This is a genomic window from Acidimicrobiales bacterium (assembly GCA_033344915.1).
Taxonomy (GTDB): domain Bacteria; phylum Actinomycetota; class Acidimicrobiia; order Acidimicrobiales; family Aldehydirespiratoraceae; genus JAJRXC01.
Window position 1 is genome coordinate 510105 of record JAWPML010000001.1, and the last position, 226539, is coordinate 736643.

The following is a 226539-nucleotide window of genomic DNA, read 5'->3' on the forward strand; positions in this document are numbered from 1 at the left end:
CATCGACGGTGGCGTTCTCCAGGGGTTCCTCCACAACAGTTACACGGGGCGCCGCGGCGCCACCGGCTCGACCGGTTCCGCGGTCCGCGGCGGATTCAAGAGCGGTCCGGGCGTCGGTGCGCACGCCCTCGCCCTGACCCCGGGCACCCGGACGCAGGCCGAGCTCATCGCCGGTATCGACGACGGGCTCCTCGTCCAGGGCGTCGCCGGTCTCCACTCCGGGGTCAACCCCGTCTCGGGCGATTTCTCGACCGGGGCCGAGGGGCTGCGGATCCGTGGTGGCGAGCTCGCCGAGCCGGTGCGGGAGATCACGATCGCGTCCACCATCCAGCGGCTGCTCCTCGACATCCAGGCCATCGGCTCGGATCTCGAATGGCTGCCGATGTCCGCGGCCGGTGTCAGCATCGTCGTCGCCGATGTGACGATGTCCGGCGCGTGACGGACCTCAACGAGCTCGCCCGTTCGATCCTGGCCGGTGCCGCGGGCGACGAGTCCGTGGAGGTCTGCGTCGGGCGGGCGGTCGAGACCGAGGTGCGGGTCCACGGCGCCGCCGTGGAGTCGCTCACGGTGGCGGAGTCGCACGGCATCGGGGTGCGGGTCGTGGTCGACGGACGCGAGGGAATCGCCCACGCGGGCAGCTTCGACGACGACGTCGTCCGTACCCTGCTGCACGAGGCCCGGGACAACGCCGGATTTGCCGAGCCGGACGATCGGGTCGGGCTCGCCCGCCCCGACGGGGTCGCTGTCGTGGCGGTCGATCGCTGGGATCGCGCGGTCGAGACCACGAGCACCGACGACAAGATCGCGCTCGCCCTCGAGCTCGAGGCTGCCGTCACCGCCGCCGACGAACGCGTGCGGGGCGTGCGGGCCGCGATCTACGGCGACACCCGCAGCGAGACCGCGGTGGTGAACACCCACGGCATCGACGCCCACACGTCGGCGACGATGGCGTCCATCTCCACCAGCGTGCTCGTGGACGACATCGACGGCGGCACCCGCACCGGCGGCGCGGTGGATGCGGCCCGCGGACCGACGGCGTTGGACGTGGCGAAGGTCGCCGATCTCGCCGTGGCCCGGGGCCTGCAACTGTTGGGGGCCGGTCCGCCGACGACCGGTCGCCCGCTCGTGGTGTTGGAGCCGCGCTTCGCAGCGACGATTCTCGCGCTGGTCGCGGGGATGCTCTCCGGTGAGCGGGTGGTGAAGGGGCGCACGCCGTTCGCGGACCGAATCGGCGACGCGGTGGCGGCCGGCGCCCTGACGCTCTACGACGACCCGACCGACGCCGCCAGTCTCGGTGCCGCTGCGACCGACGGCGAAGGGCTCGCGTGTCGCCGGGTCCCCCTGATCTCCGGGGGTTCGCTCGACGGGTATCTCCACGACACCCGCAGCGCCCGCGGCCTCGGCACGTCCTCCACGGGCTCCGCGCTCCGTGCCGTGCGGGGCACGCCCGGGCCCGGCCATCGCTCGCTGCACGCGGCGCCCGGTGACGGGGGCCTCGACGAGTTCATCGCCGGCATCGCCGACGGGTTGCTCGTCGCCTCCCTTCAGGGGCTGCACTCCGGGGTCAACGCGGTCAGTGGCGACTTCTCCGTCGGCGTCGAGGGGGTGCGCATCCGTGATGGCGCGCTCGCCGAACCGATCCGGGAGGCCACGCTGGCGGGGGCGATCCCGCGCATGCTGCTCGACATCGAATCGGTCGGCGCGGACCTCGAGACCCAACCCGGCGGGGCGATCGTGCCGTCGCTGGTCCTCGCGGGGCTGACCCTCGGCGGCGGCGCCTGATGCCCACCTCCTCCCCCGAAGATCGGCCGTAGGCTCAGCGCACGTCCGCTGGTGCCGACCGGAAGCCGCCATGGAAATCCTCCACGCCATCGTCCTCGGCATCGTGCAGGGACTCTCGGAGTTCCTCCCGATCTCCTCGAGCGGCCATCTCGAGCTCACCCGTTGGCTGTTCGAGTGGGACGACCTCTCGCCCGAGCTCGAGACCTCCTTCGACGTCGCCGTGCACCTCGGCACTCTTCTCGGCGCGATCGCGTATCTGCGACGCGATGTCGCGAAGTACGTCGCCGCCGGGTTCGCGCCGCTGCGGCGCCAACCGTTGACGACCGACGGACGCGTCGCCTGGTTCCTCGTGGCATCGGCGGTGCCGGCCGGCATCACCGGCGTCCTGCTCAAGGACCAGATCGCCGATCTCGACAGCATCGCCATGATCGCCGTGATGCTGATCGTGTTCGGCCTGCTCCTGCTGGTCGCCGATCGTCTCCCGCAGCGTCGCCCGCTCGACGAGTTCACCCTGCGCGACGCACTGCTCATGGGGCTCGGTCAGGCCCTCGCCCTGCAACCGGGCGTGTCGCGCTCGGGGGCGACCCTCACCGTGTCGCGGTTCCTCGGGTTCGAGCGTGATGCCGCGGCCCGGCTCGTCTTTCTGATGAGCCTGCCGATCATCGCCGGGGCCGGGGTGTTCTCGCTGGCCGATGCGGACATCCCGAGCGACTTCTGGCCGCCGTTCCTGTACGGCATGGCGGCGTCGGCGGTGACCGGTTGGGTCGCCGTCTGGGGCACGCTCCGGCTGGTCCGGTCACGCAGCTTCACGCCGTTCGTGGTCTATCGGGTCGCCGCCGGTGCGGCCGTCCTCGGCATCCTCGCCACCGGCTGGCGCTAGTCATCCCACCAGCACGGCGACGACCTCGCCGGTCGTGAACGTGCGGATCACGGCGGGCAGAACCGACTCGGCGACCGCGACGAGGGCCCGGCCCTCCTCGACGTCGACCACCCGGGCGCGGCGGGCCACCACGTCGCCGGTGAGCAGGGCGTAGAGATCGACCAGGTCACCGGCGGAAAGGTGCGCAGCGTCGGCCCCCAGCGTCACGAGGCCCTCGTCCGGTCGGAGCTGGGAGGCGAGTCGCCCGGCGCCACCGAGGCGCTCGTCGCGCAGGATCTCCCCCTCGGCGAGGTCCACGGCACTGCGCCGACCTGCCGGCGCGGTGGTGAGTGCATCCGCCGGGAGCGCGATCGCCGGGAGACGGCGGGCCGCGGTGTTGGCGTCCGTCAGGAGCGTTCCGGCGTCGATCGCCGTGGTGGCCACCCACACGTCGGCCGCCGGCTCCCACGCTCGCTCCCTGGCCGCGGCCCGGTCGTCGGCATGGCGCCCCAGTTGGGCGAGGACGAGCGCGAGCACGAGGGTGACCGCGAGGCGTGCCGGTCGGCTGCGCCCGGCCACCCGCACGGTGCCGAGGAGCGTCCGGGGATCGGTGAGCGAGGCGGACGGACGGCTCGGATCGGACATGGTGTTCCCGCGCTTTCCGGAAGAGGCGGGGAAGTGGTGGGGAAGTGGAGGAGCCGGTCGACCCGGCCGGGGTCAGTCCGACGAGGAGGAACCCGACGAGCCCGACGACTTCGAGTCCGACGACGTCGAACTCGAGGACGCCGAGTCGGACGTGTTCGAGGAGCTCTCACCGCTCGACGGCGCATCCGCCGTGCGGCTCGACGAACTCGAGCCGTGGTCGTTCTTGTAGAAGCCGTCGCCCTTGAACGAGATGCCGACCTTGCTGAACACCTTCTTCACGGCGGCGCCGCAGGTGTCGGACTCGCCGTCGTGGGTCTGGGGGCACGTCTCGAGCGCGTCGTCGGAGAACGACTGCCACAGCTCGAACATCTCGCCCGTGCGTTCACATCGATAGTCGTAGGTCGGCACGAGGTTGGAGGATACCGATCGTCCTGCGTGGCGGCACCATACGATGGCACCGTGGTCCTCGCAGTGGCGCTCGTCGTGGCGGCCTACGCCGTCGGCACGTTCCCGACCGCGCAGATCGTCGGTCGCCGTTTCGGCGTCGACCCGACCGAGCAGGGATCCGGCAATCCCGGTGCGTCGAACGTGTACCGCCTCGGTGGGCGCAAGGCCGGCGTCATGGTGTTCGCCATCGACGCGCTCAAGGGCGCGATCCCGGCGGGCGTCGCCCTCCTGGTCGCCGGTCGGCCGGAGGCGCACGCGGTGTGGCTCGCCGCCGTCGCCGGCCATGTCTGGCCGGTTACCCGGGGGTTCCGGGGCGGCAAGGGCGTGGCGACTGCGGGAGGCGCCGGTCTGGTCATCAGTCCGGTCATCGGTCTGGCCTGTGCGGCCGTCTTCGTGCTCACCGTGAAGGTTGCGAGGGTGGCGGCGCTGGGATCACTCGGCATCGCGATCTCGTATCCGGTCATCGCCGCCATCGCCCGTTTCCCGGCCTGGGAGATCGCCGCGTCGTCGGCGGTCGCGCTCGTGCTCGTGGTGCGTCATCAGTCGAACATCCGTCGGCTCATCCGCGGCGAGGAGAACAGCATCGAGGACTCGGGACCCGCGGCGGCCTGAACCCGGCTCAATTCGGCCGCGAAGCCGCCGATGTGTGTTTCAACAGCACCGGTTCGCCGTAGCGTTGGCGCCCGGGTGGGGATCGGAAAGTCTGAGCAATGACGAAGCACGTTCGCACCGCCGTGATACCGGCCGCCGGCCTCGGCACCCGGTTCCTGCCGGCCACGAAGTCGCAGCCCAAGGAGATGCTGACGGTCGTCGACCGCCCGGCGATCCAATGGGTGGTCGAGGAGGCGGTCGCGGCCGGCATCGACGATGTCCTGATCATCACCAGTCCGACCAAGAAGGGCGTCGAGGACCACTTCGACCGCATGGCGGAACTCGAGACCCTGCTCGAGGCCAAGGGCAAGGTCGAGATGCTGGCGAGCGTCCGTCGGATCACCGAGATGGCGACGTTCCATTTCACCCGGCAGGGTGCCCCCCTCGGACTGGGTCACGCCGTGTCCATGGCCGCGCGACACATCCGCGACGAACCGTTCGCGGTCCTGTTGCCCGACGAGCTCCTGCCCGACGGCGGCGCGACCCTGCGCCGGATGATCGACGAGTGTGAGCGATCCGGGTCGTCCGTCGTCTCGCTGTTCGAGGTCGACGGCCCCGACATCTCGAACTACGGCTGCGCCGGGTTCTCGCGGCGCGACGGCGACATCGTCGAGATCGACCGCATCGTGGAGAAGCCCGTCTTCGAGGACGCGCCGTCCAACCTCAAGGTCACGGGCCGCTACGTGTTCACGCCCGAGATCTTCGAGAAGCTCGCGATCACCGAACCGGGCAAGGGCGGCGAGATCCAGCTGACCGACGCCATGGCGATGCTGATCGGTGATCCGGGTCTCAAGGGACTCGTCATCAAGGACCCGGGCTACGACGCCGGTCAGAAGCTCGACTGGCTCCGTGCCAACGTCGAACTCTCGCTGGACGACCCGGTTGTCGGTTCGCAGGTGGCCTCCATGATCCGCGAGATCATGCAGGGCCGCGGCCTCGCCTGAGCGACGCAGAGGTCGTATCCGTCGCGATCGTCTGGCACGCTGGCGCGATGCTGCCGCTCGACGAGGCTCGCGACCATGTGCTCGATCGCATCCACGCGGCTGCGCCGCGTCCGGTGCTCCTGGCCGACGCGGCCGGGCTGGTGCTCGCGGACGCCGTCGTCGCCACGGAGACGGTTCCGCCCTTCGACAACACCGCGATGGACGGCTTCGCGGTGATCGCAGCCGACACCGTGGATCCCCCGAACCGGCTCCGGGTCACCGGCACCGTGGCCGCCGGCGCGGCCGCCACCGACACCCTGCGACCCGGTGACGCCATGCGCATCATGACCGGCGCCCCGATGCCTCCCGGCGCCGACGCCGTGGTGATGGTCGAGCGCACGACCTACGACGAGGCCGCGACGACGGTGGACGTCGAGATCGAGGTGCCGCCGGGGAACCATGTCCGCGGCGCCGGCGAGGACGTCCTCCCCGGCGACGTCCTGTACGAAGCCGGCACCGTTCTCACGGCCGGCCACCTCGGTGTGCTCGCCAGCGTCGGCGTCCCCACGGTCGATGTCATCCCCCGCCCGGTCGTGGGGGTGGTCTCCACCGGTGACGAGCTCGTCGACGACGGGCGTCCGCTCGAACCCGGTGAGATCCGGGACTCGAACCGGCGAACGCTGCTGACCCTCCTCGAGGAGTCCGGGTTCACCGCCGTCGACCTCGGACTGGCACGCGACGACGAGGCGGAGATCGAGCGGGTGTTCCGCCGCGGGGTCGAGGAGTGCGACGCCGTCCTGTCCTCCGGCGGGGTCTCCATGGGGGCATTCGACTATGTGAAGGTCGTGCTCGACCGGATCGGCGACATGCGTTGGATGCAGATCGCCATCAAGCCGGCCAAGCCGTTCGCCTTCGGCCTCGTGGGCGACGTGCCGGTCTTCGGGCTCCCGGGCAATCCGGTCAGTTCGATGGTGAGCTACGAGCTGTTCGCCCGGCCGGCGCTGCGCAAGATGGCGGGTTGTCGGCGGCTCGAGCGACCGCGGCGCATCGCCGTCAGCGACGACGCGCTCGGACGCCACGACGACGGCAAGACGCACTTTCTCCGGGTCGACGGCGGGCCGGACGATTTCGGGCGCTGGCGTATCCGCAAGCTGGGCGGGCAGGGGTCGCACCAGTTGACGGCGATGGCCCGGGCGACGGCGCTCGCCGTCGTGCCCGACGGCGTCGACATCCGCGAGGGCGATGAGGTCGAGATCATCCCGCTGGGTACTCTGGACGCATGAGCGCGCAGCTGATCGACGGCTTCGGGCGGGTCCACCGCGACCTCCGGATCTCCGTCACGGACCGGTGCAACTTCCGCTGCGCGTACTGCATGCCCGAGGAGGGCATGCAGTGGCAACGCCGCGAGGACCTCCTCAGCTTCGAGGAGATCGAGCGGGTGGCCCGCATCATGGTCGAGCGCTACGGCGTCGACGGGATCCGTCTCACCGGCGGCGAGCCCACGGTCCGGGCGCGGCTTCCGATCCTCGTCGAGAAGCTCGCCGCCCTGGGCGTCGATCTGGCGATGACCACCAACGGGGTCACGCTGCCCCTGCTCGCCTCGGAGCTGAAGGCCGCCGGCCTGCGACGGGTCAACATCTCGCTGGACTCCCTGCGCCACGACCGGTTCGAGGAGCTGACCCGCCGCGACGAACTCGACCGGGTGCTCGAAGGCATCGAGGCGGCGAAGGCTGCCGGCTTCGATCCCGTGAAGATCAACGTCGTCGTCATGAAGGGCATCAACGACGACGAGGTGCTCGACTTCGCCCGCTTCGGTCGCGAGAACGACGTCACCGTCCGGTTCATCGAGTTCATGCCCCTCGACGCGGACGAGATCTGGAACAACGACCGCGTCCTGACCCAGGACGAGATCCTGGCGACGCTGCGGACGGAGTTCGAGCTCGAGCCGGTCGAGCGCACGTCGGCCCCGGCCTCCCGCTGGCGTTACGCGGACGGCGCCGGTGAGATCGGCGTGGTCGCGAGCGTGAGCCAGTCGTTCTGCGACACCTGCGACCGCGTGCGCATCACGGCGGACGGCCAGTTCCGCAACTGCCTGTTCGCCACGGACGAGACCGATGTGCGGGCCCTGCTCCGTGGCGGTTCCACGGACGACGTGGTCGCGGCGGCGCTCGAGCGCACCGTTGCCGCCAAGTGGGCCGGCCACCAGATCAACCAGGTCCACTTCATCCGGCCACGGCGTTCGATGTCCGAGATCGGCGGCTAACGCCGTCGCCGGAGCGATCTAGACTCCCGGCATGTCGGATCACGGATTCACGCATCTCGACCCGATGGGTCGCGCCCGGATGGTCGATGTGACGCCCAAGGAGGCCACCCATCGCCGGGCGATCGCCCGGGGGCGGGTGTCGATGACTCCGGAGACGGCGTCGGCGGTGGCCCAGGGCGCCATCAAGAAGGGCGACGTGTTGGCCGTGGCCCGCGTCGCCGGCATCCAGGCGGCCAAGCGGGCCTCGGATCTGCTGCCGCTGTGTCACCCGTTGCTCGTGGGCGCGGTCACCGTGAACTTCGAGATCAACGAGGAGAGCATCGACATCGAGGCGGCCGTGGAGACGGTCGATCGCACGGGCGTCGAGATGGAAGCGCTGACGGCGTGCAGTGTGGCGGCGCTCACCGTGTACGACATGTGCAAGTCGAAGGACCGCGGCATGGTGATCGGCGAGATCGCCCTGTGGGAGAAGACCGGCGGGCGAAGTGGTCACTACAAGCGGGTGGCGGACGACGCCGACGTCTGAATCGTGACCGGGGTCACGTCGGGAAATCATCGGCCCGAATGATTGCCCACGTATGTCGTTCGTTATACAATCGTAACTTGGAGTACGGGTCGCCTTCCGGGGCGGCCGTCTTGACGGTGCCGCCGCACCGCACCTGGAGGAGACACATCTGATGAAGGAGTCGATTGTTCTCCTGATTCTCGGCGCCTGCTGGGCGGGTTATCTCGGCTGGTACTGGCGTGAGAACCGGCGAACGTCGGATCGCCGTCGTGACGGCATCCGAGCGTTCTCGTCCGGCCTGGGCACCCTCGGCGGCTCGGCCGCCCGGTCCGGCGCGTTCGCGCCCGGCCTTCCGCCGCTCGCGCCCCGCACCGCATCCGACGCCGCCCGGCGCCGTCGTGAGGTGCTCATGGGGCTCAGCGTCGCGGCGCTCGTCACCTTCTTCGCCGCGATCGGCATCGGCGGCGCGATCGTCGTCTCGATCCACCTGCTGATCGACGCCGCGTTGATCGGGTACGGCTACCTCCTCGTGCAGCACCGCAATGCGGCCGCCGAGCGCGAGATCAAGGTCACGATGCTGCATCCCGAGCGGTCCTCGGCCACGGCCGCGGAGCCTGTCCGCGCCCTCGGCGGCTGAACCACAGCCGGTTCGAATCGTCGTCGCGAGCCGCTACCATGGCGGCTCCCACGGGGGTGTAGCTCAGTTGGTAGAGCGCCTCGGTCGCATCGAGGAGGCCAGGGGTTCAACTCCCCTCACCTCCACCCCGTGAAGCCCCAGGTCGGTGCGCGAGCACCCCGGCCTGGGGCTCTCTCGTTCAGAGCAGTGCCGCGTCGGCGACGTAGATCGTGCGGGTGAACCGGTCGACCCGCAGGAGGGTGCCGGTGAAGGCGATCGTGTCGCCGCGGTCGACGTCGCTGTCGGCGGGAAGGTCGACGATGGCGCGCACCCGATTCGACATCAGGGTGCTCGCCCCGACCGAACCGATCCGCATGGTGGTCTTGGTCCCCGGCTCATCGCCGAAGTCGCGGTCGCTGCGATAGTCACGCGAGCTCTCGACCTCGGCGGACCACTCGATGGTCTCGCCGGCGTACCTCGTTTCGAACTCCCGCTCGATCTCGTGTCCGCGCCGGCTGCTGCCGAACAGCGCATCGATCGTGTCCTGCTGAGCCAACGAGGGCGGGGCGCGATCGGGCTCTGCGTCCGGTTCGGGTCGGGGCGGAGGTGCGGGCAGAGCGGAAGCCGCCTCGTGCCGGGCGATCTGTTCGTCGGCGACGGCGGCCCAGCCGGCGACCTCCTCGTCGCCGGGCAGCTCGGTGGCGGCCGCCGCGAGGATGGGTTTCGCCTCCTCGGCGCGGTCGAGGGCGATGAGGGCCTCGGCCTCGAGCACCTTCGTGACCGTGTTCGGCTCGGCGTCGGCCGCCGCGGCCGCGTGGAGCGCGTCCGCAGCGTCGGTGAGGTCGCCGTCGTCTCGCTGCGCCAGCGCGGCGTTCACCGGACCGGGGTCGCCGAGGAGGCGGGCACTGTCGACGAGCCGGTTCAGCGAGGCCAGGAGGCGGTCCTGGTTCCGTTCGACCCGCCGGGTCTCGACCCGGATCGTGCTGTCGGTGATGACGGCACTGGGCCAGGTCGAGAAGATGCTGAGGATCGCGGCGCGGCGAGCCGGGGTCAGAAACGCCTGCAGCGCCGCACCATCGGCCCCGTCGATCTCGACCGACGAGTCGAAACGGGGATCGCCGATGACGGCATCGGCGCCGCCGAACATCCCCCGCAGGAACGAGCCGACCCCCTGGCGGCGGAACTGCACGGGCGGCCCGACACTCGGGAACGTGACGGTGTACTGCGTGACCCGGCGCTGGCTGTCGCCGCTGCCGCGACTCACGACGCGGGCGTCGACGTGAACGCCCCTGATCGTGCCGCTCATCGACGGGCTGCGAAACATCGACCTGCTGGTCGTCGTCAGCCCGGTGCGGCGGCCGACGGTGGACCAGCTCTGATCGGTGGCCTGTTTCTGCACCGCCTGGATGGCGAACGCGATGATCCCGATGAAGATGATGAGTCCGAAGCCCACGCGGGCCAGTGTTGCACCCGGACGCGAAGGATCCCGGCCACGAGGCCGGGATCCCTGGCGTCAGATGGAGTCAGCCGGAGTGACTAGCGGGGCGCAGGGCGCCAGTCGTTCTGACCGGTGATGCAGATCGGTTCGCCGTTGGCCCGGGTGAACGGCTGGGGCTGATCGCACGGGAACACCCAGTCGAGCGTCTGGATCGCGTCGGCCGTCTGGGTCTTGCCCGGCGTGATGCTCGCGGGGATCTGTCCGCCGGTGTCGACCGGTCCGAGGTTGGCGAGCGCCGCCTGCACGTCCGCCACCGTCGGGTTGTCGCCGGCGTTGTAGATCGCCCGCAACGCGATACGGAGGATGGAGCAGACGCTGGACACCATGTTGTAGGCGGAGTCGCCCTCGTCGTCCCACGCGTGCGACGCCCCGGACGGGCTGTTCTCGGCGTAGACCCGGTTGCACTCGGCGGCGAACGGGTTGGGTTCGAAGCCCGGCTCCCGCTCGCTGCCCGTGGCCCGGAAGTCGATGATCTGCGCGCCGTTGTAGAGATTGCCCGCATCCACGTTGTTGGCGATCTGGCCGGAGACCAACTCGCTCGCCTGGCTGTTGAAGTCGCTGGCGTAGAACTGCACGTCGCCGACCTCGTAGCCCTGGTTGACCATCTCCGCGACATAGCCGGGGGCCGACAGGATGTTGAGCACGTTGAAGAAGACATCGACGCCGGCATTGCGCATGTTGGTGACGGATTGGGGCACGCCACCGGCGCAGACGGTTCCGCCGCCGCAGTCGATCACGTCGAACACGATGTCGAAGCCCGCATCGTTGAGGGTGTCGACGAGACCGGCCTCGACCGCCTCGGCCTGACCGGGCGTGTTGGGCGCAGCGACCCCGAGCGTCTTGCCCTCGAGCGCGCCGTTGGCGATGAGGTCCAGGGCCATGAAGCGCACGCTCTCCTCGAGCGTCGGGCTCATCGAGATCAGCCGGTCCTCGCCGCGTTCCATCCACTCCTCGGTCTGGCCCTGCGTCGAGATGAACGCCGTTTCCTGCTCCTCGACGAGGCACAGGTTGGCCGTGCCCTGGAAGCCGCTGCTGTTCATCACGATCACGGCATCGAAGTCCTCCGTCATCGCGAGACACGCCTGGTTGCGCTCGGCGTCGACCTGGTCGCCCAGGAGCGGGGCCTCGGCGTAGCCGAGGTTGACGGTGCGGCCGCGCACGCCACCGCACTCGGTGTTGACGTAGTCGACGAGGACGTCGAACATCTCCTCCGGATCGCCGACCGGGATGCCGAAGCCGATGTCGACGGCCTCCTCGAGGCGGCTGCGGATGTGGCCGATGCGCACCTCGTCGGCGGTGATGCCCGCGTCGGTGTCGACCCGGTCGCTCGCCGCATCGTGGGGCAGGCACACCGCATCGATCTGGGTGAACGGGTCGTCGCTGCGGTCGTAGGTCTGCTGGAACTCGTCGAAGACCCCACCGCGGGGGTCTTCGTAGAAGTTCGGTTCGCCGGAGCTCCCGTCGTCGCCCGTGCCGTCGTCACCGGTGCCGTCGTCGCCCGTGCCGTCGTCGCCGGTGCCGTCGTCGCCGGTGCCGGTGCCGTCGTCGCCCGAGTCATCGCCCGAGTCGTCGCCGGTTCCGTCGACGGATGCGTCGCCGTCGCCGTCGCTGCTCTCTCCGCCGCACGCGGCGGCGAGGAAGGTGAAGGCCAGCAGGATGGCGAGCCACCGGGTGGTGCGCGTGGACATGGGGTTCCCTCCAGGGTGGTTCCAGCCGAAGGTGGTGCATCGGCGTCGGGTCCGGAAGCACCAGCGTGACACACGGCACGTCGCTCTGCGTATTCACCGCGGCAACCGAACCGCGTTCGGATCGCGTCGAGTCTTGGCGCGAGTCGCCGGAAGCAGCCAGAATGTCGCCCGGCCGCGTCCTGCGGTGAGGGGGATCATGACCGCAGACGGAACCGACGCGACATCGGCCGACGTCGGTGCCGCCGCGCTCGCCGCCGCGGTCCTCGAGGAGGAAGCGAAGCGTCAGGAGGCGCAGGCCGCCCGCGACGCCGCCGTCGTGCTTCCCGATGACCTCCTTCCCGGCGTCGGTGAGGATCCGATGTCACTGCGGGAGGCGATGAAGGTCGGCGGCGCGACGACGGTCGTCATGATGTTCCTGCTCAATTTCATCGACGACCTCCCCCGGGCGTTCCGGGTCGTCGGACCGGACATCCAGAAGACGTTCAACATCTCCGACACCGTGCTCGCCGGGGTGATGGGGTTCGGTGGTGTCGCCCTCGTGCTCGGTGCCGTGCCGATGGCCGCGCTGGCGGATCGGGTGAAGCGAGTCCGGCTCATTCCGCTGTTCTCGTTTGCGTGGGCGGCCACGCTGGCCGTGTCGGCCCTGGTGGCGAACGTGTTCCAGCTGTTCTGGACCAACGCGGCGACGTCGTTCTCCCAGGCCTACCGGATCCCGGTGTCGAACTCGCTGCTCACCGACACCTACCCCATTCCCGCCCGGGCCAAGGTCTTCGCGTTCGAGGGAATGGGCCGGCCGCTCGGTCAGTTGCTCGGCCCCCTGACCATCGGTGGTGTCGCGACACTCGCCGGGGGCACGGAGGGCTGGCGGTGGGCGTTCCTCGTCGTGGCGATACCTCCGGTGCTCGTCGGGCTGGCCTCGCTGCGCATGAAGGAGCCGCCCCGCGGCCAGCACGAGAAGGCGTCGGTGCTGACCGAGGACGCGCTCGAGGTGGACGAACTGGAGCCGTCGATGAGCACGGCCCTCGCCCGGCTCCGCAAGATCCGCACCTTCTACTTCTTCGCCACCGGCGTCGGTGTGCTCGGCTTCGCGCTGATCGCGGTGCCCGGCCAGTTCAACCTCCTGCTCGACGACAAGTACGGCTACGACGCGCTCGACCGGGGCATCATCGAGGCGCTGCTCTGGATTCCCTCGCTCATCGCCATCCCGATCGCGGGGCGGCGCTTCGACGAGAAGTTCCGCGAGGATCCCGAGTCGCTGGTGAAGCTCACCGGCACGTTGATCGCCACCGCCGGCCTGATCTACATGGTCGCGTTGCCGTTGAAGGCGATCGGGCCGCTCGTCATCGGCATCGGTCTCGCCCAGGCCTGCATCTCCGCGTCGTTCGTCGCCGCGCCCACGATCATCGCGGCGGTCGCCCCGTACCGGATCCGGGCCCAGGCGTTCGCGCTCCTTCCCGTCTTCATCTTCCTCATGGGCGGCTTCATCGGCGGGCTCGTCGCCGGGCAGATCTCCGACGCCTACAACAATCGCACCGCCATGCTCGTCGTGGCCCCGTGGACCGCCCTGCTCGCCGGCTGGCTGATCCGGCGCGGCGCCTTCCACATCCGTCGTGACATCTCCCTGGCCGTCGAAGAGTTGATGGAGGAGCAGGCCGAGGCCCGCAAGATCGCCTCCGGCGAGGACGTGCCCGCCCTCCAGGTGCGCAACCTCGACTTCAGCTACGGACCGGTGCAGGTGCTCTTCGACGTCGAGATCGAGGTCGCCAAGGGCGAAGTGGTCGCACTCCTCGGCACCAACGGCGCGGGCAAGTCCACCCTTCTCCGCGCCATCTCCGGGCTCGGCATTCCCGATCGCGGTGTCGTGCGCCTCAACGGCCGCACGATCACCTACGCCGAGGCGGAGACCCGCTTCCGGGTCGGGATCGTGCAGCTGCGCGGCGGCTCGGGGATCTTCCCGGCGCTGACGATCGGGGAGAACCTCCGGGCGTCGATGCTCGGGTCCGACATCGATGCGGCCGACGCCGATCGTCGCATCGCGGACGTGGTCGAGACGTTCCCGGCCCTCGCCGGGCGGCTCGGCGAGCGGGCCGGCGACCTCTCCGGCGGACAACAACAGATGCTCGCCCTCGCGATGGCGCTGGTGCACGAACCCGAGGTCCTGCTCATCGACGAGCTGAGCCTCGGCCTCGCGCCGGTGGTGGTGCAGGAGCTGCTCTCCATCGTCGAACGACTGCGGGCCCAGGGGCAGACCATGGTGATCGTCGAACAGTCGCTCAACGTTGCGCTCGCCTTCGCCGATCGCGCCATCTTCATGGAGAAGGGTGTCGTGCGGTTCGAGGGTCCGGCCCGCGAACTCGCCGAACGCGACGACCTCGCTCGGGCCGTGTTCCTCGGAGGTGAGGGCGGGTGATCGAGCTCTTCGGCATCGAGCTGTCGCAACAGAGCGTCGTCATCGGGCTCATCACCGGTCTGACCTACGCCGCGCTGGCGGCGGGGTTCGTCCTGGTCTACCGATCCACGGGCGTGCTCAACTTCGCCCACGGCGAGATGGGCGTGTTCGGGCTCGCCATCTTCGTGATGATGATCATCAACTACGGCGTGTCGTGGTGGCTCGCGTTCTTCATCGCGGTGGCCGGGACGGCGTTGATCGGCATGGTCGTCGAGCTGATCGTGGTCAGACGGTTGTTCACGTCGCCCCGACTCGTGATCCTGATCGCGACGATCGGTGTCGGGCAGATCTTCACCCTCGCCCGCGTGTCGTGGATTCCCGACATCACCACGGGTGGTTCGATCCCGACCGCGTTCACGATGGAGTGGAACCCGACGGATCACATTCGTCTCCAGGCCCGCGAGATCACCGTCCTGATCGTCGTGCCGGCCCTGATCGCGTTGCTCGGCCTGTTCATGACCCGCACGCGCTTCGGCCTCGCGGTACGGGCGTCGGCCGACAATCCCGACACCGCCCGGGTCTACGGCACCTCGCCGCGGCGGGTCTCGACGATCGTCTGGACCATCGCCGGGGCGTTCAGCGCGACGACCGCCATCCTCACCGCGCCGCTGCAGGGCCTCCAGGCCGCCCAGGTCGACGACACCGGCAACCTCCTCGTGGAGGAACTGCTCCTCAAGGTGCTCGTCGTGTCGTTGCTCGCCCGCATGCGGTCGCTCCCCGGTGTGCTGTGGGCCGGGCTCGCCGTCGGGCTGGTCGAGAACATCGTCCGCTTCAACGTGGACAGTACGAACCAGAAGATCGTCAACGTCTGGTTCTTCGTGACGGTGCTGGTCGTCGTGCTCTGGTTCATCAAGGAGGGCAAGCAGGACGGCTGGTCGCTGTCGCCTCCGTCTCGGCCCATCCCGGAGCGGCTCCGCACCGTGTGGTGGGTCCGCAACCTCAACGGGATCGGGTTCGTCTTCCTCTTCGGCGGCCTCGCGAGCATCCCGATCTTCGTCACCACCTCCGCGGGGATCCTCATCTGGACCGAGATGCTCCTCTTCGCGATGGTCGCGCTGTCGCTGACGATCCTCACGGGATGGGGCGGCCAGCTGTCGCTCGGCCAGTTCGCGTTCGTCGGACTCGGCGCGCTGTCGACCCTGGCCTTCACGAAAGGCCACGACATCCCGATCCCGTTCGACCTGTTCGATGCGAGCGTCGAGCTGCCGTGGGGTCTCGCGGTCATCGCCGCGGTGACGCTCGGCGTGGTGGCGGCCGTCCTCGTGGGCCTTCCCGCGTTGCGGGTGCGGGGGCTCTTCCTCGCGGTCACGACGCTCGCGTTCGCGGTCGCGGCCGGCTCCTGGCTGCTCACCCAGGACTTCTTCACCGGCGGCACCTCGGCTCCGCGGCCGGCCCGACCGCCGTCGTTCCTGGGCATGGACTTCTCGGCCTCGCGCCGCAGCCTGTACCTGCTGTGTCTCGTGGCGCTGATGCTCACGGCGTGGATCGCGGGGCGGATCCGCTCGTCCGGGCTCGGCCGCACGCTGATCGCGGTGCGTGACAACGAGGAGATGGCGGCCGCCTCGACGGTGTCGCCCGCCCGCGCCAAGCTCACCGCCTTCGCCGTGGCCGGCGGGATCTCGGCGCTGGCGGGTTCTCTGTTCGTCATCGTCCAACCGTCGCTGGCGCCGGCCCAGCAATTCGCCCCCGCGGCCTCGGTCCGCGTCGTCGTCATGGCGATCATCGGCGGGCTCGGCTCGATCGCCGGTCCGATCCTCGGGTCGATGTGGATCATCGGCATCCCGGAGCTCACCCCGGATCGGCTCCGCGCCCTGCAACAGCTGCTGACGTCAAACATCGGGCTGCTCATTCTGTTGATGTACTTCCCCGGCGGCCTGCTCCAGATCGTCCACAACGCCCGCGGCGGTGTCCTCGCCCTCGCCGAGCGGCGCTACGCATCCCGTGACGACGACGCCGGCCCGCCGGCGGTGCACCGGGCGGTGCCGACCGCGGGTCGCGAGCGCGGACCGCAGCCTGACGGCCCGGCGCTGGTCGCGAGCGGGATCACCGTTCGCTTCGGCGGCAACATCGCCGTCGACAACGTGTCGTTCCACGTCGAGCACGGCGAGCTGGTCGGGCTCATCGGCACCAACGGCGCCGGCAAGTCGACACTCCTCAACGCGATGAGCGGGTTCGTCCCCGCCGAGGGGCGCGTCGAGGTGCTCGGTCTCGACGTCTCGTCCAAGAGTGCTCCGGCGCGCCACCGGGTCGGGCTCGGGCGCGGCTTCCAGGCCGCGCGGCTCTATCCGGAGCTGACGGTGCGGGAATCGTTGATGGTCGCGCTCGAGGCCCGCCAGAAGTCGTTGATCGTCCCGTCGATGACGGGGCTCCCGCCGTCGCCCGGGCACGAACGGACCAAGCTGGCCGAGGCCGACGAGATCATCGACTATCTCGGCCTCGGGCGCTACGCCGATCAGGTGATCGGCGCCCTGTCCACGGGCACCCGCCGGATCGTCGAGCTCGGCAGTCTGCTCGCCGTCGATGCCCGCGTCCTGCTGCTCGACGAGCCGACCGGCGGTGTCGCCCAGCGGGAAACCGAGGCATTCGGGCCGCTCATCAAGAAGATCCAGGCCGAGCTCGAGGCGTCCGTGGTCGTCATCGAGCACGACATGCCCCTCGTGATGAGCATCTCTGATCGCGTCTACTGCCTCGAGTCCGGATCGGTGATCGCGGAGGGAACGCCCGACGTGGTGCGCAACGACCCGCTGGTCATCGCCAGCTATCTGGGCACCGACGAGCGGGCCATCCAGCGGTCCGGCACCGTCGGCGAGGCGAGCACCGCGGAATAGCTTCAAACCCGGCCGCCATCGGCCGACAGGACACGCAGAGACATGGGCTGACGCCCGGGGAGTGTGTTGTGTCGACCGGTAGCGAGAACGACCAGGGGCTGCGCCCGCCGAAGTCGCCAGAGGAACTCGGGGTCCCGTACGCCCTCGTGGCCGACCTCGTGCTGCGGCGCTGCCTACTCGAAGGCAAGACGAACGTCACCGGGCTCTCCAACGCCCTCGCGCTGAGTGCCGGCCTCGTCGACAAGATCGTGCAGGAGCTGCGCGAGAAGAAGGAGATCGAGGTCCTCGGCATGGTCGGGCGCGACTACACGCTCGCCCTCACCGGCCTCGGTCAGCAGCACGCCAACGACCGCCTGGCCCAGTCCCGCTACGCCGGTGCCTGCCCGGTCTCGCTCGACCACTATCGCGAGGTGGTCGCCCGCCAGCGGCTCGCCGTCTACGTCAACCGCGAGATGCTCAAGACGGCCTTCTCGGACCTCGTCATCGCGGACGAACTCCTCGACGACCTCGGCCCGGCCCTCAACGCCAACGGTGCGATGTTCCTCTACGGCCCGCCCGGCACCGGCAAGACGTCGATCGCCGAGCGGATCGTGCGCATCAGCCCCGACCAGGTGCTCGTGCCCAAGGCCATCGAGGTCGACGGTCAGATCATCAGCGTGTTCGACTCGACGGTGCACATCGCGGCCGACCGCCAGCCGGAGGATCTCGATCCCCGGTGGGTGCTCTGCCATCGGCCCCGGGTCGTCGTTGGCGGCGAGCTGACCGGTTCGATGCTCGACCTCACCTACGACCACACCAGCGGCGTCTATCTGGCCCCGCTGCAGATGAAGGCCAACAACGGCGTGATGATCATCGACGACTTCGGTCGCCAGGTGCTCACCCCCGATCAACTCCTCAACCGCTGGATCGTGCCGCTCGATCGCCGCATCGACTTCCTGTCGCTCAACTACGGCGTGAGCTTCGAGGTGCCGTTCGACGTCAAGGTCGTGCTCTCCACGAACCTCGATCCGACCGACCTCGGCGACGAGGCGTTCTTCCGGCGGATCCAGTCGAAGATCTTCATCGGTCCCATCGGCGAGGACGCGTTCGACTGGATCCTCGCCCGTGTCGCCCACGGCATGGGCGTGGCGTGTGACGGTGAGTCCGCCGCCTACCTACGGATGCTGTGTGTGCAGGAGGGCGGCGACCTGCGCCCGTACCTGCCCGCCGACGTCTGCAAGCTCGTCAAGGCCCTGGCCCTCTACGAAGGCGTGGCCCCGGCCCTCGACCGCCACTCGATCGACCGCGTGTTGAGCCTCTACTACACCCGCGGCATCGGGGCCCCTCCCGGGGGCCACGGCAAGGCGTCCGTGGAGTCCCCCGACGCCACGAACACCCTGCTGGCCCAGATGGCCGATTCGCCACCATCGGTCAGCACGTTCTGACCGGCACTACCGTGCGGCGATGGACTTCAGCTTCTGGCCGACCACCGCCCAACCCTGGCCCGATCTGCTCGCCGGCTGTCAGTGGGCCGAAACCAACGGGTGGCACGGCGTCTGGGTACCCGACCACTTCATGACCAACGTGCCGGTCGGCCCGCCGGTTGACGAGGAACTCGCCCCCTGGCTCGAAGCCTGGACCACGCAGGCGGCGCTGGCGGCGTTGGTGCCGCGGGTCCGCATCGGCACGATGGTCGGCGGGAACCGCTACCGCCACCCCGCGCTCGTCGCGAACATGGCGGGCACGGTGGACGAGATCTCGGGCGGGCGGCTCGTCGTCGGGCTCGGTGCCGGCTGGCAGGAGAACGAGCACCAGCGCTACGGAATCGATCTCGGCTCGGTTGCGGCCCGCTCCGATGCCCTGGAGGAAGCCTGCGCGGTGATCCGGGGCCTGCTCGACGGTCAGCGAACGACCTTCGCCGGCGAGCACTACGCGCTCGATGAGGCGCCGTGCGCGCCGGCGGGATTCGAGGGTCGACGGATTCCCCTGCTCGTGGGCGGCAAGGGGGAGCAACGCACGTTGCGTACCGTCGCCCGCCACGCCGACCAGTGGAACATGTGGGCGTATCCCCATGAGGTCGCCCACAAGCGGGAGGTGATCGCCCGCTGGTGCGACGAGGTCGATCGTGATCCGGCCGAGATTCGCATCACGATCTCCGCCATGGGCCGCCTCTGCGAGTCGCCGGAGGAACGGGAGCGGGTGTCGGCGCGGTTGGGGAACCATGGTGGCCTGGTCGGCGCCTCGGTCGGCGAGATCCGCGACGCGGTCGGCGCCTATGCGGAGGCGGGAGTGGACGAGCTCGTCATCGCGGACTTCAACCTGCCCCTCGACCGTCGGTCGGACCTGCTCGACGAGTTACAGCAGGACGTTTTCGCTGATTTCGGCGACTTCTCGCGCCAGTGACGCCCCGATGACGCACGATCGGCATGGTTCTCGGTGAGAGCCATTCCTCTGGAGGAACCATGAAAACCGTGATGAAACTGCTCACCGCGCTCTTCGCTGTGGCCTTGATCGCTGCGTCCTGTGGCGACGACGATTCGGTGGATCAGGACGCCGTCGACGAGATTCTCGACGACGGTGGTGACGACGCCGAACCCGAACCCGAACCCGAACCCGAACCCGAGCCGGAGCCGGAGTCCGAGCCGGAGCCGGAGCCCGAACCCGAGCCGGAACCCGAGCCAGAGCCGGAACCGGTGGCGGCGACGCCGACCGATCACTGTGTCGTCCTGCACCACTACCAGGAGCCGACGCTGTTCCCGACGGCCCCCTACCACGTGACGGTGTTCACCGACATCGACCTCATCGAGGGCGACGAGGTCACGGTCGTCATGCCGAACGGCGAGGAATTCGACCTCCTGACGCGGGTCACCAGTGACGACCTCATCGGCGGGATCGACGTCCGATTCCCGGTCTTCGGTCCGGGTCAGGTGGAGCTTCCGCAGATCTCGGTCAATGGTGAACTGCTCGACCTGTCGACGATGTACTGGGAAGGCAACTCGGGCTTCGTCGCCGCGGGTGCCGACGTCCGCGACGAGGAGATCTACGGCGCGGCACTGCCCTGCACGCTCGCCTACATGGTGATGGTCGACCCGCCGTCGGTCGCCTTCGGCTGAGTCTGCGGCCGAGGGCTCCCGCTACGCGTCGACGACGCGGTGGCGGGCGTCCTCGGCGCTGACCACCGGCGGCTCGGTCGACCACGGGAAGTTGATCCACTGGTCGGTCCGCTTCCAGACGTACTCGCACTTCACCAGCGAGTGGGACTTCTCGTAGAGCACCGCCGACCGCACCTCCGCGACCCGCGCCGAGCAGAGATCGTGGACCATCTTCAGGGTGTGGCCCGTGTCGGCCACGTCGTCGGCGATGAGGACCTTGGCGTCCTCCATGTCCACGAAGTCGACATAGGGAGGGAGCATCACGGGAACGGGCAGGCGCTCGTCGACGCCGGTGTAGTACTCGCAGTTCATCACGTAGATGTTCTTGACCGACAGGGCGTAGCCGAGTGATCCGGCCACGAAGAGCCCACCGCGAGCGATCGCCAGGATCAGTTCGGGGCGGTAGCCGTCGTCGGCCACCGCCTGGGCCAGCTCCCGGACGGCGCTGCCGTACGTGGCGTAGTCGAGTACTTCACGCTCGTCGCTCATCGGCGCAACCTACCGCGTGGCGAAGCGGCGCGAGGAGGTCGGGCCTGCCAGGATGACGGGATGATCCACACCGTCATGGACAACTGGGACGCCCACCTGCGCGGGGAGTTCCCCGGCGGGCTCGACGAGCTCCTCCACGACGATTGCGTCTTCCTGTCGCCGATCGTCTTCTCGCCCCAGCGGGGCAAGGAACTCACAAAGCTCTACCTCGGTGCGGCGGGCAACGTCCTGCCCGGTGACATGGCCGACGAGCCCGATCCCGCGAAGGCCTTCCGCTACACCAAGCGGGTCCTCGACGGGAACCATGCGGTCCTCGAGTTCGAGACCTACATCGGCGACACGCTGGTGAACGGTGTCGACATCATGACGTGCGACGACGATGGCAAGATCGTCGAGTTCAAGGTGATGATCCGGCCGCTCCAGGCCATCAATCTCGTGCACGCCAACATGAAGGCGATGCTCGAGACGATGCAGGGCTGACTCGCCGCCCCGCCCCGAGGCCCCGGCCCCGAAGCCCGACCGGGCGTGCAGGCGCGGCGGCGTGCGCTGCGACGTCAAACCGCGACGTCAACTGCGCCCGTCGAGCAGGCCGGCGACGAGGGCGGCGACCTCACTGCGTTCGGAGCGGGTGAGGGTGACGTGGCCGAAGAGCGGGTGCCCCCGCAGATGGTCGACCACGGCACCGATGCCGTCGTAGCGACCGACGCGGAGGTTGTCGCGCTGGGCGACGTCGTGGGTGAGCACGACCTTCGTGTTCTCGCCGACCCGGGTGAGGGCGGTGAGCAGCACGTTGCGTTCGAGGTTCTGGGCCTCGTCGACGATCACGAACGTGTCGGTGATCGAGCGCCCGCGGATGTGGGTCAGCGGCAGGACCTCGAGCAGCTCGCGATGGATGACCTCGTCGACGACCTCGGGGCCGGCGATGGCTTCCAGAGCATCGTGGACGGCGGCGGCCCAGGGCGACATCTTGTCGCCCTCGGTGCCCGGCAGGTAGCCGAGATCCTGGCCACCGACCGCGTAGAGCGGACGGAAGACGATGACCCGCGAGTGGGACCGCTGCTCGAGCACGGCGTCGAGAGCGGCGGCGAGGGCGAGCACGCTCTTGCCGGTGCCGGCCCGTCCGCCCAGGGAGACGATGCCGACCCGGTCGTCGGTGAGCAGGTCGAGGGCGACATGCTGCTCGGCCGACCGGGGCCGCACGTCGAACACGGGGCGTTCGATGATGCGATGGACCCGCTTGTCGCCGTGGATGCGCCCGAGGCCCGACTGGGAGCCGGCCACGAGCGCGACGCCCGTGTTGACCGGCAATGCCCGGGCCTCCTCGAGATCGACGACGCCGTCGGCGTAGAGCTCGTCGACCGTGGCGGAGTCGACCATCAGGTCGGTGTAGCCCGTCCAGCCGTCGTCGGCGACGTCGGTGTCGCGGAACTCCGAGGCCTCGAGCCCGACCACGCCCGCCTTGAGCCGCAGGGGCAGGTCCTTGGACACGAGCACGACCGCCGCGCCCTCGGCGGCGAGGTCGGCCGCGAGATTGGCAGCCACGCTGAGGATCCGGTTGTCGTTGGTGTCGGCGCGGAACCCGTCCGGGAGGATGTCTGCGTTCGTGTGGTTGAGCTCCACCCGCACCGTGCCGCCGTAGTCGTTGACGGGAAGCGGCTCGAGCAGGGTGCCGTGTCGTTCCCGGAGCTCTTCGAGGGCTCGTAGGGCGCTGCGGGCGGCCCAACCGAGCTCGAGATGATGGCGTTTCGCCTCGAGTTCGGTGAGCGTTGCGAGCGGGATGACGACGGCGTGTTCCTCGAACCGACCGAGAGCAGAGGGATCGCTCAGGAGTACGGAGGTGTCGAGGACGTAGGTGCGACTCGGTCCTGTCATGTGCTCTCGGAACCTAACGGGGTCAGGCGACACCCACGCGGATGGCGTGCCAGCCCTCCGCTCCGTCCGGGGCCACGGCCTTCGGCCCGATCGGCTGGAGGTCGCCCGCACCGTCGATGGCGCGCACCTGGAGGATGTGATCGCCCGGCGTGGCGTCCCAGGTGGTCCGCCATTGGACCCAGGTCTCGTCGCTGCCGGGGGCGGCGATCTCACAGCGCTGCCACTCGCCCTGGTCGATCGAGATCTCGACGGCCGAGATGCCCCGGGGCGGCGACCAGGCGACGCCCGCGACCGGTGTCGCGCCAGCCGCGATCTCGGAGAACGGCTCGGGCACGTCGATACGCGACGCGGTCTTCATCGGGCCGAGCTTCGACCACCCACGGGGCACCCAATAGCCGTTGAAGCCGTCCCACGTGTCGAGGCTGATCTCCTCGACCCACTTGACCGCCGAGACGTAGCCGTAGAGCCCGGCCACGACCAGCCGGGCCGGGAAGCCGTGGATGATCGGGAGTGGCTCGTCGTTCATCGCGACGGCGAGCATGGCGTTGCGGCCGTCGGCGAGGACGTCGAGCGGGAAGCCGGCCGTCCAGTCGTCGACCGAGCGCCCGACGACCTGTTCGGCGCCCGGCTGCACGCCGGCCTCGTCGAGCAGTCGGGTGAGGGGCACGCCTGCCCACTTGGCGTTGCCGACGAGCCCGCCGCCCACATTGTTCGACACGCAGGACAGGGTGATGACGTGCTCCTCGAGGTCCATGGCCAGGATCTCCTCGAAGGTGAGCGAGTAGGGGTTGTCGACCATGCCGGTGAACGAGAGCGACCAGGAGTCCGGGTCGACCTGCGGGACGCTCAGCGCGGTGTCGATCCGGTAGAAGGTGTCGTTCGGGGTGATGTAGCGGGCGATGCCGTCGACGGTGTCGAACGAACCCGGCGTGATCGGATCGCCGGTGGGGAGCGTCGTCGTGCCGGTGACTCCGGAGAAGTCGAGCTCGCGGCGGGCGACCTCCGCCGCGCTGGTGCCCTCGGCGGCCCGCGCGACCGTCATGCCGGTGACGGCGACCGCCCCGGCACCGGCGGACCAGGTGAGGAAGGCCCGGCGGGTGGGTCGCTTCTCCCGGGGATCCTCGAGGACCCCGGCCAGACGGGTGGGACGATGCAGTCGCGTCAGCAGGAGCACGAGCGTGCCGATACCGAGCAGGGCGGCGACGATCGCCCAGAACCAGCTCGCGAGCGCGGGGGACTGGGGGTTGCGGGCGGTCGTGAACCCGCCGAGCAGGCCGAACGCCGCGAAGCCGGCGACACCGATCCAGAGGGAGCGGCGCCTGGACAGATAGCCGAGCCCGGCGCCGAGGAGCAGCGCCGTGATCGTGATGCCCGGAATCAGCGACGACTTGCCGCTGCTGCCGAGGTTCTCGATGCTCTCCTGGGCGACCTCACCGGGCGTGATGTCGAGAATCCACTCGCCCATGCCGAGCACGAGCCCCGGGATGGTCTCGGAGAACGCCTCCACGACCTCGCCGAAGATCAGCGCGATGGCCGCGGCGAGAAAGCCGGCGACGGCGCCGTACCAGGCGGGATGATCCGTGCCCGCTCGCTCCTCAGCTTCCATGATGTCCACCATGCCCTGTTGCCACGCGTCGTTCCCGGACCCTGACCGGGTGTGGGTCCACCCCGGAAACGTCGTGGCGCGCTGAATGGTTCCCGGAGCCCCCGCCGTCGTGGATGATGCGCTGCGTGAACTCGCGGCCGTGGACGGCCCGCTGGATCTCGACCGCGCACTGGCCCCGATGTCGACGGGTGGGAGGGGACAGCTGATCGAGGCGGTGCGGCGGCACCGCCTCGATGCCGCGTTCGCCGATGCCCTCCAGCGGGCCGGGCACGAGGTGCCGGTCGACATCGCGGCCGACGTGGACGACGACCGCCTCCTGCGGCTGCAGGTCACCGCGGCCCTCGGTCGTGTCGCGGAGGTGCTCGACCGCGCCGACGTGCCGTGGTTGACGTTCAAGGGGCCGGTCATCGCCGCGCTCATGGCTCGACCGGAGTTGCGCACGTACAACGATCTCGACGTGCTGGTGGGGGCAACCGACCTGGGTTCGGCGGTCGAGGCGCTGATCGCGGCCGGCGTCGACGAGCTCAACGAGAACTGGGTGCCCTATGTGCGCCATCGGGTCGGTGAGGTTCCGATGACCGCCGGGTCGGTCAGCATCGATCTCCATTGGCATGTCATCGGCCTCGGGCACCACCGGCGATCGATCCGCTTCGACCCGACGGCGATGCTCGCCCGTCGTCGTCCGGTGGAGCTGGCCGGCGCCTCCCGGCCGACGTTCGACGCGAGCGACGAGCTGCTGCATCTCGTCGTGCACGCGGCGCTGTCCGGGGCGACACGACTCGACCAGCTCCGCGACATCGCCGTGGTGGTGGCCAATGACGACATCGACTGGGGCGAGTTCGCCCAGCGGGCCGGTGGGGTGGGTGTCGCCAAGCTCGCAGGCCACACGCTCGACCGGGCGGCGCGGGTGCTCGGCGCACCGGTGAGCGACCCGGTCCTGCGCCGCATGGCGGGCTCGTCGCTGGATCGCCGGCGGCGCTTCGACGGCGACGCGGTCGGGGCTCTCCGCGGCATCGGTGTCTGGTGGCGGCGCGACCGAGCCACGGCGTCTGCGGGGGCGGCGCTGCGCCGCATCGCCGACGTGGTGACGCGCATCCCCGGCCGGCGGGGCGGCTGGGATTTCACGGATGAGAACTCACGCCTGTACCACGCCCGCGCCACCGGCGGTTCGACGGCGCGTGACGACTACTTCCGACGCGTGGCCGACTGGGTCTGACGCGACCCCGGACGCGACGAAGGGGCGGCCGGAGCCGCCCCTTCCCCGAGATTCTGGTGGCCCAGGAGCTAGCGGCCGCTGCCGCGGCTGCCCTGGGTACGACGACGACGGCGACGAAGCTCGCCCTCGAGGTCGACCTGGCTCTGGATCACCGGCTTTTCGTATGTCATCTCGCCTCTTCCCCGCGTTCGGATGTGTGCAGGACCCATTGTGTACCACATCCGACCACGGAGAGTGAACACCATCTGACCCATTTCTTCGGGACCATGGTCATCGTCATGGTCATCGTCATGGTCACCGTGATCGTGAACGGCGGAAACGGCGCAGGAGCCTGCGGAGCGTGAACGAGACGTGACTGCGGCGTCGATCCCAGGCCCCGAAACGGCGAACCTGACCACCGTGGGTCGCCGCCGACACACGGCCGACCAGGCGGTCCCGGGCCACGGGATCGTCATCGAGCGGATTCCCGGCGCCGCGGCCGATCACCAGATCGCCGTCCAGCTCGCGGACACGGTGGACGACGACGCGGCCATCGTCCTCGACGAACGCCCAGATCTCGCCGCGCCGGGGACGGTCCGCGGCCTCGATGACGACCGTGCTCCCGGTGGCGATCACGCCGGCCATGCTCGACCCCGCAACCGCGAGTTCCACGGGTGCGTCACCCACGCGGGCTCGGAGGAGCCGGGCGACGGCGTCGGCGTCGGGAGCCATGGGGCGACGGTAGTCCAGCGCGATCCCAGTTCCGGGCAGGCCGATCCGCTTTCATGACGGGGTGACTTCGACCTCGTGGACGATCGACGTGGCCGGGGTGGCCGTTCGGGTCACCGCGGCGGACCCCCGCCATGTCGCGTGCGCGACCGATCGCCTCGGCGCCGTGGAGACCGACGACGCCGCGGAGATCGAGCTCACGCTCGGCCCGGCAGCGCCGGCCGTCGACACCGTGGCGCCCGCCCAGGAGCTCGAGAACTGGACGGCCCGTGATGCCGACGGTGTCGTGTGGATCGGTGCCGAGACCACCTGGGCCCGCATCGACGGCCGTCGAGTGGAGGTCGGCGGTCCGGTGCTCACCCCCGGTGACGTGGATGTCTTCGACGATCTCCTCCAGTTCGCGATCGCCGTGGCGGTCGCCGGTCCTTCGCGCCTGATGGTCCATGCCGCCGTCATCGCCCGCGGCCCCGAAGCGCTGCTGCTGGTGGGGCGGAGCGGATCGGGGAAGTCCACCCTGGCGGCGGCGGCACTGCTCGGGGGGTGGGGCCTCATGGGTGACGATCTCGCGATCATCGACACGTCGACCATGGACGTGCGAGCCGTGTCCCGCCCGCCGATGGTGCCGCGTGAGATCGCGGAACTCCACGGGCTCGAGGGCACGATCGCGCCGGGGGAGCGGCGCCGGCTCCGGCTCCCGCTCGAACGGCTCACCCCAGGGGTACGGCGGTTGATCGGGATGGTCGCGGTCGACCACGGCGACGCCGGCCACCTCGAGTTCCTCGGCACCGGCGATGTCGAGGTGCTCGATGACGCGCTCGCGGTGCCGCCGTTCCGCGGCGTGATCCGCCGTCAGCTCGCGGCCGGTGCGGCGCTGGTCGACTTGCCGGCGGTGGCGCTCGCCCACGCGGCGGACCTCGGGACGCGGGTCGAGCGGGCCAACGCCCTGCTCGAGGAGGCGTGGACGGCGCTCGGGGGCCGAGCCGCTCAGTAGGTGCCGAGCGTGCCGGCCCGGCGGGCGACGGTGACCGCCCGCCGGAAGACGGCGAGCGAGATCGGCAGCGCGATCGCGGCGAAGGCGATCAGCACCGCCATCTCGTCGAGCGTCTCGGTGTAGGCGGCGTCGGTCTGCACGAGCGATCTGGTGGCCCGCACGCCGTAAGTGGCCGGCACGAGTTTCGTGACGACCTCCAGCCATCCCGGGAGCACCGACAACGGATACAGCGCTCCGGACAGGAGCAGCGTCAGCTGATGACCCGGCCCGGTGATCGGGTCGCCCCGCTTGACCAGCACGATAAAGGCCGCGGCGAGGATGCCGATCGGGATGAAGGAGAGTGTCGTCAACAGCAGCACCGGGACCGCGGTCACCATCGCGAGGACGGGGATGCCGGCACCGAACAGCGCCAACCCGACGCCGACGAGGAGCACCGTCTCGGCGACCACGAAGATGATCGCGACGAAGTGGCTCGCCGTCATCACGGTCCAGATCGGGGTCGGCGTGACCAGGATCGCTTCCAGGGTTCCCTCGTTCTGCTCCTCGCTGATCTGCTCGGCGAACGAGGAGATGCCGACGTCAGCCCAGCTCGCCACGATCGAGCCGACGAGGGCGAACTCGAAGTAACCGCCGCTGAAGCCCTGGAGTGACTCGGCGTCGCCCACGAGCTCGGCGATGAAGTAGAAGCTGACGGCGAAGTAGCCGATGTTGACGAGGCGCAGCACCATCGCGACGCGATACGACGTGAGCGTCGTGAGTTCCTTGCGGAACACGGCCCGGAGACGGCGGGCGTTCGCCGTCACAGGTCCGGCTCCCCGGCGTCGTCCACCAGCCGTTCGAGATGGGCACCGAGACCGGCGGGGTCGCCCGCGATCTCGGCCGCGCTGCCTTCCCACTCGATCCGGCCGTTGATCAGGGCGACCACGCGATCGCAGGCGAGCACGACCTCGTCGAGGCGATGGCTCGCCATCAACACCGCGCGCCCGTCCGCGGCGAGCCCCCGGATCTGCTGGCACAGGAGGCGGCCCGCGATCGGGTCGATGCTGCGGGTCGGCTCGTCGAGCACGAGCAGCGGTGGTTCGTGCAGCGTCGCCCGGGCGATGCCGAGCTGGGCGAGCATCCCCGAGGAGTAGCCGAAGACGGCCTTGTCGCGATGGGCCAGACCGCGCTCGGTCATCGTCTCCTCGACCCGGCGGGTGGCGGTCTCCTCGTCGAGTCCGGCCAGGGCGGCGAAGTAGTGGAGGTTCTGGCGCCCGGTCAGCCGCCAGTAGAACGACCGCTCGTTCGGGATCGAGAGGCCGAAGCTCACCTTGGCCGCGTCGTCGTCGGGCGTCACCTCGCGGCCGTTGATCGTCACCGAGCCCTCGGTCGGGACGAGCAGGGTCGTGATCGCCCGCAGCAGGGTCGACTTGCCGGCGCCGTTCGGTCCGACGATCCCGACGACTTCGCCGGCGTTCACCGTGAGGTCGACGTCGTCGAGGGCCCGCACGGGTTCGTCGGAGGCCGAGCGGACCAACAGGCCGAGCAGGCCCCGGGCCGGCCGGTAGGTCATGCCGATACCGGCGACCTCGAGCATGGTCAGTCCACGTCCACCAACGACGACTCGGCGAGGCTCTCGATGAACGTCTCGATGTCGCCGGCCAGTTCGTCCTCGTCGACACCGTCGAAGTCGCCGACCAGGTCGCGGGCCAGGGCGCGGGCGTCACGTTCGCCGTCGAGCTCCTTCCACACCACCGCGCCGACGGCGTTGAGTGTGGTCAACACGGTCCCCTCGGCATCGAGGATCACGACGGACTCGCCGCTCGGTTCGTAGGAGACGCCCGCTCGTCGTCGAATTCCCATTCAGTCCACTCTTTCATCCGGGAGCCACGCCCCGTGTGTACGGTCCTGGCTGTCCATCGGCGTGAGCCGCGAGAATGCGAGGACCTTGACTGACGAACTGGGCCCCTGGGGTCTCGCTTTCGGGCCGCCGGGCACCGAGACGGCGGGCGGCCGCATCGGCCGCGTGGTCCGCGTGGATCGCGGTGAGTGCGATGTGATGACCGCGGACGGACGCGTGCGGGTGCTGTCGGACTCCCAGCGGGCGCAGGACGAGGTCGCGCCCGTGACCGGCGACTGGGTCGTGCTCGAGGAGGAGGACGGACTCGGCACCGTTGTCGGGCATGTCTTCGACCGGACCACCAGCGTGAGCCGCCGGGATCCGGCCGAGCGTGACCTCGAACAGGTCCTGGCGTCGAACGTGCAGCTCGTGGCCGCGGTGCACGGTCTCGACCGGCCGCTGCCGCCGGGCCGTCTCGAGCGCCTGCTCGTGCTCGCCCACAAGAGCGGGGCCGAGCCCGTGGTCATCCTGACCAAGGGCGACGAGGCGGTCGACGACGAGATCGAGGCGGTCGTGCGGTCGGTCGCTCGCGACATTCCCGTGATCGTGACCAGCACCGTCGATGGCCGTGGGCTCGACGATGTCGTGGGCCTCATCGGTGCCGGCCGCACCCTCGCTCTCGTCGGCGCGAGTGGCGTGGGCAAGTCCTCCCTGGTCAACGCGATCCTGGGCGAGGAGCTGCTGGAGATCGGCGACGTGCGGTCGTCGGACGCCAAAGGCCGCCACACCACGACCGCCCGCGAGCTCATCCTGCTTCCCGACGACGCCGGTCTGCTGCTCGACACGCCGGGGATCCGGGCGATCGGCCTGTGGGAGGCGGAGGACGCCCTCGATCTCGTGTTCGGCGATCTGGAGGAGCGGGCGGCGTCGTGCCGGTTCGGTGACTGTGCGCACCGCGGCGAGCCGGGATGCGCGATCGCCGAGGCGGTCGATGCCGGCGAGGTCGACGGTCGTCGCGTCGATCGCTACCGGGCACTGGTGGACGAGCTGGCGGCCCAGCGCGAGCGCGAGGAGGAACGGGAGCGTCGTGAGCGCAAGGACGGGCCCCGCCGTGGGCGGGGCCGCCGGCGCTGATCGGCCCGGTCGTCAGTCGGCGGCTTCCCCGGCGGCGAGCTCCCGGCGGTCGACCTTGTCGCTCGAGTTGCGGGGCAACGCGTCGAGGATGCGGATCGCCTCGGGCAACTTGTAGGCGGCGAGTTCGTCGGCGCCGAAGGTGCGGAGCTCGTCGAGACCCGGGGGTGCGGCCGGGTCCGTGGGGACCACGACCGCCACGCCGATCTCGCCCATCACGTCGTCGGGCCGAGGAACGAGGGCGATCTCGGCGACGGCCGGATGGGCGACGAGCACGGACTCGACCTCCATCGGGTAGACGTTGTACCCGCCGCGGATGAACATCTCCTTCAGCCGGCCGGACAGCCGGTAGCAGCCGGCGTCGTCGACGTGGGCGAGATCCCCGGTCCGTAGCCAGCCGTCGACCAGGGTCTCGGCGGTGGTCTCCGGATCGTTCCAGTATCCGCTCATGACACAGTCCGAGCGCAGCCAGAGCTCGCCGATCTCGCCATCCGGCAGCGGCGTGCCGTCCTCGTCGCGGATCGAGGCTTCGACGCCAGGGCGCGGTCGACCGATGGTGTGGAACGCCTCCTCGTCGTCGGCATCGAGGGCGGTGCCCAGACCGATGCCGCCGGACTCCGTGGACGAGTAGCGGATCGAGTAGCCGGCGCCGAAGCGCTCCCGGCATTCGCGTACGAGCGCCGGTGGCGATGCAGCTCCGCCCGCGACGACGGCGTTGACCGCGGAGAAGTCGAGCTCTCGGATGAGTGGATGTCGCACCATCAGGGCGAGCTGGGGCGCCACCCCGGTCACCGCGGGCATGTGGTGGTCGGCGATGAGTTGGAGCACCGGTCCGGCGGACCAGCGGCGAAGCAGGTGGGTCGTACGTCCGCTCGCGAGCAGCCAGGGCAGCTTCGTCATGAAGCCGACGTGGGCGAACTGGGTGGAGGAGAGCCCGTGTCCGCCGCCACCCCAGGCGCCGCCGGTGTCGAGCTCGGCGATCCGGCGCAGCTGGCGGTTCGTGTACCAGGCGCCCTTCGGCATGCCCGTCGACCCGGAGGTGAAGCAGATGCAGACCGGGCGGTCGTCGTCGTCGGCGAGGTCGGGCACCGGGGCGCGGTCGCCGGTGCGATGGAGCGCGGCGAGCGAGGCGCCGTCGGTGCCGGGGACGATCACGTCCGCGGTGAGTCCCGCGGCCGTCACTCCCTCCGTCAGTTCCGTGGTGGCGATCACGCGGGCGGGGTCGAGGACCCGGAGGCAGTTGGTGATCTCGCGCGGTCGGAGCTTCGGATTGATCCCGGCGGTGACTGCGCCGACGCGCGCCGCCGCGAGGTAGTAGACGACATAGTCGACGACGGAGGGAAGCACGAGGGCCAGGACGTCGCCCTCACCGATTCCTTCGGCCGCGAAGCCTCCCGCGACCTCCTCGGCGGCGCGTTCGAGTTCGGCGTAGGTGATGGCGACGCCGTCGTCGCTCAGATAGGCGATCGTGTCCGTGAAGTCGGCGGCCGCGCGCCGACTGATTTCCGTGAGCACGTGGGGATCGTAGGGTGGTGCGGACGCAATCGACAGCACGGGGGCACGGATGAGCGACGGACCATGGCAGGGCGATGTGATCTCGTTGGTGGAGGCGTATCGCTCCGGCGAGCGCCATCCACGCGAGGAGGTGCAGGCCACGCTCGACGCGGCAGCCGATGATCCGCTCAACGCGGTGTGCCATGTGGACGGTGACGCCGCCCTCGCCGCGGCCGAGCACGCGGACGTGTCGCTGCCGTTCGGCGGCGTGCCGCTGGCGGTCAAGGAGCTGTTGCCGGTCGCGGGATGGCCCGACACCGAGGCATCGGTCGCGCTGGCCGATCGGGTCGCCGACGCCGACTCGATCCCGGTCGAGCGGCTCCGGCAGGGTGGTGTGATTCCGACCGTGCAGACGACGTCGAGCGAGTTCGGCGGGGTGAACCAGACCACGACGAAGCTGCACGGCGTCACCCGGAATCCGTGGGGACCCGACCGCACCCCGGGCGGCTCGTCCGGCGGTTCCGCGGCCGGTGTCGCCGGCGGGATGTTCGCGCTGGCCACGGCGAGCGACGGCGGCGGTTCGATCCGCATCCCGGCCGGCTTCTGTGGTCTCGTCGGGCTCAAGCCGACCTACGGCCGCGTCCCCAAGGGACCGATGGTGGGGAACCTCACTGCGGTCGAGGGCTGCGTCAGCCGCAGCGTGCGCGACACGGCACGCTGGATGGACGTCACCAACGGCGCCGATCCCCGTGATCCGTTCAGCCTTCCCCGCGTCGACGGGTTCGAGAACGACCTCGGTGCCGGTATCGGTGACCTGCGCGGCCTGCGGGTGGCCATCGTGCCCGACCTCGGCTGCGCGGTCGTGGCGCCCGAGACCGAGGAGATCGTGATCGCGGCGGCCGAGGAACTCCTCGCCGCGATGGGTGCCTCGCGGGTCGCGCTCGATCTCCGTCTGCCCAACGTGATGGGGGCGTGGGGCCTGACCGGCGGCATCGGCCTGCGCAAGGAGCTCGGCGACCGGTGGCCGGCCTGTGCCGGGGATCTCACCGGGATGATGCGGGCGAGTGTCGAGAGCGCCGAGAAGCGCATCGACCTCGACGCGATGGTGAAGGCCGAGACCCGGCGGATCGAGCTCAACGTGGCGATGGGCGCAGTGTTCGGCGACGTGGACGTCGTCCTGGCGGCGACGAACCCGTCGACGGCGTTCGACGCCGAGGGCCATCTGCCATCGGAGTTCGGCGGGCGGGAGAGCAACGCCGGCAACAATGGCGCGCTGACCGCGCCGTCGAACATCTACGGCAACCCCGCGATCTCCCTCCCGGCCGGCAATGCGAGCGACGGGCTCCCGGTGGGTCTGCAGGTCCTCGCCGCCCACCATCGCGAGAAGCTCCTGCTCGACATCGCCCTGCTCTGGGAACGCACCCGCCCCTGGGCCCTCACCGCCTGAGAAAGTATTGGGGTCTGACCCCAGAAAGTATTGGGGTCTGACCCCAGAAAGTATTGGGGTCAGGGTTCTTCGATGAAGGTGTTCTCGGCTTCGCCGGCGACCACGGCTTTGAGGACCTTGCCGGTGGCGTTGCGGGGGAGGGGCTCGGTCTGGAACTCCCAGTGGGCCGGCACCTTGAAGGTCGCGAGCGTCCGGGCCACCCACTCGCCGAGCTGTCGGGCATCGAGCGTCGCGCCCTCACGGGGCACGACGACGGCCTTGACCTCCTGGCCGAGCTCGCGATGATCGACCCCGATCACGGCGACCTCCATCACGTCCGGATGTTCGTCGATGCGGTTCTCGATCTCCGTCGGATAGATGTTCTCGCCGCCCCGGATGATCAGGTCCTTGCGCCGGCTGGCGAGGAAGAGCATGCCGTCGGCCATGTGGCCGAAGTCGCCGGTTCGCAGCCATCCGCCCGGCCGGATCGTCTCCGCGGTCGCTTCCGGGTTGTCCCAGTAGCCGGGGATGACCATCGGGCCTTTGATGCAGACGTTGCCGATCTCGCCGTCGGGGAGCTCGTTGTCCTCGTCGTCGAGGATCCGGACGTCGGCGGTCGGGATCGGATAGCCGACCGTCTCGGGGTGGGCGCGCAGCACGTCGTCCGAGGCCCCCGTGGCGAGCCCGGCGCACTCGGTCAGCCCGTAGCCGACGCCGACGGCGTGGGTCGCGTGGGGGAGCGCCTCGCGGCAGGCGCGCAGCAGCTCCGGCGACCAGACCGACCCGCCGCCCCCGATCGACTGCACGCTCGACGTGTCGTACTCGTGGAACCGCGGGTGTTCGATGATGCGCCACATCTGGGTCGTCACGCCGCCCCAGGCGGTGAGCCGGTGCTCCTGGGTGAGTCGCAGCACCTTCTCGGGATCGAAGCGGCCGGTGGTCCAGAGGCTGCCCAGGCCGGATGCGACCGCGGTGATCGCCGAGGCGTGGAGTCCGGAGATGTGGAACAGGGGGCTCGCGGCGAGCCGCAACGGCGGGTCCGCCGGGCCGTCGTTGCCGGCCGGGAAGCGGACAGCCTCGCGGGCGCCGAGCATGAAGGCGCACGACACGTAGGCGAGGAAGTTCCGGTGGGTGGTGACGGCGCCCTTCGGGCGACCGGTGGTGCCGGACGTGAAGAGGATGGCCGCCGGATCGTCCTCGGCGATCGGCACCTCGGAGAGGGCGGCGCCGGCGCCGAGCTCGATGAGCTCCCGGACGTCGTCCTCCATCACCACGACGAGAACCCCCGGATCGCCCTCGAGTCGTTCGAGGCGGCGGCGGTCCGCCACCAGCACCTTCGGCGTGGTGAGCTCGAGGCCGTAGCGGATCTCGTCGCCGGTCCACCAGCCGTTCATGGCGACGGCGATCGCGCCCTGCTGCACCGTCGCCCAGAAGGTCTGGATCCACTCGGGCGAGTTGGCGCCGAGCACGGCGATCCGGTCGCCCGGCTCGATCCCGTAGCGCTCCCGCAGCCCCGTACCGAGCGCCGCCGCGGTCGCGATGTTCTCGGCGAACGTCGCCTGGGTGCCGTCGTCGAACAGGTAGTAGCGAGCGTCACCGCCCCCGTGGTTCGCCGAGGCGGCGAGCAATTCGCGGAGGTTGCCCATCCGGTTCTTGACGACCGTCATCTCCACGCCGCCGACCGTCTCGGTCGTGGTCTCGAAGAACCCGCCCTCACCGGTCAGGAAGGCGTTGGCCTCGGGGACGGTCATGGTGGGTGCGGTGGGGCTCATCGGCGCCGAATGTAGCTCGCCGCCCGAATCTGATGCACCGTCAGATCCTGGCTACCCTGCCTCGCCATGGACGTACGGCTCGACCCCGCACTCGAGGATTTCCAGGACGAGGTTCGCACCTGGCTGGAGGAGCATGTCGTCGGCGAGTTCGCGGCCTATCGCGGGAAGGGCCTCACGGGTCACGAGGACATCCCGGTCGAGGTGCAGCTCGCCTGGGAGAAGGAACTCGCCGGCGGGGGCTGGCTGGGCATCGACTTCCCGGAGTCGATCGGCGGTCGCGGTTGCACGCTCGCCGAGCAGGTCGTGTTCTTCAAGACCTATGTCGAAGCGCGTGCGCCGGGCCGGCTTCCCAACGTCGGCGTCACCCTGCTCGGCCCGACCGTGATGGCGTTCGGAGACGAGGAGCAGCAGCGTCGGTTCGTGCCGCCGATCCTGTCCGGCGACGAGATGTGGTGCCAGGGCTACTCCGAACCCGACGCGGGCTCGGACCTCGCGAACGTGAAGACGCGCGCCGAACTCGTCGACGGCCGGTGGGTGATCAACGGGCAGAAGGTGTGGACCTCGCTCGCCACGGTCGCCGACTGGGCGTTCGTCGTGGCCCGCACCGAGAAGGGGAGCGAACGCCACCAGGGTCTGAGCTATCTGCTCGTCCCGATGGATCAGCCCGGGGTGGAGGTCCGCCCGATCGTGCAGATCACCGGCGGCAGTGAGTTCAACGAGACGTTCTTCAGCGACGCGGTGACCGAGGAGTCGCTCGTCGTCGGGGGCGTGGGGAACGGATGGAAGGTGGCGATGGGGACCCTCGCGTTCGAACGCGGCGCGTCGACGCTCGGCCAGCAGGTGTCGTTCCGCCAGGAGTTCGACGACATGGTCGCCATCGCGAAGGCGAACGGACGCTGGGACGACCCGGTGATTCGGGATCAGTTGATGGAGAGCTACATCGAGCTGGAGATCCTCCGCTACAACCAGCTGCGCATGCTCACGGCGCTCACCAGCGACGGCGTGCCCGGCCCGGAGATGTCGATCGGCAAGCTGTTCTGGGCGAGCTGGCATCGGCGGATGGGCGAGCTGCTCGTGTCCGTGAAGGGCCCTGCCGCGATGATCGGCGGGCCCGACGCCCACACCGGCCACGAAATCCCCGGCGACGGCGTCCACCCCGTCTACCCGACCGACCGCGATCAGCGAACGTTCCTCTACAGCCGGGCCCACACCATCTACGGCGGGTCGAACCAGGTACAGCGCAACGTGATCGGCGAACGGGTGTTGGGCCTCCCGCGCGAGCCGCGGTAGCCGGCGAACTAGCATCGCCGCTCATGGGCAGAATCTCGAACACGTTCGAACTCGCGAAGGTCTCCTGGTCGGTGCTGCGCAAGGACCGGGAGCTGCTCTGGATTCCCGTCCTGTCGTTCCTCGCCTCGGTCGTGGTGCTCGCCGCACTGCTCGTTCCCGCGATCGCGTTGATCGACACGAGCTCCACCACGTCGAGCGGTGAGGAGACGACGGTCGACCCGGCGCTCGCCGTCATCGGCATCATCGCGACACTGGCCCTCAGCGTGATCAGCGTGTTCTTCAACGGGGCACTCGTCGCCGGCGCCCACGAACGACTGAGCGGCGGTGACCCCACCGTCAGCTCGGCGATGCGCCGGGCGATGTCGCGGATCGGCGGCCTGGTCCCGTGGGCGCTGCTCACGGCGACCGTCGGCATGATCCTCCGCTCGCTGCGGGAGCGGGCCGGCTTTCTCGGGCGAATCGTGGTCGGGGCGATCGGGTTCGCGTGGGAGCTGGCGTCGTTTCTGACCGTGCCCGCGATCGTGATCGACGAGCAGGGTGCGATCGACGGCCTGAAGACGTCCGGCCGCCTGCTGCGCGAGACCTGGGGCGAGAACATCGCCGCGCGGGTCGGCTTCGGTCTGCTGACGTTCCTGCTGTTGCTCCCGGCCATCGCCGTCGTCGCGATCATGGGGGCCCTCGGTGGCGCCGCGCTGATCCTCGGCATCGTCATCGCCGTGTTCTACGTGGCCCTCGTCATCGTGGTGATGACGGCGCTCAACGCGGTCTTCCAGACGGCGCTCTATCTCTACGCGACGAGTGGCACGGTGCCGTCGGACTTCGCAGGCTCGAATCTGCGCAACACGTTCGGCAGCCGCTGAGCCGCCGTCACTCCAGCATCGACGTGACCTCGGAGAACGACTCCGAGGTCGTTCCACCGAGCGCCGTCACCGCGGCGATGCACACCATCGCGATGAGGGCGAGGAGTAGCGCGTACTCCACGAGACTGGCACCTCGGTCGTCTTCGGCTCGCGTCGCGAGCAGGGTACGAATATGCGTGACTACCCGCATGTTCACTCTTTTCACCGCTGGGATTGGACTCACGACCTAGATCGGCATGCCGACGGCCCGCGTTGATGGGCCGTTCGACTCAGATCCGCCCGGTCCACTTGGGTTTCAGCGGATGCGGTCGACAAGGCCCCAGTCCCGCGCGGTGCCGACGTCGATCTCGTGGCCGGTCAGGAGCCACTCGAGGGTCCTGGCCCGTCCGATCCGCCCGGGAACGCTCACCGTTCCCCCCGCGCCGGGCATGAGGCCCATGCGGGTCTCGGGAAGTCGGAACCGTGCGTCCTCTTCGGCGATCACGGTTCCGCAGAACGCGGCGAGTTCGACCCCGGCGCCCACGCACGCGCCGTGCACGTGCGCCGTCGTGCGATCCGCGACGCGCAGGAGCCATGGCGCGACGTTGGCACTGGAGCGGATCTGGTGCGCCGTGGCCGGGTCCGAGACGGCGCCGAACTCCGCGAGGTCGCCCCCGGCGCAGAAGGCCGGTCCGTCACCCGCCAGCACGATCGGGCCCTCACTCAGGGCCGCCGTCCGCAGAGCCTCGACCAGCTCGGTCCGCATGCGGGCGTCCATCATGTTGCGCAACTTCGATCGCGACAGGGTGATCACGGTCGTGTCGGCTCGGGATTCGACGCTCAGCCGCGGCGAGTCGTCGGTGCGGACGCGGCGGCCGCGGCCGGCGAGCCACGCGGCGAATTCGGGCCCGGCCTGGAGGGTCGCGTAGGCGAGGGACTCCACGAGCAGGCCGTCGGCGGCGTCGGTGGTCGGGCTGCGCCGGAGCACCTGGGTGGTCGTGACGGCGGCGAGGGGGGCAGCCAGCACGCCCTCGAGCACCTCGGCGGGATCGTCCGGCGTGACATCCCACCCCGCGTCGACCGGCGCCCCGGGTGCGACCGCGATCACGGGGAGCGCCGTGAGGGCGGCTGCGATGTCGGCGCCGGCGTCCGAGTCGGACAACTCGACGACGACCGCCGCCACGCCGTGGGCCGCGCCCACTTCCTGATCCAGACTGCCGCCCGCCATCACGGCCCGAGCCTCGTCGGCGGACCAGTGGGCGATGCGCATGTCAGTCGGTCGGGTCGTCGCCGAGATGGGCGAGGTTCTCGCGCAGGACCCGGCGCAGGAGCTTGCCGGTGTCGTTGTAGGGAAGCTCGTCGACGAACACGATGTGGGACGGTACGCGACTCGACCGCAGCCGGTTCCGTACCAGCGTCTGGAGCTCCCCCTCGTCACAGTCGCCGTTGCGGACGACGACGGCCACGACCTTCTCGCCCCATTCGGTGTCCGGCACGCCGACGGCGGCGGCTTCCTTCACCCGTTCGTCGGTGAGCAGGACGTCCTCGATCTCACCCGGGGACATGTTCTCACCGCCCCGGATGATGACGTCGTCGTTGCGCCCTTGGACGAACAGGTAGCCGCCGTCGTCGATGAAGCCCCCGTCGCGGGTGGGGAACCAGCCGTCGTGGACGAGGAGCGAACCCTTCTCCAGATATTCACCGGAGACCTGCTCGCCCCGCACGAAGATCTCCCCGACCTCACCCGGCGGCAACTCGTTGAAGTCGTCGTCGCGAACGGAGACCTCGATGCCGGGGAGCGGCCGCCCCGCGGACCGCAGGCGGGCGCGCTCGCCGGCGTCCTCGCTGTACTGGGCGATCCGGTGGTCGTCCGGTCCGAGGAGGGCGATCGTGGAACTCGTCTCCGTCAGCCCGTAGGCGTTGACGAAGTTGGTGATGGGGAAGAGGTCGAGGGCGCGGCGGATGACCGGCTCGGGCATCTTGCCGCCGCCGTAGGAAAGCGCACGGACCCCGAGGAGCGGTTCGCCGCCCCGTTCGTCGAGCGCCTCGACGATGCGCGACAGCATGGTCGGCACGACCATGGCGTGGGTGACGCCTTCCTGCTCGACGGTGTCGATCCAGTCGTGCGGATCGAACCTCGGCAGTTGGACGATGCGTCGCCCGGCATAGACCGAGGACAGCATCGCCGACACCCCGGCGACGTGATACGGCGGCACGCTGACGATCGTCGCCTCGTCCTCGCCCGCGCCCATGAATTCGACCGAGCCGAGGATGTAGCTGACGAGATGCTTGTGGCGCAGGACCGCGGACTTCGGCGCGCCCGTGGTGCCGCTGGTGAAGAGCAGGACGGCGATCTCGTCCGGATCCATCGACCAGTCACCGGCGGTGGCGGCGGGGGCGCCGCCAGCCCGATCGGCGAGGAATCCGTCACGGGTGACGGCGCTGAGGCCGTGCACGCCGGCGAGACGAGCGGCGCCCGCGTCGTCGCCGATCGCGACGCCCGGAGCACTCCGTTCGGCGAGGGCGCGCAGGTCGTCGTCCGGGAGGCGATAGTTCAGCGGGACGTAGGGCATGCCCGCCCAGGCCGCACCGAACAGGGCCACCGGCACGGCCGGACTGGATTCGTCGCACAACACCACGTTCGTGCCGGGCGCACCCCGGAAGCGGGCGGCGGCTTCGGCGGCCTGGTCGAACAGCTGCTGGTAGGTGAGGCCACCGTCGACCGAGCCGACGGCGACACGGTCACCGAGGCCACTCGCGGCCATCTCGAGCAGCATCATGACGTTCATCGTGGATGACCCCGGTCGGTCAGTCGGACGCCGGGAGCGTCTTCGCCTGCGCGACCGCGAGGGGTGCGCCGCCGAGCGCCATGGACCCGGCGCCCGCCTTGGTGGCGAGCAGTTCCACGGTGCCGTCCTCGTCGCCGTAACGCTTGCCGAGGAGCGTGCCCTCGGCCGCATCGGCGGCCGGTTCGCCGGCGATCTCACCCGTGCCGGAGTCGACCATGGGCGCGCCGCCGCAGGTGAGGTCGGCCTCGCCGGCACCCTTCACCACGATGACTTCCGTGGTGCAGACGGTGCTCTGGAATCGAGCACCGGGCTTGAGTTCGACCATGGGTTCTTCTCCTTGGAAACGCCGGTGATCGGCGGGACGCGCCGCTCCCAGTATGGGGGCCGACCGGGCGACCGCCAACTTCGGCCGGCCGCCCGAACCGGGGCCCGGGGCCGCGCTACCGTCGGCGGAGTGGACGGGCGCGCGGATCTCTCGACCTGGGCGCGGAGCGGCGCGATGTGGCTGACCGGCCGGCCGGACGGTCCTCCGTCGGTCGCGCCGGCACCGCTCGCGTCGGCGATGGAGGCGGCCGCCGCCGATCTGTGCCGGGAGACGGCTCGGTGGGGACGGGCCGTGGAGGTCGACGGCCCCGCACTGCTCGGCGAACGGGCTGCGATCACCGGGATGACCCGCAACGGCGACACGTCGGTCGGGGGTGCGGCCCGGTTCATCGCGGTGGCCGACGGATGGGTCGCCCTCAATCTCCCGCGGCCGGAGGATGTCGCGTCGCTCCCGGCGCTCGTCGGTGCCGCGATCGACCCCGGCGACTGGCCCGCCGTGGCCCGTGGGCTCGCCGCGCTCACGACCGAGGAGGTCGTCGCCCGGGCAGCCCTGCTCGGGCTCGCCGTGGGGGCGCCCGGCCGGCGCCGTACCCGCCCGGCCTCACCGGTCTCGGTGTTGTCCGGCGGCGGTCCCCGCACCCGCACCGATCGCCCGCTCGTGGTCGACCTCGGGTCCCTCTGGGCGGCGCCGCTGGCCGCCCAGTTGCTCGGCGCCGCAGGGGCGCGGGTGGTGAAGGTCGAGGGCCGTCACCGGCCCGATGGCGCGCGTCGTGGCTCCCGCGCCTTCTTCGATCTGCTCAATCACGGCAAGGAGTGCGTGAGCATCGACGTCGAAGCGGCCGAGGAGCGCGGCTTCCTCCGCCGGATCCTGGCGGGTGCGGACCTCGTGATCGAGGGATCCCGCCCGCGGGTCATGGAGCACCTCGGCATCGATCCCGCGGCGCTGGCGGCGGCCGGCACCTCCTGGCTGTCCATCACCGCCCACGGACGCACCGGCGAGGCGGCGAATCGGATCGGGTTCGGCGACGATGCCGCGGTGGAGGGCGGGCTGTTCGTGGCCGGTGATCCGCCCGGTTTCGTGGCCGACGCGGCGGCGGACCCGCTGACGGGCCTCGTCGCGGCCGCCTTCGGCGCGGAGCTCCTCGCGGGCGATCGTTCGGCCGTGGTCGAGGCCCCACTCGCGCGGGCGGCGTCGTGGGCGGCCCGGCCCCCGGTCGAGGCCCCCGTGGTCCGCGCCGGCGATGGCTGGGCGGTGGAGGTCGACGGTCGACTCGTGGAGGTCGCGCCACCCCGGCATCGTCCGATCCCGTCCGCCGCGCCCGCGCTCGGTGCCCACGACGAGGCGCTGCGAGCCGAGTTTCCCGGCTGACCGGCTTCCGGTCGGTGCGCCGACCAGGGGTAACGTCGCCGCTCATGGAGACGACACCCGCTGCCCGCGCCCCGGCCGCTCGCGCCGCGGACGGTCGCGTGCCCGGTCGGCGTGGTCGGGCGACCCGGCAACGGCTCCTCGACGAGACCCGGGCCCTGCTCGGAGACGTGTCGTTCCTCGACCTGAAGGTGGCGGACATCGCCCGCCGGGCGGGGACCTCGCCGGCGACCTTCTACCAGTACTTCTCCGACGTCGACGACGTCGTGCTGCAACTGATCGAGGCCATGGTTGCCCACGGGAGCGATGAGCTCCGCTCGTTGGTGACGGACCCCGTGTGGGAGGGCCCGGAGGCGGCGACCGGCCTCGCCGAGGGGTTCCTCACCTACTTCGACGAGCACGACGCGATGCTGCGGGCGATCGACATCGCGACGGCCGAGGGAGACGAGCGGTTCTTCGCCGCCCGGGTCCAACTGCTCAACGGCGTCTTTCTCTCGCTGCGCGAACTCGCCCGCTCGGCTCAGGCGGACGGACGACTCGCCGACGGTCTCGAGCCGGGCGCGGCGGCCGGGGTGCTGACGACGATGCTCGCCCACGTCAGTGCGCACCGCGCCGGCTTCGAGAGTTGGGGAGTGCAGCGAGAGTCCCTCGCCGGAACCATGGCGACGATCATCGATTGGACCGTTCGCAGCCACGAAGGGTGAGCGAATCACCCACCCCGAGTGGTGCGAGGTCCGTTGCGACACTAGGGTCCGGTCCGTGGCGAGTGGAGTGGAAAGCCTGGAGGGCACATCGGTTGTCGGCGTGGTCACCCGCGTGCGGGCGGTCGTGGACGATCCGCGTTGGGCGCTCTATGTCGGCCTCGTGGTCCTCAACGCCTTCGACCTCGTCACCACGGCGATGGTCCTCGACCGTGGCGGGAGCGAACGCAATCCCTTCGTGCAGCCCTTCGTCGAGAGCCTGTGGCAGGTCGGCATCCTGAAGGGCCTCGTCCTCGTCCTCGTGGCCTTCCTGCTCACCCGCGTCGAGGGCTCGCGGATCGCGTCACTCGCCCTCGCCGGCACGACGGGCTGGTATCTCGCCGTCGTGTCCTGGAACGTCGCCGTTCTCACGATCGTCTGACCAGGCGGTACGCTCCGGCCCGATGACGGACGGTCACGACTGGGGGGAGACGCTCGACGATCTCGAGTCGCGCCAGCGGGTCGCCCGCGCCATGGGTGGGCCCGAGAAGGTCGCCGCCCGCGTCGAAGCCGGCCGCCTCGACGCGAGGGCCCGCATCGACGGGCTGCTCGACGCCGGATCGTTCGCCGAGGTCGGCACGCTCGCGGGCGGTGGTGCGCCGGCGGACGCGCTCGTCGCCGGGGTCGGCGCCATCGACGGCCGCCCGGTCGCCGTCGGCGCGGAGGACTTCACGACGATGGGCGGCTCGATCGGGCCCGCCGCGTCCCGCAAGCGGTGGCGGATCGCCGACATCGCCCGTCGCGAGCGGGTGCCGCTGATCATGCTGCTCGAAGGAGCCGGGCATCGCCCGCCGATGCCCGGCGATCCCGGTGGCGGTGGTCCGGGTGACCTCCAGGCCCAGGGGCGCCTCTCCGGGCTGGTGCCGATGATCTGTGGCGTGATGGGCTCGTCGGCCGGCCACGGCGCCATCACCGCACCCTTGTGCGACTGGGCCGTCATGACCGGAGACGGCGCGATCTTCACCGCCGGCCCGCCGGTCGTGCTGGCCTCGTTGGGCGAAGAGGTCACCAAGCAGGAGCTCGGTGGTCCTGCGGTCGCCGTCGCGAGCGGCGTGGTCCACAACGTCGCGGCCGACGACGCCTCCCTGCTCGCGGACATCCGCACCTATCTCTCGTTCTTCGGATCCTCGGCGTGGGAGCGCCCGCCGTGGGTCGACACCGGCGACCTGGAGCCGCGGCGGGTCGAGGAGATGCTCGAGATCGTCCCCCGCGACGCCAACCAGGCCTACGACATGCGCCACGCCGTGAGCAGCGTCGTCGACGGTGGCGGGTTCTTCCAGATCCAGCCGGACTTCGGACCGTCGATCGTGTGCGCGCTGGCCCGCATCGGGGGTCACGCGGTGGGTGTCGTCGCGAACCAGCCGGCCGTCATCGCCGGTTCGATCGACGTCGACGCCGCCGACAAGGCGGCCCACTTCATCCAGGTGTGCGACAGCTTCCACCTGCCGCTCGTGTTCCTCGCCGACAACCCGGGCGTGCTGGCCGGATCGGCGTCCGAGCGGGCCGGCATCCTGCGGGCCGGGGCCCGGATGTTCACCGCCCAGACCCGGGCCCGCACGGTGAAGCTCCACGTGACCATCCGTAAGGCCTACGGATTCGGGTCGTGCGTCATGGCGATGAACGGCTACGACGAACAGACGCTCTCCTACGGATTCCCCGGCGCGACACTCGGCGCGATGGGCGCGCAGGGAGCGGGCAATGCGGTGGGCGCCGACGACGAGACCCGGGCCGCGCTGCGCCAGGCCGAGTTGGAGTCGAGCTATCGCTCGGCGGCCGGCCTCGGCTTCGACGAACTGATCGATCCGCGCGACCTTCGCACCGTGCTACTGACGGGTCTGGATCTGAGTGCTCGCCGTCGGGCCGGCGCGGCCGAACCGGTCGCCCGGGTCGGGATCACGCCCTAGTCAGAGCGCGCCGATGACGTGGTCGATGCAGTGGGTGAGCGCCTCGACGTCGCTCGGCTCGATCGCCGGGAACAGACCGATGCGAAGCTGGTTGCGGCCGAGCTTGCGGTAGCCGCCGGTGTCGAGGATGCCGTTGCGGCGCAGCACCTCGACGAGGACGTCGGCGTCGATCGTGTCGTCGAAGTCGATGGTGCCCACGACCTTGGAGCGCTGCTCCTCGATCTGCACGAACGGTGACGCCGCGTCGCTCGCCTCCGCCCAGCCGTAGAGGATCTCGGCGGACCGGGCCGAGCGGCCGGCGGACCAGGAGAGACCGCCGTTGTCGTTGAACCAGTTCACCGTGTTGGCGGTGAGGAACACCGTCGCGAGGGCCGGGGTGTTGTAGGTCTGGTCCTTGCGGGAGTTGTCGAGCGCGATCTTCAGGTCGAGCGACGGAGGGACCCAACGGTCCGATGCGGCGATCCGCTCGATGCGGTCGATCGCGGCCGGCGACATCATCGCGATCCACAGGCCGCCGTCGGAGGCCAGCGCCTTCTGCGGGGCGAAGTAGTAGACGTCGGTCGCCGTGGCGTCGAACATCAACCCGCCCGCGGCCGAGGTGGCGTCGAGCATCATCAGCTGGCCGTCGCCCGCGGGCCGCACCGGCTGGACCATGACGCCGGTCGAGGTCTCGTTGTGGGGGTAGCAGTAGGCGTCCACCCCCGAGACGGGGTCGAGGGGCGGATGGGTGCCCGGCTCGGATTCGCTGATCGAGGGTTCGTCGAGATGGGGTGCTGCGGCCACGCCCTTGGCGAACTTGCTGGAGAACTCGCCGAAGCTGAGATGGTGGCTGCGCTGCTCGATGAGGCCGAAGGTGGCGCAGTCCCAGAAGCCCGTGGACCCGCCGTTGCCGAGCACGATCTCGTAGCCGTCCGGCGCCCGCAACAGCTCGGCGAGGCCGTTGCGGAGCTCGGCGACGACCAGCTGGACGGGGAGCTGGCGGTGCGACGTCCCCATGTAGTCGGTGGCGCGGGCGCGGAGGGCGTCGAGCGCCTCCGGACGAACCTTCGTGGGGCCGCTGCAGAAGCGGCCGTCCGCGGGGAGGAGATCGGGCGGGATGGTGATGTCAGGCACGGCGTTCACCCCCGCAATGGTCGCAGGAAATGGGCGAAACCGTCGCGCGTGGTGCTGGTTTCTTCGTAGTCTCGGCCTCCATGAGCACAGAGTCGAACACCGGACGTATCTCCCGCCGCGTGGGTGCCATTGCGCCCTCGGCCACCCTCGCCGTGTCGAACAAGGCGAAGGCGTTGAAGGCGGCCGGTGAGAACGTCATCGGCTTCGGTGCGGGTGAACCGGACTTCGCGACGCCGGCTCACATCGTGGAGGCGGCGGTCGACGCCTGCCGCAACCCGGTGAACCACAAGTACTCGCCCGTCGGCGGACTCCCGGAGCTCAAGGAGGCGCTCGCCGCGAAGACGCAGCGCGACAGCGGTTTCGTGTGCGAGCCGGCCGACATCCTCGTGACCAACGGCGGCAAGCACGCCGTGTACAACACCTTCGAGGCGCTCCTGAACCCGGGTGACGAGGTGCTGCTGCCCACGCCGTACTGGACGACCTACCCCGAGCCCATCGCCCTGGCCGGCGGGGTCACCGTCCCGGTCCTCACCACCGCGCCGAACGGGTTCCGTGCGTCGGTCGATCAGCTGGAGGCGGCCCGCACCGACCGCACCAAGGCCCTCGTCTTCGTCTCACCGTCCAACCCGACCGGCGCCGTCTACCCCCGCGAGGAGATCGAGGCGATCGGCCGCTGGGCGGTCGAGCACGGCATCTGGGTGATCACCGACGAGATCTACGAACACCTCGTCTACGGCGACAACGAGTTCCACTCGCTGCCCGTCGTCGTGCCCGAGATCGCGGACACGTGCGTCGTGCTGAACGGCGTCGCCAAGACCTACGCGATGACAGGGTGGAGGGTCGGCTGGATGATCGGGCCCTCCGACGTGATCAAGGCGGCGCAGAACCTCCAGTCCCACTCCACCAGCAACGTCTGCAATGTCGCCCAGGCCGCCGCGCTCGCCGCGGTGTCGGGCCCGCTCGATGCGGTGCACGAGATGCGGGAGGCGTTCGATCGCCGCCGCCGCACCATGCATTCGCTGCTGAGCGGCATCGACGGGGTGGACTGTCCCGAGCCCCAGGGCGCGTTCTACGCCTACCCGGATTTCTCGGGCGTGCTCGGTCGCACGTTCCAGGGCCACACGCCGCAGACGACACTCGAGCTCGCCGACATCCTCCTGGAGGAGGCGAAGGTCGCGATCGTGCCGGGGGAGGCCTTCGGCGTCGGGGGCGGCGCCCGACTGTCGTTCGCACTCGGCGACGACGACCTCGGCGAAGGGGTCGGACGCATCGTGGAGTTCCTGTCCTGAGCTCCGAACCCACCCTCACGCCCTACGGGGCCTGGTCGTCGCCGATCACGGCGGCGTCGCTCGTCGAGGGCGCGGTCGGCATCAGTGAGGTCCGCACCGACGGCGACGCCGTCTGGTGGGCCGAATCGCGTCCGAGTGAGGGGGGCCGCACGGCGCTGATGCGTACCCCGGCCCCATCGGATCAGCCGGCGCGCGGGCCGGTCATCCCCGTGGAGGTCACGCCGCCGGAGGCCAACGTGCGCACCCTCGTGCACGAGTACGGCGGCGGATCGTGGTGGCTCGGCGACGGCGGGGTCTTCTGGGTGGACCTGGCCGACCAACGCCTGCGGTTCACCGACGACACCGGCACCACGCTCATCACCCCTGATCCGCCGACCCCGCGCGGGCACCGCTACGCCGACGGCGTGGTCACGGCGGACGGACGGTTCAGCATCTGCGTCCGTGAGTGCCACGACGGTGACGGCGAGCCGGTCAACGAGATCGCGGCGGTCGCCAACGACGGGTCCGGGGTGTCGTCCCTCTGGGACAGGGGCGACTTCGTGTCGTCGCCGCGGCTCAGCGCCGACGGGAACCATCTCGCGTTCATCTCGTGGGACCACCCGGAGATGCCGTGGACCCGGACCCGCCTCCACGTGCATGCCTTCGCCGACGGCGAGATCGGTGACGAACTGATCCGGCTCGACGGCGACCGGGCGTTCTGCGAGCCGGACTGGGTCGACGATCAGCTCCACGTGGTCGTCGACGCCGACGGATGGTGGAACCTCCATGCCGTCGATCTCGTCGATGCGTCGCTCACGCCGGTGCTGGCCGGGCCCTTCGAGATCGCCACGCCGCCGTGGGTGTTCGGCATGCAGCGCTGGGCCTGCCTCGACGGCACCATCGTCGCCGTCGCCGCCCTGCCGACCGGCGACGAACTGATCGTGGGCGGTCGCACGATCACCACGGTGGACAGTTCGATCAACTCGCTCCACGCCGGGCGCGCACAACTCGTCTGTGCCGGCGCCGGCTACGACCACGAGACCGAGGTCGTCGCCCTGACGATCACCGACGGCACGCCGACCCGACACGCGGTGAAGCCGGCGCGGGCCCTCCCGTTCGACCGCGGGTTCCTCGTCGAGCCCGAGTTCATCTCGTTCCCGACGGGTGACGGCGGGACCGAGACCGCCCACGGGCTCTACTACCCGCCGGCCAACCCCGATCACCGCGCGCCGGACGGGGAACGGCCGCCGCTGCTCGTGCTCGCCCACGGCGGGCCGACCGCCCAGGCACGCCGCCAGCTCCAGACCGCGATCCTGTTCTGGACATCACGCGGGATCGCGGTCGTCGACGTCGACTATCGCGGATCCACCGGCTACGGCCGCGAGTACCGCCAGGCCCTCGACGGGCGGTGGGGTGTGGCCGACGTGGAGGATTGTGTCGCCGCGGCGCGCCACCTCGCCGACCGCGGCGACGTCGACGCCGACCGGCTGATGATCCGCGGCGGCAGCGCCGGCGGGTTCACGGTCCTGTCCGCTCTCGCGTTCCACGACGTGTTCGCGGTCGGGGCGAGCCGGTACGGCGTGGCCGACCTCGAAGCGCTGGCGACCGAGACCCACAAGTTCGAGGCCCGCTACCTCGACTCGCTCGTGGGGCCCTATCCGGAGGCGAAGGACGTCTACGACGCCCGCTCGCCGATCAACCATGTGGACCGATTCGCCGCGCCGATGATCGTGCTCCAGGGCGACGAGGACGAGGTCGTGCCGCCGAACCAGAGCGAGATGATCGTCGACGCCCTCCGGGCGAAGGGCATCGAGGTGGAGTACCTCCTGTTCGAGGGCGAGCAGCACGGGTTCCGCAAGGCGGAGAACATCGTTGCGGCGCTCGAGGCCGAGCTCGCGTTCTTCGGTCGCATCCTGGGCTTCACCCCGGCGTGACCCGGCCGGGCCGGACGCGGCCCGTACCATCGAGAGCATGCCGAGAGTCGTGATCGCCGTCGTCGGCCTGCTGGCGATGCTCCTCGGTTCCGTGGCCCCCGCGCAGGCGGACGAGCCGATCGTGCTGTCGGTCATCGTCACCGACGCCGGTGGCACGCCGCTGGCCGGTGCCACGGTGGAGGTGGACGACGAGTCGGCCGTGACCGACCGTGTCGGCCGCGCCCGCATCGCCGGTGCGAACGCCGGGACCGTGGTCGTCACGCACCCCCGCTTCACGCCGACGGTCGTCGAATGGACCGGCGCCGGTGATCGCCTCCGGATCGCGCTCGGCGCCGTCACCCTTCGCGCCCTGCACGTGAACGGCAACGTCCCCGGCACCGCGCGATGGGACGAGCTGCTCGAGGTGGCGGATCGCACCGCGCTCAACGCCGTGATGCTCGATATGAAGGACGAGTCGGGCACGGTGTGGCCGGCGTGGAGCGGCACGGCGCCCGCGCCGGACGGGCTCGGACGGTGGGATCTGTCCACGATCGCCACGGAGTTGGAGGACCGGGGCCTGAAGCTGATCGTGCGCGTCGTCGCCTTCCAGGACCCGAAGTTCGCGGACGTGGCGCCGGCCGCCGCGGTCCACGACACGGCGGTCGGCGGCCCGTTCCGTCGGGCCGGGCAGGCGTTTCTCGACCCCAGCGACGATGTCGCCCGGCGCTACGTCCGGGAGCTGGTCGTTGCCGCCTGTCAGGCCGGCGTCCACGAGGTGCAGCTCGATTACATCCGGTTCCCCGACGGCATGTCCCCGCGGCTGCGGTTCGACGCCACGGACCCGGCCGACGCCGAGGCACGCAGCGACACGATCACGAGCTTCATCAGCGAGCTCCAGGACGAGATCGGGGACTGCGTCCTCGCTGCCGACATCTTCGGGTTCATCACGTCGGTGGACTCCGATGGTGGGATCGGTCAGCAGCTCGAGGCGATGGCGGCCGTGGCGGACGTGTTGTCCCCGATGGTGTACCCGAACCACTGGAGTTCGGGTTGGTTCGGCTTCTCCTCACCGGCAGCGAATCCGGGAGGGGTGGTGCGAGCCTCGATGGCGAACGCCGTCGAACGGGTCGGTGGCCGGACAACACTGCGCCCGTGGCTCCAGGACTTCGGTGGGTACGGCGACGCGGAGGTGCGTGCCCAGATCGACGCGGCCGACGAACTCGGTCTCGGTTGGATGATCTGGAACTCCGCCAGCACGTTCCACACCGCGGCGCTGCCGACCGACGCCGAGGTGCGCACGCCCGACGAGCCGCCCGCTCCCGTGCACGAATTACTGCCGGCGAGCGGCTTTTGGGATGTGCCGAAGTCGTCGACCTTCTCCGGCGATGTCGCGTGGCTCGGTGAGACCGGCATCACCCGGGGCTGCAATCCGCCCTGGCGCGACGAGTTCTGCCCGAAACGGGGCGTGACCCGGGCCGAAGCCGCCACCTTCCTGGTGCGGGCGCTCGACCTCCCGGCATCCTCGGTCGACCACTTCCGCGATGACGACGGGAACACCCACGAGGCCGCCATCGACGCGCTGGCCGACGCGGGCATCACGAGGGGATGCAGCGCCACGACGTTCTGTCCGGATCAGGTGCTGACCCGGGAGCAGATGGCGTCGCTCCTGGCCCGAGCACTCGGTCTTCCCCGATCGCCCACGGACACGTTCGTGGACGACGACATGTCGACCCACCGAGCCGACATCGAGCGGATCGCAGCCGCCGGAATCACCCGCGGCTGCACCCCGGACCGCTTCTGTCCGCGGGATCCGGTCACCCGCGATCAGCTCGCCGCGTTCCTGCATCGTGCCCTCGCGTGACGAAGAACCGGTGAAACCGAGTTGGCGGGCCGCCGGCCCACAGCCAGGATGACGGGCATGTCTCGCATTCTCGTGACCGAAGCCATCGCCGACACCGGGCTCGACTCCCTCCGCTCGGCCGGTCATGAGGTGGACGTCCGCCTCGGGCTGTCCCCGGACGAACTCCTCGACGCCATCGTCGGTGCCGATGCGCTGATCATCCGTTCCGCCACCCAGGTGAGCGCCGAGGTGCTCGCGGCCGCCGACCAGCTGAAGGTGATCGGCCGGGCCGGGATCGGTCTCGACAACGTCGACGTCCCGGCGGCCACCCGCGCCGGCGTCATGGTCGCGAACGCGCCCCAGTCCAACGCGTTGTCCGCCGCCGAGCACACGATGGCGCTGCTCCTGGCCCAGGCCCGCAACGTCCCGCAGGCCCACGCCGCGCTCGTTGCGGGGCGCTGGGAGCGGTCCAAGTGGGAAGGCGTCGAACTCGCCGACAAGGTGCTCGGCATCGTCGGTCTCGGGCGCATCGGGTCCCTCGTGGCTCAGCGAGCGGCGAGCTTCGGCATGCGGCTGATCGCCCACGACCCGTTCGTGTCGGCAGACGCGGCCCGCAAGCTCCAGGTCGAGCTGGTGGATCTCGAGACGCTGGTCGGCACGGCCGACTTCCTCACCCTCCATCTCGCGAAGACGCCCGAGACCGCCGGGTTGATCGGCAAGGACCTCCTGGCGAAGGCGAAGCCCGAGCTGCGGATCATCAATGTCGCCCGCGGCGGCATCGTCGACGAGGCGGCGCTCGCCGAAGCGGCCCGCGAGGGGCGCATCGGGGGCGCGGCCGTCGATGTGTTCGACACCGAGCCGACCGTCGAGTCGCCGCTCTTCGACGTCGAGAGCATCGTCGTCACACCCCACCTCGGGGCCAGCACGCGCGAAGCCCAGGACAAGGCCGGCGTCACCATCGCCGAGCAGGTCCTGCTGGCGCTCGCCGGCGAGTTCGTGCCCCATGCCGTCAACGTCGATGCCGCCGAGGTCAGCGAGCTGTTGCGCCCGTTCGTGCCCCTCGCCGAGCATCTCGGCGCCATCTACGGCGGGCTGGTCGAGGGCATCCCGGATCGAGTCGACGTCGAGCTGCGGGGCGCGATCGCGAAGGACGACGCCCGCATCGCCGTGCTCGCCGCGGTCAAGGGAATCCTCTCCGCCCACACCGACGTGCCCGTCAGCTACGTGAACGCACTCGATCTCGCCACCGAGCGGGGGCTCGAGGTTCGCACCATCACCGCTCCCGCTCAGGATCACGTGAACGTGCTGCGCATCATCGGTGGCGGGCACTCCATCGCCGGTCGCCTGTCCGGTCTCGACGGCAGCCATCGGATCTCCGAGCTGGACGAGCATGCGCTCGACATCAAGCCCAGCGACCACATGGTGATCGTGCGCAACCACGACGAGCCCGGCATGGTGGGCGTCGTGGGTGCCACGCTCGGCGATGCGGGCGTGAACATCTCGAACATGCACATCGGCGAATCCGGCGACGGCGTCGAGGCGCTGATGGTGGTGTGCACCGACGGAGCGGTGCCGCTCCAGGTCCAGGATGCGCTGCGCAACCACGAGCACGTGCGTTTCGTGCGGGCGATCACCCTCACCTGACCCGCGTCGGTACTCTCGGGCGGAATGGAACGACGCGACGCGCTGATCACGGGCGCCCTGGTGCTGGTGTTGTGCGTGGCGATCACCGCTCTGGTCATCGCTCGTCGAGACCCGTTCTCCGAGCCGTTCGCGGCAACGCCCACGACGACGACCACCGAGGCCGAGCAGACCGGTGGCGACGAGCGTGACGAACTCGACGAGTTCGTCGACGAAGCGATCGCGTTCATCGAGGACCTGCGGGGTGACCCGTTCGTCTCCCGCCCGGAGGTCGTGGTCCTGTCGGATCGGGCCTTCGTCGAGCGGATCGACGCCGACCTCACGGCCGACTTCGCCGCCGACCCGGAGATGCTCGAGATCCTCAACGCCCAGTACCGCGCCGCCGCGCTGATCGGCCCGAACGAGAGCATCGACGAGGTCGTGCGCCGCTTCGGCGAGGCGGGCATTCTCGGCTTCTACGACCCGACGACGGCGGAGCTGGTGGTGCGGGAGGCCAACGGGCTCTCGCTGCTGACCAAGTCGACCATCGTCCACGAGCTCGTTCACGCCTACGACGATCAGCTCTTCGACCTCGATCGGCCGGAGTACGACGAGCGCACCGACGAGATCCCGTGGACCTTCCGGGCCGTGGCCGAAGGCAGCGCGACGTGGGCAGAGAACGAATGGCAGGCGACGCTGAGCGCCGCCGAACTCGACCGGCTCTTCGACGAGGAGCTCGCGTTCGGCAACGTCGACATCCTCGGGCAGTTCGAGCTCTCGTTCCTGCTGCTGGAACTGTCCCCCTACGACGCGGGCGAACCCTTCGTCGACGGACTCGTCGAGGCGGGCGGGGTCGATGCGCTGGCCGAGGTGCTGATCGATCCGCCCGACACCAGCGAGCAGGTGCTGCACCGCGACCGCTACGAGGCCGACGAGCCGGCGCTCGACGTCCCGGCGCCGCCGGCCGACGGCACCGTGCTGTGGACCGGCACCGGCGGTCAGGCGCTGATCGAGGCGCTGTTCGTCGGCAACTTCGTGGGCACCGACGTGTCGTGGGGTGGCGACCAGATGACGGTCTGGCTCGACGACCTCGGCCGCGGCTGTCTGCGCTGGGACCTTCGGGCCGACACCGAGGCCGGGCTCGGCGAACTCCAGGTGGGGTTCGAGCGGTGGGGCAACGCGGTCGGTCAGACCCGGGTGACGACGGTCGACGGGGTCACGATCCGCGTCGACCGATGCGGCTGAGGGTGCGCTAGCGCTTGGCCTTGCGGAAGCCGTCCGCCTCGGCGTCGGCCTCCGACGCGTAGCACCGCTCGGGGACCGTGCGTTCGTAGGACATCCCGCCGGGCACGTGGAAGATGCCGGACTGGGCGTTGCCCTTGATCGGGTGGGTCGCCGGACAGACACCGTCCACCGGTTCGACGAACGAGCCGGACGGCGTGTCCTCCCCATCCTCGGCCGGGGCGGTGAACTGGACCGGCCCGGTCCGGGGCTCGCTCTCGGGCGGGTCGGTGAGGGGCTGCCAGCTGGCCTGGCCGAGGGTCTCGGGTGGCGTGGTGCCGCGGATCGCTCGGGCGATGCCGGCGGCCGCGCCGACCAGGGCGCCGATCTTCAGGACACGGACCAGGCGGTTCACGAACGGGGACATGGATGCTCCTCGGGGACGACCGCACCGTATCGGACGCGACCGAGCCGGCCTTGAAGAGGCCGGCTCGATCAGGGAGGGATCCGCTCGTCGTACCGATCGGGGCTAGAGGTCGATGGCGTCCAGCCGGTCGAACGTCGTGAGGTCGTTCACCTGGAGGCGGGCCGGGTTGGAGCCGCCCAGCCATCCCCACGGCGAGCTGACCGTCCAGAGCTCGTCGCCGGGAAGCACGATCGACCGGCTGATCTGGGGCATGCCGTCACTGTCGGGCCAGCAGGCGATGAGCGTGCCCTCGATCGGCACGCCGGCCCGCTCGGCCTCCTCGGCCATCCACGGTTCGTCGTAGCAGCTGAACCCCGTGACGGAGCGGGACTCACCCGGGGCGCAGTCGATGATCATGCCGTAGCCCTCGCTCAGCATGTAGCCGAACTCGCTCTCGAATTCGATGTCGGCGTCGCTCTGGGTGGGCAGGTCGTCCTCGGTGATCTGGGTGCACTCGGTCTCGCCGACGCCGGACGTGGGGTCGTCGTGGTCGATCCGTCCGACCTCGGTGATCGCGCCGTTCTCGACCCGCAGGAGGACGATTCCGGCCCAGTTCTGGCCGTTCTCCCAGGTCTGCACGGGCACGGCCGCCAGGTTCTCGGGCGCCCACCACAGGAAGGCGTGGGTGTCCCAGCCGACGTTGTTCCAGCTGTCCGGCGCCGCCCACACGTCGACCTCGAGGGGGTTGTCGAGATCGGTCACGTCGAAGAGGGAGACCTTCGAGCCGGTGACCCGGCCGGTCTCGTCGGCGTCACTGCCGACCCCGAGCACGAGGCCGTCACCGATCGGGTGGAGATAGCTGGAGAAGCCGGGGATCTTCAGTTCGCCCCGCACGACCGGGTCGGTCGGATCGCGGAGGTCGACGGTGTAGAAGGGGTCGACCTGGCGGAAGGTGACGACATAGCCGACGTCGCCGTGGAAGCGGACGGACTGCACGGCCTCGCCGTTGCCCATGTCGCCGACCTGGCCGACCTCGACGAGCCGGTCGCCCTGCTCCTCGAGGACCCGCAGCCAGGACTCCGAGGTCTCGTCCCACTGGTTGCCCGTGGTGGTCACGACCCGCAGGTGGCCGTCGTACTCGCTGAACGAGAAGCTGTCGCGCACCAGGCCGTCGACGGAGCCGCTCGCCGTGTAGGCGGCGGAGCGATCGCTGGTGATGTCGAAGCGGTGGATCGAGGTGGTGATGTTCTCCTGGATCTGCTCGAACGCGATGTCGAGGGCTGCCTGGTCGAACCAGGTCGTCGTGGCGACGTAGACCGAATCGGTGCTCGCGTAGACGATCTCGCCGGGAGCCAGCACGGCTGAGGTGTTGTTGGCCGTGAGATCACCGTCGACGTCCACGGTCAGCACGGAGAGCACCCCGAAGCCGGCGAACTCGGTCGGGGCGTGGACCTGGTTGCACGGCACGAGCAGGCCCTCGTCGGTGGTCGCGCCGTTGGCGTCGACGATCGCGTAGCCGGGGAGCCAGTCGCTCAGCTGGGTGTCGAGCAGGGCCTCACGGTTGGACGCCTCGGCCCGTTCCTCGCCGGCCTCGCTCTGCGGGTAGACGAAGGGGAAGTTGTACTGCGGGTTCGAGCGGACGATGATCCGCGCCGTGCCGTCGACGGACCGGGCGGTGACGTAGTCGCCCTCGGCGACGAGCGTCTCGACGATGCGGGGGCTGCCGCCGTCGACGGTGATGCGGGTGATGGTCGTGGTGCTGGAGTTCCAGCCGTAGCCCGGGCCCGGCTCGATGGCGATGTCCGCGGCGGGCTCGTCGACCGCGATGCCGATGTCCTCGGCGAGGTGGAGCTCGTCCTCGAACCAGCCCTGGCTGATCAGGAGGATGTCGTCGCCGCTCACGAACATCTCGTTGCGGTCGCCCCGGGGCACGGTCACGGTGCCGGTGACGGTGCGGGTGGCGACGTCGATCACGACGAGTTCGCCGCTGGCGACGATGAACACCCGTTCCCCGTCGGTCTTCACGATGTCGGCCTCGTCGACGCCGCTCTCCTGGATGTTGGTACCGGAGAAGTCCACGCCCTCGACGAGATCGGCGGTCGCCTCGTTGGATGCGCCCGAAGAGGTCGGCGCGTCGAAGGCGGCCGCCCCGTCACCGGCGTCGTCGCCGCCCTCGGCCATGTCGACATCGTCCTCGAGGAACCGGCCGCCGGGCCACCAGCCGCCGTACCAACCGTCGTTGAACCCGTAGGGGCCGACGCGTTCGGCCCCCTCGGTGCGGAGATGGTCGAGGAGCGTGTCGCAGCTGTCGAAGCCGGACAGGGCGCTCGTGAGACGGATGTTCTCACCGCCGATGTCGATCACGACGCCGTCGTCGCCATCGGGGGGAGACGGGATCATGTCGTCCTCGCCACAGGCCGAGGCGAGCAGACCGATGGTGGCGAGGAGGACGAAGAGCTTGCGCATGGGATTCTCCGGGGCAGGGGGGTGTCGTCGCTATGACGCCCCGACACCCCGAGCGGTTCCCCACCTCCGGCAATTTCTCGAGATGGGACGCGGTGTCTGACACCTGTCCCATCTCTGTGGCGCTAGGCGCTGGAGGGGAGCCAGGGGCGGCGGGAGTCCTCGTAGGAGTCGATGGCGGACTCGTGGCGCAGGGTGAGGCCGATGTCGTCGAGGCCTTGCAGGAAGCGGTCCTGGGTGGAGGCGTCGAGGGGGAATGTCGTCTCCATACCGGCGGCCGGAGCCTCGACGGTGAGGCGGGCGACGTCGATGGTGATCTCGAGGGTCGGGTCGGCCTGCACGGCGGCCATGAGCGCGGCGTTGAAGTCGGCGTCGACGGTGACCGGCACCAGACCGTTCTTCGTGCAGTTGTTGCGGAAGATGTCGGCGAAGCGGGGGGAGATGACGGCGTCGAAGCCGTACTGCTGGATCGCCCACACCGCATGTTCGCGGGAGGACCCCGTGCCGAAGTTCAGGCCACCGATGAGGATGTTGGCGCCCGCGTGTTCCTCCTTGTTGAGGACGAAGTCACGGTCGTCGCGCCACTCCGAGAAGAGCCCCTTCTCGAAGCCGGTGCGCTCGACCTGCTTGAGCCAGTCGGAGGGGATGATCTGGTCGGTGTCGACGTCGGTGCGGTCGAGTGGCACGGCGGTGCCGGTGACGATGCGTACTGCCTTCATGATGCTGCAGTCCTTTCAGAGAGCGAGAGAGCGGGTTCAGCCCAGGTCGGCCGGGGCGGCGAACGTTCCGGCGATGGCGGTGGCGGCGGCGACGGCGGGGGACACGAGATGGGTGCGTCCGCCGCGGCCCTGTCGGCCTTCGAAGTTGCGGTTCGACGTGCTCGCGCAACGCTCACCGGGCTGGAGCTTGTCCGGATTCATGGCGAGGCACATCGAGCAGCCCGGCTGGCGCCAGTCGAAGCCGGCGGCCCGGAAGATCTCCGGCAGGCCCTCGGCGATGGCCTGGGCCTCGACCTGGCCGGACCCGGGGACGACGAGGGTTCGGACGCCATCGGCGACCCTGCGGCCCTCGGCGACGGCCGCGGCGGCCCGCAGGTCCTCGATGCGGCTGTTGGTGCACGAGCCGATGAAGACGGTGTCGACCTTCACCTCGCGCATCGGCGTGCCCGGCGCCAGGTCCATGTAGTCGAGCGCCCGTGCCGCGGTGTCGCGCAGCGCCGGATCCTCGAACGAGTCGGGGCGCGGGATGTCGCCGTGGAGGGGCATCACCTGGGCCGGGTTCGTTCCCCAGCTGACGAAGGGTGTGATCTCCGAGGCATCGAGCACGATCTCCTCGTCGAAGGTGGCGTCGTCGTCGGTGACCAGCGTCTTCCAGTCCGCGACGGCCGCGTCCCAGTCGGCGCCGGTCGGGCTGTGCTCGCGACCCTTCAGATACTCGAATGTGACGTCGTCGGGGGCGATCAGGCCGGCCTTGGCGCCGCCCTCGATCGACATGTTGCAGACGGTCATCCGCCCCTCCATCGAGAGGTTGCGGATCGCCTCGCCCCGGTACTCGATGATCTTGCCGATACCGCCACCGGTGCCGATGCGCCCGATGATCGCGAGGATGATGTCCTTGGCGGTCGACCCCGCCGGCAGTTCACCGTCGACCGTGATCGCCATGGTGCCCGGCCGGGTCTGCGGGAGCGTCTGGGTCGCGAGCACGTGCTCGACCTCGCTCGTGCCGATGCCGAACGCGATCGAGCCGAACGCACCGTGCGTCGCCGTGTGCGAGTCGCCGCACACGATGGTCATGCCCGGCTGGGTGAGTCCCTGCTCCGGGCCGATGACGTGCACGATGCCCTGCTTCGGGTGGCCCATCGGGTAGTTCGTGACGCCGAACTCCTCGGTGTTGCGGCGTAGCGTGTCGACCTGTTTCGCGCTGATCTCGTCCTCGATCGGCTTGTCCTGGTCGATGGTGGGCACATTGTGGTCCTCGGTGGCCACCGTGAGGTCCGGGCGCCGCACCGTGCGGCCGGACAGCCGCAGCCCGTCGAAGGCCTGCGGGGAGGTGACCTCGTGGATGAGGTGCAGATCGATGTAGAGCAGGTCCGGCGCCCCGTCGTCGCCCGCGGCGACGAGGTGGCGGTCCCAGATCTTCTCGCTGAGGGTCTTGCCCATCGGATGACGTCCTGTGTGGGTTGGCGATCGGGTGGTGGTCTTGACTGTCTCACATAATGAGACATAAGTTCTGACCCGTGGAACACACGATAAGCGGTGTCGGCGTGATCGACAAGGCGCTCGCCGTCCTCGGTGCGGTCGAACGCGAACCCCGGAGCCTCGGATCGTTGGTGAGCGAGACCGGGCTGAGTCGGGCCACGGCGCATCGACTGGCCTCCGCGCTCGAGGTCCACGGACTGTTGCGCCGTGACGGCGAGGGAAGATTCGCCCTCGGCGCTCGCCTGATCGCGATGGGCGACGAGGCGAGCCGGGGCTGGCCGGTGGCCGAGGCCGCCGGACCGGCCCTCTCCGCACTGCGCGACACCACCGGCGAGTCCGCCCAGCTCTATGTGCGCGACGGAGACCAGCGGATCTGTGTGGCGTCGCTCGAGTCTCCCCACGGACTCCGCACGATCGTGGCGACCGGGGCCGCGCTCCCGCTCGACCAGGGCTCGGGCGGACGGGTCTTGCAGGGTGACGTCGGCGCTGACGGGTACGTCGTGTCGATCGGTGAACGCGAGGCCGGGGTCGCCTCGGTGAGCGCGCCCGTCACCGGCTCCGGTGCCGTCGTGGCGGCGGTCAGCGTGAGTGGCCCGATCGAACGACTCTCCCGGGATCCGGGCCCGACGTTCGGTCCTCCCGTGGTCATGGCTGCGGCGGCCATCGCCCGTGCGGCAGGATTGTCGGTATGAGCACACCGTCCGACCCCGAACCCGGCCCGTTCTCGATCGGCCTGATGCGGGCGGTGGCCGTCGCCATCGTCGTCGTCGTTCTCTTTTTCCTGGTCGACGCGATCATCGGATGACGGCCTCCGAACTGCGCATCCGCGACGCGGAACCCGCCGACGCCGCGGCCTGCGCGGCGATCTACGCGCCGATCGTGCGCAACACGCCCATCAGCTTCGAGTTCACCGAGCCCGACGCCGAGGAGTTCGCAACGCGCATCGCACGGGTGCAGGAGACCGACCCGTGGCTCGTCGCCACGCTCGACGACGTGGTGGTCGGCTACGCCTACGCCGCCGATTTCCGGGCCCGCGCCGCCTACGCGGGCTCGCGGGAGACGACGGTCTACGTCCACGAGGACCACCACGGTCGGGGCATCGGCTCGGCGTTGATGCGCCGACTGATCGCCGACCTGCGCGACCGCGGCGCCCATGTCGCGGTCGCCTGCATCGCCCTGCCCAACGACGGCAGCGTCGCCCTGCACGAGCAGCTCGGCTTCAACGCGGTCGGGGTGTTTCGCGAGTCCGGCCGGAAGTTCGACACCTGGCACGACGTCGGGTTCTGGGAGCTGTTGCTCTGATCCAGGCGAGGCTCGGCGGCCTCTATCCGACAACGACCGACCCGGTCATGGACGGGTGCACTTCGCAGAAGAACGAGTAGGCGCCCGGCTCGTCGAAGCTGATCTGGAAGCTCCCGCCCGACCCGAATGTGTCGGAGTCGAACAGACCCTCCGTCGACGTGATCGTGTGGGGCGCGTCGTCGCTGTTCGTGAACACCACCGGTTGCCCGACTTCGGCCTGCAGGTCACCGAGGGCGAAGTTGTTGATCGACCACGTGACCGCGCCGTCGACGGCCGGTTGCGTGCGGTCGAACTCGACGTCGGCGGGTTCGGCCACCGGACTGACGCTCGGATTCCACATGCTGAACACGCCGGACTGGTTGTCGTAGTCGGGCACTGCGTAGGCGTGGATCATCCACTGGGGATCGACGGTGAAGAACGTGCCGCCGTCGGCCTCGCACTCCTCGCGGCTGACGGGCGTGGTGCCCGAGAGCTCCGACCCGCCGCAGCTGTTGAAGTGCATGTGCCAGTTGTCGATCGGCCCGGTGAACCCGTCCGGGTGGTCGGCCGTCAGCGGCAGGTAGAACGCGGAGCCGACCACCTCATACCCGGTCGAGTCGCCCGTCCAGTGGCCGTCTTCACAGTCGCCGAGGTCGGCCAGGGGCGTGTTCTCCCCGCCCTCGCGGGCGAACATCACGACGTCCGGGCGCGACGGGATGAGCACCCCATCCGTCGAGTGCTCGGCGTTGCGGAGGTGGATTCCCATGTTCGGCCACTGTGTCGTGTACGGCTCGTACCCGGCCGCGCAAGCGGCGTCGATCGAATCGAGTGCGGTCAGCGTCTCGCTCAACTCGTCGAGCTCGGCGACGAGATCGGCGAGCTCGTCTCGCGTCATCGCGAGTCGGGACGGGACCTCGTCGCCCGACTCGAGCAGTGCCTTCAGGTCGAGGTAGCTGCACGGCTCGTCGACGTCCTGGCAGCGGACCTGGCGCTGCGCTGGACCCTCCAGGAGGAACGGGAGGATCGCGTCGCCCATGCGGGCGTAGACGTAGCGGCTGAAACCGACGGCGCCGGTCGGTGTCGCGGGCGTCCCGATCGGCCAGGCCGCGTCGGACTCCGGTTCCCCGAGGCCGGTGGCGGTCGCACCCTCGTCGATCGTCGGTGGGCGGCTCGTCGTGGGGTCCGCAGCCGTCTCCGGCGTGGGCGTGTCACCGCATGCCGCGGCCACGAGGGAGGCGATCAGCAGGAGGAGAAGCGCGCGACGCATCGACGCGAGCATGTCAGTCATCGTGTACCTGATGGTCGCGCTCGCCGGTGAGCGCGGCCTTCACGACCTTGCCCGCGGCGTTGCGGGGCAACGGCTCGGTACGGATGTCCCACCGTCCCGGCACCTTGAACGGCGCGAGGGTCTCGGCGCACCACGCGCGCAACGCCTCCTCGGTGACAGCGGCGTCGTCGCGGGGAACGACGCTCGCGGCGACGATCTGGCCGGTGGCGGCGTCGTCGAGCCCGTACACCGCGCACTCGATCACGTCCGGGTGCTCGTCGATGCGGTACTCCACCTCCACCGGGTACACGTTCTCGGCGTTGTGCAGGATCATGTCGCGGGCCCGGGAATCGATGTAGAGCAGGCCGTCCTCGATACGGCCGACGTCGCCGGTGTCGAGCCAGAAGTCGTCGTCGAACACCTCGGCCGTCGCCTCGGGATTGTCCCAGTATCCCAACATCGCGGTGCACGACCGCACCCAGATGCGACCGTTCCCGCCCTCGGCGGCCGGTCGGCCGGACTCGTCGCGGATCTGCACGGAAACGGTGGGGTTGATGTAGCCCGTGCTCGTCGGGTTGGCCTCGTAGTCCGCGCCCCGGATCCCGGCGACGGCGCCGACGGTCTCGCTCGAGCCGTAGCCGATCGCCACGGTCGACTCGGCCGACGAGAAGGCGCGGCGCACCTTCGCCTGGAGCTCGGGACTCGCCGGCGCACCGCCGAAGCCGACGGTGGAGAGCGAGCTGAGGTCGTAGTCGTCCAGGCGGGGATGCTCCACCACGCGGGGACCCATCGAGCCGATGAGCGTCCACGCGGTGACCCGCTCCTTCTCGACGAGGGCGAGGCACTCGTCGGCGTCGAAGCGGCTGTTCTCGCGGAAGACGAGCGCGCCGCCGACGTTCATGTTGATCAGCGCCGCGCCGGAGAGACCGGAGACGTGGAACAGGGGCGAGGTCATGAGGACCCGGGGCGGCCCGCCGCGCGGCTTCGGCTCGCGGCCCGCGGCCTGGTCGCGGGCCGCGTCGATCATGGCGCCGACGGCCCCGTTGAGCAGCTGGACCTCGGCGAAGCCGACGAGCCCGCGATGGCTGACCGTGGCCCCCTTCGCCCGGCCGGTGGTGCCGCTCGTGAAGAAGATCGAACAGGCGTCGTCCTCCTGGAGTTCGACCGTCGGCAGCGCGTGGGTGCCGACGTCGCGCTGGAGCCGGTCGCGCGCCGCGTCCAGGTCGACCTGCGGCGTCGTGATGTCGTCGGGAACGCGGGCGAGGCGCTTCTCGTCGCCGAGGATCAACTTCGGCGTCGTGAGCTCGGTCGCGTGGCGGATCTCGTCGGGCGTCCACCACCCGTTGGAGAGACACACGATGGCGCCGAGGGACACCAGCGCGAAGTAGCTGATCAGCCAGTCGGGGCTGTTCGCGGCGAGGATCGCGACGCGATCGCCCTTGGTGATCCCGTGGTCCTCGGCGAGGGCCGCGCTGCAGGCAGCCACGAAATCCGGGAAGGCGGCGTGGGTGATGCGTCGCTCGCCGTGGACGATGAACTCGGCGTCGCCGTGGGCCCGGCTCGCCTCGACCAGCTCGCGCAACGACCGCTTGCGGTTCACCAACACCGGGACCTGATGGCCGCGCACATCCGCCATCTCGACGGGGAAGTAGCCGTCGGGGGCAGTCAGCTGATCGATGACGGTCTGGCGTTCGGCACTGTAAGGACCCATGGGGACTCCTTTGGTCGCCGCTCAGCAGCCGGCTGCGTGGCGGACGAGGTCGACGAATCCGGGGATGAACTCGCGTGGCCGGGTGACACAGCCGTCATGGTCGATCGGCGCCCGGCGGATCTGCGCGTGGGGCAGTAGTGCGGCCAAGCGGTGCTGGCGATCGGGCGGCACGATGCCGTCGTGGGACGTGATGAACACGCCCGTGGGAACGGCGATCTCGCCGAGCCAAGCCCGGCTGTCGAACTCGGCGATGGCGCCACCGGCTTCGAGCATCATGGGTACGTTGCCGCTGCGGACCTCGGAGACCATCCACGGCGGCCGTTCGGACGGACGACTCCCGCCGGCGAGCATGGCGCGGGTGAAGACGTCGAGCTGGCGCCGCCGGGGCGTGATCCGGCTGGCCCGGCCGACGCGGCCGAGGCCGCGCATGGCGATCCGTTCCTGGGCGGTGCTCCACGAGCGGGCGAAGGTGGCCGCGAGGACGAGGCCCTGCACCCGGTCCGGATGGCGGCGCCAGACCAGCTGACTGACCGGGCCGCCCATCGAGTAGCCGGCGACCACGAATCGATCGATGCCGAGCACGTCCGCGAGGGCGACCGCGTCGTCGGCGGCGTCCTCCAGCCGGAACGGACGCCGGCTCCGGATGCCCTGGCCGTGACCCCGATGATCGAGGCTGACGACGCGGACGTGTTCGGCGAGGGGCCGGTACGCGGTGAACCAGTTGACCGCCGCGGTGACCGTCCAGCCGTGCAGGAGCAGGACCGTGGGTGCGTCCTCGGCCGGTCCCGCGACCTCGCGCACGAAGGTGGTGCCGCGCCCGGGGATGTCGACCAGTCGGCCCGGCGGCAGCGGGGGACGGCCGATCCGAGCGTCGCCGGGGACGAACTCCGTGGTGGTGCGGCTGGCGACCACTATTCGATCTCGACGACCTTGATCTTGAGCATCGCCCCGGTGGGGGCCTCGTACTCGACGACGTCGCCGACCGCGGCGCCGAGGAGGGCCGCGCCCATCGGGGAACCGGGCGAGACGACGGTGACGTCCTCTCGCTGCTCCTCGATCGAGCCGACGAGGTACTTCTCGATCTCGTCGTCGCCGTCGAAGACGATCGACACGATGGAGCCGGTGCCGACGTTGTCACCGCCCGAGCTGTCGACGATCTGGGCGTCCTCGAGGATGCGGGCCAGGTGGATGATGCGGCCTTCCATCTTTCCCTGTTCCTCCTTGGCGGCGTGGTAGTCGCCGTTCTCGGAGAGATCGCCGAGCTCGCGGGCGGCCTCGATCTTGCGGGCGATGTCGATGCGCCCGCGGGTCGTCAGGTCGTCGTGCTCCGACTTGAGGCGGTCGTAGGCCGCCTGCGAGAGCTGCTGTGCTTCAGCCATCCCGAGAATCTACCGGCGTGGCCTGCGGCCTTCACTCGTCGTCGGCGATCGCCCGGAGGGTGAGGGTCGACTCCCACGGCTCCGACGTGGACGGGTCGAGCTCACCCGCCGTGCCGAAGGTGATCGTCCCCGTCGTGGTGATGTCGGCCTCGAGGGGTACGGCGGCCGCCACGTCGACCACCAGTTCGCCGCTGATCGTCGCGTCGACCGTGTACCCGTCGTCGTGGTCGCCGAAGTACGCCCCGAACGAGCCGTCGACCGCGAGATGGAGACGTCCGCCGTCCCTGCCGACGAGCGTCAGCACGGGGCCGCTGCCGTCCTCTTCGCCCTGCGTTCGCACCTGCCATCGGGCGTCCGGACCGACGCGCTCGTCGGGAAGCGCGGGCAGGACCTCGTGGAGCAGCTCGCCGAACCAGATGTGTTGGTTGCGGCTGTCGATCTCCTCGTCGCCGGCGCGGAACGCGTCGCCGACCCGTCCGTCGGGGGCGACGACGAGTGCGAACGCCGAGCCGGTGTCCGCCGCGCTCGCTTCGAACGGTGGGCCGTTCGCTTCCCAGGTGGTGAGCGCCATCGTGAGCCATTGGCCATCCGCCGCGAAGGTGCTGTCGACGTCGAGCTCCGCGTGGACGGACGTGGGCTCCACGCTGCGGGTGAGTTGGGTCCACGAGCGGTCTATCTCCCAACGACCCGACCACGACCCCCCGCCGTAGCCGAACGCGAGAACGAATGCGTCCGGGTTCGGCGTGGCCTCCTGTCGGAGATCCGCGAATCTCTCGATTCCGTCGGAGCCGCGGCGCCAGTCGCCGGCGACCTCCGGCGGGGCGACCGCCACCCACCACTGACGGCGCGCCTCCGATCCGTTGTCGTCGACGAGGTCGAACTCGATGTCCACGCGGCCGACGACATCCAGGGGGTTGTCGCGGGCGATGCGGATGTCGCCGGTGGCCTGCCCCACCGTGACGAAGCGGTACCCACGATGGATCGTTTCCTCATCGAACTCGGCGTGGAGGCGCAGCACCAGGTAGTCATCGTCGGTCGAGTCGACCTCCCAGCGCACGGGTACGTGGGTGCCGGAGATCCCCACGTCGGCAAGCCACAGGAAGTCCCCGTCAGGGGCCGGGTCGGCTGCCGACGCGGCGGTCGGCAGGATCCAGTCGAGGAACGCGTTCGCGAGAGCCCCGTTGTAGTCCCGGGGCCACCCGTTGGGCGTCCCGGCGTCATAGATGATGGGTGTGGCGCCGCTCATGGGCGTCGCCGGAGCCGCGACGCCGACGAAGTCGGGAACGACCTGATTCGCTTCGAGTCCGACGGTGGTGCCGAGGTACGTGACGGCCTCGTCGTGATACTGATCGCCGTCGAACGTGCGGCCGGTGCGAAGCGTCAGTGCCACGTTGCCCACCGGCGAATCGCCATCCGGGGCCGCCTCCGTCGTCGTGGGGGCGGTCGTCGTGGACGTGGCCGCGGTGGTCGTCGTCACGGGAGTGGTCGTCGTTGTGGTTGTCGTCGTGGTTGTCGTCGGCTCCGTGGTCGGCTCGGTGTCGTCGGCGCACGCAGCGGCCAGGATCACCAGCGGGGCGAGAATGAAGGCGAGCCGACGCACCTCGCCAGTGTCGCGTGGAACGCGACATGACGTGGTCCGGCGGCCACGGATACACTGCGAACCGTGATGACCGCACCCGCCATCATCATCATTCCCTAGCGCACGCCCCCTCCGGCGTGCGCCCCGACCGTCCACCTCGGTGGGCGGTTTTGCACTTTTCTGACCAGACTGGTCACTCCTCTCACCCCTCAACGAATACGAAGCGAGCAGCAATCCATGGCACATCGAGTAGGCATCGTCGGCGGCGACGGCATCGGTCCCGAGGTCATCGCGGAGGGCCTGAAGGTCATCGCCGCGGCCGGCGTGGAGCTGGAGACCGTGGACTACGACCTCGGTGGCGATCGCTACCTGCGCGACGGCGTCGTGCTCACCGACGAGATCATCGACGAGTGGCGCGGCCTCGACGCCATCTATCTGGGCGCGGTCGGCACGCCGGACGTGCCGCCCGGCGTCATCGAGCGGGGAATGCTCCTGCGCATGCGCTTCGAGCTCGACCTCTTCATCAACCTGCGGCCGTTCTCGTTGGCGAGCCCATCTGGCTCCGATCCGGCGCATGGCGGCGACCAGCAAGGCCACGAGTTCATCGTGATCCGGGAGAACACGGAGGGGACCTACGCAGGGGAGGGTGGCTTCCTGCGCAAGGACACGCCCGAGGAGATCGCCACCCAGGGCTCGGTCAACACCCGCCACGGGGTCGAGCGGTGCATCCGCTATGCGTTCGATCTCGCGATGACGAGGCGCAAGCACCTGACGATGGTCCACAAGACCAACGTCCTCACCTTCTCGGGCGACCTGTGGGACCGCACCTTCAACGAGGTCGCCGCCGACTACCCCGAGGTCGAGACCGCCTACAACCATGTCGACGCCGCGTGCATCTACTTCGTGGACGATCCCCAGCGCTACGACGTCATCGTCACCGACAACCTCTTCGGCGACATCCTGACCGATCTCGGCGGTGCCGTGAGCGGCGGCATCGGGTTCGCCAGCTCCGCCAACCTGCACCCGGGGCGGGTGTCGATGTTCGAGCCGGTCCACGGTTCGGCGCCCGACATCGTCGGTACCGGCAAGGCGAATCCCACGGCTGCCGTATTGTCGGCCGTACTCATGCTCGAACATCTCGGTGAGAACGCCGCCGCCGACCGCATCCGTGCGGCCTGTAGCGACACGGACTCACTGGTCGGCTCCACCACGGAGATCGGCGACCTCATCGTCAGCCGACTTCCCGACTGAGCCGAGGAAGGGAGACACACCATGCCCATCACCCCGACGCCCAACATCTGGATGAACGGTGAGATGGTCCCGTGGGTCGACGCGCAGGTGCACGTCCTCACCCACACCCTCCACTACGGCACAGGGGTGTTCGAGGGCATCCGCGCCTACGAGACCGACGAGGGTCCCGCGATCTTCCGCCTCACCGAACACATCGAGCGGCTCTACAACTCGGCGCGGATCCTGTCGATGCCGATGCCCTATTCGGTGCCCGAGATCGTGCAGGCGTGCAAGGACGTCGTCGCCGACTCGGGTCTCGACGCGTGCTATCTCCGCCCGCTGGCCTACTACGGCTACGGCGAGATGGGCCTGGCCACCGGCGACTGCACGACCGACATCGCGATCGCGGCCTGGCCGTGGGGCGCCTACCTGGGAGACGACGCCGTCACCAAAGGCGTGCGCATGAAGATCAGCTCGTGGACCCGCCACGACCACAACATCATGCCGCCGGCCTCGAAGACCACCGGCAACTACGCCAACTCCACCCTCGCCAAGATGGAAGCGCTGCGGGCCGGCTACGACGAGGCGATCATGCTGAACGGGGCGGGGCTCGTGAGCGAGTGCTCCGGCGAGAACATCTTCGTGGGCAGGGGCGACGTGATCCTGACGCCGCCGACCTCGTCGGGAGCGCTGCCGGGGATCACCCAGCACACCGTGATGAGCCTCGCCGCGGATCTGGGAATCGACATCCAGGTGGGCGACATGGCCCGGAGCGATCTCTACACGGCCGACGAGATCTTCGTCGTCGGCACCGCGGCCGAGGTCTCGGCGGTGAACTCGGTCGACGATCGTGACGTCCCGTGCCCGGGCCCGGCCACGAAGGCGATCGCCGATGCCTACGCCGAGGTCGTGCGGGGCAAGAACCCGAAGTACCGCTCCTGGAACGAACTCGCATCGTGACCGAGATCGACCGGTCGGCGCAGCGCGATCCGTCCTGGCCCGAGCGCGTCGAGATCTACGACACGACCCTGCGTGACGGCTCCCAGCTCGAGGGAATCTCGCTGACGGTCGACGACAAGCTCCGCATCGCCGAGCAGCTCGACCGACTGGGTGTCGGCTACATCGAGGGCGGCTGGCCGGGCGCCAACCCGAAGGACGACGAGTTCTTCGAGCGGGCCAAGACCGAGCTGACGCTGCACACGAGCGAGTTCGTCGCGTTCGGCTCCACCCGGCGACCGAAGGGCAAGGTCGACGAGGACACCACGCTCGCCAACCTCGTCGGGGCCGGCACCGGCGTCGTCTGCATCGTCGGCAAGTGCTGGGACTACCACGTCACCGAGGCGCTCAAGACCACGCTCGACGAAGGCGTCGCGATGGTGCGGGACTCCGTCGAATACCTCGTCGCCCAGGGGAAGCGGGTGTTCTTCGACGCCGAGCACTTCTTCGACGGCTACAAGCGCAACCCCGAGTTCTCGCTCGCGGTCCTCGAGGCCGCAGCGATGGCGGGGGCCGAGGCCGTCGTGCTCTGCGACACCAACGGCGGGTCGCTCCCGCGTGACATCGAGACGGCGGTCGCCGCGGTCGTCGGCCATGTCGACTGCGCCGTCGGCATCCACCTCCACAACGACACCGGCTGCGGCGTGGCCAATGCGCTGGCCGCGGTGATGGCCGGCGCCACCCAGGTGCAGGGCACGATCAACGGCTACGGCGAGCGTGTCGGCAACTGCGATCTCGTGCCGATCATGGCCAACCTCGAGCTCAAGATGGGCATCACCTGCCTGCCGGAGGGTCGGCTGGAGAACCTCACCTCCGTCGCCCACCACATCGCCGAGCTGGTGAACTTCACGCCCGACCCGCAGCAGCCCTATGTCGGGGCGACCGCCTTCGCGCACAAGGCCGGGCTCCACACCTCGGCGCTCAGCCGCCGGTCCGACGCCTACGAACACGTGGCCCCCGAGGAGGTCGGCAACGGCACCCGGGTGCTCGTGTCCGAGATGGCCGGGCGTTCCACGCTCGAGATGAAGGCCGCCGACCTGGACATCGAGTTGGACGGCAAGGTGCTCGGCGACGTGATCGACACCCTGAAGCGGCTGGAGCACGAGGGCTACCACTTCGAGGCGGCGGACGCCTCGCTCGAGCTGCTGATGCGGGGCGCGGCGGGCTGGGTCCAGCCGTACTTCGAGTTGGAGTCGTTCTCGATCGACATGGCCCACCGGTCCGGGTCCGGCGCCCGCATGTGGAACGAGGTCGCCGTCGACGTCGAGACCCAGGCCACGGTGAAGCTCTGGGTCGACGGCGAACGCAAGATGGCGGTCGGCGAAGGAAACGGCCCGGTCAACGCCCTCGACGCGGCGGTGCGAGCCGCGCTCAACGGCCGCTACCCGGAGCTCGACCGGGTGAGCCTCACCGACTTCAAGGTGCGGGTGCTCAACACCGAACAGGGCACCGGCGCGGTCACCCGCGTCCTGCTCGACAGCACCAACGGCGAACGCTCGTGGTCGACCATCGGCGTGTCCGAGAACATCATCGAGGCGTCCTGGCAGGCCCTCGTCGATTCCCTGGTCTACGGGCTGCTCCACACCTCGTGATCGGCGAGCAGTAGCTCGTAGTCCGGCGCGCCGAGGATGCGGGCCGAGGCGCGCCCCGCCGCCCGCATCCGGGCCGCTTCGTCGCCGCGTCCGACGGCATCGAGACATCCGGCCACCGGTGCGACCATCGGCCCGAGCGTCGTGGTGCCGACCCAGGACCACCGGTCGGCCAAGGGTTCGATGTGGGGGAGGATCCGCGTCGCGAGATCGGCGTCGCCCAGGGTCGCGGCGGTGGTACCGAGGCAGTAGAGACCGCCGGTGTAGGAGAAATCGCGGTCGAGGATGGCCAGGTCGTCCGCGGTGGCGCGGTCGAACGCCGCCCGGGCCTCCGCCTCGTCGCCGGCTTCGGCCGCGGCGACGGCGAGCGCCGCATGCCAGGCGCCGATCCCGGGCTGTTCGTCGGCGAGCGTCTGGAGGTCACCCTGGAGCTCTGCGGCGCGTCCGGCCGCCAGTCGGAGGGCGAGCAGGTGCACGCCGTAGACGGCCACGACCCGACTCGCCGCCACACAGTCGGCGAAGTCGAGCGAGGCGGTGATGATCGCCTCGGACTCCTCGAGCCGGCCGTCGATCTGTGCCACGGTCGCTCGCAGATAGTGCATCTCCCACTCGCGGCTGCGCTCCTGGATGGTCGCAGCGAGGGTCTCCAGGCGGCGCAGGTCGGTGCGCAACTGGGACGACCCGATCTGCAGCGAGTTGCTGAACCGGATCTGGTGGGCCTCCCACTCGACGTCCGGTCGCCGCAGGGCCGTGCCGATCTCGACGAGCCGATCGGCGATCGTCGACCGCTGCTCGAGGTCTCCCGGCTCACCGAGGGTCATGTAGCTGAAGGGCAGCACGTCGGCGAGGATCTCCGGCCGGCCGTCGGCTTCGGCCGCCTGCATCGCCAACTGGAGGAGTTCGCGACACCGTTGGATCTCGCCGCCCATGCTGTGCACCATCGTCGCGGCTGCCGCGACACGAGCGAGCAGGCCGGGCTCGGTGACGACGGCCAACGCCCGGTCGATCGCAGCCACCGCGGCGTCGTCGTTGGCGCCGGCCTCGGTGGTCGGGCCGAGCCGGCAGAGTTCGACGACGGCCCGCCCGTACAGCTGCGGGTCGTCGAAGGTGGCCGTCAACTCGAGGGCCGCGTCGAACACCGAGCGGGCGGCAGGGTCACCGGCACGCAGTAGCGCCGCGCCCCGGTCGATCAACAGCTCGGCCCGGCGGGCCGGCCACCGACCGGCATCGGCGAGGACCGTCGCCGCCTCGCCGAGCACCTCCGCGGCCTCGGCATGGTTCGCCTGCTGCGTGTGCACCGCGGCGGCGAGTTGGGCGTAGTGCGCGGCGCCGAGCGGATCGAGCGAGCCAGCCGCCACGGCGTGGTGGGCGACCTCGGTGACCCGTTCCGGAGCCGACGGTGACGACTCGATCGCGCGGGCGGCGGCGTCGTGGAGCTCGACTCGGCGCACCGGCCCGAGGCTGTCGAGCACGGCGCGGCGCAGCAGGTCGTGGTCGAACTCGGTGTGGGCGGGGTCGATGGCGCGGAGGATGCCCTCGCGGAGGCACTCGTCGAGGTCGCCGGAGCCCGCGATCATCTCGATGTCGGCGATCTGCTGGCGCGTGCCGAGGATCGCCGCGGCGGCGGCCGCGGCGGCACCGCGCCGGCTGAGCCGCGCCACGCGCACGTCGAGCAGCGACGTGATCGAGGCGGGCACGCGCTCGAGGCCGCCGTTGTCGTCGAGGAGTGCGTCCAGGCCCGACTCGTCGCCTTCGCGCACCAGTTCGCGGACGAACAGCGGATTGCCGCCCGTGGCGAGCGTGATGTGTTCGGCGATGAGGTCGGCATCGTCCCGGTCGTTGACGAGCTCGAGGATCTCCTCGCGTGCGAGCCCCGCCGCCTCGACGAAGACGGTCGGGGCCTCGTCGGCGAACTCGTCCGGTTTCGGGTCGCACCAGCCGGCGACGACGGAGAACGATCCGCTGCCTGCCGTCGCGGCCCGGACGGCGGCGGTGAGAAAGCCGCGGGTCGCCGCCGTGGACCAGTGCAGGTCGTCCACGACCACGACGAGCGGTTGCAGGGCGGGGTGGGTCAGCAGTTCGACGACGCTGCGTTCGAGTCGTTGCCGTTCCGGGTCGCGCACCATCAGATCGCGGCCCACGCGGCTCGCGAGCTCGGGGCTCAGCAGCGACAGCGGCGTCGGGTCGGAGAGCTCGTCGACGAGGTGCGGGTACCGGGCGAGGAGATCGTCCACGATGACCGAGATGGGCTCGAGCGGTCGGACCGGTTCGGGCTCACAACGCGAGAGCACGACATGGGAGCCGGCGGCCGCGAGTTGGGGCCCGGCGAGCTCCAGCACCGTCGACTTGCCGATCCCGGCCGGGCCGTGGACGACGACCAGCGCGGGACCGGACGCCACCGCGGCGACGACGTCGTCCCGCCGGCGCAGTTGGGATGAGGCGGCGCGGCCCGCGGGGGTGTGGTTCGCGGGAGACACCGCGGTGGTCCCGCCGTTCAGGAACGCGCGCTCGGCGTCCTCCAGGGCATCGCCCGGCGTGAGTCCGGCGGAGGCGAGCATGCGCCGGGCCCGGGTGAAGCAGTTGACCGCCTCGCGCCGCCGACTCGCCGCGGCGTAGGCCTCGGCCAACGCGATCCAGACGGCTTCAGCGTCGGGATCGTCCTCGACGATCACCTCGAGCTCGCCGACGCGGGCGAGCGGGTCGGTGGCCGTCGTCGCTGTCTCGAGGCGGCGGGCAGTGCGTTCGCGTCGGAGTCGCCGCCTGGCGGCGGCGACGCCGGGTCCCCGTTCGTCGAGCTCGGGCAGGGGGTCACCGCGGCCTTCGGGTTCGATGGTGATCGACGGGTGGAGTCGGTAGCCGTCGTCGGTGGTGTCGACGAACTCCGGCCCGGCGGCCTCGCGCAGCCGGGCGATGTGGTTGTGCAGCGACTTCCTCGCCGTCGCCGGGGCGCCGTCGGGCCACAACCGATCGATCAGCTCGTCGCGCCGCGCCGTGTCCGGGAACGACGCAGCAAGGGCCGCGACGAGCGCTCGTTCGCGGGGTCGGAGGTCGATCTCGCCGCCTGCGCCCGTGGCTGTGGTCGTCCCGAACACCTGCACCCGTCGCATTGCGCCTGTGTTACCAGACTGTTGCCGGACCCACCAAACGCCGCCCTATTTTCCCGATGGTCGGCGACATCGTGGAGGACGGGCGATGCGGCGTGTGCGCAAGACGGTGACGGGCCTGGTGGTGGTCGCGGTGTGGGCGGCAGTGCTCGCCGTTGTTCCCGCAACCCCGGCGGCCGCCAATCACTTCTGCGAGGAGGCGGACGACGACTGCGACGCCTATTGGTGGGACAACGTCTTCGGGTCCGTCAACATCACCGGCACCCAACCCGACACGGTGATCACCGCGACGATCGTGACCGGCTTCCCCACCGCCCAGTGGGTCTGGACCGAGACCGGGTGGAGTTCCAGCGGCGTTTCCGGCGTCACCGTCTCCGTGCCCGGCGAGATCCTCGGGGGCTCCGGCGACGGTTGGAGTGCGGATGCGATCGGCGGCTCGTTCGTCCGCTTCTCCCCGCAGGGGGAGGCCGGCCCGCCCCCGCCGGACCGTCAGAACTGCGGCAACCCCTGTGGCCCTCCGCCCGGGAATCGGTGGACGGAGGGGACGACGATGTCGGTGACATTCCGGTCCTCGGAGACGGGCGGTCAGGTGCGGGCGTCGTTCGGCGGCAACCTCGGCTATCTCGGGTGGGGCGACACCGCCATCCGCCACATCGACGGCCGCGACCCCAACCGACCCCCGGTCGCCGACATCGTGGTCGTCGATCCCGCCGGGGAGACCTCCAGCGCGAGCGGCGAGTTCACGCTGCGGGCCGGGTCGGTCGATCCCGACGGCGACACGCTGACCCACGACTGGGACTTCGGAAACGACGAGACGAGCAGCGGAGAGACGGTCACCGCCCGCTACGACACCCCGGGCAACTACACGGTCACCTTGACGTCGACCGACCCCGACGATGCCCACGACGAGGACAGCGAGCTGTTGTCCGTCCCGGCCCCGACCCTGTCCGCGGGGATCACCCTGCCGTCCGGCGACGAGAGTGTCGCCGTCGGCGACGAGTTCGACGCCACCGTCACGCTTTCGGTGCAGGAGAACGGTGTCGGCGAGATATCCAACATCGGCTTCGCGACCATGCCGCTCGACATCCCGGACTTCCTGGAGGTCGTCGGCGCGCAGCCGACCTTCCCGACCCGGTTGAATCCGGGCGAATCGCGTTCGCAGGTGGTCCGGCTGAAGGCGATCGCACCGGGGGAGGGCCTGCTGCGAAGTCGACCGAACGGCATCGACGCGGCGGGCGGACCGGCGCTCGTACTTCCCGGTGAGCAGACGGTCCGCGTCCGCCGACTCGACCTCGACGTGGAGGTCGACGCCGGCGAGGACGACATCGAGATCGAGGAGACGGCCGATGGGCCCCAGCCCGAGCAGGTGACGGTCACCGTCACGGTCACGAACGACAACGACGAGGACGTCGACGACGTCCAGATCGCCAAGCAGCTGATCTCCTCGCTGGTCGATGGCACGTTCCTCTATGTCGAGCCCGCCGCGCTGCAGCCGTTCTGGCCGGTCGACGACGAGCAGCCCGGCCCCGGCGCGCCCCTGCCGGACGGCACGTCCGACGGTTTCTCGCTGCTCGGCGATGTGCCGGCCAACGAGAGCGTGAGCGTCGAGTACGTGATCGACGTCACCGACGACGGCGTCTACGGCCTCGAGGCGCAGATCCTCTACACGGTCGACGACGAGAACGAGACCTCGCTCGGCGAGACCGAGATCGAGGCCCTGCCCGACAAGCTCGCGTACTTCACGTCGCGGATGCCCGAGGGCACGCCGGATCCGCCGACCTTCCAATCGGGTGACAGCTTCACCGTCTTCGGTGACGTCGAGAACCGCAGCAACACGAAGGAGATCGGCGTCACCGCCCTGACGCCCACCATCGAGGGCGAGTCGATGGGCGGTGGATACTTCATCCGCGACACCCAGGAGTTCCCGCCCCCGGGGTCCTGCGCGGCGCCCTTCGGTGGGCTGCTCGAGCCCGGCGCGACCGTGCCGCTGCACGGGCAGTTCACCACCCTCGAGAGCAAGGGCACGCGAGCGTTCTTCCAGTACCAGCCGACGTTCTACGAGTTCGACGAGGAGAACAACCCGATCGCGATCGAAGCCGACGATCTGCTCATCGACAACCCCCGCCAGCAGGTGTCGTTGCGCGACTTCGTCCTGGTCGAACCCCCACCGTTCACCCTGCTCGAGGCCTTCGCCGGGTTCTCGGTCGGCGCCGGTCAGGCCCTGATCGCCTTCGTCTGGGAACCGGTGCAGTTCGCGGCGTGGGTCGCGAAGGGCGTGCTCTGGGAGTTGCCGCAACTCGCCGTCGTCAACGGCGCCTATCTCGCGAAGTGGTGGTTGACCATCCCGGTGGAGGAGAAGGCCGCGTACCTGGCGGACGTGGTCGCCCACGCGCTCGAGGCGATCGACGCCATCACGATCGAGCAGGTCTGGGGATCGGTCGAGGCGGCGAGCACCGCGATCAACACGCAGGTCGAGCAGATGTGGAACGAGTACCTCCAGACCTGGGAGGACGGCCGGTGGTTCGAGGCGTTCCGGGTGATCGGCCGGGTCGTGGGTGAGATCGGTCTGGAGATCGCGACCTCCGGGGCGCTCTGCCTGGCTCACACGGACAAGGCCCAGAACGCCGTGCGGATCCAGGACGAGATCATCCAGGCGAGCCGCGGCGTCGTCCGCACCCAGGACGAGCTGGACGCGATCCGCGTCGGCGCCAAGCTCGCGGACGAGGAACTCGGGGCGTTCGGCATACCGGCCCGCATGGCCCAGGCCCTCCGGGCCCTCGCTGGTGAGGGCTACCTCGTCACCTGGCGCCCCCGGAACCCCGACTCGCTGCGCTGGCTCGAACGGGGGGCGATCCAGAAGCCGCAGCCGTTGAAGATCAAGACGGTCGCCGAGCTCGACGGGTACCTCGGCTACGACGTGGTCACCGACGGCGGATCGCTCGTCCTCAAGCGGCCGAACCCGAACATCGACGAGGTGCTGGCCGGGGTGCCGGGCGACGTGCAGGAGCTCGTCCGTCAACGCTGGCAGCTGCGCATGAACGAGTGGACCGAGTTCACGTCGCCGCACGCGGTGAAGAAGCGGAAGCTTCCGGACGGCACACCGGTCACGAACGCGGACGGAACGTTCGTGTACGACACGGTGCTCGACGCCGACGGCAACCCGATGCCGAACCCGAACAACTATCTGGCCTGGGACGAGGCGGGCAAGATGCCGTGGCCGGGACGACCCCTCAACCCCGACGGATCGCCGGGCGCCAACATCGGTATCGATCTCGAGTCGAACGGCATCGATGCACCGAGCACCGTCTGGGGGACCAACAAGTTCGGGCTGGACCCGGTCAGCGGGCAGTCCGACACGTGGATCATCAAGGCCGCCGACGCCGATGGCAACCTCCGTCGGGTCACCGGTGACCTCGACGCCCTCGACATCCGTCACGCCGACGGCCGACCGCTCACCGGCGACGAGGTGATCGACCTCTACGAACGCCTCAACGACATCACCGGCCTGGACCACGGCGAGACCGTCACCTGGCGGCTCAACGGCCAGATCCTGCATCCGAGCCAGATCGACATCCTCGCCTACCACGGGTATCCGAACGGCAAGTCGCTGGTGCAGTTCGCGCCCGACGGCAACGCCCGCAAGGTCCTGCTCGACCGCAACCTGTCGGTCTTCAGCTCGACCGATCCCCGTCAGCACTATGTGTTCTTCCGGGGCGGCTACCTGTCGGCCAACGGCGCGCTGCGGACGCTGCGGACCAACCTCGACACGTTCTTCCCCGACTCGCTCAATCGGCTGATGCTGCTGATCGTCCCGGCCGCGTGGCTCGGGGACCTGATCGATCAGTCGGACGCCGAGCCCGGGTCCGGGTCCGGGCAGTGCTCCTGGCGCTACGGCGGCGGCTCGGACGCGGCGCTGATGCGCTACACGGGTTCGGGCTACGAGATCTACAACGGATCGACCTGGAACCCGCTCGACGTGTCGGGCGTGTGCGTGGACGACGGCCTCGCGCCCGCATCGGCCGCGGCGGACTCGCTGGTGCCGGCCGCCCACGGCGGCGGCCACGAGATCATCGTGCGGCCCCACACCGTGATCGACGAGCCGCTCGCGGCGGGCGCCACCTCGGCGTCGATCTTCGATCTGAGTGAGATCCCCGGATTGTTGCCGGCTGGGTCCACCTGGTTCGAGAAGGGTCAGATCGTGGTCATCGATCCCGGCGGCCCGAACGAGGAGTTCGTCTCGCTGACCGATGTCGCGCCGTTGCGCTGGTCGACGCCGTTGAAGAACGACCATGTGGAGGGCGAGTGGATCGCGGTCGTGCGGGATCCGGCCGAGGTGCTCAGCGAGGTCGAGTTCGTCGACGTGCCCGACGGTCTCTGGTACTCCGATGCCGTCGACTGGGGCGCCCGCGAACGGATCGTGTTCGGGACGAGCAACGGCATCTTCGAGCCGCACCTCGCGGCGAATCGGGCGATGCTGATCACCATGCTCTGGCGCGCCGCCGGATCGCCGGAGGTCGACGTCGCCGTGCCGTTCACCGACGTCGATCTCGACGCCTACTACGGCGCCGCGCTGCGCTGGGCCTACTCGCTCGGCATCGTGAAGGGCACGTCACCGACCATGTTCTCGCCCCACGACCCGGCGACCAGAGCCCACGTGGTGACGGTGTTGTGGCGATGGCTCGGCTCGCCCGCGGCCACGGCCGACAATCCGTTCGGGGACGTGGAATCCGGGCGGTTCTACACGAAGGCGGCCATCTGGGCGGGTGAGGTCGGGGTGAGCACGGGCATCGCGTCGGGCGTGTTCGGCCCGTACGTCCACGCGGATCGGGCCACCGTCATCACCCTCATCCACCGGGCGCTCGTGGACTGAGCCCGGGGAGCCTCCACCACCCGATCGGGGGCGGCTCGTAGCGTCGCGGGGGTGCGGATCGCCTCTGCCATCGTCGCGACGTGCCTCGCCGCGACGGCCTGTACCAACCAGATCAGTGTGGTTCTGGCCACCGACGGGGCGCTCGCCGGGGCCGACGACGAGATCGGGTCGGACGGCCTCACCCTGACCGGGGACTCGGTGGCCACCTCGTCGAGCACCTCCACCTCGACGACCACGACCACCACCGAGCCGCCCCCGGAGCCCATCGTCTTCGGGTTCGCCGGTGACGTGCAGATGATCGGGTCCATGGCGGCCGACGAACCGGTTGCGGGGGTCGCCGAGCTGCTGTCGGCGCCGGACCTCATGCTCGTGAACCTGGAGACGGTCATCGGCGAACCGGGTGAGGTCGGGTCGCCGCCGATCGACAAGGAGTTCATCTTCCGCTCGCCGCCCGAGACGCTCGACCAGCTGATCGAAGCCGGGGTCGACGTCGTCGCTCTCGCCAACAACCACTCGTGGGACTACGGCCCCCGGGGCGCCCGAACGACCCGGGAGTATGTGGACGACTCGACCCTGATCGGCGTGGGCGCGGGTACCGACCCCGCGACCGCCTACGCCCCGGCCTACGTCGAGGTGAAGGACCAGACCGTGGGCATCGTGTCGCTGTCGCGCGTGCCGTGCGACTGGTCGCGCGAGGAGCGAGCCGAGCGCCCCGAGATCGCCTGGGCGTGCGACCGTTTCGCCGTTCCCGCGATCGCCACGATCGCGACCGCCGCGGCGAACGCCGATCACACGATCGTGATGCTCCACGCGGGGACCGAGGTGACGGACTGCCCCGACGACGAGTTGCGCCGCGTGATCGGCGTCTACATCGAGGCCGGGGCCGACGTGATCTCGATCTCGCACCCGCACGTGCTCCAGGGTGTCGAGGTGATCGACGGCACGCCGGTGCTGTGGTCCACGGGCAACTTCGCGTTCCGCAACCGGGGCGGACGGACCGGGCGCAGCGCCGTGTTCGAGGTGACGCTCGGCGCCGGCGACCCGATCGTCACGATCCGCCCGACGGTGCTGCCGGGCGGCCGCGCTGAACCGGCGATGCTCGGACCGGCGATCGACGTCGTCGTGGAGGTGACGGACCGGTCGCGGGGCGGCCGGGTCGGGGCGGACGGCGTGCTCGTTCCCGATCCCGCACCCTCGATCTGCGACTGACGCTGGCTAACCTGCCGGACATGTCGGCACCCAGTCACGTTCCGAGTCTTCCGTACCAGGCGAAGGCGTATTCGTCGCCGCCGTGGCGTCCCGGCTCGTGGCGGGCGGACCGGCCGGGTGACGTGGTCGGCACTCACCAGCCATCCGGTCCGGCGCTCGGCAACCAGGGTCCGAACCAGGGCTACGTTCTGAAGCTCGCCGAGTCGTTCACCGACCGCCTCGTGCTCGCGCCCGGTGAGCATCACGCCGACGCGGTGGCCGGCGCCGCGGCCGTCGCCCTGCGCCGGGCCTCGCTCTTCGGTCGCGCCCCGATGATCGACGATCTCACGATCGCGTTCACGCTCTTCGGCTACCTCGGTGAGGCGCCCGACGATCTGGTCGCCCAGCGGCGCGAGCTGATGGACGAGCTCCATCATTCGACGATCCACTATTTCGCCGCCCGCGAGCTCGCCAACTCGGTGCCGGAGGCGACGCTGCGGATGTCCGTCGCCGAAGTGACCGCCGCCACCGCGGCGGACTGGCGGGCCGCGCTCGGCTGGTGATCACCCGAGGGTGATCAGGAGGACGAGAAGCCCCGCGGCGATGCCGATGTAGCCGACGATGAGGCCGATCATGGCGTTGCCCCGGCCGATCTCGCGTCCCTCGGACTCGCGGATCTGTTCCATGGCGACGTGGCCGAAGATCACGCCGAGGATCGAGCCCACGAAGAAGATCCACGAGATCGACAGGATCAGTGACGCGAGGGCGAACTGGTTCGGCCGCGGCGGTGGCGGGGTGATGTCGGCGTGGGTCGGTGTGGCGTCCGGCTGTATCGACCCTGCCGCGGCCGCCCAGGCCGTGCCGTCCCACCAGCGCTCGCGCGACGCATCCTCAGGGTCGGCGTAGAAGCCGGGCGGAGCGGGGTCGTCGGGGCGGGCCACGGGTCGGAACGGTATCGGCGCTGCTTCGCCGATGGGGGTCACACACGGCTCGGGCACCCGTCGTCTACGTTCGATCGGGGGTGGCGGACCAGGTCACCTTGCTTTTCGACGAAGGAGATCACATGTCCGACATGCCGGCACCACCGCCACCGCCTCCGGGAGGGGCGCCGCCACCGCCGCCGTCTGGCGGCCCTGCCCCGGCGGGATCCGGGAATCTGGCCGGCGTCGGCCAGCGGTTCGGCGCCCTGCTCATCGACGGGATCGTGGTCGGCATCCCGTTCGCGATCCTGTTCTTCATCGCCCTCGCCGTCGCGCCGACGGAGCTGGAGGCCTGCACGGTCGACGGCCAGTTCGGCATCTGTGAGGTGCTCACCGGGGGCGGCGTCGCGATCGTCGGTCTGGCGTGGCTGATCGGCGTGGTCGGCATCGTCTACTACTTCGCCAAGGGCGAGGGCGCGGGCCAGACGGTCGGCAAGAAGGCGCTGAACATCAAGGTGGTCGACGCGGTGACCGGTCAGCCGATCGGCACCGGTCGCGCCGTGGGGCGCTACTTCTCACGGATCATCTCCGGCCTGCCGTGCTACCTCGGCTACTTCTGGGCCCTCTGGGACCCGAACCGGGAGACGTTCCACGACAAGATCGTCAAGACCCACGTGGTCAACGCGTGACGGCTCACTGACCCAAGGGTGGGGGAGCGGGGCTGACCCGCGGCGATAGCCTCCGAGGCGTGTCTGGCCCGCGCGTCCGCTTCGCTCCCGCTCCCACCGGCTTTCTCCATGTCGGCAGCGCCCGCAGCGCGCTGTTCAACTGGCTGTACGCCCGTCACACGGGCGGCACGTTCGTGCTCCGGGTGGAGGACACCGACGAGGCGAAGACCAGCCAGGAGTTCGTCGACGCGATCACCGAGCCGCTCACCTGGCTCGGTCTCGACTGGGACGAGGGGCCGCTCTTCCAGAGCGAGCGCCGCCAGCAGCACGTCGACGCGGTGAATCGGCTCGTCGCCGAGGGCAAGGCGTATTTCTGCGACCTCACCCGCGAGGAGATCGAGGCTCGCTGTGAGGAGGCCGGCCTCCCCGCCGGCTACCACGGCTTCTCCCGCGACCGCGAGGTCGTCGACGGGCCGGGCGTGGTCGTGCGGTTCCGGGCGCCGGACGAGGGCTCGACGGTCGTCGACGACGTGATCCGCGGCCGGGTCGAGGTCGCCCACGACACGATCGAGGACTTCGTGATCCGCCGCGGCGACGGCTCGCCGGTGTTCCTGATCGCCAACGCCGTCGACGATCACGACATGGGCATCACCCACGTGATCCGGGGCGAGGACCTGCTCAACACCACGCCGAAGGTGCTGCTCCTGTGGGATGCGCTCGGCTTCGGCGAGCCGCCCACCTACGCCCACCTGCCGTTGCTGGTCAACGAGCAGCGCAAGAAGCTCTCGAAGCGGCGCGACGACGTCGCCCTCGCCGACTATGTCGCCCGTGGCTATCTGCCCGAGGCGATGCGCAACGCGCTGGCGCTGCTCGGCTGGGGTCCCGACGACGAGGTCGAGATCCGCCCGATCGAGGAGATCATCGAGCAGTTCACGCTCGAGTCGGTCAACAAGGCGCCCGCGTTCTTCGACCCGAAGAAGCTCGACCACATCAACGCCGAGTACATCAAGGCGATGAACCACTATGAGTTCGTGGAGGCGGCCGAGCCGTGGCTCACCGCCGACGACGCCCCCTACCCGGTCGCCAACTACGACCGGGTCGTCGCCGTCGCCCTGGCCGAGGACGTGCAGCAGCGGGTGGCCACGCTCGCCGAGGCGCCGGGCTGGCTCGACTGGCTCTTCGTCGACTCGATCGACGAGTACGACGAGAAGTCGTGGAACAAGGCGATCACCAAGGGCAAGGTGCCCGACCGGGTGCTCGACGACATCGCCGCGGCGCTGGCCGACGACGACTTCACCGACCGCGACCGGCTCGAGTCGCTGGTCATGGGCGTGGGCACCGCACTCTCGGAGGAGCTCGACACCCGGGTCATGTCGCAGGCACCGCTGCGCATCGCGCTCACCGGTCGGGGCGCCGGCATTCCCCTGTGGGAGGCGATGACCCATCTCGGCCGCGACGTCTGCCTCGCCCGCATCGCCGCGGCCCGAGCGAGGATCGACTGAGCCATGCGGCTCGGGCTGCCGCGCTGGTTGCCCCTCCGCCGCGCCCGTCGGATCACAATTGTCGCGGCTGCGATCGTGGCCGGATACGTGCTGCTGACGTTCTTCCAGGTCCTGCAGGCCTCGGGGGAGGACAACCGCCGGCCGGCCGATGCGATCGTCGTGCTCGGCGCAGCCCAGTACGACGGCGCCCCGTCGCCGGTCCTCGCCTCGCGGCTCGACCATGCGTACGAACTCTGGGAGAGCGGCGTCGCCGACATGATCGTCACCACCGGCTCGAACCAACCCGGCGATCGTTTCACCGAGGGATACGCCGGCTTCGAGTACCTGTTGCTCTCCGGGGTGCCCGAGAGCGAGTTGCTGGTGGTGACCGACGGTTCGTCGTCCTACGAGCAGCTCGCGGCCACGGCTCGTCAGCTGCGCGGCCTCGAGATCGGCGAGTCCGTCGTCCTCGTCAGCGACCCGTACCACGCGCTTCGGCTTCGCCAGATCGCCGACCAGGTCGGCCTCGACGCCACCGTCTCGTCCACCGACGGCGGCTCGTCGATCCGCCAGCTGGTGCGGGAGACCGCCGCCGTCTCCCTCGGCCGGATCCTCGGCTATCGGCGCGTCGACAACTGGCTTGGATCCGTCGGCTAGTTGAGACGCTGGGGTCAGAGTCCCGTCCCATCTCGGCGCGAATCGGGTCGGCACCCGAGGGGCGAGCAGGTACGCTCTGTGACGTCCTTCGGGGATGGTGTAATTGGTAACACAACTGGTTCTGGTCCAGTCATTGGGGGTTCAAGTCCTCCTCCCCGAGCTCAGGCGAAGCGGCACCTCCGGGTGCCGCTTCTGCGTTTTCCGCCGCAACAGTCCCGCCCGCCCCACCCCGCGTTCTGTGAGCCTGAATCAGCATCAGGTGCTGATTCAGGCTCACAGAATCAGCGTTGGGCCGTCCGCGCCGGTTGGCTACACTCATCCAGTCGCACGCCGCCTCCGGGGGGCTCCGAACATCACGCCCCGTTCGTCTAGCGGCCTAGGACGCCACCCTCTCAAGGTGGTAGCACGGGTTCAAATCCCGTACGGGGTACGCACAAGGCCCAGGTCAGACGGCAGATTCTGGCTTGGGCTCCTTCGCGTCTTGGACCCAGTGGACCGAGGCTTCGCACATCCATCGCCGCCAGGACCATCCGATGACGTCTCACCTTCCACGTTCCGTGCTCACCAGCGCGGTCGGCATCGCGCTCATGGCGCTGCTCACGCTCGCGCTCGTTCCGCTCGTCGATCCGGCCGGCGCGACCGTGTCGCCCGCGTCGGGTCGCGGCTTCCCGCTGGCCTGTCCCGCAAACGACGATCATCCGTTCACCGATGTCGGGCCCGCGGACTACAGCAACGACGCCGTGGCGTGCCTGCATCAGCTCGGCCTTCTCAACGGCACGTCGCCGACGACCGTGTCACCGGACGCCGTCGCCGACCGGGAACAGGCAGCCGCACTGCTTGCGCGCCTTTGGCGAGCCGCCGGCAACTCGTGCATCGACGTCGTGAACCCCTTCACCGACCTGAGCGCCCAGTCGTTCGCGTACGCCGACGTTCTCTGCATCTACGGGGCGGGGCTGACGACGGGCACGACACCGACCACCTACGACCCCGCCGGGATCCTGACGCGGGCCCAGGCGGCCGCGTTCGTCGCCCGCCTCTGGCGTGCGCTCGGCGGCGAGTGCAGCACGGCAGCGGCACCGTTCACCGATGTGCCGGCCGATCTGTTCGCCCGGCTCGACATCGACTGCCTCTACGCACTCGGGATCACCACCGGCACGAGCGCCACGACATACGGCCCGAACGACCCGATCCCGCGAGCGCAGCTGCTCACCTTCCTCGGCCGGCTCATCGTCGCCGCCGCTGACGAGCTCGGCGAGATCGAGGATCTCGACCTCATGTCGTTCAACATCCGCTACGACAACCCGGACGACGACCCGGACTGGAGCACCCGACTCCCCGCCATCCTCGACATGCTCGACGAGCGACAGCCCGACGTCATGGGAATCCAGGAGGGCCTCCATCACCAGGTTCTCGATCTCGCGGCCGGTCTTCCCGACTACGCGTGGATCGGGGTCGGCCGCGATGACGGCGTGACCGCCGGCGAGTTCGCCGCGATCTTCTATCGCATCGACGAGTTCGCGGTGGTCGACAGCGGCACCTTCTGGCTGAGCGAGACGCCCGACGTCGTGTCGAGGGGGTGGGACGCGGCGCTGGAACGCATCGCCACCTGGGCACAGCTCCGCCGCATCGGAAGCGCCGAGACGTTCTTCGTCTTCAACACCCACTTCGACCACGTCGGCACGACGGCGCGCGTCGAGTCCGCGGCCTTGATCGCCGAGAAGGTGGGCGAGATCGCGGACGGCAAGCCCGCGTTCATCATGGGCGACCTCAACGTCCTCCCCGCCGACGCCGCGCTCGATCCGATCCGGGAGATCATGGACGACTCGCAGTCCACCGCGACGGTCACCGATGACGTCGGATCGTTCAACGCATTCCTCGCCCCGGGCGGGCTGTGGAACATCGACTACATCTTCTACGACACCGGAACCGCGACCGTCCACGACACCGTCGACGACGACTACGGCGTTTCCTTCATCTCCGACCACTTCCCCGTGACAGCCACCATGAAGTGCGAACCCTGCGGGTAGGTACAGCTGGCTCACCCCATCATGAGTTCTCCCCTGAACTGCAAGAACTTCTGTAGTTAGGAAGATTTGCAAGTATGCTGCCGTGGTGACGAGCGCAGCAGGCCCTCCGGTGTTCGGCGTCAAGGCCGAACTGTTCAAGACGTTGGCCCATCCGACGCGGGTGCGGGCCCTGGAGGTGTTGGCCGACGGTGAACGCTCGGTGTCGGACCTCGCCGCGGAGGTGGAGGTGGAACTGCCCCACCTGTCCCAACAGCTCGCCGTGTTGCGCAAGGGCGGTCTGGTCGAGACCCGCCGGGAAGCCACGACCGTCTACTACGCGATCCGGGAACCACTCCTCGTCGAGCTGCTCGCCGTCGCCCGCCGCCTTCTGATCTCGGGGCTGGAAGGCTCCACCGCCCTGCTCGACGATCTGCGGGCCGAGGACGCGCCATGACCGGACGATCCGCGGTCACGACCCCGCCCCTCGGCGTCAAGGGCCGGCTTCTCGCCCTGCTTCCGGCGCGGGCCGACTACGCCGACCTGTCGAGTTCCTGGCGAGGCGATGTCGTCGCCGGCATCACGGTCGGCGTCGTCGCGCTGCCGCTCGCACTGGCCTTCGGGATCACGGCCGGGCTGGGGGCCGACGCCGGCCTCGTGACCGCGATCATCGCCGGCCTCGTCGGCGCGGTCTTCGGCGGGTCGAACGTGCAGGTGTCCGGCCCGACCGGGGCGATGACCGTCGTGCTGGTGCCCCTCGTGGCCCGCCACGGACCGGACGCCGTGTTCCTGGTCGGCATCCTCGCCGGGTTGGTGATCGTCGCCGCCGGCGCCGCCGGGTTCGGCCGCTTCCTCGCCTTCATCCCGTGGCCGGTGATCGAGGGGTTCACCCTCGGCATCGCCGCGATCATCTTCCTCCAGCAGGTGCCGGCCGCACTCGGCGTTCCCAAGTCGGACCGTGAGAACACCGCGATGGTCGCGTTCGACGCCATCGGCGACGCCCTCGGTGGCGCCGGCGTGGCGTGGGCGGCCGGCCTCGTGGTGGTGGTCGCGCTGGTCATGTTCGGAGCCCCGCGACTGCGTCGGGGCCTGCCGTCGTCCCTGCTCGCCGTGATCGCCGCAACGGTGCTGGCTCGTGTGCTCGACCTCGACGTGGCGGTCATCGGCGAGCTTCCGTCGTCGCTGCCGTCGCCGTCACTTCCCGAGTTCTCCACCGGTCTCGTCTCGGACCTGTCGGGCGCCGTCCTCACCGTGGCCGCCCTCGGCGCGCTCGAGAGCCTGCTCTCGGCGAAGGTCGCCGACGGCATGGCCGGGGCGGGGCGTCACGACCCCAACCGCGAACTCGTCGGGCAGGGGCTCGCCAACATCGCGTCGCCGTTGTTCGGTGGCATGCCCGCAACCGGGGCGATCGCCCGCACCGCCGTGAACGTGAAGGCCGGGGCACGGACCCGGCTGGCGTCGATCGTCCACGCACTGGTCCTGTTCGCCGTGGTCGTCGCCGGCTCCGGTCTCGTGGCCGAGATCCCCCTCGCCGCCCTCGCCGGCGTACTCATGGTCACCGCGGTCCGGATGGTCGAGGTCCACAACATCCGCGCCATCGTCCGCTCCACCCGGTCCGATGCGTTGATCCTGGGGGTGACCGCGTTGGTAACCCTCGCGTTCGATCTCATCCTGGCCGTCGAGGTCGGCATGGCCGTCGCCGCGGTCCTGGCGCTGCGCCAGTTCGCCCGCACCTCGGTGACGGTGGCCGAACCGCTCCCGCTGATCGACGCCGACACCGCGGCCCGGCTCCATGCCGACCACATCGTGTCGTACCGGCTCGACGGCGCGCTGTTCTTCGGCGCCGTCCAGCGGTTCCTCCACGAGCTGACCGCCGTCGGCGAGGTGGAGGTCGTCATCCTGCGGTTCCCCGAGCTCCAGGTGCTCGACGCGTCCGGCGCCCAGGCGATCGGCGAGATCATCGACGAGCTCGAGCACCGGGGCATCACCGTGCTCATCAAGGGACCGCGTGACGAGCATCTGCGCATCCTCCGCGCGGTGGGTGCCATCGACCGGCTCGCCCACGAGAACCATCTGTTCACCGACCTCGACCAGGCGATCGCCCACGCGGGTGAGCACGTCGCCCGAGCGCAGGCAGGGCGCGGCCGCTCGACATAGGGTCGGTCCTCCCGAGATCCCGGAGGCAACCCAGATGGCCCGACGCCCCAACATCGTGTTCGTGCTGACGGACGACCACGCCGCCCACTCGATCGGGTGCTACGGCTCCGTCGTCAACGAGACGCCCCGCATCGACGAGATCGCGGCGAACGGCTGGCGCTTCGACAACTGCTTCGTCACCAACTCGCTGTGCACGCCCTCGCGGGCCTCGATCCTCACGGGCGCCTACAGCCATGTGAACGGCGTGTACTCGTTGTTCACCCCGATCGACGCGAGCCAGACCACCTTCCTGTCGCTGCTGCGCGACGCCGGCTACCGCACCGCGATGATCGGCAAGTGGCACATGGGGCACGGCGACGGTCACGACCCGCAGGGCGTCGATCACTGGGACGTGCTCCCCGGCCAGGGCAACTACTGGAATCCGATGTTCATCAACGCCGATGGCCGCCGTCGCATCGACGGCTACGCCACCGACATCATCACGGACCTGTCGATCGACTGGGTCGAGTCGCTCGAGGGCGACGACCCGTGGTGCGTGCTGGTCTGGCACAAGGCGCCCCATCGTTCGTGGGAGCCGAAACCCGAACACCAGGCGCTCTACGAGGAGCCGCGACCGGTGCCGTCCACCTTCTGGGACGACTACTCGACGCGCTCGGCGTCCGTGCGGCGGGCCGCGATGCGCGTTGCCGACCACATGACCGTCGACGATCTCAAGGAGGATCCGCCGGCCGGCCTCTCCTACGAGGAGACCGCCCTGTGGAAGTACCAGCGCTACATGCGCGACTACCTGGCGTGTGTGCATTCGGTCGACGAGAACGTCGGACGGTTGACCGACTGGCTGCGTGAACGCGGCGACTACGACGACACGATGATGATCTACTCCTCGGACCAGGGGTTCTTCCTCGGTGACCACGGCTGGTTCGACAAGCGGTTCATGTTCGAGGAATCGCTGCGGATGCCGTTCGTGCTGAGCTACCCGCAGCGGGTCTCGGCGGGGAAGAGCTTCGACGGCATCGTCAGCAATGTCGACATGGCCCAGACGATCCTCGACGCCGCCGGCGTCGAACCGGGCGAGCGCATGCAGGGCCGCAGCTTCTGGCCCGACCTCGTCGGCGAGCAGGACGGCGACCCGGTCGAGGGCGTGTACTACCGCTACTGGGAGAACGACGACTTCATCCACAACGCGCCGGCCCACTACGGCTATCGCACGACGCGCTACAAGCTCGTCTACTACTACAACGACGGCTACTTCCTCCCCTTCACCGGCTTCTTCCGCTACCCGCCCGAGTGGGAGCTCTACGACCTCGAAGCCGACCCGGACGAGGTGAACAACGTCTACGACGACCCTGCCTACGCCGAGATCCGCGAGGAGCTCAAGGCGTCGATGTGGCGCGAGCAGTCACGGCTCGGCGACGCCCCGCACGCCTCGCAGCCGGTGCCGGCGGGATGCGAGGACGTCGAGGTCGCGTCGCTGCCCGAGCTACCGCGCTACCGGTGGATCGACATGGGCGGCATGCTCGGCTGACGGTCGCCACTTCATGACGGCGTGCGGGCGAACAGCAGCTGATCGGCGCCGAGACGGGTGGCGCGGAACGTATGGAAGATCGCCTTGCGCAGCAGCTGTCCGTCCGTGTCGATCCTGCGGACCGACTTCACCGACGTGCTGATCGCTTCCCAGCTCAGGGGCTCGAGGCCGGCGGCGGACACCATGCGTTCGAGGCCCGTGCGGCTGAAGATGTTGAGGTGGTGCGGCGGGCAGATCATGCTCCAGCGCTTCTCCCCCTTCACCCGGCGTTGGATGCACGCCGGGTTCGGCGTGGCCAGCACGAGGAGGCCGCCGGGGCGGACCCGGGCGATCAACGAGGCCAGCATCGCGGCCGGATCCTCGACGTGTTCGAGGACGGAGAACGCGGTGACGACGTCGTACGTCTCGTCATGCTCCGCCAGGTCCTCGACGAGCAGGTCGACGCCGAGATGGTCGCGGGCGAACGCGGCGGACGCCTCGGAGATCTCGATTCCCGTCGCCGCGAGGCCGTACTCCTCGGCGGCGAGCTTCACGAAGTAGCCGTTGCCGGCGCCGACATCGAGCACGGTGCTGCCGGCGTCGACGTCGGCGGCGATGCGGTCGAGCACGTAGCGCCAGCGGAACCCCCAACGCCCCTCGATCTCGTCGAGATCGGCGCTGGCGATCGTGTAGTACGAGTCGTCGTACTGCTCGACCTCGTAGCCCGAGTCGCACACGTAGCTGCCGCAGCTCGGGCAGACGTAGACGTCGATGCCGTTGCGCTGGAACGACGGGTCGGTGATCGCCACGCCGGGCTCGGCGACGCACATGACGCCGGTCGTGGTCTGCGTCGTCACCATCCTCGTTCCTCCGTCCGCCGCCTTCGCCGCCCATGTGTACCGCGGTCGGGCGGGGTTCTCAACGCCGGATTCAGCGATCGGGTCGCCTGGGCTAGGTTCCCGGGCCATGGAGATCGCAGGGAAGATCGTTGTCATCACCGGAGGCGCGAGCGGCATCGGCAAGGGGCTCGCCGAACGCTTCCATGCCGATGGCGCCGAGCACATCGTCGTCGTGGACCGGGACGAAGCGGGCGCGCGCGCCGTCGCCGAATCGGTGGGCGGCACCGGCGTCGCCCTCGATGTCACCGACGGCGACGCCATCCAGTCGCTCGTGGAGACGGTCGAGCGTGACATCGGGCCGATCGGGCTCTTCGTGTCCAATGCCGGCTACGTCACCATGGGCGGCCTCGAGGCGCCGGTGGAGGACCTGAACCACATGTGGGGCGTCCACGTCCTCGCCCACCTCCACGCGGCGCGGGCCGTCATTCCGTACATGGCCGATCGCGGTGAGGGCTACCTGCTCAACACGGCGTCGGCGGCCGGCCTGCTCGCCCAACTCGGGTCACTGCACTACTCCGTCACCAAGCACGCCGCCGTCGCCCTCGCCGAGTGGATCGCGATCACCCACGGCCATCAGGGCATCAAGGTGTCCGTCCTGTGTCCGCAGGCGGTGGCCACCAACATCGGCGAGAACTCGCCGCAGGCCGACCAGATCAAGGGAAGCGCAACCGACGTGGCCGGCGGCGACGGCACCCTCTCGACCGAGGATGTGGCCGAGGTCGTCACCCAGGCGTTGCGCGACGAACGCTTCCACGTCCTGCCCCACCCCGAGGTCGAGGAGTACGTCAAGCGCAAGGGGGCCGACGTCGACCGCTGGCTCGGCGGCATGCAGCGCTGGCAACAGGCCATGTTCCCGCCCGAACGCCAGCCCGCCACCTGGCTCACGGGGAACTGACCGGGGGTCAGCGGGTCAGGGCCGCAGCTCGCGGCGCAGGACCTTGCCGACGTCGTTGCGGGGGAGCGTGTCGACGGGGATGAACGCGACGGGCACCTTGTAGGGGACCAGCGCGGCGCGGCACGCAGCCTCGAGCGCGGCGGGCTCGGCGTCGCCGACGACGAAGGCGACCGGCACCTCACCGAGCCGCTCGTCCGGTCGGCCGACGAGTGCGGCCTCGACCACGCCGGGGACCGCGGTCAGCACCTCCTCGACCTCGTCGGGGAACACCTTGTTGCCGCCGCGATTGACGACGTCGCCGGTGCGCCCCTCGATCCACACGAAGCCGTCGTCGTCCTGCCGGGCCAGATCTCCCGTGCGGACGAAGCCGTCGCGCCCGAGCCGGTCGCCGAGCGTCGCCGCCACGGAATCGCTGGGCGCGGCGGGCGGGCGGACGTAGAGCTCGCCGACGCCGTTGCCGTCCGGCGCATCGATCCGCACGTCCACGCCGGAATGCGGGCGACCGACGGCGCCGATCTTGTCGGGGTGGGCCTTGGCGTCGGCGGCCGTCCACCCGATCACCTCGCCCAGTTCGGCCTGGCCGTAGCCGTTGAGCACGAAGGCGCCGAAGCGCTCGGTGAAGCGGCGGGCCTGGAAGGGTGACAGGGGCGCGGTGATGGAGCGGACGTAGCGGAGCGGTCCGAAGCCGTCGATCGCCGGGTCGTCGTTGAGCATCGCGATCGACGCCGGTGGCAGCACCGTCGACCGGATCTCGTGGCGCTCGACGAGCGCCGCGAACTCGCCGGTCGTGAAGCGGTCCATCAGCACCAGGGGAGAGCCGGCCCGGAGGCCGAAGAGGGCGTTGTAGATCCCCGCGTTGAGCGCCATCGGCACCGGGATCAGGTTGGGGGACGGCCGCTTGGTGGGGTCCCGCCCGGCGGCGAGCGGGCCGAGCACCCGGTCGATGATCTCCAGATAGGCGTCGTGGTGGTGGACGATCGGCTTCGGCTCGCCGGTCGTGCCGCTGGTGAAGAGCACGAAGGCCGCCCCCGGCTCGAAACGGGCGGCGCCGGGCGCGGCCACGACGCCGTTGTCGTCGACGAGCGCGGTGACCCCCGTCCGGTCGAGCAACTCGGCGACAGCGCCCTCGGGCATCCGGTCGTTCACCGGCACGAACACGGCGCCGTGGGCCCAGCACGCCGTCATCGTGATCACCGCGTCGCACCCGGCAACCCGCCCAGCCACACCCGCTCCGACGGGAACCCCGGCCCGCTCGAGCTCGCCGACCAGGCGGGCCACCTCGGCCCGTGCCTCCCCGGCGGTCCAGCTCCGCTCGGTACCGTGCAGCAGCGGCTCGTCGTCCGCGAACGGATGATCGAGCAGCAGCGAGGCGAGGTTCACGGGCTCAGGCGTCGCCGAGCGGCTGCCACTCCGGATCTCGCTTCTCGGCGAACGCCCGCGGCCCTTCGTCCTGATCCGGATGACCCCACATCGACACGAGGTGCCCGGCGCCGGCCTTGCAGGCGTCCGTGAGTCCCATCTCCAGGGCGCCCCACAAGGCCTTCTTGGTGGCCGCCATCGCCGCGGGCGAGTTCTTCGCGATCGTTTCGCCGAGCTCCTGGGCGCGGCTTCGCAACTGCTCGGGCGGATCCACGATCTCCGAGATCATGCCGAGCTCGTACGCCCGCTCGGCCCCCATGCGCTCGTACTTGCCCATGAACGCCATGCGCATGACGGCCTCGACGGGCATCTTCTTCATCAGGGCGATCGCCTCGATCGCGACCACCTGCCCGACCGACACGTGCGGGTCGAAGAACCGGGCGTCGCTCGCTGCGATCACGATGTCGGCATCGGCCACCCAGTGGAAGCCACCGCCACAGCAGATCCCGTTGACCGCGGTGATCACGGGCTTCCACACGCCCTGGTGCCACGACGTGAAGTGGACGTCGAAGTCCTCCATCGACTGGCGGTAGCGCTCCATGCCGACGCCGTCGCCGGCGATCTCGCCGACGTCGACCCCGGTCTGGAAGTCGCGGCCGTTGCCGGTGTGGACGATCACCCGCACCTCCGGGTCGGCGTCGAGCTCGGACCACGCCACGGCGAACTCGTCGCGCATCGCGTTGTTCATCGCGTTGCGCACGTCGGGCCGGTCGTTGACGAGCCAGCCCACCGGGCCGTCGCGATAGGTCTCGAGATGATCGAACGTGGAGTAGGTCATGATCGGGGTGTCTCCTCCCAGGGCGCACCATGCCACGGGTCCGGCTCGCGGGGCAGACCCAGCACCTGTTCGCCGAGCACGTTCTTGTTGATCTCCGTCGTCCCGCCCTCGATGGAGTTGGCCCGGCTGCGGATCATGCCGCGGACCTGATGGGGGACGTCGCCCTCCCACGCCATCGCGGCGGCGCCGAGCCGGTCCGTCGCCGCGAGCTGGAGGGCCTGGTTCAGCACCGCCTGGTGCACCTTGCCGATCGAGGCCGCAGGGCCGGGTGTGCCCCCGGCCTTCAGCGTCGCCCGCACCCGCTCGTTGGTCCACGCCCGGATGCGCTCCTCGGCGTAGAGCCGGATGACGCGATCGCGAGCGACCGGGTCGAGCCCGGCGACCAGCAGGTGCTCGATGCCGCGGCCGCCGAGACGATCGACGCCGCCGGACCCGGAGCCGGCGACCATCTGGCGTTCGCTCGACAAGGTTGCGCCCGCCACCCGCCAGCCGTCGCCGGCTGCACCGACGCGGTGGAAGTCCGGCACCCGCACATCGTCGAGCCACACCTCGTTGAAGTCGACCTCGCCGCCCATGTGGCGCAGCTCGCGCACCTCGACCCCCGGCGAACGGAGGTCGACCAGGAAGTAGGTGATCCCCTTGCGCTTGGGTTGCGCGGGGTCGGTGCGGGCGAGGCAGATCGCGAACTCAGAGCGGTGGGCCCAGGTGCTCCACACCTTCTGTCCGCTGAGCACCCATTCGTCGCCGTCACGCTCGGCCCGCATCGCGAGCGAGGCGAGGTCCGACCCGGCGCCGGGCTCGGAGAACATCTGGCACCAGCGCTCCTCGTTGCGCACCATCGGCGGGAGGAAGCGCAGCCGCTGCTCCTCGCTGCCGTACGCGAAGAGGGCCGACGCGGTGTTGTTGAGGCCCAGCGGATTCAGGCGGCCGAGGTTGAGGGGTGCGATCACGGACTCGATCACGCGGGCCTGGGCGTTGGTCAGGTCGAGTCCGCCGTAGGCGACCGGCCAGGTGGCGACGGCGAGACCACTGACGGCGAACGTCGGATACCAGGCCTCGTACGCGGACCGTGGGCGCACGTCGCGTACCGCGTCGTGACCGTCGACGGCTGCGTCGCGCCACGCCCGGGGCACGTGTTCGTCGACCCACGCGGCGACCGCGGCGCGGAGGTCGTCGTCGCTCGTCGCGCGGTCGACGTCCGGTCGTTCGGTCATCCGACTCGCCTCCGCTGCACGTCGGCATGTTTACATGGGCGTCGGAACAGGGGCGAAGACCGGCATGAGCAACGACGCAGCGATCACCGAGGAGAGTCTCGCCCGGCTGCGCGCCCGGATCGGGATCACCCAGCCCCATCCGCAGCCGCCCTGGTATCGCGACCCGGGCACCGACGCGTTCCGTCACGTCTCCGAGGCCTGTGGCGACGACAACCCGCTGTGGTGCGACCCGACCTACGGCCCGTCCACGGTGTGGGGCGGCCCGATCGCCTCGCCGAATCTCAATGGCGGCGACACCCTCATCGGCGAGAACGAGGTCACGGCGCTCGACCCGGAAACCAAGGCGCTGCTCAAGGGGGATCCGCTCAAGGGCGCCCACGCCTACTACGCGGGTTCGCACCGCGAGTGGTGGGCGCCGCTGCGACCCGGCATGCGGGTGACCCGGCGCAACGCCCTCGTCGGGGTGCACGACAAGTCCAGCGAGTTCGCCGACCGCACCGTCCACGAGTGGACCGGTGAGGTCTTCGCCGCCGCCGACCATGTGCTCTCGGCCCAGTACCGCCTCATGATCCGCACCGATCGAGCGAAGGTCGAGGCGAAGGGCGACTCGGCGAAGTACGGCGACATCGAGATCGAGCCCTACACCGACGAGCAGTTGGCGGCCATCGACGCGGCCTACGCGACCGAGCCGAGTCGCCGCCGCGGCGCCGAGCCCCGCTTCTGGGAGGACGTGGAAGAGGGCGACGACATCGGGTCGCTCGTGAAGGGACCGCTGCGGGTGACGGACATGGTGGTCTGGCACACCGGCATGGGCATGGGCCTCTACGGCGTGAAGGCGTTGCGGCTCGCCCACCAGCAGCGCCAACGGGTGCCCGGCTTCTTCCGGCCCGACGATCTGAACATCCCCGACGTGCACCAGCGAGTCCACTGGGATCCCGAGTGGGCGAAGCGGGCCGGCAATCCCGCGATCTACGACTACGGCCGCATGCGCGAGACCTGGCTCGTTCATCTCTGCACCGACTGGATGGGCGACGACGCCTGGCTCTGGAAGCTCGACGTCGAGTTCCGCCGGTTCAACTATGTCGGTGACACCCACTGGATGACCGGCGAGGTCACCCGGAAATACCTCGCCGAGGGCGACCGGCCGGCGGTGGACGTCGAGATCCGGGGCGAGAACCAGCGGGGCGAGATCACCTGCCCCGGCCACGCGACGATCCTGCTGCCGAGTCGCGAGCACGGCGCCGTGCGTCTGCCGGATCCACCCGGCGGCGCGACGACCTGCGCGGACGCCCTCGACGCGCTCGTCGACCGCTTCGCGGCGATGGAGAACGACACCGGAGGAACCGACTGATGCTGCCCGAACCGACGGTGCCGAACGACAAGGTCTACATCCACGAGTTCATCGAGATCATCAAGCACAACCGGGCCAACTACATGCACCACATGACGGCGAACTGGTCGCCGATCGGTCAGGAGGTGCGGGACCAGCAGTGCTTCGGCGTGTGGGGCACGGTCGGCACGACCGGGCGCTGGCCCGAGGTGGTCAACATCTGGGAGGAGCAGGGGTTCGCGGGGTTGGCGACGTCGTTCCGTCACGAACTGAGCCACCCGTCGCTCCAGGATCCGGACCTCGCGGAGTGGTGGGCCCGGGCCGCCCAGTTCCGCGAGGGCGGGTTCGACCGTGTCCTCGTCCCCGCGCCGTGGACGCACACGATCGCCGGCTTGTGCGAGCTCGGCGTCACCGGATCGGAGACGTACGCCCACGAGCTCGTGTCGGTCGAGCCGGGCCGAGCCTGGGACTATCTCGAGCTCGTGCGCCAGGAGGCCACGCCGGTCCACGGGGAGTTCGGCTGGGAGCTGATCGGCGCCTGGGTCACCTCGATGCGCAACGACAGCGAGGCCGTGCTGCTCTGGGCGATCCCTGAATGGGAACAGTGGGGCGCGCTCGAACAGGCCCAGGCCTCCCACGCCGGGCTGAAGACCTGGCGCACGCGAGCGTCCACGATCGCATCGGACTGGCAGCGCATCCTGCTCGTCGACGCGGCGTTGTCGCCGCTGCGGACCGGCCGCCAGCCCCGCGTCGAGGACCGCGACAGCTACACGCTGCCGGACTGAGCCGGTCAGACGGTTTCGTCGAGGCGGCGCTGGGCCTTGCGCTCGTACATCGCCCGGTCGGCGGCCGAGAACAGGCCTTCGAGCGAGGCCGAGCGGCGATCGCGGATGCTCACGCCGACGCTGGCGCCGATCTCGATGGACGCGCCCTCGCGCACCCAACTCCACCGCAGGGCGGCCTCGAGCTCCCGGGTCATCTCGGCCGCCGGGGCGGTCGGCGAATCGATGAGCAGGGCGAACTCGTCCCCGCCGATGCGCACCGCCGTGCCCCGGTCAAGGGCGTAGGCCTGGAGGCGACGGCCGATCTCGACGAGCACCTCGTCACCGGTCAGGTGCCCGTGGTCGTCGTTGATCTGCTTGAACAGGTCGAGGTCGATGAGGGCGAGACCGACCACGCCGGGCCGTTGGTCGGCGAGCACGTGGCTCAGCTCGTCGACGAGAAGCGCCCGGTTGCCGAGACCGGTGAGGTTGTCGTGGCGGGACTCGTGGGCGAGGCGGGCGAGCAGTACTTCGCGGTCGCTGGTGGCCTGGTGGATCTCGTCGCTGCGCTTGCCCACGACGAAGACCACGAACGCGGCGCCGAGGCCGACGACGATGAGGCGGTCGATGAGGTACTCGTCGGCGGAGAGAACGCCGCTGACGAGCACGCCGCCGATGGTCGCGGCGAGGTACTGGGGCGACACGGAGGTGCCCATCCAGGCCACGAACGTCGCGGTGAGCACGAGGGCGATGATCGGGGCGCTCTCCATGTAGAAGTCGCTGACCGTGCCGAGCAGGGTGACCCACAGGATCGCGGCGAGCGGGAGGATGCCGAGGATCTTGCCCGTGAGCCGGGTCACCACGTAGCCCACCACGAGGAACGGACCGAGCGAGAGGTAGAGCCCGAGCGACGCCGCGGTGGCGTTGCCGTCGTGCTGGAGCACGGAGATGAACGGAATGATGCCGCCGGCCCACATGAGCAGCGCCGTGAAGATGGCGCGGGGCACGCGTCCGGAGTCCTCGACGCCGGCGATGCTCTCGGGGGTGCGCCCGAAGTGGACGAAGCGGTCCAGACGGGTCGTCGCGGCGGCGTTCATGTGTGTGGCTACGGTCACATGCGGGACCCGTATCAGCGGAATGAGCCATCCGGCCCGGTTTTCAGCGTCGTTCGGCTCAGGAGCGGGCGACACTCCGCCTGGACCGACTGGGTCGTCAGCCGGGGTGGGGCGACCAGTGACCCTCGGCGTAGGGGGTGTTCCAACAGTGGGCGAGCACACCGTCCTCGACCTTGAACACCTCGATGCCGCACATGGTCATGCCGTCGACGCCCTTCTCGGACTCCATGTTCCACACCGACGTGACCCACTCGTCGTTGGCGTGGGTGATCACACGGTCGATGCGGATGCCCATCTCCTTGCCGAGCTTCAGCCGATCGATCTGGTCCTGGTGGCTCAGCTCGGTCTCCCCGCCCGGGTCGTGGCGGATGATCGGGTCGGCGCACAGCTCGCGCACGAGCTCGACGTTGCCCTGGTTGCTGCAGTCCTCCCAGTAGCGCTCGAGGAGGATCTGTGCGGCCGGCTTGGTTGTCATACCCGCCATGATGCGTCGAAGCTTGAGGTCGGTGCACACCGACCGATAGCGTCGTGGTTAACAGTGTTAACCACGACGGTTGGCATCACCCGGGGGACTTCCATGACCGCAGTCGACGACGCTCCGATCCAGACGACCGACGCACCGACCATGCACGGCGCGCTCGCGAACCTCGACGAGGAGTTCAGCTACTGGCTCGACACCGCCCACGGTGAGGTGCCGGCGAACCTCCACGGCACGTTCATCCGCAACGGCCCGGGTCGACAGCGCATCGGCGACACGCCCTACGGCCACTGGTTCGACGGCTGCGGCATGCTCAGTGTCTTCTCGATCGCGGAGGGCAAGGTCCACTTCGCGAACCGCTATGTGCGCACCCCGAAGTACCTGAAGGAGACCGCCACCCAACAGATCCGGTACCGCGGTTTCGGCACCCAGATCCCCGGTGGCCTCCGCAAGAACATCGGCCGCATGCCGGGCAACCCCGCCAACACCAACAGCGTGTACCACGGTGGCAAGTTGCTGGCACTGTACGAGGGCGGTCGTCCGTTCGAGGTCGACGCCGCCACGCTCGAGACCGTCGGCGAATACACCTACGACGGCGAGCTCAAGAAGTCGAACGTCTTCTCCGCCCACGGCCACGTCCACGGCCCCACCGGGGACTGGATCAACTTCGGCACCGGATCGATGGGCGTCGGCCTCAAGGGCCCGAAGCTCTGCTTCAACATCTTCCGGATCGACAAGACCGGGAAGATGGCGGCCAAGGGCCAGCTTCCCGTGCAGCACTTCCCGTTCGCCCACGACTACGCACTGTCCGGCAAGTACGCCATCTTCTTCATCAACTCGATCACGATGGGCGCGGTCGGCAAGGTGATGTTCGGGGCGCAGTCCATCGGTGAGGGCGTGCGGTTCGACAACGACATCCCCATGACCATCGCGCTCGTCGATCTGGACACGATGCAGGAAGTGCGCCGGATCGAGACCGACCCCGGGGCGATCATCCACTTCGGCAACGCCTACGAGGAGGGCGACGAGGTCGTCGTCGACGCGATGTTCTCGGATCAGTTCGACGCCAACGAGGCTCTCAGCGACATCTTCAACGCGAAGGCGCTCAAGGGCGGGGAGTGGCGGCGCTACCGCATCAATGCGGCCACCGGCGCGCTGTCGTTCGAGAAGATGACCGACGTGAACTCCGAGTTCCCGACGTTCAACCAGAACGTCGCCTGCCGGGAGAACGAGTACACCTTCGCGGCGGCGTCGGTGGACAACGGGGCCGACAGCTTCTTCAACGGCTTCCACCGCGCCGACCGCGCCGGCAACGTGCAGCTGCACACGCTCGAGCCCGGGTTCTACGGGTCGGAGCCCCTCGTCGCGCCGGCATCGGACAGCGGCGCCGAGCAGGACGCCTACATCCTCGAGGTCGTCTACGACGCCCACCGCCATGTCAGCTCGCTCGTGATCTTCCGGGCGGACGACATCAGCGAGCCCGTCGCCAGCCTGCCGCTACGCCATCACCTGCCGCACCAGTTCCACGGCTACTGGCACGACGACATCCTCCTGAACGCCGCTTCACCTGGGGTCTGACCCCCGCTTCACCCGCTTCAGCTTCAGGCGCTACCAGTCGAGCCCCGGCTGGTGCATCGTCCAGGCCTCGGCGATGCGACCGTCCGCGATGCGGTACTGCGCCATCCAGGTGAGCTTGACGGCGTTGCCCGTCTCCATGTTCACGCCGTGGAGGTTCAGGCGGGCGAACACGATGTCGCCGGACGTGACCATCGCGTTGATCTGCACCTCCGTGCCCCGGATCGTGCGCACCGCGGACTCGAGGTGGCGCGCGTAGGCCGTCGGCGTCGTCGTCTCCGTGCCCTCCCGCGTGTGGCGGATGTAGGGGTCGTGGACGACCTCGGCGAGGCGATCGAGTTCGCCGTCGATCCAGATCTGGTTCCAGAGCCGGGTGACGAGGGCTTCGTGGTCGGTGGTCATGGGTGTCTCCCAGCGCATCGTGGCAGATCGAACGGGTTCGGGGAACCGGGGGCGGTCGATTCGGCGGTCACAGCAGCGGCACCTCCGGTGCGTCGTCGCGGCGTCGCCAGGCTTCGCCGCCGAGCACGACGAGGCCGATGAGCACGCCCTCGGCCACCATGACCTCACGGATGCCGTAGGCGTCGGCGAGCAGACCGACGGGGAGTGCGGCCAACCCGAAACCGGTGAACGCCAGCATCATGAGCGACTGCACCCGGCCGTGGTACTCGACGTCCGCGATCGTGAGGACCTGGGAGTTGTTCATCGCCTGGAAGGCCGAGGACGCGGCACCGACGAACACCATCACCGCCGCCGCGGGCCAGTAGACCGGGATCGCGGCGAAGATCGCGAGCGCGAGGGCGAAGAGGGTGCCGGCGCGGAACTGGAGCGGCCCGAGCCGCCTGACGTGGACGTTGGCGAGCGCCAGCGAAGCCGTGACCGCGCCGATCGCGGCGGAGGCCGTGAGCGCACCGAACGCCCACGCGTCGAGCTGGAAGTCGTCCTCGACGAGACCGGGCAACAGGGTGATGTGGGGGAATCCGACCATCACGACGAGCACGCCGATCACGAGCAGCCGCTGGAGCTGTTTGTTGCGGCGCACATAGGCGACGCCGTCGGCGAGGTCGCCGAAGCCGCTACGCCCGCTGTGGGGCCGGGGCTCGATGGCCGGCAGCCGAGCGACGGTGAGCACGGACAGCGTGGCGAGCGCCGTGCCGATGAAGTACACGCCCCCGGTGCCGACCGGCTCGACGGCGATCAGCACGCCGGCCACGACCGGACCGACCACGCGCGTGGCCTGGATGCTGGCGTTGCTCAGGAAGATCGCGTTCGTGAGGAGTCTCCGATCGATCAGATCCGCGGTCATCGCCAGCCGGGCGGGGCCGAGGAACGACATGCCCGTGCCCTGCACGATGGAGGCGGCGATGAGCATCCAGTACGCGACCGTGTCGGTCGCGATCGCGATGGCGATGCCGAACGCCGCCAGCGCCATTGCACTCTGCGAGAGCACGAGGATCTTGCGCTTGGAGAACCGGTCGGCGACCACGCCGCTCACGGGCACGGCGATGAGGCTCGACACGCCGAAACCGAAGATGACGCCGCCGAGTCCGCGGTTGTTGCCGGTCAGCTCGTAGGCGAGCCAACCCCGCGCGACCTGCTGGGCCTGGCTCGCCAGGAACACGAAGACGCCGCCCCACCAGAGCCACTTGTAATCCGGCTCGCGCAGGGCATCGAATCGGCCCGAGGTGGTGTCGTCGGCTGCCACTGGCGTCGACCGTAGTGCGGTGCGAGGATGCCGCCCGTAATCGAGGAGACCCGATGCCGATCGATCCCGACGCCGCCCTGCTCGCCGAACGTCAGTCGTTCCACGAGACCCTGCAGTCGCTCAGCGACGACGAGTGGGATCAGCCCTCGCTGTGCGACGGGTGGCGCATCCGCGACGTGGCCTCCCACGCCCATCTCGCGGTGACGATCTCGCTGCGCGTGGCTGCGCTCGGCATCCTGCGCAACCGGGGCGACTACGACACGTGGATGGGCGGCTACGCGGCATCGCTCGGTGATCGTCCCATCTCGGAGATCCTGGCTTCGTGGGAGATCGCGTCGAAGAGCACCAAGCAGCCGCCCGCCGCCCGGCCCGCCCAGAGCGCCCTCGATTGCTTCGTCCATCACCACGACGTGTTGGTTCCGCTCGGCCGGGAGGTGCCCTCCGACCCCGACCGGCTCCGCTGGATGGCCGACGGTGTGGTGGCGATCGGTCGTCCGCTCGGCTGGGGCACCCGGGTGAAGGACCTGCGCCTGCTCGCGACCGACATCGACTGGCACTACGGCACGGGACCCGAGGTCCGGGGGAGCGCAGCCGCGATCATCATGGCCGCGTGCGGTCGCACGGCGCTGCACGATCAGCTCTCCGGAGACGGCGTCGCCGAGCTGCGCTCGCGATCCTGACGGGGTCGGTCAGACGAGCCCGTAGGTGGCTCGATACGCGGCGTGGCGCGTGTCGAGCTCGGCGCGGTCGAGTCCGAAGTCCTCGAACGTGTACTCGTGGCGCCCGTAGCGGTGCTGGACGTGGGCGTCCACGTGCGCCTGCATGCGGGCTTCGGTCGTATCGCCCAGCGACTGGCCGGTCGCGGCGTAGATGGACCGGGCCGTGCCGATCGGGTCGCGGACCAGGTCGCCGTAGTCGACGTCGATGAAGCGGTCGGCGTGGCGGGTCCGCGCGTCGGCGAGTCGATCGAGCATCTCGCCGAGCACACGGGTCCACAGCTGCCCGGCGCGGTGCCGATGATCGGCATCGGAGAACGTGGAGCCGAGGTTGTACGAGATGCTCGCGGTGGAGGCGATGCAGGTCGCCGGGTCGCGATGCGTCCAGACGAACCAGGCGTCCGGGTAGACCTCGGCGATCGCGTCGACGGCCAGGGCGTGGTGGGGCGTCTTCAGTACCCACCGGCCGGGGTGACGGCTCTGGAGCAGCTGGAGCACGCGGCGGTGGTACTCGTAGGTCGCCGTGTGGTCCGTGGCGAGGATGAACTCGGCGTAGCCCGCAAGGTTGAACATGGCGTTGAACTGGAGGCTCACCATGTTCCCCGCCATGATCGTCACACACTCGGTCGGCATGTCCGGCGGGTCGTGGTGCATCGCCTTGAACGCCGGATTGAGGGCGTCGAGCACCGAGTTCTCGTCCGCCTCGATCGCAGCGAGGAACCGGGCGTCCGTCTCGTAGGTCGCGGCCTCGGGTGGCGGGACCGGGGACTGCGCTTCCCACTGGCGCGGCGCGCGTACGGCCGGGTCCACCGACAGCAGGTGGCTCAGCGCCGTGGTGCCGGAGCGGCTCACGCCGACGATGAAGATCGGGGCGTCCACGACCTCGTCGGCCAGCTCGGGGTGCTGTGACCACCACTCGTCCACCTGCAGGCGGGTCGTGAGGTTGCCCGTCACCAGCGCCTCGAGTGTCGGCTCACCGAGTGCGTTCGGTTCGGCCTCGCGCGCGAAGGACTCGAGGAGCGCGTCCAGCCCCGGCCGAAACCCGTCGTCGGCGACGTCGTCCACACCGGCGGCCGCGACCGCCGCCTCGATCAACTGGTCTGCCCGCATCGAGCCATGATCGCCCGGCCGCCTCCGTGGCGTCAGATCCGGTCCGCTACATTGCCCCCAGTGGAAGTCCGCCCCGGTCACTTCGATGAGATGCACGGCAGCGGCACCGCCGTGCGTGGACCGTACGTGGAATATCAGGACTGGTTCGCGGAGGAGGACCCGCGTCGCCTGTTGAAGAAGTCGGCCGATGCGGAGGCGCTCTTCCGGAGGACGGGCATCACCTTCAACGTCTACGGCGGCTCGGAAGCCGACGAGCGGCTGATCCCGTTCGACATCGTCCCCCGGATCCTCGCGGCGGCCGAGTGGACCGTCCTCGAGCGGGGCATGGAGCAGCGGGTCCGCGCGATCAACGCCTTCCTCCACGACATCTACCACCGTCAGGAGATCCTGCGGGCCGGTCGCATCCCCACGTCGGTCATCTCGGACAACGAGGCGTTCCTCCCCCAGATGATCGGGATGACACCGCCGGGCGGGGTGTACACCCACATCGTCGGCACCGACATCGTCCGCACCGGCGAGAACGAGTTCTATGTCCTCGAGGACAACGCCCGGACGCCGAGCGGTGTCTCCTACATGCTCGAGAACCGCGAGACGATGCTGCAGATGTTCCCGGAGCTCTTCACGAAGAGCCGGGTCCGGCCGGTGAGCGAGTACCCGACGGACCTGCGGACGTCCCTCGGCGCCTGCGCGCCGGCAGGAAGCGGCCATCGCCCGACGATCGCGGTCCTCACTCCGGGCATCCACAACTCCGCCTACTTCGAGCACGCCTTCCTGGCCGATCAGATGGGCGTCGAGCTCGTGGAGGGTCACGATCTCTCGGTGGACGACGGCCGCATCGTGATGCGGACCACCCGGGGACCGGAGCCGATCGACGTGCTCTACCGGCGCGTCGACGACGACTTCCTGGACCCGCTGATCTTCCGGTCCGATTCGCAGCTCGGGATCGCCGGTGTGATGGACGTCTACCGCTCGGGCGGAATCACGATCGCGAACGCGCCCGGCACCGGCATCGCCGACGACAAGGCGATCTACTCCTACGTGCCCGACATCATCGAGTTCTACACGGGCGAGAAGCCGCTGCTGAACAATGTGCCGACGTGGCGCTGCGCCGAGCCCGATTCGCTCGCGTACGTCCTGGACCATCTCGCCGAACTGGTGGTCAAGGAGGTCCACGGGTCGGGTGGCTACGGGATGCTCGTCGGGCCCGCGGCCAGCAAACGCGAGATCGCGTCGTTCACCAAGAAGCTCAAGGCGAATCCGGCCAAGTACATCGCCCAGCCGACGCTGGCGCTGTCCACCGTGCCGATCCTCACGCGGGCCGGGCTCGCGCCGCGCCACGTCGACCTCCGCCCCTTCGCGCTCGTCGCGCCCGATCGCGTCCGGATCACGCCGGGCGGTCTCACCCGCGTCGCGCTGAAGCGCAACTCGCTGGTCGTGAACTCCAGCCAGGGCGGCGGCACCAAGGACACCTGGGTGATGGAGACCTGATGCTCGGACGCACCGCCGGCGGCCTCTACTGGATGTTCCGTCAACTCGAGCGCAGCGAGAACACCGCCCGTCTCATCGAAGCAGGCATGCGGATCGCCCTCACCCGATCGAGCGATGTCGAGCGGGAATGGGAGTCGGTCGTGGCTACGGCCGGTCAACGCGCCGCATACCTCGAACGCCACGAGCGCTACGACCCGACGACCGTGATCGATTTCCTGCTCCGCGATCGCAACAACCCGTCGAGCGTTCGGTCCGTCGTCGACCAGGCCCGTGCCAATGCCCGGGAGGTACGCACCGCGTTGACCCGCGAGGTGTGGGAGGCCACCAACAACACCTGGCTGACCGTGAGTGAGGCCCTCGCCCGACCCGTGCTGCAACGCGAGCTTCCGACCGTGCTCGGCTTGATCCGCCAGGAGAGCGCCATCGTGCGGGGCAGCCTCCACGGCACGATGCTGCGCAACGAGCCGTACAGCTTCGCCCGCATCGGCACGTTCGTGGAGCGAGCCGACAACACCGCCCGCATCCTCGACGTCAAGTACTACGTGCTGCTCCCGTCCGCCTCCCACGTGGGCTCGTCGCTCGACAACGTGCAGTGGGAGACGATCCTGCGATCCGTGTCGGCCCAGCGGTCCTACCGGTCACGGAGCGCCGGCGACGCGAGTGCCCGCGGCATCGCCGACTTCCTCATCCTCGACGGCCAGATGCCGCGGTCGTTGATCTTCTGCGCGAAGAAGATCGACAACAACCTCGGCCACCTCGCGGACGCCCACGGGGCGCGTCACGATGCCCACGAGCGTTCCGAGGCGTTGCACGCCGGCCTGGACGCGGCCGACATCGATGCGATCTTCGACGCCGGTCTCCACCAGTTCCTCCAGGGCTTCATCGCGTCCACCTACGAGCTCGGTCAGACGATCGAGACCGACTTCCGGTTCACCGCCTGACCATGCGACTCGTGATCTCCCACGCCACGACGTACACGTACTCCACTCCCGTGCGCCACGGCCTCCAGGAGCTGCGGCTGCGACCGGTCTCGGGGCCGAGCCAGTCGGTGCTCGGGTGGGACACCGAGATCGAGGGTGGGACGCACCAGCTGCTCTTCGACGACGAATACGGGAACCGTGTCGAGCTCATCCGGTTGACGCCGGGTTCGACCGAGACGGTCGTGACGGCGCGCGGCGAGGTCGAGACCGAGGACGTCGGTGGCGTGATCTCCAGCCACATCGGGTACGCACCGATCTGGTTGTTCCAGCGTTCGACGCCGCACACCGAGATCGGTGCCGGGATCCGTGACCTGTGCGGGGAGCTGCCCGAGACCGCCGACGAGGTCACCCTGCTCCACGAGCTCTCGGCCGCGGTCGGCGAACGGGTCGACTACCGCCCCGGACACTCCGATGTGGCGACCACCGCCGAGGACGCCCTCGTCGCCGGGGTCGGGGTGTGTCAGGACCACGCGCACGCCTTCATCGCTGCGGCCCGCCACCTCGGCTACCCCGCCCGCTACGTGAGCGGCTACCTGCTGCTCGGCGCGTCCGACCAGCAGGACGCCAGCCACGCCTGGGCGGAGGTGTGGCTCGACGGCTTGGGTTGGGTCGGGTTCGACGTCAGCAATGGAATCTCGCCCGACGGCCGATACGTTCGCATCGCGACGGGGCTCGACTATCGCGCCGCCGCCCCCATCAAGGGGTTGCGGTACGGCTCGGGCGACGAGGCGCTTCACGTCGAGCTCGAGGTGCGTGCCGAATGGGAATCAGGACAACAGCAGCAACGATCGCCGTGAGGGCCGGACGACGATGACCTACTGCGTGGGACTCCAGCTCGATCGCGGGCTCGTGTTCATGTCCGACACCCGCACCAACTCCGGGGTCGACAACATCTCCGTCTTCCCCAAGATGCACCAGTGGTCGGTGCCCGGCGACCGGGTGATCACCCTCCTGTCGGCCGGCAACCTGGCCACGACCCAGACCGTCGTAAGCCTGCTCGACGAGCGATCCAAGGTGCCGGCGGACCGCCAGCCGTCGATCCTCGAGGTGCCCACGATGTTCCAAGTGGCCGAGCTGGTCGGCGGGCTGTTGCGCGACACGATCGCCCAGCACAGCCAGACCGGGCAGCGGGCCGAGGCGAAGTTCAACGCCACCCTGATCCTCGGCGGGCAGATCAAGGGCATGCCGCCCCGCCTGTTCCTCATCTACCCCGAGGGGAACTTCATCGAGACGAGCCCCGAGACGCCGTTCATGCAGATCGGTGAGACGAAGTACGGGCGGCCGATCCTGCTCCGGGCGTACCGCAGCGAGATGACGTTCGAGGACGCGATCAAGCTCCTCCTCGTCTCGTTCGATTCCACGATCAAGGCCAATCTCTCCGTCGGCCTCCCGATCGACGTCTCCGTCTACGAAACGGACACGCTCGAGGCCCGCGAGACGATCCGGATCACCCAGGACGACGAGTACTATCGCTCGATCTCCGAGGGGTGGGGCGAGCAGCTCCGCGTCGCGGTGCAGTCGCTTCCCGATTTCGACTTCGATGCCTACCGCTGACGGCAGCGGGCTGGCCCGCACCGTGTCGGTGCACATCGAAGCGCAGGTGCACGCCACGGCCGACGTCGCGCTCGCGATCGCGCCCTCCCTGCGTTACCGCCGATCGGAGGAGTGCTTCGAGGTGACCGTCGACGGTGTCGCGGCCGACGTCCGTTCGATCGACGGTGACCATGGTGGGCGCATCGACGTGCTCCCGGGTCTCGAGCCTGGCCGCCTCGTTCTCGACTACACGGCGACGATCGACGGCACCGCCGGGCCCGAACCGGTCGCCGACGCCGACTGGGTCCGCTTCATCCAACCGAGCCGCTACTGCGAATCGGACCGGCTCGGCGGCTTCGCCCGCGGACAGTTCGCGGGACTGGCCGGTATCGAACTGGTCCTGGCGGTCGCCGACTGGGTGCGCGGCAACATTCACTACGTGCCCGGCGCATCCCGCCCGACCGACGGCGCGGTGGCCACGTTCCTCGCCCGCGAGGGGGTGTGTCGCGACTTCTCGCACCTGGCCGTCTCCCTGCTGCGCGCCAACGATCTCCCGGCCCGCGTGGTCGCCGTCTATGCGCCCGGATTGAGCCCGATGGACTTCCATGCCGTCACCGAGGTCCTGCTCGACGGACGGTGGATCGTCGTCGACCCGACCGGCCTGGCGCCCCGGCAGTCGATGGTGCGCATCGCCACCGGCCACGACGCCGCGGCGACCGCGTTCATGACATCGGTGGGCGGCCAGGTCGACCTCACCGGCATCGCGGTGAGCGCGGTCGTTTCGCCGGATCTGCCCACGGACGACGGCCGGGAGATCCTCGCGCTCCACTGAACGCAGCCTCGCCGCTTCGTGTGGTCGAGGTCCCGGCACGTCTACGCTCCTAGCGGTGGAGGGCAAGTGCTTGGCTCTAGCTGTGGTTGTGGCTGTGCTCTCGGCGTCCGGGTGCGCGGAGCCATCCCAAACCGGTAACGCGACAGTCTCGCTTGGTGACAACACCGAGTTCCGAATCGATGGTGTATCCGTCTCTGCCCCAAGCGCATCCCTTAGGTCAGGAGAGGCGATCGAACTGACGCCCGTCGGCGGTGAGCGAGTCGAGTTTCCGACCTCATTCGAGCCGTCAGGCGATGGCGTTGAGGTCCACGTCGGATCTGGGGCGATTGTCGGGCCCATCGAGCTGGAATTCGACAGGCCGAACGACGCATTGGCGCCGGAAGGCTGGATCCCTGTCGTACTCCACCGGAATCCGGTTGGCGAGTGGGACACGCTTGTCCCGACGGTTCTCGCAGACCGATGGGCCGTCACAACTACGGAACTCTCGCCGTTTTTTCCCGGATGGAGGAGCCCCTTGGACTGGGGAAGCGATCTACTCGACGAGGCTACGAATTGGTTCACGGGGCGGACCGATGAGCCGGAGATCTGCACAGACGAATCACGCGTTGGGTACGAATGGGCAAACGACTCCGGACCGCCAGCCGACGGCACCTACCACGCCTGTATCTGGTCGAACCCACAGCCTGAGACCGGCGACGAGCGTGTGGAAGTCGTGATCAAATCGAACCGCGACGTTTTTCAGTGGATTGACCTGCCCTCCCAAGGTCCCGAGTATCTGTGGCTTGAAGGATCACCTGACTTTGTTCGTGAGTGGACCGCCGGAGTGCTGGGGTTCGACAACCGTCAACGCTTGCTCCTCGGTCCCGGACGGACCCTTACGTTGGGCTACACACGCCCAGTCGGCGTCGCTCAACGACTCATCTTCAACTCGCACCAAGACAATCTGACCGCGCTTCTCTCCATTGCCGCGCAAGCGATCGCCAACAGCGACACGCTTGGTCTCGTTACCTTGTTTGCCGCTTGCCTCGGCATCTTCGACGCAGACTTCGAAACGCCTCTGGGCACCGACCTCGAATGGGCGGAGATCGTTTCCAACTGCGCTCTCGACACCGCCGCGAGATCGATCACCGAACTGTTGAATCGTGGCGCAGCGCGGGCGATCCTGGAAGGGCGAGCCGGATTGGCCAGCAAGACGATCTCAGTAGCAGACCTCGATGCCCTCGGAGCTACGGCGCGTACCCTCAGTGCGCTCGCGAGCGTCATCCGGCTAGCCCCGCTCGCTACTCGGTCTGTGACTCTGCTCAACGACACGCTCGCCAACTTCGTCCCGGGTAGCGGCGGATTCACGGTCGATCTCATCTCCGCTCCCCAGGATCTAGGCGTACCTGAGGTTTCCCTTGCGAACAAAGCAGAGGTTGTCTGCGATCAAACGAAACAGCCGATCGCTGAGATATGGGCTAGCGACGGTGTGCCCTTCGAGTACACCCACGTCGATGGGGCCTGGCACGGCCCGGCGGACTACGTCCTGATGTCGACGAGCTGTGGAGTCGATGTGCTCGGCCCGGCGTCCTTCCTCGTTCGAACGGACAACGCTGGCCCATGGACGTTCGAGTTCACCTACATCTCTGGTTCGAACATCTCCGACGGAGGGGACGCGCGCGATGGGTCGTTCGCCGACTGTGGTTTGCCCGCACTCCGCGATGCTCTGGACGCGAAGTACGGAGTCTTTGAGGGGGATATCGAGGACGTCGTGGATTGCGACGGACGATGGGTCCTCATGCGCGTCACGAATGCGTTCGACGACTCCGAACGCGGATTCGCCGCTCTACGGGCAACGGACGGCGACTGGGAGTGGATCGCAGTGAACTTCGGGATCCAGATCTTCTGCACGCAGCTTCAAGAGAGTGGGGTCAGCGACGTTCCCGAGTGGATCTCGGCTCGGTGCGCCGACGACGCCGCCCCGCCGGACTAGCATCGACCAGGGTGGCTCAGCTATGCGACTGAAGGCGAACAAGGGCTTGGCCGAGTCTCGCCCGGTTCGTGAGCTTCAACGACTCGGGTGGGCGCTCCTTGTCTCGGCGATCGTCGCCGGCGGGTGCGCAGGCGAGGCGGCGGATCAACTCTCGGCACCCGAAATCGCCACCGTCCTGACAACCAGCCAGATCGCTGATCTTCTCGTTGCGCTTCCCGGCAGTCCCAGTAGCGATTCCATCGCCGAGGGAGACCACGGGCCTCAGCGCGCCTATGTGCCGTGCGATGGCTCGGTCCCGGCGACGGGCCCGAGCTTCCGATTCGTCACCGTGCTTGCCCCCGACGTTCTGGTGAATGCGTGGGTCTACACGTCTGCCGCAGACGCGCAGAGCGAGTACGACCTCTTCCTCGGGTCAAGCCTTGACCCTGATCGTGCTGTATGCAACCAGCAGCCGAACGGCACTCGACGAGACTTCTCGTCGCCGTCAGTGTCCGACCTTGGACAATTCGTAGCGTTTCAGGCGCGGAACCTCGAGATCGACGTCCAGCCTCGCGAGTTCATTCGCGCATCACGCGCCAACGTCCAGTTCGAGATCGTCGAGGGATTCGCGGATGCGCAATCCCCTGTCGATGTCCTCCACAAGATCGATGAGGCGCTCAGGAAGCTTGCCGGCGCCCAGCTCGCCTCGGCCAACGCTGATTCGGAAACCGACTTCGACGGTCTCAGTTTCTGCGAGGCGCTCGACGTGCTGATCGACGATGAGCTGCCAGGGCGGACTCGCGGGCTTGACTTTCGAAGTGACGTCTTCGTGCCGCTGACGACGGTGACGCTGGGTTCGGAGGTCGAGAATGTGCTTCTTCGCCTCGCCAACACGGCGTCCGCCGAACGGGCATTGCTCGAGCAGCTGGCACGGGACACTGCGCAGGTCGCGGCCGGGTTGGAGGATGGCGAGCTTCGGTTCGGCGATCTCGATCGGGACATCGTGCCGTTCCTGTCGGACGGCTTCGACTGGGTGGGACTCGACGACGAGGTGAGGAGCCGGTGCGGTGTCGACTTCCTCCGCCGCGAGGACCCTCCTACGTCCGTGGTGGGGCCCACAATCGCCGACCACTGGCACGTGGGAGTCGAGTTGTTTGACTGCGGAATCCCGGTCGGGCCATTGCCCCCAACCCCGAACCGCGCTGGGATCGTGTCGACTGGCGACGGAGTGATCCATGTCGCTCCGTTCAATTCCAGTGCGACGGGCGCCGACGCCACTCTCGGCCTGATCCTCGAAGCACTCGACCGACCGTTCCCCCTCGCCAGTCGAGGTTGTGGCGACGACCGAGCGGAACTCGTTGTAGCGACGTGGCGGCTCTCAAGCGGCGGATCGTGGGAACTCGACACGACCTACACATCAGACTACGCCGCGATCCGTTTTCTACGAGATCTCGAGTTCTTCACCATCGGTACTGTTGTGGAGGGAGAGCACCCACCAGAGCCGTCATCCGAGCTGACGGAGCTCCTGCAACGAGAGAGCTCGGTCGGTCACCCCGTTAGTCACGCCGCCGAAGATGGCTAGAGAAAGCCGAGGTCCGGGAACCGCCCAGCCGTCGTTGAGATTTGTCGGGACGGCGGGATTTGAACCCACGACCCCCTGCTCCCAAAGCAGGTGCGCTACCGAGCTGCGCCACGTCCCGTTCGGGCCGAGGCTACCGCCGCCGACGAGAGGTCAACGAGACAGTCGGATCTGGAACGCGCCGAGCGAACCGAGCACGCCGTTCTCGAGCAGTTCGGGCGGCAGCGTGGCGTTCGGCAGGAGATAGCCGCTGACCTGGTCGAGGGGCGAGGAACCGTTCGGGAGGGTGAGCGTTCCCGACGCGCTGCCCGGCGTGTAGACGGTGCTGCAGCCGCTCCCGTTGCAGCCGAAGAACATCCCGTTGAGGAACACGGCGCGGAAGCTCTGGATGTGGAGGTTGCCGCTGTTGCCGCTCGGGAACGAGTTCTCCCAGAACTGGGGCACGGCGCCGTAGCGGGCCGAGCCGGTGATGTCCGGTTCGTTGTCGCCGTCGGCGTCGATGTCGAACAACGGGGCGAAACCGACGCCGGCCTGGAAGTCCGCGAAACACGTCTCCATCTGCGTCTCGGCGGCGGCATATCCCGCGCCGGCCACCGTGGAATCGAAGCTCTCACGCGTGCAGGTCGGCGGGACCGTGACGCCCTTGCCGTAGGGGATGTACTCCCAGAGCGGCGTGTCGTCGACGTAGTAGAGGTTCCCCTGCTGGCGAAGCGTCTGAGTCGGGCCGCTGCCTCGGGTGAGCCGGCCCGGGAAGTAGGTGCCCTGCACCGTGTCGCCCTCGACCATGCCCTCCCACAGGCCACCGCTGATGCCCTGGAAGGTGCTCAGCGTGTTGGGGCCGAACGGCTTCGCACAGGTGTCGATCACCTCGGTGCCGGCGTACGGGCGAATGAAGTGATCGAGGCCGACCGACAGGTTGACGGTGAGCTGGTCGGTCTTGTTCAGGTTGCACGTGATGTTCTCGGTGCCGTAGGCGGGGTTGCCCCACTGGGCGACCTCGAGCGCACCGAAGTTGCCCGACGCCGAGCCGGTGCACGGGGGAACGGCGGTGCCGTTCGTGGAGGAACGCATGCAGATGTTCGAGCCGGTCGGTGCGGTGGCGAGCACGGCGAACGGCAGCACGCCGCCGACGCCGTTGATCGTGAGCTCGACCTCGGCGAACGCGCCGGCGGAGAAGCTCTCGATGCCGAGGACGGACGCGAACGCCGTCTCGACCTCCTGCTGGGGTACGACGACGCGATAGAGCCCGAGGCCGTCGAAGCTGATGCAGTCGGTGCCGTTGCCGAGCACCTCGCCGGTGAACAGCAGGTGATCGGGGTCCGAGCACGAGGTCCAGAGGGAGATCCACTCGGCATCGCTGTAGGGGGTGCTCAGGTTGCTGCGGATCAGCGCCGCGGTGGCCTCGGAAGCCGTCTCCATGCCGTTGGCGAGATCCAGCGCGCCGCCGAGGGCGCCGGTGTCCGCCGCCGTCTGCGCGTCGCGACGTTCGCTGAAGAGCAGGCCGAGGTCGACGGCCATCGCCGACATCGCCATGAGCACGGTGAGACAGATGGCGAACATCGGGAGTGTCGCTGCGCGGTCACCGCTGCGGTTCTCGTGCGTCACGCGTGCTCGACGGTTCACGGGCATGCCTCCTTGGTCGTCGCGGTGAAGGTGGCCGCCTGTTCGAGCCGCACATCGACGACGCTGGTGAGCGTGCGACCGCTGAGCCAGGGGTCGAACACGCCGGTGACCGGCTCGGCCGGCGCCTCGATCGTGAACGTGACCAGGTCACCCACCGACGTGCCCGCCGAGGTGTCGATGGTGACCGTGGTGTTGGTGGCCACCTCCATGCGTTGGCAGGTCGCGGCGACGATCTCGGATGCCTGCGTGGAGCCACTCGATCCGGTCGTGGCCTGATAGTTGACGGCGGCCAGTCGGGCCCCCTCGCGCGCGCCCTGGCTGACGTCGAGCTTCTTCCCGAAAAGCAGGCCGAACTCGACGACGCCGAACAGGAGCATGAGGAGGAGTGGCGCGACGATGCCGAATTCGACGATCGCCGCGCCGCGATCGCTGGTGAGTCGAGCCCGCTTGCGGTGAGTCATGTCGTGCCGGAAAACGAGGTCCGAACGTCGTTCGATATGGGCCGGATGGCCCAAAGTTTCCCGGGTGTCGCCTCAGTCGAGACCAACCTGCGCCGAAGAAGTGTGCATGGCCCGTGTGCGACACCTCCGATCGACTCCGGTCACCACATTCGACGTCGCCATCGCCCGGGCCCGCGACGGCGATGCGGCGGGCTTCGACTGGCTCTTCGGCGCGTTCAATCGCCAGCTCGCGGGTTTCGCCCGTGCGCGTGGCTGTACCGATGTCGACGCCGTCGCCAGCGAGACACTCGCCCGTGCGTTTCGTCGCGTCGACAGCTTCGACGGTGACGAGGCCGCATTCCGTAGCTGGCTGTTCGCGATCTGTCGGAACATCGTCATCGACGATGCGCGGGCGGAGGCCCGCCGCCCCCAGGCGGCCGCCGGTCGGAGGCTCGGTGGCTTCGCGGCTGTCGACGACGTCGAGGAGGCGGTCGTCGCCGAGATGAGCGACCGGGCCGGGGAGCTCCTGGCCCTTCTGACGGTCAAGCAGCGCGACGTCCTCAGTCTCCGCGTCATCGGTGGCCTGTCGATCGCCGAGGTGGCCGATGCGATGGACCTCCCGGAGACGGCAGTCAAGGCGCTGCAGCACCGCGCCCTGCGAACGCTCCAGAAGAAAATGTCGCTCGCACCCGTATCGGCAGGTGAGGAGTTGACGTTCTCATGACCGTGCCCACGTCCATCGTGCGAGAAGCGCTCGCTGATCCAGAACTCGACGAGGGATGCGCTCTCGTCCTGGACGAGGTGCTCCTCGCTCTCGTTCCCGACCGTGACATCAAACCGAGCCCAGAGCTGGCAACGTTTCTCTCGGACGTCGCCTCGCCCGCAGCCGCGCCCGCTTGGCGGCCCACCCGAAGCCGGGTGGCTGCCGCAGTCGCAGCCATCGGCGTGAAGACCGCGCTGGGCGCCGGCCTCGCTGCGGCGGCGGTTGGTGCCGATGTCGCGGGCCTGGTCGAGGTGCCGGTCGTGCACGAGATCACGGAGATCCTGTCGGCCTCGCGCGAGGTTCCGGACACGCCCGAGAGCGACGTGCCGGCGCCGGAGCCGCAGGCCCCCGAGGTCGACGCGCCGCCGACGGAGCCGGAGAGCTTCGTCGTGCCGACGTCCACTGAGGCGCCGATCGCGAGTGATGAGGCAGCCGAGTCAGGTTCGCCGGGCAACAGTGGTGATGCGGGTCCGCCGGAGTCGCCGGGCAACAGTGGTGATGCGGGTCCGCCGGAGTCGCCGGGCAACAGTGATGACGCGGGTCCGCCGGAGTCACCGGGCAACAGTGATGATGCGGGTCCGCCGGAGTCGCCGGGGAACAGTGATGATGCGGGTCCGCCGGAGTCGCCGGGCAACAGTGATGACGCGGGTCCGCCGGACCACGCGGGTCCGCCGGAGTCGCCGGGGAACAGTGATGACGCGGGCCCGCCGGAGTCGCCGGGGAACAGTGATGACGCGGGTCCGCCGGACCACGCGGGTCCGCCGGAGTCGCCGGGGAACAGTGATGACGCGGGTCCGCCGGACCACGCCGGTCCGCCGGAGGACGCAGGTCGTCCGTAGCGAATCGACGGCCGACCACGGAGAGTGACACACTCGCCGCCATGATCCGCCGTTGGAAACTCGCCGTCGGAGTGCTCGCCGCAGCCCTCGTCGCCACTGCCTGTAACTACGTCTACGCGCCGTTCCTGGTCCGCGTCGACGGCGCGGTGGTGGTGACCGGCGCCGACCTCGGCATCGGCAACCTGAACCTCGCCACCGACCGGGGACTCGCCTACCGGTGGGACGCCGACGCCGCGAGCTGGGTTCAGATTCCTCTCCAGGTCGACGAGCGAATCGTCGTCGACTTCGGCGCCAAGCCCGGCAACAACAACGCCCCCGCGTCCACGGGCACGATCTACGGTTCGACCGCCATCGGACAGACCGTGCTGACGTACGCGGATCCGAACACCTGGGTCGGCCCCGACGACGATCTCACCATCGACGACAACGACGAGATCGTCTTCCTCGCGCGCGACGCCGGACCGCAGGCGCCCGCCGGCACCCCCCACCCGGCCGCGGCGATCGGTGGGCTCGGCAAGGAGATCGTGCTCGTCGATCCCGACGGCGGCACCGCGGGCTACGTCTACCTGTTCTACGGCGGCGCCGGCGTCGACTCGTCGGCCGGCGTCGACCACGTCACCTACACGTTCTCCCTCGACGCCGGCACGTACAAGGACGACTACCTGCGGGCGGACGGCCCGAACCCGGAGAGCTCCACCGTCGTGACGGACAACTACACGATGACGTTCAGCGATCGCTGGATCACCGACGGACTCTCGAGCAACTGGGGCACGGGTGTCGACATCCTCGACGGTCACAAGTCACGCTTCTCGTTCCTCACCTGCGCGCGCTCCAACGCGACGTTCGCGAACGCCGAAGGTGCGTTCATCGCGAACATCGACGGTCCGATCCGTGCCATCCGCGCCTACATCGGGGCCAACAGCGGTCCGCTCACCCAGCGAACCGAGGTGTTCTACGAGGATCGTTATGAGCAGATCACCGACCTCCGGGTGCACGCGATCGGCGGGGTGATGTCGTACTGGGACTGGAGTGCGGCCGCGAGCGGCATGACCTACGGCAACAGCGAGCTCGCCGCCCCGGTCACGATCGACGGGTCACCCGACACGGTGCCCGCGGCCGTCCCGACCTGGGAGTACATCGAGGGCGCGCCGGGCGACGTCACCTTCGCGGGCACGTTCAGCGGCACGTTCGTGCCGACGCTCGAGCAGGTCTACGTGGACGACACGACGCCGTCGTTCTCGGAGTGCTGGGGTGACGGCGACTTCTACGGCGCGACCGGTCAGGCGATCACGAACGCCATCCCGAACACCGATCCCGCCCTCGGCTCGTTCGACACGTTCCAGGCGCATTCGGTGGCGGCCTTCTGGCCGACGAACCTCGACATGAGCGTGTGGGCGCCGGTGTGGGCGGCCGAGGCGTTGCAGCCGCTCGACGCGACGATCAGCGACTTCTAGGCGAGCGTCTCGGTGAGCCGGCGGAAGCCGGTGCGCCAGTCGACGGCGCAGGGGCCGAGGACGGCGCGTGACCGTTCGGTGTCGATGATCGCGCTCGGGATCGTGTGGTCCGTCGGAGCGAACGTCGGCTCCGGCGCGCCGGCGATGTCGCACATGTAGCGGGTCCATTCCTCGACGGACACGACATCGTCGCTGCCCCAGTTGAGGATCGTGGCCGGGGTCGTCGCGGCCTCGAGCAGGGCCGGGAGCTGGCTGATGATGTCCTCGTGGTGGATGACGTTGTAGCGGCTGCCGTCCGTGTGCACCGGAATCGGCTGGCCGCCCTGGGCCATCATCAGATGGAAGATCGGCCACCCACCCTCGTCGCCGTAGGGCACGCACAGCCGGGCGATCGTGGTGGGCAGGTCGAACGCCTTCGCGGCGAAGCTCGCGACCGACTCGGCCGCCGTCTTCGCCGTCGAGTAGGTCGGCATCATGTACTGGTGATGGTCCTGCCCGAGCGGTGAGTCCTCCCGCATCGGCTCGCCGCCGGTCGGCGCATAGACCGCCGTCGAGGAGCAGTGCAGCACGCTGTGTGCCCCGCGGCAGTGCTGCATGAGGAGCCCGACCGCGTCGGCATTGGCGGCGAGGTCCTTGTCCCACCGGCCGGTCTTCGTGACGGCGAAGTTGAGGAGCGCGTTGACGTTGTCAGGGACACCCGTGAAGTCAGGGTCTGTCAGATCAACGCCATGGCAGATGACGCCAGCGGCTTCCATCTCTTCGCGGGCGGCGGGGTCCTTGAACCGGGCGATGCCGTGGACCTCGTTGCCCTGGGCCGCAAGCGCCTTGGCAACGGGCTTTCCGACCTGGCCTGTGCAACCGGCGAGAACGTAGGTACTGCAGTTCGACATTTGTGCCCTCGATCTTCGATGGTCTTCCGACGCTAGCTCCGCCCCTCACGCGTCGAACCAGAACACCGTTCGAACTGCGTCGACATCCGGTCGTCGTTCGAGCTTCACGAGATCGACGAGCACCGGCATGAAGGAGCGGGCGATGGAGTTGCGCTGTTCGTGCCACGTCACCGGTACCTCCAGTGCTTTCCGGAAACTGTGGGCCCGGACAGCCATCCAGCCGCGCGGGACATGCTCGATCCCCCACTGCGCGACGTGTCGCCGAGCCGCATCCGGGTCGAGGTGGCGCTTTCGCACATTGCCATCGCTAATGAGTAGGGTCCGGCGCTCCTCCTTCGCGTTCCAGTCGAAGCTGAGCACTTCTTCGAAGCCAAGCCAGGTCGTGTGGAGTGGCTCAGGGTCGGCGTGGTGGAACGCGGCCACCTCGTCGGACACATCCACCGGGAGACCTCGCGGACCTTTGCCGTGTTCAGTAGCACCTCGCTCTTCGATCAGGTCGAGCACTTCGAACGCCGAGTCGTTATTGGTGTCCCACCAGCTACGCGGGAACTCCTCTGGGAGGTCCGGCGCTTCTGCCACCTCAAGCTCTCCTAGCGGGTCATCGACGCTGGATCGCCGAAGAACGCAGCCCCACTGTCCGCGCTGCTGCACCTCGACGGCAAAGGTGATGCCGATGCTCACCGGGACTCACCAGCACAAGGTTCCGCTTTCGTGACGGCGAAGTTCAGCAGGTGGTCGAGTTCGGTCGGCACCGTCGAGAGGTCGGGGCTGATCAGGTCGACGGCATGGCACGTGACGCCTGCGGCCTCCATCTCTTCGCGAACGGCCGGGTCCTTGAAGCGAGCGAGGCCGTGGACGTCGTTGCCCTGCGCAGCGAGTGCTTTGGCGACGGGCTTGCCGACCTGGCCGGTCGCGCCGGCGATGACGATGGTGTTGTCGGGCATGGTGACGGTCTCGCTTCGTTCGGCCTGCTCTCTTCCTAGCCCACGTCACCCGCGAGAACGCCCCATCCGTCAGTACGGGTAGGAGCCGATCTCGATCGAACGGAGCGAGCCATGTTGGACGAAGCAGTGGGTGAGACCCGTAGCACGGCCGGACGAGAACCAGCGGTGGCGATCGCGTGCGGGGTGCTGGCCGTCCTTGCCGCGGTGTGGGCGTTCTGGCTGGTCATCCCGGCAGTGGTCTTCGGGCTGGCGGCGGTGTTCCTTGGACTGCGAACCCGCCGGCGGGGCAGTCGCGAAGCGGGAAGCGTTGCCCTGACGCTCGGCATCGTCGCCCTTCTCGTGCTGCCTTCGGTGATTCTCATCGTCGATGGCGAGTCCGACTATGCCCGCAACTGTGCCCTGAACCCGACGGATTCCGACTGCTGATGCGACCGGCGTCGGCCATGATGTCGGCGTGCTGCGCCCCTACCAGCCCGAAGACCTCACGGCCCTCCTCGAAGCGTGGATGGCCGCGTCACGCGTCGCTCACCCGTTCCTCGACGACGCGTTCCTCGAACGGGAGCAGCGGATGATCGGCGAGGTGTTCCTTCCGGCGTCCGATGCGACGGTCGCGGTGGTGGACGATCGCGTCGTCGGGTTCATCTCGCTGCTGGACAACGAGGTGGGCGGCTTGTTCGTGCATCCCGATCACCAGGGCGACGGCCACGGCCGGGCGCTCATGGATCACGCTCGGGCGTCGCGGCCGTTCCTCGAGCTCGAGGTATTCGAGGCGAACGCGATCGGCCGACGCTTCTACGACCGCTACGGATTCTCCGAAGTCGGCCGTGGTGCGGATACGGACGCGGGGTTCCCGGTCCTCCGGCTGCGATTGGAGTGACGTCGGGTGAGTGTCATACCCCTTCTCTATGATGCGAACGTATGTTCGATGGTGATGCGGGTTTGGCACAACTGAACGAGACCCTCGACACACTCGATCGCGAGTGGGTGTTGGGTTCGGCCCGTGATGCGGCGGCGGTGTTGGCGGGGTTGGAGTCGGTGGCGCGGCGGGTGCGGGCGGTGCAGACCCGGGTGCTCGACGAGGTCGACCGGTCCGGCGTGTATGTCTCCGATGGGCATGGTTCGGCGAAGGTGATGGTGCGTCATTGCGGCCGACTGTCGCCGGGCGCAGCGGCGGGTCGGGAGCGTGGGGTGCGGATGTCGCGGGCGTTGCCGGAGGTGTTCGACGCCTTGCGGGCAGGGTCGTTGGGGGTCGATCAGTTCGATTTGTTGGGTCGGGTGTGGGCGAACCCGCGGGTCCGCGAGGCGATGGTGGATGCTCAGCCGTGGTTCCTGCGGATCGCATCGCGGTTGTCGTATGCCGATTTCGAGATCGAGGTGCGCACTTGGGAGCGCTACGCGGACGAGGACGGGCCCGAACCGGCCAACAGCCGATCGCACGAGTTGCGGGATTTCTCGTTGGTGCAGGACCCGATCGGGCTGGGGTGGACGTTCGCCGGCGGCACCGGCGCGATGCAAGGCGCCCAGATCGACGAGATCTTCGAGCACTATGTCTCCGCGGAACGGTTGACGGATTGGGAGAAGGCCCGCGCCGAGCATGGCGATGAGGCGAACCTGTCGCATCTGCCCCGTAACGAACGCCAACGCCGCGCCGATGCGTTCTGGCGGATGTGTCACGACGCGGCGGCGAACCCGCACTCGGTCGTGCCCGACATGGTCCACAACATCGTCTGGAACCAACAAACGTTCGAACACGCCGCGGCCCGTCACGCCGGCACCAACCCCGAACCCCTCGACCCGACCGATGTCGTGTGCCGCACCCTCGACGGCGCACCGCTGGACCCGACCGAAGCGTTCGCGACCGTGTTCCTCGACCGGCTGCGCCGCGTCGTCATCGACGCCGCATCCGTCGTCATCGATCTCGGCCGGGCCCGCCGCTTCACCGGCGGCGCCCGCCTCGCCGCCCAACTCGGCGACACCCACTGCCCCTGGCCCGGCTGCACCGTCCCCACCACACAATGCGAGATCGACCACAGCATCGACCACGCCCACGGCGGCGACACCAACCCCACAAACGGCGGCCCCTACTGCGGCAAACACAACCGCTGGAAACAGAAAGGCTACGCCGTCTGGCGCGACCCCCAAGGGGTATGGCACACCTACCGACCCGACGGGACGGAAATCTGAGTCGAGCGGGCGGGGCGCGAACTAGCGGGTGCGCGGGAGGCCCAGGTGACCCTCCGCGACCAGATTGCGGCTGATCTCACTCGTCCCGCCGTAGATGGTGGTGACGGGGGAGTGGCGCAGGTTCTCCTCGATCCGGCCGCCGAGGTGGGCGTCGTCGTTGTGATGGGTGAGGAGCCCCTCGGCGCCCATGAGATCGTGGAACTCTCGGCAGTGCCGCTTGTAGGACTCGGAGGCGAAGAGCTTCGTCATCGAACCCTCCACGCCGAACATCTCACCCTCCTCGGCCAGTGCGGCGGTGTGATAGGCGAAGCCGCGACACACCTCCACGTCGATCAGGGCGCGCATCAGCTTCTCCCGCACGGTGGGGTCGTCGATCGGGCGGGAGCCGTCGGCCCGATGGTGGGTGCGGGCCCAGTCGAGGGCGGCGTCGATCACCGGGGGAGACGGGAACTGGCCGCCGGCGATTCCCCGCTCGTACTTGAGCGCCGTCTTCATGACGGCCCAACCGCCGTCGACATCGCCGACCCGCCAGTGGTCGGCGAGCCGCACGTCGTCGTAGAACGTGGCGTTGGACCGCTCCGTCGCCATCGTGGGAACGGGCTGGATCTCGATGCCGGGCATGTCCAGCGGCACGAGGAAGAACGTGAGTCCCTTGTGCTTCGCGACGTCGGGGTTCGTGCGAGTGAGCAGGATCACGTAGTCGCTGATGTGGGCGAGGGTGGTCCACATCTTGGCCCCGTTGATGACCCACTCGTCACCGTCACGGACGGCCCTGGTCTGGGCCGCGGCGACGTCGGAGCCGGACTCCGGTTCGGTGTAGCCGAAGCAGCCGAGGGCCGAGCCGTCGAGAAGGGCCGGCACCACCACCTCCTTCAGATGGTCGCTGCCGTGTTCGAGCAGGATCGAGGCGACGACGATGGACACGGCCATCGCGTCGATCGGCGCCCGGGCGAGCTGGAGCTCCTCGTTGAGGACGACCGATTCGAGCGCGCTGCGCCCGCCGCCGCCCAGCTCGGCGGGAACGGGTCCGGCGATCCATCCCTTCTCGGCCATCGCCGCGTGGAGGGCCGGCGCGTGGTTCGTGCCGTCGTGGGTGGCCGTGATCATGTCCTCGGTGAGGTTGGTGGCGAGGAACTCGCGGACCTCGTCGCGGAAGGCATCGACCTCGGGCGGGAAGGAGAAGTCCATCAGGCCGCCGCTCTGGGGATGCCAATGGGCCCGAACTCGGCGTCGGCCAGCCGCGCGTACTCCAGGGCGGGCTCGCCGAGCTGGAGCAGCCAGGCCGAGGCGCGGCGGTGGTAGAGCTGGATGTCGTACTCCTCGGAGAAGCCGTAGCCGCCGTGGTACTGGAGCGACCGGTCGGTGGCGAAGCGGGCGGTCTCGGCGGCGAACAGGAGCGCCATGCCGGCGAGCCGGGCGCGATCGGGCTGGGCGGACGCCATCGCCCAGACGGCACGGTGGGCGAGCAGGTGGGCGCCCTCCAACCGGGTGGCTGCGTCGGCGAGGCCGTGCTGCACGGCCTGGAAGGTGCCCACGGGCACGTCGAACTGGATCCGGTCCTTCACATAGTCGACGCCGAGCTCGATTGCGCGACGGGCGAGGCCGCAGTAGGCGACCGCCATCAGCGCCCGCCACTCGTCGAGGGCCTGCTGCCAGTCGCCGTCGCGGTCCTCCCACGAGGATCCGCCGCTCGCCGCGATGCTGCGGTCGGCCAGGGGCAGGTCACCGGTGTTGCGGGGGCCGGTTCCGGGGGCGGCGTCGGCCGTCGTGACCACGAGGGATCCACTGCGAGCCACGACGAGATCGGCGACGGCGCCGGCGGGCACGAGCCGGAGGCGGCCGTCCTGCGCAGGCCGCAGGGCGATCGTCGCGATCTGTTCGCCGGCGACGACGGTGTCGATGTCGGCGCCGAGCCGGTGCAGCAGCCGGGTGGCCACGGCATGTTCGACGAGCGGGACCGGGGCGAGGTGGGCGCCCCAGCTCTCGACGACCACGGCGAGGTCCGACAGCGACGCGTCACCACCGCCGGCCGACGCGGGGACCGCCATCCCGGGCGCGCCGGTGGCCGCGAGCTTGTCCCACAGCGATCGGTCGAATCCGCCGGGTTCGGCCGCCCGCACGACCTCGATCGGGCTCTCGTTGGCGAAGAACCCGTCGAAGACGTCCTTGACCGCGGCTTCGTCCTCGCTCAGTCGGGTGCGCATGCCGCCAATGATGGCGCGGATCGGGTCAGTCGGCAGAAGTGGCGCAGACCGCCGCGCAGATGCCGGTGAGCCGATCGCGGTCCAAACGGAACCAGGCCCACTTGCCCCGCTGCTCGCGTTCGAGGATGCCGACCTGGGTGAGCTGCGACAGGTGGTGGCTGACGGTCGCCTGGGACCGGCCGGCCGGTTCGGTGAGGTCGCACGCGCAGGCCTCGCCGCTCTCCGTCGCTGCGATGAACGACAGCAGCCGAAGCCGGACCGGGTCCGCGAGCGCCTTCAACATGACGGCGAGCTCCTCGGCGTCGCTCGCGGAGAGGGGGGACGCCTGGAGCGGCGTGCAGCACGGAGCGGACAGCGAGATTTTCATGAGAAACATATTGACATACATCGATACGTTCGGCAAGGTTGCATTCGACAGACATATCGACCATCATCGAAATGAACCCAGGAGACATCAATGCGTCTGCAACTTGCCCTCGACGTCAGCGATCTCGACGAAGCCGTCGAGTTCTACACGAAGATGTTCGCCACCGAGCCGGCGAAGATCCGCCCCGGCTACGCCAACTTCGCGATCGCCGAGCCGCCGCTCAAGCTCGTCCTCTTCGAGAACAAGAACGGCGGTGGCACCATCAACCATCTCGGCGTCGAGGTCGAAGAGGCCGCCCAGGTCAGCGATGCCGAGGCTCGCATCGCGAGCGCCGGCATCGAGACCACCGGCGTCGACGACACCGTCTGCTGCTACGCGGAGAAGAAGGAGACCTGGGTCGAGGCCCCGGACGACCTCCGCTGGGAGTGGTACGTCAAGACCGGCGACGCCGAGCAGATGAACAACGAGGTCGTGAGCGTCGCGGCCGGCGACGGTCCGCCCTGCTGCGGCTGACCGGCACCGCTACTTGGGAATGTCCTTCCAGGACTGGTTCTTGTCGTAGCCCGGCTCGCGGGGGAGCTGGAGCGACCGTTCCCCGATGTTGTTCTTGAGGACCTGGTCGGTTCCGCCGCCGATCGAGATCGAGTAGCGACCCATCAGCTCCGCCTGGGCCCAGGCGATCTGCGCCGCGGTGTCGTCGTCCGCCAGGGCGGCGGTGCCGGCGGCGCCGACGATCGCCATGGCGAGATCGCCGGCGAGTCGCTTGTTCGCCGAGGCGCCGAGCTTGATCAGGCCCGGGTCCATCGGCGGCATTTCCCCCCGGCGCACGGCCTGCTGGACCTGTTCCCCCATCCAGCCGGAGATGCGCTCGCGGCTGAGGTAGCGGACGAGGTCCTGACGGATGATCGGGTCGTCGGCCACGCCCGCCTGTTCGGCGAGCATGCGGAGCTTGGCGCCGGTCGGCGTGCGGGTGCCGGCGATGAAGGCGGACTCGTTCGAGAGGACGGTGCGGGCCGGGCCCCACCCCTCGTTGACCTCGCCGACCACGTTGGCGACCGGGATGCGCACGTCGTTGAAGAACACCTCGTTGAAATGGGCCGACCGGTTGATCTGGACGAGCGGGCGCACCTCGATGCCGGGGGACGACATGTCGACCAGGATGAACGTGATGCCCTTGTGCTTGGGCAGGTCCGGATCCGTGCGGACCAGCATGAATCCCCAGTCGGTGAACTGGGCCGAGCTGTTCCAGACCTTCTGGCCGTTGACGACGAACTCGTCGCCGTCGCGGACGGCCTTCGTGCCGAGCGACGCGAGATCGGAGCCGGCACCCGGTTCGGAGAAGAGCTGGCAGAACGTGAGCTCCCCCGAGAGCAGCTTCGGGATGAACTCCTGCTTCTGTTCCTCGGTGCCGTGACGGAGCAGGGTCGGGCCGAGCATCGCGATGGTCGCGCCGGGGAAGCCGATCCACTCCTCGTACTCGCCGGCGATCTCCCGCTCGATCCGGGTCATCCACGCCTCGCCGCCGCCCCCGCCGTACTCCGCGGGCCAGGCGATGCCGGAGTAGCCGGCGGCGTGCAGGGTGCCGAGCCACTGCCGCGAGTTCTCGAAGTGGCTCCGCGCCGCGTCCGGGTCGATGTGGATGTTCGTGGCCCACGGGTCGTCGGGCTGCTTGGGCGTGGCGTTGGCCTCGTACCAGGCGCGCACCTCCGCTCGGAAGGCTGCATGCTCCGGGGGCTCGGCGGTGTCGCTCATCGTCGCCGAGTCTCGTCGTCGCAGTGTGATCGACGCCAACCCGGCCCGCCTCTACGATCGCCCCGTGACCGAACCGGCATCGATCGAGGACCGGCTGGACCGGCTGGAGTCCCTCGAGGAGATCCGCCAGCTTCCCGCCAAGTACGCGCTCGCCCTGGACATGCGCGACATGGACGCGATGGTGGGGCTGTTCGAGGAGCACGTGCGGGTCGGCAAGGGTGCCACGGGCCGCGAGGCGCTGCGCGACTACATGGACACGACGCTGCGGAGTCCCTTCACCGGCACCGCCCATCACATCGGCGGCCACGTGATCGAGTTCGACGACCGGGACCACGCCCACGGTGTCGTGTACTCGAAGAACGAGCACGAGACGCCCGTCGCCGACGGCGAGGACGAGTGGGTGATCATGCAGATGATGTACGTCGACGACTATGTCCGCGAGCACGGCCGGTGGTTCTTCCGGCGTCGGCTGCCGCTCTACTGGTACGCCACGGACCTCAACCGGCCGCCGACCGGCGAGCACAAGATGCGCTGGCCCGGCACCGAAGCCGCCGACGGCACCTTCCACCAACTCTTCCCGAGCTATCGGGAGTTCTGGGAACGCGAGGGCGCGCCGGAGGGGCCCGTGCCGCCCCCGGCCCCGCTCGACGCGTTCATCGAGACCATGCGGCGCGGCGAGGCCGCGCCCCGGGTGAAGGTGAGGGCCGAATGACCGACTCCGAGCGCTATTCGACCGAGTCGGGCGAGGAGGACATCGAGCGGGTCCGGCTCGGCATGCTCGCCGCGGCGCGGGATCCGAAGACGTTCGCCCTGCTCGACCGGGTCGGCATCGGGGCGGGCATGCACGTGCTCGAGCTCGGAGCCGGGGCGGGCACGGTCAGTGCGTGGATGGCCGACCGGGTCGGGCCCGATGGGCGGGTGATGTCCACCGACATCGACCTCCAGTTCCACGCGGACGTGCCGGCCAACGTGATCGTCCGCCAACACGACGTGGAGGCCGATTCACTGCCCGCCGAGCACTTCGACGTCGTCCACGCCCGGGCGGTGCTGCAACACGTGCCGAGCCGTGCCGCGGTGATCGAGAAGCTGCTCGCGGCGACGAAACCGGGCGGCTGGCTCGTGCTCGAGGACGGCGTGTTCCTCGGATTCGCCGAGCAGGACCTGCCCGAGCCCTATGCCGGCCTCCACCAGATCGTCGCCTCGGGGGCCATGAACGAGTGGCACGACCCGAACTACGGGCTCCAGATCCTCGGACGCCTCCGCGAGCTGGGGTGCACCGACCTCGATGTGGTCGGCGACGTGTGGGCGATGCGTCCGGGTGAGGCGGGCGGCGAGTGGTGGTTCCTCGCCCTCGAACGGGCGTTCCCCCGGCTGGTCGAGGCCGGGTTGGCCACCCAGGAGGACGCAGATGCCGCGCTCGCGCAGGTGCGAGCGCCCGGCTTCGTGATGGTGTCCACGACCTCGCTCGCGACCATCGGCCGCAAGCCCGTCTAGCGCGCGACGAGGCTGCGCACGAGCGAGTCGCAGGCGAGCTGGAGCAGCTCTTCACGCGTCTCGCCGAAGAAGATCTGGGGACTCAGGGCGAGCCGTTCGGCCGTGCCGACGCACCCGGCCCAGAACCAGGTGACCCGGTACTCGTGTTGGATCAATTCGATCCCGTCGTTGGCGGCCGCCCGGTCGAGCAGTTCGTCCGCCCGCTTGCCGAGCTCGAGGTAGGTCGCATCGACGCCGGCGGCGATCTCGCGGTCGGTCCGACCGGTGCTCGCCTCGGCGAACTCCAGCTCGTAGCGGCCGAGGCGTTCGTAGAGGTCGGTCACCCAGTCGAGCATCAGCCGCACCGTGGCGGGGAACGACTCCGTGGGCACGCGCTCGATCAGATCGAGTCCGGCGCGGATCTCATGAGCCATGAGTTCGCCGAAGATCTCGTCCTTGCCGGAGAACCACTGGTAGACGGCCCCGGTGCTCACCCCGGCCCGGGAGGCGACGGCGCGGATCGACAGTCCCTCCCAACCGGATTCCTCGAGGATGCTGGTGGCCGCGGCGAGCACGTCGCGACGTCGCCCGTCCCGATCACCCCGCGCGGTCGGGGTCGGGGGGTCGCTGAAGGGGTCGGGCTCGCTCATGTGCGCCTTTCATCGCGGCGCAGCGACCGTAAACCACGGGCCCACCGCCAGGCCAGCCCGTGTCAGCCGCCGCGGGCGGCCTCGATCGCCGCGTCGACCGTGGCCTGCTCGATCCCGCAGTCGAGCGCGGCCTGGATGACCGGGACCAGCGCCTCGTCGGGGTAGTTCGGCGGATCCAGTGCGGTGACGAGGGCATCGAGGTCGACGCGGTCGCCGAGCACCGATCCGGTGCACACCGCCCGCTGCGGATCGGCTCCAGCCCCCGTGAGCAGGCCGAAGAGGACGCTGGGCACGAACTCGGTTGGCGGGTCGGTGCCGAACTGGGAGACGTCGATCACCTCGGGCGGCTCGTCGGGGTCGGGCACCGTGGTCGTGGTCGTCGTGGTCGTGGTGGTCGGGAGGGCCACCGCGGTGAACTCGCTGGTCGCGGCGTTGCCTTCCTCGGTGTCGGCGCTGAGGAACAGGGCAAGGCCGACGGCCACGAGCACGACGCCGCCGAGCGCCATCGACGGCCCCGGCCGGTCCGCGAGCCGCACGCCGTGGCCGGCGGACTCGGAGGAGACGGGGGCGACGCCGACCAGGCCCCGTGTGTCGGCCCAGACGAGGAGCGGCGGCATGACGATGAGCGCCGAGAGCAGGGCGACCGCCACGTTCATGGTGACGATCAGGCCGAAGTCGGACAGGAGCGGCAGGGCCGAGAAGACGAGCACCCCGAAGCCGAAGATCGTGGTCAGCGCCGAGGTGAAGAAGGCGCGGCCGGTCCGGGCCGAGGCCCGATCCGTGGCCTCCTGTGGTGACAGGCCCCGCTGGCGTTCCTCGAGATAGCGCCCGAGGATGAGCACGCTGAACTCGGTGCACGTCGCGATGACGAGCGGTCCGCTCACCGTGGTCAGCGGACTCAGCGACAGGCCGAGCACGGCGACGATCACCGAGGACATGCCGACCGCGAGCAGGACGGGCGTCATCGCGAGCAGCGCCCGGATCGCGCTGCGATGGCGGATCAACAACCACAGACCGGCGACGACGAGCGCGAGGTAGGTCAGCACGGCGCGGTTGGCCGAGAGGTTCTCCAGCAGGCCGACGCCGACGACGGCGAGCCCGGCCGGGACGGCCTTCACGGCCTGGTCGCCGGGTTCGAGGTCGACGACCAGGATGGAATCGGACGGGAGGTCGAGTTCGGCGATGCGGCGCTCGAGGTCCGCCTGGATCTCCGCGACGAGGATCGCGTCGTCAGCGAGGGGTGCGGGGGCGAGACGGAAGTTGACCTGCGTCGCCGTGCGGTCGTCCGCCACCAGGGCGCGATGGATGTCCGGGGGCATCACGTCGATCAGGAGCTCGAGGTCCTCGGCGCGGGGCGCAACCGGAGTCGCTCCCTCGATGTTGATGATCTTGGTCATCGTCGACACCATGCTCGAGCTGTTCGCGACGCGGAGTTCGTCCGGTGAGTCCCAGGTGCCGATGAACCCGGCGAGCATGTCGGCGACGGGTTGAGCATTGATGTTGTTCGCCTCGATCAGGATGCCCAACGTGCTCTCGAAGTTCGTCTCCTCCTTGAGGGTCTCGAGGTCCCGCACGGTCTGGGTGTCCTGGTTGACCCAGCGCACCGGATCGCTCTGGATCTCGAACTGATCCTCCAGCGCGATGCCGGCGATGAGCACGCCGACGGACAGCACCATGACGGGGACGACCGCCTTCTGCGGCAGACCGCCGAGCTTCACGATCGCCCGTTCGACGCGGGTGGGCTCGGTGAGCGACGTCGTTCGCGCCTTGTACTCGCGAATGCCGAGGATCGCGGTCGGCACGACGATGCCGATCACGAGGATGACCACGATGCCGACGGCGAGCATGACGCCGAAGTCGCGGATCATCGGCACGAGCGAGATGCGCAGCACCAGGAACGCGAGCACCGCGCCGACCGTGGCTGCCCCGAGCGGCGGCCCGAGGTTGGCCAACGTCTCGCGCATCGGGTGGTCCTCGCGATCGAGCACCACTTCCTCCTCGACGCGGTTGTGCACCTGGATCGCGAAGTCCACGCCGAGCCCGATGAGGATCGGCAGACCCGAGATGGTGACGAGGGAGAGGTCGATCCCGGCGAACCCGAGGATCGAGAACGTCCACACGACGGCGATCAGCACCGCGAGCAGCGGGAGCAGCCGCCAGCGAACCGGGAAGGCGATGAGGAGGACCAGCGCCATCAGGGCGAACGCCGCGGCGCCGAGCGTGAGCATGCCGCCCTGGAGGTAGTCGTTGATGTCCTTGAGGAAGACGGGGGAGCCGGTGGTGATCGCGCTCCACCCCTCGAGCTCGGCCGTCTGCATGATCGCCAGCACCTGCTCGGTGGCGGACGAGAGCGTGTCGAGGTCGGCGTTGCCCTCGATGACCACGCCGCCGACCGCGGTCTGCTGGTCGGGGAAGGTCGACCGGAGGCTCGCCCGCAGCGTGCGGTCCTCGACGGGCGGGCCGGTGACGTCCGTGCCGTCGCGCACGAAGTCGGTGTTGTCGTAGAGCAGGAACTCGACCCAATCGCGGTTGCCGAGATCCGCGTCGCCGGCCGCGCCGAGCCGGAAGAGGGTGGTGGACAGGTCCTCCGTGCGCAGGGCCTGCGAGTCGGGATCGGGGTCGTCCTCGAGTGCGTGACGGAGGCCGGCGGTGCCGACGCCCTCGTCGATGATGCGGCTGCTGAAGATGACGGAGGTGAGCGGGGTGATGACCGAGCTGACCTCCTCGATCTCGCGCAGCTCGGCCTCGATGCGGGCGAGTTCGGCCCGGTTGGCATCGGAGAAGAGGTCGGGGACGATCGCGTCGTCATCCGCGGTGAACAGGAGGATGACGGCCTCGCCGCCGAACTGCTTCTGGAACTCGACGTTGTCGAGCGCCTCCTGGCTGTCGCGGTTCAGGTAGCTGTCCTGGCCGGTGGCGAACTCGATCCTCCCGGCCCCGATGGAGAGAACGCCGGTGATCACCACCACGGCTCCGAGCACCAGATACCAGTACTTGCCCAGGTTCAGGCCGAGCGATCGCCAGATGCGTTCCATGCGCAGAGACTGACACGGATGGGCGCGCGACGCCCGGCCGAGGGGCGCTCGTGTGTCACTCCCGACCGCAAGTAGGGCACAATCGGATCCATGAGATCTCCCAACACCGCCTACATCGTCGATGCCGTCCGCACGCCCACGGGCAAGCGCGGCGGAGGGCTCGCCCATCTCCACCCCGCCGACCTCGGCGCCGCCGCGATCTCGGCCCTGATGGAGCGCACCGGGATCGACCCGAACGCGGTGGAGGACGTCATCCTCGGCAACGTCGATTCCGTCGGAGGCCAGGCGGGTGACATCGCCCGCACGAGCTGGCTCGCGGCCGGGCTCCCGGAGGCGGTGCCGGGCACGACGGTCGATCGCCAGTGCGGCTCCGGCCAGCAGGCGATCTCCTTCGCGGCCATGGGGGTGATGGCGGGCGTGCAGGATCTCGTGGTCGCCGGTGGCGTCCAGCAGATGTCACAGATCCCCATCAGCTCGGCCATGACGCTGGCGAGTGAGCTGGGATTCGACGATCCCTTCTCCGGCTCGACCGGGTGGGTGGATCGCTACGGCACCCAGGAGGTGTCGCAGTTCCGCGGCGCCGAGCTGATCGCCGAGAAGTGGGACACCAGCCGTGACGACTGCGAGCGCTTCGCCTTCGAGAGCCACGAACGGGCGATCCGGGCGATCGACGAGGGCCGCTTCGACGCCGAGATCGTGCCGGTCGGGGACTGCACGATGGACGAAGGCCCTCGCCGGGGAGGCTCACTCGAGAAGATGCAGCAGCTGCCCACGTTGGTCGAGGGCGGTCGGCTCACCGCGGCGTGCGCCAGCCAGATCAGCGACGCGTCGGCCGCGCTGCTCATCGCCTCCGAGCAGGCCCTCGAGGACCACGGCCTGACCCCGCGGGCCCGCATCCACCACATGTCGGTGCGGGGCGACGATCCGATCTACATGCTGTCCGGCCCGATTCCGGCGACGGCCTATGCGTTGGAGAAGACGGGCATGTCGGTGGACGACATCGACCTGTTCGAGTGCAACGAGGCCTTCGCCCCGGTGCCGCTGGCGTGGATGAAGGAGCACGGCATCCCCCACGAGAAGGTCAACGTGAACGGGGGCGCCATCGCTCTCGGCCATCCGCTCGGGGCCACCGGCGCGAAGCTGATGACGACGCTGCTGCACGAACTCGAGCGCACCGGCGGGCGCTACGGCCTCCAGACGATGTGTGAGGGCGGCGGCCAGGCCAACGTCACCATCATCGAACGCCTGTGACCGCTTCAACTCGTGTCTGACCCCCGCTTCACCTCGGAGCCCCTGCGGCCGGGATCGGTCTCGCTGCGGCTGTACCCGCACGACACCGACGCGGTGGAGCAGATCGCGCTGATCCGTGCGCAGGCCGCGCGCGCGGTGGCGGTGGGATACGACGGCGTGATGGTGAGCGAGCACCACGCCGATTTCCCCGGGTACCTCCCGAATCCGATCCAGCTCGCCGGCTTCCTGCTCGATTCGATGCCGACCGGCTGGGCCGCGCCCTGCCCGTTGCTGCTGCCCATGAAGCCGTATGCGCTGATGGCCGAGGACCTCGCGTGGCTCGACGTCGCGTACCCGGGTCGCGTGGGCGCGGGATTCGCGGCGGGCGCCCTGCCGGTGGACTTCGAGCTCGCCGAGGTGCCCTTCGACGAAATCGTCGAACGGTTCAAGGCCGCGCTGCCGAAGGTCGTCGCCGCGTTGCGGGGCGAGGACCCGACGCCGCTCGGCGCCGATCGCGCGATTGCCCGCACGGCGGCCCATCCGATGCCGATGGTCGTCGCCGCCCAGAGCCCGGGCGCGGTGCGCCGGGCCGCCCGACTCGGACTCGGCATCCTCTACGACAGCCTCCAGACCGCCGAGGTCACCCGTCGCCTCAGCGACGTCTTCGTGGAGGCCGGCGGGACCGGTCCTCGCATCGCGATCCGGCGGGTGTGGATCGGCGATCCGCCCAACGACGAGATGGCGGCACAGATGGCGCACTACCGCAGCTACGCGCCCGAGTCGGCCATGAAGAACTGGGACGGTGATCAGCTCATCGCCGCTCCGACCGGCGCCGAGGTGGCGGAGCGGCTGGCGGACTTCCTCGATGCCGCCGGCTGTGACACCGTCAACGTGCGGATCCACGTGAAGGACCTCACGCCGGCCCAGGTCGACGAGCAGCTCGAGGCCCACACGGACGGCTTCCTGCCGGTGCTGCGCGAACGCCTCGTCGGATGAGCGGGTCGCTCGAACCCCGACCGGTCGACGAGCTGACCGGCGAGGTCCGGGCCTGGGTCGAACTCTCCGGCGCGCGGCTCGCGGGCGACCCCCTCGCCATCATCCGGGTCCTGTCCCATCAGCCCCACTTCGTGGAGCCGTTCCTGCGCTGGTCGGCCGCGCTCGCGGCGGCGCCGGCGCTCGGCGTGCGCCGTCACGAGCTGGCCTGCCTGCGCGTCGCCTGGCGTTTCGACTCGGCCTACGAGTGGGACAACCACGAGCCGATCGCCCGTGAGGCCGGGGTCACCGACGTCGAGCTCGATGCGCTCCGTCGGGAGGAGCCGTCGGACACCGACCCGACGACGTTCGGCGATGACGATGCCGCGGTCGTCGCCTTCGTCGATTCGATGGTCGCCGGTACGGTTACCGCCGAGGCCCGGGCCGACGTGGTGGCCCGGTTCGGCGCGGATGCCGCAGTCGAGTTGGTGTGGACGGTCGGGCAGTACGCCGGCCTCTCGCTCGTCGCCAACGCACTGGAGATCGACGCCGACATCTGAGCGCCCTATCATCGAGAACATGGTTCTCATCGAGGCGGAACAGCGTTCCCTGGCAGACGAACGGGTCGCCCGTCGCACCCAGCCCCACGCCGACGCCTATGCCGAGGAGCTCGCCGACCTCATACGGGCCGCGTTCACCGTCGTCGCCGAGACGGGAACACTCGATCCGCCGGTCCGCGAGATCCTGCGCACCGCTGGCCTGTCGAACCAGGCCTTCTACCGCCATGTCGACAGCAAGGACGAGCTCCTGCTCCTCATGCTCGACGAAGGTCGTCGATCCCTCGTGTCGTACCTCGAGCGCCGCATGGCGCCGTGCACGACGCCGCAGGACCGGCTCGACGTGTGGACCCGAGGGGTGCTCGCGCAGGCGAGCGATGCGGATGCCGCCCGCCGCACCCGGCCCTTCCTCGCCCAGGCCGATCGGCTGGCGGAGCTGTTCCCCGACGAGCAGCGCCGGTCGGAGGATCTCCTGATCCGCCAGGTCGCGGATGCGGGCGACACGGACGATGCCGGGGCCACCGCGATCTACGACCTCGCGTTCGGTGCGCTCGGGCGGGCCCTGCGCCGTGGCAACGCGCTCACCGGCGAGCAGCTCGACCGGCTCGTCCAACTCGTCCTTGCCGTCGCCGGCGAGACCACCATCGAGAGGAAAGTGTCATGACCGACGACCGCCAGTGGGGCGATGTGGGAACCACATTGCTGTTCGAGAACGAGCGGGTGCGGGTGTGGGAACTCCGACTCGAGCCGGGTCAACGGTCGGACCTGCACCATCACGAGACGGACTATGTGATGATCCAGCTGGAGGGCGACGAGGTGGCCGCCGAGTTCGAGCCGGACAGCGAGGACGCCTTCGGTGGGGCCACGATGCCCGATCGCACGATCGCCGGGCCGGTGAGCCCGGGCATGGTCGTGTGGGGCAGCGCGGGCGGCAAGGAGACCGCGATGAACGTGGGCACGGAGACCTTCCGCGAGATCGTCGTGGAACTCAAGGACCCGCCGTCATGACCGCCGCCGGCGAGCGCGAGGTGCTGCTCACGGGCATCGGCGGTCAGGGGGTGCAGCTCGCGGCCCGGGTGCTCGCCGAGGCCGCGATCCTCGACGGTCGGGAGGTGCAGCTCTTCGCCAGCTACGGCGGCATGATGCGGGGCGGCAACACCGATGCCACCGTCGTGATCGCCGACGAACCCGTCGACGCACCCCCGGTCGTCGCGAAGGCGTGGGCCGTGCTGGGCATCCATGCGGCCCACCTCGCCGACCCGCTCACCCGGCTCCGCGACGACGGCGTGCTGCTCCTCAACACGACCGTGGTCGACCCGGACGACATCGACACACCGGACGGCGTCACCCGTATCGAACACGCCATGTCCACGATCGCCCAGGAGGTCGGCAACCCCATGGCCGGCTCGCTGGTGGCGATCGGGGCGCTCGCCGCGGCGACGGGGATCGTCGGCGTCGACTCCCTCGCGTCGGCGATGGCCGAAGCGTTGCCGCCGTACCGTCGGCAGCACGTCGACTCGAGTGTCGCCGCGATACGGGCCGGCGCGGAGCTGGCGGCATGACCCTCACCCGCGGCACCGTCGTCATCGACCGCGAGGCGTGCAAGGGCTGCGACCTGTGCATCGACGCATGCCCGCCCCGAGTGCTCGAGATGACCACTACGACCGTCAACGAGCTGGGCCACCGGTTCCCGCTCCTGGTCGCGCCCGGATGCACGGGCTGCAAGGCGTGCAGCCAGATCTGTCCGGACTTCTGCTTCCAGGTCTACAAGTACGACACGCCTCGCGAGATCGAGGACCCCCGATGAGCCGTCGACTCGTGGAGGGCTCCGAGGCCATCGCCCACGCGATGGTCGGCGCCGGGTGTCGCTTCTTCGCCGGCTATCCGATGACCCCGTTCACGGAGATCCTCGAACGGATGGCCGAGCTGCTCCCGCCGGCCGGCGGCGTCTGCATGAACGCCGAATCCGAACTGGAGGCGATCGGGATGGCGTGGGGTGCCGCGGCGACGGGTGCCCGCGCCGCGACGGGGTCGACCGGCCAGGGGCTCGCGCTGATGCAGGAGTCCATCTCGGAACTCTGCACCGCCCGTATCCCCCTCGTCGTGATCGACATGGGCCGAGGCCAGGGCGACTATTTCCAGGCCACGAGGGGTGGCGGTCACGGTGACTATCGCACGCCGGTGCTCGCGCCGAGCACGGTGGCCGAGGCGGTGGATCTCGTCCCGGTCGCCTTCGATCTCGCCGACGAGTGGCGCAACCCGGTCCTGCTCTACGGCGACTATTACCTCGGCCACACCAGCCAGGCGGTCGAGTTGGCCGCGGCCGCCCCGGCGTCGGTCGACAAGCCGTGGGCCCTCGACGGCTCGACCGGCGGGTCCGGTCGGGCGAAGCTGCTCTCGCCGCTCGGCGCGGCGAAGCAGCGCGACGGCGTCGGCTACGACCTCGCCGAGCATCTCGAACGCGCCGGGGTCGCCACCCGCGAGATGGCCACGGGGATCGAGCCGATGGTCGACCGCGGCTACTGCGACGACGCCGACCTGGTCGTGGTCGCGTTCGGCACGATCGGCCGCTTCGTGCGCTGGGTCGTGAAGGAGCTGCGGGCCGAGGGGCACCGGGTCGGCTATGTGCGGCCGATCACGTTGTTCCCGTTCCCCGCCGAGGCGGTGGCGGCCGCAGCCACCGGAGCCCGCGGCGTCGCCGTCTACGAGAACAACCTCGGGCAGATGGTCGACGACGTCCGGCTCGCGGTCCTCGGCGCCTGCCCGGTGGAGTTCATCGGCGGGCTGTCCATGGACTCGTCGGGCTTCGGCGTCGGTCCCGAGATCGACGCCCCGAAGATCCGGGCCCGGATCCTCGATCATCTGGAGGCGATGGCGTGACCGAACACGAGCACGAAGAGATCGAGCACGAGCGAATCGAACACCGTGTCGTCCTGCGCACCGATGTCGCGCCCGATGATGCCACGCTCGTCGACGACTTCACGCCGGAGCTGGTCGACGTCGGCGCCCATCATCTCTGCCCGGGCTGTGGCGAGCCGATCGCGATCCGGTCGGCCGTCGAGTCCATCGCCGAACTGGGCGCGATCGAGCGGACGATCTCGGTCTTCGGGATCGGGTGCTACACGGCCTTCTCGAACAATCTCGACGTCGAGGTGCTCCAGGCGTTGCACGGTCGGGCGCCGTCACTGGCCACGGGCGTGAAGCGGATGCGACCTGATGCACTCGTCCTCACCGTGCAGGGCGACGGTGACATGGTGAACGAGGGTCTCCAGGAGGTGCTGCACGCGGCGGCCCGGGGCGAGCGGATCACGTGCGTCCTGCTGAACAACGGCGTGTTCGGCGAGACGGGCGGGCACATCACGTCCACGACCGTGCTCGGTCAGCGCACCAAGAACACCCTCGACGGCCGCGACGCCGAGCGCGACGGGCATCCGATCCTCATCAGCGACCTCGTGGCGTCGATGGGCGGTGCCGCCTACGTGGCCCGGGGCGCGGTGAACGATGCCGGCAACGTCGCGCGGACCCGACGCATGCTCACCGCCGCCTTCGAGTGCCAGGAGCGCGGCGACGGGTTCTCGTTCGTCGAGATCCTCACGATGTGCCCGACGGGTTGGTTCGTCGACACCCACGATGCGCCCGACTATCTCGCCGACGTGATCGCCGGCACCCACCAGGTCGGGGTCGTGAAGGACACGCGGGGCGAGGCCGCGTCGTGACCCAGCTCCTGGTCGCCGACGTGCTCCGCAACGCGGCCGTCGGTGCCCCCGAGCGCATGGCCGTCACGATCGGCGACGAGTCCCGTACCTTTGCCGAGCTGCTCGCCGCGGGGGAGCGGGTGGCCGGTGGACTCGCCGCGCACGGCATCGGCCCCGGCGACGTCGTGCTGCTCGGCGGGACCGTGTCGATCGACATGGCGGACGTCTTCGTCGGCTGCGCCCTGCTCGGCGCGGTGTTCGCACCGTTCGACCCGCGGCTGCCGGCCGAGACGCGGGATCACATCCGCACGGTTGCCCGCCCGGCCCTCGAAGTCGTCGCCGGAGACACCGACGGGTTGGCCGGGCCGATCCCGGCCCCACCGGAGATCGGCGAGCAGGATCCGCACGTCGTCTTCTTCACGTCCGGCACCAGCGGGCTGCCCAAGGGGGTCGTGATCTCCAACCGCGTCTCGGTGCTGCGGTCGCATCCCGGGTCCCAGCTCGAGCCCCGCGGGGTACTCGTCTGCCCGTATCCGCTGTTCCACATGGCGGGATGGACGATGGCGATGCAGCAGTGGCACGCCCGCGACGGGATCGTGTTCCTCGAGCGGGCCGATCCTGCCGACATCGTCCAGGCCGTGCGACACCACGACGCGGCCCGGCTCAACGCGATTCCCGGCGTGTGGCAACGGATCCTCGAACACCTCGGCGACGGCGCGCCGCTCACCTCGTTGCGCTTCGCCGACACGGGCACCTACGCCACGCCGACGGAGCTGCTCGCCGCCATCGCCACGGCGGCGCCGAATGCCCACGTCCGGGTGTTCTACGGGTCCACCGAGGTCGGCAACGTCACCGCACTGGATCACGGGGACATCCTCGAACGGGTCGGCAGTTGCGGACGTCCGAGCCCGCTCGTGGAGCTGCGGCTGAGCGACGAGGGCGAGATGCTCGTCCGCACGCCGGTCGCCTTCGACGGCTATCTCCACGACCCGGAGGCGACGGCTGCGGCCTTCGTCGACGGCTGGTTCCGCACCGGCGATGTCGCGGCGTTCGACGACGACGGCTTCGTGTCGATCGTCGGTCGGCTCGGGCAGCTGATCCGCACCGGCGGCGAGTCGGTGTCGCCCGCGCTGGTCGAGACGGCCTTCGTCGGTTCGCCCGGCCTCGCCGACGTCGCGGTCATCGGCCTTCCGGACCCCCAGTGGGGCGAGGTGGTGACGCTGTGTGTCGTCCCCGAGCCGGGCACCACGCCGACCTTGGACGGCCTGCTCGCCGACGTCGATCTCGCGCCCCACCAGCGCCCCCGCCAGCTCGCGATCGTCGACCGGATCCCCCGCACCGCCGCTACCGGCCAGGTCGACCGCGCCGCCCTCGCCGCCCTCGTCCCCGGAGAAAGTACGGGGGTCTGACCCCCGTACTTTCTCAAGCCGGCGGGGTTGCGGCCGAATGGGTCGTATGGCCCAGACGGTCGCGCCGGACGCGTTCGAACAGAAACTCGCGGAGATCGCCGAGCGGGAGGACGCCGAGCGGGCCCGCAGGGCGATGTGGCGGGCCCATCACCACGCCGACCAGTACGACCGGTGCGTGGTCATCGGCGGGAAGCACTGGTGTCGGCGCTGCCTGACCTTGTATCCGGTGACGGCGCTGTTCGCCGCCCTCAGCCTGGCCGGGATCGTGCTCTGGCCCGAATCGCTCGACCTCTGGTTCATCTGGCTTCCGTGCATCCCGGCGACGCTCGACTTCGTGCTCGAGCAACTCGGCGTGATCCGCTACTCGGCCCGTCGCCAGTTCCTCACCACCCTCCTGGTCGCGCCTGCGCTCGGCCGGGGGTTCGGCCTCGAGCTCGACGACTCGTGGTCGTGGGCGTTCTGGGGACCGATCCTGTGCTTCTGCACGATCTGGTTCGTCGCGGCCGTGATCGGCCACCGACGCTCGGCGGTTGCTTCGCCGGTGTGATTGGGCCAACCGGCCCTTGTCGGCGCCGGTCGGGGCGGCGACCATTTTCCGATGGCCTCCTACGCGGCAACCATCAACGTCGACGCCTCCCCCGAGGACGCGTTCGCCTACCTGCGTGACCCCGAGCATCGGATCGAGTGGGACCCGTCGGTGCGCCGCGTGTCGGATCGGGGCGACGGCAGCTACGCCGTCACCGTCGGGTTCTACGGCAAGGCGATCGACGCCGTGCAGACGGTCGAGTCGACCCGGGAGCCCGAGGAGATCGTGCTCACCACCAGCGGCAAGGTGAAGGGCCGCGAGGTCATCACGATCGCGCCCCGCGACGGCGGGTCGTCCGTGACGATCGAGTTGGACGTGCAGCTCAAGGGCATGGCCCGACTGCTCGACCGTGGTCTCCAGGTCGCCTTCGCCGGCATCGGCGACAACATCGCCACCGAGATGACCAAGCAGCTCAACCGCCAGCGAGGCTGAACGATCTCACGCGGTCGGGTCCGCGACCTGACCGATGAACAGCGTGGCACCTGACTCCCCGTCGATGATGCGGAAGAGGAACGGCCGGTCGAGTTCGACGTCGACGGGAGGACCTCCCGCGCTCGTGGGGAACGCGAGGACGACGGTTGCCGCCGCAGCCTCGGTGCCCTCCTCGTCCATGGCGAGGAACGTCTCGTGGATGACTCTGTCGATCACCAGCCGCGGGTCCGAAGCGATGCCGTTGAGTCCGCCGGAGGCATAGGGCGCATCGAGACCGAGCGCCATGAGGGCGTCGGACAGCTCCGTGTTCACGCGGGTCTCGAACCGGGGGACGACGAGTAGACTCCGACTGCTCGGGTGAGATTGCCAATCCGCGAAGACGGCATCGAGGTCCGCGGCGATCTCATCGAAGCGGCCCTCCTCCGGGAGCACGAACTGCACGGCGAACCCGCCCACATAGGACTTCTCCGCACCCACCCAGCCGTCGCCCTGCAGCGATCCGGAACTCTCTCCCGTCATCATCGGCACGGTGACGGTGCTGCCGTCGAAGCGGGTGAACGAGCCGTCCTCGGTCGCCTCCGCATCGAAGGTCTCGAGCCAGGATGCCTTGAAATACAGGGCGTTGACGAGCGCCAGCACGGTGGCCGGATCGATCACGCCGTCGGCGATGAGATCGGTGATCCGCTCGTTCGTCGCGTCGGCGACGAACTCGTTGATGGCGTGCCCGACGGCGTCGGGATCGGGTTCGAAGTCGACCTCGTTGAGCACGGGACCGTAGGCCCGGCCGATCGCCTCGAGGTAGGCCGGTTCGAAGGGATACCCGGTCTGCAGATACGCGGCGTTGGCGATGCGAGCGATCACTTCGCCGGGCTCGTCCCCGTCGTTTCCGGGCCACGGTTCTCGGTCTTCGATCGATGTCTCGAGGGCGCTCATCGACTGATGCCACCGCGTGGGATCGTCGATGCGCAGGAGCTCGTGGAGCTGCTCGACAGCAGCGCCGCTGGCGCCCGGCTCGAGCATCGCGAGGGCGATGGCGATGCTCGTGGGCGATGCGGCGACGTTGGCTTCAGGGCTGTCGGTCCGCAGCGCGCCGAGGAGGTCGAGGCCGAAGGCGCTGATTGCCTCGCCCGCGATCGCCGGATCGGTCGCGCTGTCGGCCCGATCTGCGACCGGGAGAACCATCGGGACGACGGGCTCACCGACTGAGGGTGGCGAGGTGCTCGTGGGCGCCGTCGTGGTCGGGTCGGGGTCGTTCGTGGTGCTGGCGTCATCGTCTCCGCACGCGGCGGCGACGACCGCACAGGTGACGATGGCCGCCAGGACTCGCAATGTCCGCCTCGACATGGACGGAACCGTAGCTGCTGCGTGTCGGGCGATCGCGTCGCCCACCGCGCCCGCCGGTCAGACGAGCGCGTCGTCCACCTTGGCCATCGCCTTGTCCTCCTCGACGTCGAGGGCGAACGCGAGCTCGGAGACGAGCACGTTGCGGGCCTTGGTGTAGAGCGACTTCTCACCGGCGGACAGACCCTTGGCCTGGTCCCGCAGGGCGAGGTTCCGGACGACCTCGGCCACCTGGTAGACGTCGCCCGACTTGAGCTTCTCCTGGTGGTTCTTGAACCGCCGCGACCAGTTGGCCGGCTCGCGGACGTCGCGCTTGGCGAGCACCTCGAAGAGGTCCTCGACGTCCTCGGTCGAGATCGGCCAGCGCATGCCGACTTCCTCGGCCTTGTCGACGGGAACGGCGAGGGTCATCTCGCCGTGCGCCATGCGCAGGACGAGATAGTCCTTCTCTTCACCGAACGCGGTGCGCTTCTCCTTCTTCTCGATCACCGCTGCGCCGTGATGCGGATACACGACGCGGTCACCGGGCTTGTACGTCAAGGGAGGTCTCCACTGCAGTTCGGCGAAACGTAGTCGTCTCGACGTGTCAAGGATGCCAGCTGTGGGCCCGTTCGCAAACGCGAGTCGCCTACGATCCCGCCCGATGGACGACACCGGACGCGACCGCACGGCATGGGTGTTGTGGGTCGGCGCATGGCTCGTGGTCGCCGCGTTCGTCGGCGGAGGTGCCGTCTTCATCGCCAACAGTCGGGTCCACGATCCGCCCCCGGTCGTCGCCGCCGTGGGCGCGGGCGACCGGACCCTCGTGGACGCGGTGATGCAGATCGACGGCCCACCGGCCCGCACGGTCGATCCCTACCGCGGCTACGGCACCTGGGTCGACGTGTTCGACTACGACCCGGCGTACAACCCGCCCACGGTGACGGCCGCCGACGTCGCCGAGATGGCCGACCTGGGCGTCGGCACGATCTACCTCCAGGCCGCCCGGCTCGACGACCGGACCCCCGAGGGCCTGGTCGACCCGTGGCTGCTCGCCGAACTGCTGTTGACCGCCCACGCGCAGGATGTGGACGTGGTCGCCTGGTACCTGCCGTTCTGGGACACGGTCGGCGACGACCTCGATCGGCTCGTGGCGATGCACGAGTTCACGGTGCTCGGCGAGCGCTTCGACGGGATCGGTGTCGACATCGAATGGATCGGCACCGCCCCCGGCGGTGAGGAGATCGACGACGCCACCCGCACCGAACGACTGCTCGCCCTGAGCGGCGATCTCCATGCCGTCGTCGGCGACGACCCGCTGGCCGCGATCGTGCCGCCGCCGGTGCAGATGGAGGTCGTCAACACGTCGTTCTGGCCGGGGTTCCCGTGGGCCGAGCTCGCGCCGTCCTACGACGTCTGGATGCCGATGAGCTACTGGTCGTTCCGCTCGGATCGCTCCGGCTACGGCGAGGGCTACACGTACCATGAGGAATCGACGCGCCGTCTCCGGGCGAACGTCGGCGACCCCGACGCCCTCGTGCACGGCATCGGCGGCATCGGCGGGCTCGACGGCGTGGACGACCCGCCGGATCCGCCGGAGCCGCTGGCGACGATCGACGAGATCGAGCGGTTCGTCGTCGCCCTGGAGGACACCGGGTCGATCGGCGGCTCCATCTACGACTGGCGGACGCTCGAGCCGGCGGTGCGCGAACGCCTCGCGGAGCTGCTGGGCTGACGGCGTCTGCGCACCGAGTGTCACACCCCCTGTGGATACTCGCCTCGTAGGATCAGCCAGTACCCCTCGGAGAGATCGCCGTGACCGAACGCAAGACCACCGCCACCACCGCATTCGGTGTCGGCAAACGCGAGAGCCACGACTCCACGTCGTTCTACGAGCGCTTCACCCCGCCCGAGATCAGCGCGGACGACACGGTCAACCCGATCCCGGACGGGATTGCGGCGATTCACAATCGCGACAGCCGCGAGATCGCCGACGTGCTGCCGGCGAACTCGGTGGCGCTGGTGGCCACCTCGCCGCCCTACTTCGTGGGAAAGGAGTACGAGCTCGCGATCACCGGCGATCCCGACACCCGCAGCTCCGTGCCGTCGGTGCCCACCTCCTACTTCGACTACCTCCAGATGCTGCGAGATGTGTTCGCGTCCTGTGTCGAGGTGCTGGAGCCGGGCGGCCGGATCGCGGTCAACGTCGCCAACCTCGGCCGCAAGCCCTACCGGAGCCTGAGCGCGGATGTGATCTCGATCCTGCAGGACGATCTGGGCCTGTTGCTGCGGGGCGAGATCATCTGGCAGAAGGCGGAGGGCGCCACGGGTTCGGTGGCGTGGGGGTCGTACCGCAAGGCGACCAACCCGGTGCTGCGTGATCTCACCGAGCGGGTGATCGTCGCCAGCAAGGGCCGCTTCGACCGGGCCCAGTCGAAGGGCCGCGAGTCCACCATGTCGGCCGACGACTTCATGGAGGCGACGCTCGACGTCTGGAAGATCAGTCCGGAGTCGGCTCGCCGGGTGCAGCATCCGGCCCCGTTCCCGGTCGAGCTGCCCCGCCGGCTCATCGATCTCTACACCTACGAGGGCGACGCGGTGCTCGATCCGTTCCTCGGGTCGGGCTCCACCCTGGTGGCCTCGGAACGCACGGGTCGCCGTGGCTTCGGGTTCGATCTCGATGCGGAGTACTGCGAGATCGCCGCGGCCCGCGTCGACGCCGAACGGGCCCGGCCCCGACTGCGCGCCGTCGAGGTGGTCGGTGAGGATCCGCTCTTCGAGACCCCGGGAGACGATGCGGATCGCCAGGAGTTCTTCCAGGCCCGCGCCACGAGCGAGGGCAAGAAGGCGGCCGACATCGCGGAGCGGGTGCTCGTCGAGGCCGGGTTCGAAGTGCTGAAGGCGCCCGTGAAGATCCCGAAGGTCGGCGTGCAGTTCAACTTCCTCGTCGCCGATCAGGACGGCGGACAGTTCTACGTCGACGTCTCGGGGGCCTTCACCACCGTGCGCCCGGGTCTGATGCGCACCGACACACTGTGGAAGACCCTCGGTCGGATCCATGTGTTGCGGGCCACCGACGAGCCCCAGAATCCGAGCCGGGTGCTCGTGCTCACCTCCAACCTGCCCAAGGCCAACAGCGAGGGCGACAAGGCGCTGCGCGCCGTCGGGCCGGATCAGGTGTTCGATGCGGTGGAGATGTTCGATGCCGCCGGCGTGGCTCGGTTGCGGGCCTACGCCGAGGGCGGTTCGGTGCTGCCGATCCCGGGCTACTGGACCGAGTCGGACGTGGAGCGGTTCGAAGACATGGCGAACCGGCCCTCGTAGTGGCCACGGTCGCCTACGCGGTCGTGCACACCGAGCCGCCGTCGATCTTTCTCGCCGACGACATCGAGTTGTTGCACCGGGTCCTCGCCCTCGAGGTCGTGGCCCGCACCGCGCCCGGGCTGCTCGGCCCCCATGCCCAGCCGATCCGTGATGCCCTGCTCGAGGAACGGTGGGGCGACGCGACGGTCGCCTGGATCCGCGCCACCGGCACCGGCATCGACGTCTACGACGGCAAGAGCGTCTACTCCGACGACGACCTGCCCGCCGACATGATCGGGGCCCAACTCCAGTTCACCCGGCTGTTCGCCGACGGCGGCCCCGATGGCTGACACCCGCACCGAGATCACCGAGATCGTCACCGGGCTCGGCCTGTTCGGGTTCCGCGACATCGAGCGGGCGCTCGCCGCGCGACCCCGGTTCATCGTGAACGTCGACGACGGGGTCTACGACCGGTTGGACGCCGCGTTCGAGTCGGGTTCGCACGAGCGGGTCTTCCGCACGGCCTACGAGAACGGCGCGGTTTTCGCCCGGGCCGACGACGGGCTCCGGGGCCGTCCGCCGTGGATCGTCGAGTGGAAGGGCCCTCACCGCCCGCCCGCCTACGAGCAGATCCCGGCGGACCTGCGGGTCGACCACGTCTACCTGATCAGCTGCAAGTACGGCTCGAACATCCTCCACAACGCCTCGCCCTGGCATGTGTTCGACCGGGCGCTCAGCGAGCGGGCCAAGCAGAGCGGCGACTGGTTCGCGAGCGTCGCGCCCGAGTCCTTCCAGGACTTCTACGCGACGGTCCGTGACCATGTCGGCGATCCGTCGCTCCCGGCCCGCGTGGCCGACCTCGATGCCGACCATCGCCTGCTCCTCAAGCAGGCGCTGAAGGGCCACTGGCCGGCCGCGCTGCGCACGGACTGGCAGCTCGTGGCGTTCGAGATCGCCCGGGCCAGCGCGGCCCGGCTGCTGCGCGCCGCCGGCGGTCGCCGGGAGCGTGAGGAGTTCCTGTGGCGGGTCCTGCGCCTGCAGGCGGCGCCCTATTTCGTGCTCGGGGCCGGGCTCGACGACGAGCCGCTCCGCTACCGGGTGGGCACCCCGTGGGACTTCCGCAACCAGTTCGAGCTGCGCAGCTTCGACATGTGGGGCGAGCACGCAGGCCAACCCACGGTCCGATGGCGCGCCGATCTGGTTGCCACCGATGGCTCCGAGCGAGTGATCGAGGGCCATGTCGAGGTGCGGTGGAGCCACGGCAAGTTCGCCGGGGTCCCCGAGGCGAAGATCTATCTCGACACCCCGCACCACGAGGTGGCCGGCTACGAACCGATCGACGCGGCGGGCAGGTAGTCGATCCCGCGGGTCCATTGCGCCCGCCGACCGACCAGGGCCCGGGCGAGGTGGGCGTCGCTGGCCACATAGGCACGGCGGTCGTCGGCGCTCAGCTCGTGGATGCGTTCCCGGTCGACCTCGACCACGGGGAGCCCCACGAAGCGGGCCAGCGGCTTGAGCCCACACGGCAGGTGCAGGCTCGCTCCCACATCGGCCCGGTAGAGCTGGTAGCCGTCGACGTGGGCGTGGCGATGCCAGCGGGCCCGGTAGGCGCCGGCGTGGCCGTTGAGCGGATCATGGTGCCCGGGGATGGCCGGATCGAGGACGAGCTGGAGCCCGAGATCCACGCCGATCACCCGGGCGCGATCGGCGAGGAACGGCAGGTCGAAGCTCGCGCCGTTCCAGGTGATCAACACACCGGGGGCGAGGCCCGCGAGCAGCTGGTCCAGCTCGGCGAGGAGGGTCGGCTCGTCGCCGTCGAGCACGACCTCGAAGTCGGCGCCCGTGACCGCGACGGCGACGACGGACGCGACGGTGGGATCGAGACCATCAAGGGTGGTGTCGGTTTCGATGTCGAGGCCGTAGGTCGGCGAGGGAGGCGGTGGTGTCGTCGCGATGTCGCGATCGTACGCACGCGCGCTGACACTCAGCCGACGATCTCCACGACGAACAGCGTCGGCCAGAGCTTTCCGCCGAGCACCAGCGTCCCGTCCCCCGGATCGGCGATGCCGTTGAGCACCGCCGTGGTGTCCGGCGATGCGATCTCGTCGGCCAGGGCCGCGGCGTCGATGGTGGCCCCGACGACGCCGGTCGCCGGGTCGATCACGACGATCTCGTCGGACCACCACACGTTGGCCGCCACCCGGTCGCCGATGCATTCGAGCTCGTTCAGCAGTCCGACCGGCTCGCCGTCGCGGCGCACGGTGACGGTGGCGAGTGGGGCGAAGGTCTCACTGTCGCGACGGGTGAGTGTGGCGGACCCGTCGGACATCCAGAAGTCGGCGCCGTCGTGGCACAGCCCCCACCCCTCACCCTCGTAGGCGAACTCGCCGACCGGCGCGAGCTCGGCGTCCCAGCGGAGCGCCACACCGCTCTGCCAGGTCAGCTGCACGGCGATACCGTCCCGGACGGCCACGCCCTCGCCGAAGTGCTCGTCGAGGTTGTCGACCTGCACCAGGATCTCGCCTGTCGTGGGGTCGAGGAGGCGGAGCGACGACGCGCCCCGTCGGCCCGTGCTCTCGAGGAGACCCGCGTCCGTGAACTCGAGGCCCTGGGTGAACGCCGTCGGGTCGTGCGGGACGCGGTCGACGACACGAACGGTCCACTCCTGATGGGCGTCGCCGAGGGGTGCCGGCCACGGGCTCGTCAGGCCGGTCTCGACGGATTCCTGCGTCGGCGTCGGGGTCGGCCCCGAGGACGTGGGGACCGGGGCGGTCCCGTCGTCGCCACCGCACGACGCCACGAGCAGCGCCATCGCGACAACCCCGACCGTCCTCCGCATGGCGATCATGGTTGCAGGTGGTTCACCACGAACGGTGGCGAGCATTCAAGTTCGGGGGAATCCGCCGATGAAGGACACGTGGCAACTTCCTCCGACGTCCCCGTCACCACCGACGACGAACCCTCGCTGACCGGCATCCGGATCGCCGCCGCGCTCGGCCTGGTGGGCGGCATCGCGGCAGTGGCCGTGGCCTTCACCATCACGTGGTGGTTCGGATTGATCGCCCTCTTCCTCGCCCCGGCGATCCCGATGGGGTTCGTGCTGGCGACCGAGGCCGCGCGACGAGGCCACTGATCAGGCGAGGGTGCCGCCGTCCACCCGCAGCACCTCGCCGTTGATGTGCGCGGCCTCGGGCGCGGCGAGGAAGCAGACCGCGGCGGCCACCGTCTCGGGCCCGCGGAACTCGTCGAGTGGTGAGATCCGGTCGAACAGCGAGAAGTCGACGTCGTCGGGCAGCTCGAGGCCGCCGACCATCGGCGTCGTGATGCCACCCGGAGCCACGGCGTTCACCCGGACCCCGCGCCGTGCGTACTCCATCGCCAGGGTGCGGGTCATGGCGAGAACCCCGCCCTTGCTCGCGCTGTAGGCCGTCATCCACGGATGACCGGACAGCGCCGATGTCGATGACGCCATCACGATCGATCCCTTCGAGTCGACGAGCGAAGGAAGGGCGCGACGGGTTGTGTAGAAGACGCCGGTGAGGTTGACCGCGATGATGCGTTCCCACTGCTCGTCGGGCACCTGATCCGAGTGCGCCGCGGCGAGGATTCCGGCGATGTTGCACAGCACATCGAGCCGCCCGTACGTGTCGATCGCGGCGTCGATCGGCGCCTCGGCCCCGGCCCGTTCGGAGACGTCCGACTCCACGGCGACGGCCTGGCCGCCCGCGGCCCGAATCTCGTCGACGACGTCGTGCACGCCCTCGCTGATGTCGGCCGCGACCACTCCGGCACCTTCGGCACCGAGCCGGGTCGCCGTCGCCCGTCCGATGCCGGACGCTGCGCCCGTCACGACCGCGATCCTGCCGTCGAATCGGCCCGGGTGGGCGGGGAGTTCGTTGTCGTCCACGCTGCTCATCGGGAGCAAATCTGACAGATGGATGTCACCCGCAGCGAACCGACGGGGGCTGAATGGGTCGCGGGGACCGTTTCGCGACGTCGGGGCATGGGTCGAACGGATCGAACTCGGCGAGGTGGTCAGTTCGCCGGTGACCACCGCCGAAGAAACGGACGTGCGCACCGAGCGGCGGAATCGCCATGCATCGTGGGCCGCGCGGGCTCGCGCGGGACTGACCCGGACCATCGTCGTACCCGCCGCGGTCGGGTACGTGGTCACTGGCATCGCCGCCGTCGTCACCCACGAATCAGCCGTGCTGTACACCGGCCTCGCCGTCACCATCGCCATGGCGTTCGCGGTCTCGGTGCAGCGCTACTTCTCCGCCACGAGCGACGCCCGCCTGCGGGAGATGGAACACCGGGCGTCGCACGACGAGCTGACCGGCCTGCTCGCCCGCGACGAGCTGCGGGCCCGGCTCGAGATCGCCCTGCGCAGCGCCTATCGCCACGACCGCGTCGTCGGCGTGCTCTTCCTCGATCTCGACGGCTTCAAGGCGATCAACGACTCGATGGGTCACGAGGCGGGCGACGCCCTGTTGCGCGGGTTCGGTGAACGGCTCCGGGCGTCCGTGCGGGGTGAGGATCTGGTCGGGCGGTGGGGTGGTGACGAGTTCGTCGTCGTCACGCTGGGGCTCGAGCGCGAGTCCGCCGTACGCGAGGTCGCCGAGAACGTGCGGTGTGCCTTCGAGGAGCCGATCGGTCTCGATGACGGCGCGATCCTCATGACGCCCAGCATCGGTGTGGCGGTCGGGTCGCGGGTCAGCCCCGCATCGCCCGACGATCTGTTGAGCAACGCCGATCAGGCCATGTACCGGGCGAAGAAGCGCAAGCTCGGCGTCGGCGTCTACGGCGAACACGAGCGCCGTGAGGGGTTGGACCGCCGGGAGGTCCAGCAGGCTCTCGTCCCGGCTCTCGCGGATGGCCAGTTTCAGGTGTACTACCAGTCGATCGTGTCGAGTTCGACCGAGGAGGTCGTGGGACTCGAGGGACTCGTCCGGTGGCAGCATCCGGTGCACGGCGTGCTCGGACCCGATCGATTCCTCACCGTTGCGGAGGAAGCCGGACTGCTCGGCCGACTCGGCGAGGTCGTCATGCGTGAGGCGGTCGCGCAGACGTCGGTCTGGAACCACCTCTACGGTCCTGGCCGCTCCACCCGCGTGGCGGTCAACCTCGCGGAACGTCAGCTCGTGGACCCCGCGTTCGTCGATCGGGTCGGCGAGATCCTCGGTTGGGCCGGCGTGGACGCCGCCCAGCTCGATCTCGAAGTCGGCGAGGAGCTGCTCCTGCGGCGGGTCGACGATGCCAACCGCACGCTCCACCGTCTCGCCGAGATCGGTTGTCGGATCGTGATCGACGACTTCGGCACCTCGCAGGGCGCGTTCAGCCGGATCCGCGATCTCGACCTCGTGCGGGCGGTCAAGATCGACCGTTCGATCGTGGACGGCCTGCTGCGCGACAGCGTCTCACGCGCCGTCGTGGAGGCGACTGTGTCGATGGCCCGGGCGCTCGACATCGACGTGATCGCCGAGGGAGTCGAGACCGCGGATCAACGCAATGCCGTCGAAGAACTCGGCATCGACCTGATGCAGGGCTTCCTGTTCCACCAGCCCCTGCCCGCGTCGGACTTCGAGCAGATGACGGCGGACGCACTCAACGAGGCGCAACCGTCACGTCGCTGACGGCGACCAGCCGCCCATCGGCGAGGTCCTCGATCCGGACGCGGACGAACGGCAAGGGGTCGTCGCGCACGACCTCGCCGGTGACGCCGACCGGGCCATCACCGATCTGTTCGAGATAGTGGATCTGGAGGTCGACGGCGCTGCCGCCACCGCACGCGGACGCGGCCGCCGCGTCCGCCGCGAGGGCGAGCACACCGCCGTTGACGGTGCCGAAGCTGTTGCGGACGTAGTCCCCCTTGTCGAAGCGCAGCTGACCCGGACCGACCGGCGTGAAGCCGCACAGCTCGTCGATCGGGTCGGCGATCGGTCGCCCACCGTCGATCGCGTGGTGGACGGTCTCGTCGCCCACCGCCTCGTCCATGGTCGCCGCCGTCGCCGAGCCCGGAATCCGGGCGAACGCCATCCGGCCGACGGCGCAGAGGGACCGATGGTCGTCGACGATGCGCGCATCCACGACGATCGAGCGCGCGCCGACCCGCAGGGGGGTGCAGGTGACCTCGACCTCGCCCCGCTCGATCGGCCGTACGACATGGACGCCGAGATCGGAGGTGGCGATCCAATCGGGCCGGATCGAGGCGAGCGCGATGGCCGCGCCGGTCACGTCGACCATGGTGGCCAGGACGCCGACCCGGACGCCTCGGTCGTCGAGCAGTCCCGGAGTCACGTCGATCCGGTTGGACGCCCGGTCGTGTGTGCGCTCCCCGCGAAACGCGAGATCGCGCAGCAGGTGCCGCTCGGGGGGATAGGTCACCGGTCGTCGTCGTCCGGGTCGAGCAGTCGGTCCTCGAGGTCCTCGAAGTCGCTCGCCCGCATGCTGGGCTGATCGGGCACGTCGATGCCGCAGCCGAAGCCGATGACCTGACGGGACTGCTCCAGGCCCGGGGCGGGGCGGGTGAGCAGCTGCTGGAGCTTCTCCTTGTCGCCCTCGACGATGATGCGGGACGTGTTGAAGTCGAACGGTGCGGCCGTCTCGAGATAGTCCTCGTAGTAGGTGACGACGGCGCTCATCTCGGCGCGGGCGGCGCCGGTCGACAGTGCCTCCGCCTGCTGCCAGAAGATGAGAGCGAGCTCCGCGACCGGGCCGGGGCCGGCATCGGACGGGAGCAGGGCGACCTCGTCGACGAAGACCCGGGCCTGGGCGCAGATCTCGAAGTTGCGGGCGTCCTGGTCGATCGTTGTGGCGGGGGGCACGGTGGTCGTGGTGGTGGTGGTCGTCGTGGTCGACGTGAGGTCGAGTTCCTCCACGGGTCGGTTCTCGATCCACGACCACGCGGACGCGATGCCGATCGCGACCAGTACGACGGCCAGCAGGCCACGGAGTTCAGTCCACCACACGACCTACAGTGTGGCGGGCAGACCGACCGCTCCCGACGCGGCCAGCGATTCGACGTCGTCGGCGCGGCCGAGCGACGCCAGGATCTCCTCGGTGTGCTCGCCGAGACCGGGGGCGAGGCTGCGCGCCTCCCACGGCGTGCCGTGGAAGTCGCACGGCGTCGCGATCATCATCGTGCCGGTCGCGCCGTCGGGAACCTCGATGAGCGCTCCCGACGCGTGGAACTGGGGATCCGCGAGCAGATCGTCCGGCGAGTTCACCGGCGCCCAGAAGAAGTCGGGCTCGGTGTCGAAGATCTCGATCCACTCGTCGAGCGGCTTGGTCACGAAGATCTCGTCGAGGGAGCGGATCAGCTCCTGACCGTTCATCGCGCGGTCCATCGCGGTCGCCCACCGGGGATCGTCGATCCATTCCGGATGGCCGACGACGCGAGCCATCGGGGGCCAGTGGCGGTCGGCTTCCAGGCCGACCACCCAGAACCGTCGGCCATCGGCGGCGACATAGTTGTTGGTCGACGGGTTGTGCATCGTCTCGCGCTTGCCGGTTCCGAGGGTGATGCCCCAGCCGACCGTCACCGACAGGTCGAAGCTGATCGTGAACACGCCTTCGCGGAACAGCGACGTGGACACGAGTTGGCCCTCACCCGTGCGTTCACGGTTGAAGAGCGCCGCGCTGATCATGGCCGCGCCCGCGAGACCGGCGTTGTGGTCACCCATCCCTCCCCGCTGGAACGGTGGGTCCTCGCCCTCCGGAGCGAGCAGGTGGGCGATGCCGGACCGGGCCCAGAACGCGGCGATGTCGTAGCCGGCCTTGTCGCGGTCCGGCCCCTCGAGTCCGAAGCCGGTGATCGCGGCGTACACCAGTCGGGGATGGGCGGCCAGGAGGCTGTCGGGATCGAGGCCGAGGCGGTCGAGTCCGGCCAGGCGTACGTTGGTGACGAACACGTCGGCGTCGGCGATGAGTTCCTTGGCGATCGCGAGCCCGTCGTCGGTCGACAGATCGAGCGCGATCGAGCGCTTCGATCGATTGTCCATCTCGAAGACCGGGTTCGTGGGCATGTCGCTGCCGAGCATGCGCTGGAACGTGCGCGCCGGATCGCCCGTGAGCGGTTCGATCTTGATGACGTCCGCCCCCCAATCCGACAGGATGCCGCCCGCCGCGGGGCCGGCGACCCACACGCCGATCTCGACGACCTTCACACCTTCGAGTGGTCCGGGCATGGCTGCGTCTCCTCGGTCGCCGGATGCCTCGTGGTGTAGCACCTGGATCCGGCACCGTGCCATCGTGGGCCGATGTCCACGTTGCGCGTGCTGACGGTGTGCACCGGCAACACCTGCCGTTCGCCGATGGCGCAGGTGATCCTCCAGGCCCGGCTCGCGGAACGGGGGATCGCCGCGGAGGTGCAGTCCGCTGGCACCCTCGGCTGGGCGGAGCGAGGGGCGACGCCCCATGCGGTGACGGTGATGGAGGAGCTCGGTCTCGCCCTCGGCGACCACCGCAGCCGCAAGATCGACCCGTCGCACCTCGACGTCGATCTCGTCCTCGCCATGACGCGGGTCCACGCCGGCGCGGTCACGGCCCGGGACCAGGCCCTCGCGCCGTGCGTCTTCCTGCCGGGCGAACTCGGTCGCCTGCTGCGGCGGAGCCCGGAGCCGGTGGACGCGATGACGATGACCGAACGGATCCGGCGACTCGGTGAGCAGCGATCGGGTCCGGTGATCGGCCGGCCGGTCGACGAGGTCGCGGATCCGGCCGGTGAGCCGATCGACGTGTACCGGGCGACGGCGGCGCGACTCGATCGCGACCTGACGTCCCTGGCGGTCCTGCTGGCCGGGTGACGGCCTAGGGTTCACCGCGTGGTCAAGATCCGACGGGGCGCACGAGTCCGCGATGTGGAGTACCGGGGGCGGGCGCGGTCCGGCGGAACGCGCGGCGCACTGCCGTTCCCGATGCCGACGTCGCGGGGCGGCAAGGCCGGGGCCGGGGCGGGTGGCATCGGCGTCATCGGTCTGGTGATCGTGATCGTCATCTCGATGCTGGGGAACTCGGCCGACACGTCGGGCGACGTCGCGGAGGAGAACCGCTTCCTCGGCGCCGTGTTCACCGATGTCCAGGACTACTGGGAGTCGACGTTGGCCGACTATCGCCGGGCCACGATGGTGATCTTCCTCGACCATGTGGAGACCGGTGGGTGTGGGTTCGCCACGGCGGCGACCGGACCCTTCTACTGCCCGGCCGACGAGCACGTGTACCTCGACCAGTCGTTCTTCGACATCCTCGCCGGGCCCCAGTTCGGCGCGCCGGGCGACTTCGCCCAGGCCTACGTGATCGCTCACGAGGTGGCGCACCACGTGCAGACGGTGGTCGGCACGTCCGGCCAGGTCCGGACCGCGCAGGCGCAGGCGTCGTCGCAGTCGGAGGCCAACGCCCTGACGATCCGGCTCGAACTGCAGGCGGACTGTCTGGCCGGCACGTGGGCGAGCGTCGCGTCGCGCCGTCCGGCGAGCGCCACGGTGACGCTCGAACCCGGCGACATCGCCGAGGGGTTGGCGGCCGCGGAGGCGGTCGGTGACGATCGCATCCAGGAGTCGGCCGGCCAGGACGTGACCCCGCACAACTGGACGCACGGCTCCGCCGAGCAGCGCCAGGCCTGGTTCACCCTGGGGCTCGAGACGGGTGATCCGGTGCGCTGCGAGGAGACCTTCGACATGTCCGTGGATGCGACCCGGGTGATGCCGGGCTGACCCATTCGGTTCCGAGCCGAACGGCGTTCTAGGCTTGCGTTCATGACGGATCGGTTCGACCTGCTCATCACGAACGGCACCGTCGTCGACGGCACCGGCGCCGAGCGCCGCACCGCCGACGTGGGCGTGCGCGACGGGGTCATCGCCGCGATCGGCGACCTCGCCGGCGCCGACGCCGACGAGGTCGTGGATGCGGCCGGCTGCGTCGTGACGCCGGGATTCGTGGACGTCCACACCCACTACGACGGCCAGGTCACGTGGGACCCGGTCCTCGAGCCGTCCGTCTCCCACGGCGTCACCACCATCGTGACCGGTAACTGTGGCGTGGGGTTCGCGCCCGTCCGACCCGGCACCGAGGATTGGCTCATCCAGTTGATGGAGGGGGTCGAGGACATCCCCGGCGCGGCGTTGAGCGAGGGGATCGACTGGAACTGGGAGACCTTCCCCGAGTACCTCGACGATCTCGATCGCCGCGCGTGGAGCATGGACGTCGGCTGCCTGGTCGCCCATGGCGCGGTGCGGGCCTACGTGATGGGTGACCGCGGGGCGAAGAACGAGCCGGCGTCGCCCGACGAGATCGACGAGATGCGCCGCATCGTCCGCGAGGCGGTCGAGGCCGGCGCGCTCGGCGTGTCCACCTCCCGCACGATCGCCCACACCGCCATGGACGGCGAGCCGGTGCCGGGAACGTTCGCGGCCGAAGAGGAGCTCTACGGTCTCGCCCGCGGCTGCGCCGACGCCGGTCGCGGCCTGCTGGAGCTGGCCCCGATGGGGTCCGCCGGCGAGGACGTCGTCGCCCCCCACAAGGAAGTCGACTGGATGGTCAAGATCTCGAAGGACACCGGCGTGCCGGTCTCGTTCGTGCTCGTCCAGATCAACGACGAGCCGCAGCTCTGGAAGGAGCTGATGGACCGTTCGGTGGCCGCGGTCGAGGACGGCGCGTCCCTGCATCCCCAGATCGCCGGTCGGTTGAACGGCATCCTGCTCGGCCTCGAGGGCCTGAGCCCGTGGCGCCAGCGACCGAGCTGGGACGAGATCGCCGAGCTGCCCCTCGACGAGCTGGTGGCCGAGCTCCGCCGTCCCGAACGCCGCGCCGCGATCCTCTCCGAGACCCCCGACACCGACAATCCGTTCGCCCAGTTCATCCTGGGCTCCATGGACCGCATCTATGTGCTCGGCGATCCGCCCGACTACGAGCCCGGCCCGGATCGCACGATCAAGGCGATGGCCGACGACATGGGCCGTGAGGTCGACGACCTCCTCTACGACATGCTGCTGGAGGACGACGGCCGGGCGCTGCTGCTGTTCCCGTTCCTCAACTACGCGGACGGCAACGGCGACGCCCTGCGCGAGATGCTCACCCACCCGGCCGGGGTGATCGGCCTCTCCGACGGCGGTGCCCACTGTGGCGTCATCTGTGATGCGTCGCAGCCGACCTGGCTGCTCACGCACTGGGCCCGCGACCGCAGCCGGGGGGAGAAGCTCGACCTGGAGTTCGTCGTCAAGAAGCAGACCCACGACACCGCCCGGCTCTTCGGCTTCGCGGACCGGGGCACGATCGAGGTCGGGGCCAAGGCCGACCTCAACGTGATCGATCTCGACAACCTGACCCTCGAACCGCCCGCGGTCGCGCGCGACCTGCCCGCCGGCGGCAAGCGGTTCGTCCAGTTCGCCCGTGGCTACCGAGCCACGATCGTCAACGGCGTGGTGACGCGTCGCGATGACACCGACACCGGCGCCCGTCCCGGACGCCTCGTTCGTTCGACCTCCTGAGGAGACCCCCATGTACGACCTGCTCATCACCAACGGGACCGTCGTCGACGGCACCGGCGCCGACCGCCGCGTCGCGGATATCGCGATCCAGGACGGCCGCATCGTCGCGGTCGAGCCGTCGATCGAGGCCGACGCGGCGGAGGTCATCGACGCCACGGGGCTGATCGTGACGCCCGGGTTCGTGGACGTGCACACCCACTACGACGGTCAGGTCACGTGGGACGAGACGCTCGAACCGACGTCGCTGCACGGCGTCACGACGCTGGTGATGGGGAACTGTGGCGTCGGGTTCGCGCCCGTCCGGCCCGGCTCGGAGGAGTGGCTGATCCAGCTCATGGAAGGGGTCGAAGACATTCCGGGCGCCGCGCTCAGCGAGGGAATCGCCTGGGACTGGGAGACGTTCCCCGAGTACCTCGACGCCCTCGACCAGCGTCGCTGGTCCGTCGACGTCGGCACCCAGATCCCCCACGGCTCCGTGCGGGCGTACGTTGATGGGCGAGCGGGGGGCGAAGAACGAACCGGCCGAACCGGACGAGATCGAGGCGATGGCGGAGATCGTGCAGGAAGCGATCGCGGCGGGTGCGCTCGGCGTCAGCACGTCGCGCACGATCGGCCACCGGGCCATGGACGGCGAGCCCGTGCCGGGCACGTACGCCGCGGAGGACGAGCTGTTCGCGATGGGCCGCGCCCTGCGTGATGGCGGCGGTGGGGTGTTCGAGCTGGCGCCGGCCGGCGCCGCGGGCCTCGACACCGTCGCCCCGATGAAGGAAGTGGACTGGATGCGGCGGCTGTCCGCCGAGACCGGTCAGCCGGTCACGTTCGCCATGCTCCAGGTGCCCGGCGCGCCGGATCTCTGGAAGGAACAGATGGAGGTGTCGCTGGCGGCCACGTCCGAGGGTGCGCAGCTGCATCCGCAGGTCGCCGGTCGCCCGTTCGGCGTGTTGATCGGATTCGAGACCGGCCATCCGTTCATGCTCCGACCGACCTACATGGCGCTCGCCGACCTCCCGATCGACGAACGGATCGGGGAGCTGCGCAAGCCCGAGGTGAAGGCGGCGATCCTGGCCGAGGAGAACGCCGAGGGCACCGGCGCGGTCCACGAGGGCATCGCGATGCTCGCGGCCGGGATGCTCGAGTCGCTCTACGTGCTCGGCGACCCGCCGGACTACGAGCCGACCCACGACCGTTCGGTCGCCGGGCTCGCCGAGGCCTCCGGCGTGGCGCCCGAGGAAGCGGCGTACGACGCGTTCTGTGCCGAGGACGGCAAGGCGTTGCTGATGCTGCCCCTCTACAACTATGTCGAGGGCAACCACGACGTCATCCGCGAGCAGTTGACCCACCCGCAGGCGGTCGTCGGCCTCGGCGACGGCGGCGCCCACTGCGGTCTCATCTGTGATGCGTCGCTCCCGACCACGATGATCTCGCACTGGACCCGTGACCGCGATCGCGGCGAGCAGCTCCCGCTCGAATGGGTCGTGCGCAAGCAGACCAAGGACACCGCCGCCCTGTTCGGCATGACGGACCGGGGCACCATCGCCGTCGGTCAGCGGGCCGACATCAACGTGATCGACCACGACCGCATCAACCTGCGCACCCCCGAACTCGTGCGGGATCTGCCCGCCGGTGGTCGCCGGCTGATCCAGACGGCCGAGGGGTACGTCGCGACGATCGTCGCCGGTGAGGTCACCCGGCGCGACGGCGTCGACACCGGCGCCCGTCCGGGTCGGCTCGTGCGCGGTCGTCGGTAGTGGATCGCCGCGCCTTCCTCGCCGGCACGGCGGCACTCGGCGGCGGGATCGTGCTGGCGGGGTGTGGCGACGACGTCGCCGCGCCCGCGACGTCCACCACCTCCACGACGTCCACGACGTCCACCACCTCCACGACTTCGGGTGTGGTGACCACGACCGTCCCCTACGACCCCGACACGCCGTTCTGGCTCCAGGGCGGGTTCGCCCCCGTGGCCGAGGTCGGCCCGGTGACCGAGCTCGAGGTGGTCGGGTCGCTGCCGCCGACCCTCAGCGGCCTGTTCGCCCGGAACGGATCGAACCCCGCCTCGGGCGATTCGCCCCACTGGTTCTTCGGCGATGGCATGGTCCACGGGATCCGCATCGAGAACGGTTCGGCCTCGTGGTACGCGAACCGCCACATCGACACGCCGTTCTTCCGAGACGGGAGGTCGTTCGGCGACTTCGTGGCGCCACCGGGCACCGCGGAGACCCAGGCGAACGTCAGCATGCTCGTCCACGGCGATCGGCTCTTCAGCCTCGGCGAGGTCGGGTGGCCCTACGAGATCGACCCGACGGACCTCTCGACGGTCGGCCCGACCGATATCACCGGCCCGGCCGGTTCCCTCGGGCCGAACGTGACCGCCCACCCGAAGGTGGATCCGGCGACGGGTCTGCTCCACTTCTTCGGCTACGGGTTCACCCCGCCGTATCTCACGTACTACGTCGCGTCGGCGGACGGTCGAGAACTCCTCGTCAAGGAGGAGATCCCGATGGGGGCCGGCACGATGATCCACGATTTCGCGATCACGGAGTCGGACGTGATCTTCTGGGAGTTCCCGGTGGTCTTCGACCTCACGGCGGCGGCCGCCGGCGCGGTCAACCCCTTCACCTGGGACGCGTCGTACGGCTCGCGCATCGGCGTCATGCCGCTCGGCGGTCCGGCGAGCGAGATGCGTTGGGTGGAGGTCGAGAACGGCTACGTCTTCCACGGCACCAACGCGTTCCGTCAGGACGACACGGTGATCGTCGACGTGTCCCGCATCGACTCGATCTTCGACGCCTCGGTTCCCGGCGGAAACGATCTGAACGCCAACGCCCCCGAGCTGATCCGCTGGGAGATCGGCACCGGCGGCGACGAGCTCACCTGGCAGGCGACGGCCCGCTCCGACCTGGCACTCGAGTTCCCCGAGATCGACCACCGCTGGACGGGGCGGCCCCATTCGGTCGCGTGGTACACCGAGACCCTCGACACGCCCGACGGCAACCTCGAGTTCCCGGGGATCACCCGACTCGACGTGGCCTCCGGCGCCACCGACCGATGGGAGAGCGGCGACCTGCGTCAGCCGGGGGAGTCCGTGTTCGTGCCGGACAGCCCCGACGCCGGCGAGGGGGAGGGGTGGCTGCTCACGTTCGTGTGGGACAAGACCACCGATCGTTCGAGCTTCGCCGTCCTCGACGCCACGGACGTCGGCTCGGGGCCGGTCGCCGAGGTGCTGCTTCCCCAGCGGGTGCCCTTCGGATTCCACGGCGCGTGGATGGCGGACCTCTGATGGCCCGCTCCGATGGGCTCGCCCGGTTCACGGACGCGGCGCGGGAGCGGGGGATCACGGTCGACCCGGTGCGCTATCCGGACGGCACGCGGACCGCAGCCGATGCCGCCGCCGCGATCGGTTGTGACGTCGCCCAGATCGTGAAGTCGCTCGTGGTCGTCGGCCCCGACGGACCCGCGCTCGCCCTCACCGCCGGCCACCATCGCCTCGATCTCGAGAAGCTCGGCGCGCACCTGGGCGGTCCCGTGCGGATGAGCGACGCCGAGACGGCCCGGGAGGCGACCGGATTCGCCATCGGCGGAACGCCTCCGTTCGGCCATCCCCGACCGCTGCTCACCGTCATGGACCCGTCGCTGCTCGACTGGGAGGTCGTCCACGCGGCGGCAGGCACGCCCGACACGTGCTTCCCGATCGAACCCGGGGTGCTGCGAGAGGTGACGGATGCCACGATTTGCGGCTTCGTGGAGGGCGAAACCGGGCTCGGTTGATTCATACGACTCAGGTGTCGACGCGGGTGGGCGACGTACCGTTTTCTCGATGAGCAGTCTGCAGCTGGACGCGGGTGCGCGCATGGCTCTCGACGTGGCGCTGGGTACGGCCGGGGCGATGGGCGACGAGCGGTGTGGCACCGAGTACCTGCTCTTCGGCGCGGTCGCCACCGCCACCGGCGACATGGCCGAGCTCTGTGAGCTGTTCGCGCTCGACACGGCGCGGCTCGAGCGGGCGCTCGTGGCGTTGCGCGGCCATCACTTCGAACCCGATCCCGACGGCCAGGTCGATCCGCCGCTGAGCCCGCGGGCGGAGCTGGCCCTCAACGGGCGGGCGCTGTCGGGCGCCGAGCGGCGGACGACGTTCGACATGTTGCTCGGCTGTCTCAACGACCCGCGTTCCGGTGCCGCGACCGTGCTGCGCCATCTCGGCGTCCGCCTCGGGGAGATCCGGCGGCTGGTCGAGCTCGGCGCGGCCCGGCTCGACCAGGACGAGGTCGCCGGGCTGATCGCGGCCCTCGATCGCCGCGACGTCACCCACTACGGCTGGTGGGGTCCGCGCGCGGACGCGTCCGTGGCTCGCATCCCGACGCCGGCGACGCCACAGGTCGTCGCCCGGAGTCAGACCGCCGAGGTGTCGCTGGAGACCGTGGTCGCCGGCCCCGACGGGTTCGGGTTGACCCTCACGGTGACGTCGCTCGGACCGTGGGTGCTCCCGCCGACGTGGGAGTCCATCGAGTACCTGAGTCCGGGCGTCGGGGCCGAGCATCGTCTGGTGCCGGAGGTCGTCACGGTGGACCTGGCGTACGCGGACGGCACCCACGTCTCCAACCGGGCCGGCAATCCCCGCTGGCGCGCCGACGTGCCGACGCCGGGCGCCCTCGTGCGGCTGAGCACCCGCAAGGTGATCGAGGATCGCAACGACCGGCGCCGACCGGTCCGCCATGTGGAGACGACGGAGTGGTGGGCCTGGCCCGTCCCGATGTCGGGGGATGTGACGCTGCACGTGCGCTGGCCCGCCGAAGCCGTCGACGGGTCGCTCGTGCTCGACGGCACGGCGATCGCCGGACAGGCCGCGGCCCTGCGCGATGTCGGCGCCTGACGCGACAGACGGCACTCACTCGTTTTGAGCAGCGTTCAGTCTGTGTGGTGAAATCAGCCGCGTATGGCCACCCAACTTCCGGATATCGACTTCACCCTCGAGTTCCCCTACACCCGAACGACCGGTCCGATCATCGGCCCGTTCCTCACCGGTCTGCGCGACGGGCGCATTCTCGGCACCCGGGTCGGGGACCGAGTCATCTGCCCGCCCATCGAGTACGACCCGGACACGGGAGCGACCGTGGGACCGGACAGCCTCGTCGAGGTCGGCCCCGCCGGCACCGTCGAGGCGTGGACCTGGGTCGCCGAGCCGACGTCCAAGCATCCGCTGAGCCACCCGTTCGCGTTCGCCCAGATCCGACTCGACGGGGCGGACACCACGATGCTGCAGGCCGTCGACGCTGGTTCGATGGACGCGATGGCGACGGGGATGCGGGTGGTCGTCCGCTACCACGACGAGCGGGTGGGCTCGGTGACGGACATCCACTTCGTGCCCGGCGAGGATGCACAGGCCGCGCCCGAGGTCGACGCCGAGGCCGGCGATGTCGAGATCATGGAGCACCTCATCGGCGTGCGGATCAACGAACCGCTGCTGCCGCATCGCGTCCGCTTCCTCGAGGGGCTGCTCGAACACAAGATCCTCGGGCAACGCAGCCCCGCCGACGGCAAGGTGCACGTGCCGAGCCGCGGCTACGACGCGATCAACCGGGTGCCGATGATGGACGCCGAGTACGTCGAGGTCGCCGACCGGGGCACCGTCACGTCGTTCACCGAGATCACCCCGATCCAGTACCACGGCCAGACCGAGACGGAGCCCTACATCCGCTGCTCGGTGCTGCTCGACGGCGCCGACACGACCGTCGGTGGCATCGACGTGCGCGACATCCCGGTCGACGAGTTCCGGATCGGCATGCGGCTCCAGATGATCTGGCGCGACGACATCTCGTTCGACGATCCCGACAACCGGGGCTTCGGCCTCAGCGAAGAGGTCTACGTCCGTTGGGAGCCGTCCGGCGAGCCCGATGTGGATCCCGAGCTCGTGAAGGAGCACAACTTCTGATGGCCTTTTCACCCGGGGAGAACGACATCGCGATCGTCGGCGTCGCCCAGACCGACGCCCACGCCCGCTTCGAGGGGCCCGAAGTGGTCCTCATCATGGAGTGCGTCAACCGCCTGCTGAGCGACGCGAAGATCGAACGTGACGACGTCGGGTTCACGATCGCCGGCAGCTGCGACTACCTCAGCGGCATGCCCTTCGCCTTCGTGTCCAACGTCGACGGCATGGGGGCCTGGCCGCCCGTCTACGAATCCCATGTCGAGATGGACGGCGCGTGGGCACTGTTCGAGGCCTGGCTCCGACTCCAGATGGGCGACATCGACGTCGCCATGGTGGTCGGGTCCGGCAAGTCCTCGCCGTGCAACGCCCGGGAGGTCTTCCACCTCCAGGCCGACCCGTACGTGGTCGCGCCGCTCGGCATCGACCCGGACGCGATGGCGGGCATCCAGGCGCAGGCGCTGGTGAACGCGGGCAAGGCGTCGGAGGCCGACATCGCCGACGTCGTCGTGCGGAGTCGCGCCAACGCGTCCTCGAATCCTCACGCCCAGCTCACCGACGCCGTGTCGGCCGACGAGCTGCTCGCCGCGCCCTACGACATGGCGCCCCTGCGGGCCCACGACGTGTCGGCGAAGGCGGACGGCGCGGCGGCGATGCTGATCGCCCGGCGCGACCGGGCGCTCGAGCTGACCGACAGCCCGGTGTGGATCACCGGGCTCGACCATCGAATCGAGTCGCACCACGCCGGCCTGCGGGACCTCACGGACTCCCCGTCCACCCGCCTCGCCGCCACCGGCGCCGGCGCGTTCGACGGCGATGTGGACGTCGCCGAGCTGCACGTGCTCCACGCGCACGAGGAGATCATCCTGCGCGACGCGCTCGGGCTCGACGACGTGGCGAAGGTGAACCCGTCGGGCGGCCCGCTGGCCGGCGACCCGGTCATGGCCACCGGCCTGACCCGGATCATCGAGGTCGCGAAACGCATCGCGGGCGGCGACGCCACCCGTGGGATCGCCCACGCGACGTCGGGCGCGGCGTTGCAACAGAACCTTGTGTGTGTTCTCGAAGGAGGGAGCTGACCATGGCCCGCCCCTGTGCAGTGGTCGGCATCGGCCAGACGAAGTACAAGCGCCAGCTTCCGGTCACCATCGACGGGCTGGTTCGTGAAGCCGCGCTGAAGGCGCTCGACGACGCCGAGCTGACGTTCGCCGACGTCGACGCCGTGGTGATCGGCAAGGCCCCGGACGCCCTCGAAGGCGTGATCATGCCCGAGCTGTCGTTGGCCCACGCGCTCGGCGCGGTGGGCAAGCCCATCCATCGGGTCCACACCGCCGGCTCGGTCGGCGCGTCCACGGCGATCTCCGCGGCGGTGCTCGTCGAGTCCGGGCGCTACGACACGGTGCTCACCGTGACCTACGAGAAGCAGTCCGAAGGCAACGCCACGTGGGCGCTGTCGGGTGGCCGGTCCGGCGGCCAGGGAGCCGGCGGCACGTTCGCTCCGTGGATCCGCGAGTACATCCGGCGGTCGAACGCCCCCGAGCACATCGGGTGGACCGTCGCGGTCAAGGACCGGCTCAATGCGCTCAAGAACCCGAACGCCCACCTCCACCTCGAGGACATCTCGATCGAGAAGGTGAAGGAGTCCCCGATGCTGTGGGACCCGCTCCACTTCCTCGAGTCGTGCCCGTCGTCGGACGGTGCGGCGGCCATGGTGCTCACGAGCGAGGACAAGGTCGGACGTTCGCCGAACCCGCCGGCCTGGGTGCTCGGCCACGCGAAGCGCACCGAGTTCTCCTCGTTCCCCGGCCGCGACACGATCCGCATCCAGGCCGGACTGGACTGTGCCGAGGCCCTCTACAAGAAGGTCGGCATCACCAACCCGCGCAAGCAGATCGACGCGGCCGAGCTCTACGTGCCGTTCAGCTGGTACGAGCCGATGTGGCTCGAGGGTCACCTGATCGCCGAGGAGGGCGCCGGCTGGAAGATGACCGACGAGGGCGCCACCGCCCTCGACGGCGACTTCCCCGTCAACTGCTCGGGCGGTGTGCTGTCGTCCAACCCGATCGGTGCCTCGGGCATGATCCGCTGTCTCGAAGCGGCCAATCAGGTACGCGGCACCGCCGGCGACTATCAAGTCGACGGCGCGAAGGTCGCGCTGGGCCACGCCTACGGCGGGGCCGCGCAGTACTTCGCGATGTGGATCGTCTCGTCCGAGCTGCAACCCGAGTTCAACTAGGAGACCCCCCCCATGGGAACAGTGGACGGACGGGTCGTCATCGTCACCGGTGCGGCCCGCGGTCTGGGCCGCGCCCACGCCCTCGCCTTCGCCGCGGAGGGCGCCAAGGTCGTCGTGAACGATCTCGGCGTGGAGCGCGACGGGTCGCCGGGCACCAGCGACGCAGCCAACGAGGTCGTCGACGAGATCCGCGCCGCCGGCGGCGAGGCCGTCGCCAACGCCGCGGACGTGGCCGACTGGGATCAGGCCGAGGCCATGATCCGCCAGGCGATCGACGAGTTCGGTCGCCTCGACACGCTGGTCTGCAACGCCGGGTTCCTGCGGGACCGCATGCTGGCGGGGATGTCCGAGGAGGAGTGGGACACCGTGATCCGCGTGCACCTCAAGGGGCACTTCGCCCCGGCCCGCCACGCGATCGAGTACTGGCGCGAACAGTCGAAGGCCGGCAACGAGGTCGACGCCCGGGTGATCAACACCTCGTCGGGCGCCGGACTCGCGGGTTCGATCGGGCAGGGAAACTACGCAACCGCCAAGGCCGGAATCGCCCTCCTCACGATCCAGCAGGCCGCCGAGTGGGGGCGCTACGGCGTGCTCGCCAACGCCATCGCCCCCGACGCCCGGACCCGGATGACCGAGGGTGTGTTCTACAGCTCGGACGTCCCCGACGGATTCGACAAGAAGGCGCCGGAGAACGTCTCGCCGCTCGTGGTCTGGCTCGGCTCGGCCGACTGTGACGTGACCGGTCGCACCTTCGAGAACACGGCCGGGCAGCTGAACGTGTGCGACGGCTGGCAGAAGGGCCCGATCGAATCGGTCGGCGACCGGCGCATGACGGTCAGCGAGGCGGGCGAGCTCGCCCGGGCCTCGATCGCCGGTGAACGGGCCCCGCAGCCGGTCCACGGCGCCCAGTAGTCCCCGCCCCGCATGGACTTCGACGACACGCCGGAGGAAGCCGCCTGGCGTGAGGAATGCAACGCGTTCCTCTCCCAGCACGCCGAACTGAAGCCGGAGCGGGCCGACCTCGGCCAGTCGTACTGGGCGAAGGCCCGTAGCGAGGCGGAGGAGGACGCGTACGCCCACGCGTGCCGCGCCTGGCAGCGGACGAAGTTCGACGAGGGGTGGGCCGGCCTGACCTGGCCGACGGAGTACGGCGGCCGCGGGCTCTCGAGCCACCTGGCCGGGATCTTCGCCGAGGAGGAGGGCCGCTACGACCTCCCCCAGGGCCAGTTCGCCCAGTCGATCGGCATGGCCGGTCCGACGATCATCGTCCACGGCACCGAGGAGCAGAAGCAGCGCTACCTCGCCCCGATGCTCACCGGCGAGGAGACGTGGTGTCAGCTGTTCTCGGAACCGGGCGCCGGGTCGGATCTGGCGGGACTGCGCACATCGGCGGTCGTCGACGGTGACGAGATCGTCGTCAACGGCCAGAAGGTGTGGACGTCGAACGCCCGGGAAGCGGCGCACGGGATGCTGCTCGTGCGTTCGGACGTCAACGTGCCCAAACACCGCGGCATCACCTATCTCCTGCTCGACATGGCGACGCCCGGCATCGACATCCGGCCCCTGAAGCAGCCGACGGGCCGATCCGAGTTCAACGAGGTCTTCCTCGACGACGTCCGCGTGCCGATCGAGAACGTCGTCGGCGAGATCAACGCCGGTTGGGGGCCGATCCTCACGACGCTCACCAACGAGCGCACGGGCATCGGCGGTCAGTCCGGCATGTTCGACGACGTCATCGAGTTGGCCCGGGACATGGGCGTCATCGACGATCCCGTCGTCCGTCAGGATCTGATGCGGCTCCACGCACGGACCCGTACCATCGCGTACCTGGGCTACCGGGTGCGCACGGCGGCGTCGCGCGGCGAGATGCCCGGGCCGGAGAGCTCGGTGCTGAAGCTCGCCAACAGCGATCGGCTCGAACAGCTCGGGAACCTCGTGATGGCGATGATGGGCGCCCGGGGCACGCTCTACGCCGACGATGCCGTGATGGGGGGCTTCTGGCAGAACTACGCGTTCCTCGGCCAGTGGATGAGCCGCATCGGGGGCGGCACCGACGAGGTGCAGCGCAACATCATGGGCGAGAACGTGTTGGGGCTGCCCCAGGAGCCCCGACCGGACAAGGGGATCCCCTTCAAGGACATCCCCACCTGATCCGAGCCGGTCAGGACTCCGTGAACGCCTGCTCGACGGCGGCCAGCGCGGCTTCGGCGCCCTGGTCGAGTTGACGCATCTCGGCCACGTAGCGAGCGGCGGCGTCGCGAACCCGGTTGCGTCGTTCCTCGAGCGGCTCGGAGTGGGGCGGCTCGTCGACGACGAAGGTGCCGGCCCGGCCGCGCCCGACGATCACGCCCTCGGACTCCAGTTCGCGGTAGGCCCGAGCGACCGTACCCGGCGCCAGGTGCAGCTGATAGGCGAGTGATCGCACCGTCGGCAGGCGCATGGCCGGCTCGAGGCGGCCGACGGCGACCATCACCGAGATCTGGCCGCGGAGCTGTTCGAAGCGGGGGACCACCGTCGACTCGTCCAGCCGCACGACCATGCGGCGGTCGATGCCGAACTGGTCGGTGAACGTGACGGTGTGGCTCTCGAGCATGGACCGATCATAGAACATTGTGATGGTACAAAGCACGAACTTCTCGCTATATGACGCGGATCTTCATTGACACAAATCCGTGGAGGCGTATGTTTGTGTCAGCTCAACACTGGAGCGCAACCCCAACAAGGAGAATGTCATGAAGCTCATCACCGCCGTCATCAAGCCCTTCAAGCTCGAAGACGTGAAGTCCGCGCTCGCCGAGGTCGGCGTCCAGGGCATGACGGTGTCGGAGGTCCAGGGCTTCGGTCGCCAGGGCGGCCACAGCGAGACCTACCGCGGCACCGAGTACCGCGTGACCTTCACGCCGAAGACGCGCATCGAGGTGCTGGTCGACGACCCCCAGGCCGACGCCGTCGTGGATGCGGTGATCGCCTCCGCGAAGACCGAGAAGATCGGTGACGGCAAGGTGTGGGTCACCCCCGTCGAGACGCTCGCCCGCATCCGCACCGGCGAGCGCGGCGCCGAAGCTGTCTAGGCAAGCACTGTCTGAACAAGCACACGGCCGTGTGACATGAGCGACAGGGGTACGGCGCGCGCGGCGCCGTACCCTCGACCGCTTGCCTCTTCGCACGAGCCCCCGACAACTGCGGGCCACATGGCTCGTCAATCCGCGAGTCGAGCTGCTGTCCGGCCTCGTCGTCGCCCTGACCCTGATTCCCGAGGCGATCTCGTTCTCGATCATCGCCGGTGTGGATCCGAAGGTCGGGCTCTACGCCTCTTTCTCGATCGCGATCATCATCTCGATCGCCGGGGGCCGCTCGGGGATGATCTCCGCGGCGACCGGCGCGATGGCGCTCATCGTCGTGCCCCTCGTGGAGGACCACGGCGTCGCCTATCTCTTCGCCGCCACGATCCTCGCCGGTGCAATCCAGATCCTGTTCGGCTATCTGGGCGTCGGTTCGCTGATGCGCTTCGTTCCCCGCACAGTGATGGTCGGGTTCGTCAACGCCCTGGCGATCCTGATCTTCCTGGCCCAGGTGCCCCACATCATCCTGTCGGACGAGCCGGACCGCAGTCAGCTCGGCCTGAACCTGCTGGTGATCGCCCTCGGGCTCGCCATCATCTACGGACTGCCCCGGATCACCACCGCGGTGCCGTCGCCCCTCGTGGCGATCGTCGTGCTCGCCGGTGCCATCGTGGCGTTGGACGTCGACCTGCCGACCGTCGGTGACATGGGGGAGCTGCCGTCGGCGCTCCCGATCGTGTCGCTGCCGGAGGTCCCGTGGACGTTCGGGACGCTCGGCATCCTCCTGCCGTACGCGGTCACGCTCGCCCTGGTCGGTCTGCTCGAGTCGTTGCTCACCGCCCAGCTGCTCGACGACATGACCGACACCGTGTCCGACAAGAACGTCGAGTCGCGCGGTCAGGGTGTGGCGAACGTGGCGACGGGATTCCTCGGGGGCATGGCGGGCTGCGCCATGATCGGCCAGTCCATGATCAACCACCGCTCCGGTGGCCGCACCCGCCTGTCCACGCTGGCCTCGGGTGTCTTCCTGCTGGTACTCATCATCGGTCTCGGTGATCTCGTCGCGCAGATCCCCATGGCGGCGCTCGTCGCGGTGATGATCATGGTGTCGGTCGGCACCTTCAACTGGCGCAGCATCCGACCCCGCGCCCTGCGTCGGTCACCCCGGACCGAGACCGCGGTCATGGCGGCGACCGTCGCCGTCACGGTGTTCACCCACAACCTCGCCTACGGCGTCGGTGTCGGCGTGGTACTCGCCGCCGTGTTCTTCGCCCGCAACGTGTCCGGTGTCGTGAAGGTCACCAGCGTGCTCGATCCGGAGAACGTCGAACGGCTCTACGCCGTCACCGGCGAGCTCTTCTTCGCGTCGACCAACGATCTCGTCCACGCGTTCCACTACGACGACGTCAAGGTGCCCCGGGTGGAGATCGATCTCAGCAGCGCCCGTATCTGGGACACGTCGGCGGTCGCCGCGCTCGATGCCGTCGTCGCCAAGTTCGCCGACCGCGGGATCAGTGCGGAGCTGGTCGGGCTCAACCGCCACGCCGAACGACTCCACGAGCGGACGTCCGGCACCCTGCACGCCGGGCACTAGGCCGCGGCGCGCCGCGCCGTCAGCCCGGGACGCGGCAGCGCATCAGGTAGAAGGCGCTCACGGCCTTCGGACCCTTCGCGTACCACTCCTTGGTGGACTCGACCTCGAGGCCGGCGGCTTCCACCATCGCCACGTGGTCCCGGTCGAGGTGGCAACCGTCGAACAGGCGGCGTTGGATCGGCGTGATGCGGTGCTGCCACCGCTGGACCTTCTCGTCGCGGGAGAGGCCGTGTTCGAGGAGGTGGATCGCGCCGCCGGGCTTGACCACCCGCCGGAGTTCGTCGAGCCCCGCCGACTCGTCGGGGATGGTGCACAGCGTGAAGGTCGAGAGCGCGCCGTCGCACGAGTCGTCGTCGAGCGGGAGGGCCTGGCCGTCGAGTCCGACGTACTCGACCTCGGCATCCGCCGCGGCGACGCGGTCGGCGGCCAGCTTCCGGCCGACCACCGCGGGATCGACCGCGTAGACCTTGCTGACCTCGGGGGGATAGGCCGCCATGTTGAGTCCGGACCCGAATCCGATCTCCACGACCTCACCCGTGAGCCCCTCGGTGACCTCGCCCCGGTAGCCCATGATCTCGCCACTGCCGAGCGCCTTGTCGATGACGCGCGGCAGGATCTGATCTCGATAGAAGCCCATCGGGCGAGGCTAGCTAATGTCCTTGGTGATGACCGAGAAAGTGCTCGACGCCACCACGTTCCCCGAGCTCCTCGCCCGCCGGGCGGAGCTGTCACCCGACCTGCCGCTGCTCATCGACGACACCGGTCGCACCATGACCTGCGCCGAGGTGCGCGACGAGGTCGATCGGGTGGCCGCGGGGCTGATGGAGCTCGGCATCGGGGCCGGCACGCCGGTCACCTGGGTGCTGCCCACCCGGATGGAGACGATCCTGCTGAGCTTCGCGCTGTCCCGGCTCGGGGCGATCCAGAACCCGATCATCCACATCTATCGCCATCGTGAGGTCGGCTTCTGCATCGCCCAGACCGGGGCCGAGTTCGTGTTCACCCCCGGGGAGTGGGGAGGGTTCGACTATGGCGCCATGGCCGCCGAGGTCAGCGCCGAGCTGCCGACGCCCCCGACGATCCTGAACGGCTACGCCGAGTTGCCCCACGGCGATCCGTCCACCCTTCCGCCGGCGCCGACCGACGGCGACGCGGTGCGCTGGCTGTACTACACGTCCGGCACGACGTCGGATCCGAAGGGTGTGAAGCACACGGACAAGACGTTGATCGCCGCGGGAACGGGCCTCGCGATCGCCCTCGAGGCCGATGACTCCGACGTCGGCACCATCGCCTTCCCCTACGCCCACATCGGCGGCCCCGACTACATCGTCATGATGCTCGCCAACGGGTTCCCGGCCGTGTTGATCGAGCAGTTCACCCCGGCCGGCGCGGTCGAGGCGTTCGCCGCGAACGGGGCGACGATGGCGGGCGGGTCGACGGCGTTCTACCAGATGTTCCTCGCCGAGGATCAGAAGGTGGACGGGCCGGCGATGCCGCGGCTGCGCCTGATGGCGGGCGGCGGGGCGCCGATGCCGCCGGAGATCTTCTTCGAGGTCAAGGAGAAGATGGGCATCCCGATCGCCCATGGCTACGGGATGACCGAGTGTCCGATGATCTGTCAGGGCTCGCCGAGTGACACGGACGATCAGCTCGCCCACACCGAGGGGGCGCCGATTCGGGGCTGCCAGGTCGACATCGTGAAGGTCGACGGCACGCCGTGCGGTCCCGGCGAGGAGGGTGAGGTCCGCGTGAGCGGGCCGATGCTCTTCAAGGGGTACACCGACGCGTCCCTCGAAGCCGAAGCCTTCGACGACCAGGGTCGGTTCCGCACCGGCGACCTCGGGGTGATGCGAGACGACGGCCACGTGTCGCTCACCGGCCGGGTGAAGGACATCATCATCCGCAAGGGCGAGAACATCTCCGCCCAGGAGATCGAGGACGTGCTCTACACGCTGCCCCAGGTGGGCAACGCGGCGGTCATCGGCCTGCCCGACACCGAGCGGGGCGAGCTCGTCTGCGCCGTGATCGAGACGGCCGAGGGCCAGCCCGACCTCACGTTCGACGAGATGATCGCGGCCTGCAACGATGCCGGGCTGATGCGCCAGAAGCATCCCGAGCGGATGGAGATCCACGACGGGCCGCTGCCGCGCAATGCCACGATGAAGATCCTGAAATACGAACTGAGGGAGTTGTACTCATGAGCACGTTCACGATCTACCACAACCCGCATTGAAACTCGTCGAGCAACGCCGTGGCGGTCGCCACGGAGATGGGCGTCGATTTCGAAGAGGTTCGCTACATGAAGGACTTCCCGGACGAGAAGACCCTGCGGGCGATCATCAAGAAGCTCGAGGATCCGGTCGAGCGGCTCGTGCGCAAGGACAGCCAGTTCAAGAAGCTCGAGCTGAACGAGGACGACTATGTCGACAACCCCGACGCGGTCGTCGCGGTCCTCGACGAGTACCACCGACTGTTGGAACGCCCGGTGATCGTCGGGCCGAAGAAGGCCATCGTCGGTCGACCGCTCGACGGGAAGAAGGCGAAGGAGCGGCTTGCGGAACTCTTCGGCTGACCTGCTGACCGACGATGCGCCCGAGGGGGAGACCATCGTCTCCGTCCGCCGGGTGGAGGAGCCGGTGAAGGTCGACGCGTCGCGCTATGTCGATCCCGACTGGGCATCGGTCGAGCACGAACGGATGTGGTCGTCCACCTGGCAGCTCGCCTGCTCACTCGACCACGTGAAGAACCCCGGCGACGTGTTCGTCTACGACGTCGGCACCCTGTCGATCCTCATCGTGCGGGCCGACGACGGCGAGTTGCGGGCGTTCCAGAACGTGTGCCGCCACCGGGGCATGCAGCTGTGCGCGGCGCACGACCAGGGGCGGGCCGAGTTGCGGTGCCCGTTCCACCGCTGGTCGTGGGATCTCACCGGCCGGCTGCGCGAGGTGCCCAGCCGCAAGGGCTTCGGCGCCCTGCGCAACGACGACTACCCGCTGTTCGCAGCTGCGGTCGACTCCTGGGGACCGATGGTGTTCGTGAACCCGGACCCGGCCTGCGAGCCGCTCGCCGACTTCCTCGATCCCGTGCCGTCCGAGGCCGCGTGGGCCGACCTCGGCGATTTCCGGTGCAAGGCGCTCATCTCGATCCCGCTGGGCGCGAACTGGAAGACGATCATCGACGGGTTCAGCGAGACGTATCACGTGCAGGGAATCCATCCCGAGATGTTGCGGATGGTCGACGACGTCAACTCACCCCAGGTGATCTGGGATCGTCACGGTCGGCTCACCCAGCCCTACGGCGTGGCGTCCCCCCGGCTGCGGGGCGGTGCCACCGACCAGGAGATCTGGGAGGGATTCGTCGAGGTGATGGGCGGTCGGATCGGCATCGGCGAGGGGCAGGACCCCGGTGAGTGTCCGCCGGTTCCGGACGGGTCGACGCTGCGCGACGTGCTCGCCCAGATGATCCGCGATCACTTCCTCGCGACGGAGGGTGTGGACCTGAGCCGGTTCGACACCACCGAGTTGATGACCATGGAGCAGTACAACCTCTTCCCGAACATCACGGTGCTCGTCTTCGGTGATCTGCTCCAGGTCGTGCGGGCGATGCCGGGCGCGACGCCCGACGAGGGTTCGATGGACGTCATGGCATTCGACCGGGTGGCGCCCGACGCGCCCCGGCGTGACCCGATCACCACCGAGATGGCGCCGGGCTCCTACTCGATGGGTCTCGTGATCGATCAGGACGTCGCCAACCTCGAGCGGGCCCAGAGGGGCCTCCACGCCCCGGGGCTCACCGAGCTCACCCTCTCGGGCGAGGAGTGCCGGATCATCAACCTGCACCGCAACCTCGACCGGGTGTGCGGGGCCTAGTTCATCGCCGCCAGCATCTGCGCGAGCGCCGCGGGGGTGGCGGTCGAGACGGTGAGCGAGAGCCGGTCGGCCAGGCTCCCGTACTCCGCCCGGAGACGGGCGGCGCATTCCTCGGGCGTGCCCCGTACGGCGAGGAGATCGAGGACCTCGTCGTCGATGAGATCGCCGAGCGTCGACCAGTCGCCGCCCTTGGTGATCTCGCGGAGTCGGGGCTGCAGGTCGCCGAGGCCGTGGTGGTCGAGCGTGACCCGGTAGGCCGGAGTCGAGCCGTAGAAGGCGAGGTTGTAGCGCATGGCGGTGGACGCCCGTTCGTACTCCTCGTCGGTGAGGCACGGGTTGGCGATGCACCCGACGTTGAGGACGAGGTCGTCGCGGGTGCGTCCGCCGGCTTCGAGCCCGGTCTCGATCATCGGGAGGGTGCGTTCGGCCAGGAAGGATCCCGTGTTGAACGGGTGGATGATGATGCCGTCGGCGTGCTGTGCCATCGCCTCGGTCATGCGGGGGCCGAGGGCGCCGGCCCAGATCTGCGGCCGAGGATGGTCGAGCGCGCCGGGAACGAACATCGGCGTCATCAGGTCGACCCGGTAGAACTCGCCGTTGTGGTCGAGCCGGGTGCCGTCGATCCAGTTGTCCCAGATCGCGTGGAGGCATTCGATGAGCTCGACCATGCGGCTCACGGGCTTGCCCCAGGTGGCGGAGAAGCGGCGCTCGATGTGGGGCTTGATCTGGGTGCCGAGGCCGAGGGCGAACCGACCGCCGCTCGCCCGGTGGAGATCCCACGCCTGGTAGGCGAGGTGCATGGGTGACCGGGGGAACGCGATGGCGACGTTCGTGTAGATGTCCACGTCCAGCTCGGCGGCGTGGACGAGGGGGAAGAACACGTCACTGTTGCCCTCGAACGTGAAGAGGCCGTCGAGCCCCGTGTCCGCGAGCTCGCGGGCCCGGGCGGGCACGGTCGCGAGGTCGCCTGTCAGTCCAGCATCGATCAGCACGCGACGACGCTATGTCAGCCCTCGCCCGGGCACCCACTCCCGCCCCACTACGATCGCCAGATGTCCGAGGCCCGACCGCTCACGGAGAAGCAGGCCGAACGCCGTCGGCGCGTGATGCAGGCGGCCATCGAGCTGGCGACCGAGGGCGGCTACGACGGGGTGCAGATGCGGGCCGTCGCCGACCGGGCCGAGGTCGCACTCGGCACCGTCTACCACTACTTCACGTCCAAGGATCATCTGCTGGCCGAGTCGATGAGTGTCTGGATGGCCGGTCTCCAGCGTTCGATCGAACGTCATCCACCCGAGGGCGAGAACACGCTCGAACGGGTGCTCGACATCCTCCGCCGCATGACCCGGGGCATGGCGGAGAACCCCAACGTGTCCGCCGCCGTCATCGGGGGGCTGGTCGCCGAGGGTCCCCACGGTGCCGCGAGCCAGGAGGCGTTGAACGTCACGTTCTCGGCGATGCTGCGCTCCGCGTTCGGCCCCGAGTTCCCTGCGGAACGGCGCGACAAGATCATCCGATCGCTCGAACACATCTGGTTCTCCGAGCTGATCGCCTGGAAGAACGGCTGGAACCCCTACGAGCAGAGCGCCCAGGAGCTCGAGGACGCCGCCGAGTTGCTGCTCAGCCCGCTCCCCTGAGCCGGCAAGGTGAGACGGCGGGGTCAGAGTCCCGTCTCATCTCGGGTTGGGATGGTGATCCGTCGCCCCACTAGGTTCCCGGCTCATGGCCGACGAAGTCCTGCAAGCGCCGCTGGTGCTCGAGTACCCCTTCACCCGCACGACCGGGCCCGTGGTCGGAGCGTTTCTCACCGGACTCCGCGAGGGCGTGGTGCTCGGGGTGCGCCGCAGCGACGGCACCGTGATGTGTCCGCCGCTCGAGTACGACCCGACGACCTCCGAGCCGATCGGCGAGATGGTCGAGGTCGGTCAGACCGGCACCGTCGTGTCGTGGAGCTGGGGCGGACCGCCCCGGGACCAGCAGCCGTTCGACCGCGATGTCGCCTGGGCGCTGATCACGTTGGATGGGGCGGACTCGCCGATGCTGCACGCCGTCTTCGTCGACGGCCCGTCCGACATGGCGACGGGCATGCGGGTGCAGGTCCAGTGGGCCGACGAACGGGTCGGCCACATCGCCGACATCGCCGGTTTCGTGCCGACGGGGGAGAACGCCTGATGCCCGCCCAACCGTTCCAGCAGGATCCGTCGGTGCCGCCGTCGTGTGTGGTCGAGGTCACCGGCGTGCCCGAGAAGGTGGCGTCGACCGAGCCGGTGCAGTCGGTACGCACGCCGATCCGCATGGAGTACACGTACACGCCCGGCCGCGCCCTGTCCGACTATCTCGTCGCGATGAAGGACAAGAAGATCATCGCCGAGCGGTGCCCCGAGACCGGTCAGGTCTTCGTGCCGCCCCGGGGCGTGAGCCCCGTGGCCGGCGTCGTCACCGCCGGCAAGGTCGAGTTGCCCGCGACGGGATACGTCGAGTCGTTCAACATCACCCGGGTGCCGATCGCCACCCGTCCCGATCTCGAACCGCCGTACTGCTCGGCGTGGATCCTGCTCGACGGCGCGTCGATCAGCTTCATGGGCCTCGTGATCAACTGCGAACCGGAGTCCGTCAAGTTGGGGACGCGGGTGCGCGCGGTGTGGAAGCCGGACGACGAACTCGAGATGGCCGCCACCAACATCCTCGGCTGGGAGCCGACCGGCGAACCGGACGTCGAGATCCCCGACATCGAACGCATCGGTCAGAAGGGGGACCTCGAATGAGCGGCTCCGACATGAGAGAGATTGCGATCGTCTCGTTCGCCCAGCGCCAGGAACCGGCCATCACGTCCGAGTCCGAGGTCGAGTTCATGGTGCCGCTGATGCAGCAGGCCAAGGAGGCCGTCGGTCTCCGCCAGCAGGACATGGGCTTCACGTGCTCCGGCTCGTCGGACTTCCTGGCCGGCCAGGCCTTCTCGTTCGTGATGACGATCGACGGAACGGGCCCGGTCCCGCCGATCTCGGAGTCCCACGTCGAACAGGACGGAGCGTGGGCGCTCTACGAGGCCTGGGTGAAGCTCCAGTGCGGCGACGTCGACACGGCGTTCGTCTACTCGTATGGCAAGTCGTCGCCGGGGTCGTTGCGCGACGTGCTCGCTACGCAGATGGACCCCTACTACGTGGCGCCGCTGTGGCCCGACGCCTTCTCGATCGAGGGGCTCGCGGCGCGGATGCTGCTCGAGTCGGGGAAGGTCTCCGAGCGGCAGCTGGCCGAGATCGCCTCCCGCTCGCGGGAGCACGCGTCGTCGAACCCGCACGCAGTGCGGAACACGCCGAAGTCGGTCGAGGAGATCCTCGCCGAGGAGTTCGTGGCCGATCCGCTGCGTCCGTCGGACATCCCCGCGTCGGCCGACGGCGGTTGCGCCATGGTGCTGGCGGCCGGCGACCGGGCCCGGGAGCTGTGCGACCGGCCGGTGTGGATCCGCGGCATCGACCATCGCATCGACTCGCACACGCTCGGCGCCCGCGACCTGACCGACGCGATGTCGGCCCGGATCGCGGCCGAGAAGGCCGGCGTCGGTCGGGACAAGATCGACTTCGCCGAGCTGCACGCCCCGTTCACCACGAGCGAGGCGGTGCTGACCGAAGCACTCGGGCTCGGTGACGACGTGACCATCAACCCGTCGGGCGGGCCCTTGGCGGCGCACACGATGATGGCGGCCGGTCACATTCGCTTCGGCGAGGCGTTCGAGCGCATCGCCCGGGGCGACGGCGATCGGGCGGTCGTCCACGCCACGGCCGGACCCGTGTTGCAGCAGAACATGGTCGCCGTGCTGGAGGGGGAGTAGCGATGAGCACTCGAGCCGGAGGCGAGTCATGAGCAAGGAACGCACTGCCGTCGTCGGGGTCGGACAGACCAAGTACGCCTCCACCCGCGGCGACGTCTCCATGGCCGGTCTGCTCCGCGAGGCCGCGTACCGCGCCCTCGAGATGGCCGGGATGACGTGGGACGACATCGACGCCGTCGTCATGGGCAAGGCGCCCGACTTCTTCGAGGGCGTGATGATGCCCGAGATCTACCTGGCCGAAGCGCTGGGGTGCGTCGGCAAGCCGATCATGCGGGTCCACACGGCTGGCTCGGTGGGCGGTTCGACGGCCAACGTCGCGGCGTCGATGGTGCAGAGCCGGGTCCACGAGACCGTGCTCACGATCGCCTGGGAGAAGCAGTCGGAATCCAACGCCATGTGGGCGCTGTCGCTCCCGCAGCCGTTCACGACCTCGGTGAACGCCGGGGCCGGCGGCTACTTCTCGCCGATCATGCGCCGCTACATGGCGATGTCGAACGCGCCGGAGCTGATCGGCTGCATGGTGGCGTTCAAGGATCGTCAGCACGCGTTGGCGAACCCCTACGCCCATCTCCATCAGCACGATCTCACCTTCGACCAGGTCGTCGAATCGCCGATGCTGTGGGACCCGATCCGCTACTCGGAGACGTGCCCGTCGTCCGACGGGGCCTGCGCCATGATCCTCACGGACGAGGCCCGCGGCGACGCCCACGACGGGCCGGTCGCGTGGATCAAGGGCACCGCGATGCGCTCGGAGTCGAACTCGTACGGTGGCCGCAACATGGTGTCGCCCGCGGCGAGCGAGGAGTGCGCCAACGACGTGTTCGCCCAGGCCGGCATCCACGATCGCCGCAAGGAGATCGACGCGGTCGAGATGTACGTGCCGTTCTCCTGGTACGAGCCAATGTGGCTCGAGTCGCTCGGGTTCGCCGAGAAGGGCGAGGGCTGGCGCATGGTCGAGGACGGCTCGACCGCCCGCGAGGGCGGCGACCTACCGGTCAACTGCTCGGGCGGCGTGTTGTCGTCGAACGCGATCGGTGCGTCCGGCATGATCCGCTTCGCCGAAGCCGCGCTGCAGGTCATGGGCCAGGCCGGCGACCGCCAGGTCGACGGCTGCCGCACCGCGCTCGGCCACGCCTACGGCGGCGGCGCCCAGTACTTCGCCATGTGGATCGTCGCCAGCGACAAGTAGCCATACTTTCTGGGGTCAGACCCCCGTACTTTCTCGTGCCGTCCGGTGTTTGATACTGTGTGTCGCACAGTATGGATGGCGGACGGCTCCAGAGGACCAACGACCCGCTGGCGAGCGGTGTCATCGACCTGCTCGTTCTGCGCGTCGTCGCCGACGGGGAGACGTACGGCTACGCGATCGCCCAGACGCTCGAGACGCACGGCCTCACGGACGTAAGCGAGGCGACGGTCTACACCAGCGTGAAGCGGCTCGAGAAGAACGGACTGCTGAAGTCACGTCGGGAGGTCGCCGAGAACGGGAGGGCGCGGCGCTACTACGCGTTGACGACTCGTGGCCGCCGGGAGATCTCGTCGCGGTTGGCCACCTGGGACGCGTTGGCCAAGGTCGTGACGTCTGTGTTCGCGGCGGGCGATGGTGGCGACCCGTGAGCCGGTGGTCCCGAAAGCGGGCCGCGTCGGCCGGGCTGAACGATGCGGAGGCGCGCTACCTCGAAGACCTCGTGCCGTATCTGTGGTGGGTCCCGAAGCGGCCGCGACGTCAGATCGTCGCTGAGTTCGTCGAGGTGCTGTCGAGTCGCCCGGCGTCGGGCTCGCTGACCGATCTCGTCGCGGCGCTCGGTCGGCCCGAGGATGTGGCCGCGCGCCTGCGTCGGGAGGCGGGGTTCGGGAGACCGACCCCCTTGTGGCGCCGCTGGTGGTTGCAGTCGCACGCCTTCCACGCCGTGCAGGCCGCCGCGGTCATCGCGCTCGTCGTCGGGGTGATCTCGTGGCGGAGCTACTACGGCGCGACCCCGGAGTTCCACAATAGCTGCGGCGGGATCGCCGCTCCGGAGTACGAGACGCTCCAGGCCGCGGGAGAGACCGAGTACCGGACGACATGGCGGGAGCGGCAACGCTACGGGCTGCTGCTGTGTCCGTTCACCGATACGTCCGGGGTGACGATCGAGCGTGTCTTCGTCGACGTGCCGCCGGGGCTCTCGCTCCAGCCGGTCGGCTGGGAGCTCAACGTCGAGCGGCTCTCCAACACCTGGGTCGGGGACGCGTCGGCCAACCATCCTTGGCGGCCCGAGGACGTGCCCTGGCTGGGCGATGTCGTCGTTTGGTTCGAGACGGCGTACTGCAGTTTCAGTGGGAGCCTCTGGTTCGACACTGTCGACATCGAGTACCGGTACCGGGGGCGCACCCGCGTTGCGAACGTTCCGTTGGGCTACCTGATGTCGGTCGACTCGGCGGGCGCATGCACGGAGGAACGACGCGCTCTCGACGACGAAGGACGGGCAGCGTGGAAAGCAGCGGTCGAACCGTCGGTGCCTCGGAGCAGCTTCGACGGCATCGGGGAACTGGGGCTGTCGCCGGAATCGGTCAGCCGTGACCTGTGTCGGTACCTGACCGGCGTGGTGCCGCCGTCAGACCATTACAGCGAGTTCGAGCCGCTGGAGGCGCGGGCCGTGTTCCAGCTCGACGATCGTGACCTCGCGGAGACGCTGATCGACGGTGCGGTGCTGGGAATCTGCCCAGAGTTCGCGGACCGCCGCGAGGAACTCGTCGCGTTGCTGTCACGCTCGAACTAGGCGAAGCGGTTCACGGTGAGCAGGCGGCAATCGGTGACACGCTCGCCGGACTCGACCCACCAGGCCGGGTCGGGCTCGGCGACCTCGTCGACCCGCAGGGCCCGGATCCAGTGGGCCCGCTGGGCGAGCCGGGTGTCACCGTCGTAGAAGCCGATCGTCAGCTCGTAGGTCTGCACGGCCGGCGTGTTGTTGGTGACCGTCACATCGGCGTGCCACCGGCCGAGTTCGTCGCGATGGCAGCCGTCGAGGACGACGTCGCTCTGGGGCGGATGCTCGACGTCCATCGTGCGGGTGCCGACGCCGTCGACCTCCTCGTACTTGCAGGCGCTGAGCAGGAGAAGAGCGCCGATCGCGAGGGCGCCGGTGCGAAGGAGGGGGGATCGGTGGGGGAGTCTCATGTCCCCTCTATCGAGACCGGCCGCCCGCGCGGTTCACGGATCTCAGGAGAACGGCGCGCCCGGCTCGACCTTGCCGGCGGTGAACGCCCCGTCGACGACGAGATCCGTCCCCGAGACGTAGGAACTCTCGGCGCTCGCCAGCCAGACGATCGCGTTTGCGTAGTCGACCAGTTCACCCCGGCGGTTGAACGGCGGGATCGGGCGGTCGGGAAGGCGCTCGGTGCGGTCCTTCAGCCGTTCGATGGCCTCGGCGACGAACGGCGCGGACATCTCGCTGCTCCCACCTCCGGGGCAGACCGTGTTGACCCGGATGCCCTCGCGGCCGAGCTCGACGGCGGCGGCCTTGCTCAGCCCCCGCAGCCCCCACTTGCTCGAGGTGTAGGCCGCCACGCCGTTCGAACCCTCGATCGCGTCGATGGACGCCACGTTGACGATCGACCCGCCACCGAGCCGCTTCATGGGGTCGATCACGGCCTGGATGCCGAGGTACGGGCCGACCTGGTTGACGGCGACGATGCGCATCAGCACCGCGGGATCCATCTCGGCGATCGAACCGACGTCGAGGATCGCGGCGTTGTTGACCAGCACGCCCGGGTCGCCGAACCGTTCGATGGTGGCCCGCACCGCCGCCGCCCAATCGCCGGGCTCGGTCACATCCAGGTGCTGGTACGCCGCGTGGTCGCCGAGGTCGGCGGCGACCGCCCGGCCCTGCTCGTCCAGCACGTCGGCGAGGAGAACCCGGGCGCCTTCTTCCACGAACCGGCGCGCCGTGGCCTCGCCGGTACCGCGGGCGGCGCCCGTGATGATTGCCGTCGTTCCGTCCAGGCGTTGCGTCATGTCCGGACGTTAATCGCGCCGCGGAGCGCCGCCCGTGGGGCACGATGTCGGCATGCCGATCACCGTGCGCCGGATCCAGGCCGACGATGTGGACCTCCTGCGGCGAGTCCGGCTCGCGGCTCTGGCTGACACGCCCTCGGCGTTCGCGAAGTCGTACGACGAGGAGTCCGGGTACCCCGACGAGTTCTGGGCGGAGCGGGCCCGGTCCAACGCGTCGGGCGCCGCGCACACGACGTTCTTCGCGTTCGACGGCGAGGCGTGCGTCGGCCTGGTCGGCGGTCATGCGGCGGTCGACGGCGACCATGTCGACCTCGTGTCGATGTGGACCGACCCGGCGGCGCGGGGCACGGGCGTCGGCGCGGCACTGGTCGTGGCCGTCCTCGACTGGGCGGACGGCCGGGCCGTCGAGCTGTGGGTGACCCGCGGGAACGACGCCGCCCTCCGGCTCTACGAGCGCTGTGGCTTCGCCGAGACGGGTGATCACCAGCCGCTGCCGTCGGACCCGTGCAAGGACGAGATCAGGATGCGTCACATCGGCGGATAGGCGACACCCCGCCTAGGTTCGCGTCGTGGACTTCACGATTCCCGACGACATCGCCCAGCTGCTCGACGACCTCGATCAGTTCATCGAGGACGAGATCAAGCCGCTCGAACGCGAGAACGACAACATCCGGTTCTTCGATCATCGGCGCGAGAACGCACGCACCGACTGGGAGCGCAACGGCTGGCCCAACGAGGAGTGGGAGGACCTCCTGCGGGAGATGCGCCGTCGGGCCGACGCGGCCGGGTTCCTCCGCTACCACCTGCCGGCGCGCTTCGGCGGGTCCGACGGCTCGAATCTCGCCATGGCGATCGTGCGGGAGCATCTCGCGGCCAAGGGGCTCGGGCTGCACAACGATCTCCAGAACGAGAGTTCGGTCGTCGGCAACTTCCCGACGGTCCTCATGATGGAGCTGTACGGCACCGAGGAACAGCAGGCCGAGTGGATCCCGGCGATGCTCGAGGGGCGGGCCGGGATCGGCTTCGGACTCACCGAGCCGCTCCACGGGTCCGACGCCACGTGGATGGAGACGACCGCCTATCGCGACGGCGACGAGTGGGTCATCAGCGGCGCCAAGCGGTGGAACACCGGCCTGCACAAGGCCACCCACGACTTCATCTTCGCCCGCACGTCCGGCAAGGACGGCGACGCCGACGGGATCAGCTGCTTCATCGTCCCGACCGATACGCCGGGGTTCAACGTGGAGTTCATGTGGTGGACGTTCAACATGCCGACCGACCACGCGGAGATCACGCTGACCGACGTGCGCGTGCCCGACTCGAGTCGCCTCGGCGCCGAGGGTCGGGGCCTCGCGGTGGCCCAGACGTTCGTCCACGAGAACCGGATCCGCCAGGCCGCGTCGTCGCTCGGCGCGGCCCAGTACTGCATCGACGAGAGCGTGAAGTACAGCCGCGAGCGGGCGCCGTTCGGCAAGCCGTTGAGCCAGAATCAGGCGATCCAGTGGCCGCTCGCCGAGATGCACACGGACGCCGAGATGATCCGCCAGCTCATCCGCAAGACGGCGTGGGACATGGATCAGGGCACGGACCCGCTGTTCATCAGCGACAAGGTCGCGATGTGCAACTATCGGGCCAATCGGCTCGTGTGCGATGCCGCTGACCAGGCGATTCAGACCCACGGCGGGATCGGTTACAGCCGGCACATGCCGTTCGAACACATCTATCGGCACCACCGGCGCTACCGGATCACGGAGGGCGCCGAGGAGATCCAGATCCGCCGCGTCGCCCAGTTCCTGTTCGGCTTCTCCGGTCCCCGCAAGACCTCGCTCGGCCCCAGCTTCGCCAGTCGCTTCAACTCGGTGCAGAAGGGCGCCCCGGCCTCCTGGCTCGACTGAGGTGCTGCACCGAGAAAGTACTGGGGTCTGACCCCAGAAAGTATGGGGGTCAGGGGAGGCGTTGGAACCAGAGGAGGCTGAAGGTGGCGGTGAGGAGGGCGGCGGCGAGGGCGACGGCCATGAACTGTTCGTGGAGGTCCTCGCGGATGGGTTCCTCGCCGAGGGCGGTGCCGATGTCGCGGTAGACCTCGGCGAGGTCGGTGAACGAGTCGGTCGAGAAGAACTCGCCGCCGGTCGCCAGGGCGACGGTCTCCATCGTCACCTCGTCGACGGGCACCGGCTGGATGAGCGTGGTGCCGGGATTGTCGGGGTCCTCGATCTCGACCTCGCCGAACGGCGTGCCGAGCGCGACGGTCGTGATCTGCACGTCGGCGGCGACCGCTTCGGCGATCGCCTCGTCGACCAGACGGCCGACGGTGCGTTCGCCGTCGCTCAGGAGCACGACGACGGATGTCGGCTCGCCGGCGTCGTCGAGGATCGGCCGCCCGGTGTCCAGCAGCACCTGGACCGACGCCGCGATCGCGTCGCCCGTCGCGGTGAACGGTCCCAGCTCCAGTGCCTCGACCGCGCCGGCCACCGCGGCGCGGTTCGAGGTGGGCGCGACCTGGACGACGGGGAACTCGTCGAAGGAGATGAGCCCGACGTCGACCGAGTCGGGCACATCGGTGAGGAAGTCGAGCGCGGCCTGCTTCGCCGCGTCGAGTCGTGTCGGCTGCACGTCGTTCGCCTCCATCGAGAACGAGGTGTCGATGGTGAGGATGATCGTCGCCCGGAACGGGATCACCTCGCGGTGTGGACCGGCGAAGGCGGCGGTCATCATCCCGATCGAGACGAGGAACAGCACGGCGACGAGGTGACGCCGCCACCCCGGCCGTTTCGGCGCGACCGTGTCGAGGAGGCTGGTGTCCGAGAATCTCAGCGCGTAACGGCCCCGCCGGCGCTGCACGAGGACGTAGGCGAGCAGCAGGACGGCGACGCCGAGCAGGAGCCAGAGGCGGACCGGGTGGTCGAAGTCGATGTCCGGCATCAGTGCACCAGCGTCGTGGCGGCCCGGCTCCGCCGGCGCCGCTGGTCGACGAACCGGGCCAGGTCGATCACCCAGTCGCGGTCGGTACGGAGGACGAGATGGTCGGCGCGGGCGGCGCGCACGTCGCGGGCGTGGTCGGCGAGTCGCTGGCGGCCGGCTTCGGCGAAGCGATCCCGCACCTTCGCCTTGCGGGTGTCGACTTCGACGACCCGGCCGGTGGTGCGGTCACGCAGCTCGACGAGGCCGACGTTCGGGAGCTCGAGCTCGCGGGGATCGACCACCTCGATGACGAGGGTCTCGTGGCGCAGGGTCACGGCGCGCAGCGGATCGGCCCACCCGGGGCGGAGCAGGTCCGAGATCACGACGGCGAGTCCACCCCGCCGAGCCGGACTCGCCAGCCGGTGCAGGCCGGCCGCGAGGGTGCTGGTGCCCGCCTGGGGCTCCGACGTCGCGAGCCGGTGCAGGACCGCCATCATGTGGCGACGACCGGACCCGGGCCGGATGTCGTGCAGCCGGGCACCATCGTGGACGATGGCGCCGAGCCGGTTGCCGAGCCGGTCGGTCAACAGGCCGATCGCGGCGACGGCGGCGATGGCGAGCTCGGCCTTCGTGTGGCGGATCGTGCCGAAGTCGAGGCTCGGCGCGAGGTCGACGAGCACGGTGGTCTCCAGCTCCCGGTCCGCGATCGACTCGCGCACGTGGGGATCGCGCATGCGGGCCGTCACGTTCCAGTCCATGCGCCGCACGTCGTCGCCGGGGGAGTAGGCCCGCGCTTCGCCGGGCTCGCTCCCGAGGCCGGGGACCAGGCCCCGATAATCGCCCTGGAGCAGGCCGTCGAGGCGCCGGGTGACGTCGAGTTCGAGGCGGCGCAGGACCTCGCGGGTACGGGCCGGATCGTCGTCCGCGCGGAGGGAGAGGGCCGGGTTCACGCGGTGGGAACGTCCGTCGGGTGGGGTCGGCCCGGGTCCTGCGTCGTGGGCGAGACCATCGGTGCCGGAATCGTCGACAGCAGCCGCACGAGCACCTGCTCGACATCGAGATCGGCGGCGAGGGCCTCGTACGAGAGCACCAGCCGATGGCGCAAAACGTCGGGCGCCACGTCGAACACGTCCTGAGGAACGAGATAGTCGCGCCCTCGCAGCAGAGCCATCGCCTTGCCCGCGGCGATCAGGCCGAGAGACGCGCGCGGGCTTGCGCCGTATTCGATCATGCCGACGAGGTCGGGCAGGCCGTGGTGGCTCGGGTCGCGCGTGGCGATCACGAGGTTCACGGCGTAGTCGAGCGTCCCCTGGTCCACGATCACCGCGTCGGCCTGGCGCTGGAGATCGAGGACGATCTCGGGGCTCAGCACCTGGTGCGCGCTCGGCGGGTCGACCCCCATCCGGCGCACGATCTCCAGCTCCTCGTTCGGCGTCGGGTAGTCGATCACGACCTTCATCAGGAAGCGGTCACGCTGGGCCTCCGGGAGGGCGTAGACACCCTCGGACTCGATCGGGTTCTGGGTGGCCAGCACGAGGAACGGTGTCGGCACGGCGTGCGCCTCACCGCCGATCGTCACCTGGTGTTCCGCCATCACCTCGAGCAGGGCGGACTGCACCTTGGCCGGCGCCCGGTTGATCTCGTCGGCGAGGACGAAGTTCGCGAAGACCGGTCCGAGTTCGACGTCGAACTGCTCGGACGAGGCCCGGTAGATCCGGGTGCCGGTGATGTCCGCCGGCAGCAGGTCGGGCGTGAACTGGACGCGGGCGAACGACCCGCCGGTGGTGTCGGCAAGCGTGCGCACCGCAAGGGTCTTCGCCAGGCCGGGCGGCCCCTCCAGCAGGCAGTGGCCGCCGGCGACGAGGGCGACGAGGAGGCGTTCCATCAGCCGTTCCTGGCCGACGATGACCCGTCGCAGTTCCACCAACGCTCGCTCGAGCGAGGGCAGATCCTCGCTGTTCTCGCTCATTCCGGCTCCTTCACGAGATTCCTTCACACAGGCTTTCGCCCCATTGTGGTGCGGTCACCACCGTGACAGACCTGGCAGTCAACCTGGCGCACGATAAGCGCAACCGAAAGACACGGACAGGTAGCGTCTCGACGATGCGGATCCTGGTTGTCGACGACGAGGTCGAACTCGCCGATGCCGTCGCGCGTGGTCTTCGTCGCGAGGGGTACGCCGTCGACACGGCGAACGGTGGCATCGAAGCGCTCGAGAAGGCGGCCCTCGTGCCCTACGACCTGGTCTGTCTTGATCTCACGATGCCCGACATGGACGGCCTCGAGGTGTGCGAGCGCCTCCGCGAGGATCCCCCCGAGGGCGAGGCGCCCCGGGTGCTGATGTTGACGGCCCGTGACTCCGTCGAGGACCGCATCGGTGGTCTCGATCACGGGGCCGACGACTATCTCGTCAAGCCGTTCGCGTTCGGTGAGCTCACCGCGCGGGTCCGTTCGCTCCTGCGTCGTGAGGCGGCGCGAAGCGGGTCCACCCTGGTCGTCGGTGACATCGAGCTGGACGACACGAAGCACCGGGCCCGCCGCGGCGGTCGTGACCTCGAGCTGACCGCCAAGGAGTTCGCCCTGCTGCGCTACTTCATGGCCCACGTCGATCAGGTCCTGTCCCAGGAGCACCTGCTCGAGCACGTCTGGGACGAACACGCCGACCCGTTCACCAACACCGTGCGGGTCACCGTCGGCACCCTGCGGCGAAAGCTCTCGCTCGACGACGAGCCCCAGCTGATCGAAACGGTGATCGGTTCGGGCTACCGCCTCGTCGATCCCGACGCCGAGCCGTCGGAAGCCGAGGGCGGATGACCGAAGCCGCGCCGCGTCTGCACGGCTGGGCGGGATCGATCCGGTTCCGGCTGACCGTGCTGTACTCCGTGCTGCTGTTCGGACTCGCGACGGTCGTCGTCGGCCTCATCTACGCCGGCGTGGCCCGCAGCCTCGAGAAGCAGAACGTCTCGCGCACCGAGGAGTGGGTCGCGATCTTCGAGGACCAGCAGGGCCGCGTGGGGATCGCGACGGTGGAGACCGAGCAGCCGGACTATCTGCTCCTGTTCGAACGGGCGGTCAACGAGCAGGCACTCGACCAGCTCCGCACCTACGCCTTCGGGGCGCTGGGGCTGTTGTTCGTCGGAAGCCTCTTCGTCGGCTGGTTCGTCGCCGGTCTCGTGCTGCGTCCCGTGCGGCGGATCTCCGATGTCGCGAAGGAGATCGAGGCCACCGATCTGTCGCGTCGCATCGAGCTCGACGGCCCCGAGGACGAGCTCAAGGAACTGGCCGACACGTTCGACGGGATGCTCGGCCGCATCGACGATGCGTTCGAGTCGCAACGGGAGTTCATCCACGAGGCGAGCCACGAGCTGCGCAATCCGCTCGCCGTGATCCGCACCAACATCGACGTCGCCCTCGGCGATCCGGATGCCTCCGCCGAGGATCTCCGCTCGGTCGGCGAGGTCGTCGGCCGCTCCGCCGAACGCATGTCCACCCTCGTGGACGACCTCCTCCTGTACGCCCGCCACGGCACCCGCGAGATCCGCCGGGAGGACGTGGACCTCGTCGCGGTCGTGAACGACCTCGTCGAGGAGTTCGGCGCGGCGGCCGAGGCCAACGGGCTCGATCTCACGGCGGACGTCCCCGCCGTCGCGCTCCCGGTGCGCGGCGACGGTCAGGCCATCCACCGGGCCGCCGCCAACCTCGTCGCCAATGCCGTGCGCCTCGCTCCGGCCGGCACGACCGTCACGGTCGCGGCGGCCGACGAGGGCCGCTGGGTCACGCTCGCCGTCATCGACGAGGGTCCCGGCATCGACACGGAGGATCAGATGCGCGTCTTCCAGCGTTTCTGGCGGGGGGACAAGACGGCCGCCCGCGTTGCCGGCCGATCCGGCCTCGGGCTCACCATCGTCCGCCAGATCGCCGAAGCCCACGGCGGCCGCGTCGAGCTCGAATCCACCCTCGGCACCGGCTCGCGCTTCACCCTGCGCTTCCCCCGCACCTGAGGTGAAGCGGGGTCAGACCCCCGCTTCACCTCAGGTGCGATCAGCCGAGGCAGAACTCGTTGCCTTCGGGATCGCGCAGCACGATCCATCGCTTCTCGTCGTTGCCCCGCCAGATCGGACTCCCGTCAGGCGTCTCGCCGTCCTCGAGCGTGGCGCCGAGGCGCAGGAGGCGTCGGACCTCCTCGTCCGGGTCGGGCGAGGCGAGGTCGAGATGGATACGGGTGTCGGTCCGGGGCTCCTCGACCTGCAGGAACAGGAGATGGCGCACGCCGCGAGGGTCGTTCTTGGTCAGACGGGTGCGGCTGTCGTTCGCTTCCGGATCGACGGAGTAACCCGTGGCCTCGGCCCAGAACCGTCCCAACGACAACGGATCTCGGCACTCGAAGGTGATGTTCAGGATGAAAGCGGTCATGAGATGGGTTGGGTGTTCCGACGGAGTGGGAGAATCGTTTTCATTCGATTTTCTCCCCTCCTTACGAATCCTTTCACTTTCAACCCGTACCTTCTGCACATGGATCGAGACCCATTCGAGCCTCCGCACGGCGAGGTTCCCCCCACCTCGCCGGGCTGGTCCGCCGATGAGCGGTCGCTTCCCCCGACAGCCGCAACGGATGTTCCCCCCACCGTTGCGGTGCCGTATCCCCCCACGGCAAGCGGAAGCGACCGCCCGGCGGACCCCAACCCGCCGGCTCCGATCCCCGTGCCGCCCCCGCCTCCGGCGCCGATCTCGGCTGCTCGTCCCACCCCCGGGCTCACGCACCCGCCGGTGGCCGCCAATCCACCCCGACCCGGCAGCACCCAGCCGCTGACGGGTCCCCCGAACTCGCCACCCCCACCGGGTGCGTTCGGTCCACCGCCTCTCGGACCGAAACGCCGCCGGTGGAGGGTGGCGCTGGTTGTGCTCGCCGTCCTCGCGATGGCGAGCACGCTCGTCGCGGCCGGCATCATCATCGGCGACTCGCTCAACGACGAGGTCGCGACCACGAGCCCGACGCCGGTCGACCGTCCGGTGCAGGACGCCGGCTCCGACGGGAACAGCACGCCGTTCCTCCCCATCGAACCCGGTCCGCTCGCCGGCGAAGAGGGTGAGGAACCCGTGGCGGATGTCGCCAGCGCCGTCTCGCCGTCGGTCGTCCTGATCCGAACGAACGAGGGTCAGGGGTCCGGCATCGTGTGGGACGCGGCCGAGGGCTACATCGTCACCAACGACCACGTCACGGCCGATGCCGACACGGTCATCGTCCAGTTCGGCGACGGCAACCGGGTGTCCGGCACCGTGGTCGGGGGCGATTCGGCTCGCGACATCGCGGTCGTCCAGGTCGATCCGGAGGAAGTCGAGCTCGTGGAAGCCGTGTTCGCGCCGACGGAGACCGTGGAGGTCGGCCAGCTCGCCGTCGCCATCGGCAGTCCGTTCGGTCTCGACCAGTCGGTCACCGCCGGCATCGTCTCCGCGGTGAACCGCATCAACAGCTACGGCGGCTCCGACCCGAGCAACCCGGTCGACGTGGAGATGATCCAGACGGACGCTCCGATCAACCCGGGCAACTCCGGCGGCGCGCTGGCCGACCGCGAGGGTCGGGTCATCGGGATGAACACCCAGATCCGCACGGACGGCGTGTCCACCGGCAACGTCGGCGTCGGCTTCGCGGTGCCGTCCGACACGATCGTCCTCATCGCCCAGCGAATCGTCGACGGGGAATCGCTCGAGCTCGCCCACCTCGGCGTGAGCGGCGCGACCCCGGCCGACGGCACCGTCGGGGCGCTCGTCCAGTCGGTTGTCGCCGGCGCTCCGGCGGCCAACGCGGGACTCCAGTCCGGCGACCTCATCGTCAGCCTCGACGGCGAGCTCATCAGTTCGATGGCCGAGCTGTCCGCCGAGGTGAAGCTCTACCGACCCGGTGACCAGGTGCAGATCGAGATCCTGCGCGACGGCGAGCGCCTCGAAACCACCGTCACCCTCGGCAGCAGCTGACCCGACACCGCTCGGCCCTCCCCTCCCCGTTCTGTGAGTAGAAGTCAGCACCCCGTGCTGACTTCTACTCACAGAACGGAGTGTCACACGGGCGGTACATGCTGGCGGCATGAGGGATGAACACCAGACCCTCGCTCGGGTGGCTGCGAGTCAGTACGGCCTCCTCTCGAATCGACAGATCGCGTCGGCCACGGGGTGCCCGTCGTCCGCACAGCGCCTCGTGCGGACGGGACTGCTCGAACGCCGTCAACGGGGCGTCTATGCGATGTTCGGCACGCTTCCGCGTTGGGAGGCCGATCTCATGACCGTCGTGCTGTCGGCGCCGCGCCTCGTGGCCGGGAGCCACCGAGCGGCCATACGGCTCTGGGGCTTGCGGTCCATCGACGACGAGATCGAGGTCAGCGTGCGTTACCCGGGTGACCTTCGCAGCGATCGGGCGATCGTTCATCGGAGTCGAGATCTGACCGAGCATGATGTCACCTTCATCGAGGGCGTTCCCGTCACCTCGATGGCCCGCACCCTGTGTGACGCCGGCCTGATCTTCGGGGAAACTGAAGTCGTGCGAATGGGTCACCACGCGCTCGCGAAGGGTGTGCTCACGCCGGCCGAGTTGCAGCGCTACAGGGAGCGGGTTGGTCGCCGGGGCCGGACCGGCGTCGGGGCGATCGACCGGCTTCTCGCATCGCTCCCGCCGGGCGTCGACAGGGCGGACTCGGGCCCGGAGATCGAGATGGCGTCCCTCGTTCAGCGGTACGACCTTCCCGCGCCCGTTTGGCAGCATCCGGTCGTCGCGCGCGGGAATCGCTACGTGCTCGACTTCGCGTATCCCGAGCAGCGGCTCGCGATCGAGTACGACGAGTATCTCGAGCACACCCGGCCGGAGAAGTGGGCCGCCGACAAACAGCGTCAGAACGATCTCGTCGAGGTCGGCTGGACGGTCATCCGCTTCGCCTGGACCGACCTCCGCGACCGCCCCGACGCGGTAGCGCGAAGGATCCGTTCGTTCCTGGTTCTGTGAGTAGAAGTCAGCACCTGGTGCTGACTTCTACTCACAGAACCGGAAAGCGGGGCCGGTAGGATCCGGCTCGCATGTTGCTCATACTCATCATCGCCATTGCCGCGGTCGCCATCGTCGGCGTGTCGGCATTCGTTCTGCTCCGGGACCGACGCGACGACCTCGTCATCGACGATCCGGCGCCGACGGCCGTCGAGCCAGCGGCCGACACGGTCCCCGTGGTGGAGGAGGCGCCCAGGCCCACGTTCCGCGACCGCCTCTCGACGGCCCGGTCGGCCCTCGGCGGCTACCTCGGATCCGTCTTCACGGGCGGCAAGATCAGCGCCGAGACGTGGGACGACCTCGAAGAGGCGCTCATCCGGGCCGACGTCGGCGTCACCACGTCGGCCTCGATCATCGATGCGGTCCGCGAGAAGGTGGCCGAGGGCGGCATCGAGGACACCGGCGAACTCCCGGCGCTCGTGAAGGCCGAGATCGTGGCTCGCCTCGAGGGCTTCGACCGGAGCCTGTCAGCCGACACGGTCGCGGCGGGCGGCGAACCCGGACCCGCCGTCTGGCTCTTCGTCGGCGTCAACGGCGTGGGCAAGACCACCACGATCGGCAAGCTCGCCCATCGTGAATCCGCCGACGGCAAGACGCTCGTCCTCGCCGCCGGCGACACCTTTCGCGCCGCGGCCGCCGAGCAGCTCACCATGTGGGCCGAGCGCAGCGACGTGGACATCGTCCGCGGCGCCGAGGGCGCCGACCCCAGCTCGGTCGTCTTCGATGCGGTCGAGCGGGCCGGAGCCCGCAACGCCGACATCGTGATGGCCGACACTGCGGGTCGCCTCCAGACCAAGACGAACCTCATGGAGGAGCTCGCCAAGGTGCGGCGCGTGGCCGAGAAGGGCGTCGGCACCGTCACCGAGACCCTGCTCGTCATCGACGCCACCACCGGTCAGAACGGCATGTCGCAGGCCCAGCAGTTCGCCGAGACGGCGGACGTCACCGGCGTCGTGCTCACGAAGCTCGACGGCTCCGCGAAGGGCGGCATCGTCATCGCGATCCACTCCGAGCTCGGCGTGCCCGTGAAGCTGGTCGGCCTCGGCGAGGGGATCAACGATCTCGTGGACTTCGATCCGACCGAGTTCGTCGACGCCCTCTTCGAGTAACCGCCGCCAGCCCGTCCGCTCAACCGGCGAACGACACACCGCAGGCCTGGAGCTCCCGGTCGAGCTCCACGATCGACTCGTCCACGACGGCGGTGTCGGTGTTGTCGCGAGCGGCGTCGTATGCCTCGGGCCAGTCGAACACCTCGAACTGCTGGCCGGCGACGAAGGCGAAGTCGGACAGGAAGTTGACGGCGTCGCGCAACTCGAACGGCGCGGTCGTCTCGACAGCGTAGAGCGCCTCCTTGGCCGCGTCGTAGTCCCCGGCGGTCGCCGACTGCGCGGTGCCCGCGAACAGCGGCTCGAGCCCGGCGAGCCCCTGGGCCCCGCTGCACCACGCGGCCGAATCGAAGTCCGGCTCGCGGGTGCCGTCCCCCCGGGCCACGATGGCGGCGATCGCGAATCCGACGATCAGGGCACCGATGATCAACCACTGGCGGGGGGAGAGCTCCATGGCCGCGCAGGCTAGCGGGGCGATCTGCAACGTCTCGGGTCGGCGTTACGCTCAGCAACCATGTTCGAGACGCTGTCCGATCGCTTCGACTCCATCTTCAAGGGCATCCGCGGACGCGGGAAGCTCACCGCCGACGACGTCGACGAGACACTGCGCGAGATCCGTCGAGCCCTGCTGGAAGCCGACGTCAACCTCGACGTCGCGAAGAACCTCACGGGCCGGATCCGTGAGCGGGCGGTGGGGGAGGAGCTCTCGAAGGCCCTCAACCCCGGTCAGCAGATCGTCAAGATCGTCCTCGAGGAGCTGACGGCCAGCCTCGGTGGCGAGGCGATGAAGATCACCTACGCCTCGAAGCCGCCCACGGTCGTGCTGATGGCCGGCCTCCAGGGTGCGGGCAAGACCACCAACACCGGCAAGCTCGCGGCCTGGTTCAAGAAGCAGGGCCGCAATCCGTTGCTCGTCGGCGCAGACCTCCAGCGCCCCGCCGCCGTCGAACAGCTCCGCACCCTCGCCGGCCAGGTCGGCGTGCCCGTCTTCTCCGAGCCGACCGATCCGGTCGACGTCGCCCGCAAGGCGATCGACGAGGCGAACCGCATCGGTCGCGACGTCGTCATCGTGGACACCGCCGGTCGTCTCGCCATCGACGAGGAGCTGATGGCGCAGGTCGGCCAGATCTCCGCCGCGGTCGAGCCCGACTACACGTTCCTCGTGGTCGACGCGATGACCGGTCAGGACGCGGTCACCGTCGCCCACGCCTTCAACGAGACGCTTGCGCTCGACGGCGTCATCCTCACGAAGCTCGACGGCGACGCCCGCGGTGGTGCCGCGCTCTCCGTCAAGGAGGTCGTGGGCAAGCCGATCGCGTTCGCCTCGACCGGTGAGAAGCTCGAGGACTTCGAGACGTTCCATCCCGATCGCCTTGCCAGCCGCATCCTCGGCATGGGCGACATGGAGACGCTCATCGAGAAGGCCGAGGAGGTGTTCGAGCAGGAGCAGGCCGAAGAGGCCGCGGCTCGGATGCTCGAGGGCACGTTCACGCTGGAGGACTTCCTCGAGCAGATGCAGCAGGTCAAGAAGATGGGCCCGCTCGGCAACCTGATGGGGATGATGCCCGGCCTGCCGAAGGAGGCGAAGGACGTCGAGATCGACGATCGCCAGATCGCCCGCATCGAGGGGATCATCCACTCGATGACACCGGCCGAACGCATCGATCCCGATGTCATCGACGGGTCTCGTCGCCAGCGCATCGCCGTCGGTTCGGGCGTGCAGCCCAACGAGGTCAAGCAGCTGCTCGACCAGTTCGGGCAGATGCGCAAGATGATGAAACAGTTCGCCGGGTTCGGTACGAAGAAGATGAACCCGAAGGCCCGCAACAAGGGCAAGAAGGGCAAGAAGCGCAAGGGTGGACGCGTGACGGAGAAGGGTCAGGCGAAGGTCCCGAAGACGCCGCTGTCGCTGCCGGGCCTCGAAGATGCCCTCTCCGGTCTGGACGACGGCGACCTGCCCGGGCTGAACTGATCCGCATGGATCGGGCCCCAGGGTTGGAAGTCCCCATCCGGCCAGATTGAATTGTCTGGTTGCCCGGCCCCGATTCGCCGCGCCGACCCTCTTTCACCAACTTCCAGGAAACGAACCACACATGGCCGTCAAGCTCCGCCTCATGCGGATGGGCAAGAAGAAGCAGCCCACCTACCGCGTCGTCGCCGCCGACTCCCGCTCGCCCCGCAACGGGCGTTTCATCGAGATCATCGGCACCTACGAGCCCCGTCAGGATCCGTCGGTCATCAAGATCGACAACGAACGGGCCGTCCACTGGCTCCAGCACGGCGCCCAGCCGACCGATCGGGTGGCCAAGCTGCTGAAGATCAGCGGTGCGTGGACCGAGCACACCGGCGAAGCCGTCGACGCCGCAGTGCCCACCGCGGCGCCGAAGAAGAGCAAGAAGCAGCTCGAGAAGGACGCCGAGGCTGCCGAGGCGGCCGAGACCCCGTCGCCCGAGCCCGAGGCCGCCGCCGACGAGGCCGACCAGGCCGATGGGGCCGTCGCCGAGGCGCCGGACGAGCCGGCCGCTGACGACGCAGGAGAAGAAGAGTGAGCTCCGAAGCGGCCAAGGCCGTCTGCGAATACGTCGTCAAGCAGATCGTCGACGATCCCGACGCCGTGAACGTCGAGCTGTCCGATCGTGACGGGGGCTTCCGCCTCGACGTCACCGTCGGCGACGGCGACATGGGCCGGGTCATCGGCAAGCGGGGCCGTGTGGCGTCCGCGATCCGCACCGTCGTCCGGGCCGCCGGCCACGAGGACGACACCACGATCGACGTCGAGTTCGTCGACTGAGTTCGACGCCGCGTCCGATGCTCGAGGTCGGACGCATCACCCGCCCGCACGGCGTGCGCGGCGACGTCAACGTCCTGCTCACGTCGAACCGCACCGAGCGGGTCGCCAAGGGTTCGGTGCTGCACACCGAGGACGGTCCGCTGACCGTTCGTTCGTCGCGCCCGCACAAATCCGGCTTCATCGTCACGTTCGCCGAGTGCACCAGTCGCGAACGGGCCGAGGAGCTGCGCGACACGATCCTGCGGGCCGAGCCGATCGACGATCCCGACGAGCTCTGGGTCCACGAACTGATCGGCGCAACGGTCGTGGATGGCGACGGGATCGAGCGGGGTCGGGTCACCCAGGTGCTCGAGAACCCGGCCAGCGACATCCTCGAGACCGACGCCGGCCACCTCGTGCCCGTGCAGTTCGTCACCGACATCGACCCTGGCGTGCGGGTCGATGTCGACACGCCCGCCGGGCTCTTCGATCTCGACGACGACGGTGAGGCGGGCCGATGACGCTGCGGATCGACGTGTTCTCGATCTTCCCCGAGATGGTCGACCACGGCGCGGGCGAATCGGTGATCGGCCGGGGACGGCGTGAGGGCCACCTCGACATCCGCGTCCACGACCTGCGGATGACGACGACGGACGTGCACGCCACGGTGGACGATGCCCCGTTCGGCGGTGGCGCGGGGATGGTGATGATGCCCGAGCCGCTGTTCGGCGCCGTCGAAGCCGTCGACCCGCCCCGCCCGCTGCTCTACCTGTCGCCTGCAGGTCGCACGTTCGACCAGGGGATGGCCCGCGAGCTGGCCGAGTCGGGCGGCTTCTCGTTGCTGTGCGGCCGGTACGAGGGTGTGGACGAGCGGGTGCGGGAGCACCTGGTCGACGACGAGGTCTCCGTGGGCGACGTGGTGCTCGCCGGGGGAGAGGTCGCCGCCCTCCTGATCATCGAGGCGGTCGGCCGTCTCGTGCCCGGCGTCCTCGGAAACGACACGTCGACCGACGACGAGTCGTTCGCCGACGGGCTGCTCGAGTATCCGCACTACACCCGCCCCGCCGAGTTCCGGGGGTGGGCGGTGCCCGAGGTACTCCGTTCCGGCGACCACGCCAGGGTCGCCCGCTGGCGCCGGGCCCACGCGCTCCGACGGACGCTGGATCGCCGTCCCGACCTGATCGAGGCCCGTGGCGGCCTCACCGCCGACGACCAGAAGATCCTCGACGAGTTCGATCTCCAGGACCCGCCCCGCACGGGTGGTTGTTCGGCCCCTCGCCCCTAGACTCGATCCTCGGCCCGGGTCCACAGGACCCGCCCCCTGATTCGTTCTTTCTCACCACGGAGCCTGCGATGCAGCCCACCGATCTCGTCGACAACCTGAGCCTCCGGGACGACATTCCCGACTTCGCTCCGGGCGACACCCTCAAGGTCCACGTGAAGGTCATCGAGGGCAACCGCCAGCGCACCCAGGTGTTCGAGGGAGCCGTCATCCGCCGTCAGGGTTCGGGCCTGCAGGAGACCTACACGGTCCGCAAGCTCAGCTTCGGTGTCGGCGTGGAGCGGACGTTTCCCCTGCACTCGCCCATCGTGGAGAAGATCGAGCTCGTCTCCCGCGGCGATGTCCGCCGGGCGAAGCTGTACTACCTGCGCGATCGCATCGGCAAGAGCGCGAAGATCAAGGAAAAGCGCGACAACTAGTCGCCCCAGGGGCTGTCACAGGCCCTTCCTACGATCGTTCCCATGGACCGATCACGTGTCGCACTGGGTGCGTGGGGTGAAGCCCGCGTCGCCCGCCACTACGAAGCTGCCGGCTACGCCGTTCTCGACCGCAACTGGCGGGTGAAGGGCGGCGAACTCGACCTCGTTGTCGGCCGCGGCGACGAGATCGTCTTCTGTGAGGTCAAGACGCGTTCGTCCGACCGCTTCGGCCACGCAGCCGAAGCCGTGGGCTATCGCAAACAGCAATTCCTCCGTCGCACCGCGGTCTCCTGGCTCGACGCCAACGACCGGCGTGGTCGCATCCGGTTCGACGTGGCGACGGTGACCCCCGCCGGTGTGGCCGTGATCGCCGCCGCCTTCTGAGGGCGACCGGAGGTCAGGTGTCGGTGATGCGGCGAGCCAGCCGGTCGGCCTCGCCGCCCAGACCGGGCAACTGCACCTCGAGTGCGCCGGCCTTGCGGGCCGCGAGGTCCACGACGATCTCCTCGACCTCGAGCCAGGTGCGGGCCCGCAGCCCGTCGAAGTCCCGGTTGTACGGCTGGTCGAACACGATCACGGTGTTGCCCTCGGCCCGCAGCCCCTCGATGTTGTGCGGGGCGTCGTCGATGTAGCAGTCCGCTTCGACCTCCGGCTTGGCCCCGAGGAAGCAGATGTCGCGGTACGGGATCCGGTGCTGGTCGAGCCACGTGACGGTGTCCGCGATCGCCGCGGCGTGTCCCCAGTTCGTGTAGAGCCGGTGGGTCACGACGCGGATCCAGACACCGGCATCGGAGAGACGCCACAACGCATCCGCCGCGCCCTCCATGGGAGGGAGGGACGCGAGCATGCGCAGGTCGTTCACCGCGTACTGGTGGAGCCGGTTGAAGTCATCGACCGACAGGTCCCACTCGCGGAAGTCCCAGCTGCGGGTCAGCGGCAGCGTGTCGGCCGCGACGTCGCGGTCGGCGGCGACGACCTCCCGGAATCCGAGGGTGTAGTCCGCGACGACTCCGTCGAGATCGACACCGAAGACGAACGGTGGTGTCATCCCCCGAGGGTGACACATGCGAGAGTGGTCGGCATGCCCGGACTACGCCTCGGAATCGACATGGACGGTGTGATCGCCGACTTCAACGCGGGATGGACCCACCGCTACAACCGCGATTTCCCGGGTCGAGATCTCGCGAGCGGGCACGTCGTCGAGTGGGACGCGCCGGTGGGCCTGACCCACTTCGGGTCGATGTCGGCGTTCTGGCGGTGGGCGAGGACGTGCGGGGAGGGCCGAAGTCTCTTCCACGGACTGGAGCCCTACGACGGCGCGATCGAGTCACTGCGGGCGATGGACGACGCCGGCCACGACATCGTGATCCTGACGACCAAGCCGACGTTCGCGGTCGAGGACACCCACGACTGGCTCGTCCGTCACGACGTGCCGACGGCGGAGATCCACATCCTCGACGACAAGACGCTCGTCGAGTGCGACGTCTATCTCGACGACGCCGTCCACAATCTCGAGGCGCTCCTTCAATCGCACCCGCAGGCGGCCGTTTGCCGCTACGTGCGGCCCTGGAATGATCCCGTCGCGGGCGCGGTCGACGTCGCCGGATGGACGGATTTCCGCGCCGTGGTCGACCACGTCGCGCGACAGTCCGGGCCTGGTGAAGCGAACGGCTGACACCGGGGCTACTGTTCCGGCAACGACACTCCCTGGAGGGAACCCCATGAGCAAGAACCTGCTTCGGTTGCTGGCCATCGTGCTGGCGTTCGGGCTCATCGCCGCCGCGTGCGGCGATGACGACACGTCATCGTCCGGTGACGATTCGTCCGACGATTCGTCCGGTGACGACTCGTCCGGTGACGATTCGTCCGGTGACGATTCGTCCGGTGACGATTCGTCCGGTGACGACTCGTCCGGCGACGACAGTGGCGACGACGGCATGTCCGACATCCCGGCCGACTGGCCCGAGAAGATCACGTTCGGCTTCGTGCCCAGCCAGGATCAGGCCACGCTGCAGGACAACATCGAGCCCTTCATCTCCGTGCTCGAGGAAGCGCTCGGCATCGAGGTCGACGGTGTCGTCACCACCGACTACACCGGCCTCGTCACGTCGATGGGCACCGACCAGACCGATCTCGGCGCCTTCGGCCCGTTCGGCTACACGCTGGGCAAGGACGAGTTCGGCAACATCGAGCCGCTGATCCAGTCGGTTCGCTTCGGTTCGGCCACCTACCACGGCCAGTGGTTCACGAACGATCCGTCGATCTGCCAGGAGGGCACCCTGACCGAGGCGACCGCCCTCGAGAACCACGACGGCGAGATCGTGCAGGTCCCGGCCCTCGAGGCCGTTGCGCTGCAGGTCGGCGTCCAGTTCGGTGACGACGGTCCGGAGTACGGCAAGATCAACGACAACGGCGACGAGATCAGCGCCGGCTGGAGCTGCATCGGCGACCTGTCGTCGGTTGCCGGCGAGACCGTGGCCTTCACCACCGAGACCTCGACCTCCGGCTACCTGTTCCCGGCGCTCGAGCTCACCGAGCTCGGCATCGACCCGGCCACCGGCGTGAACCCGGTGTTCACCGGCGGCCACGATGCCGCCGTGACCGCGGTCTACGACGGCAGCGCGAAGTTCGGCCTGTCCTTCGACGACGCCCGCAGCACCATCGACGACGTCAACGCCGACGTCGGTGAGAACGTCATCGTCTTCTCGATCACCGACGAGATCCCCAACGACGTGGTTGCCGTCCGCACGGCGCTGCCGCAGACCCTGAAGGACGCCATCTACGGCGCCATCGAGGCCTACCTCGACACCGAAGAGGGCGAAGCCGTGTTCGACGAGATCTACAGCTGGACGAGCATCGCGCCGGCCAGCGACTCGGACTTCGACATCGTGCGTGAAGCCGCCGCCGCACTCGGCATCACCGAGCCGCCCGGCTGATCACCCGGCGGCCCTGCCGCCATCTCGTGACAGTCACCGGCTGCGGTCCGCTTCGGCGGCCCGCAGCCGGTGGCGGTTCCGACCCGCTACCCACCACCCACGTAGGCGACGAAATGATCGAACTCAGCGACGTGTCCGTCACCTATCGAGGCGGCGTGAAGGCACTCCGCAACGTCGACCTCACCATCGAGGACGGCGAGTTCGTGGTGGTCGTCGGTCTCTCCGGTGCCGGCAAGTCCACCCTGCTGCGGGTCCTCAACGGACTGGTTCCCGCCACGGGCGGGTCGGCCAAGGTCGACGGCATCGAGGTGGTCGGCGCGTCCGGCGCGGCGCTGCGACAGGTGCGTTCGCGCATCGGCATGATCTTCCAGACCTTCAATCTCGCCGAACGCACGACCGTGCTCAACAACGTCCTGATGGGCCGGCTCAGCAATGTGCCCGCGTGGCGCTCGACCATCGGTCTCTGGCCCGCGGCCGACCGGGAGATCGCCCTCGAGGCGCTCGAACGGGTCGGCATCGTGGAGAAGGCCTACGTCCGGGCATCGAACCTGTCCGGCGGGCAGCAGCAGCGGGTCGGCATCGCCCGCGCCCTCGCCCAGCAACCCACGCTGATGCTCGCCGACGAGCCGGTCGCGGCACTCGACCCGGTCACGAGCCGCCAGGTGATGGGCGACCTCGCCCGGATCAACACCGAGCTCGGGATCACCACCCTCATCAACCTCCACTATCTCGACCTCGCCCAGGAGTACGGCCAACGCCTCATCGGACTCCGCGCCGGCGAACTCGTCTTCGACGGCAACATCGCCGACGTCGACGACGACACGTTCCGCGAGATCTACGGCCGCTCGATCACCACCGGCGACATCCTCGCCGACAACGACACGTGAGCGAGGCGGTCGTCTCCGGCACCGGCGCGCGCCCGGCCAAGCCGCGGCGCAATCCGCTCACCTATCTCGTCGTCGCCGCCCTCCTCTGGTGGACCTGGTACGCCGCCGGTCAGGTCGGGTTCCGCTGGTCGACCTTCGTCGACGTGTGGACCAATCCGCTGTGGGAGAAGTTCTGGCCGATCCCGTGGGACTGGGTGCTCGACCGCGGCAACGTCATCGATCCACTCGTCGAGACCTTCCAGATCGCCATCGTCGCCACGGTGATCGGATGCGGGCTCGCGCTTCCCGCGGCCTTCGCGATGAGCCGGCTGACGACGCCGAACAGCCCCGTCTACTGGATCAGCCGCGTGTTCATGAGCGTGGTGCGGGCGGTGCCCGATCTCTTCTGGGCCAAGATCCTGGTCACGGCGATCGGGATCGGTGCGTTCGCCGGTGCCTGGGCCCTCTCCATCTTCTCGTTCGCGGTCATGGTGAAGCTCTTCTCCGAGACGATCGACGGCGCTGACGACGGGCCGCTCGAAGCCGCGCGGGCCGCCGGCGCCCGCCATGTCCCCGCGGTGCGAACCGGCGTGCTCCCCACCGTCCTGCCGTCGTACGTGGCCTACGCCCTCTATGTCTTCGAGTTGAACATCCGGGCCTCGATCGTGCTCGGTCTCGTCGGTGCCGGCGGCATCGGTCGAGTGGTCGAAGCCCAGCGGAGCTTCTTCCGGTTCGACCGCATCCTCGGCATCCTCGTCCTCGTCTTCGTCGTGGTCTTCGTCATCGAGCAGATCAGCGTCGCCCTGCGCCGGAGGCTCGTCTGATGACGGCGACGTTGCCGCCGGAGTCGGCCCCCGAATCGGCCCCCGAGCCGGTGTCGGGGCGGCCCGCCCGACCGCTCGGCCCGCGTCTGACGCGGGTCGGTCTCTTCGTGTTCGTCGCGGTGGCCTTCGTGTGGGGCTTCAGCGGCCTCGACGCCTCGTTCGAACGGCTGCGTACCGCCCCCGGCGACGCATGGCAGATCGTCCGGTTGATGTGGCCGCCCGACTTCGCGACCGAGATCGACCGCGGCGTCATCGGCAAGGTCCTGGAGTCGGTCTACATCGCCTGGGTCGGCACGGTGATCGCCGCAACCCTCTCGCTGCCCCTGGCCTTCCTCGCCTCGAACAACATCTCGCCGAGCTTCATCCGCCTGCCCATCCGCCAACTGTTCAACGTGATCCGCGCGGTGCCCGAGCTCATCGTCGCCGTCGTCCTCCTCGGCGTCGTCCCGCTCGGTCCGTGGGCCGGCGCCCTCGCCATCGGCCTGCACTCGATCGGCACGCTCGGCAAGCTCGCCAGCGAGGAGATCGAGTCGGCCGACCACGGTCCGGTCGAGGCGGTCGAGGCGTGCGGTGGCACCTTCGTCTCCCGCGTGCGATGGGGTGTGCTGCCCCAGGTGATGCCCCAGATCACGAGCTACTGGCTGTTCCGCTTCGAGATCAACGTCCGGGCATCGGCCGTGCTCGGCATGATCGGCGCCGGCGGCGTCGGCTCGGAGCTCATCGCCCAGTTGAACTTCCGGAACTTCCCCGAGGTGGGGGCGGTCCTGATCATCACCATCGCCGTCGTCGTGTTCATCGACACGGTCTCCTCCGCGATCCGCAAGCGCATCATCGCCGGCGGGAACGCGGGCGACCCGTCCCGCACCGCGGAGATGCTGCGGGACCTCGTCGGTCGGCGAGCCTCACGCCTGTGATGCTCAGTGTCGTGATGCTCAGTCGTCGTTGACGATGATCCCGATGCCGAGTCCGAAGAAGCTCGGATCGAGCGTCGCCCCGGAGGGGTTCGAGAAGGCGAGGACTGCCCACTCCCCGAGGTAGGCGGGCGGCTCGAAGTCGGTGTCGCCGATGATGTCGACCTCCACCGTCTGCAGCGTCTCACCCGGGAGGAAGGTCACGGTGCCGCTCAGCGGCCCGACATAGTCCACGCCCGGCACCGCGATCGTCGGATCGGAGAGGATCTCCACCGACGAGTAGTCGACGGTGATGGTGCTCGCGGAGGGATTGGAGAGCGTGACGGGCACCTCCAGCGTCGTGGTGCCGACGTCGCCCTCGTGGGCGATGGCGAGGCCCGGCGTGATCGTCGTCGGGTCGTCGTCGAGGATCGTGCCGAAACCGAGCCCCCACACGCCACCGATGTTGGTGTTGGTCGGCGTGTGGAACTGCACGACCAGGAGCTCGTCGCCCTCGAAGACGTCATCGCCGTTCACGGTGATCGACACCACCTCGTCGGTGTCGCCGGGCAGGAACGTGACGGTGCCTGACGCGCTGGTGAAGTCCGACGGGCTCGTCGCGGTGTTGTCCAGTGTCGTCCACTGCGCCGAAACGGTGAGGTTCGAGGCGACGTCGAGGGTCACCGGGATGTCGACGGTGACGGTGCCGCTGTCGCCCTCGGTGACGCTCGCGCCGCCGGGGATCAGCAGTGTGGTCTGCTGGAAGGTCGCGGTGTAGGTGCTCGGCGACGAGCCGATCGTGATGTCGCGAGCGCCGGGTCCGCCCACGTTCCAGCTGCCGAAGATGTAGGGAAGTCCACCGGACTGCTGGCTGGGCGCGGTGATCGGGAGTGTCCAGTTCTCCCACATCGTCTGCACGCTGGATCCGGTGATGGTCTCCCCGGCAACGGTCACGTCGAGCCCGCTGGGCACCGTGTCGAACGTGGCCGAGACGAGCACGGGATCGACGAACTCGGACACGGTCGCCGTCAGGCCCCAGGAATCGGTGGCCGTCAGCAGCACCTCGACATAGCTGTTCGTCGTCGATGCGAGATCCTCCGGTTCCGGCGCCTCGATGGTGAGGTTGTTGCCCACGGTCGGGTTCAGGAACGGGTGGTAGTGCACATTGTGGTGCTGGCGCACCTCCCACGAGAGATCGAGGTCCGTGAGGGCGCCGTCCTCCGGGTCCGTCGCCGAACCCGTCAGCGTGAGGGTCTCACCGACGGCGAACTCGTCGGCGGGCGCGGGGGTGATGATGGTCGGCACCGGCGGGAAGTTGCCGGCGTCGACGCGCAGCGACGTGGTACCGGTCGCGCCGTTGCCGTCGTCGACGGTGAGGCTGACGTCGTACACGCCGGCGACCGTGAACGCGTGGGTCGGTGTCGCCGAGGTGTCGATCGGGGAGCCGTCGTCGAAGTCCCACTCGTAGGTGAGCGTGTCGAGGTCGGGATCGAAGCTGCCGGTGCCGTCGAAGCTCACGTTCAGCGGCGTCGCCCCGTAGGGCGGCGTGGTGGCGACGGCGTCCGCGATGGGCGTGCGGTTGGCGCTGCCCACGTAGGAGATCCGGCGAACCTCGTTGTTGCCGCGGTCGAGGTAGTACAGGGCCTGCGTGGAGCCGTACGGGCCGAACGCCATCTCGACGACGGTGTTGGCCTCCGCCCACTCGTTGTGCTGATAGGCGGACGTGGGTGGGGTGCAGAGCCGGCAGTCCGCACCGCCCGGATCCATCTTGTAGATGTGGCCGAGGACGAAGTCGGCGTAGAGGAACGCGCCGTCGTACTCGGCGGGCCACACGCCGTCGGGCACGAACGCGCCACCGGTGATCGCCGCGCCGCCCCCCGACGGGTGCTCGTACCAGTGGATGGGATCGGTCTTGCCGACGACCGGAGCACAGTCCGTGTTGGACCCGAACTTGCACGGTCCTTCACGCGACGGCCAGCCGTAATCCGCGCCCGGCACCGTGACCTCGTCGATCGACTCCCAGACGTCCTGGCCGACGTCGAGGACGTAGAACCGCGTGGTGGCCGAGTTCGGGTCCTTGGCGAACCGGAACGGGTTGCGGTGGCCGAGGGTGTAGATCTCCTGGCATTCGGCGTTGGCCGGGGAGCCGGCCGGGGGTACGCCGTCCACGTTGCAGCGCACGGAGTTCGGGCCGTTGAACGCGTTGCCGCCCGGCGGGATGTCGCCGTCGTCGGTCAGTCGCACGATCTTGCCGGTGAGGAAGTCCACCTCGTCCGCTTCACCCTTGTGTCCGCCGTCGCCGATCGTGACGTAGAGGTAGCCGTCGGGGCCGAACTCCATGTCGCCCGCGTTGTGGTGCCAGCGCCGCAAGTAGGGCGTGTCCATCATCACGAGCTCCGAGTTGGGGTCGATGATGTTGCTGGGCGGGAGCTCGAACCGCGAGATGCGGTTGACCGGGCTGTCGGGGGTGAACTCGTTGCAGGTGCCGTACTTGTTGTACGTGAAGTAGAGATAGATCCAGTTGTTGCTGACCCCGAAGTCGGGGTGGACGGCGACGCCACCGAGTCCCCGCTCGACGTTGGTGCACAGGGTCGGTCCGAGGTCGATCGCCGGCGTGGCGATCAGGTTTCCGGCGGCATCGACGATGCGGACCTCGCCGAGCTTGCTCGTGACGATCATGCGACCGTCGGGCGTCCATGCGAGATCGGTCGGCTGGGTGACACTCACGACTGGCAGGTCCTCGAACCCTGCCGGGATCCCACCGTGACCGGTCGCCGGTGCGGCGCCGATCAGGGCGGTCAGCGCCGCAACCAGCGCGAACACCACACCGCTCGCAACGGTGCGCTTCCCTGTCGACATCGTCGTCTCGCCGTTTTGTCCACGCATTCGCCTCGGTGCTCCCTCTCGACGCCGGGCGCCTACCCGGACCCCTCAAGGGAAACACGTTCCGGCGTCCGATGCGAGTTCGGCGAGCCCAAAATCTCACGCGGAGTGGGCAGACGGAGTGCACGAATTTCCACCTATGCAGCGATTCGGGCTCGGAAGCTCACGCAATGTGCAAACGGGACGGGCGCCGTCTACCGTCGGGCGGATGCATGGGGGACAGAAGAACCGGCGGACCATCAGAGCAATCGCGGCGGTGTGCGCCGTGGTGGCGAGTGCACTTGTTGCCGTCAGCGGCCCGGCGCTCGCCCACGTGCCCCACGACGACATCGGCGGCGTCGACATGTCGCCCGCCTACGCGACCGACCAGACCGCAATCGCGATCGTGCGCAATCGGTTGATGCGGACGACCGACGGCGGCGTCACCTGGGCCGAGCTCGTCACGGGCGTGCACGGGAAGGATTTCGAGTCGGTGGCCTTCGACCCCTTCGACGCGCAACGCCTCATCGTGGGCACCAAGGGTGCCGGCCTGATCTACCGCTCGACCGATGGCGGCGATTCGTTCACCGCGAGCTCCACCGGCCTGACGCTGACCGCGGTCACCGATCTCGCGTGGTCGCCGTCCACCGCGGATCTCGTCCTCGCGGCGGGCGCGCCGTTCGGCGTGGCCCGCAGCACCGACGGTGGGGCGACCTGGTCGACGTCGAGCCCCTCGTCGTCGCGCGTCGACGCCCTCACGTTCGCCCCGTCGGGAGATCTGTACGCCGGTGATCGCAACGGCGACGTCTGGCGCTCCACCGACGGTGGTGCCAACTGGACATCGCTCTACTCGGTCGCCGGTGGCCCGTCGATCACGACGATCGTGGCCGCGCCCAACGCGACCGACGTGACGATCCTCGTCGGCACCGAGACAGGTGCGCTGTTCCGGTCGGCCGATGACGGCGCCACCTTTGCCGCTGCTGGCCTCTCCCTGCCGGCCGAGGAGGTCCAGTCGCTCGCCATCTCACCCGCGCATGCGTCCGATCAGACGGCCTGGTTGTCGTCGCGCACCGACGGTGTGTACCGCTCGACCGACGGCGGCGTCACCTGGACGCTGAGCAGCAGCGGGCTCACCGTCGCCGCCCAGGCCGCCCAGCTCGGGCGAGCGAACTTCGGCGAGATCGTGGTCCGCGACAACGGCGGCACCAACACGCTGTACGTCGGCGGCTTCGACGGCCTCTTTCGGTCCGACGACGGGGCGTCGACCTGGACCGCACAGCACACGCACGTCGACTACATCGTCGGCATCGCGCTGTCGCCCGACTACGCGAACGACCAGACCGTGCTGGTCACCACCTACGTGAAGGGCGCCTACGTGTCGACGGACGGCGGGGCCAGCTGGCAACCCGCTCACACCGGACTCGGACATGTCCGCGACGACGGGAACGGGTTCGCCGCCGTACGCCGCCTCTACAACGCCGAGATGTCGCCGGACTTCGCGAACGACCAGCGCATGTTCACCGTGACACCGAACCGCTTCGCGTACAGCGATGATCTCGGGGAGTTCTGGAACGAGGTGTTCGTCTCGACGCCGACGCCGCCGATCCGTGGGCCGGTGATCGCGGTGTCGCCCGATTTCGCCGTCGACCAGACGGTCTTCTTCGGCACGCTGCTGGGCGACGTCCATCGTTCGACGGGTGGCGGTGCGACCTCGTGGACGCACCTTTCCAACGCCGGGGGTCGCATTCGTTCGCTCGTCGTCAGCCCTGCGTTCACGGCGGACGACACGCTGTTCGCCGGCATCGACACCGGTGTGGTGAAGAGCGTCGACGGTGGCTCCACCTGGTCGCCCACCGGCCCGGCGGCATCGGCGCCGCAGGTCGCGATCTCGCCGAACTATGCCGTCGACCAGACGGTCTTCGCCGCCACGCCGGCCGGGCTGCTGGTGACGACGAACGGTGGCACGAACTGGAGCACGATCACCGGTGGTCCCCTGACTGCGACGAGTCACATCGAGGCGGTCGCCATCTCGCCGGACTTCGCCAACGACGGCGTCGTCCTGATCAGTGAGGAGACGGCCGGACTGCTCAAGTCGGTGGACTCCGGCGTGACCTTCGCCGCGACCGGGACCGACCTACTGGCGAACAATCTCGTGATCGCGGAGTTCAACAACCCGACCGAGGTCCCCATCGAGTTCTCGGAGGACTTCGCCAACGACCAGACCGTGTTCGCCTATGCGCAACAGGACATCATGAAGTCCACCGACGGGGGTGCGACCTGGCAGGTGCTCTCGCTGCCGCCCGCGGTCGACATGCTGGGCCAGCCGGAGATCATCGCCCGCACCGGCGAGGCGGTCGTCGAGCCGGGGGGCGGCGGCACCGTCGTCGCGTCGATCCCGGTCGACCTCTCACATCCCGCCATCTTCGACGTCGAGGTCGATTGGGACGTGGTGGACGCGACCGGCAATCCCGCGCTGGCCGACCACGCCGACGTGGTCGGAACGAGCGGTCACCTGGTCTGGAACGAGGGTGACGATCGGCTCTTCGTCGACGTCACGGTGGCCGACGACGATGTCGCCGAGCTCCTCGAGACGCTCGAGATCCAGCTGAGCAACCCGGTCAACGCGACGATCGGTACCGGGAGCGGCTTCGTGGACATCGCCGACGACGATCCGCTGCCCGAGATCCGGCCGTTGGGCGTTTCGGCGGTCGAGGGTGATGTGGGCTCGACCTTCCACGACTTCATCGTGAACATGACACACCCGTCGTCGACCGACGTCACCATCGACTACACGTCGATAGACACCGCCAACCCGCAGGTGGCGCAGTCGGGGGTCGACTACACGGCCTTCTCCGGCACCCTGACGATCCCCGCGGGCCAGGTGTCCGCCACGTTCCCGGTCGAGGTGTTGGGTGACACGATCGACGAACCGCCGCTCCTCTGGGGCGAGTGGGGGCTGGCGGCGTTCAGCAACCCGTCGTCGAACGCCACGCTCTACACGGACTTCTTCGGGCTCGGCCTGATCATTATTTTCGACGACGACGACGACGGCGACAACGACGACTGAGGCGGTCAGCCCCCGACCCGCGCGGCGACGAACTCCGCGATCCTGCCGAGCGCGTCCGCTGATTCGGGGGTGTCGAACATCTGGAAGACGTGGATGCCCTCGTCCCACCGCTGCAGGGTCACCTCGCCGCCGGCTGCCTCGATCCCCTCCGCCACTCGGACGCTGTCGTCGAGGAGCACCTCGATCCCACCGACCTGGATGAGTACGGGCGGGAGGCCGGCGAGGTCGCCCAGGCCGGGGGAGAGTGCGGGATCGTCGAGCGGCGTGTCCCCGGCGTACGCAGCCGCGTACTGCTGGAGGTTGTGGCGACCGACGAGCGGGTCGGCGTCGCCGACGGACTCGTAGGTGGCGTTCGTGCAGGTGACATCGGCCCACGGGGAGAGCGCCACGCCCGCGGCCGCCTGGTCGCCCCGGTCGCGCAGCGCCGCGAGCGTGGCGAGGGTGAGTCCGCCGCCCGCACTGTCGCCGGCGACGACCACTCGATCGGCGGGAATGCCCTGGTCGGCGAGCCACGTCATCGCCGCGAGGGCGTCGTCGAGCGCGGCGGGGTGCTGGTGCTCGGGACCGAGTCGGTAGTCGAGTACGAGCACGGCGAGCCCGGTGTCGTGCGAGAGACGGGCGCCGAGGGCGCCGTGGGTGCCGAGACCGCCGAGGACGTAGCCGCCGCCGTGGAGGTACAACAGGGCCGCGTCGGTGCGGACGCCGTCGGTGATCCAGGCTGCGGTGCACTCGCCGACGCGGACCATCTCGTGAGCGATGCCGTCGGGCATCGGCGTGCCGACCGGTATCGCGGCGCGGTCCGCCTCGATGTCGCCGGAGATGATGTTCATCTCGCGCATGAGCGAGATGGTTGCTTCGAGTTCGTCGCTGGCCATGGGTGGCGACCCTACCGGCGCGGGCTCTTGCGGGTCCGGCGGCCGTCCCAACAGCCGCGGTGCCAATGGCGACGCAGGTCTTCCGCGCCGACCGGCACGACGGCGTAGTGGCCCGTGCCCGGAGGGATGTCGCGATTGCAGTTGGGGCAGAGATACGTCTTCGTCGCCTGGTACGGCTGCAGGAATCGCACCTCGACGTCTCCGTAGGCCTCGGGATCGTCCATCGTCGCTACCCGAAGAACGCCCAGAGGACGAGGAGGAGTGCGACGAGCAGGCCGGCCCCGACGTAGAGCAGGTCGGTCGGTCGTCGCCGGTGCGGCCGCGTGGGGTCCATTCCCATCTGCTCAGTATCGTCGGACCCGATGCGGACCCCACGCCTCGTTGTCTCTCTGGTGCTCGTCCTCGCGATCGCGTCGGGCTGTGCGAGCGACCCGCCGGAGGTCCCGCTCGGGCCGGACGGCCGACCGGATGCAACGCTCGCGCTCGGGCGTGACGTCTTCGGTGCTCGATGTGCGAACTGTCACGGCTCGGCCGGGGGCGGCGGTACCGGCCCCCGGCTGGCGGGCACCGTGACGGAGACCTATCCGGACCCGGCGGATCAGGAGGAGGTGATCCGCGACGGGCGCAACTCGATGCCGAGCTTCGGGGGGTCGTTGTCCGACGCCGAGATCGACGCCGTCGTGCGCTACACCCGCGAAGTGCTCGGGTAGTTCCGTCGCCGGGGCGACACCCACTGTCAGACCGTCCCGGTAGGGTCGGTATAACGCTCGTCGGCCTGCGCAAGGCGACCTCCACGATCCACCCCGGAGGTACCCCCTTGCTCGCCACCGTCCCCTCGGCGACCCTCGATGGCATCGACGGCGCCCGCGTGCGCGTCGAAGTCCATGTCGCCAACGGCCTGCCCGGCTTCACCATCGTCGGCCTGCCCGACACCTCCTGTCGCGAAGCGCGCGATCGCGTCCGGGCCGCGATCGAGTCGTCCGATCTCGACTGGCCGATGCAACGCGTCACCGTCAACCTCGCGCCGGGCGGGTTCCGCAAGGTCGGCGCCGGCCTCGATCTCGCCGTCGCCCTCGGCATCCTCGGCGCCACGAATCAGATCCCCATCGAGCTGCTCGAGGGCGTCGCCGCGGTCGGCGAGCTCGGGCTGGACGGCACCGTGCGCAGTGTCCGCGGCATCCTGCCGCTCGTCGACGTGCTCGGCGACGAGCGCGTGATCGTGCCGGCGGCGGACGGGCGCGTGGCGGTGCTCGGCCTCGAGGAACGGGCCCGTCCCGTGCGCTCCCTGCGCGACGTCGTCGGCGCGCTGGCCCAGGGGCTGCCGTGGCCCCACGTCGACTGTCGTTTCGACGACGAACCGCCATCGGAGGAACCGGATCTCGCCGACGTGCGGGGTCAGCCCGGCGCTCGACGGGCGCTCGAGCTCGCGGCGGCCGGCGGTCACCACCTGCTGCTCGTCGGGCCACCCGGCGCGGGGAAGACCATGCTCGCGCGTCGTCTCGTCGGGCTGCTGCCCGATCTCGGCCCGACGGCGGCCAAGCAGGTGACCCGCGTCCACAGCGCGGCCGGCCTGTCGCTGCCCGCGGGCGGGCTCGTGCGGCGACCTCCGTTCCGGGCACCGCACCACTCGGCGTCGATGGCGTCCCTCGTGGGCGGCGGGTCGGGGTGGTCCCATCCGGGGGAGGTGAGCAGTGCCACCGAAGGGGTCCTCTTCCTCGACGAGCTCGGGGAGTTCTCCCCCCGGGTCCTCGATGCCCTCCGTCAACCGCTGGAGGAGGGCGTGGTCCGCATCGCCCGTAGCGGCGGCACCCGTGAGCATCCGGCCCGGATGCTGCTCGTCGCCGCAATGAATCCGTGCCCGTGCGGCGAGGGCGGCACCACGAACTGCCGGTGCAGTCCGGCGAGTCGCACGCGCTACGCCGGGCGGGTGTCCGGGCCGCTGCTCGACCGGCTCGACGTGATGGTCCACGTCGACCGGCCGTCGCCGGTCGCGCTGCTCGAGGCGACACCGGGGGAGTCCAGCGCCGCCGTCGCGGAGCGGGTCGCCGCGGTGCGCGATCTCGCCGCGCTGCGGGGCGTCAACACGAACGCCGAGTTGAGTCGGGAGGCGCTCGACGAGTTCGCGCCGCTCGACGACGACGCGCTGGATCTGTTGCACCGGGCGTTGGTCGTCGGTGCCCTGAGCGGCCGCGGCGCCATGCGGGTCCGGGCCGTGGCTCGCACGATCCGCGATCTCGACGACGGCTCGGCCGTCATCCGGGGCTCCGACATCGGTGAGGCGTTGCAGTTCCGGGCCCGGCCCCCGATGGGCGGTGACGCGGTGCCCCCGGTGCGGCCGCGGGTGGATGGAGGGAGCGTCGATGCCGAGGCATCCTGAGCTGGTGGCCGCGCTGGCGGGGCTCCCCGGCGTCACCACGGCTCGTCTCGCCAAGCTGCTTGACGGCGTGGAGGTGGACGAGGCCTGGGCCCGCGTGATGGCCGGTCGAGCGTCGTCGGATGTGGCGGAGGCGAGCGTGCGGGCCGAGTGGCGAGCGGCTGCCGGCGACGTCGATCTCGAGGCGCTCGGCGCTCGGTTGCGGGCGCTCGGGTGCACGGCCACCAGCTGGCACGACGACGAGCACCCCCGGCGCTTCGTCCACGACATCGATCCGGCCCCCGTCGCGTTCCGGCTGGGTCGGTTGCCGCCGGCGGATCTTCCCCGCGTGGCCATCGTCGGCACGCGTCGGGCCTCCGGCATCGGCCGCGAGATCGCCCGCGAGCTCGGGATGGGGTTGGCCGAGGCGGGAGTGATCGTCGTGTCGGGCCTCGCCCTGGGCGTGGACGGCGCGGCCCACCACGGCGCCCTGCTCGCCGCCGACGGGGCACCGCCCGCCGCGGTCGTCGGCAGCGGCGTGGACGTGCCCTACCCCGCCGCGCACCGGTCGCTGTGGGCCGATGTCGCGACGGCGGGCTGTCTGCTGGCCGAAGCGCCGCTCGGGGCCCGCCCCGATGCGTGGCGGTTCCCGGCCCGCAACCGGTTGATCGTCGCCTTGAGCGATCTGGTCGTGGTCGTCGAATCACGGGCGGCCGGCGGGTCGTTGCTCACCGTCGAGGAGGCGATTCGCCGGGGTGTCGACGTGATGGCCGTGCCCGGGTCGCTGCGCAATGGTGCGGCCGTCGGCACGAACCAGTTGCTCGCCGACGGATGCGCGCCCGTGCGCGACGTCGACGATGTCACCACCGCGCTCGGGCTCGACACCAGTCGCACCGGCGGGGGAGCTTCGTCGTCCGTCGATCCGGGCGACGCCGCCGGTGCCGAGGTGCTCGAGGCGGTCGACGACGGGCCCACCTCGCTCGATGAGATCGTGGAGCGCACGGGCTGGTCGGTCGGCGAGGTGAGCGCGGAACTCAGTCGGCTGGAGCTCCGCGGTCTGGTCGTCGCCGATGGTGTCCGGGTACGGAGGGCGTAGCGATGCGCGCGGGGCGTGGTCAGGAGGGTCACGGGGCGTTGACTACGCTGATCGCCATGGACCGCTGGGAGCTCGATGAGTGGCTGGCCTCCCTCACCCGGGTGGCCGAGTCGACCCGCGAGGTCTATGCCCGCGATGGGCGCGACGCCGTTCGCTGGCTCGTCGAGCGGGGACGCGACTCGCCGAGTGCCGTCACGCGGCGTGATCTGCGGGGGTATCTGGCCGAGCTCGACCGTCAGGACTATGCCCGCCGCACGATCGCACGCAAGGCGTCGGTGCTTCGGCGCTATTTCCAGTGGGCCCAGCGCACGGGGCGCGTCACCCACGATCCGAGCGCGGCGCTGTCCGCGCCCCGGGGTTCGGCCACGCTGCCGAAGGTCCTCACCGCGGCCGAGCTCGACGCGCTGGTCGAGGGCGGTGCCCGCAGCGCCGACACCCCGGCGATCGAACTGCGCGACCGTGCCGTGGTCGAGCTGCTCTACGGCAGCGGCTTGCGGGTCAGCGAGTTGTGCGGCCTCACCCGCGGCGATCTCGCCGGTCCCTCGGGCACGATCAGCGTGTGGGGGAAGGGCGACAAGCAGCGCCGCGTGCCCATCTCCGAGCCGGCGGCGCTCGCCGTGGCGGCCTGGATCGCCGACGGCCGACCGACCCTCGTGAACGACGCGACGCCCGACGACATCGTCTTCCTCAACCGCAGAGGGAGACCACTTTCGCCACGCGACGTGCGCCGCCTCCTGGACCGCCGGGCCCAGAATCCCACCCATCCCCATGCCCTGCGCCATACATTTGCCACTCATCTTTTGGACGGAGGTGCCGACTTGCGTGCTGTGCAGGAATTGTTGGGCCACGCCGATCTCGCGACGACGCAGATCTACACGCGGGTGAGCCGCGAACGCATGCGTGACGTCCATCGAACAACCCACCCCCGGGCGTAGGACAGGTTTTGTGAGCGACGACGCAGCAGAAACAGCACGCCTCTGGGCGGAGTTCAAATCCGGCCGGTCGCGCGAGCTGCGGGACAAGCTGATCATCCAGTACTCGCCGCTGGTCAAGTACGTCGCCGGTCGCGTCGGCGTCGGTCTGCCCCGCAACGTCGAACAGTCGGATCTCGTCAGCTTCGGCGTCTTCGGGCTCATCGACGCGATCGAGAAGTTCGATCCCGAGCGCGGGTACAAGTTCGAGACCTACGCGATCGCCCGCATCAAGGGCGCCATCCTCGACGAGCTCCGGTCGATCGACTGGGTTCCGCGGTCGGTCCGCTCGAAGGCCCGCACCCTCGAACGGGCGATGGGCAAGCTCGAAGCCGAACACCATCGCGCGCCGACCGACGAGGAGGTGGCCGACGAGATGGGCGTGACCCAGCAACAGCTCCAGACCACCCTCAGCCAGATCAGCTTCGTCGGCGTCGCCGCGCTGGACGAGATGCTCTCCGGTGGCGAACGGGGCGAGTCGGTCACGCTCGGCGACACCGTTGCCGACAGCAGCGCCGGGCCCATGGGCGTCTACGAGGTCGAGGAGATGCGCCAGATCCTCGCCGAGTCGATCAACCGCATGCCCGAACGCGAGAAGATCGTCCTCACGCTCTACTACTACGAGGGGCTCACCCTCGCGGAGATCGGTCGTGTTCTCGGTGTCACCGAGAGCCGGGTGTGTCAGATCCACACCAAGGCCGTGCTCCAACTGCGCTCCCGCATCACCGCGGCCGAGCGCGAACCCGTCTAGTCGGCGGTCCCACTTCCCCGGTGATCAGAACCGAGGAAGTGCCATGTCCCGATCCACCCGCAGCCTGCCCTGGCCGCTCATCGCTGCGCTCGTCGTCGTGCTGCTCCCGCCCCCACCGGTGGCGGCCGCGTCGGTCGTGTTCAGCCGGCCGACGACCGCGCCGGTGCTCGACCCCTTCCGCCTGCCCGACGGGCCCTACGGGGCGGGCAATCGCGGCATCGAGTACGCGACCGGGCCGGGGGACCGGATCACGGCCGCCGCTTCCGGCACCGTTGCGTTCTCCGGCGCAGTCGCCGGCGACCTGTTCGTGAGCATCGACCATCCCGGCGGGCTCCGTTCCACTGTCGGCTTCGTGGACCACCTGCTGGTCGATCGGGGCGATGAGGTCGAGCGGGGCGAGGTCGTCGCCGTCGCGGGTGGACCCTTCCACTTCACGGTCCGGCTCGACGGCGAATACGTCGACCCCGAGCCCCTGTTCGGCCGGCGCCGCACCCGGGTGCGCCTGATTCCGCACGGCCCGGCCACCCCGGTCCGCGGTCCCGTTCCCCAGGTCGCCCTGGCCGACGTTCCCGATACACTCCACGACGGCCCATCCGGGCCCCGGATGGCCCCACAGTGGGGCCGACGGAATCAAAGGGTTCGTGCAACACCCGGTCGCCTCGGCGTCCCGCACGGACACGCAACCGGGAAAGAAGGAAACCATGGCTGTCATCTCGATGAAGCAGCTGCTCGAGGCCGGTGTCCACTTCGGCCACCAGACCCGCCGCTGGAACCCGAAGATGAAGCGGTTCATCCACGGCGAGCGCTCCGGCATCCACATCGTGGATCTGCACCAGACGCTCAACCATCTCGAAGCGTCCTACGTCTTCGTCCGTGATCTCGTCGCCAACGGCGGCACGGTGCTCTTCATCGGCACCAAGAAGCAGGCCCAGGACTCCATCCAGTCCTACGCCGAACGCTGCAACATGCCCTACATCAACGAGCGTTGGCTCGGCGGCATGCTCACCAACTTCCAGACCATCTCGAAGCGCGTGAGCAAGATGAAGGACTACCAGCGCATGCGCGACTCCGGTGAGTTCGAGGCGATGCCCAAGAAGGAAGCCCTGCTCATCAACCGTGAGCTCGTGAAGCTCGAGCGCAACCTCGGCGGCATCCGCGACATGGAGAAGCTGCCGGACGCCATCTTCGTGCTCGACACGAAGAAGGAGCACATCGCCGTCACCGAGAGCCGCAAGATCGGCGTGCCGATCGTCGCGGTCGTCGACACCAACTGTGATCCCGATCTCGTCGACTACGCCATCCCCGGCAACGACGACGCCATCCGGGCCGGACAACTCATGTGCCGCGTCATCTCCGATGCCGTGCAGGAGGGCCGCTTCATCCGCTCGAAGAAGCAGGAGAAGTCGGGCGAGGCCGGCGCCAAGCGCAACGCGCTCGAGGAGGCCGAAGTCGCCGCCCAGCAGGAGCAGGCCCGCACCGAGGCCGCGGCTGCCGCCGCCGAGCGCGACGCACGCGTCGCCGCCGCGAAGGTCGAGACCGATGCCCCGGCGGCCGAGGCTCCGGCCGAGGCGCCCGTCGCCGAAGAAACCCCGGCCGCGGAGGCGCCTGCCGCCGAAGCCGCCGATGTCACCGACGCTCCTGTGGAAGAATCGCTCCCGCAGGCCGGCGACGAGGGTACGCCTGAGGCCTGAGCGCCCAGCGACCACCACCGACACCACACACAACCGGAGAATCAGAGATGTCGATTTCCGCCAAGGACGTCAAGGCGCTGCGCGACGCGACGGGCGCCGGAATGATGGACGCCAAGAAGGCCCTCGTCGAGGCCGACGGCGACATGGAAGCCGCCACCCAGGCGCTGCGGGAGAAGGGCCTGGCGAAGGCCGCCGACCGCAGTGACCGCGACAACGACGAGGGCACCATCGCCCTGGCCGTTGAGGGCAACACCGCCGCGCTCGTCCAGATCAAGACCGAGACGGACTTCTCGGCCAAGAACGAGGCCGTCACCGGGCTCGCCCAGACCCTCGCGGACGCGGTCGTCGCCGGCGGCCCCGGCGCGGTCGACGCCCACGCCGAGGCGATCGACGACCTGAAGGTCACCATCAAGGAGAACATCGAGCTGGGCGCGGTCGAACAGATCGTCGCCGCCGATGGGAACGTCCTCGACACCTACCTCCACGTGCAGGACGGCCGCGGCGTGAACGCCGTGATCGTCGAGGGCAGTGGGGTCAGCCAGGAGGACCTCCATCAGGTCGCCCTCCACATCGCGTTCGCCAAGCCCAGCTACCTCAGCGCCGACGAAGTGCCGGCGGACGAGGTCGAGCGGGAGAAGGCGGCGCTGCTCGAGATCACCAAGGCCGAGGGGAAGCCCGAACAGGCCTGGGAGAAGATCGTCGACGGCCGCCTCCGTGGCTGGTACGGCGAGCGGGTCCTGCTCGAGCAGGGTCTGCACGGCGACAAGACGGCCGTGAAGGACAGTCTGGGCGGGGGAACGATCGCCCGCTATCTGCAGGTCGTGATCGGCAGCTGAGGAGACCCATGAGCGACGGCGACGACACTTCCCGGGGTACCCACCCGGCCCGCTGGGGTCGCGTGCTGTTGAAGCTCTCCGGGGAGGCGTTCGCCGGGCCTCAGGAGTACGGCATCGACGGCCCGACCGTTCGGGCCATCGCCGAGGACATCGTCGACACGGTCAAGCACTTCGACGTCGACATCGCCGTCGTCGTCGGTGGCGGCAACATCTGGCGCGGCATCCAGGGCTCGGAGTCGGGCATGGATCCGGCCCAGGCCGACTACATGGGGATGCTCGCGACCGTGATGAACGGTCTGGCGCTGCAGGACACCCTCGAGGATCTCGGTCATCCCACCCGCGTCCAGACCGCGATCCACATGGCGCAGATCGCCGAGCCCTACATCCGGCGCAAGGCCACCCGTCATCTCGAGAAGGGCCGGATCGTCATCTTCGCGGGCGGCACCGGCAACCCGTTCTTCACCACCGACACCGCCGCATCGCTGCGGGCGGTCGAAATCGAAGCCGAGGCGGTTCTCAAGGGAACCCACGGCGGAACGGACGGCATCTACACGGCCGACCCCCGCGTGGACCCGAACGCGACCAAACTCGACCACGTGACCTACCTCGACGTGTTGAACCGTGGTCTCCAGGTGATGGACGCCACCGCCATCACGCTGTGCATGGACAACGATCTGCCCATCGTCGTGTTCGACCTGATGGGCGACGGCAACCTGCGGTCCCTGCTCGGTGGGGAGGCGATCGGTACGCTCGTCAACGGCGAGTCTGCCGAGAAGGGGCCGTCGTGAGTTCCGAGATGATCGAGCTCGTGCTCGAGGATGCAGCCGAGAAGATGGACGCGGCCGTGAGCCATGCCCGTTCGGAGTTCTCCACGGTGCGCACCGGCCGAGCCAGCTCGGCGCTCTTCGAACGGCTCACCGCGGAGGCATACGGCGTCGAGATGCGGCTCCAGGAGCTCGCGAGTTTCGCGGTGCCCGAGGCCCGAATGCTCATCGTCACCCCCCACGACATCGCAAACCTCGATGTGATCGAGAAGGCGATCGTCAACTCGAACATGGGCCTCACGCCGTCCAACGACGGGCGAATCATCCGCTTGGCCTTCCCCCCGCTCAACGAGGAGCGTCGCCGCGAACTGGCTCGCGTGGTCGGTGGAATGTCCGAGGACGCGAAGCAACGGGTCAATTCCGTACGACGGGCCGCGCGCAAGGATCTTGACGATCTGGAGAACGACGGGGGAGTCTCCTCCGACGACATCCAACGAGCCGAGAGTCAGCTCGACGCTCTGAAGGATGCTCGGATCGCGGCGATCGACGAGGCGCAGGCCCAAAAGGAACAGGAGCTGATGGAGGTCTGACCTCCGATCAGTTCAGGGAAGGGCGAGACATGACCGATTACAACGATCCGAACTCCGGCGAGAGCGATGCCGACGGATTCCGGGTTGCCGAGGGCGCCGAGGCGCTCGACGACGACGTGGCCCCCGGCCGTTCCGTCTTCGGCGACGACGACGTGAGCTTCGACGACGACGACGCTGCCGTTCCGCATTGGAGCGAGCCGGCCACCGGCGCCGTCCCGAAGGTCGGCGGACAGGCCGATGCCGTCACCTTCGCGCCGCCGGACGAGCCGGTGCTGGCCGAGGCCGAGCCCGAGGATCTGGCTGCGTGGGCGGACGTGTCGTCCACCCCGCGCTGGGCCGACGAGGAGGAGCCGCTGCCGCCCGCCGCGCCGGTCGTCGACGAGGCACCCGACGCGGCCGACGACTTCTTCGCGTTCGACGATTCGCAGGCGAAGAAGACCGCGGAGCCCTCGCTCGGGGCCGCCCTCAATGCCACCCGGGGCACCTCGGGTGACTCGGATCGCGACATGCCCGCCGCCGTCATCGTCGGTGTCGGCCTGGCCGGCCTGATCCTCGCCGCCATGTGGGTCGGCCCTGCCGCCGCCCTGATCGTCGTGACGCTCGCCCTCGGTCTCGCCGCGGTCGAGTACTTCAACGCCGTTCGCGTCGCCGGACACCATCCCGCCGTGCTCCTCGGCCTCGCCGCCACCGTCACCATGCCGCTCGCCGTCTATTGGCGGGGCGAGGCCGCGATGACGCTCATCCTCGTGTTGTCCGTGGTGTTCGGTTCGCTGTGGTACCTCACCGGCGTCGCCAACGAATCGGCGGTCCGCGGGTTGGGCACGACGCTGCTCGGCATCCTCCACATCGGTCTGCTCGGCTCGTTCGCGGCGCTCCTGCTGTCGCTCAACGTCGGCGATGTCGACGTCGGCACGGGCATGCTCACCGCCGCGATCCTGATCACCGTCGGCTACGACGTCGGTGCGCTCACGATCGGCAAGACGATGGGGCGCACGCCGTTGTCGCCCGCCAGCCCCAACAAGACCATGGAGGGTCTCGTCGGCGGCATGGTGGTCGCCGTTGCGGCCGGCGTGATCATGGGTCTCATGGGCCAGCCCGCGCCCTTCGCCGGCGATGACTGGGGCGGTGGCCTCGGCGCCGCCCTGCTGCTCGGCCTCGTGGGCGCCCTCGCCGCCCCGATCGGAGACCTGGCCGAGTCGCAGATCAAGCGGGATCTCGGGATCAAGGACATGGGTTCGATCCTGCCCGGCCACGGTGGTCTCCTCGACCGGTTCGACGGCCTGCTGTTCGTGCTGCCCGCCACCTACTACGTGGCCCGCCTGCTCGACGTCGGCGTCCCCGGCTGAGCAGTCCCGGCTCTTCGCCGCGACCCACGCCAGTGCATCGGCGACAGGTAGCGTCGCGCCCATGACCACGTCGGTTGCCGTCCTCGGCTCGTCCGGATCCATCGGCACGCAGACGCTCGACATCGTCCGCGCCGAGCCGGATCGCTACCGGGTCGAGGCCCTGGGCGTCGCCCGTTCCGTCGACCTCGTCGTGGAGCAGGCTGCGGAGTTCCGTCCGTCGGTCGTGGCCGTCGCCGACGAAGAGGCGGCGCGCGGGCTCGCCGACCGGCTCCCGGCCGGCACCGAGCTCCTCGTGGGCACCGATGCGATGGCTGGTGCGGCCACGACGAGCGATGTCGTCATCAACGGCGTCGTCGGGTTCGCCGGCCTGTCGGTTACCCTCGCCGCCCTCGAGGCCGGCAAGCGGCTCGGGCTCGCGAACAAGGAGTCGCTCATCGCCGCCGGCCCGGTCGTGCAACGCGTCTGGGAGGCCTCGGCGGGCGATCTCGTGCCGGTCGACAGCGAACACTGTGCCGTGCACCAGTGTCTGCGGGCCAACGACATCACGGGCAAGATCACCGACGCGGATCGGGTCCATCAGATCGTGCTCACCGCGAGCGGGGGGCCGTTCCGGGGTCGCACGCGTGCGGATCTCGAGTCCGTCACGATCGACGACGCGCTGGCCCACCCGACCTGGTCGATGGGTCCGAAGATCACCATCGACTCCAGCACGCTGATGAACAAGGGTCTCGAGGTGATCGAGGCCCACGAACTGTTCGGCATCGACTACGACCGCATCGGCGTGGTCGTCCATCCCCAGTCGGTCATCCACTCGATGGTCAGCTACACCGACGGCGCCACGATCGCCCAGCTGTCGATGCCCGACATGCGGCTGTGCATTGGCTACGCGTTGGCCTTCCCCGACCGATTGGAAGTGCCGTACGGCGCCATCGATTGGACCGAGATGAGCCAGCTCGACTTCCAGACCCCCGATCTCGAGGCCTTCCCCTGCCTCCGGCTGGCCTACGAGGCCGGGCGGGCGGGCGAGACGGCCCCGGCGTGGCTCAGCGCGGCGAACGAGGTCGCCGTCGACGAGTTTCTCAAGGGCCGTATCCGCTGGGTCGACATCTCGGACGTGCTGGACGCGGCGCTGCAGGCGTGGCCGGGAACAGAAGCCACCTCCGTCGACGTTGTTCTGGAGACCGACCGCCAGGCCCGTGCCGCGGCCGCTGATCTGATCGATTCGAGGACCCGAGTATGACCATGCGTATCGGCGGTGCCGACGAGGCCGAGGTCGAGGAGCGGCCCAACGACTTCACCGGTCTGGCGCTGGTCGTCGTCGCCATCGTCCTGCTCGGCATGCTCGCCAGCTGGAACCTCGCCTTCATCGTCGTGGCGATCATCTTCATGATCTTCATGCACGAGATGGGGCACTTCCTCACCGCCAAGCTCACGGGGATGAAGGTCACCGAGTTCTTCATCGGCTTCGGGCCCCGCATCTGGTCGTTCGAGAAGGGCGAGACCGAGTACGGCATCAAGATGATTCCGGCCGGCGCCTACGTCCGCATCATCGGAATGAACAATCTCGACCCGACCGAACCCGGCGACGAGCATCGTGCCTACCGGGTGAAGTCGTTCCCCCGGAAGCTGCTCGTGGTCTGCGCCGGGTCGCTGATGCACTTCGCGATGGCGTTCCTGCTGATCTTCGCGTTCATCGCGTGGCAGGGTGTCGCCGACGACAGCGGCGACTGGACGATCGGCAGCGTGAGCGATCAGAGCGCGGCCGCCGCGCTCGAGCTCGAGGTCGGTGACGAGATCCTGGCGGTCGACGGCATCGAGGTCGACGACTTCGAGCAGTTCGGCCAGATCGTCCAGGCCCGAGGCGCCCAGGAGGTCGAGGTCGTCTACCAGCGGGGCGGGGAGACGTTCACCGAGTCCGTCGTGCTCGGCGGGCGCCTGACCGCCGCCGGCCAGGAGGCGATCGTCGGTCTCGAGTTCAAGGACCGGATCCTGGCGATCGACGGTGTCGACGTGTTCAGCTGGGCCGACGTCACCGCGGCGGTCGGTGATCGCATCGGCGAGCCGATTCCCGTCGTGTTCGACTCGGCCACGCTCGGGGAGGTCCGGGTCGTCGACGACGCCGTCTTCAACGAGATCCTGCCCGCCACCGTGGCCACCGAGGGCTTCTTCGGCGTCTCCGGCGAGGCGAAGCGGGACTCGCTCAATATCTTCGAGGCGGGCAGCCGCTCGATCGGCGAGTTCGGTTCGTTCTTCACCACGATCACGTCGGGTATGTGGGAAACCCTCACCGGTGGTGCGGTGCCGAACTTCGTCAGCGACACCCTGAGCGGTGACATCGACACCGTCCACGACGACATCACCTCCACCAACGCCGAGGAACGGGAGCTGGCCAGCCGGGCGCTCGAGGAAGGCAACCCGGACGACCAGCGCATCATCTCGATCTACGGGGCGGCCCGGGTCGGAAGCCAGATCTCCGAGGACGGCTTCGAGTTCGTCCTCGTCTTCATGGCCGGCCTCAACATCTCGGTCGGTCTGCTCAACATGTTGCCGCTCCCGCCCCTCGACGGCGGCCATGTCGTCGTCGCCACCTACGAGCGGATGCGCTCCTGGGGTGGCCGTCGCTACGAGGTCGACTACAACAAGGTCCTGCCGCTCACGTACTTCGTGTTCGCGGTCCTCACCCTCTTCGGTCTGATCGCCATCTTCCGCGACATCATCGACCCCATCAACGTCGGCTGACCTCAAACCCCCGAAAACCCCCGAACTGGCGTGCGTATCGCCTGGATCCCGGGCGGGGTGCACGCCAGTTCGGAGGGGTGGGGCGGGTAGCCTCGGGCTCGATGGAGTTCACGCAGAGTTTCCCCCGTCGCGAGACGAGGCAGATCATGGTGGGGGACGTGCCGGTGGGGGGTGGCGCCCCGATCTCGATCCAGTCGATGACGGTCACCAAGACCGCCGACCACGAGGCGACGCTCCAGCAGATCTACGCGCTCGCGGCGGCGGGCTGCGACATCGTGCGCTGCACGTGCAACGAGCCGGAGGCGGCCGAGGGCCTGGCCCGGATCGTGCCCCGTTCGCCGGTGCCGATCGTGGCGGACATCCATCACCAGTACCGGCGCGCGCTCGAAGCGCTCGAGGCCGGCGTCCACTGCCTGCGGCTCAACCCGGGCAACATCAAGAACCCGGAACACATCAAGACCGTCGCCCGCGAGGCCAAGGACCGCAACGTCCCGATCCGCATCGGCGTGAACGGCGGGTCGCTGCATCCCGACCTCTACAAGAAGTACGGGGGCAGGGTCACGCCGGAGGCGATGGTCGAGTCGGCCCTCCAGGAGATCGCCTATTTCGACGAGGTCGGCTTCGACCTGATCAAGATCTCGGTGAAGGCGTCGAGCGTGCCGCTGATGATCGAGGCGTACCGCCAGCTCGCGGAGGTCACCGATCATCCGCTGCACCTCGGTGTGACCGAGGCCGGCCCGCCGCCGATCGGCACGCTGAAGGCCACGGCCGGCATCGCCACCCTGCTCGCGGAGGGCATCGGCGACACGATCCGTTACTCGCTCACCGCGGATCCGGTCGAGGAGGCGAAGGCGGGGCGTCAGCTCCTCGAGGCGATGGGTCTGCGGGAGCGCAAGAACGTCGACCTGATCGCCTGTCCGAGCTGTGGCCGGGCCGAGGTGGACGTCTTCACCGTCGCCCAGGATGCGATGGCGGCGTTCGGTGAACGGGAGATCCCGCTCCAGGTGGCCGTGATGGGCTGCGTGGTGAACGGCCCGGGCGAGGCCCGTGACGCCGATCTCGGCATCGCGGCCGGCAACAAGCGGGGGCATCTCTTCGTGAAGGGCCAGAACGTGATGGTGGTGCCGGAGGACGAGATGGTCGACACGCTCGTCGAGTGGGCCGAGTTCATCCACGAGCACGGTGCCGATGCGGCACTGGCCAAGGCGGCGGCCACCAAGGACGCGGCCAAGAAGGCCGCCGACGAGGACCGGAACCGCAATCTCGACGAACGCGGTGACGACGCCAACGATGCCGAGACCGTCATCGCCGAGATCCGCCGCAAGTCGGAGTGACATGGCGACCGCGCGGGTCGCTCGGGCCGCGGCGCGCGAGCGCGGCCTGCCGTTGGTGTCGGTCCGCAGCGGCCGGCGAGCCGACGGCTTCGCGGAGGCGGGACGCGCCCCGTTCCTGATCCGGGTGCCGCTCACCCAGGCCGAGTTCGACGAGGTGCAGACGCTGCGCAACCGCCAGCGCTCGGCCCTCTGGGGCGGGGTGGGATGTCTTGCCCTCGGCGCGGCCTTGGCCCGGTTCCCGGTCGTGTTCCCGTTCGCGCTGGTGATCGCCGCGCTTTCAGCGGTGATGTGGGGCGTCTGCTGGCTTCTGCTGCGCCGGCTGCTCCCGCGGGTCGAGGCCGGGCCCGGTGCGCAGGAATTCACCCTGCGCGGGGTGCATTCGGCCTTCGCCGACGCCGTCGGGAAGCGTTGAGAACCGGGCGAACGACCGAACGCCGATCTTGCTAGACTGCCGAGTGCGTTCGGTAGTCCGTTTGGATGAGGCGTGGCCCTGGGCCACGCCTTTCTCGTATTCGGCCGCCGATCGTGTCGTCGAAATCCGTCCATCCGAATCCGCCACGTTGAAGGGAGCCCGACATGGCCATCATCGACCGTGTTCGCGAACTCGTGCTCCCCATCATCGATGCGGAGGGCGTCGACCTCTACGACATCGAGCACAACGGCGGCGTGCTGCGGATCTTCGTCGACGCCCGCCGCGATCCGGGTGACACCGAGACCGGCATCGACATCGAGGTGATCAAGCGCATCAGCCGGGGCATCAGCCACCTGCTCGACGAGACCGATCCGATTCCCGGCCGCTACACCCTCGAGGTGTCGAGCCCCGGGCTCGAGCGTCCGCTGCGCACCGCCGAACACTTCCGCCGTGCCGTCGGCGCCGAGGTCAAGATCAAGACGATGCCCAACGTCGACGGTGACCGTCGGGTCCAGGGCATCGTGACCGCGGCGGACGACGAGGGCGTCGACATCGACGTCGATGGTGAGATCCGACGGATCGCCCTCGACGACGTGTCGAAGGCCCGCACCGTCTTCGACTGGGGGCCCACCCCCAAGCCCGGCGGCCCCAAGAACGCACCGAACACCACGAACGCACCCAACCACGAGAAGAAGGCTCCGACGTCATGAACCAAGACATGATGGAAGCACTCCAGGCGCTCGCCGCCGAGCGCGGTATCTCCGTCGACGCGCTGTTCGCCGCCCTGGCGGACGCGCTCGAGTCCGCCTACAAGCGCATGCCCGGCGCCCACGAATACGCCTGGGTGACGATCGATCCCGACACGATGGAGTTCCGGGTGTTCGCCCAGGAGCTCGACGAGGACGGCGAGCCGATCGGCGAGGAGTTCGAGGTCACCCCCGACGACTTCGGCCGCATCGCCGCTCAGACCGCCCGCCAGGTGATGACCCAGCGCATCCGCGAAGCCGAGCGCGAGCTCAAGTACGAGGAGTACGCGGGCCGCGAGGGCGACATCGTCACCGGCATGATCCAGCAGACCGACGCGCGCTACACCCTGCTCGACCTCGGTCGGGTGGAGGCGCTGCTTCCGCAGGCCGAGCAGGTGCCCTACGAGCGTCCCGACTCCAACGTGCGCATCAAGGCGTACATCGTCGAGGTCCGCAAGACGGCCAAGGGCCCCCAGATCGTGGTCAGCCGCACCCACCCGGGCCTGGTGAAGCGCCTGTTCGAGCTCGAGGTGCCCGAGATCGCCGACGGGGTCGTCGAGATCAAGGCCTGCGCCCGCGAACCAGGTCACCGCACGAAGATCGCCGTCTACTCGAACGACTCGAACGTCGATCCGGTCGGCGCCTGCGTCGGCGCCCGTGGTGCGCGCGTCCGTCAGGTCGTCAACGAACTCCGGGGCGAGAAGATCGACATCGTCCCGTTCTCCGAGGACCTCGACGAGTTCGTCATGAAGGCGCTCTCGCCCGCCAAGGTCACCCAGGTGCGTCCCGATCCCGAGACGGGCGACTGTGACGTCATCGTGCCCGACTATCAGCTGTCGCTGGCGATCGGCAAGGAGGGGCAGAACGCCCGCCTCGCGTCCCGTCTGACCGGTTGGGGCATCAACATCAAGAGCGAGACCCAGCTCGCCGAGGAAGAGGCCTACGGCGACGTCGAGTGGGCCGAGGGCGAGTGGGTCACCGATCCCGAGAGCGGGGAGCAGGTCTGGCAACCGGCCGACGGCGGCGACGCCGTGTCCGCGTCGGACTGGGCCGAAGCCGCCGACGAGAACGCCGAAGCGAACGCCGACGAACCGGCCGAAGCCGCCGCGGATGTCCCGGCTGCCGACGAGCCGGCCGCCGACGAACCGGCCGAGGCCGACGAGGGTGCCCCCGAGGCCGAAGCGGCTCCGGCCGATGCCGGCGACGAAGAGGAATAGTTCGCCGGTTCGCACGTGTGTGGGCTGTCGGCAGGCGATGCCGGCGTCCATGCTCGTGCGGGTTCGCGCCGTCGACGGCCGACTCGAAACCGGCACCGGAACGGGCCGGGGTGCGTGGATCGGACCGTCGCCCGCGTGCGTCGAACGGGCCACCCGGCGTCAGGCCTGGCGTCGTGCTCTGCGAGTCGAGGTGAACGCGAGTGAGATCGCTAGGCTCTTGACGTCGTGGTCGACAGAACCGTTCGCGTGCCCACACGCGAACGACTGACCCCACGGTCGGTGCGGCAGGTTCGCACCAGTCAATGAACGCTCTCTTCGCCTAATACAGGACTTTCGCCAGAACGTGCCATCCAACATCCGCGTCTACGAACTCGCTCGCGAACTCGGCATGACCAACGCCGAGACGCTCGAGCTCGCCGAGGGCCTCGGAATCGGGGTCAAGAGCCACTCGTCGAGCATCGTTGACGCGCAGGCAGACCGTGTCCGCCGCAAGGCCGAACGAGAGGGTCTCACCCGCGACGAGCAGCCGCCCGAGCCCAAGAAGGCGGCCAAGAAGTCGACGAAGAAGTCGTCGAAGAAGGCGGCCAAGAAGTCCACCAAGAAGGCGGCCAAGAAGTCGACGAAGAAGTCGACGAAGAAGGCCGAAACGCCCGTCGACGAGCCGGCGGAGGCCGAGCCCGCCCCCGAGCCGGCCCCCGAGCCCGAGGTCGTCGCCCCCGCCGCCGAGGTGGAGGACGCGCCGGTCGCCGAGGTCGAGGAGCCCGCACCGGCCGAGGAGTCCGCACCGGCCGAGGAGCCCACGCCGGCTCCCGCGACTGCTCGCCGCGCCATCAAGTCATCCGGCAGCGTCGCCCCGCCGAAACGACCGGCCGAAGAGGAGCCCGTCGCGGCTGCCGCTCCGGTCAAGAAGGTCGTCAAGAAGGTCGTGAAGAAGGTCGTCAAGAAGGTGGCGATCAACCCGAACGTGAAGCCCGGCGACGCGCCGACCTCGCAGTCCGGCAAGCCGATCCCGCCGCCGCCGAGGTCCGCGACCGGTCGCGCGATTCCGCCGCCTCCGGGCGGTCGTGGTCCCCGCACCCCGTCCGGTGGTCCCGGACGCAGTGGTCCCGGTGGCCCGCCTCCGGGCGGCCGTCGTCCGCCGAGTGGTGGCCCCCGCCAGCAGGTGCCCGGCGCCGGTGGACCTCCGGGCCGTGGTGGCCCGGGTGGTGGCCCCGGCCGTGGTGGCCCCGGCGGCCCGAACCAGGGTCGTCGTCCGCCCCGTCGCAAGGGTCGTCGCCGTCGCAGCCGCGAAGAACTCCAGCCGATGGACGCGCCGTCCTACACGCCGGACGACGCGCCGGTCCCGGACGGCGAGATCGTCGTCGAGCGCGCTTCGACGGCGCTCGACCTCGGCCCCAAGCTCAACCGCACGGCCGCCGATGTCGTCCGCTTCATGATGGAAGCGGGCGAGATGGTCACGGCCACGCAGAGCCTGTCCGACGAGATGATCGAGCTCTTCGCCGACGACATCGGCGCCGAGGTGCGTCTGGTCGATCCGGGTGAAGAGCAGGAAGTGGAGCTCCAGAAGCTCCTCGAGGTCGACCCCGAGGCCGAGGCCGACGCGCCGTTGCGTCCGCCGGTCATCACCGTCATGGGCCATGTCGATCACGGCAAGACCCTGCTCCTCGACCGCATCCGCAACGCCAACGTCGTCGAGGGCGAGGCCGGTGGCATCACCCAGCACATCGGCGCGTACCAGGTCGAGCGGGGCGGTCAGAAGATCACCTTCATCGACACCCCGGGCCACGAGGCGTTAACCGCCATGCGGGCCCGCGGCGCCGGCTCCACCGACATCGTCATCTTGATGGTGGCGGCGGACGACGGCGTGATGCCGCAGACCATCGAGGCGATCAACCACGCCAAGGCGGCGGAGGTCCCGATCGTGGTCGCCGTCAACAAGATCGATCGCGACAACGCCGATCCCGACAAGGCGATCGCCGGGGTCGCCGAACACGGACTCGTTCCGGAGGAGTGGGGCGGCGACACCATCTTCCAGCGCGTGTCCGCCTTGCAGAACGAGGGCATCGACGAACTGCTCGACCAGCTTCTTCTCGTCGCCGAGGTGGAGGACCTGCGGGCCGCGCCCGACGGTCGGGCGTCCGGCATGGTCCTCGAGGCCAACCTCGACATCGGCCGTGGCCCGGTGGCCACGGTGCTGGTGCAGCGCGGCACCCTGAAGGTCGGCGATCCGATGGTCGCCGGTGCGGCCTGGGGCCGCGTGCGCGCCCTCGTCAACGATCGCGGCGAGAACGTGCAGGAAGCCGGGCCGTCGACTCCGGTCCAGGTGCTCGGCCTGAGTGAGGTCGCCGTGGCCGGCGACGAGTTCGTGGTCGCCCCGAGCGAGAAGGTCGCGAGTCGGGTGGCCGACACCCGCGAGCACTGGCAGCGTCAGTCGAGCCTCGGCCGTGAAGCCCACGCGCTTTCCGGTGGTGCCCGACTCGAGGACATCTTCGAGCAGATCAAGCGGGGTGAAGCGGCCACGCTCAACCTGGTCGTCAAGGCCGATGTGAATGGTTCGCTCGAGGCCGTCACGGAGTCGCTGCGCAAGCTCGAACGCGACGAGGTCAAGATCGGCTTCGTCCATCGTGGCGTCGGCGGAATCACCGAGAACGACATCCAGCTGGCCGCCGCGTCCAACGCGACGATCATCGGGTTCAACGTGCGTCCCGAGCGCAAGGCGCGTGACCTCGCCGAGCTCGAGGATGTGGAGATCCGCACCTACGAGATCATCTACAAGCTCCTCGAGGACATCGAGGCGGCGATGGTCGGCATGCTCGCTCCCCAGTTCGAGGAGATCGTCACCGGCGACGCCGAGGTCCGCGAGATCTTCAGCGTCCCCCGCATCGGCAAGATCGCCGGTTGCTACGTCACCAACGGTGTCATCCGGCGCAACTCCAAGGTTCGTTTCCTCCGGGAGGGCACGATCATCTGGAAGGGATCGGTCCAGTCGCTGCGGCGCTTCAAGGAGGACGCGGCAGAGGTCGCGGCCGGCTACGAGTGCGGTATCGGACTGTCGGACTTCCAGGATCTCAAGGAGGGCGACGTGATCGAGACCTATGAGGAGCAGGAGATCGAGCGCACGCTCGACAGCTGAACCTCGGGTCGACGTGATGCACGTGCTCGCTGTCGAATTCGATCTCCGCCTTCCGGGGTGCCGGTCGCTGAAGGACAAGCGCAGCACACTCCGGCCCGTCGTCGACGGGTTGCGGAATCGTCATCCCGTCAGCGTGGCGGAGACGGATCACCAAGAACTGTGGCAACGGGCCGCGATCGGTGTGGCGGTGGTGTCGGAGACGCCGGGCCACGCGCAGGCGATGATGGACGAGGCGGAACGGTTCGTGTGGTCGTTCCCCGAGGTCGAGGTGTTGTCCGCCACACGGCGTTGGTTGGAGGAGGACTGATGGCCAGGAAGGGCAACAACAATCGCAACCGGCGTGCGAACCCGGCGACCGCGAACCGCACGGCGCGGGTCGGGGAGCTGATCCGCCGGATCCTCGCCGAGGAGCTCGAGTACATCGACGACGACCGCTTGGCGTTGGTGTCCATCACCGACGTCGACGTCGACCGCGAGCTGCACAAGGCCGTGATCTGGTTCACCACCCTCGACGGTGACGAGGACCCGGCGATCGCCGAGGCGTTCGAGGAACTCCGGGGCCAGCTCCGCAAGGCCGT

219 protein-coding genes, 4 tRNA genes and 1 pseudogene (2 of these 224 running past the window's edge) are annotated in these 226539 nt (G+C 69.4%); 151 read left to right on the forward strand and 73 right to left on the reverse strand.

Going from position 1 to position 226539, the window contains the following annotated elements:
* The 3 genes from R8F63_02430 to R8F63_02440 form a co-directional block, all read left to right on the forward strand.
* A protein-coding gene (locus tag R8F63_02430) for a TldD/PmbA family protein (protein MDW3217447.1) crosses the window boundary here: on the forward strand, positions 1-439 show its final stretch. 905 nt of this gene lie to the left of the window's left edge; only the last 439 of its 1344 coding nucleotides appear in the window; the start codon falls outside the window, past its left edge; it ends in the stop codon at positions 437-439.
* Positions 436-1782: a TldD/PmbA family protein gene (locus tag R8F63_02435; GenBank protein MDW3217448.1), complete on the forward strand. Its 1347-nt coding sequence runs from the start codon at positions 436-438 to the stop codon at positions 1780-1782. Before R8F63_02430 ends, R8F63_02435 begins: the two co-directional genes overlap by 4 nt.
* A 70-nt stretch (positions 1783-1852) precedes the next feature.
* The gene (locus tag R8F63_02440; GenBank protein ID MDW3217449.1) at positions 1853-2662 is read left to right on the forward strand and encodes an undecaprenyl-diphosphate phosphatase; all 810 of its coding nucleotides are present in this window, start codon (positions 1853-1855) and stop codon (positions 2660-2662) included.
* On the opposite strand, the gene R8F63_02445 is transcribed toward R8F63_02440, so the two are convergent.
* Together R8F63_02445 and R8F63_02450 are read right to left on the reverse strand one after the other, a co-directional pair.
* A complete protein-coding gene (locus tag R8F63_02445) occupies positions 2663-3286 on the reverse strand; it encodes an SAF domain-containing protein (GenBank protein ID MDW3217450.1) in 624 nt (207 codons plus the stop codon).
* A 72-nt stretch (positions 3287-3358) separates the two neighbouring features.
* Positions 3359-3694: an FmdB family zinc ribbon protein gene (locus R8F63_02450; protein MDW3217451.1), complete on the reverse strand. Its 336-nt coding sequence runs from the start codon at positions 3692-3694 to the stop codon at positions 3359-3361.
* A 51-nt stretch (positions 3695-3745) separates the two neighbouring features.
* On the opposite strand from R8F63_02450, the gene plsY reads away from it, so the two are divergent.
* From plsY to R8F63_02485, 7 genes are all read left to right on the forward strand, one after another.
* Entirely contained in the window at positions 3746-4345 is a 600-nt protein-coding gene (plsY, locus tag R8F63_02455) for a glycerol-3-phosphate 1-O-acyltransferase PlsY (GenBank protein MDW3217452.1), read from the forward strand.
* A gap of 98 nt (positions 4346-4443) precedes the next feature.
* Positions 4444-5328: a UTP--glucose-1-phosphate uridylyltransferase gene (locus R8F63_02460; protein ID MDW3217453.1), complete on the forward strand. Its 885-nt coding sequence runs from the start codon at positions 4444-4446 to the stop codon at positions 5326-5328.
* Positions 5329-5375: 47 nt separating this feature from the next.
* A complete protein-coding gene (locus tag R8F63_02465) occupies positions 5376-6590 on the forward strand; it encodes a molybdopterin molybdotransferase MoeA (GenBank protein ID MDW3217454.1) in 1215 nt (404 codons plus the stop codon).
* Positions 6587-7570: a GTP 3',8-cyclase MoaA gene (gene moaA, locus R8F63_02470; protein MDW3217455.1), complete on the forward strand. Its 984-nt coding sequence runs from the start codon at positions 6587-6589 to the stop codon at positions 7568-7570. Before R8F63_02465 ends, moaA begins: the two co-directional genes overlap by 4 nt.
* 31 nt (positions 7571-7601) lie before the next feature.
* Positions 7602-8096 carry a cyclic pyranopterin monophosphate synthase MoaC gene (moaC, locus tag R8F63_02475; GenBank protein MDW3217456.1) on the forward strand — a complete coding sequence of 165 codons (495 nt, stop codon included), beginning with the start codon at positions 7602-7604 and terminating at the stop codon, positions 8094-8096.
* Between the two features lie 151 nt (positions 8097-8247).
* On the forward strand, positions 8248-8712 hold the full coding sequence (locus R8F63_02480; GenBank protein MDW3217457.1) for a hypothetical protein: 465 nt from the start codon (positions 8248-8250) through the stop codon (positions 8710-8712).
* Positions 8713-8764: 52 nt separating this feature from the next.
* Positions 8765-8837: transfer RNA gene (locus tag R8F63_02485), tRNA-Ala, on the forward strand.
* A 53-nt stretch (positions 8838-8890) separates the two neighbouring features.
* On the opposite strand, the gene R8F63_02490 is transcribed toward R8F63_02485, so the two are convergent.
* Together R8F63_02490 and R8F63_02495 are read right to left on the reverse strand one after the other, a co-directional pair.
* Entirely contained in the window at positions 8891-10144 is a 1254-nt protein-coding gene (locus tag R8F63_02490; GenBank protein ID MDW3217458.1) for a hypothetical protein, read from the reverse strand.
* Between the two features lie 83 nt (positions 10145-10227).
* On the reverse strand, positions 10228-11877 hold the full coding sequence (locus R8F63_02495; GenBank protein ID MDW3217459.1) for an ABC transporter substrate-binding protein: 1650 nt from the start codon (positions 11875-11877) through the stop codon (positions 10228-10230).
* A 196-nt stretch (positions 11878-12073) separates the two neighbouring features.
* Here R8F63_02495 and R8F63_02500 point away from each other — a divergent pair, with 196 nt between their 5' ends.
* The 5 genes from R8F63_02500 (at position 12074) to R8F63_02520 (ending at position 20246) form a co-directional block, all read left to right on the forward strand.
* Positions 12074-14287: an ATP-binding protein gene (locus R8F63_02500; protein MDW3217460.1), complete on the forward strand. Its 2214-nt coding sequence runs from the start codon at positions 12074-12076 to the stop codon at positions 14285-14287.
* The gene (locus R8F63_02505) at positions 14284-17154 is read left to right on the forward strand and encodes a branched-chain amino acid ABC transporter permease/ATP-binding protein (protein ID MDW3217461.1); all 2871 of its coding nucleotides are present in this window, start codon (positions 14284-14286) and stop codon (positions 17152-17154) included. The genes R8F63_02500 and R8F63_02505 overlap by 4 nt, the downstream gene beginning before the upstream one ends.
* Before the next feature lie 68 nt (positions 17155-17222).
* Complete coding sequence (locus tag R8F63_02510; protein MDW3217462.1) at positions 17223-18578, forward strand: AAA family ATPase; 1356 nt, start codon at positions 17223-17225, stop codon at positions 18576-18578.
* 19 nt (positions 18579-18597) lie between these two features.
* Positions 18598-19536 carry a TIGR03560 family F420-dependent LLM class oxidoreductase gene (locus R8F63_02515; GenBank protein MDW3217463.1) on the forward strand — a complete coding sequence of 313 codons (939 nt, stop codon included), beginning with the start codon at positions 18598-18600 and terminating at the stop codon, positions 19534-19536.
* 59 nt (positions 19537-19595) lie between these two features.
* A complete protein-coding gene (locus tag R8F63_02520) occupies positions 19596-20246 on the forward strand; it encodes a hypothetical protein (GenBank protein ID MDW3217464.1) in 651 nt (216 codons plus the stop codon).
* Positions 20247-20267: 21 nt separating this feature from the next.
* On the opposite strand, the gene R8F63_02525 is transcribed toward R8F63_02520, so the two are convergent.
* On the reverse strand, positions 20268-20774 hold the full coding sequence (locus R8F63_02525) for a phosphoribosyltransferase (protein ID MDW3217465.1): 507 nt from the start codon (positions 20772-20774) through the stop codon (positions 20268-20270).
* A 60-nt stretch (positions 20775-20834) separates the two neighbouring features.
* On the opposite strand from R8F63_02525, the gene R8F63_02530 reads away from it, so the two are divergent.
* On the forward strand, positions 20835-21254 hold the full coding sequence (locus tag R8F63_02530) for a nuclear transport factor 2 family protein (protein MDW3217466.1): 420 nt from the start codon (positions 20835-20837) through the stop codon (positions 21252-21254).
* Between the two features lie 87 nt (positions 21255-21341).
* Here the strand turns inward: R8F63_02530 and R8F63_02535 are convergent, their stop codons facing one another.
* Both R8F63_02535 and R8F63_02540 read right to left on the reverse strand, forming a co-directional pair.
* Positions 21342-22646 carry a PhoH family protein gene (locus R8F63_02535; protein ID MDW3217467.1) on the reverse strand — a complete coding sequence of 435 codons (1305 nt, stop codon included), beginning with the start codon at positions 22644-22646 and terminating at the stop codon, positions 21342-21344.
* 22 nt (positions 22647-22668) lie between these two features.
* Positions 22669-24252, reverse strand: a complete 1584-nt coding sequence (locus tag R8F63_02540; GenBank protein ID MDW3217468.1) for a molybdopterin-dependent oxidoreductase — start codon at positions 24250-24252, stop codon at positions 22669-22671.
* Positions 24253-24337: 85 nt separating this feature from the next.
* Here R8F63_02540 and R8F63_02545 point away from each other — a divergent pair, with 85 nt between their 5' ends.
* Positions 24338-25468 carry a nucleotidyltransferase family protein gene (locus R8F63_02545; protein MDW3217469.1) on the forward strand — a complete coding sequence of 377 codons (1131 nt, stop codon included), beginning with the start codon at positions 24338-24340 and terminating at the stop codon, positions 25466-25468.
* 294 nt (positions 25469-25762) lie between these two features.
* Here the strand turns inward: R8F63_02545 and R8F63_02550 are convergent, their stop codons facing one another.
* Positions 25763-26179: a S24/S26 family peptidase gene (locus tag R8F63_02550; GenBank protein ID MDW3217470.1), complete on the reverse strand. Its 417-nt coding sequence runs from the start codon at positions 26177-26179 to the stop codon at positions 25763-25765.
* Positions 26180-26240: 61 nt separating this feature from the next.
* Here R8F63_02550 and R8F63_02555 point away from each other — a divergent pair, with 61 nt between their 5' ends.
* The gene (locus R8F63_02555) at positions 26241-27167 is read left to right on the forward strand and encodes a hypothetical protein (GenBank protein ID MDW3217471.1); all 927 of its coding nucleotides are present in this window, start codon (positions 26241-26243) and stop codon (positions 27165-27167) included.
* On the opposite strand, the gene R8F63_02560 is transcribed toward R8F63_02555, so the two are convergent.
* From R8F63_02560 to R8F63_02570, 3 genes are read right to left on the reverse strand one after another with little or no spacing between them, the layout of a single operon-like run.
* Entirely contained in the window at positions 27161-27970 is an 810-nt protein-coding gene (locus tag R8F63_02560) for an ABC transporter permease (protein MDW3217472.1), read from the reverse strand. The two genes, R8F63_02555 and R8F63_02560, sit on opposite strands and share 7 nt — an antisense overlap.
* Positions 27967-28743 (reverse strand): ABC transporter ATP-binding protein, encoded by a 777-nt coding sequence (locus R8F63_02565; protein MDW3217473.1) that lies wholly within the window; start codon positions 28741-28743, stop codon positions 27967-27969. Before R8F63_02565 ends, R8F63_02560 begins: the two co-directional genes overlap by 4 nt.
* A 2-nt stretch (positions 28744-28745) precedes the next feature.
* Complete coding sequence (locus R8F63_02570) at positions 28746-29009, reverse strand: PqqD family protein (protein ID MDW3217474.1); 264 nt, start codon at positions 29007-29009, stop codon at positions 28746-28748.
* An 85-nt stretch (positions 29010-29094) separates the two neighbouring features.
* On the opposite strand from R8F63_02570, the gene rsgA reads away from it, so the two are divergent.
* Positions 29095-30120, forward strand: a complete 1026-nt coding sequence (gene rsgA, locus R8F63_02575; protein MDW3217475.1) for a ribosome small subunit-dependent GTPase A — start codon at positions 29095-29097, stop codon at positions 30118-30120.
* Positions 30121-30132: 12 nt separating this feature from the next.
* Here the strand turns inward: rsgA and R8F63_02580 are convergent, their stop codons facing one another.
* Positions 30133-31632 (reverse strand): class I adenylate-forming enzyme family protein, encoded by a 1500-nt coding sequence (locus tag R8F63_02580; protein ID MDW3217476.1) that lies wholly within the window; start codon positions 31630-31632, stop codon positions 30133-30135.
* 49 nt (positions 31633-31681) lie between these two features.
* Here R8F63_02580 and R8F63_02585 point away from each other — a divergent pair, with 49 nt between their 5' ends.
* Positions 31682-33058: an amidase gene (locus R8F63_02585; GenBank protein ID MDW3217477.1), complete on the forward strand. Its 1377-nt coding sequence runs from the start codon at positions 31682-31684 to the stop codon at positions 33056-33058.
* Positions 33059-33117: 59 nt separating this feature from the next.
* Here the strand turns inward: R8F63_02585 and R8F63_02590 are convergent, their stop codons facing one another.
* Positions 33118-34809, reverse strand: a complete 1692-nt coding sequence (locus R8F63_02590; GenBank protein ID MDW3217478.1) for a class I adenylate-forming enzyme family protein — start codon at positions 34807-34809, stop codon at positions 33118-33120.
* Positions 34810-34875: 66 nt separating this feature from the next.
* On the opposite strand from R8F63_02590, the gene R8F63_02595 reads away from it, so the two are divergent.
* Complete coding sequence (locus R8F63_02595) at positions 34876-36099, forward strand: acyl-CoA dehydrogenase family protein (GenBank protein ID MDW3217479.1); 1224 nt, start codon at positions 34876-34878, stop codon at positions 36097-36099.
* Positions 36100-36122: 23 nt separating this feature from the next.
* Positions 36123-36959 carry a DUF6159 family protein gene (locus tag R8F63_02600; protein MDW3217480.1) on the forward strand — a complete coding sequence of 279 codons (837 nt, stop codon included), beginning with the start codon at positions 36123-36125 and terminating at the stop codon, positions 36957-36959.
* A gap of 7 nt (positions 36960-36966) precedes the next feature.
* On the opposite strand, the gene R8F63_02605 is transcribed toward R8F63_02600, so the two are convergent.
* The 4 genes from R8F63_02605 to R8F63_02620 all read right to left on the reverse strand — a co-directional run bounded on the left by R8F63_02605 (position 36967) and on the right by R8F63_02620 (position 40052).
* Positions 36967-37149, reverse strand: coding sequence for a Flp family type IVb pilin (locus R8F63_02605; protein MDW3217481.1), 183 nt, complete (start codon positions 37147-37149; stop codon positions 36967-36969).
* Positions 37150-37254: 105 nt separating this feature from the next.
* Positions 37255-38208: an enoyl-CoA hydratase/isomerase family protein gene (locus R8F63_02610; GenBank protein MDW3217482.1), complete on the reverse strand. Its 954-nt coding sequence runs from the start codon at positions 38206-38208 to the stop codon at positions 37255-37257.
* A gap of 1 nt (position 38209) precedes the next feature.
* Positions 38210-39718, reverse strand: a complete 1509-nt coding sequence (locus tag R8F63_02615) for a class I adenylate-forming enzyme family protein (protein MDW3217483.1) — start codon at positions 39716-39718, stop codon at positions 38210-38212.
* 28 nt (positions 39719-39746) lie between these two features.
* Complete coding sequence (locus tag R8F63_02620) at positions 39747-40052, reverse strand: hypothetical protein (GenBank protein MDW3217484.1); 306 nt, start codon at positions 40050-40052, stop codon at positions 39747-39749.
* Positions 40053-40181: 129 nt separating this feature from the next.
* Here R8F63_02620 and R8F63_02625 point away from each other — a divergent pair, with 129 nt between their 5' ends.
* From R8F63_02625 to R8F63_02640, 4 genes are read left to right on the forward strand one after another with little or no spacing between them, the layout of a single operon-like run.
* Positions 40182-41420, forward strand: coding sequence for a CoA transferase (locus R8F63_02625; GenBank protein ID MDW3217485.1), 1239 nt, complete (start codon positions 40182-40184; stop codon positions 41418-41420).
* Positions 41421-41464: 44 nt separating this feature from the next.
* Positions 41465-42121 carry a TetR family transcriptional regulator gene (locus tag R8F63_02630; protein ID MDW3217486.1) on the forward strand — a complete coding sequence of 219 codons (657 nt, stop codon included), beginning with the start codon at positions 41465-41467 and terminating at the stop codon, positions 42119-42121.
* Positions 42122-42176: 55 nt separating this feature from the next.
* Positions 42177-42539, forward strand: coding sequence for a DUF5658 family protein (locus R8F63_02635; GenBank protein ID MDW3217487.1), 363 nt, complete (start codon positions 42177-42179; stop codon positions 42537-42539).
* A 22-nt stretch (positions 42540-42561) separates the two neighbouring features.
* Positions 42562-44061, forward strand: coding sequence for a carboxyl transferase domain-containing protein (locus R8F63_02640; protein ID MDW3217488.1), 1500 nt, complete (start codon positions 42562-42564; stop codon positions 44059-44061).
* On the opposite strand, the gene serC is transcribed toward R8F63_02640, so the two are convergent.
* A complete protein-coding gene (gene serC, locus R8F63_02645; protein ID MDW3217489.1) occupies positions 44062-45183 on the reverse strand; it encodes a phosphoserine transaminase in 1122 nt (373 codons plus the stop codon).
* A 71-nt stretch (positions 45184-45254) separates the two neighbouring features.
* Here serC and R8F63_02650 point away from each other — a divergent pair, with 71 nt between their 5' ends.
* Entirely contained in the window at positions 45255-46463 is a 1209-nt protein-coding gene (locus R8F63_02650) for a pyridoxal phosphate-dependent aminotransferase (GenBank protein ID MDW3217490.1), read from the forward strand.
* Between the two features lie 22 nt (positions 46464-46485).
* Here R8F63_02650 and R8F63_02655 read toward each other — a convergent pair whose 3' ends face one another.
* Positions 46486-46614: a hypothetical protein gene (locus tag R8F63_02655; GenBank protein MDW3217491.1), complete on the reverse strand. Its 129-nt coding sequence runs from the start codon at positions 46612-46614 to the stop codon at positions 46486-46488.
* 58 nt (positions 46615-46672) lie between these two features.
* Between R8F63_02655 and R8F63_02660 the strand changes: the two genes are divergently transcribed.
* The 4 genes from R8F63_02660 to R8F63_02675 are packed head-to-tail and all read left to right on the forward strand — an operon-like array spanning position 46673 to position 53060.
* Positions 46673-48376: a S9 family peptidase gene (locus R8F63_02660; GenBank protein ID MDW3217492.1), complete on the forward strand. Its 1704-nt coding sequence runs from the start codon at positions 46673-46675 to the stop codon at positions 48374-48376.
* Between the two features lie 37 nt (positions 48377-48413).
* On the forward strand, positions 48414-50216 hold the full coding sequence (locus R8F63_02665) for a putative glycoside hydrolase (GenBank protein ID MDW3217493.1): 1803 nt from the start codon (positions 48414-48416) through the stop codon (positions 50214-50216).
* Positions 50217-50273: 57 nt separating this feature from the next.
* A complete protein-coding gene (gene serA / locus R8F63_02670; GenBank protein MDW3217494.1) occupies positions 50274-51839 on the forward strand; it encodes a phosphoglycerate dehydrogenase in 1566 nt (521 codons plus the stop codon).
* Positions 51840-51863: 24 nt separating this feature from the next.
* Complete coding sequence (locus R8F63_02675; protein ID MDW3217495.1) at positions 51864-53060, forward strand: hypothetical protein; 1197 nt, start codon at positions 51864-51866, stop codon at positions 53058-53060.
* Positions 53061-53067: 7 nt separating this feature from the next.
* On the opposite strand, the gene R8F63_02680 is transcribed toward R8F63_02675, so the two are convergent.
* The 4 genes from R8F63_02680 to leuC form a co-directional block, all read right to left on the reverse strand.
* A complete protein-coding gene (locus tag R8F63_02680) occupies positions 53068-53463 on the reverse strand; it encodes a hypothetical protein (GenBank protein ID MDW3217496.1) in 396 nt (131 codons plus the stop codon).
* 102 nt (positions 53464-53565) lie between these two features.
* The gene (locus R8F63_02685; protein MDW3217497.1) at positions 53566-55908 is read right to left on the reverse strand and encodes a beta-propeller domain-containing protein; all 2343 of its coding nucleotides are present in this window, start codon (positions 55906-55908) and stop codon (positions 53566-53568) included.
* A gap of 122 nt (positions 55909-56030) precedes the next feature.
* Positions 56031-56624 (reverse strand): 3-isopropylmalate dehydratase small subunit, encoded by a 594-nt coding sequence (leuD, locus tag R8F63_02690; GenBank protein MDW3217498.1) that lies wholly within the window; start codon positions 56622-56624, stop codon positions 56031-56033.
* Positions 56625-56660: 36 nt separating this feature from the next.
* A complete protein-coding gene (gene leuC, locus R8F63_02695) occupies positions 56661-58064 on the reverse strand; it encodes a 3-isopropylmalate dehydratase large subunit (GenBank protein ID MDW3217499.1) in 1404 nt (467 codons plus the stop codon).
* 77 nt (positions 58065-58141) lie between these two features.
* Here leuC and R8F63_02700 point away from each other — a divergent pair, with 77 nt between their 5' ends.
* Both R8F63_02700 and R8F63_02705 read left to right on the forward strand, forming a co-directional pair.
* The gene (locus R8F63_02700; GenBank protein ID MDW3217500.1) at positions 58142-58795 is read left to right on the forward strand and encodes an IclR family transcriptional regulator; all 654 of its coding nucleotides are present in this window, start codon (positions 58142-58144) and stop codon (positions 58793-58795) included.
* Between the two features lie 109 nt (positions 58796-58904).
* A complete protein-coding gene (locus R8F63_02705; GenBank protein ID MDW3217501.1) occupies positions 58905-59405 on the forward strand; it encodes an N-acetyltransferase family protein in 501 nt (166 codons plus the stop codon).
* Positions 59406-59427: 22 nt separating this feature from the next.
* Here R8F63_02705 and R8F63_02710 read toward each other — a convergent pair whose 3' ends face one another.
* The 5 genes from R8F63_02710 to R8F63_02730 are packed head-to-tail and all read right to left on the reverse strand — an operon-like array spanning position 59428 to position 65341.
* Entirely contained in the window at positions 59428-60672 is a 1245-nt protein-coding gene (locus tag R8F63_02710) for a cupredoxin domain-containing protein (GenBank protein MDW3217502.1), read from the reverse strand.
* Positions 60665-62362 (reverse strand): class I adenylate-forming enzyme family protein, encoded by a 1698-nt coding sequence (locus tag R8F63_02715; protein ID MDW3217503.1) that lies wholly within the window; start codon positions 62360-62362, stop codon positions 60665-60667. The genes R8F63_02710 and R8F63_02715 overlap by 8 nt, the downstream gene beginning before the upstream one ends.
* 21 nt (positions 62363-62383) lie before the next feature.
* A complete protein-coding gene (locus R8F63_02720) occupies positions 62384-63274 on the reverse strand; it encodes an alpha/beta fold hydrolase (protein ID MDW3217504.1) in 891 nt (296 codons plus the stop codon).
* Positions 63274-63741, reverse strand: a complete 468-nt coding sequence (greA, locus tag R8F63_02725; protein ID MDW3217505.1) for a transcription elongation factor GreA — start codon at positions 63739-63741, stop codon at positions 63274-63276. Before greA ends, R8F63_02720 begins: the two co-directional genes overlap by 1 nt.
* Positions 63742-63772: 31 nt before the next feature.
* The gene (locus R8F63_02730) at positions 63773-65341 is read right to left on the reverse strand and encodes a hypothetical protein (protein ID MDW3217506.1); all 1569 of its coding nucleotides are present in this window, start codon (positions 65339-65341) and stop codon (positions 63773-63775) included.
* A 216-nt stretch (positions 65342-65557) separates the two neighbouring features.
* Between R8F63_02730 and R8F63_02735 the strand changes: the two genes are divergently transcribed.
* Genes R8F63_02735 through cimA form a run of 3 tightly spaced genes read left to right on the forward strand, consistent with a single transcriptional unit; the run spans position 65558 to position 69138 of the window.
* Positions 65558-66571, forward strand: coding sequence for a 3-isopropylmalate dehydrogenase (locus R8F63_02735; GenBank protein ID MDW3217507.1), 1014 nt, complete (start codon positions 65558-65560; stop codon positions 66569-66571).
* A 21-nt stretch (positions 66572-66592) separates the two neighbouring features.
* Positions 66593-67510 (forward strand): branched-chain amino acid transaminase, encoded by a 918-nt coding sequence (locus R8F63_02740; GenBank protein ID MDW3217508.1) that lies wholly within the window; start codon positions 66593-66595, stop codon positions 67508-67510.
* Positions 67507-69138 carry a citramalate synthase gene (cimA, locus tag R8F63_02745; protein MDW3217509.1) on the forward strand — a complete coding sequence of 544 codons (1632 nt, stop codon included), beginning with the start codon at positions 67507-67509 and terminating at the stop codon, positions 69136-69138. The genes R8F63_02740 and cimA overlap by 4 nt, the downstream gene beginning before the upstream one ends.
* On the opposite strand, the gene R8F63_02750 is transcribed toward cimA, so the two are convergent.
* Positions 69114-72242 carry an AAA family ATPase gene (locus tag R8F63_02750; protein MDW3217510.1) on the reverse strand — a complete coding sequence of 1043 codons (3129 nt, stop codon included), beginning with the start codon at positions 72240-72242 and terminating at the stop codon, positions 69114-69116. The two genes, cimA and R8F63_02750, sit on opposite strands and share 25 nt — an antisense overlap.
* A gap of 85 nt (positions 72243-72327) precedes the next feature.
* On the opposite strand from R8F63_02750, the gene R8F63_02755 reads away from it, so the two are divergent.
* From R8F63_02755 to R8F63_02765, 3 genes are read left to right on the forward strand one after another with little or no spacing between them, the layout of a single operon-like run.
* Positions 72328-77109 (forward strand): S-layer homology domain-containing protein, encoded by a 4782-nt coding sequence (locus R8F63_02755; protein MDW3217511.1) that lies wholly within the window; start codon positions 72328-72330, stop codon positions 77107-77109.
* Positions 77110-77160: 51 nt separating this feature from the next.
* Positions 77161-78318 (forward strand): CapA family protein, encoded by a 1158-nt coding sequence (locus R8F63_02760; protein MDW3217512.1) that lies wholly within the window; start codon positions 77161-77163, stop codon positions 78316-78318.
* Positions 78319-78338: 20 nt separating this feature from the next.
* On the forward strand, positions 78339-78860 hold the full coding sequence (locus R8F63_02765) for a hypothetical protein (protein ID MDW3217513.1): 522 nt from the start codon (positions 78339-78341) through the stop codon (positions 78858-78860).
* Here R8F63_02765 and R8F63_02770 read toward each other — a convergent pair whose 3' ends face one another.
* Complete coding sequence (locus tag R8F63_02770) at positions 78861-79238, reverse strand: DUF4190 domain-containing protein (protein ID MDW3217514.1); 378 nt, start codon at positions 79236-79238, stop codon at positions 78861-78863.
* Positions 79239-79360: 122 nt separating this feature from the next.
* Here R8F63_02770 and R8F63_02775 point away from each other — a divergent pair, with 122 nt between their 5' ends.
* The 9 genes from R8F63_02775 (at position 79361) to R8F63_02815 (ending at position 87708) form a co-directional block, all read left to right on the forward strand.
* Positions 79361-79906: an RDD family protein gene (locus R8F63_02775; GenBank protein ID MDW3217515.1), complete on the forward strand. Its 546-nt coding sequence runs from the start codon at positions 79361-79363 to the stop codon at positions 79904-79906.
* Between the two features lie 59 nt (positions 79907-79965).
* The gene (gene gltX / locus R8F63_02780) at positions 79966-81387 is read left to right on the forward strand and encodes a glutamate--tRNA ligase (protein MDW3217516.1); all 1422 of its coding nucleotides are present in this window, start codon (positions 79966-79968) and stop codon (positions 81385-81387) included.
* 3 nt (positions 81388-81390) lie between these two features.
* On the forward strand, positions 81391-82023 hold the full coding sequence (locus R8F63_02785) for a YdcF family protein (GenBank protein MDW3217517.1): 633 nt from the start codon (positions 81391-81393) through the stop codon (positions 82021-82023).
* 88 nt (positions 82024-82111) lie between these two features.
* Positions 82112-82183, forward strand: a tRNA-Gln gene (locus R8F63_02790).
* Between the two features lie 197 nt (positions 82184-82380).
* Positions 82381-82453: transfer RNA gene (locus R8F63_02795), tRNA-Glu, on the forward strand.
* Between the two features lie 103 nt (positions 82454-82556).
* Entirely contained in the window at positions 82557-84050 is a 1494-nt protein-coding gene (locus tag R8F63_02800; protein ID MDW3217518.1) for an S-layer homology domain-containing protein, read from the forward strand.
* Positions 84051-84135: 85 nt separating this feature from the next.
* Positions 84136-84483: a metalloregulator ArsR/SmtB family transcription factor gene (locus R8F63_02805; GenBank protein ID MDW3217519.1), complete on the forward strand. Its 348-nt coding sequence runs from the start codon at positions 84136-84138 to the stop codon at positions 84481-84483.
* Positions 84480-86183: a SulP family inorganic anion transporter gene (locus tag R8F63_02810; GenBank protein ID MDW3217520.1), complete on the forward strand. Its 1704-nt coding sequence runs from the start codon at positions 84480-84482 to the stop codon at positions 86181-86183. Before R8F63_02805 ends, R8F63_02810 begins: the two co-directional genes overlap by 4 nt.
* Before the next feature lie 34 nt (positions 86184-86217).
* Complete coding sequence (locus tag R8F63_02815) at positions 86218-87708, forward strand: sulfatase (protein MDW3217521.1); 1491 nt, start codon at positions 86218-86220, stop codon at positions 87706-87708.
* Between the two features lie 11 nt (positions 87709-87719).
* On the opposite strand, the gene R8F63_02820 is transcribed toward R8F63_02815, so the two are convergent.
* Complete coding sequence (locus tag R8F63_02820) at positions 87720-88547, reverse strand: class I SAM-dependent methyltransferase (protein ID MDW3217522.1); 828 nt, start codon at positions 88545-88547, stop codon at positions 87720-87722.
* A 106-nt stretch (positions 88548-88653) separates the two neighbouring features.
* Here R8F63_02820 and R8F63_02825 point away from each other — a divergent pair, with 106 nt between their 5' ends.
* On the forward strand, positions 88654-89481 hold the full coding sequence (locus R8F63_02825) for an SDR family oxidoreductase (GenBank protein MDW3217523.1): 828 nt from the start codon (positions 88654-88656) through the stop codon (positions 89479-89481).
* 15 nt (positions 89482-89496) lie between these two features.
* Here the strand turns inward: R8F63_02825 and R8F63_02830 are convergent, their stop codons facing one another.
* From R8F63_02830 to R8F63_02840, 3 genes are read right to left on the reverse strand one after another with little or no spacing between them, the layout of a single operon-like run.
* Complete coding sequence (locus R8F63_02830) at positions 89497-90861, reverse strand: AMP-binding protein (protein MDW3217524.1); 1365 nt, start codon at positions 90859-90861, stop codon at positions 89497-89499.
* 4 nt (positions 90862-90865) lie between these two features.
* Entirely contained in the window at positions 90866-91678 is an 813-nt protein-coding gene (locus tag R8F63_02835; GenBank protein ID MDW3217525.1) for an enoyl-CoA hydratase/isomerase family protein, read from the reverse strand.
* Positions 91675-92892 carry an acyl-CoA dehydrogenase family protein gene (locus R8F63_02840; GenBank protein MDW3217526.1) on the reverse strand — a complete coding sequence of 406 codons (1218 nt, stop codon included), beginning with the start codon at positions 92890-92892 and terminating at the stop codon, positions 91675-91677. The genes R8F63_02835 and R8F63_02840 overlap by 4 nt, the downstream gene beginning before the upstream one ends.
* A gap of 64 nt (positions 92893-92956) precedes the next feature.
* Here R8F63_02840 and R8F63_02845 point away from each other — a divergent pair, with 64 nt between their 5' ends.
* Both R8F63_02845 and R8F63_02850 read left to right on the forward strand, forming a co-directional pair.
* On the forward strand, positions 92957-94243 hold the full coding sequence (locus tag R8F63_02845; protein MDW3217527.1) for a hypothetical protein: 1287 nt from the start codon (positions 92957-92959) through the stop codon (positions 94241-94243).
* Positions 94243-95007, forward strand: a complete 765-nt coding sequence (locus R8F63_02850; protein MDW3217528.1) for a hypothetical protein — start codon at positions 94243-94245, stop codon at positions 95005-95007. Before R8F63_02845 ends, R8F63_02850 begins: the two co-directional genes overlap by 1 nt.
* A gap of 5 nt (positions 95008-95012) precedes the next feature.
* Here R8F63_02850 and R8F63_02855 read toward each other — a convergent pair whose 3' ends face one another.
* Complete coding sequence (locus R8F63_02855; GenBank protein ID MDW3217529.1) at positions 95013-96080, reverse strand: GGDEF domain-containing protein; 1068 nt, start codon at positions 96078-96080, stop codon at positions 95013-95015.
* Between the two features lie 115 nt (positions 96081-96195).
* The gene (locus tag R8F63_02860; GenBank protein MDW3217530.1) at positions 96196-96573 is read right to left on the reverse strand and encodes a nuclear transport factor 2 family protein; all 378 of its coding nucleotides are present in this window, start codon (positions 96571-96573) and stop codon (positions 96196-96198) included.
* Between the two features lie 102 nt (positions 96574-96675).
* Here R8F63_02860 and R8F63_02865 point away from each other — a divergent pair, with 102 nt between their 5' ends.
* A complete protein-coding gene (locus R8F63_02865) occupies positions 96676-98154 on the forward strand; it encodes a carotenoid oxygenase family protein (protein ID MDW3217531.1) in 1479 nt (492 codons plus the stop codon).
* A gap of 30 nt (positions 98155-98184) precedes the next feature.
* Here R8F63_02865 and R8F63_02870 read toward each other — a convergent pair whose 3' ends face one another.
* A complete protein-coding gene (locus R8F63_02870; protein MDW3217532.1) occupies positions 98185-98553 on the reverse strand; it encodes an ester cyclase in 369 nt (122 codons plus the stop codon).
* Between the two features lie 67 nt (positions 98554-98620).
* Positions 98621-99856, reverse strand: coding sequence for an MFS transporter (locus tag R8F63_02875; protein MDW3217533.1), 1236 nt, complete (start codon positions 99854-99856; stop codon positions 98621-98623).
* 53 nt (positions 99857-99909) lie between these two features.
* Between R8F63_02875 and R8F63_02880 the strand changes: the two genes are divergently transcribed.
* Positions 99910-100536: a maleylpyruvate isomerase family mycothiol-dependent enzyme gene (locus R8F63_02880; protein MDW3217534.1), complete on the forward strand. Its 627-nt coding sequence runs from the start codon at positions 99910-99912 to the stop codon at positions 100534-100536.
* Positions 100537-100545: 9 nt separating this feature from the next.
* On the opposite strand, the gene R8F63_02885 is transcribed toward R8F63_02880, so the two are convergent.
* Positions 100546-101682, reverse strand: coding sequence for a sulfotransferase (locus tag R8F63_02885; protein MDW3217535.1), 1137 nt, complete (start codon positions 101680-101682; stop codon positions 100546-100548).
* A 60-nt stretch (positions 101683-101742) separates the two neighbouring features.
* Here R8F63_02885 and R8F63_02890 point away from each other — a divergent pair, with 60 nt between their 5' ends.
* The 7 genes from R8F63_02890 to R8F63_02920 are packed head-to-tail and all read left to right on the forward strand — an operon-like array spanning position 101743 to position 110048.
* Positions 101743-103170, forward strand: coding sequence for a circularly permuted type 2 ATP-grasp protein (locus R8F63_02890; GenBank protein ID MDW3217536.1), 1428 nt, complete (start codon positions 101743-101745; stop codon positions 103168-103170).
* The gene (locus tag R8F63_02895; protein ID MDW3217537.1) at positions 103170-104111 is read left to right on the forward strand and encodes an alpha-E domain-containing protein; all 942 of its coding nucleotides are present in this window, start codon (positions 103170-103172) and stop codon (positions 104109-104111) included. Before R8F63_02890 ends, R8F63_02895 begins: the two co-directional genes overlap by 1 nt.
* A gap of 11 nt (positions 104112-104122) precedes the next feature.
* On the forward strand, positions 104123-104947 hold the full coding sequence (locus R8F63_02900) for a transglutaminase family protein (protein MDW3217538.1): 825 nt from the start codon (positions 104123-104125) through the stop codon (positions 104945-104947).
* Between the two features lie 13 nt (positions 104948-104960).
* Positions 104961-105704, forward strand: coding sequence for a proteasome-type protease (locus R8F63_02905; GenBank protein MDW3217539.1), 744 nt, complete (start codon positions 104961-104963; stop codon positions 105702-105704).
* The gene (locus R8F63_02910) at positions 105691-106515 is read left to right on the forward strand and encodes a transglutaminase family protein (protein MDW3217540.1); all 825 of its coding nucleotides are present in this window, start codon (positions 105691-105693) and stop codon (positions 106513-106515) included. Before R8F63_02905 ends, R8F63_02910 begins: the two co-directional genes overlap by 14 nt.
* Positions 106516-106570: 55 nt before the next feature.
* Positions 106571-108487 carry a hypothetical protein gene (locus tag R8F63_02915; GenBank protein MDW3217541.1) on the forward strand — a complete coding sequence of 639 codons (1917 nt, stop codon included), beginning with the start codon at positions 106571-106573 and terminating at the stop codon, positions 108485-108487.
* A 22-nt stretch (positions 108488-108509) separates the two neighbouring features.
* A complete protein-coding gene (locus R8F63_02920; GenBank protein MDW3217542.1) occupies positions 108510-110048 on the forward strand; it encodes a hypothetical protein in 1539 nt (512 codons plus the stop codon).
* Between the two features lie 44 nt (positions 110049-110092).
* Here the strand turns inward: R8F63_02920 and R8F63_02925 are convergent.
* The 3 genes from R8F63_02925 to R8F63_02935 all read right to left on the reverse strand — a co-directional run bounded on the left by R8F63_02925 (position 110093) and on the right by R8F63_02935 (position 112129).
* Positions 110093-110166: transfer RNA gene (locus tag R8F63_02925), tRNA-Pro, on the reverse strand.
* Between the two features lie 32 nt (positions 110167-110198).
* Positions 110199-111668, reverse strand: a complete 1470-nt coding sequence (locus tag R8F63_02930) for a Tad domain-containing protein (protein MDW3217543.1) — start codon at positions 111666-111668, stop codon at positions 110199-110201.
* On the reverse strand, positions 111665-112129 hold the full coding sequence (locus R8F63_02935; protein ID MDW3217544.1) for a TadE/TadG family type IV pilus assembly protein: 465 nt from the start codon (positions 112127-112129) through the stop codon (positions 111665-111667). Before R8F63_02935 ends, R8F63_02930 begins: the two co-directional genes overlap by 4 nt.
* Positions 112130-112235: 106 nt before the next feature.
* Between R8F63_02935 and R8F63_02940 the strand changes: the two genes are divergently transcribed.
* From R8F63_02940 to R8F63_02950, 3 genes are read left to right on the forward strand one after another with little or no spacing between them, the layout of a single operon-like run.
* Positions 112236-112832 carry an RNA polymerase sigma factor gene (locus tag R8F63_02940; GenBank protein MDW3217545.1) on the forward strand — a complete coding sequence of 199 codons (597 nt, stop codon included), beginning with the start codon at positions 112236-112238 and terminating at the stop codon, positions 112830-112832.
* Positions 112829-113710 carry a hypothetical protein gene (locus R8F63_02945; GenBank protein MDW3217546.1) on the forward strand — a complete coding sequence of 294 codons (882 nt, stop codon included), beginning with the start codon at positions 112829-112831 and terminating at the stop codon, positions 113708-113710. The genes R8F63_02940 and R8F63_02945 overlap by 4 nt, the downstream gene beginning before the upstream one ends.
* Before the next feature lie 41 nt (positions 113711-113751).
* The gene (locus tag R8F63_02950) at positions 113752-115164 is read left to right on the forward strand and encodes a hypothetical protein (protein MDW3217547.1); all 1413 of its coding nucleotides are present in this window, start codon (positions 113752-113754) and stop codon (positions 115162-115164) included.
* On the opposite strand, the gene R8F63_02955 is transcribed toward R8F63_02950, so the two are convergent.
* From R8F63_02955 to R8F63_02965, 3 genes are read right to left on the reverse strand one after another with little or no spacing between them, the layout of a single operon-like run.
* A complete protein-coding gene (locus R8F63_02955) occupies positions 115161-116054 on the reverse strand; it encodes an NAD(P)-dependent oxidoreductase (GenBank protein MDW3217548.1) in 894 nt (297 codons plus the stop codon). The genes R8F63_02950 and R8F63_02955 overlap by 4 nt on opposite strands.
* 45 nt (positions 116055-116099) lie before the next feature.
* Positions 116100-116735, reverse strand: coding sequence for a hypothetical protein (locus R8F63_02960; GenBank protein ID MDW3217549.1), 636 nt, complete (start codon positions 116733-116735; stop codon positions 116100-116102).
* Complete coding sequence (locus R8F63_02965) at positions 116732-116998, reverse strand: NAD-dependent epimerase/dehydratase family protein (GenBank protein MDW3217550.1); 267 nt, start codon at positions 116996-116998, stop codon at positions 116732-116734. The genes R8F63_02960 and R8F63_02965 overlap by 4 nt, the downstream gene beginning before the upstream one ends.
* A gap of 165 nt (positions 116999-117163) precedes the next feature.
* Between R8F63_02965 and R8F63_02970 the strand changes: the two genes are divergently transcribed.
* The 3 genes from R8F63_02970 to R8F63_02980 are packed head-to-tail and all read left to right on the forward strand — an operon-like array spanning position 117164 to position 119182.
* Positions 117164-117424, forward strand: a complete 261-nt coding sequence (locus R8F63_02970; GenBank protein ID MDW3217551.1) for a hypothetical protein — start codon at positions 117164-117166, stop codon at positions 117422-117424.
* A 28-nt stretch (positions 117425-117452) separates the two neighbouring features.
* Complete coding sequence (locus tag R8F63_02975) at positions 117453-117875, forward strand: GNAT family N-acetyltransferase (protein ID MDW3217552.1); 423 nt, start codon at positions 117453-117455, stop codon at positions 117873-117875.
* Positions 117876-117916: 41 nt separating this feature from the next.
* Positions 117917-119182 (forward strand): DUF222 domain-containing protein, encoded by a 1266-nt coding sequence (locus R8F63_02980; GenBank protein ID MDW3217553.1) that lies wholly within the window; start codon positions 117917-117919, stop codon positions 119180-119182.
* A gap of 21 nt (positions 119183-119203) precedes the next feature.
* Here the strand turns inward: R8F63_02980 and R8F63_02985 are convergent, their stop codons facing one another.
* Genes R8F63_02985 through R8F63_02995 form a run of 3 tightly spaced genes read right to left on the reverse strand, consistent with a single transcriptional unit; the run spans position 119204 to position 121753 of the window.
* Positions 119204-120370 (reverse strand): acyl-CoA dehydrogenase family protein, encoded by a 1167-nt coding sequence (locus R8F63_02985; protein MDW3217554.1) that lies wholly within the window; start codon positions 120368-120370, stop codon positions 119204-119206.
* A complete protein-coding gene (locus R8F63_02990; GenBank protein MDW3217555.1) occupies positions 120370-121386 on the reverse strand; it encodes an acyl-CoA dehydrogenase in 1017 nt (338 codons plus the stop codon). The genes R8F63_02985 and R8F63_02990 overlap by 1 nt, the downstream gene beginning before the upstream one ends.
* Positions 121387-121411: 25 nt before the next feature.
* Entirely contained in the window at positions 121412-121753 is a 342-nt protein-coding gene (locus R8F63_02995; GenBank protein MDW3217556.1) for a metalloregulator ArsR/SmtB family transcription factor, read from the reverse strand.
* A 90-nt stretch (positions 121754-121843) separates the two neighbouring features.
* Here R8F63_02995 and R8F63_03000 point away from each other — a divergent pair, with 90 nt between their 5' ends.
* Positions 121844-122266 carry an ArsI/CadI family heavy metal resistance metalloenzyme gene (locus R8F63_03000; protein ID MDW3217557.1) on the forward strand — a complete coding sequence of 141 codons (423 nt, stop codon included), beginning with the start codon at positions 121844-121846 and terminating at the stop codon, positions 122264-122266.
* 9 nt (positions 122267-122275) lie between these two features.
* On the opposite strand, the gene R8F63_03005 is transcribed toward R8F63_03000, so the two are convergent.
* Positions 122276-123505 carry an acyl-CoA dehydrogenase family protein gene (locus tag R8F63_03005; protein ID MDW3217558.1) on the reverse strand — a complete coding sequence of 410 codons (1230 nt, stop codon included), beginning with the start codon at positions 123503-123505 and terminating at the stop codon, positions 122276-122278.
* Positions 123506-123569: 64 nt separating this feature from the next.
* Between R8F63_03005 and R8F63_03010 the strand changes: the two genes are divergently transcribed.
* Both R8F63_03010 and R8F63_03015 read left to right on the forward strand, forming a co-directional pair.
* Positions 123570-124217, forward strand: a complete 648-nt coding sequence (locus R8F63_03010; GenBank protein MDW3217559.1) for a nuclear transport factor 2 family protein — start codon at positions 123570-123572, stop codon at positions 124215-124217.
* Entirely contained in the window at positions 124214-124999 is a 786-nt protein-coding gene (locus R8F63_03015) for a methyltransferase domain-containing protein (protein ID MDW3217560.1), read from the forward strand. The genes R8F63_03010 and R8F63_03015 overlap by 4 nt, the downstream gene beginning before the upstream one ends.
* Here the strand turns inward: R8F63_03015 and R8F63_03020 are convergent.
* A complete protein-coding gene (locus R8F63_03020) occupies positions 124996-125628 on the reverse strand; it encodes a TetR/AcrR family transcriptional regulator (protein MDW3217561.1) in 633 nt (210 codons plus the stop codon). The two genes, R8F63_03015 and R8F63_03020, sit on opposite strands and share 4 nt — an antisense overlap.
* Positions 125629-125690: 62 nt before the next feature.
* Entirely contained in the window at positions 125691-128663 is a 2973-nt protein-coding gene (locus R8F63_03025) for an MMPL family transporter (GenBank protein ID MDW3217562.1), read from the reverse strand.
* A gap of 90 nt (positions 128664-128753) precedes the next feature.
* Between R8F63_03025 and R8F63_03030 the strand changes: the two genes are divergently transcribed.
* Genes R8F63_03030 through R8F63_03085 form a run of 12 tightly spaced genes read left to right on the forward strand, consistent with a single transcriptional unit; the run spans position 128754 to position 137544 of the window.
* Entirely contained in the window at positions 128754-129914 is a 1161-nt protein-coding gene (locus R8F63_03030; protein MDW3217563.1) for an acetyl-CoA C-acetyltransferase, read from the forward strand.
* Between the two features lie 12 nt (positions 129915-129926).
* Entirely contained in the window at positions 129927-130889 is a 963-nt protein-coding gene (locus R8F63_03035; GenBank protein MDW3217564.1) for an LLM class flavin-dependent oxidoreductase, read from the forward strand.
* Positions 130886-131425, forward strand: a complete 540-nt coding sequence (locus R8F63_03040; GenBank protein ID MDW3217565.1) for a carboxymuconolactone decarboxylase family protein — start codon at positions 130886-130888, stop codon at positions 131423-131425. The genes R8F63_03035 and R8F63_03040 overlap by 4 nt, the downstream gene beginning before the upstream one ends.
* A gap of 19 nt (positions 131426-131444) precedes the next feature.
* Positions 131445-132086 carry a TetR family transcriptional regulator gene (locus R8F63_03045; GenBank protein MDW3217566.1) on the forward strand — a complete coding sequence of 214 codons (642 nt, stop codon included), beginning with the start codon at positions 131445-131447 and terminating at the stop codon, positions 132084-132086.
* Positions 132083-132430, forward strand: a complete 348-nt coding sequence (locus R8F63_03050; protein MDW3217567.1) for a hypothetical protein — start codon at positions 132083-132085, stop codon at positions 132428-132430. Before R8F63_03045 ends, R8F63_03050 begins: the two co-directional genes overlap by 4 nt.
* Positions 132427-132984: a 2-oxoacid:acceptor oxidoreductase family protein gene (locus R8F63_03055; GenBank protein ID MDW3217568.1), complete on the forward strand. Its 558-nt coding sequence runs from the start codon at positions 132427-132429 to the stop codon at positions 132982-132984. Before R8F63_03050 ends, R8F63_03055 begins: the two co-directional genes overlap by 4 nt.
* Entirely contained in the window at positions 132981-133229 is a 249-nt protein-coding gene (locus R8F63_03060; protein ID MDW3217569.1) for a 4Fe-4S dicluster domain-containing protein, read from the forward strand. Before R8F63_03055 ends, R8F63_03060 begins: the two co-directional genes overlap by 4 nt.
* Positions 133226-134302, forward strand: coding sequence for a hypothetical protein (locus tag R8F63_03065; protein MDW3217570.1), 1077 nt, complete (start codon positions 133226-133228; stop codon positions 134300-134302). Before R8F63_03060 ends, R8F63_03065 begins: the two co-directional genes overlap by 4 nt.
* Entirely contained in the window at positions 134299-135138 is an 840-nt protein-coding gene (locus tag R8F63_03070) for a thiamine pyrophosphate-dependent enzyme (protein MDW3217571.1), read from the forward strand. The genes R8F63_03065 and R8F63_03070 overlap by 4 nt, the downstream gene beginning before the upstream one ends.
* On the forward strand, positions 135135-136526 hold the full coding sequence (locus R8F63_03075; protein MDW3217572.1) for an AMP-binding protein: 1392 nt from the start codon (positions 135135-135137) through the stop codon (positions 136524-136526). Before R8F63_03070 ends, R8F63_03075 begins: the two co-directional genes overlap by 4 nt.
* 46 nt (positions 136527-136572) lie before the next feature.
* On the forward strand, positions 136573-137073 hold the full coding sequence (locus R8F63_03080; protein ID MDW3217573.1) for a hypothetical protein: 501 nt from the start codon (positions 136573-136575) through the stop codon (positions 137071-137073).
* Between the two features lie 51 nt (positions 137074-137124).
* Complete coding sequence (locus R8F63_03085) at positions 137125-137544, forward strand: SRPBCC family protein (protein MDW3217574.1); 420 nt, start codon at positions 137125-137127, stop codon at positions 137542-137544.
* A gap of 6 nt (positions 137545-137550) precedes the next feature.
* Here R8F63_03085 and R8F63_03090 read toward each other — a convergent pair whose 3' ends face one another.
* Positions 137551-138888 carry a serpin family protein gene (locus R8F63_03090; protein ID MDW3217575.1) on the reverse strand — a complete coding sequence of 446 codons (1338 nt, stop codon included), beginning with the start codon at positions 138886-138888 and terminating at the stop codon, positions 137551-137553.
* A 57-nt stretch (positions 138889-138945) separates the two neighbouring features.
* Positions 138946-139425: a CarD family transcriptional regulator gene (locus tag R8F63_03095; GenBank protein ID MDW3217576.1), complete on the reverse strand. Its 480-nt coding sequence runs from the start codon at positions 139423-139425 to the stop codon at positions 138946-138948.
* A gap of 103 nt (positions 139426-139528) precedes the next feature.
* Between R8F63_03095 and R8F63_03100 the strand changes: the two genes are divergently transcribed.
* The 4 genes from R8F63_03100 to R8F63_03115 all read left to right on the forward strand — a co-directional run bounded on the left by R8F63_03100 (position 139529) and on the right by R8F63_03115 (position 143523).
* Positions 139529-140599, forward strand: coding sequence for a hypothetical protein (locus R8F63_03100; protein MDW3217577.1), 1071 nt, complete (start codon positions 139529-139531; stop codon positions 140597-140599).
* Positions 140600-140679: 80 nt separating this feature from the next.
* Complete coding sequence (locus R8F63_03105; GenBank protein ID MDW3217578.1) at positions 140680-142188, forward strand: site-specific DNA-methyltransferase; 1509 nt, start codon at positions 140680-140682, stop codon at positions 142186-142188.
* Entirely contained in the window at positions 142188-142517 is a 330-nt protein-coding gene (locus R8F63_03110; GenBank protein MDW3217579.1) for a hypothetical protein, read from the forward strand. The genes R8F63_03105 and R8F63_03110 overlap by 1 nt, the downstream gene beginning before the upstream one ends.
* Positions 142510-143523 carry a hypothetical protein gene (locus R8F63_03115; GenBank protein MDW3217580.1) on the forward strand — a complete coding sequence of 338 codons (1014 nt, stop codon included), beginning with the start codon at positions 142510-142512 and terminating at the stop codon, positions 143521-143523. Before R8F63_03110 ends, R8F63_03115 begins: the two co-directional genes overlap by 8 nt.
* Here R8F63_03115 and R8F63_03120 read toward each other — a convergent pair.
* Together R8F63_03120 and R8F63_03125 are read right to left on the reverse strand one after the other, a co-directional pair.
* On the reverse strand, positions 143493-143990 hold the full coding sequence (locus tag R8F63_03120) for a 3'-5' exonuclease (protein ID MDW3217581.1): 498 nt from the start codon (positions 143988-143990) through the stop codon (positions 143493-143495). The two genes, R8F63_03115 and R8F63_03120, sit on opposite strands and share 31 nt — an antisense overlap.
* A 161-nt stretch (positions 143991-144151) precedes the next feature.
* Complete coding sequence (locus R8F63_03125) at positions 144152-145006, reverse strand: glutaminyl-peptide cyclotransferase (protein MDW3217582.1); 855 nt, start codon at positions 145004-145006, stop codon at positions 144152-144154.
* Positions 145007-145084: 78 nt separating this feature from the next.
* Here R8F63_03125 and R8F63_03130 point away from each other — a divergent pair, with 78 nt between their 5' ends.
* Complete coding sequence (locus R8F63_03130; GenBank protein MDW3217583.1) at positions 145085-145300, forward strand: hypothetical protein; 216 nt, start codon at positions 145085-145087, stop codon at positions 145298-145300.
* Here R8F63_03130 and R8F63_03135 read toward each other — a convergent pair whose 3' ends face one another.
* A complete protein-coding gene (locus R8F63_03135; GenBank protein MDW3217584.1) occupies positions 145301-146083 on the reverse strand; it encodes an SDR family NAD(P)-dependent oxidoreductase in 783 nt (260 codons plus the stop codon).
* A gap of 130 nt (positions 146084-146213) precedes the next feature.
* Between R8F63_03135 and R8F63_03140 the strand changes: the two genes are divergently transcribed.
* Positions 146214-147800, forward strand: coding sequence for a bifunctional diguanylate cyclase/phosphodiesterase (locus tag R8F63_03140; protein MDW3217585.1), 1587 nt, complete (start codon positions 146214-146216; stop codon positions 147798-147800).
* Here R8F63_03140 and R8F63_03145 read toward each other — a convergent pair.
* The 3 genes from R8F63_03145 to R8F63_03155 are packed head-to-tail and all read right to left on the reverse strand — an operon-like array spanning position 147772 to position 150353.
* On the reverse strand, positions 147772-148551 hold the full coding sequence (locus R8F63_03145; protein MDW3217586.1) for a hotdog fold thioesterase: 780 nt from the start codon (positions 148549-148551) through the stop codon (positions 147772-147774). The genes R8F63_03140 and R8F63_03145 overlap by 29 nt on opposite strands.
* A complete protein-coding gene (locus R8F63_03150; GenBank protein ID MDW3217587.1) occupies positions 148548-149135 on the reverse strand; it encodes a hypothetical protein in 588 nt (195 codons plus the stop codon). Before R8F63_03150 ends, R8F63_03145 begins: the two co-directional genes overlap by 4 nt.
* A 3-nt stretch (positions 149136-149138) precedes the next feature.
* On the reverse strand, positions 149139-150353 hold the full coding sequence (locus R8F63_03155) for a CoA transferase (protein ID MDW3217588.1): 1215 nt from the start codon (positions 150351-150353) through the stop codon (positions 149139-149141).
* 72 nt (positions 150354-150425) lie between these two features.
* Here R8F63_03155 and R8F63_03160 point away from each other — a divergent pair, with 72 nt between their 5' ends.
* The 13 genes and pseudogenes from R8F63_03160 (at position 150426) to R8F63_03220 (ending at position 163957) form a co-directional block, all read left to right on the forward strand.
* The gene (locus tag R8F63_03160; GenBank protein ID MDW3217589.1) at positions 150426-150971 is read left to right on the forward strand and encodes a hypothetical protein; all 546 of its coding nucleotides are present in this window, start codon (positions 150426-150428) and stop codon (positions 150969-150971) included.
* 18 nt (positions 150972-150989) lie between these two features.
* On the forward strand, positions 150990-151877 hold the full coding sequence (locus R8F63_03165; GenBank protein ID MDW3217590.1) for a neutral zinc metallopeptidase: 888 nt from the start codon (positions 150990-150992) through the stop codon (positions 151875-151877).
* Positions 151878-151919: 42 nt separating this feature from the next.
* Positions 151920-153650, forward strand: coding sequence for an amidohydrolase family protein (locus R8F63_03170; protein ID MDW3217591.1), 1731 nt, complete (start codon positions 151920-151922; stop codon positions 153648-153650).
* A 10-nt stretch (positions 153651-153660) separates the two neighbouring features.
* A pseudogene (locus tag R8F63_03175) lies at positions 153661-154068 on the forward strand (amidohydrolase family protein).
* Between the two features lie 127 nt (positions 154069-154195).
* Positions 154196-155398, forward strand: coding sequence for an amidohydrolase family protein (locus R8F63_03180; protein MDW3217592.1), 1203 nt, complete (start codon positions 154196-154198; stop codon positions 155396-155398).
* Positions 155398-156927, forward strand: a complete 1530-nt coding sequence (locus tag R8F63_03185) for a carotenoid oxygenase family protein (GenBank protein MDW3217593.1) — start codon at positions 155398-155400, stop codon at positions 156925-156927. Before R8F63_03180 ends, R8F63_03185 begins: the two co-directional genes overlap by 1 nt.
* The gene (locus tag R8F63_03190) at positions 156927-157415 is read left to right on the forward strand and encodes a YbaK/EbsC family protein (protein ID MDW3217594.1); all 489 of its coding nucleotides are present in this window, start codon (positions 156927-156929) and stop codon (positions 157413-157415) included. Before R8F63_03185 ends, R8F63_03190 begins: the two co-directional genes overlap by 1 nt.
* 49 nt (positions 157416-157464) lie before the next feature.
* Positions 157465-158517: a Clp protease N-terminal domain-containing protein gene (locus R8F63_03195; GenBank protein ID MDW3217595.1), complete on the forward strand. Its 1053-nt coding sequence runs from the start codon at positions 157465-157467 to the stop codon at positions 158515-158517.
* Between the two features lie 63 nt (positions 158518-158580).
* Positions 158581-159576, forward strand: a complete 996-nt coding sequence (locus R8F63_03200) for an OB-fold domain-containing protein (GenBank protein MDW3217596.1) — start codon at positions 158581-158583, stop codon at positions 159574-159576.
* The gene (locus R8F63_03205; protein ID MDW3217597.1) at positions 159576-160649 is read left to right on the forward strand and encodes a lipid-transfer protein; all 1074 of its coding nucleotides are present in this window, start codon (positions 159576-159578) and stop codon (positions 160647-160649) included. The genes R8F63_03200 and R8F63_03205 overlap by 1 nt, the downstream gene beginning before the upstream one ends.
* Before the next feature lie 2 nt (positions 160650-160651).
* A complete protein-coding gene (locus tag R8F63_03210; protein MDW3217598.1) occupies positions 160652-161806 on the forward strand; it encodes a thiolase domain-containing protein in 1155 nt (384 codons plus the stop codon).
* A gap of 12 nt (positions 161807-161818) precedes the next feature.
* Positions 161819-162718 (forward strand): SDR family oxidoreductase, encoded by a 900-nt coding sequence (locus R8F63_03215; protein ID MDW3217599.1) that lies wholly within the window; start codon positions 161819-161821, stop codon positions 162716-162718.
* A 12-nt stretch (positions 162719-162730) separates the two neighbouring features.
* On the forward strand, positions 162731-163957 hold the full coding sequence (locus R8F63_03220) for an acyl-CoA dehydrogenase family protein (GenBank protein MDW3217600.1): 1227 nt from the start codon (positions 162731-162733) through the stop codon (positions 163955-163957).
* A gap of 10 nt (positions 163958-163967) precedes the next feature.
* Here the strand turns inward: R8F63_03220 and R8F63_03225 are convergent, their stop codons facing one another.
* Positions 163968-164399 carry a GntR family transcriptional regulator gene (locus R8F63_03225; protein ID MDW3217601.1) on the reverse strand — a complete coding sequence of 144 codons (432 nt, stop codon included), beginning with the start codon at positions 164397-164399 and terminating at the stop codon, positions 163968-163970.
* Between the two features lie 139 nt (positions 164400-164538).
* Here R8F63_03225 and R8F63_03230 point away from each other — a divergent pair, with 139 nt between their 5' ends.
* Positions 164539-164877, forward strand: a complete 339-nt coding sequence (locus tag R8F63_03230; protein MDW3217602.1) for a P-II family nitrogen regulator — start codon at positions 164539-164541, stop codon at positions 164875-164877.
* An 82-nt stretch (positions 164878-164959) separates the two neighbouring features.
* Positions 164960-166462, forward strand: a complete 1503-nt coding sequence (locus R8F63_03235; GenBank protein MDW3217603.1) for a SulP family inorganic anion transporter — start codon at positions 164960-164962, stop codon at positions 166460-166462.
* A gap of 19 nt (positions 166463-166481) precedes the next feature.
* On the opposite strand, the gene R8F63_03240 is transcribed toward R8F63_03235, so the two are convergent.
* On the reverse strand, positions 166482-167099 hold the full coding sequence (locus R8F63_03240; GenBank protein MDW3217604.1) for a class I SAM-dependent methyltransferase: 618 nt from the start codon (positions 167097-167099) through the stop codon (positions 166482-166484).
* A gap of 28 nt (positions 167100-167127) precedes the next feature.
* Between R8F63_03240 and R8F63_03245 the strand changes: the two genes are divergently transcribed.
* Genes R8F63_03245 through R8F63_03255 form a run of 3 tightly spaced genes read left to right on the forward strand, consistent with a single transcriptional unit; the run spans position 167128 to position 170331 of the window.
* Complete coding sequence (locus R8F63_03245) at positions 167128-168663, forward strand: AMP-binding protein (protein MDW3217605.1); 1536 nt, start codon at positions 167128-167130, stop codon at positions 168661-168663.
* Between the two features lie 50 nt (positions 168664-168713).
* The gene (locus R8F63_03250) at positions 168714-169034 is read left to right on the forward strand and encodes an ArsC/Spx/MgsR family protein (GenBank protein MDW3217606.1); all 321 of its coding nucleotides are present in this window, start codon (positions 168714-168716) and stop codon (positions 169032-169034) included.
* A complete protein-coding gene (locus R8F63_03255; protein ID MDW3217607.1) occupies positions 169015-170331 on the forward strand; it encodes an aromatic ring-hydroxylating dioxygenase subunit alpha in 1317 nt (438 codons plus the stop codon). Before R8F63_03250 ends, R8F63_03255 begins: the two co-directional genes overlap by 20 nt.
* Here R8F63_03255 and R8F63_03260 read toward each other — a convergent pair.
* Entirely contained in the window at positions 170328-171323 is a 996-nt protein-coding gene (locus R8F63_03260; protein MDW3217608.1) for a TIGR03617 family F420-dependent LLM class oxidoreductase, read from the reverse strand. The genes R8F63_03255 and R8F63_03260 overlap by 4 nt on opposite strands.
* A gap of 60 nt (positions 171324-171383) precedes the next feature.
* Here R8F63_03260 and R8F63_03265 point away from each other — a divergent pair, with 60 nt between their 5' ends.
* The 7 genes from R8F63_03265 to R8F63_03295 all read left to right on the forward strand — a co-directional run bounded on the left by R8F63_03265 (position 171384) and on the right by R8F63_03295 (position 176919).
* Complete coding sequence (locus tag R8F63_03265; protein ID MDW3217609.1) at positions 171384-171968, forward strand: TetR/AcrR family transcriptional regulator; 585 nt, start codon at positions 171384-171386, stop codon at positions 171966-171968.
* A gap of 85 nt (positions 171969-172053) precedes the next feature.
* Positions 172054-172503, forward strand: a complete 450-nt coding sequence (locus tag R8F63_03270) for an OB-fold domain-containing protein (protein MDW3217610.1) — start codon at positions 172054-172056, stop codon at positions 172501-172503.
* Complete coding sequence (locus R8F63_03275; GenBank protein MDW3217611.1) at positions 172503-173096, forward strand: OB-fold domain-containing protein; 594 nt, start codon at positions 172503-172505, stop codon at positions 173094-173096. The genes R8F63_03270 and R8F63_03275 overlap by 1 nt, the downstream gene beginning before the upstream one ends.
* Before the next feature lie 11 nt (positions 173097-173107).
* On the forward strand, positions 173108-174160 hold the full coding sequence (locus R8F63_03280; protein MDW3217612.1) for a thiolase domain-containing protein: 1053 nt from the start codon (positions 173108-173110) through the stop codon (positions 174158-174160).
* Between the two features lie 28 nt (positions 174161-174188).
* Positions 174189-175349: a thiolase domain-containing protein gene (locus tag R8F63_03285; GenBank protein ID MDW3217613.1), complete on the forward strand. Its 1161-nt coding sequence runs from the start codon at positions 174189-174191 to the stop codon at positions 175347-175349.
* A 71-nt stretch (positions 175350-175420) separates the two neighbouring features.
* Positions 175421-175777 (forward strand): PadR family transcriptional regulator, encoded by a 357-nt coding sequence (locus tag R8F63_03290; protein MDW3217614.1) that lies wholly within the window; start codon positions 175421-175423, stop codon positions 175775-175777.
* Positions 175774-176919, forward strand: a complete 1146-nt coding sequence (locus R8F63_03295; protein ID MDW3217615.1) for a hypothetical protein — start codon at positions 175774-175776, stop codon at positions 176917-176919. Before R8F63_03290 ends, R8F63_03295 begins: the two co-directional genes overlap by 4 nt.
* Here the strand turns inward: R8F63_03295 and R8F63_03300 are convergent.
* Together R8F63_03300 and R8F63_03305 are read right to left on the reverse strand one after the other, a co-directional pair.
* Complete coding sequence (locus R8F63_03300; protein ID MDW3217616.1) at positions 176916-177317, reverse strand: hypothetical protein; 402 nt, start codon at positions 177315-177317, stop codon at positions 176916-176918. The genes R8F63_03295 and R8F63_03300 overlap by 4 nt on opposite strands.
* A 42-nt stretch (positions 177318-177359) precedes the next feature.
* Entirely contained in the window at positions 177360-178154 is a 795-nt protein-coding gene (locus tag R8F63_03305) for a glucose 1-dehydrogenase (GenBank protein MDW3217617.1), read from the reverse strand.
* Between the two features lie 52 nt (positions 178155-178206).
* On the opposite strand from R8F63_03305, the gene R8F63_03310 reads away from it, so the two are divergent.
* Positions 178207-178698 carry a GNAT family N-acetyltransferase gene (locus R8F63_03310; protein ID MDW3217618.1) on the forward strand — a complete coding sequence of 164 codons (492 nt, stop codon included), beginning with the start codon at positions 178207-178209 and terminating at the stop codon, positions 178696-178698.
* Positions 178699-178723: 25 nt separating this feature from the next.
* Positions 178724-180049, forward strand: a complete 1326-nt coding sequence (locus tag R8F63_03315) for an acyl-CoA dehydrogenase family protein (GenBank protein MDW3217619.1) — start codon at positions 178724-178726, stop codon at positions 180047-180049.
* Positions 180050-180098: 49 nt separating this feature from the next.
* Here R8F63_03315 and R8F63_03320 read toward each other — a convergent pair whose 3' ends face one another.
* Genes R8F63_03320 through R8F63_03330 form a run of 3 tightly spaced genes read right to left on the reverse strand, consistent with a single transcriptional unit; the run spans position 180099 to position 183024 of the window.
* Positions 180099-181076 carry a VWA domain-containing protein gene (locus R8F63_03320; protein MDW3217620.1) on the reverse strand — a complete coding sequence of 326 codons (978 nt, stop codon included), beginning with the start codon at positions 181074-181076 and terminating at the stop codon, positions 180099-180101.
* Positions 181076-182005 carry a DUF58 domain-containing protein gene (locus tag R8F63_03325; protein MDW3217621.1) on the reverse strand — a complete coding sequence of 310 codons (930 nt, stop codon included), beginning with the start codon at positions 182003-182005 and terminating at the stop codon, positions 181076-181078. The genes R8F63_03320 and R8F63_03325 overlap by 1 nt, the downstream gene beginning before the upstream one ends.
* Positions 182002-183024, reverse strand: coding sequence for a MoxR family ATPase (locus R8F63_03330; GenBank protein MDW3217622.1), 1023 nt, complete (start codon positions 183022-183024; stop codon positions 182002-182004). Before R8F63_03330 ends, R8F63_03325 begins: the two co-directional genes overlap by 4 nt.
* Positions 183025-183158: 134 nt before the next feature.
* Here R8F63_03330 and R8F63_03335 point away from each other — a divergent pair, with 134 nt between their 5' ends.
* Both R8F63_03335 and R8F63_03340 read left to right on the forward strand, forming a co-directional pair.
* A complete protein-coding gene (locus tag R8F63_03335; GenBank protein ID MDW3217623.1) occupies positions 183159-183869 on the forward strand; it encodes a response regulator transcription factor in 711 nt (236 codons plus the stop codon).
* Positions 183866-185056, forward strand: coding sequence for an ATP-binding protein (locus R8F63_03340; GenBank protein ID MDW3217624.1), 1191 nt, complete (start codon positions 183866-183868; stop codon positions 185054-185056). The genes R8F63_03335 and R8F63_03340 overlap by 4 nt, the downstream gene beginning before the upstream one ends.
* Before the next feature lie 40 nt (positions 185057-185096).
* Here R8F63_03340 and R8F63_03345 read toward each other — a convergent pair whose 3' ends face one another.
* Positions 185097-185468, reverse strand: coding sequence for a VOC family protein (locus tag R8F63_03345; protein MDW3217625.1), 372 nt, complete (start codon positions 185466-185468; stop codon positions 185097-185099).
* A gap of 474 nt (positions 185469-185942) precedes the next feature.
* On the opposite strand from R8F63_03345, the gene R8F63_03350 reads away from it, so the two are divergent.
* From R8F63_03350 to ftsY, 3 genes are all read left to right on the forward strand, one after another.
* The gene (locus R8F63_03350) at positions 185943-187028 is read left to right on the forward strand and encodes a trypsin-like peptidase domain-containing protein (protein ID MDW3217626.1); all 1086 of its coding nucleotides are present in this window, start codon (positions 185943-185945) and stop codon (positions 187026-187028) included.
* A gap of 109 nt (positions 187029-187137) precedes the next feature.
* Positions 187138-188046 (forward strand): DUF559 domain-containing protein, encoded by a 909-nt coding sequence (locus R8F63_03355; protein MDW3217627.1) that lies wholly within the window; start codon positions 187138-187140, stop codon positions 188044-188046.
* 71 nt (positions 188047-188117) lie between these two features.
* Positions 188118-189194: a signal recognition particle-docking protein FtsY gene (gene ftsY / locus R8F63_03360; protein ID MDW3217628.1), complete on the forward strand. Its 1077-nt coding sequence runs from the start codon at positions 188118-188120 to the stop codon at positions 189192-189194.
* A gap of 19 nt (positions 189195-189213) precedes the next feature.
* On the opposite strand, the gene R8F63_03365 is transcribed toward ftsY, so the two are convergent.
* The gene (locus R8F63_03365; protein ID MDW3217629.1) at positions 189214-189645 is read right to left on the reverse strand and encodes a hypothetical protein; all 432 of its coding nucleotides are present in this window, start codon (positions 189643-189645) and stop codon (positions 189214-189216) included.
* A 60-nt stretch (positions 189646-189705) separates the two neighbouring features.
* On the opposite strand from R8F63_03365, the gene ffh reads away from it, so the two are divergent.
* From ffh to R8F63_03400, 7 genes are all read left to right on the forward strand, one after another.
* Positions 189706-191163 carry a signal recognition particle protein gene (ffh, locus tag R8F63_03370; protein MDW3217630.1) on the forward strand — a complete coding sequence of 486 codons (1458 nt, stop codon included), beginning with the start codon at positions 189706-189708 and terminating at the stop codon, positions 191161-191163.
* A gap of 121 nt (positions 191164-191284) precedes the next feature.
* The gene (gene rpsP, locus R8F63_03375; GenBank protein ID MDW3217631.1) at positions 191285-191740 is read left to right on the forward strand and encodes a 30S ribosomal protein S16; all 456 of its coding nucleotides are present in this window, start codon (positions 191285-191287) and stop codon (positions 191738-191740) included.
* On the forward strand, positions 191737-191982 hold the full coding sequence (locus tag R8F63_03380) for a KH domain-containing protein (GenBank protein ID MDW3217632.1): 246 nt from the start codon (positions 191737-191739) through the stop codon (positions 191980-191982). The genes rpsP and R8F63_03380 overlap by 4 nt, the downstream gene beginning before the upstream one ends.
* A 17-nt stretch (positions 191983-191999) precedes the next feature.
* Complete coding sequence (gene rimM / locus R8F63_03385) at positions 192000-192482, forward strand: ribosome maturation factor RimM (GenBank protein MDW3217633.1); 483 nt, start codon at positions 192000-192002, stop codon at positions 192480-192482.
* Complete coding sequence (gene trmD, locus R8F63_03390) at positions 192479-193246, forward strand: tRNA (guanosine(37)-N1)-methyltransferase TrmD (GenBank protein ID MDW3217634.1); 768 nt, start codon at positions 192479-192481, stop codon at positions 193244-193246. Before rimM ends, trmD begins: the two co-directional genes overlap by 4 nt.
* Positions 193247-193314: 68 nt before the next feature.
* A complete protein-coding gene (rplS, locus tag R8F63_03395; GenBank protein MDW3217635.1) occupies positions 193315-193662 on the forward strand; it encodes a 50S ribosomal protein L19 in 348 nt (115 codons plus the stop codon).
* A 42-nt stretch (positions 193663-193704) separates the two neighbouring features.
* On the forward strand, positions 193705-194046 hold the full coding sequence (locus R8F63_03400) for a YraN family protein (GenBank protein ID MDW3217636.1): 342 nt from the start codon (positions 193705-193707) through the stop codon (positions 194044-194046).
* Positions 194047-194059: 13 nt separating this feature from the next.
* Here R8F63_03400 and R8F63_03405 read toward each other — a convergent pair whose 3' ends face one another.
* The gene (locus tag R8F63_03405; GenBank protein MDW3217637.1) at positions 194060-194710 is read right to left on the reverse strand and encodes a hypothetical protein; all 651 of its coding nucleotides are present in this window, start codon (positions 194708-194710) and stop codon (positions 194060-194062) included.
* Positions 194711-194743: 33 nt separating this feature from the next.
* Between R8F63_03405 and R8F63_03410 the strand changes: the two genes are divergently transcribed.
* The 5 genes from R8F63_03410 to phnE (R8F63_03430) all read left to right on the forward strand — a co-directional run bounded on the left by R8F63_03410 (position 194744) and on the right by phnE (R8F63_03430) (position 199202).
* The gene (locus tag R8F63_03410; GenBank protein MDW3217638.1) at positions 194744-195337 is read left to right on the forward strand and encodes a hypothetical protein; all 594 of its coding nucleotides are present in this window, start codon (positions 194744-194746) and stop codon (positions 195335-195337) included.
* 46 nt (positions 195338-195383) lie between these two features.
* Positions 195384-196598 carry a PhnD/SsuA/transferrin family substrate-binding protein gene (locus tag R8F63_03415; GenBank protein ID MDW3217639.1) on the forward strand — a complete coding sequence of 405 codons (1215 nt, stop codon included), beginning with the start codon at positions 195384-195386 and terminating at the stop codon, positions 196596-196598.
* Positions 196599-196711: 113 nt separating this feature from the next.
* The gene (gene phnC, locus R8F63_03420) at positions 196712-197485 is read left to right on the forward strand and encodes a phosphonate ABC transporter ATP-binding protein (GenBank protein MDW3217640.1); all 774 of its coding nucleotides are present in this window, start codon (positions 196712-196714) and stop codon (positions 197483-197485) included.
* On the forward strand, positions 197482-198288 hold the full coding sequence (phnE, locus tag R8F63_03425; protein ID MDW3217641.1) for a phosphonate ABC transporter, permease protein PhnE: 807 nt from the start codon (positions 197482-197484) through the stop codon (positions 198286-198288). The genes phnC and phnE (R8F63_03425) overlap by 4 nt, the downstream gene beginning before the upstream one ends.
* A complete protein-coding gene (gene phnE, locus R8F63_03430; protein ID MDW3217642.1) occupies positions 198288-199202 on the forward strand; it encodes a phosphonate ABC transporter, permease protein PhnE in 915 nt (304 codons plus the stop codon). Before phnE (R8F63_03425) ends, phnE (R8F63_03430) begins: the two co-directional genes overlap by 1 nt.
* Positions 199203-199220: 18 nt before the next feature.
* On the opposite strand, the gene R8F63_03435 is transcribed toward phnE (R8F63_03430), so the two are convergent.
* Entirely contained in the window at positions 199221-202064 is a 2844-nt protein-coding gene (locus R8F63_03435; protein MDW3217643.1) for a PQQ-dependent sugar dehydrogenase, read from the reverse strand.
* 205 nt (positions 202065-202269) lie between these two features.
* On the opposite strand from R8F63_03435, the gene R8F63_03440 reads away from it, so the two are divergent.
* The gene (locus tag R8F63_03440; protein ID MDW3217644.1) at positions 202270-205107 is read left to right on the forward strand and encodes a Calx-beta domain-containing protein; all 2838 of its coding nucleotides are present in this window, start codon (positions 202270-202272) and stop codon (positions 205105-205107) included.
* Positions 205108-205112: 5 nt separating this feature from the next.
* Here the strand turns inward: R8F63_03440 and R8F63_03445 are convergent, their stop codons facing one another.
* Both R8F63_03445 and R8F63_03450 read right to left on the reverse strand, forming a co-directional pair.
* Positions 205113-205982 (reverse strand): alpha/beta hydrolase, encoded by an 870-nt coding sequence (locus R8F63_03445; protein MDW3217645.1) that lies wholly within the window; start codon positions 205980-205982, stop codon positions 205113-205115.
* 11 nt (positions 205983-205993) lie between these two features.
* Positions 205994-206206: a hypothetical protein gene (locus R8F63_03450; protein ID MDW3217646.1), complete on the reverse strand. Its 213-nt coding sequence runs from the start codon at positions 206204-206206 to the stop codon at positions 205994-205996.
* Positions 206207-206344: 138 nt separating this feature from the next.
* On the opposite strand from R8F63_03450, the gene R8F63_03455 reads away from it, so the two are divergent.
* The 19 genes from R8F63_03455 to rbfA all read left to right on the forward strand — a co-directional run.
* Positions 206345-206692 carry a cytochrome c gene (locus R8F63_03455; GenBank protein ID MDW3217647.1) on the forward strand — a complete coding sequence of 116 codons (348 nt, stop codon included), beginning with the start codon at positions 206345-206347 and terminating at the stop codon, positions 206690-206692.
* Positions 206693-206799: 107 nt separating this feature from the next.
* Positions 206800-208359, forward strand: coding sequence for a YifB family Mg chelatase-like AAA ATPase (locus R8F63_03460; GenBank protein ID MDW3217648.1), 1560 nt, complete (start codon positions 206800-206802; stop codon positions 208357-208359).
* On the forward strand, positions 208343-209431 hold the full coding sequence (locus R8F63_03465) for a DNA-processing protein DprA (GenBank protein MDW3217649.1): 1089 nt from the start codon (positions 208343-208345) through the stop codon (positions 209429-209431). Before R8F63_03460 ends, R8F63_03465 begins: the two co-directional genes overlap by 17 nt.
* A 56-nt stretch (positions 209432-209487) precedes the next feature.
* Positions 209488-210366, forward strand: coding sequence for a tyrosine-type recombinase/integrase (locus tag R8F63_03470; protein ID MDW3217650.1), 879 nt, complete (start codon positions 209488-209490; stop codon positions 210364-210366).
* 10 nt (positions 210367-210376) lie between these two features.
* A complete protein-coding gene (gene whiG, locus R8F63_03475; GenBank protein ID MDW3217651.1) occupies positions 210377-211153 on the forward strand; it encodes an RNA polymerase sigma factor WhiG in 777 nt (258 codons plus the stop codon).
* Between the two features lie 701 nt (positions 211154-211854).
* Positions 211855-212844 carry a 30S ribosomal protein S2 gene (gene rpsB / locus R8F63_03480; GenBank protein ID MDW3217652.1) on the forward strand — a complete coding sequence of 330 codons (990 nt, stop codon included), beginning with the start codon at positions 211855-211857 and terminating at the stop codon, positions 212842-212844.
* Positions 212845-212891: 47 nt separating this feature from the next.
* Positions 212892-213680 (forward strand): translation elongation factor Ts, encoded by a 789-nt coding sequence (gene tsf, locus R8F63_03485; protein MDW3217653.1) that lies wholly within the window; start codon positions 212892-212894, stop codon positions 213678-213680.
* Between the two features lie 8 nt (positions 213681-213688).
* Entirely contained in the window at positions 213689-214468 is a 780-nt protein-coding gene (gene pyrH, locus R8F63_03490; protein ID MDW3217654.1) for a UMP kinase, read from the forward strand.
* Complete coding sequence (gene frr, locus R8F63_03495; GenBank protein MDW3217655.1) at positions 214465-215034, forward strand: ribosome recycling factor; 570 nt, start codon at positions 214465-214467, stop codon at positions 215032-215034. Before pyrH ends, frr begins: the two co-directional genes overlap by 4 nt.
* Positions 215035-215063: 29 nt before the next feature.
* Positions 215064-216380 carry a phosphatidate cytidylyltransferase gene (locus R8F63_03500; protein ID MDW3217656.1) on the forward strand — a complete coding sequence of 439 codons (1317 nt, stop codon included), beginning with the start codon at positions 215064-215066 and terminating at the stop codon, positions 216378-216380.
* Positions 216381-216441: 61 nt separating this feature from the next.
* Entirely contained in the window at positions 216442-217620 is a 1179-nt protein-coding gene (gene dxr / locus R8F63_03505) for a 1-deoxy-D-xylulose-5-phosphate reductoisomerase (GenBank protein MDW3217657.1), read from the forward strand.
* Complete coding sequence (gene rseP / locus R8F63_03510) at positions 217617-219119, forward strand: RIP metalloprotease RseP (protein MDW3217658.1); 1503 nt, start codon at positions 217617-217619, stop codon at positions 219117-219119. Before dxr ends, rseP begins: the two co-directional genes overlap by 4 nt.
* A gap of 101 nt (positions 219120-219220) precedes the next feature.
* On the forward strand, positions 219221-220453 hold the full coding sequence (ispG, locus tag R8F63_03515) for a flavodoxin-dependent (E)-4-hydroxy-3-methylbut-2-enyl-diphosphate synthase (protein ID MDW3217659.1): 1233 nt from the start codon (positions 219221-219223) through the stop codon (positions 220451-220453).
* 1 nt (position 220454) lies between these two features.
* Positions 220455-220865: a hypothetical protein gene (locus tag R8F63_03520; protein MDW3217660.1), complete on the forward strand. Its 411-nt coding sequence runs from the start codon at positions 220455-220457 to the stop codon at positions 220863-220865.
* 164 nt (positions 220866-221029) lie between these two features.
* On the forward strand, positions 221030-221575 hold the full coding sequence (gene rimP, locus R8F63_03525; protein MDW3217661.1) for a ribosome maturation factor RimP: 546 nt from the start codon (positions 221030-221032) through the stop codon (positions 221573-221575).
* Positions 221572-222828 carry a transcription termination factor NusA gene (nusA, locus tag R8F63_03530; protein ID MDW3217662.1) on the forward strand — a complete coding sequence of 419 codons (1257 nt, stop codon included), beginning with the start codon at positions 221572-221574 and terminating at the stop codon, positions 222826-222828. Before rimP ends, nusA begins: the two co-directional genes overlap by 4 nt.
* Positions 222829-223171: 343 nt before the next feature.
* Positions 223172-225961, forward strand: a complete 2790-nt coding sequence (gene infB / locus R8F63_03535; GenBank protein ID MDW3217663.1) for a translation initiation factor IF-2 — start codon at positions 223172-223174, stop codon at positions 225959-225961.
* A 16-nt stretch (positions 225962-225977) separates the two neighbouring features.
* On the forward strand, positions 225978-226268 hold the full coding sequence (locus R8F63_03540) for a DUF503 domain-containing protein (protein ID MDW3217664.1): 291 nt from the start codon (positions 225978-225980) through the stop codon (positions 226266-226268).
* Positions 226268-226539 carry the 5' portion of a 30S ribosome-binding factor RbfA gene (rbfA, locus tag R8F63_03545; protein ID MDW3217665.1) on the forward strand. The gene runs 160 nt beyond the window's last position, so only the first 272 of its 432 coding nucleotides appear in the window; its start codon is at positions 226268-226270; the stop codon falls past the right edge of the window. The genes R8F63_03540 and rbfA overlap by 1 nt, the downstream gene beginning before the upstream one ends.

Bases quoted from the DNA above. Each gene is read 5' to 3' on its own strand.
- R8F63_02440 (MDW3217449.1), top strand. From the start codon at position 1,853: ATGGAAATCCTCCACGCCATCGTCCTCGGCATCGTGCAGGGACTCTCG.
- R8F63_02445 (MDW3217450.1), bottom strand. From the start codon at position 3,286: ATGTCCGATCCGAGCCGTCCGTCCGCCTCGCTCACCGATCCCCGGACG.
- R8F63_02460 (MDW3217453.1), top strand. From the start codon at position 4,444: ATGACGAAGCACGTTCGCACCGCCGTGATACCGGCCGCCGGCCTCGGC.
- R8F63_02465 (MDW3217454.1), top strand. From the start codon at position 5,376: ATGCTGCCGCTCGACGAGGCTCGCGACCATGTGCTCGATCGCATCCAC.
- moaA (MDW3217455.1), top strand. From the start codon at position 6,587: ATGAGCGCGCAGCTGATCGACGGCTTCGGGCGGGTCCACCGCGACCTC.
- moaC (MDW3217456.1), top strand. From the start codon at position 7,602: ATGTCGGATCACGGATTCACGCATCTCGACCCGATGGGTCGCGCCCGG.
- R8F63_02480 (MDW3217457.1), top strand. From the start codon at position 8,248: ATGAAGGAGTCGATTGTTCTCCTGATTCTCGGCGCCTGCTGGGCGGGT.
- R8F63_02495 (MDW3217459.1), bottom strand. From the start codon at position 11,877: ATGTCCACGCGCACCACCCGGTGGCTCGCCATCCTGCTGGCCTTCACC.
- R8F63_02500 (MDW3217460.1), top strand. From the start codon at position 12,074: ATGACCGCAGACGGAACCGACGCGACATCGGCCGACGTCGGTGCCGCC.
- R8F63_02515 (MDW3217463.1), top strand. From the start codon at position 18,598: ATGGACTTCAGCTTCTGGCCGACCACCGCCCAACCCTGGCCCGATCTG.
- R8F63_02520 (MDW3217464.1), top strand. From the start codon at position 19,596: ATGAAAACCGTGATGAAACTGCTCACCGCGCTCTTCGCTGTGGCCTTG.
- R8F63_02525 (MDW3217465.1), bottom strand. From the start codon at position 20,774: ATGAGCGACGAGCGTGAAGTACTCGACTACGCCACGTACGGCAGCGCC.
- R8F63_02530 (MDW3217466.1), top strand. From the start codon at position 20,835: ATGATCCACACCGTCATGGACAACTGGGACGCCCACCTGCGCGGGGAG.
- R8F63_02535 (MDW3217467.1), bottom strand. From the start codon at position 22,646: ATGACAGGACCGAGTCGCACCTACGTCCTCGACACCTCCGTACTCCTG.
- R8F63_02540 (MDW3217468.1), bottom strand. From the start codon at position 24,252: ATGGAAGCTGAGGAGCGAGCGGGCACGGATCATCCCGCCTGGTACGGC.
- R8F63_02545 (MDW3217469.1), top strand. From the start codon at position 24,338: ATGGTTCCCGGAGCCCCCGCCGTCGTGGATGATGCGCTGCGTGAACTC.
- R8F63_02550 (MDW3217470.1), bottom strand. From the start codon at position 26,179: ATGGCTCCCGACGCCGACGCCGTCGCCCGGCTCCTCCGAGCCCGCGTG.
- R8F63_02565 (MDW3217473.1), bottom strand. From the start codon at position 28,743: ATGCTCGAGGTCGCCGGTATCGGCATGACCTACCGGCCGGCCCGGGGC.
- R8F63_02570 (MDW3217474.1), bottom strand. From the start codon at position 29,009: ATGGGAATTCGACGACGAGCGGGCGTCTCCTACGAACCGAGCGGCGAG.
- R8F63_02585 (MDW3217477.1), top strand. From the start codon at position 31,682: ATGAGCGACGGACCATGGCAGGGCGATGTGATCTCGTTGGTGGAGGCG.
- R8F63_02590 (MDW3217478.1), bottom strand. From the start codon at position 34,809: ATGAGCCCCACCGCACCCACCATGACCGTCCCCGAGGCCAACGCCTTC.
- R8F63_02595 (MDW3217479.1), top strand. From the start codon at position 34,876: ATGGACGTACGGCTCGACCCCGCACTCGAGGATTTCCAGGACGAGGTT.
- R8F63_02600 (MDW3217480.1), top strand. From the start codon at position 36,123: ATGGGCAGAATCTCGAACACGTTCGAACTCGCGAAGGTCTCCTGGTCG.
- R8F63_02605 (MDW3217481.1), bottom strand. From the start codon at position 37,149: ATGCGGGTAGTCACGCATATTCGTACCCTGCTCGCGACGCGAGCCGAA.
- R8F63_02610 (MDW3217482.1), bottom strand. From the start codon at position 38,208: ATGCGCATCGCCCACTGGTCCGCCGACGAGGCTCGGGCCGTGATGGCG.
- R8F63_02615 (MDW3217483.1), bottom strand. From the start codon at position 39,718: ATGATGCTGCTCGAGATGGCCGCGAGTGGCCTCGGTGACCGTGTCGCC.
- R8F63_02620 (MDW3217484.1), bottom strand. From the start codon at position 40,052: ATGGTCGAACTCAAGCCCGGTGCTCGATTCCAGAGCACCGTCTGCACC.
- R8F63_02630 (MDW3217486.1), top strand. From the start codon at position 41,465: ATGGAGACGACACCCGCTGCCCGCGCCCCGGCCGCTCGCGCCGCGGAC.
- R8F63_02640 (MDW3217488.1), top strand. From the start codon at position 42,562: ATGACGGACGGTCACGACTGGGGGGAGACGCTCGACGATCTCGAGTCG.
- R8F63_02650 (MDW3217490.1), top strand. From the start codon at position 45,255: ATGAGCACAGAGTCGAACACCGGACGTATCTCCCGCCGCGTGGGTGCC.
- R8F63_02665 (MDW3217493.1), top strand. From the start codon at position 48,414: ATGCCGAGAGTCGTGATCGCCGTCGTCGGCCTGCTGGCGATGCTCCTC.
- serA (MDW3217494.1), top strand. From the start codon at position 50,274: ATGTCTCGCATTCTCGTGACCGAAGCCATCGCCGACACCGGGCTCGAC.
- R8F63_02675 (MDW3217495.1), top strand. From the start codon at position 51,864: ATGGAACGACGCGACGCGCTGATCACGGGCGCCCTGGTGCTGGTGTTG.
- R8F63_02680 (MDW3217496.1), bottom strand. From the start codon at position 53,463: ATGTCCCCGTTCGTGAACCGCCTGGTCCGTGTCCTGAAGATCGGCGCC.
- R8F63_02685 (MDW3217497.1), bottom strand. From the start codon at position 55,908: ATGCGCAAGCTCTTCGTCCTCCTCGCCACCATCGGTCTGCTCGCCTCG.
- leuD (MDW3217498.1), bottom strand. From the start codon at position 56,624: ATGAAGGCAGTACGCATCGTCACCGGCACCGCCGTGCCACTCGACCGC.
- leuC (MDW3217499.1), bottom strand. From the start codon at position 58,064: ATGGGCAAGACCCTCAGCGAGAAGATCTGGGACCGCCACCTCGTCGCC.
- R8F63_02705 (MDW3217501.1), top strand. From the start codon at position 58,905: ATGACGGCCTCCGAACTGCGCATCCGCGACGCGGAACCCGCCGACGCC.
- R8F63_02710 (MDW3217502.1), bottom strand. From the start codon at position 60,672: ATGACTGACATGCTCGCGTCGATGCGTCGCGCGCTTCTCCTCCTGCTG.
- R8F63_02715 (MDW3217503.1), bottom strand. From the start codon at position 62,362: ATGGGTCCTTACAGTGCCGAACGCCAGACCGTCATCGATCAGCTGACT.
- greA (MDW3217505.1), bottom strand. From the start codon at position 63,741: ATGGCTGAAGCACAGCAGCTCTCGCAGGCGGCCTACGACCGCCTCAAG.
- R8F63_02735 (MDW3217507.1), top strand. From the start codon at position 65,558: ATGGCACATCGAGTAGGCATCGTCGGCGGCGACGGCATCGGTCCCGAG.
- R8F63_02740 (MDW3217508.1), top strand. From the start codon at position 66,593: ATGCCCATCACCCCGACGCCCAACATCTGGATGAACGGTGAGATGGTC.
- R8F63_02750 (MDW3217510.1), bottom strand. From the start codon at position 72,242: ATGCGACGGGTGCAGGTGTTCGGGACGACCACAGCCACGGGCGCAGGC.
- R8F63_02755 (MDW3217511.1), top strand. From the start codon at position 72,328: ATGCGGCGTGTGCGCAAGACGGTGACGGGCCTGGTGGTGGTCGCGGTG.
- R8F63_02765 (MDW3217513.1), top strand. From the start codon at position 78,339: ATGTCGGCACCCAGTCACGTTCCGAGTCTTCCGTACCAGGCGAAGGCG.
- R8F63_02775 (MDW3217515.1), top strand. From the start codon at position 79,361: ATGTCCGACATGCCGGCACCACCGCCACCGCCTCCGGGAGGGGCGCCG.
- R8F63_02785 (MDW3217517.1), top strand. From the start codon at position 81,391: ATGCGGCTCGGGCTGCCGCGCTGGTTGCCCCTCCGCCGCGCCCGTCGG.
- R8F63_02800 (MDW3217518.1), top strand. From the start codon at position 82,557: ATGACGTCTCACCTTCCACGTTCCGTGCTCACCAGCGCGGTCGGCATC.
- R8F63_02810 (MDW3217520.1), top strand. From the start codon at position 84,480: ATGACCGGACGATCCGCGGTCACGACCCCGCCCCTCGGCGTCAAGGGC.
- R8F63_02815 (MDW3217521.1), top strand. From the start codon at position 86,218: ATGGCCCGACGCCCCAACATCGTGTTCGTGCTGACGGACGACCACGCC.
- R8F63_02820 (MDW3217522.1), bottom strand. From the start codon at position 88,547: ATGGTGACGACGCAGACCACGACCGGCGTCATGTGCGTCGCCGAGCCC.
- R8F63_02825 (MDW3217523.1), top strand. From the start codon at position 88,654: ATGGAGATCGCAGGGAAGATCGTTGTCATCACCGGAGGCGCGAGCGGC.
- R8F63_02835 (MDW3217525.1), bottom strand. From the start codon at position 91,678: ATGACCTACTCCACGTTCGATCATCTCGAGACCTATCGCGACGGCCCG.
- R8F63_02840 (MDW3217526.1), bottom strand. From the start codon at position 92,892: ATGACCGAACGACCGGACGTCGACCGCGCGACGAGCGACGACGACCTC.
- R8F63_02845 (MDW3217527.1), top strand. From the start codon at position 92,957: ATGAGCAACGACGCAGCGATCACCGAGGAGAGTCTCGCCCGGCTGCGC.
- R8F63_02850 (MDW3217528.1), top strand. From the start codon at position 94,243: ATGCTGCCCGAACCGACGGTGCCGAACGACAAGGTCTACATCCACGAG.
- R8F63_02855 (MDW3217529.1), bottom strand. From the start codon at position 96,080: ATGAACGCCGCCGCGACGACCCGTCTGGACCGCTTCGTCCACTTCGGG.
- R8F63_02860 (MDW3217530.1), bottom strand. From the start codon at position 96,573: ATGACAACCAAGCCGGCCGCACAGATCCTCCTCGAGCGCTACTGGGAG.
- R8F63_02865 (MDW3217531.1), top strand. From the start codon at position 96,676: ATGACCGCAGTCGACGACGCTCCGATCCAGACGACCGACGCACCGACC.
- R8F63_02870 (MDW3217532.1), bottom strand. From the start codon at position 98,553: ATGACCACCGACCACGAAGCCCTCGTCACCCGGCTCTGGAACCAGATC.
- R8F63_02880 (MDW3217534.1), top strand. From the start codon at position 99,910: ATGCCGATCGATCCCGACGCCGCCCTGCTCGCCGAACGTCAGTCGTTC.
- R8F63_02885 (MDW3217535.1), bottom strand. From the start codon at position 101,682: ATGCGGGCAGACCAGTTGATCGAGGCGGCGGTCGCGGCCGCCGGTGTG.
- R8F63_02895 (MDW3217537.1), top strand. From the start codon at position 103,170: ATGCTCGGACGCACCGCCGGCGGCCTCTACTGGATGTTCCGTCAACTC.
- R8F63_02905 (MDW3217539.1), top strand. From the start codon at position 104,961: ATGACCTACTGCGTGGGACTCCAGCTCGATCGCGGGCTCGTGTTCATG.
- R8F63_02910 (MDW3217540.1), top strand. From the start codon at position 105,691: ATGCCTACCGCTGACGGCAGCGGGCTGGCCCGCACCGTGTCGGTGCAC.
- R8F63_02920 (MDW3217542.1), top strand. From the start codon at position 108,510: ATGCGACTGAAGGCGAACAAGGGCTTGGCCGAGTCTCGCCCGGTTCGT.
- R8F63_02935 (MDW3217544.1), bottom strand. From the start codon at position 112,129: ATGACTCACCGCAAGCGGGCTCGACTCACCAGCGATCGCGGCGCGGCG.
- R8F63_02940 (MDW3217545.1), top strand. From the start codon at position 112,236: ATGGCCCGTGTGCGACACCTCCGATCGACTCCGGTCACCACATTCGAC.
- R8F63_02945 (MDW3217546.1), top strand. From the start codon at position 112,829: ATGACCGTGCCCACGTCCATCGTGCGAGAAGCGCTCGCTGATCCAGAA.
- R8F63_02950 (MDW3217547.1), top strand. From the start codon at position 113,752: ATGATCCGCCGTTGGAAACTCGCCGTCGGAGTGCTCGCCGCAGCCCTC.
- R8F63_02955 (MDW3217548.1), bottom strand. From the start codon at position 116,054: ATGTCGAACTGCAGTACCTACGTTCTCGCCGGTTGCACAGGCCAGGTC.
- R8F63_02965 (MDW3217550.1), bottom strand. From the start codon at position 116,998: ATGCCCGACAACACCATCGTCATCGCCGGCGCGACCGGCCAGGTCGGC.
- R8F63_02980 (MDW3217553.1), top strand. From the start codon at position 117,917: ATGTTCGATGGTGATGCGGGTTTGGCACAACTGAACGAGACCCTCGAC.
- R8F63_02985 (MDW3217554.1), bottom strand. From the start codon at position 120,370: ATGGACTTCTCCTTCCCGCCCGAGGTCGATGCCTTCCGCGACGAGGTC.
- R8F63_02990 (MDW3217555.1), bottom strand. From the start codon at position 121,386: ATGCGCACCCGACTGAGCGAGGACGAAGCCGCGGTCAAGGACGTCTTC.
- R8F63_02995 (MDW3217556.1), bottom strand. From the start codon at position 121,753: ATGAAAATCTCGCTGTCCGCTCCGTGCTGCACGCCGCTCCAGGCGTCC.
- R8F63_03000 (MDW3217557.1), top strand. From the start codon at position 121,844: ATGCGTCTGCAACTTGCCCTCGACGTCAGCGATCTCGACGAAGCCGTC.
- R8F63_03005 (MDW3217558.1), bottom strand. From the start codon at position 123,505: ATGAGCGACACCGCCGAGCCCCCGGAGCATGCAGCCTTCCGAGCGGAG.
- R8F63_03015 (MDW3217560.1), top strand. From the start codon at position 124,214: ATGACCGACTCCGAGCGCTATTCGACCGAGTCGGGCGAGGAGGACATC.
- R8F63_03020 (MDW3217561.1), bottom strand. From the start codon at position 125,628: ATGAGCGAGCCCGACCCCTTCAGCGACCCCCCGACCCCGACCGCGCGG.
- R8F63_03025 (MDW3217562.1), bottom strand. From the start codon at position 128,663: ATGGAACGCATCTGGCGATCGCTCGGCCTGAACCTGGGCAAGTACTGG.
- R8F63_03030 (MDW3217563.1), top strand. From the start codon at position 128,754: ATGAGATCTCCCAACACCGCCTACATCGTCGATGCCGTCCGCACGCCC.
- R8F63_03040 (MDW3217565.1), top strand. From the start codon at position 130,886: ATGAGCGGGTCGCTCGAACCCCGACCGGTCGACGAGCTGACCGGCGAG.
- R8F63_03045 (MDW3217566.1), top strand. From the start codon at position 131,445: ATGGTTCTCATCGAGGCGGAACAGCGTTCCCTGGCAGACGAACGGGTC.
- R8F63_03050 (MDW3217567.1), top strand. From the start codon at position 132,083: ATGACCGACGACCGCCAGTGGGGCGATGTGGGAACCACATTGCTGTTC.
- R8F63_03055 (MDW3217568.1), top strand. From the start codon at position 132,427: ATGACCGCCGCCGGCGAGCGCGAGGTGCTGCTCACGGGCATCGGCGGT.
- R8F63_03060 (MDW3217569.1), top strand. From the start codon at position 132,981: ATGACCCTCACCCGCGGCACCGTCGTCATCGACCGCGAGGCGTGCAAG.
- R8F63_03065 (MDW3217570.1), top strand. From the start codon at position 133,226: ATGAGCCGTCGACTCGTGGAGGGCTCCGAGGCCATCGCCCACGCGATG.
- R8F63_03080 (MDW3217573.1), top strand. From the start codon at position 136,573: ATGGCCCAGACGGTCGCGCCGGACGCGTTCGAACAGAAACTCGCGGAG.
- R8F63_03085 (MDW3217574.1), top strand. From the start codon at position 137,125: ATGGCCTCCTACGCGGCAACCATCAACGTCGACGCCTCCCCCGAGGAC.
- R8F63_03090 (MDW3217575.1), bottom strand. From the start codon at position 138,888: ATGTCGAGGCGGACATTGCGAGTCCTGGCGGCCATCGTCACCTGTGCG.
- R8F63_03100 (MDW3217577.1), top strand. From the start codon at position 139,529: ATGGACGACACCGGACGCGACCGCACGGCATGGGTGTTGTGGGTCGGC.
- R8F63_03115 (MDW3217580.1), top strand. From the start codon at position 142,510: ATGGCTGACACCCGCACCGAGATCACCGAGATCGTCACCGGGCTCGGC.
- R8F63_03125 (MDW3217582.1), bottom strand. From the start codon at position 145,006: ATGCGGAGGACGGTCGGGGTTGTCGCGATGGCGCTGCTCGTGGCGTCG.
- R8F63_03135 (MDW3217584.1), bottom strand. From the start codon at position 146,083: ATGAGCAGCGTGGACGACAACGAACTCCCCGCCCACCCGGGCCGATTC.
- R8F63_03155 (MDW3217588.1), bottom strand. From the start codon at position 150,353: ATGCCCGGACCACTCGAAGGTGTGAAGGTCGTCGAGATCGGCGTGTGG.
- R8F63_03160 (MDW3217589.1), top strand. From the start codon at position 150,426: ATGTCCACGTTGCGCGTGCTGACGGTGTGCACCGGCAACACCTGCCGT.
- R8F63_03170 (MDW3217591.1), top strand. From the start codon at position 151,920: ATGACGGATCGGTTCGACCTGCTCATCACGAACGGCACCGTCGTCGAC.
- R8F63_03180 (MDW3217592.1), top strand. From the start codon at position 154,196: ATGGCGGAGATCGTGCAGGAAGCGATCGCGGCGGGTGCGCTCGGCGTC.
- R8F63_03190 (MDW3217594.1), top strand. From the start codon at position 156,927: ATGGCCCGCTCCGATGGGCTCGCCCGGTTCACGGACGCGGCGCGGGAG.
- R8F63_03195 (MDW3217595.1), top strand. From the start codon at position 157,465: ATGAGCAGTCTGCAGCTGGACGCGGGTGCGCGCATGGCTCTCGACGTG.
- R8F63_03200 (MDW3217596.1), top strand. From the start codon at position 158,581: ATGGCCACCCAACTTCCGGATATCGACTTCACCCTCGAGTTCCCCTAC.
- R8F63_03205 (MDW3217597.1), top strand. From the start codon at position 159,576: ATGGCCTTTTCACCCGGGGAGAACGACATCGCGATCGTCGGCGTCGCC.
- R8F63_03210 (MDW3217598.1), top strand. From the start codon at position 160,652: ATGGCCCGCCCCTGTGCAGTGGTCGGCATCGGCCAGACGAAGTACAAG.
- R8F63_03215 (MDW3217599.1), top strand. From the start codon at position 161,819: ATGGGAACAGTGGACGGACGGGTCGTCATCGTCACCGGTGCGGCCCGC.
- R8F63_03220 (MDW3217600.1), top strand. From the start codon at position 162,731: ATGGACTTCGACGACACGCCGGAGGAAGCCGCCTGGCGTGAGGAATGC.
- R8F63_03225 (MDW3217601.1), bottom strand. From the start codon at position 164,399: ATGCTCGAGAGCCACACCGTCACGTTCACCGACCAGTTCGGCATCGAC.
- R8F63_03230 (MDW3217602.1), top strand. From the start codon at position 164,539: ATGAAGCTCATCACCGCCGTCATCAAGCCCTTCAAGCTCGAAGACGTG.
- R8F63_03240 (MDW3217604.1), bottom strand. From the start codon at position 167,099: ATGGGCTTCTATCGAGATCAGATCCTGCCGCGCGTCATCGACAAGGCG.
- R8F63_03245 (MDW3217605.1), top strand. From the start codon at position 167,128: ATGACCGAGAAAGTGCTCGACGCCACCACGTTCCCCGAGCTCCTCGCC.
- R8F63_03265 (MDW3217609.1), top strand. From the start codon at position 171,384: ATGTCCGAGGCCCGACCGCTCACGGAGAAGCAGGCCGAACGCCGTCGG.
- R8F63_03270 (MDW3217610.1), top strand. From the start codon at position 172,054: ATGGCCGACGAAGTCCTGCAAGCGCCGCTGGTGCTCGAGTACCCCTTC.
- R8F63_03275 (MDW3217611.1), top strand. From the start codon at position 172,503: ATGCCCGCCCAACCGTTCCAGCAGGATCCGTCGGTGCCGCCGTCGTGT.
- R8F63_03280 (MDW3217612.1), top strand. From the start codon at position 173,108: ATGAGAGAGATTGCGATCGTCTCGTTCGCCCAGCGCCAGGAACCGGCC.
- R8F63_03285 (MDW3217613.1), top strand. From the start codon at position 174,189: ATGAGCAAGGAACGCACTGCCGTCGTCGGGGTCGGACAGACCAAGTAC.
- R8F63_03290 (MDW3217614.1), top strand. From the start codon at position 175,421: ATGGATGGCGGACGGCTCCAGAGGACCAACGACCCGCTGGCGAGCGGT.
- R8F63_03300 (MDW3217616.1), bottom strand. From the start codon at position 177,317: ATGAGACTCCCCCACCGATCCCCCCTCCTTCGCACCGGCGCCCTCGCG.
- R8F63_03305 (MDW3217617.1), bottom strand. From the start codon at position 178,154: ATGACGCAACGCCTGGACGGAACGACGGCAATCATCACGGGCGCCGCC.
- R8F63_03310 (MDW3217618.1), top strand. From the start codon at position 178,207: ATGCCGATCACCGTGCGCCGGATCCAGGCCGACGATGTGGACCTCCTG.
- R8F63_03320 (MDW3217620.1), bottom strand. From the start codon at position 181,076: ATGCCGGACATCGACTTCGACCACCCGGTCCGCCTCTGGCTCCTGCTC.
- R8F63_03330 (MDW3217622.1), bottom strand. From the start codon at position 183,024: ATGAGCGAGAACAGCGAGGATCTGCCCTCGCTCGAGCGAGCGTTGGTG.
- R8F63_03335 (MDW3217623.1), top strand. From the start codon at position 183,159: ATGCGGATCCTGGTTGTCGACGACGAGGTCGAACTCGCCGATGCCGTC.
- R8F63_03340 (MDW3217624.1), top strand. From the start codon at position 183,866: ATGACCGAAGCCGCGCCGCGTCTGCACGGCTGGGCGGGATCGATCCGG.
- R8F63_03345 (MDW3217625.1), bottom strand. From the start codon at position 185,468: ATGACCGCTTTCATCCTGAACATCACCTTCGAGTGCCGAGATCCGTTG.
- R8F63_03355 (MDW3217627.1), top strand. From the start codon at position 187,138: ATGAGGGATGAACACCAGACCCTCGCTCGGGTGGCTGCGAGTCAGTAC.
- ftsY (MDW3217628.1), top strand. From the start codon at position 188,118: ATGTTGCTCATACTCATCATCGCCATTGCCGCGGTCGCCATCGTCGGC.
- R8F63_03365 (MDW3217629.1), bottom strand. From the start codon at position 189,645: ATGGAGCTCTCCCCCCGCCAGTGGTTGATCATCGGTGCCCTGATCGTC.
- ffh (MDW3217630.1), top strand. From the start codon at position 189,706: ATGTTCGAGACGCTGTCCGATCGCTTCGACTCCATCTTCAAGGGCATC.
- rpsP (MDW3217631.1), top strand. From the start codon at position 191,285: ATGGCCGTCAAGCTCCGCCTCATGCGGATGGGCAAGAAGAAGCAGCCC.
- rimM (MDW3217633.1), top strand. From the start codon at position 192,000: ATGCTCGAGGTCGGACGCATCACCCGCCCGCACGGCGTGCGCGGCGAC.
- trmD (MDW3217634.1), top strand. From the start codon at position 192,479: ATGACGCTGCGGATCGACGTGTTCTCGATCTTCCCCGAGATGGTCGAC.
- rplS (MDW3217635.1), top strand. From the start codon at position 193,315: ATGCAGCCCACCGATCTCGTCGACAACCTGAGCCTCCGGGACGACATT.
- R8F63_03400 (MDW3217636.1), top strand. From the start codon at position 193,705: ATGGACCGATCACGTGTCGCACTGGGTGCGTGGGGTGAAGCCCGCGTC.
- R8F63_03405 (MDW3217637.1), bottom strand. From the start codon at position 194,710: ATGACACCACCGTTCGTCTTCGGTGTCGATCTCGACGGAGTCGTCGCG.
- R8F63_03410 (MDW3217638.1), top strand. From the start codon at position 194,744: ATGCCCGGACTACGCCTCGGAATCGACATGGACGGTGTGATCGCCGAC.
- R8F63_03415 (MDW3217639.1), top strand. From the start codon at position 195,384: ATGAGCAAGAACCTGCTTCGGTTGCTGGCCATCGTGCTGGCGTTCGGG.
- phnC (MDW3217640.1), top strand. From the start codon at position 196,712: ATGATCGAACTCAGCGACGTGTCCGTCACCTATCGAGGCGGCGTGAAG.
- phnE (MDW3217642.1), top strand. From the start codon at position 198,288: ATGACGGCGACGTTGCCGCCGGAGTCGGCCCCCGAATCGGCCCCCGAG.
- R8F63_03435 (MDW3217643.1), bottom strand. From the start codon at position 202,064: ATGCGTGGACAAAACGGCGAGACGACGATGTCGACAGGGAAGCGCACC.
- R8F63_03440 (MDW3217644.1), top strand. From the start codon at position 202,270: ATGCATGGGGGACAGAAGAACCGGCGGACCATCAGAGCAATCGCGGCG.
- R8F63_03445 (MDW3217645.1), bottom strand. From the start codon at position 205,982: ATGGCCAGCGACGAACTCGAAGCAACCATCTCGCTCATGCGCGAGATG.
- R8F63_03450 (MDW3217646.1), bottom strand. From the start codon at position 206,206: ATGGACGATCCCGAGGCCTACGGAGACGTCGAGGTGCGATTCCTGCAG.
- R8F63_03455 (MDW3217647.1), top strand. From the start codon at position 206,345: ATGCGGACCCCACGCCTCGTTGTCTCTCTGGTGCTCGTCCTCGCGATC.
- R8F63_03465 (MDW3217649.1), top strand. From the start codon at position 208,343: ATGCCGAGGCATCCTGAGCTGGTGGCCGCGCTGGCGGGGCTCCCCGGC.
- R8F63_03470 (MDW3217650.1), top strand. From the start codon at position 209,488: ATGGACCGCTGGGAGCTCGATGAGTGGCTGGCCTCCCTCACCCGGGTG.
- rpsB (MDW3217652.1), top strand. From the start codon at position 211,855: ATGGCTGTCATCTCGATGAAGCAGCTGCTCGAGGCCGGTGTCCACTTC.
- tsf (MDW3217653.1), top strand. From the start codon at position 212,892: ATGTCGATTTCCGCCAAGGACGTCAAGGCGCTGCGCGACGCGACGGGC.
- pyrH (MDW3217654.1), top strand. From the start codon at position 213,689: ATGAGCGACGGCGACGACACTTCCCGGGGTACCCACCCGGCCCGCTGG.
- R8F63_03500 (MDW3217656.1), top strand. From the start codon at position 215,064: ATGACCGATTACAACGATCCGAACTCCGGCGAGAGCGATGCCGACGGA.
- dxr (MDW3217657.1), top strand. From the start codon at position 216,442: ATGACCACGTCGGTTGCCGTCCTCGGCTCGTCCGGATCCATCGGCACG.
- rseP (MDW3217658.1), top strand. From the start codon at position 217,617: ATGACCATGCGTATCGGCGGTGCCGACGAGGCCGAGGTCGAGGAGCGG.
- ispG (MDW3217659.1), top strand. From the start codon at position 219,221: ATGGAGTTCACGCAGAGTTTCCCCCGTCGCGAGACGAGGCAGATCATG.
- R8F63_03520 (MDW3217660.1), top strand. From the start codon at position 220,455: ATGGCGACCGCGCGGGTCGCTCGGGCCGCGGCGCGCGAGCGCGGCCTG.
- rimP (MDW3217661.1), top strand. From the start codon at position 221,030: ATGGCCATCATCGACCGTGTTCGCGAACTCGTGCTCCCCATCATCGAT.
- nusA (MDW3217662.1), top strand. From the start codon at position 221,572: ATGAACCAAGACATGATGGAAGCACTCCAGGCGCTCGCCGCCGAGCGC.
- R8F63_03540 (MDW3217664.1), top strand. From the start codon at position 225,978: ATGCACGTGCTCGCTGTCGAATTCGATCTCCGCCTTCCGGGGTGCCGG.